At 51.8% G+C, this 230,686-nt stretch carries 189 protein-coding genes, 1 other RNA gene and 4 pseudogenes (1 of these 194 cut by a window edge); 109 read left to right on the forward strand and 85 right to left on the reverse strand.

What is annotated here, in order from left to right; genetic code table 11:
- Nucleotides 1-114: 114 nt before the first annotated feature.
- Together OO017_RS05630 and OO017_RS05635 are read right to left on the reverse strand one after the other, a co-directional pair.
- A complete protein-coding gene (locus OO017_RS05630; RefSeq protein ID WP_266051483.1) occupies nt 115-612 on the reverse strand; it encodes a hypothetical protein in 498 nt (165 codons plus the stop codon).
- 161 nt (nt 613-773) lie between these two features.
- Entirely contained in the window at nt 774-2,225 is a 1,452-nt protein-coding gene (locus tag OO017_RS05635; protein ID WP_266051484.1) for a tyrosine-type recombinase/integrase, read from the reverse strand.
- A gap of 97 nt (nt 2,226-2,322) precedes the next feature.
- Between OO017_RS05635 and OO017_RS05640 the strand changes: the two genes are divergently transcribed.
- A complete protein-coding gene (locus OO017_RS05640) occupies nt 2,323-2,700 on the forward strand; it encodes a DUF2116 family Zn-ribbon domain-containing protein (RefSeq protein ID WP_266051485.1) in 378 nt (125 codons plus the stop codon).
- A 14-nt stretch (nt 2,701-2,714) separates the two neighbouring features.
- On the opposite strand, the gene OO017_RS05645 is transcribed toward OO017_RS05640, so the two are convergent.
- Nucleotides 2,715-3,623: a S66 peptidase family protein gene (locus OO017_RS05645; protein WP_266051486.1), complete on the reverse strand. Its 909-nt coding sequence runs from the start codon at nt 3,621-3,623 to the stop codon at nt 2,715-2,717.
- 150 nt (nt 3,624-3,773) lie between these two features.
- Here OO017_RS05645 and OO017_RS05650 point away from each other — a divergent pair, with 150 nt between their 5' ends.
- Nucleotides 3,774-5,300, forward strand: coding sequence for an AbgT family transporter (locus OO017_RS05650; protein ID WP_266051487.1), 1,527 nt, complete (start codon nt 3,774-3,776; stop codon nt 5,298-5,300).
- A 114-nt stretch (nt 5,301-5,414) separates the two neighbouring features.
- On the opposite strand, the gene OO017_RS05655 is transcribed toward OO017_RS05650, so the two are convergent.
- Nucleotides 5,415-6,023 (reverse strand): porin family protein, encoded by a 609-nt coding sequence (locus tag OO017_RS05655; RefSeq protein WP_266051488.1) that lies wholly within the window; start codon nt 6,021-6,023, stop codon nt 5,415-5,417.
- A 377-nt stretch (nt 6,024-6,400) separates the two neighbouring features.
- Nucleotides 6,401-6,832, reverse strand: a complete 432-nt coding sequence (locus OO017_RS05660; protein ID WP_266051489.1) for a RidA family protein — start codon at nt 6,830-6,832, stop codon at nt 6,401-6,403.
- Nucleotides 6,833-6,989: 157 nt separating this feature from the next.
- On the opposite strand from OO017_RS05660, the gene OO017_RS05665 reads away from it, so the two are divergent.
- The gene (locus OO017_RS05665; RefSeq protein ID WP_266051490.1) at nt 6,990-7,967 is read left to right on the forward strand and encodes a radical SAM protein; all 978 of its coding nucleotides are present in this window, start codon (nt 6,990-6,992) and stop codon (nt 7,965-7,967) included.
- A gap of 84 nt (nt 7,968-8,051) precedes the next feature.
- A complete protein-coding gene (locus tag OO017_RS05670) occupies nt 8,052-8,570 on the forward strand; it encodes a gamma carbonic anhydrase family protein (RefSeq protein ID WP_266051491.1) in 519 nt (172 codons plus the stop codon).
- An 826-nt stretch (nt 8,571-9,396) separates the two neighbouring features.
- Here the strand turns inward: OO017_RS05670 and OO017_RS05675 are convergent.
- Nucleotides 9,397-9,855 (reverse strand): hemerythrin domain-containing protein, encoded by a 459-nt coding sequence (locus OO017_RS05675; RefSeq protein ID WP_266051492.1) that lies wholly within the window; start codon nt 9,853-9,855, stop codon nt 9,397-9,399.
- Between the two features lie 3 nt (nt 9,856-9,858).
- Nucleotides 9,859-11,172 carry a hemolysin family protein gene (locus tag OO017_RS05680; RefSeq protein ID WP_266051494.1) on the reverse strand — a complete coding sequence of 438 codons (1,314 nt, stop codon included), beginning with the start codon at nt 11,170-11,172 and terminating at the stop codon, nt 9,859-9,861.
- A 440-nt stretch (nt 11,173-11,612) separates the two neighbouring features.
- Between OO017_RS05680 and OO017_RS05685 the strand changes: the two genes are divergently transcribed.
- The gene (locus OO017_RS05685) at nt 11,613-13,853 is read left to right on the forward strand and encodes a protein-disulfide reductase DsbD family protein (RefSeq protein ID WP_266051495.1); all 2,241 of its coding nucleotides are present in this window, start codon (nt 11,613-11,615) and stop codon (nt 13,851-13,853) included.
- A 208-nt stretch (nt 13,854-14,061) separates the two neighbouring features.
- On the opposite strand, the gene OO017_RS05690 is transcribed toward OO017_RS05685, so the two are convergent.
- Together OO017_RS05690 and OO017_RS05695 are read right to left on the reverse strand one after the other, a co-directional pair.
- Nucleotides 14,062-14,670: a superoxide dismutase gene (locus tag OO017_RS05690; protein WP_266051496.1), complete on the reverse strand. Its 609-nt coding sequence runs from the start codon at nt 14,668-14,670 to the stop codon at nt 14,062-14,064.
- Nucleotides 14,671-14,746: 76 nt separating this feature from the next.
- Nucleotides 14,747-15,202 (reverse strand): nucleoside deaminase, encoded by a 456-nt coding sequence (locus OO017_RS05695; RefSeq protein ID WP_266051497.1) that lies wholly within the window; start codon nt 15,200-15,202, stop codon nt 14,747-14,749.
- Nucleotides 15,203-15,363: 161 nt separating this feature from the next.
- On the opposite strand from OO017_RS05695, the gene OO017_RS05700 reads away from it, so the two are divergent.
- Complete coding sequence (locus OO017_RS05700; RefSeq protein WP_266051498.1) at nt 15,364-16,014, forward strand: porin family protein; 651 nt, start codon at nt 15,364-15,366, stop codon at nt 16,012-16,014.
- A gap of 80 nt (nt 16,015-16,094) precedes the next feature.
- On the opposite strand, the gene OO017_RS05705 is transcribed toward OO017_RS05700, so the two are convergent.
- Complete coding sequence (locus OO017_RS05705) at nt 16,095-16,649, reverse strand: hypothetical protein (protein ID WP_266051499.1); 555 nt, start codon at nt 16,647-16,649, stop codon at nt 16,095-16,097.
- 272 nt (nt 16,650-16,921) lie between these two features.
- On the opposite strand from OO017_RS05705, the gene OO017_RS05710 reads away from it, so the two are divergent.
- Nucleotides 16,922-17,335: a hypothetical protein gene (locus tag OO017_RS05710; RefSeq protein WP_266051500.1), complete on the forward strand. Its 414-nt coding sequence runs from the start codon at nt 16,922-16,924 to the stop codon at nt 17,333-17,335.
- A 123-nt stretch (nt 17,336-17,458) separates the two neighbouring features.
- Nucleotides 17,459-17,854: a GtrA family protein gene (locus OO017_RS05715; RefSeq protein WP_266051501.1), complete on the forward strand. Its 396-nt coding sequence runs from the start codon at nt 17,459-17,461 to the stop codon at nt 17,852-17,854.
- A gap of 750 nt (nt 17,855-18,604) precedes the next feature.
- On the opposite strand, the gene OO017_RS05720 is transcribed toward OO017_RS05715, so the two are convergent.
- Nucleotides 18,605-20,236: a glycosyltransferase family 39 protein gene (locus OO017_RS05720; protein ID WP_266051502.1), complete on the reverse strand. Its 1,632-nt coding sequence runs from the start codon at nt 20,234-20,236 to the stop codon at nt 18,605-18,607.
- Nucleotides 20,237-20,339: 103 nt separating this feature from the next.
- On the opposite strand from OO017_RS05720, the gene OO017_RS05725 reads away from it, so the two are divergent.
- Together OO017_RS05725 and aspS are read left to right on the forward strand one after the other, a co-directional pair.
- Nucleotides 20,340-21,215: a glycerophosphodiester phosphodiesterase gene (locus OO017_RS05725; RefSeq protein ID WP_266051503.1), complete on the forward strand. Its 876-nt coding sequence runs from the start codon at nt 20,340-20,342 to the stop codon at nt 21,213-21,215.
- Between the two features lie 64 nt (nt 21,216-21,279).
- Nucleotides 21,280-23,040: an aspartate--tRNA ligase gene (gene aspS, locus OO017_RS05730; RefSeq protein ID WP_266051504.1), complete on the forward strand. Its 1,761-nt coding sequence runs from the start codon at nt 21,280-21,282 to the stop codon at nt 23,038-23,040.
- Between the two features lie 271 nt (nt 23,041-23,311).
- On the opposite strand, the gene OO017_RS05735 is transcribed toward aspS, so the two are convergent.
- The 6 genes from OO017_RS05735 to nuoK form a co-directional block, all read right to left on the reverse strand.
- Nucleotides 23,312-25,183: a serine hydrolase domain-containing protein gene (locus OO017_RS05735; RefSeq protein ID WP_266051505.1), complete on the reverse strand. Its 1,872-nt coding sequence runs from the start codon at nt 25,181-25,183 to the stop codon at nt 23,312-23,314.
- An 87-nt stretch (nt 25,184-25,270) separates the two neighbouring features.
- Complete coding sequence (locus OO017_RS05740) at nt 25,271-26,440, reverse strand: helix-turn-helix domain-containing protein (protein WP_266051506.1); 1,170 nt, start codon at nt 26,438-26,440, stop codon at nt 25,271-25,273.
- Between the two features lie 230 nt (nt 26,441-26,670).
- Complete coding sequence (locus tag OO017_RS05745) at nt 26,671-28,059, reverse strand: NADH-quinone oxidoreductase subunit N (protein ID WP_266051507.1); 1,389 nt, start codon at nt 28,057-28,059, stop codon at nt 26,671-26,673.
- A gap of 41 nt (nt 28,060-28,100) precedes the next feature.
- Nucleotides 28,101-29,552: a complex I subunit 4 family protein gene (locus OO017_RS05750; RefSeq protein ID WP_266051508.1), complete on the reverse strand. Its 1,452-nt coding sequence runs from the start codon at nt 29,550-29,552 to the stop codon at nt 28,101-28,103.
- 12 nt (nt 29,553-29,564) lie between these two features.
- Entirely contained in the window at nt 29,565-31,529 is a 1,965-nt protein-coding gene (nuoL, locus tag OO017_RS05755; RefSeq protein ID WP_266051509.1) for an NADH-quinone oxidoreductase subunit L, read from the reverse strand.
- Nucleotides 31,530-31,568: 39 nt separating this feature from the next.
- A complete protein-coding gene (nuoK, locus tag OO017_RS05760; RefSeq protein ID WP_266051510.1) occupies nt 31,569-31,898 on the reverse strand; it encodes an NADH-quinone oxidoreductase subunit NuoK in 330 nt (109 codons plus the stop codon).
- A 255-nt stretch (nt 31,899-32,153) separates the two neighbouring features.
- Between nuoK and OO017_RS05765 the strand changes: the two genes are divergently transcribed.
- Nucleotides 32,154-33,194, forward strand: a complete 1,041-nt coding sequence (locus OO017_RS05765; RefSeq protein WP_266051511.1) for a DUF6929 family protein — start codon at nt 32,154-32,156, stop codon at nt 33,192-33,194.
- 72 nt (nt 33,195-33,266) lie between these two features.
- Here the strand turns inward: OO017_RS05765 and OO017_RS05770 are convergent, their stop codons facing one another.
- The 11 genes from OO017_RS05770 to pruA form a co-directional block, all read right to left on the reverse strand.
- Nucleotides 33,267-33,785 carry an NADH-quinone oxidoreductase subunit J family protein gene (locus tag OO017_RS05770; protein ID WP_266051512.1) on the reverse strand — a complete coding sequence of 173 codons (519 nt, stop codon included), beginning with the start codon at nt 33,783-33,785 and terminating at the stop codon, nt 33,267-33,269.
- A gap of 4 nt (nt 33,786-33,789) precedes the next feature.
- Entirely contained in the window at nt 33,790-34,299 is a 510-nt protein-coding gene (locus tag OO017_RS05775; RefSeq protein ID WP_266051513.1) for a NuoI/complex I 23 kDa subunit family protein, read from the reverse strand.
- A gap of 85 nt (nt 34,300-34,384) precedes the next feature.
- Nucleotides 34,385-35,440, reverse strand: a complete 1,056-nt coding sequence (gene nuoH / locus OO017_RS05780; RefSeq protein WP_266051514.1) for an NADH-quinone oxidoreductase subunit NuoH — start codon at nt 35,438-35,440, stop codon at nt 34,385-34,387.
- 3 nt (nt 35,441-35,443) lie between these two features.
- Complete coding sequence (locus OO017_RS05785; RefSeq protein ID WP_266051515.1) at nt 35,444-36,424, reverse strand: NADH-quinone oxidoreductase subunit G; 981 nt, start codon at nt 36,422-36,424, stop codon at nt 35,444-35,446.
- Between the two features lie 184 nt (nt 36,425-36,608).
- Entirely contained in the window at nt 36,609-37,955 is a 1,347-nt protein-coding gene (gene nuoF / locus OO017_RS05790; RefSeq protein WP_266051516.1) for an NADH-quinone oxidoreductase subunit NuoF, read from the reverse strand.
- Nucleotides 37,956-38,015: 60 nt separating this feature from the next.
- Nucleotides 38,016-38,549: an NADH-quinone oxidoreductase subunit NuoE family protein gene (locus tag OO017_RS05795; protein ID WP_266051517.1), complete on the reverse strand. Its 534-nt coding sequence runs from the start codon at nt 38,547-38,549 to the stop codon at nt 38,016-38,018.
- Between the two features lie 62 nt (nt 38,550-38,611).
- Nucleotides 38,612-39,856: an NADH dehydrogenase (quinone) subunit D gene (gene nuoD, locus OO017_RS05800; RefSeq protein WP_266051518.1), complete on the reverse strand. Its 1,245-nt coding sequence runs from the start codon at nt 39,854-39,856 to the stop codon at nt 38,612-38,614.
- A gap of 49 nt (nt 39,857-39,905) precedes the next feature.
- On the reverse strand, nt 39,906-40,412 hold the full coding sequence (locus tag OO017_RS05805; protein WP_266051519.1) for an NADH-quinone oxidoreductase subunit C: 507 nt from the start codon (nt 40,410-40,412) through the stop codon (nt 39,906-39,908).
- 5 nt (nt 40,413-40,417) lie between these two features.
- Entirely contained in the window at nt 40,418-40,972 is a 555-nt protein-coding gene (locus tag OO017_RS05810; protein WP_304608441.1) for an NADH-quinone oxidoreductase subunit B, read from the reverse strand.
- 77 nt (nt 40,973-41,049) lie between these two features.
- Nucleotides 41,050-41,430: an NADH-quinone oxidoreductase subunit A gene (locus OO017_RS05815; RefSeq protein WP_266051520.1), complete on the reverse strand. Its 381-nt coding sequence runs from the start codon at nt 41,428-41,430 to the stop codon at nt 41,050-41,052.
- A 222-nt stretch (nt 41,431-41,652) separates the two neighbouring features.
- Entirely contained in the window at nt 41,653-43,287 is a 1,635-nt protein-coding gene (pruA, locus tag OO017_RS05820; protein ID WP_266051521.1) for an L-glutamate gamma-semialdehyde dehydrogenase, read from the reverse strand.
- A 316-nt stretch (nt 43,288-43,603) separates the two neighbouring features.
- On the opposite strand from pruA, the gene OO017_RS05825 reads away from it, so the two are divergent.
- Both OO017_RS05825 and OO017_RS05830 read left to right on the forward strand, forming a co-directional pair.
- On the forward strand, nt 43,604-46,177 hold the full coding sequence (locus OO017_RS05825) for a family 20 glycosylhydrolase (RefSeq protein WP_266051522.1): 2,574 nt from the start codon (nt 43,604-43,606) through the stop codon (nt 46,175-46,177).
- 660 nt (nt 46,178-46,837) lie between these two features.
- On the forward strand, nt 46,838-47,254 hold the full coding sequence (locus OO017_RS05830) for a hypothetical protein (RefSeq protein WP_266051523.1): 417 nt from the start codon (nt 46,838-46,840) through the stop codon (nt 47,252-47,254).
- 57 nt (nt 47,255-47,311) lie between these two features.
- On the opposite strand, the gene OO017_RS05835 is transcribed toward OO017_RS05830, so the two are convergent.
- Both OO017_RS05835 and OO017_RS05840 read right to left on the reverse strand, forming a co-directional pair.
- Complete coding sequence (locus OO017_RS05835) at nt 47,312-48,013, reverse strand: YjjG family noncanonical pyrimidine nucleotidase (RefSeq protein ID WP_266051524.1); 702 nt, start codon at nt 48,011-48,013, stop codon at nt 47,312-47,314.
- A 134-nt stretch (nt 48,014-48,147) separates the two neighbouring features.
- Nucleotides 48,148-48,534: an ArsR/SmtB family transcription factor gene (locus OO017_RS05840; protein ID WP_266051525.1), complete on the reverse strand. Its 387-nt coding sequence runs from the start codon at nt 48,532-48,534 to the stop codon at nt 48,148-48,150.
- Nucleotides 48,535-48,581: 47 nt separating this feature from the next.
- Here OO017_RS05840 and OO017_RS05845 point away from each other — a divergent pair, with 47 nt between their 5' ends.
- Both OO017_RS05845 and OO017_RS05850 read left to right on the forward strand, forming a co-directional pair.
- Complete coding sequence (locus OO017_RS05845) at nt 48,582-49,274, forward strand: carboxypeptidase-like regulatory domain-containing protein (protein ID WP_266051526.1); 693 nt, start codon at nt 48,582-48,584, stop codon at nt 49,272-49,274.
- A gap of 202 nt (nt 49,275-49,476) precedes the next feature.
- Complete coding sequence (locus OO017_RS05850; RefSeq protein WP_266051527.1) at nt 49,477-50,823, forward strand: NAD(P)/FAD-dependent oxidoreductase; 1,347 nt, start codon at nt 49,477-49,479, stop codon at nt 50,821-50,823.
- Nucleotides 50,824-51,072: 249 nt separating this feature from the next.
- Here the strand turns inward: OO017_RS05850 and OO017_RS05855 are convergent, their stop codons facing one another.
- Together OO017_RS05855 and OO017_RS05860 are read right to left on the reverse strand one after the other, a co-directional pair.
- Nucleotides 51,073-53,406, reverse strand: coding sequence for a M1 family metallopeptidase (locus OO017_RS05855; RefSeq protein ID WP_266051528.1), 2,334 nt, complete (start codon nt 53,404-53,406; stop codon nt 51,073-51,075).
- Between the two features lie 85 nt (nt 53,407-53,491).
- Nucleotides 53,492-54,085, reverse strand: coding sequence for a HupE/UreJ family protein (locus tag OO017_RS05860; RefSeq protein ID WP_266051529.1), 594 nt, complete (start codon nt 54,083-54,085; stop codon nt 53,492-53,494).
- 779 nt (nt 54,086-54,864) lie between these two features.
- On the opposite strand from OO017_RS05860, the gene OO017_RS05865 reads away from it, so the two are divergent.
- Nucleotides 54,865-56,070, forward strand: coding sequence for a lactonase family protein (locus OO017_RS05865; protein ID WP_266051530.1), 1,206 nt, complete (start codon nt 54,865-54,867; stop codon nt 56,068-56,070).
- A gap of 60 nt (nt 56,071-56,130) precedes the next feature.
- On the opposite strand, the gene OO017_RS05870 is transcribed toward OO017_RS05865, so the two are convergent.
- Nucleotides 56,131-56,538 carry a hypothetical protein gene (locus OO017_RS05870; RefSeq protein WP_266051531.1) on the reverse strand — a complete coding sequence of 136 codons (408 nt, stop codon included), beginning with the start codon at nt 56,536-56,538 and terminating at the stop codon, nt 56,131-56,133.
- Between the two features lie 225 nt (nt 56,539-56,763).
- Between OO017_RS05870 and OO017_RS05875 the strand changes: the two genes are divergently transcribed.
- Nucleotides 56,764-57,135: a SpoIIAA family protein gene (locus OO017_RS05875; protein WP_266051532.1), complete on the forward strand. Its 372-nt coding sequence runs from the start codon at nt 56,764-56,766 to the stop codon at nt 57,133-57,135.
- Between the two features lie 52 nt (nt 57,136-57,187).
- Here OO017_RS05875 and OO017_RS05880 read toward each other — a convergent pair whose 3' ends face one another.
- The 6 genes from OO017_RS05880 to OO017_RS05905 all read right to left on the reverse strand — a co-directional run bounded on the left by OO017_RS05880 (nt 57,188) and on the right by OO017_RS05905 (nt 63,830).
- Nucleotides 57,188-58,036 (reverse strand): alpha/beta hydrolase, encoded by an 849-nt coding sequence (locus tag OO017_RS05880; RefSeq protein ID WP_266051533.1) that lies wholly within the window; start codon nt 58,034-58,036, stop codon nt 57,188-57,190.
- 186 nt (nt 58,037-58,222) lie between these two features.
- Nucleotides 58,223-58,771: an REP-associated tyrosine transposase gene (locus OO017_RS05885; protein WP_266051534.1), complete on the reverse strand. Its 549-nt coding sequence runs from the start codon at nt 58,769-58,771 to the stop codon at nt 58,223-58,225.
- A 253-nt stretch (nt 58,772-59,024) separates the two neighbouring features.
- Nucleotides 59,025-61,643 (reverse strand): ATP-dependent chaperone ClpB, encoded by a 2,619-nt coding sequence (clpB, locus tag OO017_RS05890; RefSeq protein ID WP_266051535.1) that lies wholly within the window; start codon nt 61,641-61,643, stop codon nt 59,025-59,027.
- Between the two features lie 197 nt (nt 61,644-61,840).
- Nucleotides 61,841-62,227 (reverse strand): GxxExxY protein, encoded by a 387-nt coding sequence (locus OO017_RS05895; RefSeq protein WP_266051536.1) that lies wholly within the window; start codon nt 62,225-62,227, stop codon nt 61,841-61,843.
- An 82-nt stretch (nt 62,228-62,309) separates the two neighbouring features.
- Nucleotides 62,310-62,993: a deoxyribonuclease V gene (nfi, locus tag OO017_RS05900; protein ID WP_266051538.1), complete on the reverse strand. Its 684-nt coding sequence runs from the start codon at nt 62,991-62,993 to the stop codon at nt 62,310-62,312.
- Between the two features lie 165 nt (nt 62,994-63,158).
- Nucleotides 63,159-63,830 carry a hypothetical protein gene (locus tag OO017_RS05905; RefSeq protein WP_266051539.1) on the reverse strand — a complete coding sequence of 224 codons (672 nt, stop codon included), beginning with the start codon at nt 63,828-63,830 and terminating at the stop codon, nt 63,159-63,161.
- A 135-nt stretch (nt 63,831-63,965) separates the two neighbouring features.
- On the opposite strand from OO017_RS05905, the gene OO017_RS05910 reads away from it, so the two are divergent.
- Both OO017_RS05910 and OO017_RS05915 read left to right on the forward strand, forming a co-directional pair.
- Nucleotides 63,966-64,649: a dienelactone hydrolase family protein gene (locus OO017_RS05910; RefSeq protein ID WP_266051540.1), complete on the forward strand. Its 684-nt coding sequence runs from the start codon at nt 63,966-63,968 to the stop codon at nt 64,647-64,649.
- Nucleotides 64,650-64,847: 198 nt separating this feature from the next.
- Nucleotides 64,848-65,474 carry a phosphoribosyltransferase gene (locus OO017_RS05915; RefSeq protein ID WP_266051541.1) on the forward strand — a complete coding sequence of 209 codons (627 nt, stop codon included), beginning with the start codon at nt 64,848-64,850 and terminating at the stop codon, nt 65,472-65,474.
- Here the strand turns inward: OO017_RS05915 and OO017_RS05920 are convergent, their stop codons facing one another.
- The gene (locus OO017_RS05920) at nt 65,475-66,713 is read right to left on the reverse strand and encodes a GDSL-type esterase/lipase family protein (RefSeq protein WP_266051542.1); all 1,239 of its coding nucleotides are present in this window, start codon (nt 66,711-66,713) and stop codon (nt 65,475-65,477) included.
- Between the two features lie 512 nt (nt 66,714-67,225).
- Here OO017_RS05920 and OO017_RS05925 point away from each other — a divergent pair.
- Nucleotides 67,226-69,454: an NADP-dependent isocitrate dehydrogenase gene (locus OO017_RS05925; RefSeq protein ID WP_266051841.1), complete on the forward strand. Its 2,229-nt coding sequence runs from the start codon at nt 67,226-67,228 to the stop codon at nt 69,452-69,454.
- A 74-nt stretch (nt 69,455-69,528) separates the two neighbouring features.
- Here OO017_RS05925 and OO017_RS05930 read toward each other — a convergent pair whose 3' ends face one another.
- Nucleotides 69,529-70,023, reverse strand: coding sequence for a hypothetical protein (locus OO017_RS05930; protein WP_266051543.1), 495 nt, complete (start codon nt 70,021-70,023; stop codon nt 69,529-69,531).
- 230 nt (nt 70,024-70,253) lie between these two features.
- On the opposite strand from OO017_RS05930, the gene OO017_RS05935 reads away from it, so the two are divergent.
- Nucleotides 70,254-70,802 carry an REP-associated tyrosine transposase gene (locus OO017_RS05935; protein ID WP_266051544.1) on the forward strand — a complete coding sequence of 183 codons (549 nt, stop codon included), beginning with the start codon at nt 70,254-70,256 and terminating at the stop codon, nt 70,800-70,802.
- Nucleotides 70,803-71,013: 211 nt separating this feature from the next.
- The gene (locus tag OO017_RS05940) at nt 71,014-71,931 is read left to right on the forward strand and encodes an NmrA family NAD(P)-binding protein (protein ID WP_266051545.1); all 918 of its coding nucleotides are present in this window, start codon (nt 71,014-71,016) and stop codon (nt 71,929-71,931) included.
- Between the two features lie 225 nt (nt 71,932-72,156).
- On the opposite strand, the gene OO017_RS05945 is transcribed toward OO017_RS05940, so the two are convergent.
- Both OO017_RS05945 and OO017_RS05950 read right to left on the reverse strand, forming a co-directional pair.
- A complete protein-coding gene (locus tag OO017_RS05945) occupies nt 72,157-75,111 on the reverse strand; it encodes a M16 family metallopeptidase (protein ID WP_266051546.1) in 2,955 nt (984 codons plus the stop codon).
- A 340-nt stretch (nt 75,112-75,451) separates the two neighbouring features.
- Entirely contained in the window at nt 75,452-77,371 is a 1,920-nt protein-coding gene (locus tag OO017_RS05950) for a DNA polymerase III subunit gamma/tau (RefSeq protein ID WP_266051547.1), read from the reverse strand.
- A 286-nt stretch (nt 77,372-77,657) separates the two neighbouring features.
- Here OO017_RS05950 and OO017_RS05955 point away from each other — a divergent pair, with 286 nt between their 5' ends.
- Entirely contained in the window at nt 77,658-78,185 is a 528-nt protein-coding gene (locus tag OO017_RS05955; protein ID WP_266051548.1) for a hypothetical protein, read from the forward strand.
- Nucleotides 78,186-78,195: 10 nt separating this feature from the next.
- Here OO017_RS05955 and OO017_RS05960 read toward each other — a convergent pair whose 3' ends face one another.
- A complete protein-coding gene (locus tag OO017_RS05960) occupies nt 78,196-79,221 on the reverse strand; it encodes a DUF3667 domain-containing protein (protein WP_266051549.1) in 1,026 nt (341 codons plus the stop codon).
- 365 nt (nt 79,222-79,586) lie between these two features.
- Between OO017_RS05960 and OO017_RS05965 the strand changes: the two genes are divergently transcribed.
- The 3 genes and pseudogenes from OO017_RS05965 to OO017_RS19965 form a co-directional block, all read left to right on the forward strand.
- Nucleotides 79,587-79,940 carry a hypothetical protein gene (locus OO017_RS05965; RefSeq protein ID WP_266051550.1) on the forward strand — a complete coding sequence of 118 codons (354 nt, stop codon included), beginning with the start codon at nt 79,587-79,589 and terminating at the stop codon, nt 79,938-79,940.
- Entirely contained in the window at nt 79,894-80,118 is a 225-nt protein-coding gene (locus OO017_RS05970) for a hypothetical protein (protein WP_266051551.1), read from the forward strand. Before OO017_RS05965 ends, OO017_RS05970 begins: the two co-directional genes overlap by 47 nt.
- Before the next feature lie 132 nt (nt 80,119-80,250).
- Nucleotides 80,251-80,454 (forward strand): annotated as a pseudogene (locus tag OO017_RS19965) (T9SS type A sorting domain-containing protein); the annotation flags it as partial.
- 141 nt (nt 80,455-80,595) lie between these two features.
- On the opposite strand, the gene cfa reads toward OO017_RS19965, so the two are convergent.
- From cfa to OO017_RS05990, 4 genes are all read right to left on the reverse strand, one after another.
- Nucleotides 80,596-81,717: a cyclopropane fatty acyl phospholipid synthase gene (gene cfa / locus OO017_RS05975; RefSeq protein ID WP_266051552.1), complete on the reverse strand. Its 1,122-nt coding sequence runs from the start codon at nt 81,715-81,717 to the stop codon at nt 80,596-80,598.
- 147 nt (nt 81,718-81,864) lie between these two features.
- Nucleotides 81,865-81,987 carry a hypothetical protein gene (locus OO017_RS05980; RefSeq protein ID WP_266051553.1) on the reverse strand — a complete coding sequence of 41 codons (123 nt, stop codon included), beginning with the start codon at nt 81,985-81,987 and terminating at the stop codon, nt 81,865-81,867.
- A gap of 19 nt (nt 81,988-82,006) precedes the next feature.
- Nucleotides 82,007-83,365, reverse strand: a complete 1,359-nt coding sequence (locus OO017_RS05985; protein WP_266051554.1) for a sensor histidine kinase — start codon at nt 83,363-83,365, stop codon at nt 82,007-82,009.
- Nucleotides 83,355-84,731 carry a sigma-54-dependent transcriptional regulator gene (locus OO017_RS05990; RefSeq protein ID WP_266051555.1) on the reverse strand — a complete coding sequence of 459 codons (1,377 nt, stop codon included), beginning with the start codon at nt 84,729-84,731 and terminating at the stop codon, nt 83,355-83,357. The genes OO017_RS05985 and OO017_RS05990 overlap by 11 nt, the downstream gene beginning before the upstream one ends.
- 304 nt (nt 84,732-85,035) lie before the next feature.
- On the opposite strand from OO017_RS05990, the gene OO017_RS05995 reads away from it, so the two are divergent.
- From OO017_RS05995 to OO017_RS06035, 9 genes are all read left to right on the forward strand, one after another.
- Nucleotides 85,036-87,390 carry an ABC transporter permease gene (locus OO017_RS05995; RefSeq protein WP_266051556.1) on the forward strand — a complete coding sequence of 785 codons (2,355 nt, stop codon included), beginning with the start codon at nt 85,036-85,038 and terminating at the stop codon, nt 87,388-87,390.
- Between the two features lie 32 nt (nt 87,391-87,422).
- Nucleotides 87,423-88,823, forward strand: a complete 1,401-nt coding sequence (locus OO017_RS06000; protein ID WP_266051557.1) for a S41 family peptidase — start codon at nt 87,423-87,425, stop codon at nt 88,821-88,823.
- 8 nt (nt 88,824-88,831) lie between these two features.
- A complete protein-coding gene (locus OO017_RS06005) occupies nt 88,832-90,241 on the forward strand; it encodes a DUF4932 domain-containing protein (RefSeq protein WP_266051558.1) in 1,410 nt (469 codons plus the stop codon).
- Nucleotides 90,242-90,639: 398 nt separating this feature from the next.
- The gene (locus OO017_RS06010; RefSeq protein ID WP_266051559.1) at nt 90,640-91,776 is read left to right on the forward strand and encodes a transglutaminase-like domain-containing protein; all 1,137 of its coding nucleotides are present in this window, start codon (nt 90,640-90,642) and stop codon (nt 91,774-91,776) included.
- Between the two features lie 143 nt (nt 91,777-91,919).
- Nucleotides 91,920-92,289, forward strand: a transfer-messenger RNA (tmRNA) gene (gene ssrA / locus OO017_RS06015).
- Nucleotides 92,290-92,536: 247 nt separating this feature from the next.
- Nucleotides 92,537-93,751, forward strand: a complete 1,215-nt coding sequence (locus tag OO017_RS06020; RefSeq protein ID WP_266051560.1) for a site-specific integrase — start codon at nt 92,537-92,539, stop codon at nt 93,749-93,751.
- Nucleotides 93,752-93,935: 184 nt separating this feature from the next.
- Nucleotides 93,936-94,151 (forward strand): hypothetical protein, encoded by a 216-nt coding sequence (locus tag OO017_RS06025; RefSeq protein WP_266051561.1) that lies wholly within the window; start codon nt 93,936-93,938, stop codon nt 94,149-94,151.
- Between the two features lie 39 nt (nt 94,152-94,190).
- Nucleotides 94,191-94,484, forward strand: a complete 294-nt coding sequence (locus OO017_RS06030; protein WP_266051562.1) for a type II toxin-antitoxin system HigB family toxin — start codon at nt 94,191-94,193, stop codon at nt 94,482-94,484.
- Nucleotides 94,485-94,518: 34 nt separating this feature from the next.
- A complete protein-coding gene (locus tag OO017_RS06035; RefSeq protein ID WP_266051563.1) occupies nt 94,519-94,902 on the forward strand; it encodes a helix-turn-helix domain-containing protein in 384 nt (127 codons plus the stop codon).
- A gap of 285 nt (nt 94,903-95,187) precedes the next feature.
- Here OO017_RS06035 and OO017_RS06040 read toward each other — a convergent pair whose 3' ends face one another.
- The gene (locus tag OO017_RS06040) at nt 95,188-95,853 is read right to left on the reverse strand and encodes a DUF8464 domain-containing protein (RefSeq protein ID WP_266051564.1); all 666 of its coding nucleotides are present in this window, start codon (nt 95,851-95,853) and stop codon (nt 95,188-95,190) included.
- A 930-nt stretch (nt 95,854-96,783) separates the two neighbouring features.
- On the opposite strand from OO017_RS06040, the gene OO017_RS06045 reads away from it, so the two are divergent.
- The 6 genes from OO017_RS06045 (at nt 96,784) to OO017_RS06070 (ending at nt 111,531) form a co-directional block, all read left to right on the forward strand.
- The gene (locus tag OO017_RS06045) at nt 96,784-98,808 is read left to right on the forward strand and encodes a T9SS type A sorting domain-containing protein (protein ID WP_266051565.1); all 2,025 of its coding nucleotides are present in this window, start codon (nt 96,784-96,786) and stop codon (nt 98,806-98,808) included.
- A gap of 51 nt (nt 98,809-98,859) precedes the next feature.
- Nucleotides 98,860-108,372: a SpvB/TcaC N-terminal domain-containing protein gene (locus tag OO017_RS06050; protein WP_266051566.1), complete on the forward strand. Its 9,513-nt coding sequence runs from the start codon at nt 98,860-98,862 to the stop codon at nt 108,370-108,372.
- Complete coding sequence (locus OO017_RS06055; RefSeq protein WP_266051567.1) at nt 108,341-108,910, forward strand: hypothetical protein; 570 nt, start codon at nt 108,341-108,343, stop codon at nt 108,908-108,910. Before OO017_RS06050 ends, OO017_RS06055 begins: the two co-directional genes overlap by 32 nt.
- Entirely contained in the window at nt 108,907-109,605 is a 699-nt protein-coding gene (locus tag OO017_RS06060; RefSeq protein WP_266051568.1) for a hypothetical protein, read from the forward strand. Before OO017_RS06055 ends, OO017_RS06060 begins: the two co-directional genes overlap by 4 nt.
- Nucleotides 109,606-109,797: 192 nt before the next feature.
- Nucleotides 109,798-110,016 (forward strand): hypothetical protein, encoded by a 219-nt coding sequence (locus tag OO017_RS06065; protein ID WP_266051569.1) that lies wholly within the window; start codon nt 109,798-109,800, stop codon nt 110,014-110,016.
- A gap of 153 nt (nt 110,017-110,169) precedes the next feature.
- Entirely contained in the window at nt 110,170-111,531 is a 1,362-nt protein-coding gene (locus OO017_RS06070) for a hypothetical protein (protein WP_266051570.1), read from the forward strand.
- Nucleotides 111,532-111,913: 382 nt separating this feature from the next.
- Here OO017_RS06070 and OO017_RS20070 read toward each other — a convergent pair whose 3' ends face one another.
- Nucleotides 111,914-112,150 (reverse strand): helix-turn-helix domain-containing protein, encoded by a 237-nt coding sequence (locus OO017_RS20070; RefSeq protein ID WP_439651297.1) that lies wholly within the window; start codon nt 112,148-112,150, stop codon nt 111,914-111,916.
- A 452-nt stretch (nt 112,151-112,602) separates the two neighbouring features.
- Here OO017_RS20070 and OO017_RS06080 point away from each other — a divergent pair, with 452 nt between their 5' ends.
- The 9 genes from OO017_RS06080 to OO017_RS06120 all read left to right on the forward strand — a co-directional run bounded on the left by OO017_RS06080 (nt 112,603) and on the right by OO017_RS06120 (nt 131,521).
- The gene (locus tag OO017_RS06080; RefSeq protein WP_266051572.1) at nt 112,603-116,025 is read left to right on the forward strand and encodes a SusC/RagA family TonB-linked outer membrane protein; all 3,423 of its coding nucleotides are present in this window, start codon (nt 112,603-112,605) and stop codon (nt 116,023-116,025) included.
- A gap of 20 nt (nt 116,026-116,045) precedes the next feature.
- Complete coding sequence (locus OO017_RS06085; protein WP_266051573.1) at nt 116,046-117,695, forward strand: RagB/SusD family nutrient uptake outer membrane protein; 1,650 nt, start codon at nt 116,046-116,048, stop codon at nt 117,693-117,695.
- A gap of 268 nt (nt 117,696-117,963) precedes the next feature.
- Entirely contained in the window at nt 117,964-119,283 is a 1,320-nt protein-coding gene (locus OO017_RS06090; RefSeq protein WP_439651301.1) for an alpha-L-fucosidase, read from the forward strand.
- 182 nt (nt 119,284-119,465) lie between these two features.
- A complete protein-coding gene (locus OO017_RS06095; RefSeq protein WP_369426416.1) occupies nt 119,466-121,025 on the forward strand; it encodes a glycoside hydrolase family 140 protein in 1,560 nt (519 codons plus the stop codon).
- A 100-nt stretch (nt 121,026-121,125) separates the two neighbouring features.
- On the forward strand, nt 121,126-122,154 hold the full coding sequence (locus OO017_RS06100; protein WP_266051574.1) for a cellulase family glycosylhydrolase: 1,029 nt from the start codon (nt 121,126-121,128) through the stop codon (nt 122,152-122,154).
- Nucleotides 122,155-122,395: 241 nt separating this feature from the next.
- Nucleotides 122,396-123,775 (forward strand): alpha-L-fucosidase, encoded by a 1,380-nt coding sequence (locus tag OO017_RS06105; protein WP_266051575.1) that lies wholly within the window; start codon nt 122,396-122,398, stop codon nt 123,773-123,775.
- A 122-nt stretch (nt 123,776-123,897) separates the two neighbouring features.
- Nucleotides 123,898-126,600, forward strand: a complete 2,703-nt coding sequence (locus tag OO017_RS06110) for a PQQ-dependent sugar dehydrogenase (RefSeq protein WP_266051576.1) — start codon at nt 123,898-123,900, stop codon at nt 126,598-126,600.
- A gap of 182 nt (nt 126,601-126,782) precedes the next feature.
- Nucleotides 126,783-128,042 (forward strand): Gfo/Idh/MocA family oxidoreductase, encoded by a 1,260-nt coding sequence (locus OO017_RS06115; RefSeq protein WP_266051577.1) that lies wholly within the window; start codon nt 126,783-126,785, stop codon nt 128,040-128,042.
- A gap of 59 nt (nt 128,043-128,101) precedes the next feature.
- Nucleotides 128,102-131,521: a 3-keto-alpha-glucoside-1,2-lyase-like domain-containing protein gene (locus OO017_RS06120; RefSeq protein WP_266051578.1), complete on the forward strand. Its 3,420-nt coding sequence runs from the start codon at nt 128,102-128,104 to the stop codon at nt 131,519-131,521.
- 75 nt (nt 131,522-131,596) lie between these two features.
- On the opposite strand, the gene OO017_RS06125 is transcribed toward OO017_RS06120, so the two are convergent.
- The gene (locus tag OO017_RS06125; RefSeq protein WP_266051579.1) at nt 131,597-132,487 is read right to left on the reverse strand and encodes an AraC family transcriptional regulator; all 891 of its coding nucleotides are present in this window, start codon (nt 132,485-132,487) and stop codon (nt 131,597-131,599) included.
- A gap of 298 nt (nt 132,488-132,785) precedes the next feature.
- Here OO017_RS06125 and fucP point away from each other — a divergent pair, with 298 nt between their 5' ends.
- The 7 genes from fucP (at nt 132,786) to OO017_RS06160 (ending at nt 139,669) form a co-directional block, all read left to right on the forward strand.
- Entirely contained in the window at nt 132,786-134,120 is a 1,335-nt protein-coding gene (gene fucP / locus OO017_RS06130) for an L-fucose:H+ symporter permease (RefSeq protein ID WP_266051580.1), read from the forward strand.
- 26 nt (nt 134,121-134,146) lie between these two features.
- A complete protein-coding gene (locus tag OO017_RS06135; protein ID WP_266051581.1) occupies nt 134,147-134,488 on the forward strand; it encodes an L-rhamnose mutarotase in 342 nt (113 codons plus the stop codon).
- Between the two features lie 19 nt (nt 134,489-134,507).
- Nucleotides 134,508-135,272, forward strand: a complete 765-nt coding sequence (locus OO017_RS06140) for an SDR family NAD(P)-dependent oxidoreductase (RefSeq protein ID WP_266051582.1) — start codon at nt 134,508-134,510, stop codon at nt 135,270-135,272.
- 91 nt (nt 135,273-135,363) lie between these two features.
- A complete protein-coding gene (locus OO017_RS06145; protein WP_266051583.1) occupies nt 135,364-136,221 on the forward strand; it encodes a fumarylacetoacetate hydrolase family protein in 858 nt (285 codons plus the stop codon).
- On the forward strand, nt 136,208-137,041 hold the full coding sequence (locus tag OO017_RS06150; RefSeq protein ID WP_266051584.1) for an amidohydrolase family protein: 834 nt from the start codon (nt 136,208-136,210) through the stop codon (nt 137,039-137,041). The genes OO017_RS06145 and OO017_RS06150 overlap by 14 nt, the downstream gene beginning before the upstream one ends.
- 11 nt (nt 137,042-137,052) lie before the next feature.
- On the forward strand, nt 137,053-137,841 hold the full coding sequence (locus tag OO017_RS06155; protein ID WP_266051585.1) for an L-fucose dehydrogenase: 789 nt from the start codon (nt 137,053-137,055) through the stop codon (nt 137,839-137,841).
- Between the two features lie 175 nt (nt 137,842-138,016).
- On the forward strand, nt 138,017-139,669 hold the full coding sequence (locus tag OO017_RS06160) for a UxaA family hydrolase (protein ID WP_266051586.1): 1,653 nt from the start codon (nt 138,017-138,019) through the stop codon (nt 139,667-139,669).
- A 216-nt stretch (nt 139,670-139,885) separates the two neighbouring features.
- Here OO017_RS06160 and OO017_RS19970 read toward each other — a convergent pair whose 3' ends face one another.
- From OO017_RS19970 to OO017_RS06180, 6 genes and pseudogenes are all read right to left on the reverse strand, one after another.
- Nucleotides 139,886-140,188 carry a hypothetical protein gene (locus OO017_RS19970; RefSeq protein WP_369426417.1) on the reverse strand — a complete coding sequence of 101 codons (303 nt, stop codon included), beginning with the start codon at nt 140,186-140,188 and terminating at the stop codon, nt 139,886-139,888.
- Nucleotides 140,185-140,397, reverse strand: a pseudogene (locus tag OO017_RS20075) (helix-turn-helix domain-containing protein). The gene OO017_RS19970 and the pseudogene OO017_RS20075 overlap by 4 nt, the downstream one beginning before the upstream one ends.
- Before the next feature lie 277 nt (nt 140,398-140,674).
- Nucleotides 140,675-140,878 carry a site-specific integrase gene (locus tag OO017_RS06165; protein WP_266051587.1) on the reverse strand — a complete coding sequence of 68 codons (204 nt, stop codon included), beginning with the start codon at nt 140,876-140,878 and terminating at the stop codon, nt 140,675-140,677.
- Nucleotides 140,879-141,215: 337 nt separating this feature from the next.
- Nucleotides 141,216-143,561, reverse strand: a complete 2,346-nt coding sequence (locus tag OO017_RS06170; RefSeq protein WP_266051588.1) for a glycoside hydrolase family 20 protein — start codon at nt 143,559-143,561, stop codon at nt 141,216-141,218.
- A 172-nt stretch (nt 143,562-143,733) separates the two neighbouring features.
- Nucleotides 143,734-145,515: a RagB/SusD family nutrient uptake outer membrane protein gene (locus OO017_RS06175; RefSeq protein WP_266051589.1), complete on the reverse strand. Its 1,782-nt coding sequence runs from the start codon at nt 145,513-145,515 to the stop codon at nt 143,734-143,736.
- A 27-nt stretch (nt 145,516-145,542) separates the two neighbouring features.
- Nucleotides 145,543-148,848, reverse strand: a complete 3,306-nt coding sequence (locus tag OO017_RS06180; protein ID WP_266051590.1) for a SusC/RagA family TonB-linked outer membrane protein — start codon at nt 148,846-148,848, stop codon at nt 145,543-145,545.
- Between the two features lie 1,028 nt (nt 148,849-149,876).
- Here OO017_RS06180 and OO017_RS06185 point away from each other — a divergent pair.
- Nucleotides 149,877-150,413, forward strand: coding sequence for a gluconate 2-dehydrogenase subunit 3 family protein (locus OO017_RS06185; protein ID WP_266051591.1), 537 nt, complete (start codon nt 149,877-149,879; stop codon nt 150,411-150,413).
- A gap of 3 nt (nt 150,414-150,416) precedes the next feature.
- Nucleotides 150,417-152,132: a GMC oxidoreductase gene (locus tag OO017_RS06190; protein ID WP_266051592.1), complete on the forward strand. Its 1,716-nt coding sequence runs from the start codon at nt 150,417-150,419 to the stop codon at nt 152,130-152,132.
- 117 nt (nt 152,133-152,249) lie between these two features.
- On the opposite strand, the gene xylA is transcribed toward OO017_RS06190, so the two are convergent.
- The 3 genes from xylA to OO017_RS06205 form a co-directional block, all read right to left on the reverse strand.
- Nucleotides 152,250-153,581: a xylose isomerase gene (xylA, locus tag OO017_RS06195; RefSeq protein WP_266051593.1), complete on the reverse strand. Its 1,332-nt coding sequence runs from the start codon at nt 153,579-153,581 to the stop codon at nt 152,250-152,252.
- A 40-nt stretch (nt 153,582-153,621) separates the two neighbouring features.
- Nucleotides 153,622-155,106, reverse strand: coding sequence for a xylulokinase (locus OO017_RS06200; protein ID WP_266051594.1), 1,485 nt, complete (start codon nt 155,104-155,106; stop codon nt 153,622-153,624).
- 207 nt (nt 155,107-155,313) lie between these two features.
- Entirely contained in the window at nt 155,314-156,132 is an 819-nt protein-coding gene (locus tag OO017_RS06205; protein WP_369426418.1) for a serine hydrolase, read from the reverse strand.
- Between the two features lie 334 nt (nt 156,133-156,466).
- Here OO017_RS06205 and OO017_RS06210 point away from each other — a divergent pair, with 334 nt between their 5' ends.
- From OO017_RS06210 to OO017_RS06225, 4 genes are all read left to right on the forward strand, one after another.
- A complete protein-coding gene (locus tag OO017_RS06210) occupies nt 156,467-158,881 on the forward strand; it encodes a glycoside hydrolase family 2 protein (RefSeq protein WP_266051596.1) in 2,415 nt (804 codons plus the stop codon).
- Between the two features lie 82 nt (nt 158,882-158,963).
- Nucleotides 158,964-160,124 carry a galactokinase gene (locus OO017_RS06215; RefSeq protein ID WP_266051597.1) on the forward strand — a complete coding sequence of 387 codons (1,161 nt, stop codon included), beginning with the start codon at nt 158,964-158,966 and terminating at the stop codon, nt 160,122-160,124.
- Between the two features lie 179 nt (nt 160,125-160,303).
- Nucleotides 160,304-161,332 (forward strand): UDP-glucose--hexose-1-phosphate uridylyltransferase, encoded by a 1,029-nt coding sequence (locus tag OO017_RS06220; RefSeq protein WP_266051598.1) that lies wholly within the window; start codon nt 160,304-160,306, stop codon nt 161,330-161,332.
- A gap of 128 nt (nt 161,333-161,460) precedes the next feature.
- The gene (locus OO017_RS06225) at nt 161,461-163,038 is read left to right on the forward strand and encodes a sodium/sugar symporter (RefSeq protein ID WP_266051599.1); all 1,578 of its coding nucleotides are present in this window, start codon (nt 161,461-161,463) and stop codon (nt 163,036-163,038) included.
- Between the two features lie 91 nt (nt 163,039-163,129).
- Here the strand turns inward: OO017_RS06225 and OO017_RS20080 are convergent.
- Nucleotides 163,130-163,306, reverse strand: a pseudogene (locus tag OO017_RS20080) (hypothetical protein); the annotation flags it as partial.
- A 345-nt stretch (nt 163,307-163,651) separates the two neighbouring features.
- Between OO017_RS20080 and OO017_RS06230 the strand changes: the two are divergent.
- The 8 genes from OO017_RS06230 (at nt 163,652) to OO017_RS06265 (ending at nt 173,202) form a co-directional block, all read left to right on the forward strand.
- Nucleotides 163,652-164,185: a c-type cytochrome gene (locus tag OO017_RS06230; RefSeq protein ID WP_266051600.1), complete on the forward strand. Its 534-nt coding sequence runs from the start codon at nt 163,652-163,654 to the stop codon at nt 164,183-164,185.
- A gap of 32 nt (nt 164,186-164,217) precedes the next feature.
- Complete coding sequence (nosZ, locus tag OO017_RS06235; protein WP_266051601.1) at nt 164,218-166,254, forward strand: Sec-dependent nitrous-oxide reductase; 2,037 nt, start codon at nt 164,218-164,220, stop codon at nt 166,252-166,254.
- Between the two features lie 286 nt (nt 166,255-166,540).
- The gene (locus OO017_RS06240; RefSeq protein ID WP_266051602.1) at nt 166,541-167,152 is read left to right on the forward strand and encodes a hypothetical protein; all 612 of its coding nucleotides are present in this window, start codon (nt 166,541-166,543) and stop codon (nt 167,150-167,152) included.
- Complete coding sequence (locus tag OO017_RS06245) at nt 167,149-167,610, forward strand: nitrous oxide reductase accessory protein NosL (protein ID WP_266051603.1); 462 nt, start codon at nt 167,149-167,151, stop codon at nt 167,608-167,610. Before OO017_RS06240 ends, OO017_RS06245 begins: the two co-directional genes overlap by 4 nt.
- Nucleotides 167,594-168,892, forward strand: a complete 1,299-nt coding sequence (locus OO017_RS06250; RefSeq protein WP_266051604.1) for a nitrous oxide reductase family maturation protein NosD — start codon at nt 167,594-167,596, stop codon at nt 168,890-168,892. Before OO017_RS06245 ends, OO017_RS06250 begins: the two co-directional genes overlap by 17 nt.
- Nucleotides 168,855-169,562 carry an ABC transporter ATP-binding protein gene (locus OO017_RS06255; protein ID WP_266051605.1) on the forward strand — a complete coding sequence of 236 codons (708 nt, stop codon included), beginning with the start codon at nt 168,855-168,857 and terminating at the stop codon, nt 169,560-169,562. Before OO017_RS06250 ends, OO017_RS06255 begins: the two co-directional genes overlap by 38 nt.
- A 3-nt stretch (nt 169,563-169,565) precedes the next feature.
- Nucleotides 169,566-170,333: an ABC transporter permease subunit gene (locus OO017_RS06260; RefSeq protein WP_266051606.1), complete on the forward strand. Its 768-nt coding sequence runs from the start codon at nt 169,566-169,568 to the stop codon at nt 170,331-170,333.
- A 1,048-nt stretch (nt 170,334-171,381) separates the two neighbouring features.
- Complete coding sequence (locus OO017_RS06265; protein WP_266051607.1) at nt 171,382-173,202, forward strand: cytochrome c oxidase subunit I; 1,821 nt, start codon at nt 171,382-171,384, stop codon at nt 173,200-173,202.
- Between the two features lie 81 nt (nt 173,203-173,283).
- Here the strand turns inward: OO017_RS06265 and OO017_RS06270 are convergent, their stop codons facing one another.
- On the reverse strand, nt 173,284-174,483 hold the full coding sequence (locus OO017_RS06270) for a proline dehydrogenase family protein (RefSeq protein ID WP_266051608.1): 1,200 nt from the start codon (nt 174,481-174,483) through the stop codon (nt 173,284-173,286).
- Nucleotides 174,484-174,807: 324 nt separating this feature from the next.
- On the opposite strand from OO017_RS06270, the gene OO017_RS06275 reads away from it, so the two are divergent.
- Nucleotides 174,808-175,431: a thioredoxin family protein gene (locus OO017_RS06275; protein WP_266051609.1), complete on the forward strand. Its 624-nt coding sequence runs from the start codon at nt 174,808-174,810 to the stop codon at nt 175,429-175,431.
- 103 nt (nt 175,432-175,534) lie between these two features.
- Nucleotides 175,535-176,857 carry a hypothetical protein gene (locus OO017_RS06280; protein ID WP_266051610.1) on the forward strand — a complete coding sequence of 441 codons (1,323 nt, stop codon included), beginning with the start codon at nt 175,535-175,537 and terminating at the stop codon, nt 176,855-176,857.
- Nucleotides 176,858-176,895: 38 nt separating this feature from the next.
- Here OO017_RS06280 and OO017_RS06285 read toward each other — a convergent pair whose 3' ends face one another.
- Both OO017_RS06285 and OO017_RS06290 read right to left on the reverse strand, forming a co-directional pair.
- Complete coding sequence (locus OO017_RS06285) at nt 176,896-177,195, reverse strand: group III truncated hemoglobin (protein ID WP_369426419.1); 300 nt, start codon at nt 177,193-177,195, stop codon at nt 176,896-176,898.
- A 215-nt stretch (nt 177,196-177,410) separates the two neighbouring features.
- Nucleotides 177,411-180,692 carry a vitamin B12-dependent ribonucleotide reductase gene (locus tag OO017_RS06290; protein ID WP_266051611.1) on the reverse strand — a complete coding sequence of 1,094 codons (3,282 nt, stop codon included), beginning with the start codon at nt 180,690-180,692 and terminating at the stop codon, nt 177,411-177,413.
- 347 nt (nt 180,693-181,039) lie between these two features.
- Here OO017_RS06290 and ric point away from each other — a divergent pair, with 347 nt between their 5' ends.
- The 10 genes from ric to OO017_RS06340 all read left to right on the forward strand — a co-directional run bounded on the left by ric (nt 181,040) and on the right by OO017_RS06340 (nt 187,495).
- The gene (gene ric / locus OO017_RS06295; RefSeq protein WP_266051612.1) at nt 181,040-181,999 is read left to right on the forward strand and encodes an iron-sulfur cluster repair di-iron protein; all 960 of its coding nucleotides are present in this window, start codon (nt 181,040-181,042) and stop codon (nt 181,997-181,999) included.
- Nucleotides 182,000-182,109: 110 nt separating this feature from the next.
- Complete coding sequence (locus tag OO017_RS06300; protein ID WP_266051613.1) at nt 182,110-182,613, forward strand: hemerythrin domain-containing protein; 504 nt, start codon at nt 182,110-182,112, stop codon at nt 182,611-182,613.
- A gap of 2 nt (nt 182,614-182,615) precedes the next feature.
- A complete protein-coding gene (locus tag OO017_RS06305; protein ID WP_266051614.1) occupies nt 182,616-183,422 on the forward strand; it encodes a DUF2249 domain-containing protein in 807 nt (268 codons plus the stop codon).
- Nucleotides 183,423-183,430: 8 nt separating this feature from the next.
- Nucleotides 183,431-184,741: a hypothetical protein gene (locus OO017_RS06310; RefSeq protein ID WP_266051615.1), complete on the forward strand. Its 1,311-nt coding sequence runs from the start codon at nt 183,431-183,433 to the stop codon at nt 184,739-184,741.
- Nucleotides 184,719-185,045: a metal-sulfur cluster assembly factor gene (locus tag OO017_RS06315; RefSeq protein WP_266051616.1), complete on the forward strand. Its 327-nt coding sequence runs from the start codon at nt 184,719-184,721 to the stop codon at nt 185,043-185,045. Before OO017_RS06310 ends, OO017_RS06315 begins: the two co-directional genes overlap by 23 nt.
- Before the next feature lie 44 nt (nt 185,046-185,089).
- Nucleotides 185,090-185,542 carry an RrF2 family transcriptional regulator gene (locus OO017_RS06320; RefSeq protein ID WP_266051617.1) on the forward strand — a complete coding sequence of 151 codons (453 nt, stop codon included), beginning with the start codon at nt 185,090-185,092 and terminating at the stop codon, nt 185,540-185,542.
- Nucleotides 185,543-185,880: 338 nt separating this feature from the next.
- Nucleotides 185,881-186,237 carry a hypothetical protein gene (locus OO017_RS06325; RefSeq protein ID WP_266051618.1) on the forward strand — a complete coding sequence of 119 codons (357 nt, stop codon included), beginning with the start codon at nt 185,881-185,883 and terminating at the stop codon, nt 186,235-186,237.
- A gap of 155 nt (nt 186,238-186,392) precedes the next feature.
- Nucleotides 186,393-186,620, forward strand: coding sequence for a hypothetical protein (locus OO017_RS06330; RefSeq protein ID WP_266051619.1), 228 nt, complete (start codon nt 186,393-186,395; stop codon nt 186,618-186,620).
- 114 nt (nt 186,621-186,734) lie between these two features.
- Nucleotides 186,735-186,959, forward strand: coding sequence for a hypothetical protein (locus OO017_RS06335; RefSeq protein WP_266051620.1), 225 nt, complete (start codon nt 186,735-186,737; stop codon nt 186,957-186,959).
- 38 nt (nt 186,960-186,997) lie between these two features.
- Nucleotides 186,998-187,495 (forward strand): DUF4112 domain-containing protein, encoded by a 498-nt coding sequence (locus OO017_RS06340; RefSeq protein ID WP_266051621.1) that lies wholly within the window; start codon nt 186,998-187,000, stop codon nt 187,493-187,495.
- Here the strand turns inward: OO017_RS06340 and uvsE are convergent.
- From uvsE to OO017_RS06360, 4 genes are all read right to left on the reverse strand, one after another.
- A complete protein-coding gene (uvsE, locus tag OO017_RS06345) occupies nt 187,484-188,383 on the reverse strand; it encodes a UV DNA damage repair endonuclease UvsE (protein ID WP_266051622.1) in 900 nt (299 codons plus the stop codon). The two genes, OO017_RS06340 and uvsE, sit on opposite strands and share 12 nt — an antisense overlap.
- 57 nt (nt 188,384-188,440) lie before the next feature.
- Nucleotides 188,441-189,076, reverse strand: a complete 636-nt coding sequence (locus tag OO017_RS06350; protein ID WP_266051623.1) for a carboxypeptidase-like regulatory domain-containing protein — start codon at nt 189,074-189,076, stop codon at nt 188,441-188,443.
- Nucleotides 189,077-189,259: 183 nt separating this feature from the next.
- Nucleotides 189,260-189,694, reverse strand: a complete 435-nt coding sequence (locus OO017_RS06355; protein ID WP_266051624.1) for a hypothetical protein — start codon at nt 189,692-189,694, stop codon at nt 189,260-189,262.
- 183 nt (nt 189,695-189,877) lie between these two features.
- On the reverse strand, nt 189,878-191,104 hold the full coding sequence (locus OO017_RS06360) for a metallophosphoesterase (RefSeq protein ID WP_266051625.1): 1,227 nt from the start codon (nt 191,102-191,104) through the stop codon (nt 189,878-189,880).
- 164 nt (nt 191,105-191,268) lie between these two features.
- Here OO017_RS06360 and radC point away from each other — a divergent pair, with 164 nt between their 5' ends.
- The gene (gene radC, locus OO017_RS06365; protein ID WP_266051626.1) at nt 191,269-191,991 is read left to right on the forward strand and encodes a RadC family protein; all 723 of its coding nucleotides are present in this window, start codon (nt 191,269-191,271) and stop codon (nt 191,989-191,991) included.
- A 951-nt stretch (nt 191,992-192,942) separates the two neighbouring features.
- Here the strand turns inward: radC and OO017_RS06370 are convergent.
- The 6 genes from OO017_RS06370 to OO017_RS06395 form a co-directional block, all read right to left on the reverse strand.
- A complete protein-coding gene (locus OO017_RS06370; RefSeq protein ID WP_266051844.1) occupies nt 192,943-193,143 on the reverse strand; it encodes a YwbE family protein in 201 nt (66 codons plus the stop codon).
- 57 nt (nt 193,144-193,200) lie between these two features.
- Entirely contained in the window at nt 193,201-193,443 is a 243-nt protein-coding gene (locus tag OO017_RS06375) for a hypothetical protein (protein ID WP_266051627.1), read from the reverse strand.
- A gap of 36 nt (nt 193,444-193,479) precedes the next feature.
- Entirely contained in the window at nt 193,480-193,698 is a 219-nt protein-coding gene (locus OO017_RS06380) for a hypothetical protein (RefSeq protein ID WP_266051628.1), read from the reverse strand.
- On the reverse strand, nt 193,695-193,940 hold the full coding sequence (locus OO017_RS06385) for a hypothetical protein (RefSeq protein WP_266051629.1): 246 nt from the start codon (nt 193,938-193,940) through the stop codon (nt 193,695-193,697). Before OO017_RS06385 ends, OO017_RS06380 begins: the two co-directional genes overlap by 4 nt.
- Before the next feature lie 346 nt (nt 193,941-194,286).
- Nucleotides 194,287-196,137 (reverse strand): pyruvate kinase, encoded by a 1,851-nt coding sequence (locus OO017_RS06390; protein ID WP_266051630.1) that lies wholly within the window; start codon nt 196,135-196,137, stop codon nt 194,287-194,289.
- 1,006 nt (nt 196,138-197,143) lie between these two features.
- Nucleotides 197,144-197,542 carry a hypothetical protein gene (locus OO017_RS06395; RefSeq protein ID WP_266051631.1) on the reverse strand — a complete coding sequence of 133 codons (399 nt, stop codon included), beginning with the start codon at nt 197,540-197,542 and terminating at the stop codon, nt 197,144-197,146.
- A 178-nt stretch (nt 197,543-197,720) separates the two neighbouring features.
- Between OO017_RS06395 and OO017_RS06400 the strand changes: the two genes are divergently transcribed.
- The 8 genes from OO017_RS06400 (at nt 197,721) to OO017_RS06435 (ending at nt 205,961) form a co-directional block, all read left to right on the forward strand.
- Nucleotides 197,721-198,350, forward strand: a complete 630-nt coding sequence (locus OO017_RS06400; RefSeq protein ID WP_266051632.1) for a DUF1684 domain-containing protein — start codon at nt 197,721-197,723, stop codon at nt 198,348-198,350.
- A gap of 277 nt (nt 198,351-198,627) precedes the next feature.
- Complete coding sequence (gene pheT, locus OO017_RS06405) at nt 198,628-201,045, forward strand: phenylalanine--tRNA ligase subunit beta (RefSeq protein WP_266051633.1); 2,418 nt, start codon at nt 198,628-198,630, stop codon at nt 201,043-201,045.
- A 4-nt stretch (nt 201,046-201,049) separates the two neighbouring features.
- Nucleotides 201,050-201,346: a hypothetical protein gene (locus OO017_RS06410; RefSeq protein ID WP_266051634.1), complete on the forward strand. Its 297-nt coding sequence runs from the start codon at nt 201,050-201,052 to the stop codon at nt 201,344-201,346.
- Nucleotides 201,347-201,405: 59 nt separating this feature from the next.
- Nucleotides 201,406-201,693: a cell division protein ZapA gene (locus OO017_RS06415; RefSeq protein WP_266051635.1), complete on the forward strand. Its 288-nt coding sequence runs from the start codon at nt 201,406-201,408 to the stop codon at nt 201,691-201,693.
- 114 nt (nt 201,694-201,807) lie between these two features.
- Nucleotides 201,808-203,406, forward strand: coding sequence for a ribonuclease Y (gene rny, locus OO017_RS06420; protein WP_266051636.1), 1,599 nt, complete (start codon nt 201,808-201,810; stop codon nt 203,404-203,406).
- A gap of 348 nt (nt 203,407-203,754) precedes the next feature.
- On the forward strand, nt 203,755-204,876 hold the full coding sequence (locus OO017_RS06425) for a Fic family protein (protein WP_266051637.1): 1,122 nt from the start codon (nt 203,755-203,757) through the stop codon (nt 204,874-204,876).
- Between the two features lie 57 nt (nt 204,877-204,933).
- Complete coding sequence (locus tag OO017_RS06430; protein WP_266051638.1) at nt 204,934-205,278, forward strand: hypothetical protein; 345 nt, start codon at nt 204,934-204,936, stop codon at nt 205,276-205,278.
- A 122-nt stretch (nt 205,279-205,400) separates the two neighbouring features.
- A complete protein-coding gene (locus tag OO017_RS06435; RefSeq protein ID WP_266051639.1) occupies nt 205,401-205,961 on the forward strand; it encodes a dihydrofolate reductase family protein in 561 nt (186 codons plus the stop codon).
- 586 nt (nt 205,962-206,547) lie between these two features.
- Here OO017_RS06435 and OO017_RS06440 read toward each other — a convergent pair.
- From OO017_RS06440 to OO017_RS06450, 3 genes are all read right to left on the reverse strand, one after another.
- Entirely contained in the window at nt 206,548-207,135 is a 588-nt protein-coding gene (locus tag OO017_RS06440) for a carboxymuconolactone decarboxylase family protein (protein ID WP_266051640.1), read from the reverse strand.
- 154 nt (nt 207,136-207,289) lie between these two features.
- The gene (locus tag OO017_RS06445) at nt 207,290-207,847 is read right to left on the reverse strand and encodes a peroxiredoxin (protein WP_266051641.1); all 558 of its coding nucleotides are present in this window, start codon (nt 207,845-207,847) and stop codon (nt 207,290-207,292) included.
- Between the two features lie 82 nt (nt 207,848-207,929).
- Nucleotides 207,930-208,403, reverse strand: coding sequence for a Dps family protein (locus OO017_RS06450; protein ID WP_266051642.1), 474 nt, complete (start codon nt 208,401-208,403; stop codon nt 207,930-207,932).
- A gap of 171 nt (nt 208,404-208,574) precedes the next feature.
- On the opposite strand from OO017_RS06450, the gene OO017_RS06455 reads away from it, so the two are divergent.
- From OO017_RS06455 to OO017_RS06465, 3 genes are all read left to right on the forward strand, one after another.
- Nucleotides 208,575-209,513 carry a hydrogen peroxide-inducible genes activator gene (locus OO017_RS06455; RefSeq protein ID WP_266051643.1) on the forward strand — a complete coding sequence of 313 codons (939 nt, stop codon included), beginning with the start codon at nt 208,575-208,577 and terminating at the stop codon, nt 209,511-209,513.
- An 82-nt stretch (nt 209,514-209,595) separates the two neighbouring features.
- On the forward strand, nt 209,596-210,573 hold the full coding sequence (locus tag OO017_RS06460; RefSeq protein ID WP_266051644.1) for a Gfo/Idh/MocA family protein: 978 nt from the start codon (nt 209,596-209,598) through the stop codon (nt 210,571-210,573).
- Between the two features lie 54 nt (nt 210,574-210,627).
- Complete coding sequence (locus tag OO017_RS06465) at nt 210,628-211,116, forward strand: hypothetical protein (protein ID WP_266051645.1); 489 nt, start codon at nt 210,628-210,630, stop codon at nt 211,114-211,116.
- Between the two features lie 629 nt (nt 211,117-211,745).
- On the opposite strand, the gene sucD is transcribed toward OO017_RS06465, so the two are convergent.
- Nucleotides 211,746-212,636 carry a succinate--CoA ligase subunit alpha gene (gene sucD / locus OO017_RS06470; protein ID WP_266051646.1) on the reverse strand — a complete coding sequence of 297 codons (891 nt, stop codon included), beginning with the start codon at nt 212,634-212,636 and terminating at the stop codon, nt 211,746-211,748.
- Between the two features lie 266 nt (nt 212,637-212,902).
- Between sucD and OO017_RS06475 the strand changes: the two are divergent.
- Both OO017_RS06475 and OO017_RS06480 read left to right on the forward strand, forming a co-directional pair.
- Nucleotides 212,903-213,886 (forward strand): annotated as a pseudogene (locus OO017_RS06475) (PLP-dependent cysteine synthase family protein); the annotation flags it as partial.
- 313 nt (nt 213,887-214,199) lie between these two features.
- Nucleotides 214,200-214,637, forward strand: a complete 438-nt coding sequence (locus tag OO017_RS06480) for a response regulator (protein ID WP_266051647.1) — start codon at nt 214,200-214,202, stop codon at nt 214,635-214,637.
- 90 nt (nt 214,638-214,727) lie between these two features.
- Here OO017_RS06480 and ade read toward each other — a convergent pair whose 3' ends face one another.
- Nucleotides 214,728-216,374, reverse strand: a complete 1,647-nt coding sequence (ade, locus tag OO017_RS06485; RefSeq protein ID WP_266051648.1) for an adenine deaminase — start codon at nt 216,372-216,374, stop codon at nt 214,728-214,730.
- Nucleotides 216,375-216,460: 86 nt separating this feature from the next.
- Here ade and OO017_RS06490 point away from each other — a divergent pair, with 86 nt between their 5' ends.
- From OO017_RS06490 to OO017_RS06510, 5 genes are all read left to right on the forward strand, one after another.
- Nucleotides 216,461-216,616, forward strand: a complete 156-nt coding sequence (locus OO017_RS06490; RefSeq protein WP_266051649.1) for a hypothetical protein — start codon at nt 216,461-216,463, stop codon at nt 216,614-216,616.
- A gap of 23 nt (nt 216,617-216,639) precedes the next feature.
- Nucleotides 216,640-217,347, forward strand: a complete 708-nt coding sequence (gene cmk / locus OO017_RS06495) for a (d)CMP kinase (RefSeq protein WP_266051650.1) — start codon at nt 216,640-216,642, stop codon at nt 217,345-217,347.
- 10 nt (nt 217,348-217,357) lie between these two features.
- Complete coding sequence (locus OO017_RS06500) at nt 217,358-218,251, forward strand: 4-hydroxy-3-methylbut-2-enyl diphosphate reductase (protein ID WP_266051651.1); 894 nt, start codon at nt 217,358-217,360, stop codon at nt 218,249-218,251.
- Nucleotides 218,252-218,329: 78 nt separating this feature from the next.
- Entirely contained in the window at nt 218,330-218,872 is a 543-nt protein-coding gene (locus OO017_RS06505) for a DUF502 domain-containing protein (protein ID WP_266051652.1), read from the forward strand.
- Nucleotides 218,873-218,963: 91 nt separating this feature from the next.
- Complete coding sequence (locus OO017_RS06510) at nt 218,964-219,776, forward strand: alpha/beta fold hydrolase (RefSeq protein WP_266051653.1); 813 nt, start codon at nt 218,964-218,966, stop codon at nt 219,774-219,776.
- Between the two features lie 39 nt (nt 219,777-219,815).
- Here the strand turns inward: OO017_RS06510 and OO017_RS06515 are convergent, their stop codons facing one another.
- Nucleotides 219,816-220,208 carry a hypothetical protein gene (locus tag OO017_RS06515; protein WP_266051654.1) on the reverse strand — a complete coding sequence of 131 codons (393 nt, stop codon included), beginning with the start codon at nt 220,206-220,208 and terminating at the stop codon, nt 219,816-219,818.
- Between the two features lie 163 nt (nt 220,209-220,371).
- On the opposite strand from OO017_RS06515, the gene OO017_RS06520 reads away from it, so the two are divergent.
- The 7 genes from OO017_RS06520 to OO017_RS06550 all read left to right on the forward strand — a co-directional run bounded on the left by OO017_RS06520 (nt 220,372) and on the right by OO017_RS06550 (nt 228,030).
- Complete coding sequence (locus OO017_RS06520; RefSeq protein WP_266051655.1) at nt 220,372-221,577, forward strand: PQQ-dependent sugar dehydrogenase; 1,206 nt, start codon at nt 220,372-220,374, stop codon at nt 221,575-221,577.
- Between the two features lie 340 nt (nt 221,578-221,917).
- Entirely contained in the window at nt 221,918-222,082 is a 165-nt protein-coding gene (locus OO017_RS06525) for a hypothetical protein (protein WP_266051656.1), read from the forward strand.
- A 123-nt stretch (nt 222,083-222,205) separates the two neighbouring features.
- Nucleotides 222,206-222,688 (forward strand): ATP-dependent zinc protease family protein, encoded by a 483-nt coding sequence (locus tag OO017_RS06530; protein ID WP_266051657.1) that lies wholly within the window; start codon nt 222,206-222,208, stop codon nt 222,686-222,688.
- Between the two features lie 9 nt (nt 222,689-222,697).
- Nucleotides 222,698-223,600, forward strand: coding sequence for a 30S ribosomal protein S6--L-glutamate ligase (gene rimK / locus OO017_RS06535; protein ID WP_266051658.1), 903 nt, complete (start codon nt 222,698-222,700; stop codon nt 223,598-223,600).
- A 1-nt stretch (nt 223,601) separates the two neighbouring features.
- Nucleotides 223,602-224,543 (forward strand): succinylglutamate desuccinylase/aspartoacylase family protein, encoded by a 942-nt coding sequence (locus OO017_RS06540; protein ID WP_266051659.1) that lies wholly within the window; start codon nt 223,602-223,604, stop codon nt 224,541-224,543.
- 152 nt (nt 224,544-224,695) lie between these two features.
- The gene (locus tag OO017_RS06545; RefSeq protein ID WP_266051660.1) at nt 224,696-227,065 is read left to right on the forward strand and encodes a TonB-dependent receptor; all 2,370 of its coding nucleotides are present in this window, start codon (nt 224,696-224,698) and stop codon (nt 227,063-227,065) included.
- A gap of 2 nt (nt 227,066-227,067) precedes the next feature.
- Nucleotides 227,068-228,030: a DUF4249 family protein gene (locus OO017_RS06550; RefSeq protein WP_266051661.1), complete on the forward strand. Its 963-nt coding sequence runs from the start codon at nt 227,068-227,070 to the stop codon at nt 228,028-228,030.
- 82 nt (nt 228,031-228,112) lie between these two features.
- On the opposite strand, the gene OO017_RS06555 is transcribed toward OO017_RS06550, so the two are convergent.
- The 5 genes from OO017_RS06555 to OO017_RS06575 all read right to left on the reverse strand — a co-directional run.
- On the reverse strand, nt 228,113-228,349 hold the full coding sequence (locus OO017_RS06555; protein WP_266051662.1) for a hypothetical protein: 237 nt from the start codon (nt 228,347-228,349) through the stop codon (nt 228,113-228,115).
- 196 nt (nt 228,350-228,545) lie between these two features.
- Nucleotides 228,546-229,037, reverse strand: a complete 492-nt coding sequence (locus OO017_RS06560; RefSeq protein ID WP_266051663.1) for a hypothetical protein — start codon at nt 229,035-229,037, stop codon at nt 228,546-228,548.
- Nucleotides 229,038-229,147: 110 nt separating this feature from the next.
- Nucleotides 229,148-229,933, reverse strand: a complete 786-nt coding sequence (locus OO017_RS06565) for an SAM-dependent methyltransferase (protein ID WP_266051664.1) — start codon at nt 229,931-229,933, stop codon at nt 229,148-229,150.
- A 53-nt stretch (nt 229,934-229,986) separates the two neighbouring features.
- Complete coding sequence (locus OO017_RS06570; RefSeq protein WP_266051665.1) at nt 229,987-230,652, reverse strand: oxidoreductase; 666 nt, start codon at nt 230,650-230,652, stop codon at nt 229,987-229,989.
- A 12-nt stretch (nt 230,653-230,664) separates the two neighbouring features.
- Nucleotides 230,665-230,686: the 3' portion of a DUF5916 domain-containing protein gene (locus OO017_RS06575; RefSeq protein ID WP_266051666.1), read on the reverse strand. 2,495 nt of this gene lie beyond the right edge of the window; only the last 22 of its 2,517 coding nucleotides appear in the window; its start codon lies beyond the right edge, outside the window — the gene reads right to left on this strand; the stop codon is at nt 230,665-230,667.

A 230,686-nucleotide genomic window follows, 5' to 3' on the forward strand; every position in this document is an offset into this window, starting at 1 on the left:
CTACTACAGGGAAGTAGCTCCACAACTTAACGAACCGCTGTATGCGAGACCCGCTTGTACAGTGGTGTGAGAGGCGCTCCCCGCTACCTAACGGTGGCGGGGCCGTCTACTCGATTAGCTTTTCGGTATTCTATCTTTTTCTGCAAGCACTAATCTATCAAGAAAATCAGTTCTTTGGTTTTTCAGGCTTTTATTTACTCTAATTAAATTACTAACTCCAATCAAGAAGAACACTCCAATTGCTGCCATAGTTATTTCTTCATTCGGAGCGCTGATTAGAGAATTAATTAGCATACAAAAACATAGGATGGTGAAGCCAACTAGAAAGGTCAGCAAGAATTTATTGCTAACGACTCTACCCTTAACAAGCAATTTTCCGTTCTCCGATTTGAACTCTCCTTTTATCTGTCCGCTGGCTTTTTTGAAGAAGGTCTGTGTCGGGATTAATGTGAAGCGGTTGAATTTTATATGACCACGAAATGGCTTGTTAGTACTTGCTAACTGTTCAGACAGTTCATCAAGATCCGAGTCGACTATTGAAAGAAGATATGCAGAAAACTCTTGTTCTGTTATCTGCAAAGTCACTTCAAAATCTTCTTCAAACCTTACCATAGATTTATGATTTACTGCAAGCTAACTACTCTGTAAACGTCACTATGACGTTTATCCGCCTTATATGCGAAGGTGGTTTTGTCTGCATTGGCTCAATTTTTTTGAGCTTTGCGGTTTTAAGTGGACTCCTTTGCATACAGTTAAGCTAATATAGTTCATTTCTAAAGATTATCAAGTGGGCTCGTGATTTTATCCAAGGCATAGCTGGTCACATGCGTATAAATCTCGGTGGTCTTGCTGCTCCTGTGCCCGAGCAGTGTCTGGATGTACCTCAGGTCTGTGCCTTGCTCAAGCAGGTGAGTGGCAAAAGAGTGCCTGAGCGTGTGCGGGGTGGCTTTCGTCCGCACAGCCGCTTTCTCTCTGGCCGCCCTGAAGACGTTGCGCAGGCTCTCCACCGTGTACTGCCCGCCTTGCTGCCCCTCGAAGAGCCATACTTTGGGCCGATAGACTTTATAGTAGGCCCGCAGGCTCTCCAGTAGCCTTTGCGAGAGCAGCGTAGTGCGGTCCTTTTTGCCCTTGCCGCCCCTAATCAGCAGCATGTTTCTGCCCGACTGCACGTCGGTTAGCCTGAGGTTGATAACCTCGCTGATACGCAGCCCGCCAGAGTAGAGCAGCTGCAGCATACAGCGATGCTTGAGATTGTCGGTCGCCAACAGAATCCTTTTCACCTCCTCCTTGCTGAGCACGGTCGGTAGCCTGTGGGGCTTCTCGGGCCGCTCTATCTGGCTCAGGTCGAGCGTGTGCCGGCCCAGCACCCGATGGAAGTAGAATTTAACAGCATTTATGCTCTGGTTGATCAGCGAAAAAGAGTACTTCTGGCTCTGGACCATCTGGCGGTGGTACTCATTTATTTCCTGCGTACCAAAGCCGTTAATCACTTCAAGGCCCTCGCTATGTCCGTTTAAAAACCGCAGCAGCAGGCTGTGGTAAGTGCGGATGGTGTTAAGCGAGTAGTTGAGCAGGTACAGCTTCTCCAGGTAGGGCAGCGGGCAGGTAACATAGCTGGCCGTCTTGCTGTAGGTCTGCTCCCATAGCCTGCGCATAATACCCATGTCCCGGATGTGCATCGTACTAGCGAGCCATACCTGCGCCGTGCCCTGCACATCGTCGAGCAGTTGGTGCAGGCTTGTGGCTTCGGTGCTTACGGCAAAGCACCGCGGCTCCTCTAGCCACTGACAGCAGGAACTGCATTTCAAAGTCTTATATAACAACTCGTTAAAGGCAAAGGAGATTTGGATGAGCGTTTTGCCCTCGTGTTCCAGCGGCTGCAGGCGTATAATAGGCAGTTCAGGCAGCTTAGCCAGCGGCTCCGCCTGCAGGTTCCCTGATGTAATGACTGCGCCCATTGCCGGTCGAAGCCTTTTAGGCCTGTTCAGATAACGCGTGTCCACCAGGGCCACCCCCTGAAAGTTCCGGTGCAGGAGCTCAATCGCCTCCGGCGTTTTATGTGTCACGTAGCACTTATACGTCTTGCTATACTTAACCGCGTCGCTGTCTTTCAGCAGCTTGGTGATGCGGTGGTCCGGCTTGTACCAAAGGCGTATGAACTGCTTCCCCTCATGCTCAAGCGTGTTAAGGTACAGAACGGGAGCCGTGTTATAAGACTGCTGCATAACGACATTATTAAAAGCATGAAGTTAAAACCAAAGCAGCTTGTAGCCGTGTTATTACTCGTGTATAATCGGATATACTCGAGTAATAACACGGCTAATGAATCAGAAGGTAAGACATTGCCCCACATGCGAGGGAGAGATTATAGGCAGAACAGACAAGCGCTTCTGCTCAGACCAGTGCCGGTTCCTGTTTAACAACGCTAAAAAGAGAGAGGATAAAAGCGAACTGCTCATTCAAAGAGTCAACGCTACGCTCAGGAAAAACCGCACCCTTCTTAAGCAAGCCAGCCCCGAGGGAAAGACCACCCTGCGTCGCGAGGTGCTGCAGCTAGCTGGTTTTGACTTCCGGCACTTCACGCACCTCTACCGCACCAAGAGCGGCAACACTTACCACTTTTGCTACGACTACGGCTACCTACTGCTGGAAGACGAGAAGGTGCTTATTGTAAACTGGCAGCCCTATATGGATAAATAAATCGGTGCTATACTTTATACTTCGTTGCTGTTCAAGGTATAGCCCAATCTCACCCCCATCTCACTTACCTCCAGCTTTGCCTCGCGGCCGCACACCAGCGCCAGGTTATCCGGCTCGTGGCCGGTCGGGAAACCGAAAGAAACGGGGTAGTTATACTTCGCTGTGTGTTCGGCTATAATCTCATAGGCGTTTTTGCCAAAGGGGTCGGCATTGTCTTTCATGTCGCTGAAGTGGCCAATGATCAGGCCTGCCAGGTTATCCAGTTTGCCAGCGCGGGAGAGGTGCACCATCATGCGGTCGATGTTGTAGAGGTACTCATCCACGTCCTCCAGGAAAAGGATTTTGCCGCGTGTGCTGAAGTCTGAGCGGGTGCCGGAGACGTTGTGCAGCAGGGCCAGGTTACCACCTATCAGCTGCCCCTGCCCGGTGCCTGTGCGGTTAAAAGGGTGCGGTGATACTTCATACTGTACTTCCTCCCCAAACAAAGTCCTGCGGAGGCTGTCCAGAGCGGCTTCGGTGCCGGAAGGGAAGAGCAGGGGCATAATGCCGTGCACGCTTTCTATGCCTAAGCTATGGATGTGGCAAAGCAGGGAGGTGATATCGCTGAAGCCCACCACCCACTTGGGCTGCTCCTGAAACCGGCTGAAGTCTGCCTGGTCGAGGATGCGGGTGGTGCCGTAGCCGCCGCGCGCGCAGATAATGGCTTTAATGTCTGGCCGGTCCAGGGCCTGCTGCAGGTCCTGCAGGCGCAGCGCATCGTCGCCGGCGAACACACCGTAAGTTGCCCCCACAGTTGGGCCTATCTCGATCTCCAGTCCCCATTGCTGTAAAACCTGGACGGCAGCCTCGATGGATGCACGGTCTATTTTTCGGGCAGTGGCAATAATGGCAACTTTGTCGCCGGGCTGGAGCGGTGTAATCATACTTTATATGTTATTTGGCTTGAGGCTAAGTTATGGCTTTTAGCTAAGATTTGCGAACACGCCTTTTTTTAGCCATCTTCGGACACGCTTTTAAGAACCAACAATCACGCAGCCAACCTGTGTGAAAAGCTAATCAACCTAAGCCTTTTTATGACCCAGGTACAACACAAAAAATCCGGCGTGGACAAGTTCCTGTCGGTAGTAGAGCGCATCGGTAACGCCCTGCCTCACCCCGCCACCCTTTTTGCAGGCTTTGCCCTGCTGGTTGTTATCCTCTCGTGGGTAGCCAGCCTGTTCGATATGGCCGTAACACACCCCGGCACCGGCGAAACGGTAACACCGTTTAACCTCCTCTCCACCGAGGGCCTCCACATGATCCTGACCCGTATGGTAACCAACTTCACGGGTTTTGCCCCCTTGGGTACGGTACTGGTATCGTTGCTGGGCATCGGCATTGCAGAGGGTACCGGCCTGATCGGGGCGGTGCTGCGCCTGGTGGTGCTGTCGTCGCCGAAGCGCCTGCTCACGTTCGTGATCGTGTTTGCGGGTGTGATTTCTAACACAGCCTCGGAGGTAGGTTACGTGTTGCTGGTGCCGCTGGCGGCGGTTATCTTCCTGGCGGCTGGCCGGCATCCGCTGGCGGGCCTGGCTGCTGCTTTTGCCGGGGTATCCGGGGGCTACAGCGCCAACCTGCTGCTCGGCACCGTAGACCCGCTGTTGGCCGGCCTTTCTACGGAAGCTGCCAAAATCATTGATCCGGCCTACGCAGTAAACCCTGCTGCCAATTATTACTTTATGTTTGTGTCGACTTTCCTGATCGCGGGACTGGGAACCTGGGTAACAGAAAAGGTGGTGATCCCACGGCTTGGAGAGTATGAGGGTGATGAGAAGCCGCAGAGCATTGATCGTCTGAACGCACAGGAGAAGCGCGGCCTGCTGTACGCCACTATTGCCATACTGCTGATGGTGGCATTTATACTTGGTGGCTTGATTCCGGACTATGGCTACCTGCGCGATCCGGAAACAAACGAGATCCTGCACTCGCCGTTTATGTCGGGTATTGTGGCCTTTATCTTCCTGCTGGCTGGTATAGCGGGCATCGCCTACGGCATCGGGGCCAGAACCATCAAAAACGACAGCGACGTGATGCGCGGCATGGCCAAGTCCATGGAAACGCTGGGCTCCTACATCGTGCTGGTGTTCTTTGCGGCACAGTTCGTGGCTTACTTTAACTGGACTAACCTGGGCCTTATTCTGGCTATTAACGGGGCGGATGTGCTTAAAACGCTCGGTCTAAGCGATATTCCGCTCATGATCACCTTTATAATAGTGGCTGCGCTGATTAACCTGGTGATGGGCTCTGCCTCGGCGAAATGGGCGATTATGGCACCGGTGTTCATCCCGATGTTTATGTTGCTGGGTTACACGCCGGAGTTTACGCAGGTGGCCTACCGCATCGGCGACAGCGTAACCAACATTATCTCGCCCATGATGTCATACTTTGCCCTGATCGTGGCTTTTATCCAGCGCTACGATAGGAAAGCCGGTATCGGAACGGTTATCTCTACCATGCTGCCTTACACGGTGGTGTTCTTTATTGGGTGGGTGATCTTGCTGGTGATCTGGATCCTGCTTGGCTTGCCGATAGGGCCGGGTGCGGAGATGTATATGCCGTAAGTCTAAGGTTAAAAAGAATCAGATCTAAAATATAAGTCTCGTTCTATAGTATAAAAAAACAGAAGAGCCGCAGGAGCATTAGCTTCTGCGGCTCTTCTGTTCATAGTGGCTGCTCTACTTGATCAGCTTCAATCCAAAACTCACCAGGAACTGCTCGTTCTTCACTTTGCCGTCGGTTTGCTGGGTGGTGTTGGTAAAGTCGCGGTTAATGCGTTCATACCGCACATCCACCGTCAGGGCACCAATGTCTACCCCCACGCCGGCCTGGTAGCCCCAGTCGGAGCTGTCGTAGTAGTCTTTTACGGTGCGGCCCTCTTGCTTGGCTGTGAGCAGGGTGGAGGCCACGGGCCCCGCCTGCACCCGCGCCACCCGCAGGAAGTTAAAGCCTACCAGCAGCGGCACATCCAGGCGGTCAAACTTAAACTTCTCCACACGAACGCTGGTGCTGTTGGGGTCATCCTGTACCTCTACCATACCTCCCGAGGTGGCAAGTATGGCTTCTGGCTGCAGCAGCAGGCCCAGCACCTGCAGGCGGGCAAAGGCACCCGCGTGGTAGCCTGTTATGTTCTCGGCCGTGGCATACTGCTGCGGATCGTTGTGTACTTCTGTTAGCTTTACTTTGGAGGAGCTCACGCCGGCCTTCACGCCAGCCTGAAACATCTGTGCCTGGGCTGTAATGCTAATAGCCAGCACGGTTATCAAGGTTAAAATAATTTTTCTCATAACTAAAAAAGATAATGGTTGGAGTGCTGACGAATGTTCTAACGAACTTACTGTATACGTTAGTGCATAAAAAAAGCCGCTCCCCCTGATGGAGGAGCGGCCAGTGCCAATATCTTCTTTGGTAGTAGATAGGTTGTGGAATCTTTATTTACATCTCACCTTAAACAAACAATCCTTTTTTGGCTTTGTGATGCAAAGATAAATACAAAAGCTATACCAACCTGCAGATTTATACGAATAGTAGCTTTTATTAGGCTATAACCCGTTTTTGTTAGACCAACATCCCATCCCGGCCGACAAACAGCAAATAGCTATTATCCTATGTGGTTGTGTTACTGTTTTGCTCAAACCATTGCTAAACAGCCCTTTGCTGCGGCTTATACTTCGTTGTAAGGCTCCGTGGAATGGGAGATGAAGTCGGCGTCGGGGTTAAGTATGGCGGTTGCCTCTATCTCCACTAAATGCTCCGGATTGATAAGCCCGGCCACCTGCACCATGCTGGCAGCCGGCTTTATGTCTTTAAATACCTCATGGTGTGCGCGGCCGATCTCCTCCCAATGCCCGATGTCGGTTACGTAGAGGCGCGTGCGCACCACGTCTTTCATGGTGGCGCCTGCCTGCTGCAGCGCCCGCTCTATCTGCCGGAGGATATACTTTGTTTGCTCGTAGGGGCTGCCTCTGCCAACCACGGTGTCGCCGTTGGTGGCGGTGGTGCCGGCTACCTCAATGGTGTTGCCTACCCGCACGGCGCGGCTATAGCCTACCACATCCTCCCAAACGGCTCCAAACGAAATGTTCTGTCTTTTCATACTTTCAAGGATAATCAATAGTATACTTTAGGCGCAAAAACCGGTTTACAAGTATAAAACTAACGTACGAATGGCAGCATCCCGGAAGCAGCGAATGAATCTTTCCCTGAAATTCCCGCCCATAATTTCATACTTTTGAGTTCACTATTCCCCAGCTATGCGCCTAAGGTCTAAACCGGTACTTTGTAATTATTACGTTACCTATCGTTGTAACGCAAAGTGCTCGTTCTGCGATATCTGGGAGCGGCCGTCGCCTTACATCATGCTGCCGGACGTGGAGCAGAACCTGCGCGACCTGAAGCGGCTGGGGGTGCAGGTGATAGACTTTACCGGCGGCGAGCCGCTGCTGCACCGCCAGATAGACCAGATGCTGGGCATGGCGCACGACATGGGCTTTATCACCACGCTCACCACCAACGCTATGCTCTACCCCAAACTGGCCGAGAGGTTGAAAGGCAAGGTGGACATGCTGCACTTCTCCCTCGACTCGGCCGATAAGGAGGAACACGACAAAGGCCGCGGCGTGGCCTGCTACGATTTTGTGATGGAGTCGATTAGGGTGGCACGGGAACTGGGCGAACACCCTGATATTCTGTTTACGGTGTTCCGGCACAACCTGCACCAACTGGAGGAGGTGTACCAGAACATCATACTTCCGAACAAACTGGTGCTTATACTTAACCCGGCCTTTGGTTATAATGAAGTGGAAACCGGCGAGCAGCTGACGGAGGAGGAACTGCGCTACCTGAGCGATTTCGGAAAACGCAAACAAGTATACCTGAACCAGGGCTTCGTGCAGCTGCGCCTGGATGGAGGTAACAAAACGGCTAAACCAGTGTGCAAAGCTGCCAGCACCACACTGGTTATATCGCCAGAGAACGAGCTGGTGCTGCCCTGCTACCACCTGGGCACGAAGGGCTTCCCGATCAACAGCGGCCTGTATGAGTTGTACCGGAGCCAGGAGGTGGAGGAGCTGAAGCGGCTGGAGGGAAGGTTGCCGGCCTGCGAGGGCTGCACCATCAACTGCTACATGCAGCCCAGCTTTGCCGTGGAGCTCAATAAATATTTCTGGAAAGCCCTGCCCAGCACCCTCAAGTATAACTACCTGAAAGGCACCTGGAAGCGCCTGATTTAATATTTAACTGTTATTTTTGCTGTATCAGGAGCTCAGTTACAAAACTGTCTGACTCCTAAACTCTCTAACTTTTTAACTTAATCTATGCCAGTTATACTTCCGGTTAAGGGTGTGCGGCCACAGATGGGTGAGGGCTGCTGGATTGCTGAGAACGCCACCATTGTGGGCGATGTGGTGATGGGCAACGAGTGCTCCATCTGGTTTAACGCCGTGATCCGAGGCGATGTGAACAGCATCCGGATCGGCAACAGAACCAACATTCAGGATGGCGCCGTGATCCATTGCACCTACGAGCGTGCCGCCACCACCATCGGCAACAACGTGTCGATCGGGCATAACGCCATTGTGCACGGCTGCACCGTGGAAGACAACGCGCTGGTGGGCATGGGCTCTATTGTGATGGACAACGCCGTGGTGCAGCAGAACTGCATTGTAGCGGCTGGTGCAATTGTGCTGGAGAACACCATCTGCGAGTCAGGGTGGATTTACGCCGGGATACCGGCCCGCAAGGTAAAGCAGCTGAGTCCGGAGCAGGTAGAGGGGCTGGCTAAAACCGCCAACAATTATGTAATGTACAGCGGCTGGTTTAGCGGGAAAGGGTAGTTAGATATTTCTAAAGTATAAATTTCATGGCGGCTGCCGTTGGGCGGGCAGATCGCGACCTGTCCCTATGAAGGTGTAACCCCATCCCCGCCCCTTTCAATAGGGGAGTTTCAGCATCCGATTATCATCCCCCCTGCCTCTCCCGAGTCAAGTCCGGGATCTGCGACTTCAAAGGGGGGACTTGGTTCCAGTTACATTAGCGGTGGCTATTTCATGGCGCGAGCGTCCTCGCTCGTGCCTAAGTATAGTTGGGCCTCCGGCCCTTGTTACAAACTCAACACCATTTTAAGACACGGGAAGAATTCCCGCGCCAGAAATATAATGAAGAAAGGCAAAAGCACCGCCCAACCACCCCCTACAGCCGATTATCATCCCCCTGCCCCCTTCAAAGGGGGACTTTACCTCACCCCAGCCCTCTCCTAAAAACAGGAGAGGGAGTCCGGTTCAAGTGGTATAGCAATGGCTATCGAGTATGATCCCAGTCCTTGGGTTGAGCGCCTTTGGAGTTTTTTGGTCCCGCAGGGATTGCAAAGCGACAGCGAGCAAAGAAAAGCTCCCAGCGCGATGCCCGAGGGCGAGCCCTCCCGGGCCTGAGGGAGCCAAGTATAAAATGAAACTTTAGGTTTGTAAGACTGCGGATCAGTAGAGACTAGCAAGGATAGCTTATGTCAAGTTGTAGAAAGCAGAAACTACTAAGTATAAGCAAGGATCAGCAGCGGCTACCAAGTATAGCCAAAGTATGAGCCTGAGGATAAAAGGCTTATACCAAGTATAGCGAGGAGTAAAATATGCTTAGAAATCCTGCCCAAACCTCTTAGGAGATAACCTACTCCCCCAGATGCCTTAGCACCTGCTGCTGCAGTAGCCTCAGTTTCTCACCCGGCAGCTTTTGCTGCACTATCTCAAAGAAAACGCGCTCTTCCTGGCGGATGTGTTGTTCCAGCAGTTTCCCCACTTTATCCAGCCTGTCCGGCAGGTTTGCCGCGTCTACAGCCGGTAGGGCAAGTATAAGTTGCTCCAGTTTCCGGTGTTCGGCCTGCAGTGCCGCCGCTTGCTGCTGCAACTCCTCCGAAAAATCCGAGGCAAGTATAAAAACGGTTTCCTCCTCCAGCTTAAAATGGGGCAGCAGGTGCTCCTGTAGAAAAGCCAGGACATAGTCGCGCTTGGCGGCGGGGGTAGTGGGCATGCCCTTATAGGCAGGAGCGCCGTGTTGCAGTAGCCTTGCCGTAAGCAGGCCGCCGTGGTGTTGCCTGGAGATCGGTATGAGGCTCTCGTGGCGCTTCATCGGTTAGCTTATCTCTTCCCGGTAATCCTCCAGCACCGTCAGCAGCACCCACTCTACCCGGCGGTCCGACTTCTCCAGCACCCGCACGTGGTATTGGTTAAAGGTGGTGGTCTCGTTCAGGTTTTCCGGTATCTGACCATAGATCACGTTGAGCAGGCCGCCCACGGTTTCATAGTCCTCGCCCTCCGGCAGGGGGTATGGCAGGTAATCGTTGGCATCAGACACAGCGGCAGAGCCGTTCACTTTGTACTCGAAGTCGCTCAGGCGCTCCACAAGAGGGGCCTCCTCATCGTACTCGTCCTGTATCTCGCCCACCAGCTCCTCAATAATATCCTCTATGGTAACAATGCCCGACACCCCGCCGAACTCATCCGTAGCAATGGCCATATGCAGGTGGCGGCGCTGGAACTGCTTCAGCAGGCGGTTTATCTTCTTGGTTTCCGGCACAAAGTAGGCAGGGCGCATCAGCTCCTCAATCACGATCGGTTTGCCGAGGCGCACAATGCTCAGGATGTCCTTCACGTAAAGTATGCCCACAATATTATCTACGTTGCCATTGTATACCGGCAGGCGGGAGTAACCTTCGTTAAAGATGATTTCCATAAGCTCCTCCTCAGGGATGTTCACATCAATGGCGACCATTTTGGTGCGTGGCACCAGGATCTGCTTCACCAGGCGCTCGTTAAACTGGAACACGTTCTCGATCAGTTCGTGGTGAGAGTCCTGTATGGCGCCGCCCTCGGCACTCTGCTCAAACAACAGGCGCAGCTCTTCGGCGGTATGCACCTCGGCCCCGTGCATAGCCTGTATACCCAGGGCGCGCAGCACCATATTGGCCAGGCCGTTCAGAAGCCAGATAAACGGCTTGAACAGGATATAGAAGAAGCGGAGCGGGTAAGCCACGGCCAGGGAAGTAGACTCAGGGCGCTGTATGGCCAGCGATTTAGGGGCCAGCTCGCCGAAAACGATGTGCAGCACTGTGATGATGGCAAAGGAGATGGGCAAGGCAATGGTGTGCGCCAACTCCTCGCTGCCCGTAAAGCCAAACGCCTCCATCACGTTGATCACGATCTGCGCTACCACGCTCTCGCCAATCCAGCCAAGTCCCAGCGAGGCCAGGGTGATGCCCAGCTGCGTGGCCGAAAGGTAGGCATCCAGGTGGGTGAGCATATTCTGCGCCAACTTAGCCATCGCGTTGCCAGACTGCGCCCGCAGCTCTATCTGGGAAGACCGTACCTTTACAATGGCAAACTCGGCTGCCACAAAGAAGCCGTTCAGCAGCACAAGGAATATCGTTAAGAAAATATCGAATATCATAGTGTATGTTTTTGCCGTGTAATTGCAGCAAGCTGTAAAATTACTAAAATACGTACTCGTTTTACATCTGTATATGCTACATGTACTATATTTTACGACCAACGGCATCAATAAGGCTTCTTAACGTATTTTTATTAAAACGTTTTGGCCTCTACAGCAGCCCCAAAGGCAATTTTGTTAAGAGTTTATACTTTTGGATAAAAAAACGACGCTGAAGTGTTATAGTCAGTAGCACTGCAGCGGAGAAAGTACGTGCGGCCTGTTATTCAGAGTGGGGAATAAAGCGTTAAGGGAGTTAAAAGGGTTGTTTAGCAAACATACGGCAACGCCCGTGCTGCCTCACGTTAAAATTGCCTACTTTTGTAGTGTTTCAGTTGAAAGTATACCTAACAGGGAGTGCCGTTTAATGTGTTCTCCAGCAAAGTATAATTACATACTCTATGACTAAAAATATCATCCTTAAGCAGCTGTCGGCCACATGGCTGTTATTTATGATTGCCTTTGTAGCGCAGGCGCAGGTACTCAAGCCTTCTTCGTGGAGCTACGATGTCTCTAAAAAAGAGGTGGCGGTAGGAGAGGAAGTGGAGCTGATCTTTAACGTAAAGATCGACAAGGACTGGTACCTCTACTCTTCGGACTTCGACCCGGAGCTGGGGCCGATGGTAACCACATTTTCGTTCCAGAAGCATCCTTCCTACGAGCTGGTGGGCAAGATAAAGCCCGTTAAGCCAAAGAAGAAGTATGACGAGCTGTGGGAGGGGGAATATACCTACTTTGTGGGCACCGCACAGTTCCGGCAGAAGATACGCGTGCTGCAGCCCGACCTGCAGGTAAAAGGCAACTACGAATTCCAGGTATGCTCCGATGTTACCGGTCAGTGCATTCCGTTTGATGATGAGTTTACCTTTACAAACAAGCAGATCAGCGTGAGCGGTACCGCAGCCCCTGCTGCCAAACCAGCCCAGGAAAGCAAGAAGAAGGCCGCTGCACAGCCGGCAGAAGAGCAGCAAAAAGCGCAGCAGGCAGAGCAGCCCGCTGAGGCTATACCTGACCTGGCCACTGCCGCAGCTGCCGCCAACACAGAAGACACAGACACAGCCGCTGTGCCTGCCACCGCCACACCTGGCGATGACGCTATTGCAGATAACGATGAAACTTCTACGGTTTCGGCCATACCCGATGAGGAGCCTGCCACGGCAGGCGGTGATGGCTTGTGGGCCTTTATGCTGGTGGCTTTCGGCTCCGGCCTGGTGGCATTGCTGACCCCCTGCGTGTTCCCGATGGTGCCCATGACCGTGAGTTTCTTTACCAACAGCGGCGGCAGCAGGGCGCAGGGCATCCTGAAAGCAGTGGTCTACGGCCTGTCCATTATCGCTATTTATACTTTGATCGGTACGATTGTGGCCAAGCTTTTCGGGGCCGATGGTGCTAACTTCATCAGTACGCACTGGCTGCCGAACGTACTTTTCTTCGTGATCTTCCTGCTGTTTGCCATGTCCTTTTTCGGTATGTTCGAGATCACGCTGCCGAGCTCGTGGCTGACCAAAGTAGACTCTAAAGCAGACCAGGGAGGTTGGATCGGCGTGTTTTTTATGGCTTTTACGCTGGCGCTGGTTTCCTTCTCGTGCACCGGCCCGATTGTGGGAAGTATACTGGTGGCCTCTGCCGGCGGTGAGACCCTGCGCCCCATTGTGGGCATGTTCGGTTTCTCGCTGGCCTTTGCGCTGCCGTTTACCCTGTTTGCCGTGTTCCCGTCGTGGTTGAGCGGGCTACCAAAATCCGGTGGCTGGCTTAACTCGGTGAAGGTGGTGCTTGGCTTTATTGAGCTGGCGCTGGCGCTTAAGTTCCTGAGCGTGGCCGACCAGGTATACCACTGGGGCATCCTGGACCGCGAAGTGTACCTGGCACTCTGGATCGTCATCTTCACCCTGATGGGATTCTACCTGCTGGGCAAGCTCAAGTTCTCCCACGACTCCGATCTGAAGTACCTGGGTGTGCCGCGCCTGTTTTTCGCTATCCTTACGTTTGGCTTTGTAGTCTACCTGATCCCGGGCCTGTTCGGGGCGCCGCTGAAAGCCTTGGCTGGCTACCTGCCGCCGCAAAGCACCCAGGATTTTGATCTGAACACCATTGCCCGCCAGGGTGGTGGTGGAAGCACGGCCGTGCTGGCAGCCAACGTAAACCAAAATTGTGAGCCCCCAAAGTATAGCGAGTTCCTGCACCTGCCGCACGGCCTGCAGGGTTACTTTGATTTGGAGCAAGCCAAGAAATGCGCTGCCGAGCAGGGCAAGCCCATCTTTATTGATTTTACCGGCCACGGCTGCGTAAACTGTCGCGAGATGGAGCAGAACGTATGGTCGGACCCGGAGGTGCTGAAGCGCCTTCAGGAGAACTACGTAATTGCTGCCCTCTACGTAGACGACCGCACCGAGCTGCCGGAAAGTGAGTGGTACACCAGTACCTACGACGGCAAAGAGAAGAAAACCATTGGCAAGAAGTACGCGGATTACCAGATCACGAAGTTTAACGTGAACGCCCAGCCATACTATGTGTTGATGGACGAGAACGAGAACATGCTCGTAAAACCCATTGCCTACGACCTGAACGTGGACAACTTCGTGAAGTTCCTGGATGCCGGCGTGGAAGCCTACAACAACAAGCAGCAGGTGGCGCAGAAATAATATTTAGACCTCGCGGCGTCTTTAAGCCCGCGAGCGTCTGGTGTGTCTGCTGTAGGTGTCTCTGCCTGGCTGGCAACTGCTATACTTTGCCATACGCTCGCTTAAGCTGTGCGTACCGCGCGTCCTAAAACAAAAAGCCCGACCAGTACTGGTCGGGCTTTTTGTTTTAGTCTTAATACTTGATACGTGTATCGAGATACGCCTGTAACTATTTTGCTTCGTTGTAGCGCTTGGTTACCTCATCCCAGTTCACCACGTTCCAGAAGGCGTTGATGTAATCCGGGCGGCGGTTCTGGTAGTGCAGGTAGTAAGCATGCTCCCAAACATCCAGACCCATGATCGGCTGGCCACCGCATCCTTCTGCGAATGACATCAGCGTGTTGTCCTGGTTAGGTGTAGAGCAGATCTCCAGCTTGCCGCCTTTCACGCACAGCCATGCCCAGCCAGAGCCGAAACGTGTAGCCGCAGCCGCGTTGAATTTCTCTTTAAACTGATCGAATGAGCCGAAAGCGGAGTTGATGGCGTCAGCCAGCTCGCCGGATGGCTGTCCGCCACCGTTTGGAGAAAGGATTGTCCAGAACAGGTTGTGGTTGTAGTAACCGCCACCGTTGTTGCGAACAGCCTTGTTGTCTTCTTTCACATTGCGCATGATCTCGTCAATGCTCATGTTCTCCATCTCAGTACCGGCGATAGCCTTGTTCAGGTTATCGGTGTAGGCCTGGTGGTGCTTAGTATGGTGGATTTCCATGGTGCGCGCGTCGATGTGCGGCTCCAGTGCGTCGTAGGCATAAGGTAGTTTCGGAAGTTCGAAAGCCATAGTTTTATATAGATTTATGTTAGAAATATTTTACTTGTACATACAATGGAGATGTACGGCATCGCTCCAAAGTTAGTTAATTTCTTTTAGCCGCAAAGAAGGACGACATCAGGTCGGCGCACTCCTGGGCCATAATGCCGCTCACCATCTCGGTTTTGGGGTGCAGCAGGTTGCCCACCCTTCTATAACCGCGCTTGGGCTCAGATGTTCCGAACACCACCCGCTTTAGCTGCGCCCAGTAGCTGGCGCCGGCGCACATCACGCAGGGCTCCACAGTAACATAAAGGGTGCAGTCGTGCAGGTATTTATTGCCCAGGTACTCGGCGGCGGCGGTCAGGGCCAGCATCTCGGCGTGGGCCGTCACGTCGTTCAGCTTCTCGGTCTGGTTATAGGCCTTGGCAATAATGCGGTTGTTGGCCACCACCACTGCCCCAATCGGAATCTCGCCCTCCTCATAGGCATACTGCGCCTGCTTGTATGCCTGCTGCATAAAATGCTCATCGCTGTGGATGGATAAAAAGTCTGTCGCCATAGGGTAAAGATGGATAGGGGAGGGCTAAAAAACAAACCTTCCGCCTCTGTATGCTGGCTTTCCTATCCGTATAAAGTATGAATGTAACTAATATTGTATTAAATTGAATTATTGTTTCCGTTATAGGTTGTATCGGCTGGTGCCATAACTAAGTTTAAAGTATGAAGAAGGTTCTACTTGTTCTTTTGTTGGGAGTGCTTACAGGTTCAGCACAGGCGCAGGATCCCGTTAAGCTACCGCCTGCACTCGGGGTAAAAGGCGGGGTAAACTACTCCAGGTTTGCCTTCACCCCCGACGTTGACCAGCAACTGCTGTTAGGGTATACGGGCGGCTTGGTGTTTAAGCATTTCTCGACCCCCAACATTGGCATACAGGTGGAGCTCAACTATGTACAGGGAGGCTGGAAAGCGATCCAGAATCAAGACTCTTCCTATACCAGGTCGCTGGACTACATTGAGCTGCCTTTTTTAACGCACGTAGCTCTTGGGGACAGAAACACCCGGTTTATCCTCAACCTTGGCCCGTACGTATCCTACCAGCTGCGCGATAACGGAACTGATGCCCCTGCCGGAGAAACCCCCACGGGGTACCAGTATAAAAGTATAGACAATGAGTTTGTGTACGGCCTGGGCTTTGGCATCGGCATGATGCAAAAAACCGCTATGGGCACACTGCAACTGGAAGGCAGGTTCACGCACGGCCTGCGCGACGTGTTCAGCAGGGAGATAGATCTCACATCTTCCAAAAGCCAGAATATAAGCGTCACGCTGAGTTACCTGCTGAGCTTCGGGGCAGGAAAGGGGCAGGAGTAAAGCCTTGTGAACCGGGCACCACAAAAAAAAGCCCCTCCAGCAAGAAGGGGCCTTTAAGTAGTAGGTAGGTAGTAGTGTAGTTATTTGATATTTACAGAGCCCATGATCTCGCGGGCTGTTTCTTGCCAGTCGTTTTTCATAGTGAAAGGCACGTGCATGGTAAAAATGTACAACTGGTCGCCTTTAATGGTATACTGCACAATGCTATACTTTTGCACTGGTGCCAGGTTAGAGGAGCCGCGCTCGTCGGCTAGCTTGCTCACAAACTCAAACACCAGATAATCCTTCCCCTTTACCTGCGTTACCTCCTGGCGGATAAAATCCACTTGCGTAAACGTCTCCAACAGGTTTGCCTTATAAAATTCGCGCAGCATGTTAAGGTCCTCTGCCTTAAACTGCGATCGCTTCTGCGTTACACTAAAGTCTATCTGGCCATTTGGGCTGGTATACACGGCAAGCGGCTTGGTGGTGGCGGGGTATTTACGGGCAATGCCATCATCGGGCATCGGCATAAAATCCTGCGGCAACAGCACGCTAATCTCTTTGCTAACCTGGGTCTTTTTCAGTTTAGATTGTGCAAAGGTGGCTCCGGCTATCAGAATAATGGCTAAAAAGGCAAAGTATCGCATGTTCATGGGTTTGTTTGGGCAAAGCTATTAAATATTAGGGAATAGGAATCTGTTGCTGCTATATATGCAATAATTCTGCCAGAAAAGGTCTTCCTGTACATTAAATTCAGCTTTACCAGAAATATCTTTAAGCAGGCGGCTGCGTTATACTTTTAGAGGAGGAAGGCACTGACCACAGGCCTGCAGGGGAATACTTTACCAAGGTATAATTTGCCGGCCCGTTTTAACGTGCTGCTGAAAGTATAAATCTAAAGACCACTCACTAAATGTATAAAACTATGATTGAAAACTTGATTAATAACCTGAAGGGTGAGCTGACCGGAGAACTGCAAAACAAGTTTAACCTGCAGCCCGACACCGCCAACAAATCTGTGGACCTGGCTAAGGATAACGTATTGCACGAGCTGAAGCAGCGTACAGGGGGCGACATGGGCGGGTTGATGGACGTGCTGAAGGGGAAAAAAGCCCCTGCCGATAGCAGTGCCACCAACAGTATCATCAATAAGTATATGGGCGACCTTACGAGTAAACTAGGGATACCTGAGAGTGTAGCCAAGCAAGTGGCACCCTTTGCCATCAACTTCATTATGCAGAAGATAGGAGCACAGTCAGGAAGCTTGAACGAGAGCGACCTGCTGGGAGACTTAATAGGCGGTGGCCTGAAAGATAAACTGGGCGGCTTCTTTAAGTAATCTTTTTGCAGACGTGGGTGTGCAAGGCGTGCCGTAATATTTGAGGTTGGTAGCCTGCGCTAAGTCTATTACTTTTGTAGCGCCTGTGCTGTAGCCAGTGCAGTGCTGCAAAGTATAAACCGGATGTCAGAAAGTTTACAGAGTCTCTTTTACAAGTTCCTGAAGTTTGGCGTGGTGGGTTTCACAGGCCTGCTGCTGGACTTCGGGGTGACCTTTCTGGCAAAGGAGATTTTGCGCTGGAACAAGTATGTGGCCAACAGCCTGGGTTTCCTGCTGGCCAGCGGCAGCAACTACTACCTCAACCGCATCTGGACCTTCCACAGCGCCGACCCAGAGATCGGCTGGCAGTTCTCGAAGTTCCTGGCCGCCGCCGTGGTGGGGCTGCTGCTCAATAACCTCATCATCTACCTCCTCACCGACCGCGCCAAGCTTAACTTCTACGTTTCTAAATTCATAGCCGTGGTGCTGGTCTTCTTCTGGAATTTCTCCATGAACTACCTGTATACTTTTACGGGGTAGTTCGGCTTCTTTGTCAGAATCAGGATTTTCAGGATAGGTAAGATACGCAGGATTGCAGTACCGGATTTAACCACTCCCTGCCTCCTCTTGGGGGTGCAGGGGCCCCCTTTATAGGCTAAGGAGGGGAGTTTCCGAAGACGATTAACATCCCCCTGCCCCCTTCGAAGGGGGACTTGGTTTAACGCAACTACCTCAGCCCAACCGTCATCTCGACCGCCAGGGAGAGAACTGAATCAGGATTTACATGATATGGAATGACAAAATGGATTTTCTGCAGCTGTGTAATACTCCAGATTTCTCGCGCTGCTCGAAATGACAGGAGAGCGGCGGCTATCGAGAACTGATCCCAGTCTTTCCGGGAGGCGCCTTGTGAGATTCCGGTGCCCACCAAGGGCATTGCGACCGGAGGGTAGCAAAGGAAGGGAACACAGCGCCGAGCGGGAAGACGACCCCTCGCGGGCTTGAGCGCTCCAAAGCCGGAGATGAAACGATAGGCAAGTAAGACTGCGGATGAACCAATGCTAGCAAGGATAGCTTGTTTCAACTTGAAAAAAGCAGTGGCTAGACGAGGCAAGTACAAGTATGCGGATTAGGAAATCCGCAGCAGAGAGGTTCCGGACAGGGATGTCCGGAACAGCGGGAATGGCAAGTATAAAAGTATGGCCAAAGTATAAGGTATGGCTACAGTTGCGTTACAAACTCAACATCATTGTAAGACACAAGTCTGAAGACTTGCGCCAGAGGGAAATTCTACTTCACCTCATAAATCTTCACCCGCTCATCCTTATGCACGCGCGGGTTTAGCAGGTGCAATAGCTGGTCATACAGCGAAGGCGTGATAGTGTGCTCCAACTCCAGGTTCGGGAAAAGTTGGTGCAGGCGGGCCATGCGATCCTCCATGTCCTTTGTGCCCAATACTACAACGTAATCCGGTTTGTAGGGCGAGGCAGTGATCTCCGCTTGCAGTTCTTCCGGGGTTTTATCCTTGTTCAAAGTATAAGCCATCACAAAACCCTCAGGCAGCTGCTTTTGTCCCTGCAGGTATTCCTTCCATACCATGTCCTCATCTGTAATATACTTATCATACACGGCGCCGGGGCGGCCCAGGTAGAAGAGCGGCGGCTTTTTCACGCTGTGGTTACCGAATTCCAGCACCACGCCATCAAAATCCTGCTTCCCTGACAAGTATACCAGCGGCGCCACGCGGCTCTTTTTAGTGTAGGTAGTGGCCATACCTACGGTAGCCAGCAGGTTCAGCACCCAGAAAAATATCCAAGAGGCAGCCAGCAACTTGCGGCGGTTTTGCCAGAAAGCAGAGCCTCGCACAAAATCTTGCCAGCCGATTACGCCCAAAACCATGATAAGGGGCAACAGCGGAAGTATGAATCGCTCCTGCTTGTTCGGGAAAAGGGAGTGCGCCACAAAAAAGATCAGGCCTCCCCAGAAAAGCTTAGGGGCCAACTTTGCTGTGCGGGCATACCCCACCACCAGAAAAGCACTTACCGGCGGCACCAGGAAGCCAAGTACAGTCAGGGTAAAGCGGTAAACAGGACCTGAACTGAAGTTGTTGGCGTGCTCGGAGTTATACTGGTAATACGCCACGATGGAGTGGAAAGGATAGTCGAAGAAGATGATATCGATAAGGCCCTGCACCAGAAAGGCCGCCACCAGAAAGCCCAGCAGCACAGCAACAGCCTCGCGCCATTTACGCTGGTACAGCAGCACCAGTCCGGCACCGGCCCCGAACAGTACCGTGTGGTAACGGAACACAAAGGCCAGCGCAAACAAAGCCCCCGCCCAAAAGTATGGCAGCGCGCGCTTGCGCTCCGTCTGCTCTTCCTTCACCATCAGGTAAAAAGCGGCCAGGTAAGGCGGGATGCACACCATCTCCACCAGGTTTCGAACACTCATAAACGGCATGAACCACACCAGCGCCAGCATCAGGCCCACCATGCGCGCGTTGGCCCGGTTCGAGAGCCGCTCCGTTAGCTTGTAGCCAAAGTATACCACCAGCAGCGAGTACAGCGCATGCACCACCCGGACCACTGTCATTTTCACCTCGGGGCTAAAAATACCAAGGGCCTCCAACGTATAAAATATGGTGTAGTGGATGAGCACGTAAAACATACTGTGGCGCGGCGGCATCGGCTCGTTGAGCCACAGCGGGAAACCGTCCAGCCAACCCTGCGCAATCGTGATCACATCAAAATGATCATCGCTGAAGGCAAAGCCCTTGGAGAAAAAAGCGGCCACCAAACGGATGGCCAGCGCGATAAGCATAATGGTGGAAAGCGGGACGAGGTAACGTTCCTGTGGCTGGCCCAGTGTCTCGGCATCTGCGGTAAAGGCCTTGGCTACAGTTGTTTTCGTGGTGTTTTGCATGTGGCGGGTTTTGTGCGGATGCAAATTTAACGGTATTTATAGGGAATCTGTATTACCTTCGCTTTTTAATAAGATAATTTAAGTATTGGCCCATCTACACCACATGTCTAAGCGCAGCGTGTCGCGCAAAATGCAGCTTTTAGTACTTGCCTTTGTGCTGTTGGCGCTGGCAATCGGAGCATGGCTCCTGTACCGCCATGATGAACTGAAGTATAAGGAGGTGCTGGTGCTGGGCCACGCCGGCTCCGGCTTTTTCTCACCCCTGAACCCGTTTAACCCCTTGCCATCCAACAGCATGGCCTCCATTGTAAAGGCGATGGAGGAAAACGGCGCCGATGGCGTGGAGGTGGACGTGCAGTTGAGCCAGGACGGCGTGCCCATACTTTACCACGACGTTACGTTGGCAAGTATTACTAGCTCCGAAGGCATTATCGATAACCTGTCCGCTGCCGAAGTGGTGGGGCTCAAGTATAAAGGCGGCTTTTTCTACGATCTGTTTCACGACGAGGAGATCATCACCCTGGAGACACTGCTGCAGCGCTTCGCCACTTACCCAGAGCTTCCTTACCTGCACATAGACCTGCGCAACCACAGCCCGAGCCGCCATTTGTACTATGCTCAGACACTGATGGCCCTCTTGCGTAAGTATAACTATCCGCTGCAAAAGCTGGTGTTCATATCGCCTAACCCTAACTTCCTGAAGGCCTTTGGAGAGGTGGAGCCACAGGCGCAGCTGATGATCGACACAGCCGGGGATTTTGAGCAGGCGCTGGTGGAGGCTAACAATTACAACCTGCACGGCATCTGCGCCAATGGCCGCGATGTGACTGAAGAGCAGGTGCAGCGGGCCAGGGAGCAGGGGCTGCAGGTGGCGCTGTTTGGCGGCAAGTCACGCTCACGCATTGCCCGGATGATCAACATGCGGCCTGATGCCATACAAACGGATAACGTGGGCGCCATGCGCGATATGCTGGAGTAACATTTGCGGCAAACGAACGCTAAGATTATTACATTTGCAAAAAACTATACAAGTAGATTATACTATGTTCCGAACTCATACTTGCGGCGAGCTTCGCCTCGACAACGTTGGCGAAGAGGTAATATTAACAGGTTGGGTGCAGCGCCTCCGCGATAAGGGCGGCATGCTGTGGGTAGACCTGCGCGACCGATACGGCATCACACAGCTAACCATGGAAGAAGGCATCACACCTGCCGGCATCATGGAGCAGGCCCGTAACCTGGGTCGTGAGTATGTGGTGAAGGTGGTAGGCAAAGTAGTGGAGCGCTACTCTAAGAACGATAAGATTCCTACCGGCGATGTGGAGCTGCACGTGTCTAAGATCGTGGTGCTGAACCCGGCCAAGCTGCCTCCTTTCCTGATCGAGGACGAGACCGACGGCGGCGATGACCTGCGCATGAAGTACCGCTACCTGGACCTGCGCCGTACCCCGGTGCGCCGCAACCTGGAGCTGCGCCACCGCATGATGCGCGCCACCCGCGATTACCTGGACGGCCGCAACTTCATCGAGGTGGAGACGCCATACCTGATAAAATCTACCCCGGAGGGAGCCCGCGACTTTGTGGTGCCGAGCCGCATGAACGCAGGTGAGTTCTATGCCCTGCCGCAGTCGCCGCAGACCTTTAAGCAGCTGCTGATGGTGTCCGGTTTCGATAAGTACTTCCAGATCGTGAAGTGCTTCCGCGACGAAGACCTGCGCGCTGACCGCCAGCCGGAGTTCACCCAGATCGACTGCGAGATGTCCTTCGTGACCCAGGAGGATATCCTGAACACGTTCGAGGGCTTTATTAAGTACCTGTTCGAGAAGGTAAAAGGCGTGCATATTAACAAGCTGCCGCGCATGACCTATGCCGATGCCATGAAATACTACGGCTCCGACAAGCCGGACACGCGCTTCGACATGCGTTTTGTGGAGCTGAACCCGCTGGTGAAAAACAAGGGCTTTAAGGTGTTTGATGACGCCGAACTCGTGGTGGGCATCTGTGCCCAGGGAGCCGCCAGCTACACCCGCAAGCAGGTTGATGAGCTGACTGACTTTGTGAAGCGCCCGCAGATTGGTGCCACCGGCCTGGTGTATGCCCGCGTGAATGAGGACGGAAGTATAAAATCGTCTGTTGACAAGTTCTATACTGCTGAAGACCTGCAAGCCTGGGCTAAGGCTTTCAACGCAAAACCAGGTGATCTCATACTTATACTTGCTGGTGAGACGGACAAAACCCGTAAAGCCCTGAACGAGCTTCGCCTTGAGATGGGCACTCGCCTTGGTCTGCGCGATAAGAACGTGTTTTCGCCGCTGTGGGTGGTGGATTTCCCGCTGCTGGAGTGGGACGAGGATACTAAACGCTACCACGCCATGCACCACCCGTTCACTTCGCCTAAGCCAGAGGATATCGAGCTGATTGACGACCGTCCGGGCCAGATTCGTGCCAATGCCTACGACATGGTGATAAACGGTGTGGAAGTAGGAGGGGGCTCCATCCGTATCCACGACCGCCGTTTGCAGGAGCAGATGTTCCGCCTGCTGGGTTTCTCCAGAGCCGAGGCTGAGGCGCAGTTCGGCTTCCTGATGAACGCCTTCGAGTATGGCGCACCGCCGCACGGTGGCATCGCTTTCGGCTTCGACCGACTGTGCTCGCTGTTCGGTGGCTCCGACTCCATCCGCGATTACATCGCCTTCCCGAAGAACAACTCCGGCCGCGATGTGATGATCGACGCCCCGGCCCCGATTGCGCAGGAGCAGCTCAACGAGTTACACATAAACATGAAAAACCTGCCGAAAGGGTAACAGTACTTTTTCCAAATAAAAGCGAAGGCCTGCCCCTGGAATATGGGGGCAGGCCTTCGCTTTTTTCCCCAAATCATACTTACACCTGTTAATAATGTGGATAACCGTGTGGATTGAAGTATAAAATCGGCCTTTATCCACCATTCAAAGTATAAATTCCTTTAGTATTGTGGAAATGTGGATAACTACTGTTGATAGGTGGTAGTGTAGCGGTTTAGAGTAAGTTTACAGATTTTATACGCCGATGTGTAGGTAGAGCAGATTGGTATACTCAATACCAGTGACTCATCACTAAAAGACCAAGCAAATAACAGCTGCTCAGGGTAAGCATCACGAAATAACTTTTCTGCCAGTTACTTTGCATATTCTTCCACCGCAGCATCAGCAAAACAACGCTACACAAGGCAAAGAGGGCAAAGCCATACTTACCAGCCATCCACAGAAGCATAAGGTTGCTTGTGGGTATGCCTGCCATAGTATAAAGAGTGAATTGAGGTAGGGTCCATATACTCAAGAGCAAAGCAAGCGTGGCTAAAGCCGGTGAAATCCTCAGTAGTAACAATCTCAAGTTTTTCTGCCGCCTCAGAAGTATAAGTATGGCAGACGCCAGACCGTATGGCAGGGAGCTGAGCAGGAGCAACAGGCTCAGGAGCAGTAAAGACAGTGGTACCCAAGCCTCCAGGATGCTTATCTTTTTGAAGTATAGCGTGTCTTCCACTATCACCGGCTTATTATTGCCATCCCTCAAAAGCAGAATCCTGGGATCTTTTGCCCACTCGTTGATGAATAACAGGCGGCTGCTGTCGGCTGATTTCCACGCCATGGAGCCACCGAGAAGGAAGTTCGCTCTCAAGCCATCCTGCCCCTGTTCCAGCTTAAATGTATGCTGCAGGCCCTTAAAGTATCCTGTGTAAAAGTCGGGGCTGTTGCTGAGGCGGTAATATCCCAAGTATGGGCTTACTGTCGTTTCATCCAAAGGAAACACTTTCTGCTTTTGATATTCGGGGTGATGCTGTGTGATAAATCGTGCTATCAGATCGGTTGCATACCAGTAGAAGCCCTCGTTATAGGTATTGATGCTAAAAGCAAAGCCAAGCCCAATCTCCCGGTTGTACAGGAAGTTGGAAAGATATCCCGCTATGGAGCCAGAATGCCCCCTGAATACCCTTCCGCCAACCTCCCGACTCTCGTTTCCGCAAGCATAGGAGTTCTGTAGACCCGCCTGAGCAGAAAGATATGTTTGGGGTGTCTCCGATCTGTACAGCATCTGCTCTGGCAAAAACTGCCCTTCAGGTGTATTCCCGTTGCGTAGGTATACTTGCAAGGCGTGGGCAAAATCCAAGGCACTAGCGTTAAGTGAGCCGTTGCCTGCCACAAACTGCGGGCGGTGCGGCACAACACGAAACTGATTCTCCTGCCACACATACCCTTTGCTGTAGGCGTCAGTAGCGTCACCTGTTAAATGAACGTTAGCATCGGGCATCCCAATCGGAGAAAAAATCTTGGCGCGCAGGTAGCTCTGGAAAGACTCGCCTGATACTTTCTCGATAAGGTAAGTCAGAATCGCATAGTTAACATTGGAGTAGGAGTGCCTTTCCCCTGGCTCCCATTGGGCTACCATAAACTTCCGGAACACCTCCAGGGCTTCCAGTGAGTTGGTGTTTCTATCAGCATAATTAAACTCCTCCAAAGGTGTTTTGTCATGAAAGCCGGTGGAATGCTCCAGGAGTTGGCCTATGGTGATTGGGCTTGTTTCCTCCCAATAGTTATGGAAAGGTACTTCGGGGGCAATGTCTTTAAGTCGGGAGTCCATACGTAGCTTTCCCTCATCTACAAGCTTAAGAACTGCTAAAGCGGTAAACAGCTTGGTAATAGAACCTTGGCGAAAAAGATGTCTTTCTGTTACCGGCGTTTTCTTTTCTATATCAGCAAGGCCCAGGCCGCCGGCATATAAAACTGAGTCTTTGCTGACAATGGTCAACATCATTCCTGCCACGTGCTGCTGCTCCATTTCGCTTTTTAAGAGCGATGTAAGCTCGGCTATACTTCTGGGGGTAGGAGGGGTTTGTGCCGGCGCAACTGGCGCTATAAACCAGCTTATAAGCATGAGAAGAGTGAAGATTGTTTTGTTCAGGGTCATCATATCCTGCCTTGTATCGTTTAAACATCTGGCACGAAAATGATGAAGAACAGGCTAAAACGCGCTCCGCTGTATCCAGGCGAACACCTTTTAAACTTTCTCTGCCTGCTTTGGCTCCATGGGGGCTTGTAAGAACTGGGTAGGCGATTGGCCAGTCCACTTTTTAAATGCTGTATTGAACGTGGTTTTTGAGTTAAAGCCAGCCTGGTAAGCGATACCGAGCATGTTTAACTGCTCATATTTTTGAGAAAGAAGCAGTTGTTTAGCCTCCTCCACCCGATGCCTGTTCACAAAAGAGTAGAAGTTCTCCCTATAAACGGCGTTAATCAGGTAAGACAACTCATGAGCTGAAATGCCTACTTGCTGCGCCAGAACAGGTAAACTTAGTTCATTGTCCAGAAAAACCTTCTCTTGTCGCATCAGTTGCTCCAGCTTTTCCTGAAAGAAGGCTGACTGGCTGTCTGATAACCTTTTTAGCTTCTCTGTTTCTGATGTGTGTGTTGTGCTGATAACCGGCTCCAGTTCTTTCATCTCAGATGGAGTGAAGCTATACACCTCTTGCTGCCTGAGCGAGAAATGCGCCAAAAAGAATAAACCAGCTAGGTATAAAAAGGGCGTATAGTTAAACAGAGGAGTAAAATTGAAAAACGCCAGGTTCAGCCAGGCCAACAGTACAACTCCCCATACGATCAACAGTTTCTTTAGCCAGGATAAGTCTACTGACTCTGTAGCGGAAGCTACCTGCCGGATAGCGCGCTGGTGCCGTACGAGTTGTCGGTAGGAGAGGGACAGATATGCTACAGTCTGTGTCGGCTTTGCCAGCATTAGAATCGTTAACGTTACCTGCTTTACAACCTCGCCGGCGAATTCCACATTCCTGCCTGTAAGTATGGGCTTCATCAAAAACAGCAGGATAACGGCAGCAGGTGCAAAGTGCCACAAGTCTGATCTTTTATACTTCCTGCCTGGTTCTGATCTTTTATACTTCCTGCCTGGTATGGTAAAGAAAAGTATACTTAGGTAAAGCGCAGGGGCTGTCAGGTACTCTGCTACTTCTATCAAAAGTATGGCCTTGTGGTATTTCTCTTGCAGGTTTAGGTTATTCAGGAAAATATGGAGCACAGAGGCGGCTAAAGTGGCCACAAAAAGACTTAACCACCTATTAGCAGTAATATTGTTGTTTCTGGGGTGGTTGTATAGCAAGAAGGAAAGTAAAAAAGCGCCGCCACTTGCCAGACCGATCAGTAGAGGGTTTTCCATATGCAAGTGGGGTTTATCTTGTTACAGCGGAAGGCTTATACTTTTATAGAAACAAGATACAGATAATTGTGATACATCAGGTAATAATCCGGCGTATGCTTTACTGCTACTAGACTGCATGTAAACAGTAGCAACTACTACAGTTTATACTAGTAAGTATCGTCTATTTCTAAAATAAGAACGGGCTGCCTTTGCTAAGGCAGCCCGTTCTATATAAGTATATACCTGTACTAGATAAGCTCGCTAACCAGCGCAGGCGCTATACCCAGCAGGATTGTCAGGATCGTGATGAAGATGAGTGTGAACGAGGCGAAGCTTCCAACTTTTACAACCTCATAGTTGCCGGCAGGTTGCATGTACATGGCAATTACCACACGGAAGTAGTAGTAGATACCCACGGCAGCAAGTATAACCGCCAGCACCACCAGCCACAGCATATCTGTGTGCTGCAGCACGGCAGAGAACACGAAGAACTTACCGAAGAAACCGGCTGTAAGCGGAATTCCTGCCAGCGATAACATGGCAACCGTCATCGCGAAAGCCAGCAGTGGGTTTGTTTTGCCTAATCCGTTGAAGGCTTCGTAGTCGGCGCTTCTGCGCTGGTCCTGCACCATTTTCAGCACACCAAAGGCTGCGATAGTAGCGGCAGAGTAAGCGGCGGAGTAGAACAGGATAGAAGCATCAGAGGCCTCGTTGAAAGCAACCAGCGCCATCAGCAGGTAACCTGCGTGCGAGATGCTGGAGTAAGCCATCATACGCTTGAAACTGGTCTGGATCACAGCACCAACATTACCAATCACCAGCGTCAGTACTGTTATGGCAACCATCGTCGGGAACCAGGTAGTATAAGATGCGGCAAAGGCAGCTACCATAAGCTTGTAGAAAGCAGCTACACCAGCTGTTTTCACTACGGTAGACATGAAGGCGGTAAAGAACGATGGCGTACCATCATACACATCCGGTGCCCAGAAATGGAACGGGGCAGCCGAGATTTTAAAGGAGATACCAATAATCAGCACCAAGATGCCCAGGATAAACATGGTGTTCATCAGGCCATCAGCGCCAATTCCCGCCTGTGCAGCGCCTATCTCCGTGATGTTGAACGTGCCGGTGGCACCATAGATCATCACGATGCCAAACAGCATGATACCCGTAAAGAAAGCCCCCATCAGGAAGTACTTAAGAGCCGCCTCATTAGAGCGCAGACTGCTTTTGTCGCTTCCGGCCAGCACATACATGGCAATGGAGAGTATCTCGATGCCGATGAATAGCATGATCAGGTTCTCGTAGCTTACCATCATCACGGCACCTACCAGCGAGAACAGGAGCAAGGAGTAATATTCAGCGAGGTTAGAGTCCGCTATGTCGATGTAGCGTTGCGAGAAAGGTAGCAGCAGCAAGGTAGTAAGGGTCATAATGCCCGTGAAAGCCACCGCATAGTTGTCGATGGTGAGCATGTTGCTGAAGTAGCTCTGCGTATCATTCCAGTCCAGCAGGTTGATGCCAAACACGATTGCCAGGAAAAGCAATACCAGGGGCAGCAATACCTTCTTGTTCTTTGCAAATCCTACAAAGAGGTTAATGATACCAAAGACAGATAGAAGTATGATCGAGGTCATGTCGTCGTATTTCTGTAAAATTCTTTATTCTCTATGACCGCTTAGCGGTTAATGATACTCAGCAGGTTGTTCACGGCAGGCTCTGAGATGCTCAGGAACGTATTCGGGAACAAACCGATCCAGAATACCATCACCACCAGCGGAATCAGCACGGCCTTCTCGTTCAACGTCAGGTCTGTGAAGTTCTCGGTCAGCTCTGACTTTGTTCCGAACATCACGCCCTGGAACATGCGCAGCATGTACACCGCGCCAAGTATGATGGTAAGGCCGGCCACGCCGCCAAACCAGGCATTGTACTGGAACACACCGGACAGCAGCAGGAACTCACCCACGAAACCGTTTGTCAGCGGCAGTGCCACAGAACCAAGCAGCAAGATCATGAAGAAGATCGAAAGCCCTTTAGCATTCTGCGTAATGCCCCCCAGACTGGTAATCTCTCTGGTGTTGGTGCGGCTGAAGATGATGTCGATAATGAAGAACAGGCCAACCACGTTAATACCATGGCTCAGCATCTGAATCACGCCACCCTGCAGGCCCTGCTCGTTCAGGGTAAAGATACCCGCCGCGATCAGGCCAACGTGCGCAATGGAAGAGTAAGCGATCAGGCGCTTTAGGTCGCGCTGGCGGATAGCGATGATAGAGGCATAAACGATACCGATGATGGCAAGTACAAGCACCACCTCATCCCACTGGCTTACCCCGAAAGGCACTACCGGCAGCAACCAGCGCAGCACACCGTAAATACCCATCTTCAGCATGATACCTGAAAGAAGCATGGTAGCCTGAGCCGGCGACTCAGTATACGTGTCCGGCTGCCAGGTATGGAACGGGAACACCGGCATCTTGATAGCGAAGGCGATGAACAGGAACCAGAAGATCCAACTCTGCGACTCGCTCGACAGCGACAGTTGATAGAAAGCGTTTACGTCTGATGAGTGCGCGCCCGGCGTTTGCAAGTATAGATACACGAAGGCAGCCAACATGAACAGCGAGCCGAAGATGGTGTACACGAAGAACTTGAACGTCACCCGGATTCTGTCAGCGCCGCCCCAAACAGCGGCAATAAAGTATATCGGGATTAGCGCCACCTCCCACATGAAGTAGAAAAGGAATGCATCCATCGCCACAAACACGCCAATAAGGCCGGTTTGCATGAATAGGATGAGGGCGTAGAATACGTGCGGGTTCTTATACTCGTGCTTGTAAGCAGAAAGTATGATCAGCGGAACCAGGAACGTGGTCAGCAGGACCATCAGCAAACTGATGCCATCCATCCCAATGCTGAAGCTGATACCTGCGCTTTCGATCCAGGGAAGGCTTAGGGTGTGCTGGCTCGCACCGCTTTGGGTGTCGAATGCCGAGAGGGCGAAAAGTGACAGCGCAAATTCTACAAGTGCTGCTACAAAAGCCACTTTCTTGGCACCCTGTCCTTTAATCAGCAGCACCAGAAGTGCAGCCAGGGCAGGCCAGAAAAGTAATAGAGCTGTAATCATCTTCTAAGAACCTTATCCGATAAAGAAGTTTAAAAATAAAATCAGGACGATGCTGAACACCATCACCATCAGGTAAAAACCGATCATACCGCTCTGCGCGTAGCGGAGCGTGCGGCTGCTATAGGTGGTCAGTTTTCCGAAACCGTTCACAATGCCATCGACCACCACTGTATCCAGCACACGGTGGAACACAGCCGACATCCACATGAGCGGACGCACGATGATTGTGTCGTAGATCTCGTCGATGTAGTACTTGTTGTAGATCAGGTTATGGACAGGAGACAGGCGCTCGCCTTCCGGTGCTGGCACTGTCTTCTTGCTCACATACATCACATAAGCGAAGATAGCGGCAACTACTGCCACAGCTACTGAAATACCCATCAGCATCCACTCTGTTGCATGGTCAAGGTGCAGCGGCGCAACGGCGGCTGCGTTAGCCACTTGTGCATAGCTATAGATTGGAGCCAGGTAGTTTTGCAGGATGTGATTTCCCTCGCCAAACACAGCCGGAATTCCAAGGAAACCACCCACGGTAGAAAGTATGGCCAGCACAATCAGTGGCAACGTTATGGAAAAAGGTGACTCGTGCAGGTGGCTTTTCTGAGACTCCGTGCCTCTAAACGTTCCGAAGAAAGTCAGGAACACCAGGCGGAACATGTAGAAAGAAGTCATGAACGAAGCCAGCATACCTAAGCCCCACAGCAGTTTGTTGTGCTCCCACACATGCGCCAGCAGCTCATCTTTAGAGAAGAAACCGGCGAATGGCGGAATACCGGCAATGGCCAGCGTACCGATCAGGAAAGTCACAAACGTGATAGGGAGGTATTTGCGAAGGCCACCCATGTAGCGGATATCCTGCTCGTTGCTCATAGCATGGATAACAGAACCAGCGCCCAGGAACAGAAGCGCCTTAAAGAAGGCGTGCGTCAGTACGTGGAAGATAGAAGAGGAGAAGGCCATCACACCCAGCGCCAGGAACATATAACCCAGCTGCGATACGGTAGAGTATGCGAGCACTTTCTTGATATCATTCTGCGCCAGGCCAATAGTGGCGGCGAGTACGGCTGTAGCCACACCCACAATGGCAATCACCTCCAGAGTAGTAGGGGCCAGTACATACAGCACGTTCGAGCGAAGCACCATATAGATACCTGCCGTCACCATGGTGGCGGCGTGGATCAGGGCGGACACCGGTGTCGGACCCGCCATCGCATCCGGAAGCCAGGTAAACAACGGAATCTGGGCGCTCTTACCCATGGCACCCACAAACAGGAGCAGGGTAATGGCGATCATCACGCCAGAGTCGATACCTCCGGTATAGTTAGCGGCTTCAGCGAAAACCTGCGGGTAGCTAACCGATCCGAACGTGATAAAGATCAGGAAAATGCCCAGCAGGAAGCCCAAGTCACCGATACGGTTCATGATGAAGGCTTTCTTGGCGGCATTGTTATAGCTGGTGTTCTTGTTCCAGAAGCCGATCAGCAGGTAGGAGCAAAGGCCCACGCCTTCCCATCCCACGAACATCATCACGTAGTTGGAGCCCATCACGAGCAGCAGCATCGAGAACATGAACAGGTTAATGAAAGCGAAGAACTTGCCGAAGTTCTCATCGTGGCTCATGTAGCCGGCTGAGTAGAGGTGGATCAGGAAACCGATACCGGTCACCATCAGCATCATCAGCAGCGTCAGCTGGTCTATCAGGAACGAGAAGCCAATCCGCATATCACCTACCGATATCCAGTTGTAGAAATCAACGGTATAGGCACGACTGCCGTTAGACGTGAAATCAAGGAACAGGTAGACAGTGATCAGGAAAGAAGCCAGCACTGTGCCGCTACCAATAAAGCTTACCAAGCCCTTCGCTATGCTACGGTTGCCCAATCCGTTGATGATGAAGCCGGCCAGCGGCAGCAACGGAATAAGCAGACAAAGCAGTGCCATCCCCTGGTTGTTAATCGGCATTACAATCTCTTGCATCTGTATAAAATTTAAGCTATTCAGCGTATGTTAGGGCTGTTACCACTTCAGGTAGTTCAGCAGTTGTACATCGGTAGAGCGGATGTTGCGGTAGGTCATCACGATAATAGCCAGGCCAACGCATACTTCGGCCGCGGCCACCGCCATAATAAAGAACACGAATACCTGTGCATTGGCATCGCCTCTGTAAGAAGCCAGGGCCGTGAGCAGCAGGTTCACGGCGTTCAGCATCAGTTCCACGCACATGAAGATCACGATGGCATTGCGGCGTGTAAGCACACCAATGATACCAATAACAAAAAGAGCCGCGCTGAAAAACAGGTAATAATCTAATGGAATGGTCTGGATGACCTCAGGTATGTTGTTCATTTTCTGTGTGGCTGAACGTATTACTCTTAAATTACGATCCAAAAATCAAGTCGCAAAGTTATCCCCATTTTTGTAAAAACCATAACATATTTCCTATTCTTATTCGGTTGGGAGGGTGGTGTAAGCGTTGTATTTTGCTATGTTTACAGCTTTTTCAGCCTATTTTCTGATTTTCTTTTTCCAGATAGCCGCCGTACGGACAGTTCATACTTTTGACCTGTGTTTACGTAGCTATGGGAGACATACTTTATACTGATGAAGCACCGCTACTTTTTATACTTTCTGATGTCGCTCCCGCTCCTGCAGGCCTGTAAATCGGGGCCACCTGCCGCTAGTGTCACCACCGCTCAAGCCGTCGAGAAAATGAAAGTGATACAGTTATCCGCCAGCACCACCCGCAGTGTTTTTTTTGATGAACTACCTTCAGCCTCTGGCCTGGAGTATGTACAGGGTGCATTCTATGTGCTCGGCGACGATTCCCCGTACCTGTACCAGTTGAATGAAAAGTATGAACTGGTGCAGCAGTATCCCTTGTTCAACTCTACTAAAATGGTTAACGGGCGCATTCCCAAAGCTGAGAAACCGGATTTGGAAAGTATGGCGCACCTCACGTATGGCCGCGATGACATGCTTCTGCTACTGGGCTCAGGAGCCGCCAAGGCCAGGAATAAAGGCTACCTTGTAAACCTAACGGATAACTTGAAAGTGCGGGAGCTGGACCTGAGCCGGTTTTATACTTTTCTGAAACAGGTGCTGCGCCTGGAGAGCGAGGGGCAGCTTAATCTGGAAGGTTTTGCCATGGATGCGGTTTACACGTACCTGCTCCAGCGCCCGCTTGGGGCTGGCACTAACACTTTGCTGCGTATGGAGACAGACGAGTTCAAGGATTTTATACTTCGGGAGGGGGAAATACCGGCTGTGGCCGTGTACCACTTTGAGCTGCCGCACGTGGGGCAGATCCGCTCGGGGTTCTCCGGTGCCTTTGCCATGGAAGGCAGGCTGTTTTTTACCGCCTCCGTGGAGGAAACCCCTAACGCCATTGAAGACGGTGAGATACTCGGCAGCTTTATCGGTTTAATTAACCTGAGAACACTACCTTTTGCTTCTGATGCCGCGAACCCGCTGCAGGTGCCTGTGGTAAAACTGACGAATGAGGATGGCTCTGCCTACCTGGGTAAGGCCGAGTCGTTGGTGGTGCTGAAAGGGGAAGAGGCCGATCAGTATAAAGTCGTCGTGGTGTCGGATGACGATAAAGGCCACTCAGAGTTGCTGGAGGTGCAGTTGGAGATGAGATAAGTATAAGTATAAAAGCCGCGGGCCTGAACATGTTCAGGCCCGCGGCTTTTATACTTTAGTGAGTGATTCAGCTTAAAAGTGACTCTCGCCTTCTTCTTTCTTGCCGAGCATCACGGCGCCTACCATGGCCACCAGGAACAGCACAGAGGCTAGCTCAAACGGCAGCAGGTAATCTGTAAACAGCACCTGGCCCAGCGTCTCCACCATACCCACCTGGGAGTTATAGGTTTCAGGGTTGTAACCTACCACGCTGGCATCCTTCAGGGCAGAAATCAGCACGATAAACAGCAGGCCACCGGCTATGGCACCGGCAAACTTACTGATCGTGGAGGTTTTCATCCTACTATCCCCGGTTTTACTCATGTTCAGGAACATGATCACGAAGAGGAAGAGTACCATGATGGCACCGGCATACACAATGATGTTCACCACAGCCAGGAACTGCGCGTTCAGCAGCACGTAATGGCCCGAAATAGTAAAGAAGGTGATGATGAGGAAAAGCACGCTATGCACCGGGTTCTTGGATATTACCACCATCAGGGCGCACAGCAGCGTTAGCGAGGCAAGGAAGTAAAACAGGCTCTCTGTCATCGGGTTATTTCGTTTCAGTGGTCTTATTAGGCTCTACCAGTCGGTCTTTGCCGTAGATGAATTCGTCGCGCTCAAAGCGGGCAGGGGCAAGCTTGTCGTCCTGCAGGAAGATAGCCGCCTTTGGGCAAGCCTCCTCGCAAAGGCCGCAGAAGATGCAGCGCAGCATGTTCACCTCGTAGGTAACGGCATACTTCTCCTCACGGTACAGATGCTCCTCTCCGGCTTTACGCTCGCCGGCAGTCATCGTGATTGCCTCAGCAGGGCAGGCAACCGCGCACAGGCCGCAGGCGGTGCAACGTTCGGCGCCATTCTCATCACGCTTCAGCACGTGCAGGCCACGCCAAACAGAGCTGCGCTCACGCGTTTGCTCCGGGTAGTGTATGGTGGCTTTCTTTTTAAAGAAGTGCTTTATCGTGATACCAAGACCTTGTGCAATTGCAGGAAGGTAAGCCTTTTCAGCAAAGGTCATCTCCCGCTTCTCCACATTCTTTCTTCTATTGGTTAGTGGTTCCATCTCTTAGTCAGTTTTGATTGTTGTACAGGCAACTTATACTTTAACAGGCTGCCCGCCATCAACATTCAAATTTCGGTACTATAGTTTAAATTAAATAGTCTTTCAGCAGAATTCCGCCCGCTGTCAGGATGATGTTCAGGATCGCCAGCGGAATCAGGATTTTCCATCCCAGCTTCATCAGTTGGTCATATCGGAAGCGCGGAAGTGTCCAGCGCACCCACATGAAGAAGAAGATGAATAGGAAAATCTTCACAAACATCACTCCCACACCAACCAGCGTCACCACGTTATTGGCCAGCACCGGGTCACTAATGGCCTCGCGCAGGTTCTCCATGAACGGGAAGTTGTAAGCGCCAAAGTATAGCGTAGCCATCACCGATGAAGCCACAAAGATGTTGATATACTCCGCAAACAGGTACATACCCAGTTTCATGGAGCCATACTCTGTGTGGTAGCCACCGATCAGCTCGGCCTCAGATTCTGGCAAGTCGAATGGTGTACGGTTGGTCTCGGCAAAGGCGCATACCAGGAAGATGATAAAGCCAAGTGGCTGGTACCAGATATTCCAGTTAAAGCCTGCCTGCTGCTCCGCAATAACACGCAGCGAAAGAGAGCCTGTCATCATCAGCACCGCAATCAGCGAAAGGCCCATAGCCAGTTCGTAGCTGATGTTCTGAGAGGCCGCACGGATAGCGCCCAGCAGGGAGAATTTGTTGTTAGAAGCCCAGCCACCGATCATCAGGCCATAAACACCCAGCGATACCACACCAAAGATGTACAGCACCCCGATGTTCACCTCAATGGCCTGCAGGTATACTTCGCGACCGCCTACTATCAGCATATCGCCATACGGTATAACCGCACTGGACATGGTTGCCACCAGCATGGCCACACCCGGACCAAGTATAAACAGGGCTTTGTTGGCTCTGGCAGGTATAAAATCCTCTTTAAAGAAGAGTTTGCCGGCGTCGGCCAGCGGTTGCAGCAAACCAAAAGGGCCGGCGCGGTTCGGGCCCACACGGTCCTGGATAAAGGCTGCTATCTTACGCTCAAAGTATGTCGAGTACGTGGCTATCAGCAGGGTGATGCCGAAGATAACCAGGATGTAAATCGCTTTGTATAGTAGGTCTACTGACTCCATTTTTTATTCCTGTGGCAGGTTTTTCTTGGTGGATGTTGGCAGGTTCGGCACGATTGGCACGTTTACAACCGGCAGCTCATAGTGGTTGGCCGAGATCACGGAACCTCTGTCGATGTGGCGTGGGCCTTCAATCGTCCAGTCCGCTACCTCTTTCTTGTCGAAGCGGCAGGTGTTACAGATGAACTCCTCTACCTCGTTGTACTGGTCTTTGCGTGCCGTTACGCGCAGTACTTCCTCGCCACGCGTCCAAAGCGTTACTTTACCGGAGCAGGTAGGGCAGTCGCGGTGCGCATCCATCGGCTTCGTAAACCACACACGGTTCTTAAAGCGCCAGGTCTTGTCTGTCAGGGCACCTACCGGGCACACGTCGATTACGTTACCAGAGAAGTCGTTATCCACCACGTTCTCGATGTAGGTTCCGATCTCGGCGGCATCGCCACGACCCAATACGCCATGCACACGCTTCTCGGTGATCTGGTCGGCAGTGTACACGCAACGGTAGCACAGGATGCAGCGCGTCATGTGCAGTTGGATGTAGGGGCCAAGGTCCACTTTATTGAATGTGCGGCGCTCTTCCTCGAAACGTTGTGCGCTCACACCGTGCTCGTAAGACAGGTCCTGCAGGCTACACTCACCGGCCTGGTCGCAGATAGGGCAATCCAGCGGGTGGTTAATCAGCAGCATCTCCACGATGCCTTTGCGGGCGTTCAGTACTTCTTCGTTGGTCGTGTTTTCCACCACCATACCATCCTGCACCTGTGTGATGCACGAGGCAACCAGCTTAGGCATTGGGCGTGGGTCTTTAGTAGAGCCCTGTGATACCTTAACCAGGCACACGCGGCACTTACCGCCACTACCTTTAAGTGGTGTATAAAAGCACATGGCAGGAGGCACTACATTACCCCCTATTTTTCTTGCAGCCTGGAGGATGGTAGTTCCGTCTTCTACCTCTATCTCAATGCCGTCAATTGTTACTTTAGCCATTTTATATGTTCTTGTTCGTTTGTCGTTGTTCGTTTCTTGATAGAAGCAGGACAACGAACGATTTTAGCTATACTTATTTATACTTCATTTTGTCATCCTGTAAGAATCTTTTGGGCGAGCCGCCAAGGCTTAATCTCCCCTCAAATAGGTTTCTTCCAGAATGACAGAAGAAGAATTATTATACTTATGCCGTTACTGCGTCGAGTTGGCCTCTGTACACCGCACCCGGAGCCGTAGCCTCTTTCGGGTTGTTGATGTGCCACTCAAACTCGTGGCGGAAGTGGCGAATAGCGCTGGCTACCGGCCAGGCGGCTGCGTCACCCAGCGGGCAAATGGTGTTACCCTCAATCTGCTTCGACACGCTTACCAGCAGGTCAATGTCTTGCTGGTGGCCATGGCCGTACTCGATGCGGTGCAGCACTTTCTCCATCCAGCCTGTACCCTCGCGGCATGGGCTACACTGGCCACATGACTCGTGGTGGTAGAAGCGGGCATAGTTCCACGTGTTACGCACAATGCACTGGTCTTCGTCAAACACGATAAAGGCACCCGAACCCAACATAGAGCCACTTACAAAACCACCGTCAGACAATGATTCGTAGGTCATCAGGCGATCTTCGCCGGCTGCTGTTTTAAGTATAAGGTTGGCTGGCAGAATCGGAACCGAAGAACCTCCCGGTACAACAGCCTTCAGCTGCTTTCCTTTCCAGATGCCGCCGCAGTACTGGTCTGAATAGATGAACTCCTCCACCGGCACACCTAGCTCAATTTCGTACACGCCAGGGTTGTTGATATTGCCGCTGGCCGAGATCAGCTTGGTACCTGTACTTCTACCGATACCTATCTTTGCATACTCTGCACCGCCGTTGTTCACAATCCACGGCACAGAAGAAATGGTTTCCACGTTGTTCACCACCGTTGGGCTTTGGAACAGACCCTTCACCGCCGGGAACGGAGGCTTGTTACGCGGGTTACCGCGCTTGCCTTCCAGAGACTCCAGCAGGGCTGTTTCCTCACCGCAGATATAGGCGCCACCACCCGGGGCCACGTGCAGGTCCAGGTCGTAGCCTGAGCCAAGTATGTTTTTGCCCAGCAAACCGGCCGCATACGCCTCCGCAATCGCCTTCTCCAGAATGCGCAGCACGAATAACAACTCGCCGCGAATGTAGATGTAGGACGTATTGGCACCCAGCGCGTAGCTGGAGGTAATCATACCCTCGATCAGCGCATGCGGGTTTTTCTCCATGAACCAGCGATCCTTGAAAGTACCCGGCTCTGACTCGTCGGCGTTACAAACGAGGTAGCGCGGAACACCCTCCGGCTTGGCCAGGAAGCTCCATTTCATACCCGTCGGGAAGCCAGCTCCACCACGGCCACGCAGGCCAGATGTCTTCACCTCTTCCACCACCTCTTCCGGAGACATCGTTTTCACAGCTTTCTCCACCGATTTGTAGCCGCCGTGCTTCCGATATACTTTCAGCGTCTCGATGCCGGGAACGTTGATATGCTCAGTTAATATTTTAAGTCCCATTGTAGCAGGATATATAGCTTAGCAGCCGGTTTATACTTTGGCCGCTTCGTTAAAACAGGTTTATTTCTTCCAGACCGGTGTTTCGTGCTCCTTGTTGCGCATCATCTCCAGAAACTGGTCCAGCTTCTCTTCTGAGTCGATGTTCTCGTAGAACAGCTCGCGCACCTGCAGCATCGGGCCTGTGCCGCAAGAGGCAAGGCACTCCACCGGCTTCAGCGTAAACATGCCATCGGCGGTGGTTTCGCCTTCCTCAATGTTCAGCTTCTGCTTGATCATGTCAATCATCTGGTCGGCGCCGCGCAGGCAGCAAGGGCCGGTGCGACATACCTCCAGCACGTGCTTTCCAACCGGCTTCAGGTTGAACATGGTGTAGAACGTGGCCACCTCGTATACTTCGATCGGCTGTATGTTCAGGATCTCGGCTACCTTGTCCATCACCTCCGGGCTAACCCAGCCACCAAACTCCGCCTGCGCAATGTGCAGGATCGGAAGTATAGCAGACTTCTGACGTCCTTCCGGGTAGTGGCTGATGTAGCGCTGGATCTCGGCCATCGCCTCATCAGAAAACTTTACTTCGTTTATTGTCTCTGCCATTTTTTCAATTGTCACTGATCATTTATCATTGATCAGTGTTAAATGGTAATTGATAGTTCTAATTAACCGTCCAGTTCGCCGGCGATAACGTTCAGGCTGCTTAGCGTTAGGATCGCGTCAGCCAGCTGCCCACCCTTGATCATCTCGGTGTAAGCCTGGTAATAGATAAAGCAAGGACGGCGGAAGTGCAGACGGTATGGTGTACGGCCACCATCGCTGATCAGGTAGAAGCCTAGTTCGCCGTTACCACCCTCTACGCTGTGATACACCTCGCCAACCGGAGCGTCTGTCTCACCCATCACAATCTTGAAGTGGTAGATCAGGGCTTCCATGCTGGTGTACACATCCTGCTTTGGAGGGAGGTAATAATGCGGCGCATCAGCGTGGTAAGAGCCTTCCGGCAGGTTTTTGTAGGCCTGCTCGATAATTTTTAAGCTCTGCCACACTTCCTCGTTGCGCACCAGGAAGCGGTCATAGGTATCGCCTTTGGTGCCTACCGGAATCTCGAAATCGAAATCCTCATAGGAAGAGTATGGGTTCATCACGCGCACGTCGTAGTCTACGCCGGCGGCGCGCAGGTTAGGACCTGTAAAGCCGTAGCTCAGGGCACGCTCCGCAGAAATAGCACCCACATCAGTGGTTCTGTCGATGAAGATACGGTTGCGGGTCAGCATTTTCTCAAACTCCGCCCATACTTTTGGGAAGCGCTTCAGGAACTCACCGATCATGTGCAGCGCTTTCGGCGACAGATCGCGCTCCATACCCCCGATGCGGCCCATGTTTGTCGTAAGACGCGCACCGCATACTTCCTCGTAAATATCGTAGATGTGCTCACGCTCCTGCATCACGTACAGGAAGCCGGTGAAGGCGCCGGAGTCCACACCCAGGATCGAGTTACAGATCAGGTGGTCGGAGATACGGGCCAACTCCATCATGATCACACGGATGTACTGCGCGCGCTTCGGCACGGTAATGCCCAGCAGCTTCTCTACCGTCATGTGATACCCCATGTTATTGATAGGGGCAGAGCAGTAGTTCATGCGGTCCGTCAGCGGCGTGATCTGGTAAAATGGCCTGCGCTCGGCAATCTTCTCGAAAGCGCGGTGGATGTAGCCGATGGTAGGCACCGCATCCACGATGATCTCGCCATCCATTTGCAGGATGTTCTGGAAGATACCATGCGTGGCCGGGTGCGTTGGCCCCAGGTTCAGCGTGGTAAGTTGCCGTTCTTCCTTAATGGCAAGTCCGTGGTCTTTGCGGAATTGCTCCAGTTCGGTCAGCTCGGCGGTTTTATTTTCAGTAGCCATTATGGTTTCTTTTCTGTCAGCTATTTTGTCGGAACTATGAAAAGCTGGCTTAACGTCCGAAATACGTGTTAATCTTATCTTCCCTTGTCTGGTCTTCCAGTGGGTACTGCTTCAGCATCGGGTGGTACTCCATCTCCTCGATGTTCAGGATGCGGGTCAGGTTCGGATGGCCCGTAAACTTAAAGCCATAAAAGTCGAATGCCTCGCGCTCCATCCAGTTGGCGGTGGCGTACAGGTCAGTCATGGTTGGCAACACCGGGTCATTGGCTGGCATATACACCTTTATGCGGATGCGGTAGTTGTGGCGCAGGCTGTGCAGCTGGTACATCATGCACATCTCTTGATCGCCCTTGCCCGGGTAATGAATACCTGCCATTGTGGTCAGGAAGCTGATCTGCAGTTCCTTGTCGTCGCGCAGGTATTTTATCAGCCCATGTATAGACTCGCGGTTGGTGGTGATCGTCATGATACCATCCGGGTTCATCGCGTCCCAGATGTTCGCTTCCCCAAACTCGCTGATGATCTTGCCGAGTACGTTTTCGTTCGTAAGCTCCATGCTGCTTATTTAATGTTGTAAGAGGCTAAGAGTGCCTGATATTCCGGAGAGTCGCGGCGTCTGAGCGACTCGCTTTCCGCCAGTTCCTGCACGCGCATCAGGCCGTCCAGGATCTGCTCAGGGCGTGGCGGGCAACCCGGCACGTACACGTCAACCGGCACTACGCGGTCAATGCCCTGCAACACGGAGTAAGTATCAAAAATACCGCCCGAAGAGGCGCAGGCACCCACAGCGATTACCCAGCGCGGCTCGGCCATCTGCTCGTATACCTGCTTTACCACAGGCCCCATCTTCTTGGCGATGGTGCCCATCACCATCAGGATGTCGGCCTGGCGTGGCGAGAAACTCGGGCGTTCCGAACCAAAGCGGGAAATATCATAGTTAGAGCCCATGGTAGCCATGTACTCAATACCGCAGCAGGAGGTGGCGAATGGTAATGGCCATAGCGAGTGCTTACGGGCCAGACCAATCACTTTTTCTAACGAAGTAGCAAAGAACCCTGCGCCGGAAATACCATCAGGGGCCTCAGCCATAATAATATCTTTATTCGTATCGCTCATTTCAAGGATATTTTATTTTACAAACAGGCACTTGGTGCCCGTAGATGCAACACTAAAGTGCTTGTTAAAGTTTAATCCTATTTCCAGTCCAGGATACCTTTTTTGATCACGTAGAAGAAGCCTGCCATGAGCAGTGTAATGAACGTGAGCATCTGCAGGAAACCGACAAATCCGAAGGCTTTGAAGTTTACCGCCCATGGGTACATGAAGATTACCTCCACATCAAACAGTACAAACAGGATGGCCGTCATAAAGTACTTGTAGGAAATCGGTGTGCGGGCATCGCCCACAGACTCAATACCGCTTTCCCAGGAGGCGCCTTTTACTTCACTGGTTCTTTTCGGACCCAGCAGGTGGGTGAGCACCAGTGCAAAAATCACGAACCCGAGTGCTGCTGCAAACTGGATAATGATAGGCAGGTAATCCGACGGTACATACTGATTTACAGTTGGTTCCATAACTATATGTCGCTTTCTTAAGATTTGGGAGCAAAATTAGGTATAAATAGCCATTAATCAAAAGTATACCTTACCAGTAAAATGCCTTAAAAGCGTTATAAGCCAGAAGTCTCGCAAAATAAAGTTAAAACAATATTCCAGGCTGGTGTTGCTGCACATGTAAACAAAAAGCCATGCCCTTTGCGGGGCATGGCCTCTGTTATTATACTTATAAAGTATAGTTTACTTGTTCTCGCCCAGGAATGGGTAACGGTAATCCACCGGCGGTACGAATGTCTCTTTAATAGAGCGGGCAGACACCCAGCGCAACAGGTTCAGCATAGACCCGGCCTTGTCGTTGGTGCCGGAAGCGCGCGCACCGCCAAACGGCTGCTGGCCAACCACGGCGCCAGTCGGCTTGTCGTTGATGTAGAAGTTGCCGGCCGCCTGGTCCAGGCGCTTGGTGGCGTACTCTACAATGTAACGGTCCTGGCTGAAGATAGCGCCAGTTAGGGCGTAAGGAGAGGTGGTGTTAACCAGTTCCACGGTATCCTCGAAATTATTCTCGTCATACACGTAGATCGTGATAACCGGTCCGAAGATCTCCTCGCACATGGTTACGTACTGCGGGTTTTTAGAAAGCAGCACGGTTGGCTCGATGAAGTAGCCCTTCGACTTGTCGTAGTTGCCACCGGCGATCACCTCCACCTCGTTGCTTTCCTTGGCATTGTCGATGTAGCGGGCAATCTTGTCAAAAGACTTCTCGTCGATTACGGCGTTGATGAAGTTGCCGAAATCCTCTGGAGCGCCCATTTTAAACGACTTCAGGTCTTCCTGCACGTAGCCTTTCACTTCTTCCCACAGGTTGCTCGGGATGTAGGCACGGGATGCGGCAGAACACTTCTGACCCTGGAACTCGAATGCGCCGCGGGAGATGGCCGTAGCCAGCGCCTTGGCGTCGGCAGACTTATGGGCAAGTATAAAGTCTTTGCCGCCGGTCTCACCAACGATGCGCGGGTAAGATTTATACTTGTGGATGTTGGTTCCGATGGTTTTCCAAATGTGCTGGAACACGCCTGTGCTGCCTGTAAAGTGAATACCGGCAAAATCAGAGTGATTAAAGATAACGTCACCGGTAGTAGGGCCGTCCACGTACACCAGGTTAATCACGCCGTCAGGCAGGCCGGCCTCTTTCAGCAGTTCCATGATCATGTGCGCAGCGTAGATCTGCGTGTGGGCAGGCTTCCAAACCACCACGTTGCCCATCATGGCCACAGAGGTTGGCAGGTTGCCGGCAATAGCCGTGAAGTTGAACGGCGTAAGCGCAAATATAAAGCCCTCCAGCGGACGGTGCTCCATGCGGTTCCAAACGCCCGGCGCAGATTCCGGCTGCATATGGTAAATTTCGGTGGCGTAGTGCACGTTAAAGCGCAGGAAATCCACCAGCTCGCAGGCAGAGTCGATCTCGGCCTGATAAGCGTTCTTCGACTGGCCCAGCATGGTGGCTGCGTTCAGTCTCGCTCTCCACGGTCCGGCCAATAGCTCAGCGGCTTTCAGGAAAATGCTGGCGCGGTGCTCCCAGCTCATGGCTGCCCAATCCTCGCGTGCGGCCAGCGCAGCGTTGATTGCCTGTTCCACGTGGGACGCATCGCCCTCGCTGAAGTGGCCCAGGATGTGCTGGTGGTCGTGCGGCTGCAGCATCGGCTGCTTGTTGTCCGTGTATACTTTGTCGCCGCCGATGTACATCGGTACATCCAGCTGCTGCGACTTCAGCTCTTTATAGGTGCGTAAAAGTTCCTCTTTTTCAGGAGAGCCAGGAGCGTAAGACTTTACAGGCTCATTTACTGGGGTTGGTACTCTAAAAAATCCGGTTGCCATTCGTTATATAGTTACAGATTTAGAATTAGATTTTCATACTTTAAATACGGCCTCTGCAGGCCTTCTAGACAAAGGTAAGGCTTATTATCCGATTTTCTGGCATGAACAGGCAACAGCTTTGGCACCATGCTTAAGGGGCGTCTACGTATGGCATCCGTACGCGTAGAAGGTGTCTCATGGCTATACTTTTTATCTTGGGCATCCCTGCCGCTGCTAAAATCTGTCTATACCTATTTTATTATATCCCAAAATTATTTATAACTTGATAGCGAGTAAGTAACAAATTGTCCGCTTGGACAATACACATACAAACGACATGAAAAAACTAACAGTAGGGGTATGGCTGCTTGCCCAGGCCATGCTTATGAGTTGCTCTCAAATCTCCACTGACAGCGCTGGCGTGACGGCCACCAACGAAGCGGGTGCAGAAACACAGGGCCTGGGGCTGAAGTTAGAATTGGCAGACAACCATTACCAGAACAGGGCGCAGTCCCGGTCGGTTTTAACGATCACCAACAATGGTCCGGAGGCGCTTCCTGCCAAAGGATGGAAGCTCTATTTTAACGGAGGCGCACTAAAATCTGCTGACTCTACGGTTGCAACCGTGCAGCACTTCAACGGCGACTTGCACTACCTGGCTCCGGGACCTGAGTTCAAGGAAATAGCGCCAGGGGCCTCGGCTACGGTAGAGGTGCTGGGCCGCGCTGTCGGGAATGTCTCCAACTTTCCTGTGGGGTTTTATATCGTGTATGATGCAGAGCCTGGAAAGGGTATACCTGTTTCGCTGGCAATTGAGCCGGGAGACCACTTTAATGAGGCCACCCAACAGTTCGCGGCGAAGGTCTACGAGGCTAATGCCGCTATACAGAACCTGCCGGCGACCGCACTCACCAAAGTTTTCCCAACCCCGGTTTCTTACCAGGAAAAAGGAGAGCCGTTTGTGCTGGACGCAAAGGTGACTGTGGTAGCTGACGCAGACTTCAGAAGAGAAGCAGAGCACCTTTCAGAGGCGCTAGCTACTGCAACAGGGCAGAAGCCCGCCATACTGGGTAGTGCTACCGGCAAGGCGATTTTTCTCAAGAAAAAGCCGGGCATGGGGGCAGAAGAGTACACACTAAGTGTAAACCCGGAGCGAATAGAGATAACCGCTTCCTCACCTGCCGGTGCATTTTACGGCATTCAATCGCTTAAAACGTTGCTGCCGGCTACGGCATATGCGGGTAAGGCAGCTACGGTAGAGGTAGCAGGCGTAGAAGTGAAGGATGCCCCGCGCTTTGGCTACAGGGGCTTTATGATGGACATGGCCCGCAACTTCCAGCCTAAGTCGGAGGTGCTGAAGGTGTTGGATGTGATGGCCCTGTACAAAATGAACAAGCTGCACTTCCACTTTAGTGAGGATGAGGGCTGGCGCCTTGAAATCCGTCCGTTGCCGGAGCTTACCTCTGTCGGCGGCACGCGCGCCCATACTACCGACGGCAGCAGCATCGTGCCTTCCTACGGCTCAGGGCCTGATGCAGGAAGCAAGGCAGGAACAGGCTTTTACAGCAGAGAGGATTTTATCGAGATACTGAAGTATGCGCGCGACCGCCACATAGAGGTGATTCCGGAGATTGAGTCTCCGGGCCATGCCAGGGCTGCTATAAAGGCCATGGATGCTCGCTATACGAGACTGGTGGCCGAGGGCAAAAAGGAGGAAGCAGAGCGCTACCTGCTGCGCGACCTGAACGATAAGTCAGTTTACCGCTCGGTGCAGGGCTGGAACGACAATATTATGGATGTGTCGCTGCCCTCTACCTACAACTTCCTGGAGACAGTGGTGGATGAGATCGTGGCCATGTATAAAGAGGCACAAGCACCGCTGAACACGATACACTTTGGTGGGGATGAGGTACCGGGAGGCGTTTGGGAGAAATCGCCATCCGTACAGCGGCTCATCAGCCAGAATCCGGCGGTTAAAGATACAGACGACATGTGGTATTACTACTTCGGCAAGGTGAACCAGATGCTGCAGGAGCGCGGCCTGTACCTGTCGGGTTGGGAGGAAATAGGCTTGCGAAAGGTAGTGGAGAACGGAAAAGTGAACTGGGTGCCTAACCAGCAGTTCGCTTCTGAGAACTTCCACGTGAATGTATGGAAGAACAGCCCCGGTTCAGGCGCCGAGGATCTGGCTTACCGCATGGCTAACGCCGGGTATAAAGTAATCCTGACGGGAGTAACCCACTTTTACCTGGATCTTGCCTATAACCCTACCTATAGCGAGCCAGGCCTAAACTGGGGCGGCTATGTAGACATCGACAAACCCTTTTACTTTATACCTTACGATTACCTCCGTAACCTGAAGGAAGATGACAGGGGCAACCCGCTGGACCGGTCCATCATCAAGAGCAAGGAGGCGCTGACGGAGAAAGGAAAGGCAAACATTGTGGGTATTGAAGCACCCCTTTGGTCTGAAACGAACAAAACGGCCGAAGACTTTGAGTATAAAATGCTGCCCAAACTGCTAGGCGTGGCCGAGCGGGCTTGGGCAAAAGACCCTGACTGGGCAAAAGAAAAAGACCCGGCAAAAAGCGAAAAGCTCTACAGCCAGGCCTGGTCCGGGTTTATCAACGTGGTAGGTAAGAGAGAACTGCCACGGCTGGATTACTACGCAGGAGGGTATCAGTACAGAATACCGACCGCAGGTGCAAAGGTGGTAGACGGAAAGGTGGCGGCCAATGTGCAGTTCCCTGGCTTTACCATTCGGTACACGACAGACGGTACAGAGCCAACTGCAAGCAGCCCTGCCTACTCTGGCCCTATTACGGCAACCGGAGCAGTGAAGCTACGAGTGTTTAATGCTGCAGGAAGGGGAGGGCACACCATAACCGTACAAAACCAAAGTACAATGTAAACAGCAGGTAGCTGTGGAAAGGCTGAATTGAAAATGGCCTACAGGTTGCAGTGCGCAGTCTGTAGGCCATACTTTTTTATACAGAATTGCTTTACTGCTTATCATCTTCATACCAGCCGACTGGCTACTCATACTTTTCTGCCACGCGGGTATACCTCTTTAGGCTGCCATAGAGTAACTACAGGTATTGTGATCCGGATTTTGGCTTCTGTGTTACATGGTTCATACAGCCAGTAAACAGGGCTTGGGGCCTGTAGGTATAGGGTCGTTAAGTTCTTATTAGATAATTGGAACTTAAAAACTTCTGTCATTCTTTTAAGAAACTTGGTGGAAAAAGAGGGCCCCTCCCCCGGGAGGTTAAGCCTATACTACCCAGCAACCAAGATCCTTTCGGGATGACAAAAAAGTTAGAATTTAACGGCCTAACCTGCAGGCATAAACCGCTTTAGCCTGGGGGCACGGTAAGACCGCTGCATGGCTATATCCCGGGTGTATGCAATTGCACGCTATTATACTTCAGTCTGCTGTGCCGGCTGGGCTTAGGCGAGGGCTTGGCCTGGAAGTATATTCTGAAGTACAGTGTAACAAAAATTGCACTGAATAGCGTATAACGTTCCTGCTGTTGCCAATTTGCGGCGGCTGAACTTAAATTTTAGTACTATGAAAAAATCGAACAGAACCTACGCAAAAGTAATGCTGGCCGCGGCCCTTGGCTTTTCTTTTGCTGCCGAGGCCACAAACTATACTTCTACCAACGCTAAGGCTGCGGTAATTACGACACAAGACGACCAGAACATGCTGCCAATGCAGCAGGAGCTGCTGGGGGAGTATGCCGATATCAAAGCTTTAACAGCGCAGAACATGCGTCAGGCTTACATCACGTTTATGGAGAGTGTGCGGGAGCAGAAAGGCCCCTGGGCCGACGAGGAGTGGCAAAACGCCAAGAACCTACTTGAGAAGTTGAACGCGCACAAAGAAACTGTGGAGAAGGAACTTGGCACCGACGACAAGGCTAAGATCAAGATGCTGCAGGCCGAGTTTAGATCGTTGGAGACAACAGGCGATATCAAAGACTAAGTATACAGCCAAGTATAAACAAAAAAGGCGATGGTTTTCCATCGCCTTTTTTGTTGCTTACAAAATCTGCTTCAGCTCACTCAGGCAGCTGATCTCGTAGGTAGGCTTTGGCTTTTTGCGGGCTTTGTTTCTCTCCGGGTTAAAGTACACCTGGTCAATGCCGGCGTTGCGGGCGCCCTCAATATCGCACTCATAGTTATCACCTATCATGAGGCACTCCTCGGGGCGCACGTTCACCCTGTCGAGCAGGTGCCTGAACATGCGCTGGTCCGGCTTTTTAAACCCGCAGCACTCCGATGTTACCACCTCCTTAAAGTAATTATGCAGCAAGGCGGCGCCCATTTTTACCTGCTGTACCTCCTTAAAGCCGTTGGTGATGATGTGCAGGCCGTACTTTGGCTGCAGGTACTCCAGTACGTCATAGGTATAAGGGAAAACGGCCGTTTTGGTAGGGCAAAGCGAAATGTATGCCTCTGAGATGCCCTCTGGCACCTCATGCTCAGCTAGCCCCAGCCCTGTCAGGGTTTTAACGAAGCGGCTCTTGCGCAACTCCTGCTGGGTTATCTTGCCTTTGTTGTAGAGGTCCCAGAGGCGGGTGTTTACGAATTTATACTTGCGGTAAAACGAGTCGCAGGTAAACTTACCGTGCTTGGCCAGCTCAAACTGCTCATACAAAGTATAAAGGGTCTCTTCGGAGTTCTTCTCAAAATCCCACAGCGTATGGTCCAGGTCGAAGAGGATGTGTGTGTATGTCTTCATAAAAGTTTAAAGGGTCAGGTAAGAGTAAAACGCCTCAAGGGGGTGGATGTTTTAGAAAAGTGAAAGAAAGAGAGGGGCTTCTGCGGAACTGCTACACTAAAACATTGGTTCGGGAGTTATACTTTACGGGCCTGTTAAGACGGTACCCAGCGGCGGTTCTGCAGCTTGGTAACGGCCAGCTCGCGGTTAGAGTATAAAATATTGTATACCTCCAGGTCTTTCTGCAGGGCGCTGTCGCGCTCCATGTAGGTAAAGATCTGGTTCACAAAGTCGGCAGCCTCATCCTTTACAGAGTAATACACCCACTGGTCCAGTTTGCGGGGGGCCACCAGCCCGGCGTTGCGCAGGTAAGCCAGGTGGCGCGAAGTCTTGGTCTGCGTAAAGTCCAGTACTTGCTCCAGGTCGGAGGTGCACATCTCGCGGTTGCGCAAAATCAGGTGAAGGATGCGGAGCCTGGATTCGTCGGCAAGGGCCTTGAGTATCTGCTGCCCGAAGGCCAGGCTGAAGTGTTTTAGTCTCATAGGGCAGTGGTATTGGCTGAGGGCAGTGTGAACAAAATTAGCCAAAAGTGGCTATTATAAAAGAATTAATAAGTATAATTGTGTCTATGATCTTTCCTGCCGTACCCCATGCTTCTCTTTCTCAGTTTCTGAAGTGGTTGTGGCTGCCGCTGTTGTTTTTGCTGCTGTTGCCGGACCAGGCGCAGGCGCAATCCAAGAAGCGCGTGGTGCAGCTATCGGGCTTTGTGGCCACCGGCGACAGCCTGTATGGCGTGGCAGGGGCAGGCGTGTACGTGCCAGGCACCAACCGCGGTTCCTATACCAACGACTACGGCTACTTCTCCATGCCGGTGCTGGCTGGCGATAGTGTGCTGTTCAGCGCGCTGGGCTTTAAGGCACAGTACCTCATCATCCCCGAAAACTACGAGAGCCAGAGCTACTCCATCATCATGCAAATGCAGGAAGACCCCACCGAGCTACCAACAGTGGAGGTGTTCCCGTGGCCAACCGAGCGCGACTTTAAAGAGGCAGTGGCCAATGTAAGGCTACCCGATAAGGGCAATGCCATCATTACCCGCGACCTGGACCCCCGCCGGCTGGAGGAACTGGCCCGTATTACCCCGATGAGCGATGCACAGAATTACCGCTTCTGGCAAAACCAGCAGATACAGCACCAGCAGAACCGCATTATGGCCCCTACGGTGAATATGCTGGCCATACCTGCGCTGCTCCGTGGCTTGCTCAATGGCGGTAACAAGTAAGCTGTGTCTGTTTTAAGTACAATTACTGTGCTGCTTCGGCAAATATAAGTATAGCATGATTTATACCCTGTAGCAACAGGAAACGGCCTTTTGGCAACCAACAAATACACTATCCGTTTGTTGCCAATGAGGTGCCGTGCGTATACAATAGTGTAATGGCACCCGCACGTGCTAATCCCTATTTTGCTAAATAAATCATACTATGCTTGAACCGGAACAACTCTCCCTTAACATCCCTGATACCACTAAGCCCCGCGTAGTGATTATTGGCGGAGGCTTTGGAGGTATAAACCTTGCCAAAAAACTATCGGGTAAGGATTTTCAGGTGGTGATGTTCGATAAGCAGAACTACCATGGCTTCTGGCCGCTACTGTACCAGGTGGCCACCGCCGGCCTGGAGCCTGACTCCATCGCCGAGCCGCTACGCAAGATGTTCGGCGCCGATGATTACGAAGATTTCCACTTCCGCCTGGTAAAAGTTACCGGCATCAACCCGGAAACCAGAACAGTAACCACCCTTATCGGCGATATCGCTTACGATTACCTGGTAATTGCCACGGGCACCAAACCCAACTACTTTGGCAACGACCAGATCAAGAAGTTCTCTTTCCCGCTGAAGCAGGTGCCGGAGGCCCTGAATTTGCGTAGCCAGATTTTGCAGTGTTTTGAGCAGGCCAACATGACCAAGGACCCAGCCATGCGCCAGGAGCTGATGAACTTCGTGATTGTGGGTGGCGGGCCAACCGGCGTGGAACTTGCCGGTGCCCTGGCCGAGATGCGCAGCCACGTACTGCCAACCGACTACCCGGGCCTGGACTTTGGGCAGATGAACATTATACTGGTGGAAGGTATGGACCGCGTATTGCCCCCCATGTCGACGGAGGCCAGTGAGAAAACATTTAAATACCTGAAAGAGCTTGGGGTGGATATGCGCCTGAACACACTGGTAGAGTCCTATGACGGCGTACTGGTGACGCTGAAGAGCGGCGAGCAGATCCGGACCAACACATTGATCTGGGCGGCTGGCGTATCTGGCGCGCTGATACCGGGCCTGCCGGAGACATCGGTGGAGCGGGGCCGCATACTGGTAAACGACTACAACCAGGTGCTGGGCTTCGATAACATCTTCGCTATCGGGGATATCGCCTTCATGAAGACGCCCGAGTTTCCGAAGGGGCATCCGGGGGTGGCGCAGCCTGCCATACAGCAGGGCAAGCTGCTGAGCAAGAACCTGAAACGTATGCTGCGCAGGGAGCCGCTGGAGCCATTCAAGTATAAGGATAAAGGATCGCTGGCCATCATCGGGCGTAACCGCGCTGTGGCCGACTTACCGGGCAACATGCACTTCGGTGGGTTTTTTGCCTGGGTTATCTGGCTGTTTGTGCACGTGATGGCGCTGGTAGGCTTCCGCAATAAGCTGGTGGTGCTCAGCAACTGGATCTACAAATTCTTTACCTATGAGAACGGCACCCGCCTCATCATCCGCCCGTTCGTGCGCCGCGGCGACAGGGCCAAACGCAAGTTTATAGACAAGTATGCGGGAGACTAGGGAGGTACAGAGTTTAGGAGTTTGGGAGTTAAAAAGGCTTTACCCTGGTTCCCCTCATGGGAGGGGCAGGGGTGGGTGTATTTTGCTGCTGATGTAAACAAACATTGCTGTTTTGGCAGTAGCAAGAGCAGCAAGTATAGGTTTTACGCCGGCGCAAGCCTTCGCTTGTGCATCATCAAAGTATAATACAAAAAGCGCCTGCAGATAAGTTCTGCAGGCGCTTTTTGTATCAGGCTAACGTATAAATTACTACTGGCCGCTGCCGCTTTGGCCACCACCGCGGTTGCTGGTGGCGCGCTCACGCTGCATTGGGTTAGAACGCTCACGTTGCTGCTGCTTGTAAATCTCGAAACGGGACGGTGCCACCTGGCGCGGGAAAGCGTTGTCAGAAAGGTCCGTATCTGCGGTTTGCAGGTATGGGTCCAGCTCGAAGCTTACCACCGGTTTCTCTGTGATGAACACTTTTGTGATCTCGTCGTTGTTGTAGCGCCAGATCTCCGCCGGTATGTTTACCACTTCCTCAGAGCCATCCTCATATGCCATGCGTACGATCAGTGGCATAACAAGGCCACCTTGGTTCTCGAAGCTCACTTCGTAGAAGTTCAGGCCTGAGTTAAGCTTCTCCTTCTGCTCCGGCGAAAGCTGGCCCAGGAACTGGCGGTATGCCTGTTCATCCTGTGCTGTGGTAGCCAGTGGGTCATAGGTGTTGTAGAAATCATTCAGCTCAGGGCGCAGTTCAACGCGCGTCTTTTTAATATCTGTCAGGTTGCGCTGCTGCGACAGGGTTTTAGGAGCCTTGTTCTGCTGCTCGCGCACTTGGGCGTTCACAAAGGCTGGGTCCTGTGAGTCGATAGTATACCACTTTACATCCGTCATAGCAATGTCGGTATGGTCGGTGGTGTAGAACCAGCCTCTCCAGAACCAATCCAGGTCCACGCCAGAGGCATCTTCCATGGTACGGAAGAAGTCGGCAGGCATCGGGTGTTTAAAAGCCCAGCGCTTGGCGTACTCTTTAAAGGCATAGTCGAACAGCTCGCGGCCCATTACTGTTTCACGTAAAACATTCAGGGCGGTGGCCGGCTTGCCGTAGGCGTTGTTACCAAACTGCAGCACCGATTCTGAGTTGGTCATGATCGGCACCTGCGTGTTTTTGGCGCTCTTCATGTACTCCACAATATCCTGTGGCTCCCCGCGGCGCGATGGGTAGGTGCGTTCCCACTCCTGCTCGGCCAGGTACTGCATAAAAGTGTTCAGGCCTTCGTCCATCCATGTCCACTGGCGCTCATCCGAGTTAATGATCATCGGGAAGAAGTTATGGCCCACTTCGTGGATGATCACCGAGATCAGGCCATACTTGGTGCGGTCTGAGTAGGTTCCGTCAGGCTCTGGGCGGTAACCGTTGAAAGATAGCATCGGGTACTCCATGCCACCCACCGGGCCATGCACGGAGATAGCCACCGGGTAAGGGTAATCAATAGTGTGTTTGGAGTATACTTCCAGCGTATGCGCCACGGCCTCGGTAGAGTACTGGCCCCAAAGCGGGTTGCCCTCTTTCGGGTAGTATGACATGGCCAGCACGTTCTTGCCGCCCACTTTCACGTTCATGGCATCCCATATAAACTTACGGGAGCTGGCCCAGGCAAAATCGCGCACGTTGTCGGCAGCGTATACCCAGGTTTTCTTGTTCTTGGCTTTGGTTTTTTCAGCTTTCTCGGCTTCCTCCTGCGTCACGATCACCACGGGCTTGTCGCTCTTGGCTGCTTGTGCCCAACGCTTCTGGTGCGTAGAAGAAAGTACCTGGCCTGCATTCTGCAGCTCGCCGGTGGCGGCTACCACGTGGTCGGCAGGTACGGTGATGCTCACCTTGTAGTCGCCGAAAGGCAGGGCAAACTCGCCGCTACCCAAGAACTGCTTGTGCTGCCAGCCGTTTACGTCGTCGTACACGGCCATTCTTGGGAACCACTGGGCCATCTCGTAGAGGTAGTTATCATCTTCCGGGAAGTACTCGTAGCCAGAGCGGCCACCCAGCGTTTTCTGGTTGTTGATGTTATGTTTCCAGTCGATGCTGAAGGTTGTGCTCTGGTTCGGCTTCAGTGGAGAAGGCAGGTCGATACGCATCATGGTGTTGTTGATGGTATACTTCAGGGCTTTTCCGCCACGGTCTGCCACCTTGCTTATCTTAAAGCCTCCGTCAAACTTCTCACGCGTCATGTACTCTACGGCACGCAGCGGCATCTCCTTCTGCAGTTCCGCTGTGCGCGTCAGGTTGCTCATGGAGTTCGGCTCAAAGATATTCTGGTCCAGCTGCACCCACAGGTAAGTAAGCACATCCGGCGAGTTGTTGGTATAGGTGATGGTTTCGGAACCGGTGATAGCTTGGTTCGCATCATCAAGCTCAACTTTTATGGTATAGTCAGCGCGCTGCTGCCAGTACTGGTGACCCGGTGCGCCCGATGCCGAACGGTAGGTGTTAGGGGTAGGTAGCTCCTGCGCCAGCTGGGCGAACTTGGTGTCTTGTGCCAGTGCCGCCAGCGGGCCTGCCACCAAGCCCACCAGGGCCAAACCTGCTACAATGTTTCTCATGTGGATTTAGTTAGAATAGGTTTAGTTAGGATAGATGAAGTATAGATTAGAGGTGATTTGCTCTTTAGGGTTTAATTTCTGAATGTTAAAATATATTGGTTTCCATCATCATGATCAGGGCAATGCCGGCTGCAGCGCTTGACAGTACCATGATCCAGTCGCGTTTACTGGCCCGGAACAGCGTCATGATGAGGAAGCCCGCTACCAGCAGTATGGTTACGATCAGGAGCTGACCCAGCTCAATGCCAATGTTAAAGGCCAGCAGCTGCTGCCAGATATTTCCGCTTCGGCCCAGCATCTGACGCAGGAAGTTTGAGAATCCCATACCATGGATCAGGCCAAAGAACACAGCCATCAGGTTGTGCAGCGACAGGACAGTACCTTGCTTACTGGCGGCCCCCTTCAGCTTAAAAAAATTAACGACACAGGTTAATAGTATGGTAGCCGGTATCAGGAACTCTATTAAGGCAGAATCGAAACGGATGATATTAAAGGTTGCCAGCGCCAGCGTGATGCTGTGGCCAATGGTGAAGCTCGTGACCAGTGCAAGCACTTTCTTCCAGTCCTGCAACGTATAAATGGCGCACAAGGCCAGCAGGAAGAGCATGTGGTCGTAGGCCTTGAAATCGAAAATATGATGAAAGCCGAGCTCTATGTAAGTATAAAAAACAGATGACACCGCGCTGGTTTGATTTAGGTGAAGGTTAAGCTAAGTGGCAAATTACGCATCATCGGTTAAACATGCAATGTTGTGTCTGGCAGGTGTTGTGGCAGTAGTTGGTAAATCGACGAACAGCGGGATTTGTTCTATCAGTTAAGCGGGAGAAATTGATTTTGGTGCTTCTCTTGCTGGTGCTTTTCTGCTTTAGCCGCTGCTACCTTTAACTTGATTGAGCCAAGCTATCCTTACTAGCTGCTGCTGATCCTCAGTCTTATAAGCGACTTTTTCCATTTCTGGCCTTGGCTCCCTCAGGCCCGGGAGGGCTCGTCTTCCCGCATCGCGCTGTGTACATTTCCTTTGCTCCTGCGTTGCAATTTCGCTGAAGCGAAACCGAAAATCTACAAGGCGCTCAACGGAAAGACTGGGAATCATTTCGATAGCCACTGCCTTCGCTATACAATAGGAACTAAATTCCTCTCCTTGGAGGGGCTGGGGGTGGGTTTACACCTGCAGAAGCTCCCTCCCCTGTTTTTAGGGGAGGGCTGGGGAGAGGTGAAACTCCCCTCATCGGAGGGCAGGGGTGGGTTTGGGCAGGTAAGTAGCTACCTGCCCGAGCTATACCAGCAGCAACCCAGTTTATACTTCACCTAGCAGGCACAAGCGGCCGCGTGCGCCAGGAAATGTGCTTAACAAAAGCTTCATTTCCTTTCTTGCAACATATAAGCCTGCCACAGGTTATACATACTTTTAAGCAAGATTTCATACCTTAGCTTAAACATCACCTTCTAAAACATACCATGCACAAGCTCTTTAACCTAGACTCCCGAAAACTGGTAAACAGAACAGCGCTGGCCCTGACGGGTGTAGCACTGGCAATGGCCGGCTGTAACACCGCCACTGAACAGCAGGACGCAGCAACTACAGCAACAGCAGAACCAGAAAGTATGAAAGCAACAACGCTATACGTAGGGTCCTACGCCGATCCTGATGCGGAGAGTATTTACCTGTACAGCCTGAACCCGGAAACCGGCGAACTGACGCGTGAGAGCAGCTTTAAGGCTGGTGCAAATCCTTCGTACCTGACCTTGGACAATGCAGGCAAGTACCTGTATGCCGTAAACGAAACGCAGGATTTTGAAGGGAAAAAGAGTGGTGCCGTGAGTGCCTTTTCGGTAAGCGATGGAGGCAAAAACCTGACCCTGCTGAACCGTGTAGCCTCTGAGGGTGGTGCTCCATGTTATATCTCGCTGCAGGATAGCACCGTGCTGGTGGCCAATTACATGGGCGGCAATGTGGCAGCGCTGCCGGTGCAGCAAAACGGGCAACTGGGGCAGGCAAATATGGTGCAGCACGAAGGCACCGGGCCAAACAAGGAGCGGCAGAACGAGCCGCACGCCCATTACATCGCCCCGTCGCCGGATGGCAAGTATAGCTTTGCCGTGGACCTGGGTGCCGATAAGGTGTTCGGGTATAAAGTAGAGGAGGGGAAGCTGGTGCCACATAACCCTGCGATAGCCTATGCGGCAGCGCCGGGCTCTGGTCCGCGCCACATGGTTTTTCACCCGAATGGCAGGTATGCCTACCTGCTGCACGAGCTAAACTCTACTGTAACGGCCATGGCTTACGATGCTGACAAAGGCACATTCTCTGAGAAACAAACGCTTACCACACTACCCGAAGGGTTTGAAGGGGATAGCTACCCGGCAGCGGTAAAAGTCTCAGCGGATGGTAAATACCTGTACACTTCTAACCGTGGGCACAACAGCATAACCGTATTCGCCATCTCTGAGGACGGCGGTAACCTAACGCCGGTACAGCACATGAGTACCGGCGGCGACTGGCCCCGCGACTTCTCCATTGATCCATCAGGAAATATTCTGCTTGTCGCCAATGAGCGATCCAACAATATCACCTCCTTTAAAATAGATAAAGCCACCGGAAAACTGACGGCCACCGGCCACGAGACGCAGGTGCACAAACCGGTGAACCTGGTGTTCAGGTAACCTGAAGTATAAAGCAGAAGGGCCAGCTACAGTAGCTGGCCCTTCTGCTTTATACTTGTCTTAGTCTGTTACCCGCTCCATGGTGGTCCTGGTTTTGCCATCTTTAGAGGCGTGTATCATTTTATTCTTCCCCTCCCACGAAACCAGCGCGGTGTCTACGTGAGAGCCATACCTGATGCTGAGGATCTGGTTTTCAGGGTCGTAGTAATAGCCGCCGCTCAGGCCGCGCCCGTCCGCATCCAGCTCCATCCTGAACTGCCCTGACTCCTCAAAAACTAACCGCATGGTGCTTTGGCGAAGGGTGTTCTCCATGTTGCTCTCGGCTTTGGCCGCTTTGTCGTTCCCAATCTGCATGTCCACCAGTTTCCAGCTGCCTACAACAGAGTATCCATTCTGCTGCCTGGCAAACGTAAAGCCGAACAGTGCGCAAAGTATAAGCAGGGCGACAAGCGGGTAGAGTGGTTTCATGCAGGTGTGGTGCGGTAAAAGTTTGTTGCTTCGGATTTATACTTTAGAACTGTACGTAAACAGACCAAAGTGCAATATTGTTGTTACATCTATATTTACGTAAGTATAACTGATGTTGCCGCTGAATATTGGCTTTATCTGTGCAAAGGCTTTCCCGGGATTACGGGCGAGCTCCGCCTTTGTATTAGCCGGCAGTGGCAAAGGTTGGAGGATAATAACTACACTATGATAGAGGTACTGCCTGAAACACAGGGTGATATGCTGGCTGTGCGGGTAAGCGGCGAGCTGACTAACGAGGACTTTGACCTGTACCGCGAGCTGATCCGCGACAGGATGAGAAAGTATGGCGCCGCCCGCTTATACTATGAAATGATCCACCTTGACCTAAACCGGGTAAAGCCAGGCGCCGCCCTGGAAAACGCCTTCTTCGACCTGGTGCATGGCCGGGAGTACGGACGAGTAGCTATGGTGGGGGAGAAGGTGTGGCAGGAGTGGGCAGCCAAGCTTATCAGCCCGGTTAAGAAAAAAGGCGTGCGCTACTTCGATCTGCACGAGCGGGAGCAGGCCATGCAGTGGGTGCAGGAAGGGAAGGTGTAAACAGACGCTCGCAGTGTGCGGAACTCCTGCGAGCGTCTGGCAAGTATAGCAGCTATTGCGTCAGCGACGCAGCCCTGACCTTCTGAAAAAACAGCAGGTGGTACTCCAGCGAGTTGCCCCAGTAAGGCCAGGTATGCGCGCCGGGGCGTTCGATATACTCATGCGGGATTTTCTCGTACACCATGCGCCGGTGCAGTTCGCGGTTATCCTCAATCAGAAAATCATCCACACCGCAATCAATCATAAATGACAGTCCGCTTGCCTTTAGCTGAGGCGTCATATACACAATGGAGCTTTGGCGAAACAGCTCCTGGTTCTCAGGCTTGGGCCCGAGCACGGCCTCTATGCTTTGGCGCAGCTTTTCCTGCTCTATATTTGCCACATTCAGGGCGCCGCTCATACTTCCTGCCGCCAGGTATAAAGAAGGGTTGCGCGATGCCAGGTAAAGCGCTCCGTGCCCGCCCATACTTAAACCCGATATAAACCGGCCGTTCTTGTTGGCAATGGTTTTATACTTGCCGTCCACTTCCTGCAGCAACTCCTTCGTGATATAGGTTTCGTATTGGCTGCCCTTGTCCACGGGGCTATCGTAGTACCAGCTGCTGAAGCCGCCTTCCGGGGTAACGATGATAAGCTGGTACTTATCGGCCATTTGCTGCAGCAGGTCTTTTTGAGGTGGTGTTTTAAGCCAGTCGCTGAAGCCGCCGCTGTAGCCGTGCAGTAAGTATAAAACCGGGTAGGGTCCGTTCTTTTTCTTGCCGTAGTTCTCAGGCGTTACAATGCCCGCCTTCAGTGTTTTCTGCATCGAGGAGCTCTGGATGGCAAGCGTGTCCACTTTGGCCTGTGCAGAAAGGATCGTGAGGGTGAGGAAAAGGAGGAGGGTTAAGCATTTCTTTTGCATAGTATCGAGGTATGGTTGCTGCTGCAAAGTATAGAATTTACGGACCTGTTTCAAGCTTGTAGCTTGGAGCGGAAATGGAGCAAGCTTTCAGCTTGCGAAAGTATAAAGTAGCCGTTACACAAACTGAAAGCTTGCCTCAATAAAAGCCACGAGCTGAAAGCTCGCGGCAGGAGCGTCGCAGGGAATTTATTCGATCAAGATGATATCAACTAACCCCTTGTTGCCTGCATAATCTCTGGCGCTACTATACAAAAAATCCCATGGCTCTTCTACAAAGCCAGCTTCCACGGGGTTTTGGTGCAAGTAATCCAGCTTTTGTTGTAAGAGAAAGTTTGTCGAGAGTTCGATGGGGTGATTGTGGTGCTGCCAGAATTGATACACCTCGGTATTTGAGTTACGGCTGCCGGCGCGTTTAAACATCCAGAGAAGCCAGTCCTTCCGGCTTTCCTGATTGTGCTCTTCAATAAGTTTGAGAATAGCTTTGGCCGTATGGCGTTTCATATCGCGCAGGATACCTTCCATGGGTTCTGCGCTACTGCCAATAATCAAATGTACATGGTTACTCATGATGCACCAGGCATAAACCTCCAGGCCTTTGTGTTTGATGCAGTACTGCAAGCTCTCCACCACAATCTCTTTATACTCCCGCCTCACAAACACATCGATCCAGTTCAGAACGGCAAAGGAAACAAAGTATAGTTTTGTCTGGTCCTGAAATTTATAGTTGCGACTCATGCTGCAGCTAACTCATAAAGTTAGCGTCTGGTTACATTTCCTGCCGCGAGCTTTCAGCTCGTGGTGGTGTATGGGGCAAGCTTTCAGCTTGTGTAACGGCTACTTTATACTTTCGCAAGCTGAAAGCTTGCCTCACGCAAAGCCACAAGCAGGATGCTTGCGGCAGTATCAGCAAAAATAAAACCCCGCCACTCCAATGGAATAGCGGGGTCTATGCTAAAATCTAAACTTTAATCTTACTTTATTTCTCAGTCTATTTCTCCGATGGGATCTCCACATCCACGTTATTGAAACGAATCGCACCGTTGTCTAGTACCGCCTCTACCACAGAATCTTTGTTAATTCTGCCGGACAGGATCTCCTTGGACAACTCGTTCAGCACCTGGCGCTGTATCACGCGCTTCAGCGGTCGGGCGCCGAATTGCGGATCGTAGCCCTGCTCGCCCAGGTAATCCAGCACTTCGTCGGTAGCCACCAGTTGGATGCCGGCTTCCTCCAGACGGTCCTGGATGTGGCCGAACTGGATGCTGACGATCTTGCGGATGTCGCCACGGCTCAGCGGACGGAACATCACCAGCTCATCAATGCGGTTCAGGAACTCCGGCCTAACCGACTTCTTCAGCAGCTCAAACACTTCATCCTTGGTCTGCTCGATTATCTCGTCATGGTTGGCTGGTGTCATCCTTTCAAAATTGCTCTGGATGATATGGGAACCGATGTTCGAGGTCATGATGATGATCGTGTTCTTGAAGTTCACCACGCGGCCTTTGCTATCGGTCAGGCGGCCATCGTCGAGCACCTGCAAAAGTATGTTAAACACGTCCGGGTGCGCTTTCTCGATCTCGTCGAGCAGTACCACAGAGTATGGCTTGCGTCGAACAGCCTCGGTCAGTTGGCCTCCTTCTTCGTAGCCCACGTATCCCGGAGGCGCTCCCACCATACGGCTCACCGCGTGGCGCTCCTGGTACTCACTCATGTCGATACGCACCATCGCGTTCTCGTCGTTGAACAGGTAATCGGCCAGCGCCTTGGCAAGCTCTGTTTTACCCACACCGGTTGTACCCAGGAAGATGAACGAACCGATCGGACGTTTCGGGTCTTGCATACCGGCGCGGCTTCGGCGCACAGCATCCGAGATCGCCTCAATCGCCTCCTCCTGTCCGGCCACGCGCTTGCCCAGCTCCTGCTCCAAATGGAGTAGTTTTTCGCGATCGCTTTGCAGCATTTTGCTCACCGGTATTCCGGTCCACTTGGCTACTACCTCGGCGATGTCCTCAGCGTTCACTTCCTCCTTCAGCATCGGGTTCTCGCCCTGCATCTGGCGAACCTGCTCTTGCAGCTCCTTCAGGTGCGCTTCCGCCTCCTGAATCTTGCCGTAACGCAGCTCCGCCACACGGCCATAGTCGCCACTGCGCTCTGCCTGCTCCGCCTCCAGTTTATACTGCTCAATGTTCTCTTTTTCTTTCTGAATACCCTCGATGATCTGCTTCTCGTTCTGCCATTTGGCTTTCAGGTCATCGCGCTTCGTAGAAAGATCCGCAATCTCCTTCGAGAGCACGGTTTCCTTGTCTTTGTCATTTTCCCGACGGATAGCCTCACGCTCGATCTCCAGCTGCATGATGCGGCGCTGCAACTCGTCCAGCTCCACCGGCAACGAGTCGATCTCGATGCGTAACTTGGCAGCAGCCTCGTCCATCAAGTCAATCGCCTTGTCTGGCAGAAAGCGGTCTGTGATGTAGCGGTTTGACAGCTCCACCGCAGCAATGATCGCATCGTCTTTAATACGCACCCCGTGGTGTACCTCATACTTATCCTTGATACCGCGAAGTATGGAAATGGCATCCGGCACGCTTGGCTCATCCACCATCACCGCCTGGAAACGACGCTCCAGCGCTTTATCCTTCTCAATATATTTCTGGTACTCTTTCAGGGTCGTTGCACCGATGGCATGCAGTTCGCCGCGAGCAAGGGCTGGTTTCAGCAGGTTGGCGGCGTCCATGGCGCTTTCGCCACCCGCGCCGGCACCGATCAAAGTATGGATCTCGTCGATGAAGAGGATGATCTCGCCCTCAGCGTCTGTTACCTCTTTAATCACTGCTTTCAAACGCTCCTCAAACTCCCCTTTATACTTGGCGCCCGCCACCAGCAGACCCATGTCCAGGCTCATCAGCGTTTTGTTTTTCAGGTTCTCGGGCACGTCGCCAGACACCATGCGTTGTGCCAGGCCTTCCACGATGGCGGTTTTACCCACGCCAGGCTCACCGAGCAGCACCGGGTTGTTTTTAGTACGACGGCTCAGGATCTGCAACACACGACGGATTTCCTCGTCACGGCCAATCACCGGGTCTATTTTGCCAGCACGGGCCAATTCGTTCAGGTTTTTAGCGTAACGCTTGAGTGAGTTATACTTGGCCTCGGCGTTCTGATCGGTTACCTTGGTCCCGCCACGCAACTCCTTGATCGCTTTTTTAAGGTCTTTTTCGTTAAAGCCAACATCCTTCATCAAGCCAGCCACTTTATCGCGGCCTGCTAAAATGCCTAGAAGCATGTGCTCGATGGCCACATACTCATCGCCGAACTCCTTCAGCAGAGAAGTAGCTTTCTGTAAAGCCGCCGCCGCATCGTTAGCCAAATACGGACTGCCGCCGCTCACTTTCGGGTAAGCCGCCACAATCTCATCCAGCTTGCTGTGCAGGATGTTACCGTTAATGTTTAGTTTCTGGAGCAGGAAGTTTGTTACATTCTCGTCTGTCTCCAGTATTGCTTTTAAAATATGCCCCGTCTCAATAGCCTGCTGCTGGTTGCCGCCTGCTATCTCGGTGGCCTTCTGGATGGCCTCCTGGGCTTTGATGGTATAGTTATTAAAATTCATATTGCCTTTGTCTGTTTTCCTTCATTTTAATTCTACGAGCATTCTAGCAAAGTATACACCAATGGTATTATTGGGTGGTTTTACTGTAATTATGTCATGTTTTGAAAGGTGTAATTTGTAGAATTCGGACTATTTGTCTGAATCAGGATTTGCAGGATGGGGAAGGATGGACAGGATTACTTTGGATGATTTAAGATTTAGGAGGATAACTTATGTTTGTTGTTAAATACTTTCTTGTATTGGAGGCTAAGGGCACCGAAATTAATGAGGAGACCGACAGGAAAGTTATAGGCTACAGTATAGTTTTTAGCTTGTGCTAAGTGAATATCCTCTAGGTTCACTATAGCTTTTAGCTCCACCACAATGCTATTCTCAACTATAAAATCAGCTCTTCTGCTTCCTACCTCTGCCCCATCATAGTAGATAACCTGCTCCTTTTCCCTTTCAAAGCTAAGTGCAGCTTTTGCAAGTTCAATAGCCAAGCACCGTTGGTAAATCACTTCCTGAAATCCGCTTCCAAGCGTATTATGTACTTTCATAGCACATCCAATAATTCTATATGTTATCTCTTCCAGTTGGATCATGTACTTCTAAATTCTAAAATCCTTAAAGTTTACTCATGCTGAGCAAATCCTGTCCATCCTTCTCCATCCTGCAAATCCTGATTTAGATGTCCTTCTTAAACACCGCCGCATAATGGTCTGCCAATCTGGTGGGTTCGGGCAGTTTATACTTGGTGGCGCAGTTCAAGGCGATTTCTGTGGCTGATTCCAGGTCCATGAGGTGGCCGGGGGAGACAAAGACGGGTATTACGTTGTCTTTGGTGCGAAGCACGTTGGCGATGATCTCGCCTTTATACTCCAGCGGTGAGAAGGAGCCTTTGGTAGGAGCCGGCTCTTTATATTTGCCCACGAGCACTTTTTTAGCCACACCGATGGTGGGTTTCTCCAGGTGCAGACCCAGGTGCGTGGCAATACCCAGGCGGCGCGGGTGCGAGATACCGTGGCCGTCCACCATGATCAGGTCGGGCTTTTGCTGTAATTTCTTGTAAGCTTCTATGAGGTTGGGCGCCTCGCGGAAGGCCAGGAAGCCGGGGATATAAGGCAGTTCCACAGGGCCATGGTGCCATACTTTCTCCACCACCTCCAGTTCGGGATAAGTCAGAAGTATAAACGCGGAAAGGATAGTATCCTCACCTATAAAAGAAGAATCGCAGCCAGCGATCAGTTTCAGGTCGAAGTCAGGTTTTTGTATGATGATGCGCTGCTGCATCACCTTTTGTTGCTCCGTAAGTCGGGCAAGTATAGCCGGGTCGGGTGCCGGGTGATCAAAGCGTCGGTAGTAGGCCATAGTGGTGTTAGAGGGTTAGCGAATTTAGGAGTTAGAGAATCATTAGAGGAAAAGAATGGTTGAACCTTCCATTCGTGATTGATGCATACGTTTTATCCCACTAGTACGGCAATAGCTGCAAAAGCTTTCTAAAATATCCACCTAAACTCTCTGACCCTCTAACTACTAAGCGCTGCAGGGCACGCGGAGATCGGCGAAGAGGAGAAGCCAGCGGCCGTTGCGGTAACCGAAATGGAAGCGATAGGCGGTGCCGGTGTGCAGCACCGTTGCCTGTACCTGCCTTTGCAGTTCCTGCACCTGCGCTTCCTGTTGCTTTGTTAGCTCGGCATACTGCCATATATCGGTGTTCTGAAAATCAGAAGTGATGAAAGTATAAAAGCAGCCGTCTTCAGCAAAGCCTGTGGCCCCTCCGTCCATGTCGGCACAGTCGAACGCCGGGAACTCCTCTCGCTGCTGCAGGGCGCATTGTTTTACCTGCTGGTTTATACTTGTAAAAGGCAGCTGCTGGTACTCCCGTTTCACCTCCTGTACACTTGTAAAATGGCTGTAGGCAGGCATAGCCCCCGGCTGTTCAATTAACCAAAACCCCTGCGCAGCATCCACAAAGGTGTTCAGCGCTGCCGTGTCTGCGGCCTGTAGGGCACTGAAGAAACGGTTAAAGGCACCCGGAAACGCCGCTGTGTCGGGAGCAGCAGGTGTAGCTGTGCCCTGTGGTTCCTCCTCCTGCAACTCTTTTACCGAGTCAATCCGCTCGTTGCCCAATGTGCTGTTACGCCCATCGGGGCCACAGGAAGTAAGTATAAGCAGCAGGCTAAGTACAGATAAAGTATAACGCATGGTACAAATGGTTGCTTCATGCACAGATACGATAGTAGGCGGCTTTGGAGTTATACTTCTGAACTTTGAAAATAGGGGATCGTACTGCTAAGTATACAGTTGGTCAGGTTTTTACATAACTATACCCCGCAGGCTATGGCAAACTATACTTTCAATGACAGTGTCCGGATTGAGCTGAAGGACGCTACACTTATCGGCGATCTGATCATACCGGAGAACGCCGCAGGGCTCATCGTATTCTCGCACGGGAGCGGCAGTAGCCGCCTCAGCACCCGGAACCGCTTTGTGGCGGAGCAACTGCAACGGGCCGGCTTTGCCACCCTGCTTTTCGACCTGCTAACAGAGGAGGAGGACCAGGAATACAGTAACCGCTTCGATATTCCAAAAATCACCCGCCGCCTGATTGACACTACCTACTGGATACAAAAAGACCCGCGTACACAGAACTTCAACATCGGTTTATTTGGCGCCAGCACCGGGGCCGCCTCCGCCATCGGGGCCGCTGCCGCCGAGGGTCCGGATATAATAAAGGCGGTGGTAAGCCGCGGTGGCCGACCTGATCTGGCGCATGCCGTAATACCCGACCTGCAGGTGCCTACACTGCTGATTGTAGGTGGCAAGGATACCGAAGTACTGGACCTGAACAAACAGGCGCAGGACCTGATGCAGTGTATTAAAGACCTGGAGATAGTGCCGGATGCCACGCACTTGTTTGAGGAGCCGGGAGCCTTGGAGATGGTGGCCCAACTGGCTGCTGACTGGTTCCGCAAGTATGTGAAGCCAGACAAACAGCAGCCCTTGCACCAAAACAGGCCATAGGATAATTGTGGCTGAGCGAATGGATGAATTCAGGTATGCCTCCAGTAGCTTTTAAAGTATGGAGCCTGGGTTCCTGCTTTAGAAAGTAAGGCATACCCATTCAAGAAAGTATAGGCCGGAGATGCCCTTGAATCCATTTCCGAACGTACTTCATTTATTCGCACATTCACTTAAGCACTCATTCAAAATAGATTTGCCATGGACATGATCCGAAACAGGGCTGAGGCTGCTGAACTGCTGGCTGAGCGACTGCAAAAGTATAAAGGCGAGCAGGGCGTGGTGCTGGCCATACCCCGTGGCGGCGTGCCGGTGGCGGCCCCTATCGCCAAAAAGCTGGGCATGCCTTTGGAGGTAACGGTCTCCAAAAAGATCGGCCACCCCCTGAACCCGGAGTTCGCCATCGGGGCCGTAAGTATGGACAGCGTGAGCTACGACAAGCGCGCCGATGTGCCGGAGAACTACATCGAGGCCGAGGTGCAGCGCATCCGTCAGGGCATGCAGCAGAAGTATAAACGCTTCATGGGCAACCGCCAGCACATCCCTTTCAAAGACCGTGTGGTGATCATTGTAGACGATGGCATTGCTACTGGTAAAACCCTGGAGGCCACCGTAAACCTGGTAAAGAAGGAGCACCCGCGCAAAATTGTGGTAGCTGTACCCGTTGCGCCACCCGAGGCCGCCGATCGTTTTTCAGGCATGGTAGATGATTTCGTGTGCCTGCTCACGCCACCCTTCTTCCAGGCGGTGGGGCAATTTTATGAAGAGTTTACACAGACCTCAGATGAGGAAGTGATACAGTTGCTGCAGGACCAGGACAAAGTATAACTACTGCTCCACCACAAACTCCGTCTGGTATACTTCGTTGCCGGCGGCTACGCGCACCAGGTATAGGCCAGCCCCATGCAATTGCTCCGTAAAGATGCGTGTCCGGAAAGCACCATTGATGCCCTGCACGTTTTCCATGCTATGCACCAGCTTTCCCTCCGAAGTATAAATATGCACATGAGCCTCATCCGTGGACGTGTGGTGCTGCAGGTGCAGTGTAATGTTTTGGCCTCTGCTGCTGGTCGGGAAAACCTGTAGCACTTGCTCCCGCTCCTGTACCTGTACCTGGGCTACCTTTGAGAAACTGCTCGTGCCATCCGTATCCACCTGCTTTAGCCTGTAGTACAGCGTGCCGGACATGGCAGCAGAGTCGGTGAAAGTATAGTTTTGTGCCACCACAGTAGTGCCAGAGCCTTTTACCTGGCCGATTGGTTGGAAATCCTTTCCGCTCTGGGAGCGCTGCACCTCAAAGTAGGCGTTGTTTGTCTCCGAGGCTGTTTGCCACTCCAGCAGTACCTGGCCCTGTGTGTTAGTGCGCGCACCGAAGGCAGTTAGTTCTACGGGGAGCGGCGTGATAACCTCCGACATGATGGCATCGAACCAGCGCTGGGCCATTTTCTCCTCGCCGCTGGTGTTCGGGTGTATGCCGTCCCAGGTGTCAACCCCGGGCGTCGGATCAAAGTCTGAGAACTGGTCTACCACTATAACCGGCGATTGCAGCGTGTTGAGCCGTTCGGCCAGGGGCGGGATCTGGGCGTTGAACTCGTTCAGCCGGTTAATCGTGTTCGGCCCTACATTATTATAGTTCATCGGGATCAGTTGGGCCAGGAGTACTGTAACATCCGGGTTCGTTTTCCTGATTTCCCGTACTATTTCCTCCAGTTCTTCTATCGTTTCTGCTACCGGCTGCTCCTGCATCACATCGTTTGAGCCCAGGTGCAGCAGCACAAGGTCCGGGGAGTAGCCACGCAGCCACTCCTTTAAACGCCCTGCCTGCCGCTGGTCATCTCTGCCGTTCAGTATTTCGTCGGCGCGCCAGCCCCAGTGCCCCTCGTTTCGGTTCGTGAAAGTCTGCCCCTTGTATACTTCTCCTTTCACAGATGGTGGCCCGTCTCTGTTGACATCATGCGAGCCCACCAGTTCCACCTCCACTTCGGCATCAACAAGTTTTTTCCATAGCCTGTACTTATAACCCGGATACTCCTGATTGCCCTGCGTAATAGAGTTACCCAAAGTCATGACTTTTAGCTGAGCAGCGGCCGGTAAAGTAGAAACAACAAAAAGAAAAAGGAGTAGGAAGCGTAGTATCCGTAGGTAAAGCAAAGTATAAATTGTACTCATAATTGTGGGTAAGAGGTAAGTGTTAACTAAGCTATCTCAGACGGAGGCAGGTGTTGGCTGTTGCGCCTACAGTTAAAAAATACAGTGAAAGTGCTGTTTGTGGGGGCGAGTGTCGTAAAATCAGGTGTGAGCGATTATAAACACTGGCCGTGCCTGCACAAAAATTAATTGTAGCCGATATATTCTGGAGGATGAAAGTATAACTTTTCTGTTGCTTGCAGGTAGTAGTTAGGCGATACTAATGATCAACTATGTACTGGGGCGGATGCTGTACCTGCACAAGCATAGTTGGTAAGGCAGGAAAGCTGCTATAGGCTTAGCCTATATCAAAAAGACTCTTATATTTGCTATTAGAACTTATCTATACTTCCCTTTTGCCGGAGGTATGACTATTTAAAACTAAGATGAAAATGACGACAAAAGCATCAAGAATTATCTATACGATTACAGATGAGGCACCTGCTTTGGCAACACGTTCTTTCCTGCCAATTGTACAGGCTTTCACAAAGGCTGCCGATATCGAAGTAGAGACAAGAGACATCTCGCTGGCGGGGCGTATCATTGCCGCTTTCCCGGAGAACCTGACCGAGGATCAGAAGCAGTCTGATGACCTGGCTTACCTGGGTGAGCTTGCTAAAACACCGGAGGCGAACATCATCAAGCTTCCTAACATTAGTGCCTCTATCCCGCAGCTGAACGCGGCTATCAAGGAGTTGCAGTCGCAGGGCTACAATATTCCGAACTATCCTTCTGAGCCTAAAACGGAGGAGGAGAAAGACGTTAAAGCACGTTACGCTAAGATCCTGGGTAGCGCGGTAAACCCTGTGTTGCGCGAGGGTAACTCGGACCGCCGTGTGGCGGAAGCCGTGAAGCAGTATGCGAAGAGCCACCCGCACTCGATGGGTAAATGGTCATCAGACTCTAAAACACGCGTTGCCCACATGACGGAAGGCGACTTCTATGGCAGCGAAAAATCTTTTGTGGCTGATAAGGCTACTGAGGTGCGCATTGAGTTTGTGGATGCCAACGGCAACACGAAAGTGTTAAAGGAGAAGATCGCTTTGAAAGATGGTGAAGTGATGGACTCTTCTGTGATGCACGTGGATGCCCTGAACGCTTTCTTTGAGAAGGCAATCGCGGAGGCGAAGGAAGATAACATCCTGCTGTCGCTGCACCTGAAGGCTACTATGATGAAGGTGTCTGACCCTATCATGTTCGGCCATGCGGTGAAGGTGTTCTTCAAGGATACTTTTGCGAAGCATGCTGCTACGTTTAAAGAGCTTGGCGTTGACCCTAATAACGGTTTAGGCGACGTTTATAACAAGATACAAAACCTGCCAGCTGACAAACGTGCTGAGATAGAGGCTGACCTGAAAGCGGAGATGGAGAAGCGTCCTGAGCTGGCAATGGTAAACTCTGATAAAGGCATTACCAACCTACACGTGCCAAGCGACGTGATCATCGATGCGTCTATGCCGGCTGCTATCCGTACATCTGGCCAGATGTGGGGACCAGATGGCAAACCGAAAGATACGGTAGCTATCATCCCGGATCGTTCTTACGCTGGTATCTACCAGGAGGTGATCAAGTTCAACAAAGAGAACGGCGCTTTCGACCCGACTACCATGGGTACTGTGCCGAATATCGGTTTGATGGCGCAGAAGGCTGAGGAGTATGGCTCGCACGACAAAACGTTTGAAATGGCTGAGGCCGGAACGGTGCGCGTGGAAGATGCCAACGGCAACACGCTGATGGAGCAGAAGGTTGAGAAAGGCGATATCTTCAGAGCTTGCCAGACGAAGGACGTAGCTATCCAGGACTGGGTGAAGCTGGCCGTTACAAGAGCGCGTATCACCAACACGCCTGCTATTTTCTGGCTTGACCCTCAGCGTGCGCATGATGCTAACCTGATCAAGAAAGTAGAGAAGTATTTGCAAGACCACGATACCAACGGTTTAGAGATCAAGATTATGTCGCCTGTAGAGGCGATGCGTTATACTTGCGAGCGTGCCAAAGCTGGTAAAGACACTATCTCGGTAACCGGTAACGTGCTGCGCGACTACCTGACGGACCTGTTCCCGATCCTTGAGCTTGGCACAAGTGCTAAAATGCTTTCTATCGTTCCGTTGCTGGATGGCGGTGGCCTGTTTGAGACAGGTGCCGGTGGTTCTGCACCGAAACACGTGGAGCAGTTTGTAGAAGAGAACTACCTGCGTTGGGATTCATTGGGTGAGTTCCTAGCATTGGCTGTTTCTCTGGAAGACCTGGCTTATAAAACCAAGAACGAGAAGGCTGAGGTGTTGGCAGAGGCCCTGAACAAGGCAAACGCGGAGTTCCTGGAGAAAGACAAGTCTCCGGCGCGTAAAGTTGGCGGCATCGACAACCGTGGCAGCCACTTCTACCTGGCCATGTACTGGGCACAAGCACTTGCCGAGCAGAACAAAAACCAGGAGCTGAAAGAGAAATTCTCTAGCCTAGCCAAAGAACTGACCGACAACGAGCAGAAGATCGTAGACGAACAAATTGCTGCTCAAGGCAAGCCAGTTGAGATCGGCGGTTACTACCATCCAGACGAAGAGAAAACCAGCAAGGCCATGCGCCCAAGTGAAACGCTAAACGCTGCACTGAATAACTTCTAAGCTGAAGTATAAAGTATAAAAATGAAAGGCTGCCTGATCAGGCAGCCTTTCATTTTTATATAGTGGAAAATAACTTATTGCACTTGCAAGCAAGTCTTAATATTCCATTGTCTGCCCTGTTTGTCCTTAATAATGATCTGTGCAGTTTCCATAAAGTCTTCGCCTTTTTCCTCTACAGTATCGATAGGGTAACCAATAAAATGATTTGTGAAATATAATAGTTTATAATGATTCTCTCTTATTTTGCGCACCATTATAATTAGACCTGGTATTTTTTCTTTTCTCTTTGACAAACCTCCTTCTTTGAAGGTAAGCTCATCAATTAGTTTAGATTCCAAAGTACGATTTAGGTTTGTATCAGCGCTTGAAAGAAATAACTCCATACGACCTGTAGACAATTCGTTTGTTTTAGGGTGTAGGATGCTGATGCTATCAATACAAGTTATTTTGTTATCTGATTCTATAGTATCTTTAGCGGTTCCACTAATTTCTCCATTCTCTTTAGTCCTACAACACGATAAAGAGAATAATAAAACAATCAGTTGAGGAAGGGATTGAAAAAGTCTCATGCGGCTAATGCTAGTGAAGTAATATAGTAATTATCTTCTTATGCCTCAAGGTTAGTGTGAGCGCCTCACATGCCGCAAGTTTAGCGCGAGCGCAACTTGTGGCTTTCCATGAGGCCAGTTTGTAACTGGCGTAAACCACAAACTATACTTTCGGCAGTTGCAAACTGCCGCCAAGTAATACCACCAGTTCCCGCTTCGCTCAAACTGGCGGTATGTTCGTATAGTATGCCATGAGCCGGAACTATAAGATCAGCGATCAAAGTAAACTGCACTTCATCTCATTTTCGACCGTAAACTGGATAGATGTTTTTACCAGACCTGCCTACAAAGACATTGTTGTTGAAAGCCTGAATTACTGCGTTAAAAACAAAGGACTTAAAGTATATGCCTGGTGCATTATGTCGAATCATGTGCATTTGATCATCGGCTCTGAGACAGAAAACCAATCTGGCATTATCCGGGACTTGAAAAAGCATACTTCCAAAACTATAATTAAAGCCATCTCTGATAACCTGCAGGAAAGCCGCAAAGAATGGATGCTTTGGATGTTTGAGCGGGCAGGCAAGCTCAATAGCAATAATGAAACTTGCCAGTTCTGGCAGCAGCACAATCAGCCTATCGAACTCAATTCAAACTTCCTGATGGATCAGAAGTTAAATTATATTCACAATAACCCTGTTGAAGCTGGTTTTGTGTACGAGGCGCAGGATTATCCTTACAGTAGTGCCATAGACTATGCAGGAGGAAAGGGAATGGCGGAAATCATGCTTCTCAGCTAACCATACCGCCAGTTTGAGCGAAGCGGTAACTGGTGGTAGAAAGTAGGGCCAGTTTGCAACTGCCGAAAGTATAGTTTGTGGTTTATGCCAGTTACAAACTGGCCTCATGGAAAGCCACAAGTTGCGCTCACGCTAAACTTGCGGCATGAACAGGGCAACCTGCAACCTTTCCCGCAAAAGCCGGTTACAAATCAGAACTAAACATGCAGCTATGGAAATAAACGATACATCCGGTTCGCAACAGGCAACGATAGTGCTGGCGGGTGCCACCGGTGATTTAGGCGGGCGCATTGCGCGGTCTTTGCTGGATAAAGGTGCCACAGTCAGGGTATTGGTGCGTAGCCAAAGCGACAACGAGAAGGTAAACGCCCTGCGAGAGGCTGGGGCTACTGTTGTAGAGGTGGACTTCCATAACGCTGCTGAACTCACGAGAGCCTGCGAAGGAGCTTCCTGCGTGGTCTCGGCTTTGTCGGGCTTGCATTATGTGATGGTTGGCATTCAGTACCTCTTGTTACAAGCTGCTGTGGCGGCTGGTGTGCCCCGTTTTATCCCTTCCGACTTTGCGATTGACTTCACCAAGCTACCTTATGGCATTAACCGCAACCTGGACTTCCGGAAGCACTTTAAGGACCGACTAGACAATGCGCCTATCGCTGCCACTTCCATACTTAACGGCATGTTCTCGGACTTGCTTACCGGGCAGGCGCCCATTGTGCTCTTCCCAATAAAACGGGTTATGTACTACGGCAACCCTAACCAGCTCATGGATTTCACGACTATCCAGAACACAGCCGATTATACTGCCGCCGCAGCTCTTGACCCCTCCACGCCGCGCTACCTGCGCATTGCCGGGGATGTGCTAGATGCCCAAGGGCTATGTGCGGCAGCCAGCAAAGCCACCGGAGAAGGGTTTAAACTGCTGCGGGTTAGTGGATTAGGACTGCTGAATACTATCATCAAGATCACAAAAACCCTTACCCCTGCGAGCAACGAAGTCTTTCCCGCCTGGCAGGGGATGCAGTACATGCGCGACATGTTCAGCGGGTTGTCAAAGCTGGATCCGCTGGATAATAATCGCTATCCCGAGATAAAGTGGACGAGTGTTGCTGAGGTACTGAAGAATCGCTAGAATTTATATTTACACATCCAATCTTACGCTTGCTCCTTCAAGCTCTCCCGCTGGCGCGAGCTTGTAGCTCGTGCCTAACTTCCAAAACTATACTATATCCTATTTAGCTGAAGTATGAGCTACAAGCTCGCACTAGCAAAGGCCGATAAAGCAAAAGGGGCAGCCTAACTTGGCTGCCCCTTTTGCTATCGTAGAGACGCAATATTTTGCGTCTAAAATCTATACTTAGTATCCAAACAAGGTCTTCAGGTCCAGCTGCTTCACTTTGCCATACTTCTCCAGTTCCTTAAAGTTCAGCTTGTCTTTAGAGCCGATCACAAGTATAACCTGCGGCTGGCCTTTCACATACTTCTGCTGGAACTCCTTCATCTGGTCGAAGGTCATAGAGTTGGCGCTTTGGTACACATCCTGACGAATGTCGTAGTTCAGGCCAAGCTTTTTGGCTCGCTCATAGTCGAACAGGATGCCGGCCTTGGCGATGCGCTCCGTAGAGATGCTGTTGCGAAGGGCGGCCTGCGCGTTCTGGAAGTTGGCATCTGCCAAGGGCATATCCGTAAGCAAATTCTGCATGCCAGCCATCGCCTCCGCCAGTTTATCAGACTGCGCCCCAATGTACGAGATTAGGTAGTTGGCGCGGTCCTTTTTAGAAGCAGGGCTATAGAACGAATACGTAGAGTAGGCAAGCGCCTTCGACTCGCGCAGATCCTGGAACACAATGCCGCCCATGTACTCGTTGTACAAGCGCACCACCGGGATAATGTCCTTGCTGTAAGGCACCGACTTGCTCAGGAACAGCATCTCGGCCTGCACCATGTCATAATCTGCCCAGTACACGGTTGGCTGCGTAAAGTCGATCTCCTTGTATACTTTCTCGGCAGGCACCGGCTTCAGCGTGGCCGGCACGTTGTGGCCGGTATTCAGGGCGGCGGTCAGGTTATCCGTTTCACGTGGACCGTAGTAAAGCACGCGGTGCTGGTAGGTTGGTATACTTTTGATGATGCTCACGAGCTCCTGCGGCTTGGTAGCCTTCAGCTCTTTCTCGCTCAGTACGGTGTTGAACGGGTTCTTCGGGCCATACTTGGCGTAGTTCACCATGGCCTGCTGCAGAATAACGCCTTTGTTTTTCTTGGCATCGGCACGGGCTTTCAGGATGCCGTCCACCATGTCTTTCAGTGCCTGTTGGTCCGGCTTAGGGTTTGCCAGTACGCTCTCGAACAACTGCAATCCCTGCTCAAAGTTTTCATCCAAACCTGACAGGCTCACATACACCTGATCACCGCTGGTAAATACATCGAACGAGGTGCCCAGCTTGTAGAACTCCTTCTGCAGCTCCTCGGCCGTATACTTGTCGGTGCCCAGGTACTTCAGGTAGTTCACGGCCATGCCCAGTTTTGGGTCGTTGTTGGTGCCCATGTCCAGGATGTAGTATAGCTGGAAAAGCCCGTTCTCTTTGTTCTTGGTGTACAGCAGCGGGATGTTCTGCTTGAGCGAGGTTTCGGTAATATCCTTTTTATAGTCGATGAACACCGGCTGCAGCGGCTCCACCTCCTTGGCCATAAACGCCTTGTAGTACTCCGACTGCGCATCGCGGTTAACGGCCACCGGCGTAATGGCCGGTTTCTCTACTTTCTGGGCGTTCGGGTCTTTGCCGGTGCGCTTGTACACCAGCACATAGTTGTTGTTGAAGTATTTGTTGGCCACATTCATCACGTCTTGCTTGGTAATGCTGGCAAACTCGGCTGGGCGGCTCACGAACTGCTCCCACGGCATGCCATAGATAAAGGCGGTTACAAAGGCATCGGCGCGGTTACCGTTGTCCTCGTAAGCTTTCATGGTGTTGATCTTGTCGTTGTTCACCACCGCCTCGATCAGTGACTCATCAAAGTTGCCTTTCTTGATCATGTCCAGCTGCTGCAGCAACAGGTCGCGCACCTGGTCCAGCGACTGGCCCTCTCGCGGCATGCCCGTCATCCGGAAAGTGCCGTAATCTTTCATCGGGGTATCGTAGGCGTATGCTTGAAGCACTTTCTGCTGCTGGTTCAGGTTCAGGTCTACTAGGCCGGCCTGCCCGTTGTACAGCAAGTTGCTAATCATCTGGATAACCAGGGCGTCTTTGGTGTTGATGCCCGGCGTGCGGTAAGCAATAGATACGTTCTCGGCATCCGGGCCAAGCACTTCCTTCACGATCGGCTGCTGGATGGGCTGCTCCTGCGCCACGTTAAACGCAGGCTCTGGCTGCTGCGCCATACTTCCCCAGTACTTGTCAATCAAACGGATAGTCTGATCGAAATCAAGGTCGCCGCTCATGGCAATGGACATGTTATTCGGGATATAGTACTTGTTGTAATACTTCTTGATCTCGGTGATGGATGGGTTTTTCAGGTGCTCGATGGTACCGATAGTGGTCTGCGTACCGTACTGGTGCGTCGGGAAAAGGGCGGTGTTGATGACCTCGGCCACTTTGCGTCCGTCGCTGTCCAGGGTGCGGTTCTTCTCTTCGTACACCGCCTCCAGCTCTGTGTGGAAAATACGCGGCACCATGTCGCCGAAGCGGTCAGCCTCCAGTTCTATCCAGCGCTCCAACTGGTTGCTCGGGAGGTCGTTGGTGTACACCGTCTGGTCTACCCAGGTATAGGCGTTGGTTCCTTTAGCCCCAATGGCGCCCAGGATCTTGTCGTACTCGTTGGCAACGGCATAGGTAGCGGCCACACCCGAAACAGAGTCAATCTGGTGGTAGATTTTCTTACGGGCAGCCTCATCGGTAGTGGCTCTATACTTTTCGTAAAGGGCTTCCACTTTGTCCAGCTCTGCTTTTTCTTTCTCCCAGTTCTGAGTACCCAACTCCGTGGTGCCTTTAAACACCATGTGCTCCAGGTAATGGGCAAGGCCGGTGGCATCGGCAGGGTCGTTTTTGGAGCCGGCACGCACCGCAATGTAGGTCTGGATGCGCGGGGCCTCCTCGTAATCCGACAAGTATACTTTCAGGCCATTGTCCAAAGTATAAATGCGGGCGTTAAGCGGGTCGTTGGGCACCGTCTCATACTTGTACTCCTTTACCGCAGGGCTTGCCGTAGCTGCTGTGTCGGTGGTTGACTGCGTTTGATAGGTCTCGTTTTTACATTGCGTGAATGTAAGGCCCAGCGCAAGCAATAACACAGAGTAACCTCTTTTTGTAACCATAGTTTTGATGTTGATCTTTTTATAAAGATAGCATGAAAAGTTTTGAATACCGTGTGTTTCTTTTTTGCTTCTCTATACTTTTATTGCCGCTGCTTTCTTTAGCTGGAACCAAGCTATCCTTGCTAGTTGCTGCTGACGGAGCTTCCGCTAAATTCCCCTCCTCTGAGGGGCGAGGGGTGGGTTAACACTTTTGCTGATGACATCCATTCCCAACTATGATATTAAGGGCTCCCCTCTTTAGACTACCGAGAACGCGAGTTTGAAGGTAGCGCTGAGGGGCAGGGGTGGTTGGGTGCCCAAACAAAACCCCTCCTGTTATTAGGAGGGGCTAGGGGATTTCTTAAAAATCTGCGTCCAGTCCGAAGCGCTGCTTCAGGTCAATAATTACAGGGTATTTCTCAGCGAGGTAGTTAAACTTATCCGCTGAAGTATAAAGCTTGCGACCCTCGTCCTGCGCCTCCACCACCTCAGCTAGCAGTTTTATACTTCTGTTACCTGTTTCTTTCTTCAGCTCGCGTAGTATGTCCGGACGGATAGCCGTGAACTGGTCCATCATCACGTGGTTCTCCAGGTGAAGTATAACTTCATTGTCAGCGCTGATGTGGTACTGGCGGTTCAGGAGCGTAAACTCCATCATGTTCTCGGCCTTCTTCCGGCGAAGTATGGCATGCCACACTGTTTTCAGCCGGGCCTCATCCACAGGCACCACGGCACCATAATTGGTGTCCTCCTCTTCCTCGGCTACGGCCACATCCGCTACGGCAGTCTGTTGGTTCTGCAGGTCTTTCAGGCTTGGCAGCTTACCTAGCTTTTTAGGCGGAGGTAGTTGCAGACCGGCGCGCGGCTTATCCGGGGCTGATGCTGGCGCAGGAGGCGCCGTGGCCTGGGGCGGCGAAATATGTGCGTCTGGTGTTACCTGCTGCGGCTTTGGTGGCTGCTGCAGCCCCTCCGATGGCACCTGGTTTGGCGCATGCGGCTGCTGCATACGCTCCGACGGTACACTTCCTGGTGTGGGCTGCTGCATCTGCTGCGACGGTACCGTGCCTGAAGTATGGGAAGGCTGCATGCCTGCAGAAGGTGCGGCACCTGTTGTACCGGTAGAGGCTGGTGCCGGAGCCGCTACCTTAGCTTTTTTTGATACTTCCCCTTCCTGGGCAAAACTCAGGGCTGCGTTCAGGTGCGCCATCTTCATCAGGCACAGCTCCACGTGCAGGCGCTGGTTCTTGCTGCTCTTGTAGTTGGTATCGCAGGTGCTAACCAGGTTCAGGCCCGATAGCAGAAAACTTACACTAGACTTCTGCGACTGCTCTGCATACTTCGCCTTGATGTTATCCGACACCTCTAGCAACTGGATGGTCTGCGGGTCTTTGCACACCAGCAGGCTGCGGTAATGCTCGCCAATGCCAATCAGGAAGTTATGGGCATCGAACCCGTTCTTCAGGATCTCGTCAAAAAGCAGCAGCGAGCCCGACAGGTTCTGCTCCAGCAAATGGTCCGTCAGGCGGAAGTAGTAATCGTAATCAAGTATGTGCAGGTTCTCTACAGTAGCCTTATAAGTAACGTTGCTGCCCGAGAAAGTAACCATCTGGTCGAAAATGGAAAGCGCATCGCGCAGGGCGCCGTCGGCTTTCTGCGAGATCAGGTGCAGGGCATCGGGCTCGGCCTGTATACTTTCTTTCGTGGCGATGTTACCCAGGTGGAGCACCATGTCCTCGATCCGTATTCTGTTAAAATCGAAAATCTGGCAGCGCGAAAGTATGGTCGGGATGATCTTGTGGCGCTCCGTGGTGGCAAGTATGAATATCGCGTATGAAGGCGGCTCCTCCAGCGTCTTCAGGAATGCATTGAAGGCCTGGGTCGAGAGCATGTGCACCTCGTCAATAATGTAGATTTTATACTTGCCGGTTTGCGGGGCATAGCGCACTTGCTCCACCAGGTTCCGGATATCATCTACCGAGTTGTTGGAGGCGGCATCGAGCTCGTGTATGTTAAAAGAGCTGTTGCTGTTAAAGCTTTTGCACGATTCACACTCATTACAGGCCTCTGTCTCCGGTGTTATGTTCTGGCAGTTAATGGTTTTGGCCAGGATACGGGCACAGGTGGTTTTACCCACACCGCGTGGTCCGCAGAAAAGAAAAGCCTGCGCCAAATGCTTGCTGCTGATGGCGTTTTTAAGGGTATTCGTTATATGGTGCTGCCCCACCACGCTGTCGAACGTGGTCGGACGGTATTTACGCGCTGATACTACAAAGTTTTCCATTACTACAAAGATAATCAATCCGAAGCTGAGATGGGAGAGCTTTTTACCAAGTAGTTATCCAGACAGTTATCCACCGCTTAGCTATACTTCCGCCATCATAACTATAACAGACTCCAGGCAAAATTTAATGCCATACTTTCATAAAGTATATATTTTAAGCTGGAATTACTATATTTCGTGTTGAAATGATGAAATTGATGCTAAGGATGACTGACTGGGCAGCATGACCAACGTCTCTTAAGCACTGCAATTCGTCTTGATAAGCTCTTTATACCTTCTTCCATCCATGAAAACAACAAAATCCTTTGTAGCTGTCTCGGCTTTGCTGCTTGCCGTACTGGCACTCCCGGCACTGGGGCAGAGTTCTTACCAGGGCTTGCCCTTGCTAAAGGCAAACTCCAGCAAAGTAAACGTGCGGGTGGGGGATATTTTTGTGCAGGGCTTCTGGACGATAAAGCCGGAGTACAACCCGAACGCGTTGCACATACAGGTAACAGGCCAGCAGGAGCGCCTCGTGTTTTACACGGATGTTGATTCGGCCGTTTATACCATACAGCCCTCGCAAGCCAGGCAGTTTTACGTGCTGCTGAACAGCCGCCACTATGTGCTGACGGAAGTAAAAGGGTTTACGTTTGATGGCAGCCCCAAGCCACAGCAGCAAGACCGGTTCCTGAACATACACAAGCCCAAAAGTAAAACCTTCGGCACTTTATGGGAGAAGCACCAGGTAGGCGAGGTAGTGAACGACATCAACGAATACGCCGACAAGGTATCCGGAGGCCTTAACTGGTTTAAGCAGAAAGTGTTTAACTAAGGCCAGAAAGTTATATCGTGTAAAGCGTAGCCACAACCACAATAAACCCACTCATCAACATCAGGAAAGTATAAGCAAACGCTAACAGGAAGAACTTATAAACAGTACGCCAGCGCGTGCTCTTGTAGATATTGCGCATAGACCGGTAAATGTACCACAGTATCACTACAACGCCCAGAAACTGTATCCAATCTCCGAAGAATGGCAGCAGCCAGTTTAACACTATAAGTATAGAGCCAAACAGGAAAAGAAACGAGTGCACGTGTATGGAGTAGATCAGGTGCTCGGCATACTGCTTCCTGGACCTGACGTGAACCAGCTTCAGGATAAGGGCGAACAAAGGCAGCAGGATGAACATCATTTTAGGCAGATGGCTGACCAGTTTATTAATGAAAAGCTGCCCGCTCAGGTCATCATCCATCACTTTCTGCATTCTATCTTTCAGCGACAGTGGTAGTGCACTCTCATCAAGAAAAGAAATGGTGGTTCCTTTTTTTTCAGCGGAATCTGCTTTTGCTGCAGTCGGGTTAGTATAAACAACAGCATCGTTGCGGTTGCTGGCGCTATCCTTAATTATCTGCGCATTGTCCAGGATGGTGTAAGTATAAGCACCTGCTTTTTCAGAAACCGTGTTGCCTACAACGGTCTTTACCTTTTCGGCTTCATCTTTGGTTATGGTGCTTCCCTGTGCCGCATTCTCCTCCATAATATCCTTCTTGTTGCTGTTGGAGTTAGCCGTGAAAAGGAAAAAGAAAAGGATGCTGATAAAGATATACATGCTGATCGGGTTGAGGTGCGAGGCGCGCTTGCCTGCAAAGTACTCCTTCGTGAGGTAACCCGGCTTTGTGAAAAGTGGCACAATGCTGTTAAAGAACTTCGACTCGAAATGGAAGTAGTGGCTTACGCTATGGAGTACCAGGTGCAGGAAATTATCATGCAGCTCCAGGTTCTCCTGCCCGCAGCTCGGGCAGAATTTATCGGTAACGGTTGTGCCACAGTTAAGGCAGTTGTTTTCAGAGCGGTAGTGTTTTTTCATATCAATCCTTCTTGTCCCTTACAGCACACAAGCGCATGCCTTGGCCACAGCAAGGGGGAAATTATATATTAAAGCGCTAAAATATATAAAATGTTGTACTATTTACTGGGTTGGTTCGGTTTTTATTGAGAGCAGGCAGTATATCCAAACAAAGAGGTCGACACTTGGTACACTTTCTTCTTGCTACCTCTTTGTTGCCTTTAAAACCCACAGAGTAGGAGAGGGTTCAGCAGCTCGGCCCATCATATCTATCAAAGTATAAAGGGTTGCTGTAACAACAAGCGTACAAGTATAATCCTGGTCCCGGGTTGCTTTCATGTTAGAGAAACAGACCCTATGCCATATTGGCTCATGTTTCACCCTAGTTGCTGTGGCATTACTACTTCAAGCAGCAGTATGAAGGCGTTGAGATCCATGGCGCAATTACCAATATCTCGATTAAAGATTGTGAGGTTGTGAACATAGGCAATCGTTTTCAGGAAGATATTGAGAGCAAGGTTAACAGCAGACAGCCTGTGCTTGCTGCTGCCGCAGCGTTTGCAGCAGCAGCAGCAGCAAGCCATCTTGGTGTATCTGCTAAAGAGCCTTTGAATATTTTAGAGGCAACAAACAACAGAAACAGGGAAGTTCTGCTCTTCAGGGGAGGTGTATCACTAGAGAATACACTAGCCTATGGGAGACGGAAAACTCAGGCTTGCCTGGGAGGTGTCCATCTATGAACTGGATGCACAAAACTGGTGGAACATACTGGTAGATGCCATTACCGGGGAGCTTCTGGAGAAGGATAACATGAAGGTGCATTGCCAGTTTGAAAATAACGGTGCCGGAGGTAAATTCCTGCACGACACACACAGCCATACTACCTCAGCACCGCTGAAGGAGCACCTCTGGATCTGACACCTTATGCGCCAGAGGTTGGTCCGGTTAACAATGGCAAAACCCTTGGCCTTTAGGAGGTGTACCCTATGCCGATTGAGAGCCCGAATCATGGCCATTGAAAGCCTGTAAACCGCAAAAGAAAGCGAACACACTGTACTTAAAGTGTATGATATAACTGGTCGTGTGGTAGAGGCATTATTTGAAGGAAACGCTGAGAAAGGACTTACTTACACCAAAACCTTTAAAGCAGCCGGAAAAGATAGCGGGATATATATTTACAGAATCGTTAACGGCAGTACCACGCATTCCGGTACCATGATGTTAATAAAGAAAACATCCTTTCTTAAAAAGTAAAAGCCCGGCTGCCGTTATGGTTGCAGCCGGGCTTTTACTTTTTAAATAGTTTATACTGTCGAGGGCAGGTTAATCAAAAGTACAATTTGTATGTCCTCCTGAGCTGATTTCCTATAGGTGGATAGGTGGTTCCCCTGCTGATCAGCGTACAGCCTCATATCCACCCACAACACCTTTCTTAGACAGAACCAGCTGCCACAGCTGGTTATTGCGTGCCCGAAACGAGCCGGCGCTGGAGAGCAGATAGTATTTCCACATGCGGTAAAAGCGCTCGCCGTACTCGCCCTGCAGTTGCTCCCAGTTCGAGTCGAAATTACCGAACCAAGCCATTAAGGTATTATCATAGTATGGCCCGAAGTTGTGCCAGTCCTCCACCATAAAGATGTGCTCCATGGCTGCACCCAGTTGTTTAATGGAAGGGATGAGACAGTTCGGGAAGATATACGTGTCGGTAAACGGATCGGCGGAGACCTTGGAGTAATTCACGCCGATGGTGTGCAGCAGAAACAGGCCTTCATCTTTAAGGCAGCGCGCGGCGGTTTGCATAAACGTTCTGTGGTTGCGGTAGCCTACGTGCTCCACCATCCCCACCGACACCACATGGTCGAACGCCTCATTCACGTCGCGGTAGTCCTGCAGTCTGATCTCCACAGGCAGGCCTTTGCACAACTCCTGCGCCAGCGCCGCCTGCTCTTTCGATACAGTTACGCCCACCACTTCAACCCCATACTTTTCAGCGGCAAACCTGGCAAAACTGCCCCAGCCACAGCCTATATCCAGTATGCGCTGGTCCGGTTGCAGCCGCAGTTTCCGGCAAATCAGGTCGAGCTTGTTTTCCTGCGCCCGATCCAGGTTATTAGCATCTTTCCAATATGCGCAGCTGTAGACCATGCGCTTGTCGAGCATCAGCTGGTACAGTTTATTGCCGATGTCGTAGTGGCGCTGGGCGTTGCGGGCGGCTTTTCCTTTCCTTTGCAGGTTCAGCAGTTTTGCCAGCAGCAGTTGCAGTACGGACCGCCAGCCTAGTTTCGCCTGCTTGTATAGGTCTGCCCGCAGCACCTTAAAAACAAACTGGTCTATACTTTCGCAGTCCCACCAACCATCCATGTATGACTCGCCCAGGCCCAGGGTGCCCTCGGTAAGTATGCGCTTGTAAAACCGCTCGTCGTGCACCTGCAGGTCCCACGGGTCAGGGCCATTAATTTTTACATCCGCTGTGGCCAAAATACTGGCCACCTGTTGCTGTAGGTTCGGGGTTGCCATTGCGGTGGAATTGTAAGGATAAGTTGCTGGATTATATATGTTTATACTTGTATAGGTGTGAACGGATGTGCAGAATAATGGTTAAGGGTGCTATGAGCCAAGCTTATCCTGCGGCCACAGTTTTGGGTTCATCTAACGGGTAGAAGCTTAGTTTTGGGTAATCCCGCGCTCGATGGGCTTGTGCAGGTCTGGAAGTTGGAAGGAGGAAGCATATAGTAAAGCGGAGGGCTGCAGGGGTGGATCTTTCTTCAGGCTGTTTACTAACTTCATCTGCCAAAGTGTGGCTTAATCAGAAGTATAATTTAAAGGCAGTGCCCACACCTTCTTTGCTCTCTACCTGTATACTTCCCTTGTGCAGCAGCATGATGTGCTTGGCCAGGCTCAGCCCGATGCCGGAGCCGTCCTTGTGCGAGGTGAAGAAAGGGATGAAAATACTCTCCAGCAGCTCCTCCGGAATGCCGGTGCCGTTGTCCTGCACCTCGATAACTGTTTTGCCGTTTTCCTGGCCAGCTGTAAGTGTAACCTGTGGGTTGGGGCGGCCCAGCACAGCGCGTTTGGCATTCAATATCAGGTTGATGATCACCTGCTCCAGCAGGTTCACGTCACCGTAAAGGGTGAGGTTAGATGGCGTTACGTGGCAGGTCAGTTCCACGCCCTGCTCCTCTAGCTGCGGACGCATCAGGCCGTTTATACTTTTAAACAGTTCCTGCACATACACCGTGGTCAGCATCAGCTCCTGTTGCTTGTTCAGGTTACGGTAGAAGTGGGCGAAGCGCAACAGCCCCTCACTTCGCTTTTTGATGATGGAGATGCCCTCCTCGGTATCCTGCAGCAACTCCGGGTCAATGGCTGTTTCAGGCTCCTGTTCATACTTCTGGCGCTCCAGGTGCAGGTGGCGGCCCAGCGTGTCGGCCAGCGAGGCGATGGGAGCCACTGAGTTCATGATCTCGTGTGTCATCACGCGCAGCAGTTTTTGCCAGGCCTCGGTTTCGGTGGCATCCACGGTGGCGCTCACGTTTTTAAGGGCGATGAGGAGCAGGTGGCGCTGTTGCATGGTAAAAGCCGTGGCCGACAGCAGCAACTGCGAAGTGCCATCCTGCAGTTTTAGCTTCAGGAGGCGGCTCTCGCCGGCTTTTATACTTTGCAGGGCCTCGTGCAGCAGCGGGTAGCGCGGTTCCAGGCTGTCTATACTTTTGAGGTAAGGCAGGTGCAGTATACTTTTAAAAGCCTCGTTCACCCACTCCACCTCGCCGGTTTCCTCATCCACGGCCATAATGCCTGTGTCGATCATCTGTAGGATCGTCTGCATGTACTGAAACTGCGCCTCCTTCTCGATGTGCAGCTGTTTATAGGTATCGTTGATGAGGTTGAAAGCCGTGTGCAGCTGCCTCAGGGAGCTGTTAGTAGTGTGCTCGTTAAACCGCTGGGAGAAATCGCGTTGCTTCACGGCCTCCAGGAAGCGGGCAAGCTCATTGTTGCTGCGGGTAACATACAGGGCCAGTTCCAAAACCTGTGCCAGCATCACCAAAATGCCGGAGCCCACCTGCAGCCAGGTGAAGCGCGTGAGGTAATGCACCGTGAGGTACATCATCCCCAGCAAAAGTATAAACCGGACCAGCAGCCCGAACTCAAGGCGTCTAAATATCATGCTTGTTCAGTCGGCGGTAGAGGGCGGTGCGGGTAAGGCCCAGCTCTTTGGCAGTTCTGGAGATGTTGCCTTTGTTCTTTTCCAACACTCTGATAATCGTTTCGCGCTCAATTTCGCTGAGCGGCACGGGTGTATCAGGTACATAGGAGGCCGCTGGGGCAGCAGAAGCCACCTCCATGGCCGAGAAGCTGAAGTCCTGGGGCTGCAGCACATTGCCCTCGGCAAGTATGATGGCGCGCTCCACGGCATGCTGCAGCTCGCGCACATTGCCCGGCCAGCTGTGCTGCTTCAGCTTCTGCAGCGTTTCCGGTGCAAAGTCAGGAGTGGCTTTATGGTTTTTCTGAGCGTAGATGGAGGCAAAGTGCCTAGCCAGCAACTCCACGTCGCCATGGCGCTGGCGCAGGGGCGGTAGCGTTATCTCCACGGTGTTGATGCGGTAGATGAGGTCTTTGCGGAACTGGCTGCGGGCGGCCAGCTCGTAAATGGGTTCGTTGGTAGCTGAGACCAGGCGGATGTCCACGGGGATGGGCGTGTTGGAGCCCAGCGGCGTTACCTGTCTGTTCTGCAGTACCGTCAGCAGCTTGGCCTGCATGGCCGGCGAGATGTTTCCAATCTCATCCAGGAACAAGGTGCCGCCGCTGGCTGCCTCAAAGCGGCCGGGGCGGTCTTCGCGGGCATCGGTGAAAGCACCCTTCTTATAGCCGAACAGCTCGCTCTCGAACAGAGAGTCCGTCAGGGCGCCCATGTCCACACTCACAAAGGGTTTGCCTGCCCGGAACGATTTCTCGTGGAGCGCCCTTGCCACCAGTTCTTTGCCGGTGCCGTTCTCGCCAAGTATAAGTACGTTCGCCTCGGTGGGCGCAATCTTCTCAATCTTATACAGTACCTCTTTTATCGCCTCGCTCTCGCCAAGTATGGTGGTGTGGGGGTTCTTTTTAGCGGATGTTGTGGCGGTGCTGCCTTTCGTTTTCTGCTGCCTTTTCTCCAGTGTCTGGTGCAGCGTCTCCAGCAGTTTCTCGTTGCGCCAGGGCTTCACAATAAAGTCAGCCGCACCCTCTTTCAGCGATTTCACGGCCAGCTCCACATCGCCGTAGGCCGTGATAAGTATAACCGAGGCATCCTTGTCCTTTTCCAGAATCTGCCGCAGCCAGAAAAGCCCCTCGTTGCCGGTGTTCAGGGCGCTTTTAAAGTTCATGTCCAGAAAAATAACATCGAATTTCTGCCGCTCCAGCAGGCCGGGCAGCAGGTCGGGGTTCTTCTCCGTTACAACTTCTTTTACCTCGGTTTTGAGCAGCATCTTCAGGGCGAACAGCACGTCCGTCTCATCGTCTACTATCAGCACGCGGGCATTCTTTACACTGGACATAGGTGAGCTAATTCTGGTTACAAAGTCGAATATAACTATTCTATATGATAAAAATAAAAATAGAGAAACAGGTATGTTTAGGGCAAGTATAGGCTGTGTTTATACTTGTACCGGAAGCGTGCAGGTGTAACGTGCGCAGGTGTATCGAAAGCGTACACTTATACTTTGCGTTGGCTTGTTATTTTATTGATAAACAGGTTTTTATGATTTTGGCATTTTAATTTCTTGTTGGCTTGGTGTACAGACGAAAAAATATTCGAAAAAAATTACCAGAGCCATACTTCCACCATCATCCACTAAAACTATGACTAAGAACTATCTCAAAATGGCCTACCGCAACCTGATGCGCCACAAGGTCTTCTCGCTCATCAACATCTCCGGGCTGGCCCTGGGCATGACCTGCTCTATACTTATACTTTTATGGGTGCAAGACGAGGTGAGCTTCGATCGCTTTCATGATAAGATAGAGCGGGTTTACCAGGTAATGGAGGTGCAGAGTTACCCGGGTGCCGGTGATTTTGAGACACAGGCCACGCCAGGCCAACTGGCAGAAGCCATGCAGCAGGAGCTACCCGAAGTAGAGCAAGCGATACGTTATACTTGGCCTATGCCGATGCTGCTCTCGCACGGAGAACTGGGGTTTAAGGGGCAGGCTACCTATGCTGAGCAGCAGTTCTTCGAGGTTTTCTCCTTCCCGCTAATACAGGGAGACGCGAAACAGGCGCTGCAACAGCCCAATAGTGTGGTTATCTCGGATAGTATGGCTTACAAGCTTTTCGGGAGTACCGATGTGGTGGGCAAACTGCTGAAACTAAACAATGCGGAGAGCTATAAAGTAACAGGCGTAATGGCTGCGGTACCGCGGAACTCTTCCATGCAGTTTGATTATGTAATGCCGATAGAAGACTATGTGCGGAAACCGGAGAATGAATGGTTGAAGCACTGGGGGAATAATGGCCTCATGACCTACCTGCTGTTAAAGCCTGGCATCGATGTGGCTGCATTTGATAAAAAGATCGGCCCTTTTATAAAGCAGCGCTACGAAGCGTCTAACGTGGAGCTTTTCCTGCACCCATACGGCGACCTCCACCTGTATAGTTTCCAGAAGTCTGGAAGCAACCCGGGCATGATCCTGTATGTGCGGATATTTGCCGTGGTAGCCATTTTCCTATTGGTTATTGCCTGCATTAACTTCATGAACCTGGCTACGGCACGTTCTGCCAAGCGGGCCAAGGAGGTGGGGGTGCGCAAAGCCATCGGGGCACATAAGTCATCCCTCATCTCGCAGTTCATCATTGAGTCCATGCTGGTAGCCTTTATTGCGCTGTTCCTGGCTATGAACCTGACAGGTATGCTGCTGCCATACTTCAACGACTTTACCGGAAAGGAGATTCAGTTCGACTTAACGGATCCTTCGCTGCTGTTACTGCTGCTTGGCGTAACGCTGTTTACCGGTCTGGTGTCAGGTAGCTACCCGGCTTTTTTCCTGTCTTCCTTTAACCCGGCGTTGGTACTTAAAGGCACCGTAAAACTGAACAAGGGCGTAGCCAACTTCCGCAAAGGGCTTGTGGTGTTTCAATTCTCCTTATCAGCACTGCTGATAGTAAGCACCCTGGTGGTGGCGCTGCAGCTGCACTACATACGCAACCGCAACATTGGTATGAACCGCGAGAATGTGCTGAGCGTGGAACTGGAAGGTAATCTGCAAAAGAAGTATGACGTAGTGAAGCGGGAGTTGATGGAAGTGCCTGGAGTGCTCGCTGTTTCGGCAGCCAACAGAAACCCTATCGCCATCAGCCACAACACAGGCGATGTAAAATGGAAAGGCAAGGAAGTGAATGCCGATATTCTGGTGGATGTGATGGACGTGGATTTTGGCTTCCTGGAGATGATGGAGATAGAGCTGAAGGAAGGGCGCGCTTTCTCTGAAGACTTTGGCAAAGACTCGACGGCTTTCATCATAAACGAAGAGGCAGCCCGACAGATGAATATGAAGGAGCCTGTGGGGCAGTGGCTGAGCATCTGGAATGAGGGGCATATTGTCGGGGTGGTGAAAGATTTCCATTCCAGCTCGCTGCACGGCAAAACCAAGCCGCTGGCCATGCGTGTGCGTCCTGAGGAAGTTTCCGCCATGTTTGTGCGTGTGGCAGGCGGGCAGACGGAGCAGGTGCTTGCCGAAATGGAGCGGATAGCTAAGCAGCACAACCCGGCTTTCCCGTTCCAGTACCGCTTCCTGGATGAACAGTACGAGCAGATGTACCGCAGCGAAGCCATGATGGGTAAGCTTACGACTGCTTTTGCCTCTATCGCCATCTTCATCTCCTGCCTCGGCTTGTTTGGCCTGGCCCTGTTCACGGCCGAGCAGCGCACCAAGGAGATCGGTATCCGCAAGGTGTTGGGGGCCTCTGTGTCGGGCATCGTTTTCATGCTGAGCAAGGATTTCCTGAAACTGGTGCTGGTGGCTAACCTGGTCGCGCTGCCGCTGGGCTGGTACTTCATGAGCGGCTGGCTCAACGACTATGCCTACCGAACAGAATTAAGCTGGTGGATCTTTGCCCTGGCCTTTGTGGCTACTATCATCATCGCCCTTGTTACCCTGAGTTTCCATGCGGTAAAAACAGCCGTTGCCAACCCGATAAACTCGCTCAGAGCAGAATAAATATCACTAACCATAAGTACAAAATACAACCTATGAAAAAGTACCTGATTGCCCTGCTGTTGCTGACCGCTTTTGCCGTTAAAGCACAGGTGCCCAATACGCTTTCTGCAGCCGACAAAGTATACGGCCTGTCCAAATTCTGGCAGGAAGTGAACTACAACTTCGTTTACCTGGACAAAGTGGACCGTGAGAAGTGGGATAAAGCTTACCGGGAAGCCATCACGAAAGTACAGGCGACCAAAAATGACTATGCGTATTACCGCGAGCTGCAGAAGTTCTGCGCCCTGCTGAATGACGGACATACCAATATTTACCTGCCAAGGAGTATAGATTCGCTGGTGCAGGTCAACACCTTTGGGAAGTATAAAATCTTCCTGAGCAACATCGACAACAAAGCTGTAGTTACCCGCACCAACCTAAGTATAAAAGACGAAGTGCCGATTGGAAGCGAGATTATAGAAGTAAACGGATTAGCCACCGCCGATTACCTGCAGCAAAATGTGATGCCTTATATCTCCTCCTCTACGGACTATGTGCTGATGGACTGGGCTATAAATAACCTGCTGACAGGTATGCAAGGGGAGAAGTATGACATCAAGTATAAAACACCGAAGGGCAAGGTAAAGAGCCTGACGTTGACGCATGCCAAAACCACGGAGCAGGAGGTATACCCTGCGCTGGAGAAGAAAGAACTGCTGGAGTTAAAATGGTACCCGAACCAAACGGCTTACCTGGCCCTGAACGGGTTCCACGATCCGAAGATCAACGAGCTGTTCCTGGCAAAGCTGCCTGAGCTACGCAAAGCAAAAGCTCTGATTATTGACCTGCGCTACAACGGTGGCGGCTCTACGGATATCGGCCGTCAGATTTTGGATTACCTAAGTCCTGACACGCTGCTGTATGGTTCTAAGAATACGACGCGCCAGCACCTGGCAAGCTATAAGGCGTGGGGTGTGTTTACAGCTCCAAAAGATACAGTGGGCAACGAATGGGCGGCTAGATCTTTGAACGCCTTTCAAGACAGGCTGATGCATGAGTTTGACTATAGCCCGGCACAAAATAAGGTGCAGCAAAGCGAGAAGGTGATTGTGCCCACAGCTATACTTATCGGGCATAAAACCGCCTCCGCCGCCGAAGATTTCCTGATCTATGCCGATAACCAAAAGCACATGACCAAGATTGGCGAGAACTCCTTCGGCAGCACCGGTCAGCCTTTTATGTTCGAGATGCCCGGCGGTGGCCACGCACGCATCTGCACCAAAAAAGACACGTACCCGGATGGCCGCGAGTTTGTGGGCTACGGCGTGAAGCCAGACATTGAAGTAAAGATGACACTGCAGGACTACATCCAGAAAAAAGATCCTGTGCTGGAGAAGGCGCTGATGCAACTGAAAAAGCAAAAACTGCATCTCAGTAGTATAAACAACTTTTAGGCTATACTATGAAGAAAATTTTATCCCAGGCTACGGCAGTTGTGCTTGCACTTGGCTTTACCACCTGCTTTGCGCAAAAACCCCAGGAACTGCCAAGTATAAAATCGAATGCAGAGAACATCACTTATGCTGTAAACGATACTGAAAAACGTTCATCCTGGAAAATATCACCGGAACTAAAGCCCGACAGGCTGCAGGTGGAGTGTAAGCAGAAGAAAACGAAAGTGGCCTTTGTTTCGGATGTGGACTCGATCACGTTCAATGTAAAAGTTGGCGACACGGTTCGGTTCGCCGTGCTTTATGAGGGAAAAGAAGCCCTGACGGAAATTGTGGGCGTGCCGAAGAACGTGAATTTCACGAAGAAGTACATCCGGGAGCACCAGGGCAAGTTTAGTGTGGAAGTGCCGGAAGTGCATGAGCTGGCCAACATCCTGGTGGCTATCTCCAAAATAGGGCAGCAGGACTCCAACATGGTGGACATGACTACGCCATACTATAAAGAAGTGATGGCGCATTTCTCGCCGTATAAAAACCACCCGGTAATGGATGTAGTGAACCAGCACATCACCAAGGTGTTCGACAACGAGAGCTACTGGTACTACTATGCCATGAAAATGAACGCCTGCGCCTACGTGTTCGATAAAAAAGGGAACATCAAAAACGAAGGCATCATCCGGAAAATGGGCTTCAGTAATCAAGGAGATCCGATCTTAGCCAATCTTGCCCTTATCGAGGATTTTGCCAGAAAATCGAACTTCCGAAAGTTTTACAGGCAGCACCTGCCATACTTCAACGAGCTTATCCGGACGTATCGCACCCAAAACCCGATTACCCAACAGCAGGAGTGGCTGGAAAGAATTTTTGGGTTTACCTATGGTAATTATCGCGTTACCTTCTCACCGCTGGTAGGTGGAGCCCACTCAACGCAAAGCTTTGAAGATAATGGCTTTGATCAGACAGTAATGTTTGTGCGCAGGGTGGATCTTAATCCAAAGTATAACGAGAAGGTAAACGAGATGCGCAACACACGGGTGGTGTTTACCGAGATAGACCACAACTTCGTGAACCCGACATCCGACAAGTATGCCAAACAGATAGACGAAGTTTTTGGAGACAGGGCAAAATGGGTAATGGAAAGCAACGGCACCAGCGCCTACAGTTCGCCTTACAACGTGTTCAACGAGTACATGACCTGGAGTATCTACTCGCTTTATTGCCTGGATAAGTTCTCTGCCGAAGACAACGCCACTTTTATACCTATCATGGAGCACCAAATGGAAAAGAAGAGAGGCTTTATCCGATTCGCAGACTTCAATCAAAAGCTGATCTCTCTTTACGAAGAGAATCCGAAGTTAAGTATAGATGAACTGTATACGGCCATGCTGGACTGGAGCAGAAACCTGCAGGCAAAACTGTAGAAGTATAAAATAGGCTAGCCTGAGAAGCCCGTTAAGCTAAAGTAGAACCAGGAAATAAAGGCAAGTGAGAGGCATCGGCCCTGTAAGTGGATAAGCTTACAGGGCCGATGCGTTTTCATGCTTCAGTAGTCCTTGTGGCCTGTAGTAGAAGATTTTTTAAAGGATGTTTTTTGCGGTTTACAATGACAAAAAAGCGTTACAAAACCGCACAGGTGTTACAGGTACAGGTGTATCAAAACCGAACAGAAAGGAAAGTACTTGTTTTGTAAAGTGCTGTTTAGTAGTATTTTAAATTTTGGCATCGATTTTTCATAGAGTCTTTCAGCAAGCCGACAATGAAAAGGGAATCAGGGCGGTAAGCATGAAACCAAGCCATAAGTTACACACAAAATAAAACCATGAAAAAGTCATTAACTTCTATGTTCATTATGCTGGTGCTGGTAGCGCCGGCCTTGGCACAAAAAATCCACAAAGGCCTTCCGGTTGTGAAGGCAACCGCTACAGTAGCCGATTATAAGATTGGTAAGGAACTAGTGAAGGGTAACTGGAACATCATGCCGGAAATCTCGCCGGATGTGCTGCGCGTGCCGGTGCACAAGGCAAAGGAAAACTTTACCTTCTACACCAACACCGACTCCATCAGCTTTGCAGTAAAGGCCGGCAAATCCTACCGCTTCTACGTGAACCTGAACGATACAGCCTATGCCTTAACAGAGCTGCAGGGGTATGGGTTTGAGGCGGTTGAGTTTAATGAGCGCCAACCAGCGGCAGCCTATACGTTGCTGTATGAAGAGAACCGGAGCAATGCCTACCTGCAGGAACTGCGCACAACGTATAACCTGGATGCCATAGTGGCAGGCGCCGCCAACGATACCGAAAAGGCGCTGCGCATGGTGAACTGGGTGCACAAGCAGTGGCAGCACAATGGCATGAACGAGCCAAGCAGCCCGGACGCGCTGACTATACTTGCCGAAGCGAAAGAGGGCAAGCAGTTCCGTTGCGTGGAGTACGGCATCGTAACCACAGCCGCCTTAAATGCCATTGGCCTGCCCGCCCGCACCATGGGTTTGAAGATGCAGGAAGTGGAGACCATTGAGTTTGGGGCCGGACACGTGCTGCTGGAAGTATACCTGCCAGACCTGAAAAAGTGGGTAATGCTGGACGGCCAGTTCGACGTGATGCCAGTGCTGAACAATGTGCCGCTCAATGCCGTGGAGTTTCAGCAGGCCATTGCCAACAACTACAGCAAGCTGGAGATCAGGAGTATATCTGGTACTAGCAAGGCGCAGTATGTAAACTGGGTATACCCATACCTGTACTACTTCGATGTGAAATTTGATAACCGCGAGGGAGTGGCACTTGAGAGAGAAACGGTGGACGGGAAAAGCTCGCTGATGCTGGTGCCGGTAGGGGCGAAGGTGCCGGAGGTGTTCCAGCGCAAGTATCCGATGCAGATGTACAAATATACCAATTCCCTTGCAGACCTGTACCAGGCGCCTGTGCTGCCAGCCGCCGCCACCACGGCATCAAGGTAAGTATAAAGTATAAACCTGAAACTTTTTGGCTGTTGCTTTCCGTTAATAATGCGGTGGTAACAGCCAAAATGCCGTAAATAATTCGTACATTTGTGGCATACTTCTTGAAGTACAAATATCAAGAATTCGTTCTTTAACTTAATGGGGATGACCGGAATTGACAGCTTGTGCAGATTGCGTGTAAGCATGTCGGGTGATGAACGTACCACCTGTTAAAAATCCGTTCGAACAATAACTGGCGAATATAACTACGCCATGGCTGCCTAGTCTAGGTACTAAGCACTAGCCATAGTCTCGTGCAGGTTTCGTAAATCTGCCTGCACATACGAGGCTTCGATCCGATTTACTAGTCTGTGTAAGGGTGCGGTGCACAGGCGAAATAAAGCATCTAAGGAGTGCGCATTAGTTTGGTTTATACTAGCAAGCTCCCGACAATCCTAATAAACCTAAGCATGTAGAAGGCACGACGGTTTCCTTGTCTGGACCAGGGTTCGAATCCCTGCATCTCCACCAGTATCAGTACTAAAACTTTAAAAAAGCCTGTAAATAGTTGATTTACAGGATTTTTTGTTTTTAGGCAGCGTTAAATTTTACCACTTTTTCTCACATTTCAGGTGAGTGATCTGGTGAGTAACGCATGCGACGATAATGACTCACCAGAATTTATGTAACTAATTGATACCCAAGATGTACAGCGGCTGTACATCTTGTGCTCTAGTGACTGTAAAGCTACATTTGTTTAACCTCAAAAGTCACTGTTATGAGAGTCAATTTTAACCTCCTGTTCTACCTTAAGAAACCAAAGCACTACAATACAGGATCTGTACCAATTTATATGCGGATTACTGTTGAAGGAAAACGCGCTGAGCTGACTACCGGGAGGGAGTGCGAGCCCAGTAGGTGGAACGCCGCCGCTGGTCGGGTCATCGGCACAAAAGCTAGTATTAAGTCTATGAACATGTACCTGGACAACCTTCAGGCAAAGGTGTATGAAGCCCACCGGCAGCTGGTGGAGGCAGAGCAAGCTATTACGGCGGAGTCTATCAAAAACAAATTCATAGGCAAAGAGGAGAGCCCGAGAATGCTGATTGAAATTTTTGAAGAGCACAATCTAAAGCTGAAGGCTCTGGTTGGTGCCGAATACTCAGCTGAAACTCTGAAGCGGTACAAGACCTCTCTGAGGCATACCGCCGGTTTCCTGCGCTGGAAATACAAAGTGGATGACATCGACATCAGAAAGGTGGACCCCTTCTTTGTCTCCGAATATGATTTCTACCTGCGCAGTGTTCGCAAGTGCTGCAATAATTCAGCTGTCAAGTACATCAAGAACTTCGGCAAAGTAATCCGCATCTGCCTGGCCAATGGATGGCTGGAATCTGATCCGTTCAGAAACTATAAGGCTAAGACCAAGAAGGTAGACCGTGTTTTCTTGACAGAAGAGGAACTGCAGAAGATGGCCGATAAAGTGTTTGTCAGTGACCGCCTGACACAGGTACGGGACATCTTTCTATTCAGCTGTTTCACCGGACTCGCCTACGTGGACGTGCAGAAACTGAAGCATTCGGATATCCGGAAGGGAGTGGACGGCGAACAGTGGATCTTCAAGAACCGGCAAAAGACAGACACCGCCTCTCGCATTCCTTTGCTTCCAATGGCACTTAGTATACTGGAGCGCTATAGGGAGCATCCGCAGTGCGTGTATGAAGGCCGCTTGCTACCTGTACTTAGCAATCAGAAAATGAACGCTTATCTGAAGGAAATAGCGGACATATGTGGCATCACAAAGTCTATTACCTTTCATATTGCCCGCCATACTTTTGCCACTACTGTCACGCTATTGAACGGCGTGCCTATGGAGAGTGTATCGAAGATGCTGGGGCATACCAGTCTCAGAACTACTCAGTATTACGCTAAAATACTGGATGTAAAGGTGGGAGAGGATATGCAAAAGCTTCGGGAGCGGCTTAAATTATAGTTTATGTATTCTAGGAAACTATTAATTGAAGTTAACACTTCCGTAAGAGTTTATCATGTGAATATACAAGAAGCCTTCGTGTTACATATTATGCACTTATAACCAAGTGGTTGCTGGTTCGTGTGTTGCTTCTGCAGATCCGCTACAGCTGTACTCAAGAGTTATCCCGGAGGTTAGGGATGGGATGAAAAAGGAAACCTCCTGTTTTAGGGATATAGTTGGTGTACCGCCCAAAAACAGGAGGTTTTTTATGTGTCCTGCTCTTAGAAGCGCACCATCCAATGCTGAAGTTGCCTCAGGTCCTGTTATTCTGGAGTATATCAAGGAACTGGTTGAAAAGACGATCAGGCTGATAGATACCAATAGTCAGTACCTAAGGATTTCTGTTGTTGTCATTTAGACAACTGTTTGCTATCTTTACCGTAACTAATAGTAGCTCATGCACGTCATCAGTCAAAAAACCATCAAAGAGTACTACGAAAAGCATGCCGCTGCCAAACCTTACCTGACAGCCTGGTACAAGACTGTCAAGAAGGCCCAGTGGGGGAGCGTTAACGATATCAGGCAGGATTTTCCTAGTGCCGAGATGGTGGTGGATGGTAAGGTGGTGTTTAACATTAAGGCAAATGACTTTAGGCTCGTGGCCTTGGTCGGGTTTAGGGGCAAGAAGGTTTTTGTGCTCTGGATCGGCACACATGCCGAGTATGACAAGATAAAAATAAAAGACCTTTGATTCGGGGTAATGGAAATGGCTTAAGGATTTGTATATGGAAGATGTTAGATTGATTCGCAGCGAGAAGGACTATCAGGCAGCCCTCAAACAGATTAGGGCACTGTGGGACGCGGAGCCGGGCACGCCGGAGGAAGACCAGTTAGAGATCCTCTCTATACTTGTCAGCAAGTATGAGGAGGAGCACTTCCCGATCGAGGAGCCTGACCCGATCGAATATATTAAGGTTCGTATGGAGGAGCTGGGGCTCCGTCAGGAGGATTTGGTGCCTTACATGGGCAACAAAGGAAACGTGTCAAAGGTGCTTAACCGGAAGCGCTCGCTTTCCCTGGAGATGATCCGAAACCTGCACCGTGGCCTGCGCTTTCCGCTGGAGGTGCTCATTGGCGAGTCTTCGCTCGGCCTCAGGTCTAATCATTGAGCCCCTTAAGCTTTTAAACATATAATGAAAGAACAGAGGAGTTTAGGGTGAAGGCACCTTCCAAGAGTGGCTCAGTTTTATGGGAAACCTCTACAGGCGTTGAGTTCTATGAGCGCCTGTTGGCCAACGAGCGGGAGAAGGTTGAAAGCCTCAGGCAGCAAAAGCGGGCGTAACTGCCAGAGGATCCGTGGATGCATCAGGTGGCTTTTTTATAAGCCGCCTTTCTTTTGTTTGCTGCCTTCCGCTTCCTCCAATAGCTCCACGCGCCTTTCGGCCTCTTCCGGGCTAAGGTGATAAGTAGAGTCCGCCCAGAGAGCCGCCTCGGGGTAAGCCTGCGAGGAAGAGCAGCACCTTACTGTGTTGGCCGAGCACCTCCAGGCTCTTGCCCAGCTGAGAGAGGGAGTTGAGGACAAGGAAGCTAGATCGTAGTTTCAGGTGGGGGCGTAGCTCCAGCAGGGAGAGGAAGTCCATGAAGCCCTCGAGCAGGCAGAGGGTGCCGGCACCCTCATCAACGAAGGTGACGTCCTTGGGGGAGGAGGAGCCCTTGAACCAGTCGTTGCGCAGCTCGTACCCGCCCGACCGATTCTCAAACCCTACGGCTTTGTACTGTCTCGTCCCAATGGAGAAGCGCACCTCCTGACAGTAGAGTTTGGCTGCCTTAATAGAGATGCCTCGCAGCCGCAGGTAGTTTGCCAACTGGCTTTCATCCTCCAGGGGCTTTATGTCCAGTACCTTAATGCCGGTGGAACATCCCTGCTCCACCATGGGGCTTTCACGGGGAACAGAGTTTTTGCGAGGGTGGATAACATTGATGTTTGTTGCCGTTGAAGGGAAAAACTGTTCTGAGAGGACCTGGATCACCTCCCGGATGGTAGCGGTCCGGTGCAGGCGCAGGGCCAGGTCGAAGACCTTGCCGCCCTCGCCGGTGCCGTGGTCGTACCAGCGGTTCAAGCGCGTGCTGACCTTGAAGGAGGGCGTGCGCTCGGTGGCGCGGATCGGGGAGATGTACCACCAGTCCGATCCTATTTTCTTGGCGGGCAGAAAGCCCTGCCCTGCTAGAAAGTCCGTGATGGCGAGCTCGCTGTTGATTTGCTGAATGTTCATCTTTGCTCTTCGTTTGCGGGCAAGAAGATCATTTGTCGCATAGCAGCCTCTCTGTAGGGAAAGTAGCTGCCTGGAAAAATGAACCAGCGCCCCTTATTTGACACCTTTCAAAAGTGAGGGAGGATCATGAGGTTTTTTCACAAGGCGTTACATAGGTGGGTAAAATTTAGGCAGCCGCCCGAGCCCAGTTCCTGCTGCTGAATCAATCAAATTTAGGCTACTTTGTGGGTATTCAGGAAAGCCGGTCCCCGCTGCCCAAGTGCTTCTGACGGTGAAGTTGGAGTTCTTCAGAAGTTGGGTTTAGCTTGTGAAATGTGAAGAAAGGTTATTCTCCAACAGCATAGCCTTACAGGGCTACACCCGTAAAGCTACCGTTCAAAGAAGGGCTATCCGTATTATAACGGCTGCTGGTTTGGGGCCTTTCCTGCTCGACCTGAGCATGTACTTTGTTTGATTAGGTTGGCGGTTGTATGCCGGGCTTGATATAGAAGAGGGCTCTATATGACTAATCCCATATTCAAGATTTTTATAGGTATGGCGTTACTATGGATATAGTCCTAAGTAAGGTGTTGTAAAAATTGCACGAATATTTTCTTTTATAAATATATAATATATATTATGTTTGAGCGTTCAGAGCGTTTTGTCGTAGCTGTTTAACCTAACAGCAAGTAGGGGAGTAGGTCATAAGGTGTTGGTTGTGAGTGCTGTGTCGGTCTGAATGACGTGATGGCGCCTGTCAGGGTGCCTGATGCTTAGCTTGATACTATATGACTGCCTATGAAAACAATTGTACTACAACATGTCGGTGCGCTTCGGGTGTTGCCGTCTAAGTGCAAACTCTTGCCGCTTCTGGCTTTCGGCCTTTCCATGGTGTTGGCCTTGTCTCTCTCGGAGCAGGCCACAGCACAATCCAAAACGCAACTTCTCAGCCCTGTTATCTGGCTGCGCGCAGACTCCGGCACGGTTTCCCCTGCCGTGTGGTCCGACTGGCGGGGAGAAAAGCTAAGCGCCACCGCCCTTTCCGGAGCAGGCCCTTCTGTAAAAGGTGAGCTGAACTATAACAGGACGCTGGTCTTCGACGGGGTGAATGACTACATGAGGATCCCCTACAGCTTCGAGTTGCTACCGTCCCTGACTGTTATAGCCGTCTATCAGCCTGCCGACACCGTGGAGCGCGGGCTCTTCGGGACGGAGAAGGCGCTAGCCAGGAATGTAATGCTTTCCACCAAAAAATCGCTTGGCCCGGATGAGGCTGTTGACCGCTTCGGGGAGAACAGCAAGGTACCTGTTCTGAACACGGTCATCCAAAGCTGGTCGGAGAGCGCTGAGGTGGCTGACAGCGCCTACCTCGCCCTGGGCAGTGAGGGCAAGGGCAGCACGAAGAGCCCCTTCAGGGGGACGGTGGCGGAGCTGATGATTTTTGACAGATCCCTGAGCTTTCTCGAGCGCGTGCAGGCCGAGTCCTACCTGGCAATCAAGTACGGTATTCCGTTGCGTGACCGAAACTATGTGAGCTCAGCCGAGGAGGTGCTCTGGCACGCAGAAAAAAACAACGGCTATTCCGCCCGGATCACCGGGTTAGGCCGGGATGATGCCTTCGGCCTTTACCAGAAGCAGGCCAGGAGCACCGTGGATACGACAAACCTGCTGGTGATAAGCGCCGGGCAGCTGACCTCTTCCAACAGGCAGAACAAGACCCGGATAAACGACGGTGACTTCCTTTTGTGGGGCGACAACACCGGCCAGCTCACCCCCAAAACAGGCGAGGGGGCGGATAGTCTGATAACGTTTATGGAGCGGCAGTGGCTGATGGACGTGACCGGCACCACGGCCAGCCAGGTGCCCACCGAGCTACGGCTGGATCTGTCGCTGCTGCCAAAGTCTTCTCTTGGCTACTGGCTCGTGGTAGACCGCAGCGGCCAGGGCGGCTATGCCGCTGATAAGTTTGAATATATCATAGCTGACAGCGTGTCTGCTGACAGCATCGCCTATTTCAGTAATATGCACTGGGACACCGACAACTCCGGCAAGGATGTATTCGGCTTGGCCAGGGCTACCGATATGCTGGCCGTGTTAAGCGGCCTAAACAACCCGACGTGTGCGGCCGTGGACGGTGGGTCAGCAGTGATCAACGTGGTGGGTGGCAAGGCGCCTTTCCGGTACGAGCTCAGCAACGCCTCCACCGGTTCTTCCCTGAAGTGGGAGGGGGCGGCCCAAGCCCTGCAGGAGCAGCTGGCAGCCGGTGAGTACACCCTGAAGGTGACGGATGCCGCACAGCTCCAGGTGACCCGCACCTTCTCGCTGGAACTGCCGGGCACCCTGCTCGTGGACCTCGGCCAGGACCAGCAGCTGGAGAAAGACGGCGAGATCTTCCTGGACGCCACGGCAAGCATCCCGGACTCCATTCCTGTTACTTATAAGTGGGAGAGCAACTACGGCTTCAGCAGCACCGAGGGGCGCGTACGCATCACCGAACCCGGTGCCTACACAGTGACGGTTACCAACCAACACGGCTGTACCTTCAGCGACGAGGTGATCGTGTCCGGGCATGAGGCGGAGAACTTTAAGGTCTTCCCGAACTTCATCTCCAGCGGCAACACCTTCCAGATTGGGGTCTCTTTAAAGGAGAAGGCCAGTGTTAGCGTGAAGGTGTATGACCTGAAGGGCAACCTGCACTACAAGGTCGGTGGGGAGAACCGTACGGAGTACCACTTCAGGATACCGACCAGGAGCCGGGGCATGTACATGGTGGTGCTCGAGACCCCGAATGGCATTAAATCAGAAAAGATAATCGTGTTCTAAAAGGGGTAGCCTTTACCCCGCCTATTGATCGTTCACCCTTTTTCATCTCAGATGGCTATTAAAACAAACCAGCCCTGGAAGAAGCTTCCATGGGCTGCCTACACCCTGTTCTTTACATTTTTCATCTTTGCAAGCGCCTCAGGCAGTGCTGCCAACCCTACCCAGCCCAAACTTTATACTGCGGGAACGCAGGAAGGGCAGATCGGCGCAACGGAGAAGGCACCGGCCGACAACCCGGCTGACAACGTGTTCCATGTGCTCGTGGAGGAGCCGCTGAAGGGCAGTGAGCAGGCGTGGCTAGTGTACGAGGTGGACGGGGTGGAGGACCACACGGCCGTCTCCAGGGGCATCAACGATCAGCTGTCAGTGGGCGGCTACCTGGTGCGCAAGCGCTCGGGGTGGAGCAGGCAACGGGAGCGCATCGACGCAACCTGGCTCAGGACTGGCGACAACGTTATCCGTTTCACGCTGCCGAAGGGCGCCAAACATAATTACCGCGTGCGTAACGTGGGGCTGGAGATACAGGCCGCTGGCGCTACGCCGGGAGCAACGGAAAGGATCGTAATCAACCAGCCGCAGTCAAGCGGCTACTATCATAACCAAGCGTACATCAAGGGCTTTATCCAAGGTGCTACCGGCGCGGACGTCCAGGTGAAGGTGGACGGGAAGCCCGTGCGCGTGTTCCAAGGGGAGTTCGAGGCCCTAGTGCCTACCAAAAAAGGGAAAGACGGAAGAAAGGCCGAGGTGGAGGTGCATTTCGCTGACGGGCAGATCGCTTGCCGGGAGGTGCGCTTTGAGCGGCCGTTGGCAGCAGACTATAGCTACGCCCTCTCCTCGGAGGTAGGCCGCGCGGAGAAGCTTTTCTCCTTCAAGCAAACCGAGTCCATCTCGCTGGCGGGCACAGCCCTGACGGCGCGCTCCGGCGCGAGGCAGGAGTCCTCACCAATCTCTGTCACCACCCTTCGGGAGGTGGACATTCCGGCGCTGGACCCGGGCATGGTGAACGTGACCCGCTACAACGACGGCTTCCGCTACCTGCCTCACCGCACCACCTTCGAGAAGGAGGTAGACCTGCGGGTGGGCTACGATGAGAGCAAGATCCCGGCAGGCTACACCGAGAAGGACATCAAGACCTATTACTTCGACGAGGAGACGCACCATTGGGTGCCCCTGCCGTTAGATTCTGTATACGGGGAGCGGGCAGAGGTTGCCTCGCGCACGACCCACTTCACCGACATGATCAACGCGATCATGATGGTGCCGGAGTCGCCGGAGGCGCAGGCCTACACCCCCACCTCCATGAAGGGGATACAGGCGGCAAACCCCACGGCGGTGGTAAACCTGATCCAGGCGCCGCAGGCCAACAATACCGGCAGCGCCTCCATGGGCTACCCGATCAACTTGCCGGCCGGGCGTGGCGGCATGCAGCCGCAGCTGGCCATCAGCTACAACAGCGGGGGCGGCGACAGCTGGCTGGGTCTGGGCTGGAACCTGAGCACACCGAGCATCACTATCGATACCCGCTGGGGCGTGCCGCGCTACGACGCGACCAAGGAGACAGAGACCTACAGCATGAACGGAGAGCAGCTGAGCCCTACGGCCCACCGCTCCGAGCCGCAGGCCAGGAGCAGCGAAAAGCAGTTCTACCCACGGGTGGAGGGTGCCTTCAGCAGGATCATCCGCCACGGCGGCAGCCCAAAAACCTATTGGTGGGAGGTGACCGACAAGAGCGGCGTAACCTACTCTTACGGCGGTTCCTCCGGAAGCGGCGTCAACAGCAAGGCTATACTTGCCGATGAGGCAGGCAACATCGCCCACTGGGCGCTGGTGGAGGTAAGGGACCTGAGCGGCAACTTCATGCGCTACCACTACGACAAGGTGACGGACACGGGCGTGCAGGATGGTACCGTGCCGGGCTATCAGCTGTACGTGGACAAGATCACCTACACCGGCCACGGCAGCACAGAAGGCAGCTATGCGGTGCTCTTTACCCGCGACCGTGACCTGGGCGAGGCAAAACGAAAGGACATCAATATCAACGCCCGTTACGGCTTCAAGCAGGTAACGGCGGACCTGCTGCGCAAGGTGGAGGTGAGATATGCCGGCAAGCCGGTGCGCAGCTATGAGCTGAAGTATGTGGCAGGCGCCTTCCATAAGACGCTGCTTAGCGGCATCACGGAGTTTGATGCCGGGGGCAAGAAATTCACCGAGCATAGCTTTGACTACTACGATGACGTGAAGGCTAAGCAGGGTTATGTCCCCTTTAAGAATAGTGAAAGCTGGAACCCACAGTTAGATAACGTGCAAGGGGGATTCCTAAACCTTATCAAGGGCTTTGGGGATGAGGCTTCAGCATTGAGCGGCACAAAGTCTACGGACTTCAGTGCAGGCATGGCCGTGACAGTAGGCTTTAACGCCAACGTGGCTTCTAAAAGCCTGTCTGCAGGGGCAAACTTCAGCTACTCTCAGTCCACCAGCGAGGGGCTTCTGTCCATGATAGACATCAACGGTGACGGCCTGCCCGATAAAGTATTCGTGAAGGAGGACGGCATCCGCTACAGGCCAAACCTTTCAGGGCCTGCTGGCCAGCCCGCCTTTGGTGAACTGAAGCCGGTGCTTGGAATCAATGCCTTCCACAAAGAGAGGAGCAAAACGGTAGGAGGCGGCCTGGAAGCCCATGGCCCGGGCGTGGCGCCTGTCTTTGCCGGCGTGAGCAAGAGCACCACCACCTCTACCACGACCGTCTACTTCTCCGAAGTGAACGGCGACCAGTTGCCGGATGTGGTGGTGAACGGAAAGGTGTATTTTAACCATGTGAAGCCTGACGGGAGCGTTGTGTTCACCGCCAGCAGCAGTGACACCGAGAGCCCGATTAACCAGGGCGGGAAAGTGGCTGAGGGAATCCTGAAGGTGGACCCTGCCGAGCGTGAGCAAGCGATTGATCAGAATCCGCTTCATGATGTGGTCCGTATGTGGCAGGCTCCTTATACCGGAAAAGTCACTGTGACAGCCCCGGTCCAACTGATGAAGAGCACAGACCCTGTTAGGGAAGAAACTCCCGCTGATGGGGTTCGTGTCGCCATTCAGCTAAAGAGCCAGGAACTTTGGAATGCTGTTATAGGGCCAGATGATTATGCTGTACATGTTCCTGCCAAGGTAAACAACCTTTCTGTTCAAAAAGGGGATAGACTGTACTTCAGGGTACAGTCTGTTGCCAATGGTTCTTTTGACCAGGTACAGTGGGCCCCAAGCATAGAATATACGAACAAGGATACGGATCTGGAGGATGCAAACGGCAAGAAGCTCTATAGCTTCGCAGTGGAGAAGGATTATCTTCTCAGCGGGAACCAGGTCGTGACGGCGCCGATCAAGGGGCGGGTCAAGGTAGAGGGGACTTTCTCCAAGCCGGTTACCAGTGATGACGTGCAGGCGCTGGTCGTGAGCGTGTCAGAATCAGGGGAAGAAACCACTGTCTGGCAAAAGAAGTATGCTGGCAAAGATGTTATCAGCGAGAACATCTCTTTGGATACGGACGTTCTCGCTGGAGAATCCTTCGCTTTCCGCGTGAAGACGGATACCAACGTGGATTGGCCAGCTTTAAGCTGGACACCGAGGATGTACTACACCGCCTCTGGTGATCCCGCCTATCCGACAGTTTATAATGCGGAGGGGAAACCACTGATTGACTTCTACGCTGCCCCTTCTTACTCCATCTTCCCGCAGGTGGTACAGGCCAGTGAAGCATGGGAAGTGAGCCATGAGGTGTCTTCTATCAGCCTTACCCCAGAGCTTACATTCAATAGCTCTGAACACACTGGCGTGGCAACCTTTACTGTGAAACGTCAGTCAGAGCTTCTCCTGAAAGAGACATTGACAGTTGTGAGAGGGCAATTTACAGCCGCTGCGCCTTTTACCGTTCCTGTAAACAAGGGGGATAAGCTGTATATAGAGTACCATATTCCTAACGATAAGCTTGCCGGCACCCTCTCAAAGGCCGGGGCAACCGTTGTGATGGACAAGAAGTCGGTTACGGCTAATGCCGGTGTGCATACCCTCCTGAGCAACAAGGACAATGGCGATATCATCTTCGGGCCCATGTACAGGGGCTGGGGGCACTTTGCCTATAACGGCAACCGTGAAAGGGCATCGAGACCAATTAACGAGGTAGAGTTGAAGCTTAGTGATGCCGTGACCGATCCTAAAGAGATTGATCCGGACAAACTTAAGGATGGGAGGGATTTGGAAAGTGCAGGCGGGTACGATCCGAGCAAGGACCTTTTCATTGTACTTGCCCCTGTGGCAAAAGATAAACTTTGGACCGGAGCCGACGCATATACTTACCTGAGTGCCTCCACCATCAGCAGTTCCAGGATGGGGGATGACGATGTGTCTGGCCTGCAACCACTGCCAGGGGACGGTGAGGCTAGCAGGGCTATCCATAAAATCACCCGAAGCACGGGCGATTCATTCTCTGCAGGAGGATCCTTCGCAGGATTAGGGGGAAGCTACGGTAAGAGCCTTGGAGAGACCAGGGTGCTGACGGATTTCATGGACATGAACGGTGATAGCTACCCTGACGTGGTCACAGAGGAGCGTATCCAGTACACCGCTTCGCACGGTGCGCTCTCAGACAACTATGTCGAGCATGGGAATGGCCCTGGGCACGTAACGCAGTCAGAGTCTGACGGCGTTACCCTATCTGCAAGCTTCCCTACCTCTGAAGCCAAGTCTTCCCCGACAAACGCTAAAAAGGTTACCGTAAGCGTAGGGTCAGGCCAGAGCAGCGCCGGCCTGAGCGGTAACTATGCAAAAGGAAAGAACAGTGCGGACTTTAGCTATATTGATATCAATGGGGACGGCCTGCCTGATCGGGTGTATAAGGGAGGGGATGTGTCCCTGAACCTGGGCTATCGCTTTGCTGCAGTAGAGAAGTGGGGATTCACCGATATCCAATCCGGGGACAGCGAGAGCTCGGGCGCCGGCCTTGGCATCAGCATTGCCAACGGTAGCATCTCCGCAGGCGTGAGCCTGTCCAGGTCTGATAACGCCACTCGGGTCGCTTTACAGGATGTGAACGGCGATGGGCTTGTAGACGAGGTGCTAGAGGGGGATCCCATGCAGGTGCGACTGAATACAGGCAGCGGCTTTACCCCTCTAATCAAGTGGCAGGGAGCTTTCCAGGTCAATGAGAACTCATCTGCCAGTGAGTCTGCGAACCTAGCCTTCACGGCGGGTATCTATATTCCGGTTGTCAATATTAAAATATGCTTTAACCCGAGTACAAGCGTGGGAAGAGGCATGAGCCGCGAGCTCAGCAAAATGGCAGATGTAAATGGTGATGGTTTCCCTGATTATGTAAGATCAGAAAAGGATGATCAGCTGGTTGTATCTGCCTCCACCATCGGTCGCACCAATATGCTCAAGAGTGTGAAGCGTCCGCTGGGGGCCTCCTTTGTGCTGAACTACGAGCGCCAGGGCAACAGCTACGAAATGCCACAGGCCATGTGGGCACTGAGCCGCGTGGCTATGTTCGACGGCTACAAGGGCGACGGGCCGGACAGCCTGCTGACGACCTTCGCCTACGAGGACGGCTACTATGACCGCCACGAGCGGGAGTTCTACGGCTTTGCCAAAGTCATCACCCGCACCCACGACACCGGTAACGAGAACGCTGTGTACGCCAGCACTGAGCAGGTCTTTAAGAACTCCAGCTACTATGAAAAGGGGCTGCTGGTAAAGGAGTTGCTGAAAGACGCGGACGGCAAGCCGTACGTGGAGAAAGAGAATATTTTCGAACTGCACGACGCAGCTACGGGAGCCAGGCTGAGCACTGATAGCACGCCGGCAACAGGAAGCGTGTACCCTGCGCTAACGGAAACGCAGCAGCGCTTCTACGAGGGCCAGCCGCAGGCAGGTAAGAGCACCCGCACCCGCTTCGACTACGACCGCTACGGCAACGTGACGCGCATTGAGGACTATGGGGACGAGGACTCGAAAGACGACCTGTTCGCTCAGGTAACTTACCACTACAAGCCGGAGAGCTACATCATGAGCCTGCCGAGCTCGGTGGAGGTAAGTGGCACGGATAAAGTATACCGCAAGCGTGAGGCCGAGATTACAGATAAGGGACAGGTAAGCGAGATCCGCCAGTACCTCACGCAGGATAAGGCTGCTGTGTACAGTGTGGCGTACGACGCCTACGGCAACCTTTCCAAAGTGACACGGCCGGAGAATGCCGAAGGCCAGCGCTTCAGTATGAGCTTTACCTATGACGAGCAGGTACATACATATGTAACCAAAGTGAGCAACAGCTACGGCTACAGTTCAGAGGCCACCTACGACTTCCGCTTCGGGCAGGTGCTCTCGAGCAAGGACATGAACGGCAACCTGATCCAGTACACCATCGACAACCTGGGACGCTTGGAGACGGTTAAGGGACCTTACGAGATGAAGTCGGGCGCGCCTTTCACCATCCGCTTTGAGTACCACACGGAGGCACAGGTGCCGTGGGCGCTGACCAGGCACTACGACCCGGCCTTCCCGAACAACTTCATGGAGACGGCTACCTTTGTGGACGGTCTGGGCAGGGTGCTGCAGACGAAGAAAGACGCCGCCCTTTACCAGGGCGACGGAACGCCGGACAAGGAGGTGATGGTGGTGTCAGGCAAGGTGCTCTACGACGGCCTGGGCCGCGCGACGCACGCCTACTACCCGGTAACAGAGGAGCTAGGCAGTGCTAGCAGAATCAACACCACGGTGGACAAGGTGAAACCAACCTTCAGCACTTACGATGTAATGGATAGGACCTTGACGGTGACGCTACCGGACGGCGCAGTGAGCAAGACCGAATACGGCTTTGGCAGTGACTTTGCGGGGGCCATGCAGTTCCGGACGATGGCCACCGACGCCAACGGCATCGTGACGGACCAGTACACCGACACCCGCGGCAGGGTCACCTCGGTGAAGAACGCCGGTGATATCTGGACGAGCTTTACCTATAACGCCATGGGCGAGCAGACAGGGGCCACCGATGCATTGGGTCACACCACCGTGTCAGAATACGACCAGCTCGGGCGCCGCATCAGCCGCCTGCACCCGGATGCCGGCCTGACCACCTACAGCTATGATCTGGTAGGCAATTTAGCTGCGTTGGAAACAGCGAGCATGCGGGAGGCTGGCATAGGGGCTGTTGCCTATAAGTACGACTTTGAGCGTTTAACAAATATTACCTATCCGCAGAACCCGGAGAACAATGTTCACTATACCTACGGCGAGGCCGGGGCAGCGCATAACCGCGCCGGCAGGATTGTGCTGCAGGAGGATGCCTCTGGTGCGCAGGAGTATTTCTACGGAGCGTTGGGTGAGGTGGTGAAGAACATCCGCACCATTGTGATCCCGCAGCACGACGAGCAGACCTTCGTGACCGAGTGGAGCTATGATACCTGGAACCGCCTGACTTCGTTGATGTACCCAGATGGGGAGAAGGTGGACTACACTTACAACACCGGCGGCCTGTTGCGCAGCATGAACGGCAAGAAGAAGGGCGAAGACTACCGCTACGTGCAGCAGCTGGGCTACGATAAGTTCGGTCAGCGTGTGTTCCTGGCCTACGGCAACGGCACCAAGACCACCTATAGCTACGAGGCAGACCGGCGCAGGCTGCAGAACATGGTAGCCAGAACAGCCAAGGGTCGCGCCATGATGGACAACGTGTACGGCTACGACAAGGTGAACAACATCCTGAGCCTGAAGAACAACGCGCCGGTGCCAGGCAGCAGCCTGATGGGTGGCTCCTCTTCCTACAGCTACACCTACGACGAACTCTACCGCCTCACCGAGGCTATTGGCTCCTTCAAGGGAAGCAACGAGGAGCACCGTTATACCTTGCAGATGAGCTACAACGAGGTGGGCAGCATCCTGAGCAAGGTGCAGACGCACGACCGTAAGGGCGGTGGCGGCGACAGCTGGGTAACACAGAAAAGGACCACCTATGCGCAGGAGTACACCTACGGCGATAAACAGCCGCACGCACCGGAGCTGATCGGGCGCCAGCGCTACAGCTATGATGCATCGGGCAACCAGACCGGCTGGAAGGACGAGGTAAGCGGCCAGCGTCGGCAGATCGTGTGGGACGAGGAGAACCGCATCCGCGCGATCATGGATAACGGCGCCGCCTTCCATTATACCTATGACGCATCGGGAATGAGAGTATTGAAGGGCAGAAGCAGCGGCCAGGCTGTGTACGTGAACGGGCAGCACAAGGCGGGCTCGGGCGGTATCGGCAACTTCACCGTGTACGTGAACCCGTACCTGGTGCTCAAGAGCGGCGGCTACACCAAGCACTTCTACATCGAGGGGCAGCGCATCACCAGCAAGCTGGGCAGCGGCAACGGCGCCGACACCAAGAACAACAAGGCTGGCGGCAACGAGGTGAACTACCCGGGTAAGCGCGACCAGGTGCAGGAGGGCATCGTGCGCAACCTCAAGTTTCTGGGCCAGGACGGGGCGATCCTGACAGCAGGCAAGAGCGGCAAGGTGCCGCCGGGGCAGATCATTGGAGAGAAAGGCAACAACGGCGGGGGCAAGAACAAGGACAAAGAGAGCTTCATGTACTTCTTCCACCCTGATCACCTGGGCAGCTCAAGCTTCATCACCGACGCCTCGGGGGAGGTGTACCAGCACCTGGAGTACTTTGCTTTCGGGGAGACCTTTGTGGAGGAGCACAGCAATACCCATCGCACGCCTTACCTGTTCAACGGCAAGGAACTGGACGAGGAGACGGGGCTCTACTACTATGGGGCTAGGTACTATGACCCGAGGACAAGCATCTGGCAGAGCTTGGATCCATTAGCGGAAAAATATCCGGGATGGAGTCCGTACAGCTACACCTTCAATAATCCTATACTTTTCAAAGATCCTGACGGAAGAGATCCGATTTCTGGAATTGTAGAGGCTGTTTCATCTTTTGTATTAAGTGCAGGAATGGACTTTGTGACGGGCTGGCTTATTGAAGGAAACTCTACAAAGGCTGCTTTTGATGGAATAAGCTGGAGTGCTGCTTGCTGGGATGCGGGTAAGACTTATGCGATGGCAAGTGTATTGCCACCAGGAGCTGCAACTGCTCAAAAGGCTTATAAGCTGGCTAATACTTTACCGGGCAAAATCGTTTTGTCAATTTCTGAGAAGATGACAACTAAGGTAATAGATGCATATTTGGAAGATCCCGATAATTTTGCAATTGATAAGGAAGTTTTGACAGGGTTATTCTTGGAAAGTACAATTGAAACTTTAGTTGAAGTAGGCATTGGTGATCGTGCAGATGAGCTACTCAGCGTCTTAAAGAAGGAGAATAAAAAGCTATATCAAAAGTTGAATACATATAAGAACAAGCTAGAGAATGGTGAATCTTCTAAAAGGGTTAATAACTACAGAAAGAGAGTAGAAGAACAAGCTGAAAAAAGTAAAAAGGCAGGCACAGACTATATTCAAACTAAAACATTAGACAAGGCCGCACAGGAGGTTACATCTTCATATGTCAAGGAAAAAACAATATCAGACCAGTGATACAAGGGCAAAAAAGCTTCTCAGCTCTAAAGGATTATATTTTGTTGTTCTACTTTTGTCAATTCTGGCATTGTATTACAAAGGGGCTATAATCAATGAAGCTAAGCTTCTAAAATATATGAAAGTAAGCGCTTCAATTACATTACTATTTTCTTTGTTTATTTGGCGCTTTTTAAAATTTAAGGATTACTATTTAAGAAAGTTTAAAGATAGGCTGTACGTAGTTTATTTTATTGTGGCATTTGGAATGTCCTCTTGGCTCCTTTCAGAAATAATTGGCGTTCCACTGGACTACTACCTCATTCATGAAAGCAGAGTGGAGCCTACTAAAACTATTGATTGTGAAATAGTAAGCTATACCAGAAAAAAGAAAGACAAAGTAACCTATAGGTTTAAGGGTGAGCTTTATAATCATTACATGGTAATTCCTGATGAGAGAGTGACAGATGTGTCCCAAAAGTACATGGTTAGGCTTAGGGTTAAACCTACGCTATTTGAAGCTTATTATGTTGAGTCAATCAAGCTAGTTAAATTATGATAAGTACACTTGTTGCTTTTTTAATTTTATGGATTCAATCACCTCTACAAGGACAAATCTCTGCAATAAAGCTAACATATAAAATAAGTGTAGAGGCACCGGAAAGAGAAAAGTCAGATGGATTAGCTGGGCAAACACTCTTTCCTGATTCTGTCAGTGTAACATATGCCGCTAGTGGAGACTATGTACTCGTTCCACATGACAAAGGATTTCAATCAAGAACAGTCTATAACAGTGATAGTAATTTGATTTACACGTTTCAGGAAGGCTCCTTATTTGTAACAGCAATAGATGCAGGTTTTGATTTGGAAGAATCTAGAGGATTAACTCCCAAAGTCGAATTGACAAATGACACAATACTAATCAATGGGGCTGAACTTCTAGTTGTTGAGGTTACGTGGAGAACTGGGAAATTTAAATATTTCTTTAAACCTGACTTTTTACAAATAGACCCTCAGCTATTTGAGAAGTATAAATACGATCAATGGGGAAAGTATCTTTCATTGTCTGGAGCGCTACCAGTTAGGATAGAAAAGGTGGTATATGGCTCTTATACAATAGTCTATGATCTTATCAGCCACACACATGAGAAGTATGATGAAAAGATATTTGAGCTGCCTGCAATGCAGGAGGTTGAAGGTTTGGGATCGGTTCTTATGAAAAAAAAAGTCTTCAAATTAGTAGGTACTAATTGACATTGTGAATCAATAGTGGCAGGATATTGGTGTTCAACCAATACCTTAAACGATTTGCGGTCTATCCCATTGCTATGAGATAATAGCCAAGTAGCACAAGATAAGGCGTCATTAATAGTAATAGACTACTTTAAGCTTTCACGAACATAGCAATCATATTTTTTCTCATCAGTATATACCAAATGTTTGTCTATGATGGAAAAGCTAAAGGCTGCTCAGGCGAGTACTTTGAGCTCAGGCGAGTACTTTGATAAGTATAGAGACACCATGGAAACAGAGCAGATAGTCAGCATCATCGGTAAGGAGTGTGGTAGCTATAGAACCGGCTTTAAGGTCTGGAAATACTTAACGCTCACTTCTGCTGTAGCCTTTATTGGGAGTGGCATCTATTGTGCGGCAAAACAAAAGTAAAGGCAGTGGTACAGCTTCTTGTTCAAATTATCCCTTTCTGGTTCATCAATCAAGATTATCAGCCCCCAACTCGCCTAAGAGAGGAAGCAGTATAACACTTCTCTTGGTAGGGTTTGGTGCAGGTATCCATCAAACAATTTAATAAATCAAAGCATGAAAAAACTTTTACTCTTACTGTTTCTTCCCTTTACCCTTTGTGCCCAGTCTTATGATGCGCAGCTCGGGGTTGTGCTGAAAGGAAACGAGCTCCGGGAAAAGTTCGCCGAGCCTCCCAGCCGCCTGCAAATGAAGTATGGCTCTACTGCGGGGAAGTTCTCCTTCTTTGACGTGAAGCACAAAGTAGCCTACCAGGGCTTCAGTACCGGGGCCGGCAAGGCCCTGCAGATCGGGGAATTCAAGGACTATGTCAACTTCTCGGAGACCAGGCTCCTGACCTCCGAGATGAAAGTAAGCGAAAACCAGAAAGTCTTCATTCATGGTTTTGTGAGCGCCAGTAGCAAGTTCTATGTGCTCTATTCGGTGAATGACAAGGAGAAGAACAAGGAGTTTGTGTACGTCAATGAGCTTAGTTCCAAAATGAAGGCACTGGGCACCCCGCTGCTGCTGACTACCTTTGATGAGAAGAAGAGCTACAGCTCGCCCATTTACTTCACCTCATCGCCTGATAAAAGGTCCTACGCCATCGTGCGGGAATACACCGACAGGGGCGCGGCGGATCGTATTGAAGTGAAGGCATTTAGTCAGCACTTCGCTGAGCTCTATAAAACTTCTATCGACGTAGCCTCAATGGAGGACCACCTGGTGCTGACAGATGTGGCTATCGCCAACGACAGGAAACTGTACCTCTACGGGCAGGTGGACCCGCGGGCCAAGCGGCTCGTGGTCATGGCCGGGGCAAAGAATAAGGCCATTCCGCTGGTGATGACCTATGATCCGAAAACTCAAAAGACAAAGCAGGTGCAGGTAGGGGAGCCGGGCATCAAGGAGTACTACGACAGCAGGTTCTTCCTCACACCCGACAATGAGCCGGTGGTGGTGTCGGTGTACAACGCCGGCAGAAAAGTGGGCTACCGGGTAAGCCACCTGGAGAAGGAAATGAGCTACAGCGGCCTGCTGACGCCAACGTCGGAGAAAGTAGCCAAAAAGTACGGCGGCAAAGGGCTGTTTCTGAAGGTAAAGGATTTGCAGCGGTTGCACTCGGGGGAGTACATCTTCTCGCTGGAATGCAACTTCATCAAAACCACCAAGTACAGCAGCTACCCTGTTTCGGGGCCTGTCATCTTTGTGGGGCTGGACCAGCAGTGGGAGAGGCTTTGGGAGAACACCCTCTACAAAGGTCAGCTGACGGGGGATGGCAGAGCCAATTCCCACCGCAGCTTTGCCACCAGCTCCGGTCTGCTGGTGATCTACAACGAGCACCGCGAAAACCTGTCGCAGGAGCCATCCGGCGCAAAGGCTAGCAATTTAGCCAAACAGCAGCAGGCGATGCCCGTGGCACTTGAGATTAATGCATAAAGAGAAATGAAGCGCTATCCGCTGTACCAAAAGACAAGCCTGCTGGGTTTACGCTGGACATGAACCACTTCATAGAAATCGAGAAGGGGCAATACCAGTTTAAGGTCTTCAGAAACCCTAGACTTGGCCAGTACGAAACGGCTTATGGGAAGCTGGAGCTGAACTAGGAGTCATGTGCGCATTTTCTGAGCGGGAATGCCCCCTAGACTTGTGACTTAAAGTGTCTATAGAAATGGAGGCAAGGAAAGGGTGTCACTCATCTGATTGTCTTTCGCTGCCACTACTACTGCTATGCTGTTAAGATGTAGGAAACCCGGAGGCGTTTTCCACATCTTAACAGCATTTTTGTTAGGTGCTGCGCTTTGCAGGTGTTTTGTATATGCTACCTGTTCTCGTCCTGCATGAGCCAGCTGGCTGGTCTTTTGTGGAGCTGTATCTCGGCTTTTTCCCTCCAGGAAACAATAATATGAAAAGTTCTAAGTACGGGTCCTGTCTGGTGCCCGAAGAGCTGCAGCACCTGGTTCACCTTATTCAGACGCAGGGTCTCTTTCCCCTGCTCGAGATCTCTTATAAACCAAAGGCACACCCCTGCCTTCATCGTCGATTCTAGTTGTATCAAGTCCGCCCTCTTTCACCTTCCTTTCAGAGTAGATCATGGAAAACCTTGCATGTAGTGCGAAAAGTTTCAGTTAACTCTGTTTTGTACAACGGAACATGTGGGAAAAATGGTAATGAATACCCATCAAACCGAATCTATTCAAGATACAGCAGCAAATCCTTTGCTAAATGATAATATAACTTAATACTAGGATAAAATTGATCTAGTAGAAGAGTTAATTATATAATTCCTTTGAAGTATATAGTAAGTGATAAGTTACTCACTTGGTTTTTTGGCAGCATTATCTAATCTTTTTTGCTTATCACTTGTAGAAACTGCTCTTGAGGAGTGGTAGCCTGTAAATCAATGAGTTTAGTTAAATATCACTTTTTTGTTGAGTACGCTTCACCGTTGGATGCCTTTCGCATCTGTATATCTGCTTTCGGTTACTAATTACTAATAAAAAACATTATATGGAGAGTAAGCTATACCGTAATACGAAGGCTTTCAAAGCCTGTCTTAAGAAGGGAAAAAGTAAAAGTGGGTTCCCGGTTTTACTTTTGGCTGCATGCCTGATACAGAGTCCAGTGCAGGCAAACCTGATAAAGAATACCCTTGTCAACGTCTATGCCTCAGGACCTGCAGGAGAAGCCCCAGTTGAAGCCCCGCTCAAAACATCAGCACTGGGCAGTGAAGCTGCCTCATCACATAATAACAATGGTACTGGTTTATACCAGGCAGTGACTGTGTCAGGTAAGGTAACTGATGAAAAAGGAGAGGGCCTACCGGGAGTAACAATATTACTGAAGGGCACTACCAGAGGCACTGCAACTGGTGCTGATGGAACTTTCAGCTTGTCTGTACCAGAGGCCACCGGTACCTTGGTCATCTCTTTTATTGGGTATCAGACACAGGAGGTGCCGATAAGCAATCGTGCCAGTATAAATGTGTCACTTACGCCTGATATGAAAGCCTTGGAGGAGGTGGTGGTAGTCGGATATGGCCGACAGGAAAAAAGAGATGTTACAGGTTCTATTGCAACGATAAAATCACAGGACATCACGCAGCTGCCGACAGCCTCCTTCGATGCTGCGATTCAGGGCCGTGCCACAGGAGTGCAGGTGGCAGGAGCCAGCGGTGTCCCCGGTGCCCCGGTGCGTGTACTCATCAGAGGAACCAATTCAATCTCTTCCGGCTCAGACCCATTGTACATCGTGGACGGCATGCCGATCTCAAATGACCTGAATGGCTATGGAACAAACAACGGGGCAACTCCCCAAAACCCGATGGCCTCCATCAATCCGAATGATATAGAGTCTGTAGAAGTCTTGAAGGATGCGGCAGCGACTGCAATCTACGGTTCACGGGGATCAAACGGCGTTATTATCATCACAACCAAATCAGGAAAGGGTGGGAAAGGCAGTCTGAATGTTGATTTCTCGCAAGGTATTTCTGATCTGACCCGCACAGCGGAGGATATCGGTTTTGTGAACAGCGCCGAATACTTTGCTCTTATGGACCAGGCTCGTGCTAACTCTGGTTTAAGTCCATTCGATCCTATGCGCAATGTGAACCTATTTCCTAGACCTGATGTGGGGGTGTCGGCAGACCCTATCACACGTGAGCAAGCAGAAAGAACAAATACCGACTGGTTTGACCAGATTCTGCGCACAGGCAGCTTTCGGGATGTCAACGTTTCAGCGACGAGGGGAGGAGACAAGTTTTCGTTCTACACTTCTGCCAACTACCGGGAGGACAAGGGTGTGTTGAAAAACAACAAGTTCGAGCGCTTCTCTGGTCGGGTTAATCTGGATTTTGAGCCTATTAACAACTTACGCACGGGAACAAGGCTCAACTTTGCCTATACCAAAAACAACCGTGCGAAATCCCTTGGTACCGGTATGTCCAATGGTTTCGGGTTCTCGCAGGCTGCAACGCATGCACTTCCATGGTATCCGATCTACCGTTTCGACGATCCCACACAATACTGGAATCCTGTGGCTCCGGTAAACCTCGTGGCTCAAAGCGATCCGGATAATATCCTGGACCAGGTAGACCAGTACCGTGGTATTGGTGGCGTGTGGGCGGAATACACATTGCCATGGGTGAAGGGCTTATCGCTCAGAACAGAAGGTTCTTTCGATATCATACAGGCAAATACCGTGTATTGGGTGTCGCGGGATATCCGCGCGACTACAGCTGACAATGACGGCTCATTTGCCTTGGATAATACAGCAACCATAAAAAATTACAACTATAACCTGTATGGCAACTATGTAAAGGACTTTGGGGAAGATCACAACCTCAGCATCACAGCGGGTACCGAGTCACAGCGTATGTCCAGGTACACCCATAACATGTCGGGCATGAACCTTACCGGTTCCTATCAGCAGCTGGGTAACCCGGGATTACGAACAGGCATGACTGCCGGTTTGGGCGGTGAGCGCTACATCCGGGCATACTTCACGCGTGCCAACTATAAGTTAAAGGATAAGTACCTGTTAGGTGCCAGCCTGCGACGTGATGGGTCCTCTGCCTTCAGCGAAGACCTTCGCTGGGGTAATTTCGCTGCTGTTTCGGCAGGATGGATCATTTCCGAGGAAGAGTTCATGCGATCCCTGTCGCTTATCAACTTCCTCAAACTTAGGGGCAGTTTTGGTCAGACAGGCAATCAAAGCATACCAGGCAATGTGGATGTCATGACCTTCAGAGGGGACAGAAAGTATGGTTACGATGAAGTTGGGGGGAGCTTAGGTACGCAGGTGTCTAACATAGGGGCCGCAGACGTAACCTGGGAAACTACCGACAGCTATGATCTTGGCATTGACTTTGGCCTTGTTCAAAACAGGGTTTCAGGTTCAGTGGTGTATTATCACCGCAATGTCAAGGACCTGCTGCTGCAGGTGCCGTTGCCTCCTTCTGTGCAACCAAGCCAGATATGGGCAAACATCGGGGATATGCAGAACAAAGGTCTTGAGTTTAACCTCACCACCATCAACGTTGATGCCGGAGGATTCCAGTGGACGACAAGTTTTAACATTACGACCAATGCAAACAAGGTGTTGCGCCTGAATCCGCAGGCGGACAAGACCGGTAGCGGCATCCGGGATGGCTATACCCTGACAAAGACAGGTGAGCGCCTTGGTACCTGGTATATGGCAGATTATGCCGGTATTGACCCGGATAAAGGAGTGGAGCTGATTTGGGAACTGGACCAGGAAGAGTTTGCTGCCAGCGGGCAGACTGTTCGGACCGGAAACAAGATTCCTGCAACTATCAATAACTTAAGTAACAACAGGTTCTTCCTTGAAGACAAAACTACCCTGCCAACTTACTTCGGTGGATTTGATAATACCTTTACCTACAAGGGTTTTGATCTCAATGCGCTGTTTACGTTCAGTGGCGGGAACTACCTTTACGATAACTCAGAGAAGGCTACAAGCTATGCCGCCTATGGGCAGATGCTGCTAAGAAAAGATCTAATCGGGAATACATGGACCCATGAAAACCGGAATGCAGCATATCCGGAGCTTCGCTGGGACCACCAGTACCTCTATGACGATGAGGGTAATCCAAGCTCAGGTACCAACTACAACAACGAGCTTCACATCCATAACAAGTATCTGTACAAAGGGGACTACGTTCGCCTGCGCAATCTTCAGCTGGGTTATACTTTCTCAACTGCTGCGACGCAACGATTAAAGATACAGGGGCTTCGGGTGTTTGTGTCCGGCACCAATCTTTTAACATTTACGAAGTTCCAGGGATGGGATCCTGAAGTTGTGACTAACATTGGAAGTGGCCAGTCTGCCAACCTGAACCAGGGCTTTATCAGTTCTAATCTGCCTGTCCCCTCTCTCAGGACTTATACTGCCGGCGTATCCGTTAAATTTTAATGACTTTAATTCAGCTTTATATGAAAAGTATCATAAAGAAAAGGAGCCGTGTGCTGTATGCGGTGGTACTCCTTCTACTATCAGTCAGTTCCTGTAAGGATGATGAGTTTTTCGACCAGACCAACCCACCGGAAACGCCTTGGTTAAATGTCAATGAGTTTGAAAGGGCTGTTATCGGAGGCTATGCCGCTTTGTTGACGGACTACTGGGGAGCCCCTATTAGTAGCCACAATTTTGTCAAGATCATCGGATCAGACGTGACATACTGGATACCCGGCGAGGGGGGCAACATGGATTCTGATGCGATGTATCACCGAAAGACAGACCAGGAAACAGGCTATGCCTCTGGCTTTTTTAGTACCAGTTACAATGTGATCAGCAACGTGAATGCTGCGCTGGACTTTCTGGCCAAAAACAACGGTGATCCTTTCCCGGACGCGTCACAGTCAGATAAAGAAAACAACCTGCCGCGCATAGAAGGGGAACTGCTGTTCCTCAGGGCTGTGACATATCGCTCATTGGCTGCCATTCACTTACCCTGGTACAAACCAGAAGGAGGCAATGACGCGCGTATACTGCCCTTGCGTACTTCCTACCCTACCACGGGGGAAGCTGCGTCCAATTCAAAGATCGGTACGACTGAGGAGATCTGGCAGCTGATTGTCTCGGACCTGAAGAGAGCCAAAGAGCTTTTGCCAGCAAGGTATATTTCCGGAGTTCATCATCCTTCATATCAGTATGGAAGGGCAAACAAGTTTGCTGCCGCAGCTATGCTGGCAAGGGTACACTTCCAGATGGGGAACTGGTCAGAGGCTATGCAGGAGCTTAATTTTGTAATAGATGAAAATGGCGGACAGTATGATCTGAGTGAAGACCCAATCGAGGCCTTTAACAAAGACAATCTGTCACGGGGCAAGGAAGTGATCTGGTACCAGCTTTTTTCTGACCCCAATGATGGAGGGCGTAATTTCCTGCATTATGCCAGTATAAATAAAAGCCATTTTGACGCTACGGGCGGTGGTGGTCCTGCCTCTACCGGAGGCAATAACAGCGTTGCTCCATGGAATGGCTTTACTGTGAGCTATCATGCCCTGGCACGTGTAGGCTGGATGGCAGATCCACTAAACGGAGACTACACCGAGACAGAGGAGGCAAAGAAGGACAAACGGTACCAGCAGCTGTACTACCGGTATGAGGGCTACAAAGGTCCCTTGACGCCGGAGGAAGAGGCGCTCGGTATATGGGAGGCCAGGTTCGAGGATGTGACAACGCCGATGGTCTGGGCCAACAAGTACTATAGAGGAAATGTGGGGATAGAAACCAATGTACCCCTGATACGCCTGGCGGAGATGTACCTTACAAGAGCCATTATCCGCTTCCACCAGGGAGACATAAGCGGTGCAACAGCCGATGTGAACGTCATTCGCGAAAGGGCTGGTCTAGATCCACTCGACTCTGTGACAGAGGAGGATATACACAATGAGCGCATCAAAGAGATGCATCAGGAAGGGGATAGGCTGGATTACCTGCGTGCGCTTCACCTGCCTATACCTCCGGGTGACCGTGATCCCAGCCTGCCCTTTAGTACCATTCAATACCCATACGAAGAGTATACGTGGGCGATTCCGCAGCGGGAAAAAGACCTGAATGCGGGATACAACGGACAGTAAGCTTTCAGAATAGTAGTAGTTTAGGTGAAGGCAGGGATGTACATGAAAGTGTCATCCCTGTACTACTGCCTCCTAAAACCTGTATTTAACACTACGGGTGTTCTGTTTGCTGTTTGTCACCAGCATCAAAGGCAACCATTTTTAGATTCTCGTTTCTTAGCTTAAGTTTAATATGATATCAACATGGCGCATTACGCTTATGGCCTGCATTTTACTATTAGGGGCAGGGGATTTAAGCGCTCAGAAGACCAAGGGAAAACACGTAAAAATAAATAAAGCTGCTTCTGCTTCCGCCTTGGATACAGTTCCCAAGATGGAGTGGTTTAAACAGGCCAAACTAGGCATCTTCATTCATTGGGGTATATATGCCGTCAATGGTATTACGGAGTCATGGTCTTTCTATAACCATGAGATTTCCTACGAGGACTATATGAAACAGCTAACGGGGTTTACCGCTAGTAAATACGATCCGGATGCCTGGGCAACCTTGTTCAGAGAAGCAGGTGCCAAGTATGCTGTATTAACTTCTAAGCATCACGATGGGATGGCACTGTGGGACACGAAGTGGAGTAAGCTGAATGTAGCAGACAGTAGCCCGGCCAAGCGCGATTTGATAGGGCCCTATGTCGATGCTCTCCGGAAGCAGGATCTAAAGGTAGGGCTGTACTTTTCTCATCTGGATTGGTCTCATCCGGACTATCCATCCGTGCGTTCTGTATTGGAAGACGGCAATCACAAGGTGAACCCCTTTGCTTCTCCTCCGGCAGGAAAAGAGGATGCTGACCGTTGGGAAAGCTTCCTTGCCTTTCATCGGGGCCAGTTAAAAGAACTGAGCGAGCGCTACAAGCCTGATATCTTTTGGTTCGATGGGGACTGGGACAGGACTGCGGAGCAGTGGCGATTCAAGGAGCTGCGTCAACAGCTGCACACGTGGGTACCGGGGGTAATCCTGAATGCGCGCATGAAAGGTTACGGCGACTATAAAACCCCTGAGCAGGGGGTGCCGGTAGTGCAGCCTGGGGGACCCTGGGAACTCTGCCTTACCATAAATGATTCCTGGGGCTATCAGGGGGACGATCAGAATTTCAAATCGACGCGTCAGCTCCTGCGCATATTTACCGAGGTGATAGGCATGGGCGGAAATCTCTTGCTGGATGTGGGCCCTAAGGAAGATGGCACTATCCCGGAACCTGAGGCTAAGCGTCTGCGCGAAATGGGCAGGTGGATCAAAAAGCATGAGGAGGCTGTCTATCCAACCATCGCCGGCTTACCCCTAGGGCATTTCTACGGACCCACCACACTTTCACAAGACAAGAAGACGCTGTACTTGTACCAGTATGACATTCCCCGCGACAAAATATACCTGAAAGGGGTGCGTAACAAAATCAAGCAGATAAGGGTGGTTGGCCTACCTGGCCAGGTGGAGTACACACGCAGTGGGGGAGCGGAATGGGTCCATATTCCGGGCATCCTGCTGATAGATGTGCCACAAAACCTGCTGGATGAGTACGTCACTGTCATTGCCGTGGAGCTGGAAGGAGAACTGGACCTGTATCACACTGCCGGTGAAGCTATTGAAGTGAACTGATGAATGACTGTAGGATCTAAAGCTAAAGAGGGATGAGATCAGGTGCTTTTTTAGTTGACTTACTACTGGACATTAGAGCAGAACATATGTTAAAGCAAACTCCTTTAATACTTACAATTTTACTCCTGTGCAGCTGTGTTTTTACCAAGCCCTCCTTTGCGCAGGAGCAGGTAGGACTCTGGATGAAGTTTGATAAAAGCTTCACCAGCCAAAAGGTTTATGATAACCCGCTATATGATGTCGAAAAAATGGAAGTCCACCTCACCTCGCCCTCCGGTAGAAAGAAACAGGTCAATGGCTTCTGGGACGGAGGAGCTTTATGGAGATTTCGTTTTGCACCTGATGAGCTTGGCACCTGGACCTATACCACTGTCTGCTCTGATGAGTCGAACAAAGGACTACATCGGGTAAACGGTTCTTTTACCAGTGTTCCTCATCAGAGCAAACTAGCAATCTATACCAAGGGTAGCATCACCCGCCCCAAAGGTTCTTACCACCTGGCGCATGCCGACGGCACTCCTTTTTTCTATGTGGCGGGCACTGCCTGGAACGGTCCGCTCAAGTCTACGGATGAGGAGTGGTGTACTTACCTGGAGCACCGGGCAAGGAACTACTACAGCGTGATTCAATTCGCTACGACACAATGGCGCGGGGCAGATGCAAACCGTCTGGGGCAGGTGGCCTTCGAAGGCAGCGGAAAGATCAGGATCAACCCTGCGTTCTTCCAACACCTGGACAAGAAGATAGATGAAATCAACAGGTATGGCCTGGTAGCTGCCCCGGTTCTGTTGTGGGCACTACCCTTTGCGGATGGAAGGGAGCTTAACCCAGGTTATTACCTTCCGGATCCGGACGCCATACTGCTGGCCAGGTACCTGGTGGCCCGTTACGGCGGCAATCAGGTGATATGGATCCTGGGCGGTGACGGGCAGTATGAGTACCATTATGAACAACGCTGGAAAAATATCGGGCGCGGGGTGTTTGGGGAACTGCAACATCCTGGAGTCGTGTCACTCCACCCGTATGGCTCTTCCTGGATAGGGGACGAATACGCAAACGAGGAATGGCTCGACATCGTGGGCTACCAGTCCGGGCACAACAACGATGAGAAGACCGTGACGTGGATCACGGAAGGGCCGGTGGTGAAAGGATGGCAACAACTACCGCCCAAAGCCATTATCAACATGGAACCATGCTATGAGGAAATATTCTTCAAGATCGCAGACAGGGATGTAAGGAATGCTTCTTACTGGAGCCTGTTTGCAACACCCGTGGCCGGTATTGCTTATGGAGCGAACGGCATATGGTCTTGGCTGCGGCCAGGGGAGACGATCCTCAACCACGAGGACGCGACCGGTACCCACCCCTGGTATGAAAGCATCAATTTTCAGGGCAGCATGCAGGTGGGGTATCTCTCGGCCTTCTTCCAGCAGTTGGAATGGTGGAGGCTACGGCCAGCCAACGAGTTGCTGGCAATGCAGCCTGGCATAGAGGAGCCGCACCAGTTTGTCTCCCTGCTGAAGGCACCGGATTATAGTACGATCCTGGCCTATATACCGGAGAAGTCCACTGCCAGAATCTTCAACAGGGCCGGTTACACCTATGAGGGGAAGTGGTTCAATCCGGTGAGTAACCGGTATACCAAAGCAAGCTTACTGGTCAAGCAGGGAATAATTGAGGCGAAACCGCCCACAGGAAATGATATGATCCTGGTGTTGAAAAAAAGTAAAAGGCAGGAATAGCAACAACAGGAGATGCAGTACCTCAGAGGTGTTTGCAGCTTGTGCCTCTACCACAAACCAATTAACAAACATTTGAAAAGATACCCAATTGAAGTTAAGCATGAAAAAAACGTTACTCTTACTATCGCTGTTGATCTGCTTTTTTCTTTCATCGGCAGTTTCTGCCCAGAGCCAGCACGAAATCACAATTTCCAATACCTCATTCTTCAGAAACGGTGATCCTTTTCATTATACTGGTATTGGTTTTTTCAATGCCTTGTACAATCCTGCTTTCAACAAAAGCGGAGAGGACCGTGGGCAATGGTTAGACAAATTTAACAAGTATGGCATCAATGTATTACGGGTGTGGGCGCAGTGGGACAACAGCCGTGGGTTTGTGGACGCAGGTCCGGGGGCCACACTCTATATGCCGAATGGGCAGCTGCGTCCACAGCCGTTGGAACGCCTGAAGGCATTGCTGACCGACGCGGACCGCAGAGGGATGGTGGTCCAGTTGGTGCTGTTCTCCCAGGAAACCTCGGAGGCTAATAACAAACTGGCGGCGAAAGGGGCTGATAAAGCCGTAGAGAATATCACACGTGAAATGAAACCTTACCGCAACCTGGTATTTCAGGTATGGAATGAGTCGTCGGAGCGGGTGGAGGATTATTACAAAGCAATCAAGAAGATAGATCCCAAACGCCTTGTGACGAATTCCCCGGGGCCAGGCGGTGACCTGGGAGATCAGAACCAAAACAAGATGCTGGACTTTCTGACGCCCCATACCACCAGGCAGTTTGCCGGCAGGCATTGGGAAATCGCCCCAAAAGAGATTGCCTACTTGCTGGAGCGTTACCAAAAACCAGTAGTTGACGATGAACCGGCCCGGAATGGTACGCCTGACTTTGGTGGTCCCCATGATGGCTCCTCACCCTACGATCATATCCTGCAGATTTACCAGGTATGGCAGCAAGGTGGATACATAACCTACCACCACGATATGTTTCAGAAAAGTTATGGACACCCTTCTATCTCACCTAGCGGTATTCCTGATCCTGAGTTTAACCCATACCACAAACAGGTACTGGAATTTATCTCCATGCAGGATCGCTACCGCCCGGAGTCGGAGAAGTCAGAACCGGTAGAATAATACAACGTCCCTCTACCAGCCTTAGGACTCCTGGAGCTTTGGGGGAGCTATGCCACCATAACTTGGCACGGAGGAAAAAGATTGTTTCAGGGGCTGAAGAGATTACGCTTTTTGATCAGAGGCAAAGTTTTAATGCGGCACCAGGGTTATGCCGGAGGACAGCTGTTGGGGCTTGCTTCTGAAGTTTGTTTCAAGTTACCGGGAGTTGCTGCTAAATAAGTTATGCATGATATCTAAATCGATGAAAAGGATTCTTGGTCTGGGACTGTTGTGCATGTGCGTGGCAGGTGAAGCAGAGTCCCAGCAATATGAGGCAAGTTGGGAGTCGCTGGACAAGCGGGAAACTCCTTCCTGGTGGACAGATGCCAAATTTGGGATTTTCATACATTGGGGTCTCTATGCCGTACCTGCTTATGCCCCAGTGGATGAGGTGGAAGGCGTGTATGAAAAGTACGCGGAACACTATGAGAACAGGCTGATTACAAAAAATGAGCTTTTCACAAAACACCACGCCAAATACTTTGGTGAGGACTTCGCCTACCGGGATTTTGCCCCCATGTTCAAGGCTCAGTATTTTGATCCGGACAACTGGGCTGACCTCTTTCAAAAGTCCGGGGCAAAGTATGTGGTGCTAACGTCCAAGCACCACGATGGTTTTTGCCTGTGGCCCAGTAAAGAGAGCCCCCGGTGGAACAGCGTAGCCACAGGGCCGCACCGGGATCTGGCCGGGGATCTGACAGCAGCCGTGCGTGCGAAAGGGCTCCGCATGGGCTTCTACTACTCCCTGCTTGAATGGAGCCATCCGTTGTATGCCGAGGCTACGATAAACAAGTGGGTAGACAGGCATATGATCCCGCAGATGAAAGACCTGGTGACACGCTACAAACCTGAGATAATTTTTTCGGACGGCGAGTGGGACTATACAAGCGATAAGCTGAAGAGTGAGCAATTCTTGGCTTGGCTTTACAATGAGTCTCCTGTTAGAGAGACGGTTGTCGTAAACGACAGGTGGGGAAGCGAAACCCGCAGCAAGCACGGGGGCTATTATACCACAGAGTATGACCTCGTGCATAACACAGAGGGGATCGGTGAGGCAGGTGCACACGCCTGGGAGGAAAGCAGGGGCATAGGCACTTCGTATGGCTATAACCGATTTGAGACCACAGATCACTACTTCACATCCAAGCAACTGATAGATCTGCTTATTGACAAGGTAAGCAACGGTGGTAACCTGTTGCTCAATGTAGGCCCAAGGGCAGATGGCCTCATCCCGGTGATTATGCAGGAGCGCCTGTTGGATATGGGCCAGTGGCTCCAAGTGAATGGGGAGGCCATCTACGGGACAAGCGCTTGGGACAAGCGCCCCCCAAACATGAAAGAGCAAGGCGTATTCTACACGATCAAAGGCAAAGACCTGTATGTTATCTGTACCAGGTGGCCGGATAAGCCGGTGAGGGTGCGTGGGCTGGAGAAAGCCGGGCAAGTGCGTATGTTGGGCACGCAAGCGCGGGCGAAGTCATCGTTCAGAAACGGTGTGCTCACCATTCACCCGCCAGCTCTTCACCCGGGTAATATCCCTGGTAACCATGCCTGGGTGTTCAGAGTGGAATCAATTCAGTAGTACTTATAAAAAACGGGGCGTAAGCTCTTTTGCATTTAACTATGCTCTTACTATTTACGAAGAAAATCAACACGGGCAGTAGGAAAAGATCTGCTTTCTTTTCTTATACATGGTTGTGGGGTATGCTACCTTTTGTTCTTGCCTCATGTGATCATGCATCGCAAGGGAAAGAACAGCAAAGTCCTCCACATGATGCCTACGCCAACGTAGCTCCAGAGGAAAACCGTTTCACGGTGGAAGAGCTGGAAACAAAGCTATATGAGCCGATGCAGCTGGCGGTAATGCCTGGTGGAGAGGTGTTGTATATCGAACGTAGAGGGGTGCTGCGCCTATATGATCCCGCTAAAAATGCCACCCGTACCATTGGGGAAATCAATGTGTTCAAAGAACATGAAGATGGTTTGCTGGGATTAGCCATAGATCCCCATTTTGAAAAAAATAAATGGATCTATCTGTTTTACTCCCCGGCAGGGGATGAACCTGTTCAGCGTGTTTCCCGGTTTACCCTGGAGCAAAACAGCCTGAACCTTTCTAGTGAGCGGGTTATCCTGCGCATACCTGTTGAGAGGCAATGTTGCCATTCTGCCGGTTCGCTGGAGTTTGGTGCTGACGGTAATCTCTACATCGGGGTGGGGGATAACTCCACATCTTTTGAGTCGGACGGTTACGCACCTATCGATGAGAGGCCTGGCAAGTTGATCAATGATGCCCAGCGAACAGCAGCCAATACAAATGATTTGAGAGGGAAAATTTTGCGCATCCGTCCACTGCCGGACGGCACCTACAGCATACCGGATGGTAATCTTTTTCCGAAAAACGGGTCTGAAGGACGGCCGGAAATATATACGATGGGAAACCGCAACCCTTTCCGGGTATCTGTTGATGCTAAAACCGGTTACGTCTACTGGGGAGAAGTAGGACCCGATGCAGGAAAGGATAACGAGCTGCGGGGACCAAAGGGGTATGATGAAGTTAACCAGGCCAAAAAGCCAGGCAATTTTGGCTGGCCACACTTTGTGGCGGATAACAAGCCTTACCGCATCTTTGATTTCAGGAACAATGCTTCGGGAGGTCCCTTTGTGGCGGAGGCACCGGTTAACAAATCACCTAATAACACCGGAAAGCAGGCATTACCCCCGGCTCAGAAAGCCATGATCTATTATCCTTATGATGAGTCCCCGGAGTTCCCGATGGTAGGAGACGGAGGGCGCAACGCAATGGCGGGGCCAGTCTTTTACCGAGATCATTTTTCTGCCAATACCCAGACGTTCCCTGGCTACTTTGATGGAAAACTATTCATTTACGACTGGATGCGGGAGTGGGTCATGACAGTCAATGTGCAAGATGACACTATCAAGCTGGAGCGTTTTCTTCCTTCCACTCATTTTGCCCATCCTATAGATATGGAGTTCGGTCCTGACGGCGCTTTATACGTGCTGGAGTACGGCACCTACTGGCACGCCAACAACGACGACTCCAAACTGATCCGCATTCAGTTTCACCCCAACAACCGGAAGCCCGTCGCCCGTGCCTCCGCTAACAAAGTTGCAGGTGCGGTGCCCTTGACAGTTAGCTTCTCCTCCGAAGGCACCATGGATTATGATGCAGGCGATGAGGTGCGTTATGCCTGGACCTTTGAGGGCGAACAGGTGCAGTCCCGGGAGAGTGCTCCTTCCTATACGTTTACAAAGCCAGGAATTTATCAGGTAAAGCTAACAGTAAAGGATAAGGAAGGGTACAGCGATGAAGTCAAGCTAGAGGTACAAGCCGGAAATGAGCCGCCGCTCGTCAGTATTCGGACAGATAATAACCGCTCTTTCTATTGGGATAACCATTCTTTTCGCTACGAGGTGACAGTAGAGGACCGGGAAGATGGTACTATTGTGGCAGGCGCTGCCCAGGAAAATGACGTGAAAGTGTCTTTTGACTATCTAGCGGAAGGCTATGATCTCGTTCAAACCGCCCTGGGGCAGGATCTTAGGGGCATTAAGGCTAATCTGAAAGGGAAAACGCTGGTTGAAGGGAGCGACTGTAAATCCTGCCATGCCCTGAACAGTAAATCTGTAGGCCCGAGCTACTTGGAGGTAGCCAGGCGCTACAAAGGGAAGAACAGCCAGGCTGCGCTGGCTGCAAAGATTATGAAGGGTGGATCTGGCAACTGGGGGGAAATACCCATGGCTGCGCATCCGCAGCTGTCTCAGGAGGAGGCAAAGGAAATGGTGGAGTACATACTGGGGCTGGCGGAAACAAAGGGTGACCTGGAGCTTCTGCCTCTGAAAGGAAGGCTTGCCACCGACCGGCATAAGGGTAAAGAGGGGACTTATTTCCTGACTGCCAGTTATACCGACAAAGGCAACAAAGGTATGGCTCCTATTACTGCACGGCAAGTGCTTACATGGCGACATCCGGAAGTAGATCCCTCTACCTGCGATGAGAGCCGCGGAGTGATGATCCGCAGAGACATTGGGCATGTAAGGTTTACGGAAAACCGCTCCCACATTGTATTCCGAGGCGTAGACCTGACAGGTGTTGCCGGATATAGTGTACTGGTGGTGCCAACACAGGTGAACGCTGTTCTAGAGCTTCACACCGGATCGCCTTCTGGTCCCATCATAAGTAAGACCGCCATACCTGCCAGTTTAAAAGTAGGTAGCTATGATACCGGGGTAACACCTACAGAAGGAATACATAACCTTTACTTTGTGCTACGAGCGGATCGAAAAGAAGAAATTGGCATCTGGAACACGCTGGACATTAGTAAAGTGTCGTTCAGGCGCGAAGCAATGCATCAGAAAGTGCAGCCAGTAAATCGTGCCCTAAAATGAAAAAGACGAGCCACAAAGCCACCGCCTATGCTTAAGCAAACCTGATTTTACCCCTTTCGCAGCCTAATAGGCTGTCGATTCCTTGAATATCAAACAGCCGTGCATATGGCTATAACAGGCTTTTTAAAGGCTTCAGCAAGACATTAGTAAAACCTTCAAGTCAACCTTAAATTATATTTGCCATGAACTCAAGACGGGATTTTTTAAAGAAGTCCGCCCTTGCCTTTGCCTCCTTGACCATTGTGCCGCGCTTTGTGCTGGGGGGCAGGGGGTACGTGGCCCCCAGCGACCAGCTCACCAAGGGCGTGATCGGGGTGGGGTCGATGGGCCGCAACCACTTCCCCTACGGCGATACCCGCGTGGTGGCCGTCTGCGATGTGGACCAAAACCACCTAAAGACGGCGGTGGACATGCTGGGCAAAGGCGTGAAGACCTTCACCGACTACCGGGAGCTGATCCAGCTGCCGGAGGTAGACATCGTGCACATTGCCACCCCGCCGCACTGGCACGGCATTATGGCCGCCGATGCGGCCCGGGCAGGGAAGGACATCTGGTGCGAGAAGCCGATGACTCGCACCATCGGGGAGGGCAAGCGCGTGGTGGAGGCCGTGCAGCAGCATGGGCGCATCTTCCGCCTCAACACCTGGTTCCGCTTCGATGATGTCTTTTACGGCATGGGCACCACTGTGAAACCAATTAAGAAGCTGGTGGACAGCGGCCTGCTCGGCTGGCCGCTGAAAGTGACCGTAGGCCGCGGCACCGGCTACGACTGGAAGTTCTACTGGGTGGGCAAGACCAACCTGGACCCGGTGCCGGTGCCGAAGGAGCTGGACTACAACAGGTGGCTGGGCCCGGCCCCTTACAAGCCCTACAACCCGCACCGCGTGCACGGCACCTTCCGCGGCTACTGGGACTACGACGGCGGCGGCCTCGGCGACATGGGCCAGCACTACATGGACCCCATCCAGTACTTCCTGGGCAAGGACAGCACCAGCCCGGTGTCCGTGGAGATCGATGCGCCGCAGCAGCACACCGATGCCGTGGGCACCTGGCGCAGGATCACCTATACCTATGAGGACGGCTGCCAGATCATCCTGGACGGTGAGGGGAAGGAGGAAAATATCCCCTACATCGAAGGGCCCAACGGGAAACTCTACCCCGGCTTCCGCTCCGACATCCCTGACCTCCGGCGGAAACTGGCCGCCTTCCCGGACCCCGAGCCGCAGGTGACAGACTTTGTGCAGGCCGTGAAGAACCGCCAGAAGTTCGCGCTGAACGAGGAGAATGGGCACCGGTCCTGCACGCTGGTGAACATGGGTCTGGCGGCCCTGCGTCTGGGGCGCTCCCTCAGGTTTGATCCCGTGAAGCAAAAATTTATAGATGATGAAGGCGCTAACCGCCTGGTATACCAGCCCATGCGCTCCGACTGGACGCTGGCGTAGCTGTTACATAAAACTCAAAAGCATTCTTGTATAGGTTAGAATTAAACTGCACCGATATCATGAAAAGAACATCACTCTTGCTCCTGGCCTTGCTCATGGTAAGTACTGCTGTTGTGGGGCAACGAAAAAACGACCAGCGAACCCTTTCCACGAAGATCGCTGACCTGTTGGTGGAGCTGCCGGCAAGAGACGAAAAGCACCTTCAGGCAAGCATGGCGGAGATGGCCGCGATGGGCGAGGAGGGGCTCGTGGAAATGGCCGGCCTGCTGTCGGCTCCCGGCGAGGGAGACAACACAGGTATAGAGTATGCGCTGGGCGGCTTCTCCGCTTACGTGATGCAGCCAGAGAGAAAGGAGTGGCGGAAGATGAGCGCTAACGCCTACTGCCGCGCCCTGCAAAATGCCACGCACGGGGAGAACAAAGCCTTCCTGATCCGGCAGCTGCAGACGGTTGGGGATGATGCCGCTGTCTCCTGCCTGCAGGGCTATCTGGGCGACGGCCGCCTGTGCGGGCCCGCTGCCAGGGCCCTTACAAGTATAAACAGCCCTGCCGCCAGCCAGGCGCTGCTGCAGGCCCTGCAAAATTCGCAAGGCGACTGCCAGCTGGCCATGGTGGAGGCCCTTGGTGATACCCGCCACGCTGGAGCCGCTTCGGCCTTGGCACCGCTGGTAGGCAGCCAGGACGAGAAACTGCGGAAGCTGACGCTTTACGCCCTGGCCAATATCGCGGATCCTTCCTCCGAGGCCATATTGGCTAAAGCGGCGGAAGATGATCAGTATAAGTATGACGAGGACAACGCCACGGCCGCTTACCTGTTGTTTGCCAAACGGCTGGCAGAGAACGGGCAGCAGCCACAGGCAGAGAAGATCGCCCAGTCCATCCTAAGCAAGGCCACCGCCGAGGAGCAGGTGCACACCCGCACGGCGGCCCTGAAGCTTTTGGCCGACATGCAAAAAGGGCAAAGTATGAACTTGTTGGTGGAGGCCGCTGGCAACCCGAATCCGGAGTATCGTGCGGCCGCCCTGAAGTTTGCCGCCCCCTACCTGACCGCAGATAACACGGCCCTGTGGGTGAAGAAGCAGAAGAAAGCCGATGCCCAGGTGCAGGCCGAGATCCTCACTATGCTGGGCAAGAGCGGCGCGAAGAGTACCCTGCCGGCAGTGGAAAAGGCGCTGAAGGATAAAGACATGCAGGTGAGGCTCGCGGCCATTGGCGCGGCCGGCAGACTGGGGCAGGAAGAGGCCTTGCCCGCCTTGTTTAAAACCATGCGAAAAGGCGGCGAGGAAGAAGCGGTAGCCGTCAAAAATGCCTTGCTGATCATGAAAGGAGAGGGCATGACGGACAAAGTATCCGGGGCTTTGCCGAAGATGCCCGCAGTGGCCCAGGCAGAGTTGTTGGCAGTTTTGGGAGCCCGCGGCGAGAACCGGAAGTTCCAGGAAGTGCTGCCGTACGCAAAGCATGAAAACCCTCAAGTGCGCCTGGCTGCGCTGGAGGCACTTGCTAACCTGGCCCGTAAGGACAACCTGCCGCAGCTGTTCACGCTCCTGAACGAAACTACCCAACCGGAAGAGCTGGCGGCGGTGCAAAATGCCGTAGTAGCCGCGGTAGGCGACTATGAGAACCAGTCGGAGAAGGCAGAGCTGGTGCTGCAAAAAATGAACGAGGTGCCGGCAGAGAAGAAACCGGCCTATTATAACATACTGGCAAGTATAGGCGGGGACCAGGCGCTGCAGGCTGTCGCGCAGGCGTTCGAAAGCGGAAATGAAGTCGGCAAAGCCGCCGCCCTGGCAGCGCTCTCGCAATGGTCGGATGTGAGCGCGGCAAAGGAACTGTACCTCATCAGCGCCAGCGCCGGCAACGCCGCTTACCTGGATCAGGCACTGAAAGGCTATATCCGCACCGTGAACCTCTCCAAATACCCGGCGCCCCAGAAGGTGCTGATGCTCCGCAAAGCCATGGACATGGCCAAAACCACAGAGCAGAAGCAGCTTATACTTTCAGAAGTCGGCCGGAACAAGACCTTCCCGGCGCTGGTTTTTGCCGGCAAGTACCTAAATCAACCTGATCTGCAGCAAGAAGCTGCGCAGGCGGTCATGAACATTGCGCTGTCCAATAAGGAGTTTCAGGGGGACGTGGTGCGTGGTTACCTGAACAAGACCATTCAAGTGCTGCAGGGGCCCGACAGCGAGTACCAGAAGGAGTCGATGCGCAAGTTTCTGGCCGAGATGCCGGAGGGCGAGGGCTTTGTGCCGCTGTTCAACGGTAAAGACCTGAGCGGGTGGAAAGGACTGGTCGGCAACCCGATAGAGCGGGCCAAGATGGACAGCAAGACGCTGGCTCAGAAGCAAAAAGTGGCCGATGAGGAAATGCGACGAGACTGGAAAGTAGAGAACGGTGAGATTATTTACGTGGGGCAAGGTTTCAACAACCTCGCTACCCAAAAAAAGTATGGCGACTTTGAGTTATATGTAGACTGGAAGATCTTTGACGATGGGAACAAGGAGGGCGATGCCGGCATTTACCTGCGGGGCACGCCGCAGGTGCAGATGTGGGATACCTCCCGTGTGAAAGTGGGGGCGCAGGTTGGCTCCGGCGGGCTGTACAACAACCAGGTGCACCCGAGCAAACCGCTGAAAGTGGCCGATAACGCGCTGGGCGAGTGGAACAACTTTCGCATCCTGATGCAGGGCGACCGCGTGACCGTGTACCTGAACGGGGAGTTGGTAACCGATAACGTGATCCTGGAGAACTACTGGGACAGGGGACTGCCGATCTTCCCGGAGGAGCAGCTGGAGCTGCAGGCGCACGGCTCTCGGGTGGCTTACCGCGATATCTACATCCGCGAGATCCCCCGGCCGGAACCGTTTAAGCTGAGTGCTGTAGAGAAAAAAGAAGGCTTCAAGGTGCTGTTCGATGGCACCAACATGCACAGCTGGCAGGGCAACACCACCGACTATGTGATAGAGGATGGCGTGCTGGTGGTGCGCAAGCCCGAGTTCGGGAGCGGCGGCAACCTCTATACCAAGGAAGAGTACGGCGACTTTATTTTTCGCTTTGAGTTTAAGCTGACGCCGGGGGCGAATAATGGTCTGGGCGTGCGTGCGCCGCTGGAGGGGGATGCCGCCTACGAAGGCATGGAGTTGCAGATCCTGGACAACGACGCCGACATCTACCGCAACTTGGAGGATTACCAGTACCATGGCTCCGTGTACGGGGTGATCACCGCGAAGCGGGGCGCCCTGAAGCACGTGGGCGAGTGGAACTACCAGGAGGTGATCGTGAAAGGGCCGAAGGTGAAAGTCATACTTAACGGCACCACCATCCTGGACGGGAACATCGTCGAAGCCAGCAAGAACGGGACGCTGGACGGGAAAGAGCACCCGGGGCTCAGGCGGCAGAAAGGCTACATCGGCTTCCTGGGCCACGGCTCCACCGTGTGGTTTCGGAACATCCGCGTCAAAGATCTAAGAAAAAAATAAAGAGCCTAAGTAAGAATCAATGCACCAGCCATTAAGCCTTACTTAGTGGCTGGTACATTGATTTAAAGGGTTGGATCATTCTGCTTTCGTGCTTAAGGCTCCACTTTCATATTGTTTCTGATAGTTCTGAGGCGTTTTACCCATGATTTGCTTAAAGCTCTTATGAAAACAGCTGAAATTGTTGAATCCGCTTTCGAAACAGAGTTGCTTGATGCTCATTTTATTGTCTACAATCAATTTACAGGCATAGCCAATCCTGATTTCGGTCATGAATTGAGAAAATGTCTTGCCTGTTTTTTCCTTAAAGTAGCGGCAAAACGAATTTGGTGTCATGTTGGCAATGGCGGCAATTTCTTCTAAGGGAATTTTCCTTTTAAAATGCGTCAGGGTGTGCTCATAAATAGCATTGATGCGCTCATTTTCAACATCCGACAGGTCCGCCTGATAGCCGATGGAGGATAGCTGGGTAACTTCTTCTTCTTCAGCAATGGCCGTTAAACATTTCATCAGGGATATCACGCGGTGTGCTCCCGCCAGCATATGGGCCTTTGTCATGAGTTTGGTTACCTTTTTTGCGGCCTTGCCTGAGATCAGGATACCTCTTTTGGCTCGATGAAGCACCTGCTTTATTTGCTTGTTTTCAGGCAGGTGGAGAAACCGGTCACCCCAGAAGTTTTCCATAAAGTGAATTGTCGTGGTATAGGCCACTGACTCATCCGTATCGTTGAGGAAAATGTCGTCAAAGCGCCAGTAGTGGGGAAGGTTAGACCCCACCAGCACAATGTCATTGGGGCGAAAGCGCATGATACTATCTCCCACGAACTGCATGCCACTTCCTTTGTGGAACAAGATAAGCTCTACTTCCGGATGAAAGTGCCACCTGTTATTCATATAGGGAATCATGTTCTGGCGCACGCTGAACGAATTAGTGGGACTGGTTGCAACTTTAAGCAGCTGAGGTTTCATGGGGACAAGTTTGTTTTCCGAATTTCAGTATATGATGACGCATTGATAATATACCATAATGATAGGTTAATAATTCAATGGCATACCTTCTAAAATATATATTAACTTGAACAGTCACAAATGAGTGAGCAGTTACTACGTATCCTATGGTATATACTATATTACGGATATATCAGTTTCAAAGCCGTTCGTAACAGTTCGTTGGCTAGAGTGCAATTGGTTCCTGTATTTCCGGCAGCAGCCTTAGTTCAGGATAGTACAGGTCGACAGGAAAAGGAAATTATTTAATGTATCCGCTATGACTGCAGGCAAAAAAGCATATTCCCTTATCAGGCCAGGCAACCGGTGGCCGTTTCTGCTGATTACGAGCCTTTTCTTTCTCTGGGGCCTGGCCAACAACATGACCGACACGCTTTTGGCGGCATTCAAAAGGATCATGAGCATGTCAGATTTCCAGACATCCTGGATCCAGATGGCCTTTTATGGAGCTTACTTCTGCCTTGCCTTGCCTGCGGCTATACTCATCAAGCGGTATTCTTATAAGACGGGGATCTTGGTAGGGCTTGGATTGTTTATCCTTGGGTCACTGCTTTTTTACCCAGCCAGCATCATGATGTCCTATGGGGCCTTTTTGGTGGCGCTTTATGTTTTAGCTGGGGGCCTGTCTATCCTGGAGACGGCCGCCAACCCTTACATTGTTGCCATGGGGCCGGAAGAAACAGGAACCCGTCGCTTGAACCTTGCTCAGTCCTTTAATCCGATAGGTTCTGTTACAGGGGTTTTGCTCAGTAAGCTGTTTATCCTTTCTCAACTCAACTTTTCCAGCTCCGAAGAGCGCGGGGCTATGTCCCCGGAAGAGCTGGCAGCAATACAGTCAGACGAACTAACTGCTGTGATGGGCCCCTACGTCGGGGTTGCCTTTTTCCTGGTGCTTGTTTGGTTAGCCGTGAAAATTACCCCCATGCCCAAAGCCTCAGATGCCGGTCCTACGCTGGACCTGGTCCCATCTTTCAAACGGTTGGTGAAACGGCCGCACTACGTGTGGGCCGTTGTGACGCAGTTTTTTTATGTAGGTGCGCAGATTGGAATTTGGTCTTATACTATCCGGTATGTGATGCAGGAAACGCAGCTGAATGAGGAAAGTGCTTCTTCTTATTATATGGCAGCTCTCATCCTGTTTATGGTTTCCCGTTTCATTTTCACGGCCCTGATGAAGTATATAAGTCCTAAACATCTGCTGCTGCTAAGTGCCACCGGAGCAGCAGTCTGCACGCTGCTGGTAATTTATGGCAGTGGCTTCCTAGGCGTGTATGCCCTGATTGCTGTTTCGGGTTTCATGTCCTTGATGTTCCCAACCATCTACGGAATGGGTATCAGGAACTTGGGAGAGGATACAAAAATAGGGGGTTCCGGTTTGATCATGGCCATCCTGGGAGGGGCCATTCTCACATCGGTACAGGGCTTCGTCTCGGACCAGACCCAAAGCATTCACATGGCTTTCTATGTGCCGTTTCTTTGTTTCATTGCGGTAGCCTTGTATGCTGTTGCGTCTGATGGTTTGGAGCGGAGTAGCCTTCGTCCTGAAAGCGAGGTTGCGGCCGCACCGGAGGGTGCCTGTCAAAGGGTAGTTTAAAAATGGATGAAGCTAACAGGGAGAAAATGAAGAGGTACTGTATGGCATTGGACCTGAAAGATGATCCGAAAATGATAGCTGAATATGTGCACTGGCATCAGCAGGTATGGCCTGAAGTTAAGCAGAGCTTACGTGCGTCCGGTGTCGAGAGTATGGAAATTTACCACTTCAGCAACAGGCTCTTTATGATCATAGAGGCTGACAACACCTTTAGCTTTGAAGCCAAGGCAGCCAGGGACAAAGCGAACCCGGTAGTACAGGAGTGGGAGCAGCTTATGTGGAAATATCAGCTTCTCCTTCCCGGTACCCGGGAAGGAGAGAAGTGGGTGCTGCTGGAACGGATTTTCTCGCTTGAGGCAAATACTTGACTTATTGAAATTAAAATTTATGTTCCGACTAAACAACAGGATAGCCTTGGTAACGGGTGGTGGCAGCGGTATCGGGCGGGCGGTGGCCCTAACCTTTGCCTCGAGCGGCGCCACCGTGCATGTATTGGACGTGAACCGGGAGAGTGCCGCAAAAACGGCAGACGAAATTAGCAGAAACGGTGGCAATGCTGTGTCGCATGCCTGCGATGTAACAGATCAGCAGGAAGTAATGGCTGTCTTCAGGGGTATTGGGAAGCTGGACATCCTGGTAAACAGTGCGGGTGTCTCTCATATCGGCAAGGCTGACACCACCTCCGAAGAGGATTTTGACCGCCTGTACCAGGTAAATGTAAAGGGTGTTTACAATTGCCTATTTGCGGCAATACCGCTGATGAAGGAAAACGGCGGGGGAGCCATTCTGAACCTGGGCTCTATTGCCGCTGTCGTTGGCCTGCCGGACCGCTTCGCATATTCTATGAGCAAGGGCGCAGTACAGGCCATGACCATGTCGGTGGCCAAAGATTACCTGCGGGACAATATCCGTTGCAACAGTGTTTCACCGGCACGGGTGCATACTCCTTTCGTCGATGGTTTCCTGGCCAAGAACTACCCTGGTCAGGAGCAGGAAATGTTCCAGAAGCTTTCTCAAACTCAGCCTATTGGCAGGATGGCCAAGCCGGACGAAATAGCCAAACTTATTCTTTACCTCTGTTCAGACGAGGCCTCCTTCATTACTGGAAATGACTACCCTATTGATGGGGGCTTTACAAAACTCAACAACTAGGCCTGCCGATGGCTGAAGTTAAAGGCAGCAGACCTAACCTTATACAATTACATACACCAGGTTTACCATTCGGAGGCCTACCAAACACATTATGAAACTAATACGATACGGAGAACCGAAACAGGAAAAAACAGGCATCGTGCTTGATGGCCAGCTGTATGATACTTCCGCTTTTGGGGAGGATTACAATGAACAATTTCTAGAAACGGATGGCTTGGCCCGACTGGAACAGTTTGTCTTTGAAAATGCAGGGAAACTGAAATCCATACCGGAAAACAGCCGGCTGGGTAGCCCGGTCGGACGTCCCTCCAAAATCGTCTGCATTGGACTTAACTATGCAGACCATGCCCGCGAAACCAACGCCCCTTTGCCTACCGAACCTGTCATTTTCATGAAGTCCACCACATCACTGGTGGGGCCGAATGATGATATCATTCTTCCGAAAAACTCTACAAAAACTGATTGGGAAGTGGAGTTGGCTTTCGTGATTGGCCGGGAGGCAAGCTATGTGGAAGAAGCACAGGCGATGGAATATGTAGCCGGTTACTGCCTGCACAACGATGTATCAGAGCGGGAGTTCCAACTGGAGCGAAATGGCACCTGGGACAAAGGCAAAGGCTGTGATACCTTTGCGCCGCTTGGCCCCTATTTTGTCACCAAAGAGGAGGTAGAGGATGCAGACAACCTGCGCCTGTGGCTGAAGGTGAACGGAGAAATGATGCAGGAAGGCACTACAGCCAATTTTATTTTTCGCATCCCTTACCTGGTGCACTATGTAAGCCAGTTTATGACCCTGCTGCCTGGTGATATTGTCTCGACCGGCACGCCTGCCGGCGTAGGATTAGGGATGAACCCGCAGGTTTACCTGAAGCCTGGGGATCTGGTGGAGTTAGGGATTGACGGTTTGGGTACCGCTTGCCAGCGCGTGAAGGCTTATGCAGCGGATTGACGCACATCAGCACTTCTGGCAGTATGATGCCTTAAGGGAGAGCTGGATTACTGAAGAGATGGCGGCCATTCGGCGTGATTTCATGCCCCGGGACCTGGAGCCGCTGTTACAGCGGCATAGGTTGGACGGTTGTGTGCTGGTGCAATCAGCCGAGCCTGAGGAGGAAAATGACTTCCTGCTGGACCTGGCCTCCGCGCATGACTTCATTAAAGGTGTGGTCGGCTGGGTAGATTTTAAGGCCGCAGACGTAGAGGAGCGGTTGTCGCATTTGAGTCAGTTCAGTAAGCTCAAGGGCTTTCGATACATCCTGCAAGGGGCTCTCGACCGGGCGCTGATGCTGCACCCAAGCTTTAAGCGAGGAATCGGAAAGCTGAGGAACTTTGGGTTTACGTATGATATACTCATCTACCCGGATCAGCTGCGGTATATACCCGAGTTCGTGGCTGCCTTCCCTGATCAGCCCTTTGTGATTGATCACCTGGCCAAGCCCAACATCCGGGACAAGCAGCTTGAGGGGTGGAGCAGAGAGTTGAAAAAAATTGCCCAACATCAAAATGTATTGTGCAAGGTTTCCGGCATGGTAACAGAGGCAGACTGGCAAAACTGGAGGAGAGAAGACTTTGTCCCTTACCTGGATACCGTTACAGACGCCTTTGGAACGGAGAGACTCATGTACGGCTCTGATTGGCCGGTATGTTTAGTGGCGGCCAGCTATGGGGAAGTGCTGGGAGTGGTAGAGGAGTATTACTCCGCTTTCAGCCAGCAGGAGCAGGCGGCAGTATTCGGGGTGAACGCCACCCGTTTTTACAACTTATCTTAAAGAAGAGCACCATGGATTTAGGTTTACAGGACAAGGTAATTATTGTGACTGGCGGCGCCAAAGGCATCGGCAGAGGCATTGCCGAAGTATTAGCGGCGGAAGGAGCCGTGCCCGTGATTGTAGGCAGAAACAGATCTGATAACCAGGAGGCGGTAAGCGCGATAGAACGCGCCGGTGGCAGGGCATTCCAGTTGGTGGCGGAGTTGGCTGATCCCGAAGAGTGCAAACAGGCGGTGCGGGCTGTGCTAAAAGAGTTCGGACGCATAGAAGGTCTTGTGAACAACGCCGGGGTGAATGATGGGATAGGACTAGAGCATGGCAGCTACGAAGGTTTTATGACTTCTCTGCATCGCAACCTGGTGCACTATTACCTCATGGTGCACCATGCGCTGGCCGCCTTAAAGGAAAGCAAGGGCCACATCGTCAATATCAGTTCCAAGACGGCAGAGACCGGGCAGGGAAATACGTCAGCCTATGCCGCTGCCAATGGTGGCCGCAATGCGCTGACGCGTGAATGGGCGGTAGAACTGCTCAAGTATGGTCTGCGGGTGAACTCCATCGTTGTGGCAGAGAGCTGGACGCCCCAGTATGCCAGCTGGATACAGACGCTGCCTAACCCGGAAGAAAAGCTAAAGGAAATCACCTCCTGTATCCCGATGGGGGGTAGAATGACCACTGTGGAAGAAATTGCCAACACGGTAGCTTTTTTACTTTCAGAGCGATCCAGCCATACCACAGGGCAGCTTATTCACGTTGATGGCGGCTATGTTCACCTGGACCGGGCACTGGTTAACAGATAGCCTTGTGCACAGGCTCTGTTAGAGCCATAAAGAGCGGACATGACCTGCTTTGGTGGCACCTGTTACTGTTATAGGTGGTGAAGGTACCCGCCTCTGTGTTTACATCAATCAGGTTATGCTGGTTTGTATGCATAGGTTTGATTATAAGTAGATGAGATTAAGTTTTTACCTAGATATGAAACAAAGGGTTCTTAAAGTGCATCCACAGGACAATGTGATGGTTGCTTTAACAGATTTAGAGGCCGGGGAAACTATACTGGATGAGGGGGCGCAGTATCAGTTGCTGGATGCTATTCCTGCAAAACACAAGTTTGCTTTGGTTGATCTTCCCAAAGGGGCTGAGGTCACGATGTATGGGGTGATGGTCGGCAAAACAGAAGCGAACGTGCCCGCAGGAAGTCTGCTGACAACAGCTAATCTAAAGCACGCCGTGAAAGAGTTCAGGACAGGTGCGCGCAGAACCGACTGGCTGAAGCCTGATGTGTCCAAGTGGCATACACGCACGTTTCGTGGGTATCATCGGCAGGATGGGAGCGTCGGTACTGCTAACTACTGGCTGGTCATCCCTATGGTGTTCTGTGAGAACAGGAATCTGGAGGTGCTCCAGGAGGCATTGGTCAACAGCCTGGGTTATGGGCGTAACAAAAACTACTTGAGCCAGGCGCAACAATTGATTGAACTCTACAGTGCAGGCAGTAGCATTGAGCAGATCCTGCAGGCAGATCTGCAATACGGAATAGGTCAGCAGCCGGCCCTTCGCTTATTTCCCAATGTAGACGGTATTAAGTTTCTGCCGCATGCCGGGGGCTGCGGAGGTACGCGTCAGGATGCACAGGCCCTATGTGGCCTACTGGCAGGTTACATTACACATTCCAACGTGGCTGGAGCGACAGTTCTGAGTCTGGGCTGCCAGCACGCGCAAGTATCGATGCTGGAAGAGGAAATCCATAAAAGGACATCACTGTTCAATAAGCCCTTATACATCTTGGAACAACAGGAGGTCGGTTCAGAAACCCAGATGCTGGCGGAAGCCATTAAGAAAACTTTTGTGGGGCTAATACAGGCAAATGAGACGGAGCGCCGGCCGGCTCCCCTCAGTAAACTGTGTGTTGGGCTGGAGTGCGGTGGCTCGGATGGCTTCTCGGGAATATCTGCTAACCCGGCAATTGGATATACCTCCGATCTCTTGGTAGCTTTAGGCGGTACTGTTATTCTGTCTGAGTTTCCGGAGCTTTGCGGCGTTGAGCAGAACCTGATTGACCGCTGTTTAGAGCAGGAAGACGCTGAACGGTTCTCTTATCTGATGAAAACATATCAGGAAAGAGCCGTAGCCGTTGGCTCAGGATTTGATATGAATCCTTCCCCTGGCAACATCAAAGATGGGCTTATAACAGATGCTATAAAGTCAGCCGGTGCGGCAAAGAAGGGGGGAAGTTCCCCTGTGGTGGCGGTGCTGGATTACCCGGAGAAGGTGACTAAGCCTGGTTTAAATTTACTTTGTACCCCTGGAAATGATGTGGAGTCTACTACGGCGGAGGTGGCATCCGGCGCCAACATCGTCTTATTTACGACAGGGCTTGGCACCCCCACCGGGAATCCTGTCGCCCCGGTCGTTAAAATTGCCACTAACACAAAGTTGTATGATAAAATGCGCGATATCATAGACATCAATGCTGGGACTATCACAGAGGGGGAGGAGACCATACAGCATGCTGGGGAGCGTATACTTGATTACATTATTGCTGTAGCCAGTGGGGAAGAAGTTGTCGCCGCTGTAAGACTCGGACAAGATGACTTTATACCGTGGAAAAGAGGAGTGTCTCTATAGGGTAGGTGCTGGGGAAAATTTTTCAACAACAGTGTTAGGAGCTCCTTCTGTTAAAAGCTGGTTCATAAATCAAATGACAGGTGGAGTGTGTTTAGAATTGCAGGGGAGGCTAAAGAGATCGGTAAAGGAGAAAACAGCTTAATATTCAAGGGGTACACTCTTGGTTTCCTATCTTCAAGGCTCGGCAGAGCAGGTGACCTGCAGGACTCTGAAAGCCTACACCTTCCAAGTCTGTGGTTTCCTTCCTTTCGTTCTGGATCTTATATGCTTGTTGCTATAGAGGCGAATAGAGAATTTCCTCTGTTGAGGTGTTTGATGTGATGATAAGAACAATCCGTCAAAGAGGGGGAGCAGGATTCTACTGGTGAAGGGCGCTTTATACAACAGCAGCGTGAGACTGGCCGATTTTGGTGCAGGAGATTGCAGGTAGACAAGGTCATATACCAAGTGATAGCCGTTCTCGTCCTGCGTTAGCCAGTTGGCTGTTTTGTCGTGGAGCTTTATCTCGGCTTTTCTCATAAGACAATTATGTTATATGTTGTTGGTACAGGGCCTATCTGGTGCCTAAAGAGCTGAAGCACCTGGTTCACCTTATCCAGCCGGAGGGTTTCCTTCCCCTGCTCGAGATCTCTGATAAACCGAAGGCCGACCTGTGCCTTCACCGCCAATTTTGGTTGGGTTAGGTTCTCTTGCTAGCGCCTTTCCTTTACAAACTCATTCAATAGCATGTTTTATACCTTACCGGGTATAAATATTTGATTTCATAATACTTCTATACCCGATAAGGTATAACAAAGTGTTAAGTAGTGGCGAAGATTACAGCCATGGTTCCGAAGATCATGATGCTTTATCAAGCATAGTACTGAGTTCTAAATTCAGTAAAATTCAAAGGTGCAGGTTCGTGCTTCATCCCAATATGTTGATAGGGTGTACTTAAGCAAACTAATGATTTACTCTTAATCAGGTATAGCAGTATCATCGCTTGTGCAGCGTACAATGTGGTCATTATCCTTTGAAATCGGTGAGCTTCGCCATAATGTCTCGCTTGGCCTCTGACTTAAAGCTGTCGAGGTAGTTCTGCGTGGTCTTCTCGCTGGCATGGCACAGGGACTCGGAGATGAAGACACCTGCTCGCTTCAGCACAGTGGAGGAGTGCCGGGCCGTGTAGGTGGTCATGCACTCCTCAATGCCCAAGGCGATCTGCACCATAAACCTATTGATAGTCCGAGTAGTGTCAAGTGTGGTGCGCAATAAACTTGACAAACAGAAAAACATGCCTTACCTTTATTGTGTAATATTTGCAGTCAGAATATAGTTTTTAATTGGTGATCGATTCGGTGAGTTAGAGAATGTTTTCCGTTTAAAGTATTGATATATAATTGTTTGTAGGAAGTAAAAAATCCCTGCATACTCCACATTTAAAACAAAAAAGCCCGTAAACGGTAAGTTTACGGGCTTTTTTGTTTTCTATAGATTCATACTTTTATAGCAGGCAGAAGCAAAGATTTACAGAGTTTATACTTCCTCCTGTCAAATTAACCTGAATCTACTCTACCACAATCTCATCGGCAAAGAGCCAGGCTGCCTCTTTGTCCTGGTCTGGTTTCGCATTTTTGGCGGTGATCTTAACGTACCTTGCCTTCTTGTTCGGTACCTGCGCCGTTACCACCTCCTTGTACACACCCGGCTTGTCTGCCATCTCCGTTATCACCTTCACGGTTTTATACTTCTTGCCGTCTTTTGAGATAGCGAACTCTACTTGACTTGGCAGGTGAATGTTGCTGTTCCTGGTCTGCAGGAAAGAGCTGGTGATGTTGCTGATGCGCTGCTTCTCCTTCAGGTCGATCACAGCTTCCATGTCGGTGCCCAGAAAACCGAGCCACTGCCCGTTGGTAAAGCTGTTGTTTGCCAGCTGTCCGTCCACCAGCGTGAGCGGGCCTTCGGCGGTGTACCTTTGGTGCGGCGCATTCTTAAGCTCCACGGTGTGCGCAAAACCCTTGTGCAGGTTTATCTCCTTGGATGTTACCTTACCCAACTGCTCGCCCTTCTCGTCGAAAGAGGCTGCCTTAACCACCGCAGAGTTTGTTAACTGGAACGGTGCTGTGTAAGCCTGGGATGACGCTGTAGGCTCAGATCCGTCCAGCGTGTAGCGGATGTCCGGACCTTTGGCGCTGGTCTTAAGGGTTACGGTTGCGGCTTTCTGACCCGGCATTGCCGCTATCTCCTGCTTCACGTTAAAGGTGCTGCGGGCGTAGTTCACGCCCATGGCGTTGTAGCGCTTGTACTGCTGCTGCATACGTGTCTGGAAGTCGCCCCAATCCTTTTTGGCGGCCGGTGTCCAGAGCACCTCCGATAGGGCTGACATGCGCGGGAAGATCATGTATTCCACATGCTCGGTAGTGGGGATGTATTCTGTCCAGACGTTGGCCTGCGCGCCCAGGATATACTTCTTCTCCTCATCAGTCAGCTCCGCCGGGGTAGGCTCGAAAGAGTACACTCTCTCCAGCGTGGTGAGGCCTCCGATGGCAAGCGGTTCCAGTTCACGCTCGCCCTGGTAATGGTCGAAGTATACGTGTGAGCCCGGAGACATTACCACGTAGTGGTGCTGCTTGGCGGCGGCAATGCCACCCTCGGTGCCTCTCCATGACATCACGTAGGCATTCGGGGCCAGGCCTCCCTCCAGTATCTCGTCCCAGCCGATGATGGTGCGGCCTTTGGTATTGAGGAACTTCTCCATGCGTTGCACAAAGTAGCTTTGCAGTTCGTGCTCGTCTTTCAAGCCTTCATCTGCGATGCGCTTCTGGCACTTCTCGCACTCCTCCCAGCGGGCCTTCGGGCTCTCGTCGCCGCCGATGTGGATGATCTTGCTCGGGAATAGGGCCAGTACCTCGGTCATCACGTCCTCCAGGAAGGTGAAGGTCTGCTCGTTTCCGGCGCAGTACACATCATCGAAGATTCCCCACCTCTTCTCCACCTCAAAAGGGCCGCCGGTGCAGGAGAGTTCCGGGTAGGCAGTGAGCGCAGCTACAGAGTGGCCCGGCATCTCGATTTCCGGAACAACGGTGATGTAGCGGTCCTGGGCATACTTTACCACCTCCTTTATCTGCTCCTGGGTGTAGTAGCCGCCGTAGCGTTCGTCGGTGAACTGTTGCGGCCTGTCGCTGTTGTGGCCGATGAGCGTGCCGTTACGGTAGGCGCCTACCTCCGTCAGTTTCGGGTATTTCTTGATCTCGATGCGCCAGCCCTGGTCCTCGGTCAGGTGCCAGTGGAAGGTATTCATCTTGTGCATAGCCAGGTAGTCGATGTACTCTTTCACGAACTCCACCGGGAAGAAGTGACGGGCAACGTCCAGGTGCATGCCACGCCACTCGTAGCGCGGTTTGTCCACGATGCTCAGGGCTGGTATGCTAACCGGGTCTGTGGTTGGCTGCGGCGGCAAAAGCTGCCGTATCGTCTGCGTACCCAGGAAAAGGCCCTGCGGCTCTTTAGCGGCAAGTATGATTTTGTCTGGCGCTACCTCTAAGGTATAGCCTTCGCTTCCCAGCGTGTCTATCGGGGTGCTGAGCGTGAGGTGCAGGTAATTGCTGCTGCCCTTGGCTGGCACTTTCTGCTCCACAGCCGGCTGCATGCCTGTCATCTCTTTGATGTTCTGGGCCAGCTGCTCACCAATCTTGCGTAGCTCGTTGTTCTTCGGGTCCACAAATATCTTCGTGTCCTTCCCCAGCGCGAAGCTGCCGCTTTGCTGCGTCAGCTTTACTGGCTTTGGGATAATAGAGACGGCCTGCGGTTTTGTGGCCTCTGTTTGGGCGGATGCTGGGGAGGGGGTGAGCAGCAGCCCGGTCGCGACACAGGCAGACGCGGCGAGTGCGGCTATCGTACTTTTGAAATGCATACGTATAGGTTTATCGAATTATACTTTACTCTTCTGATTTAAAGCTTCTGAGTTGCTTGCCTTCCAGATTTTATCTGGAGTTAAGAGAGCAACTGTTACATGTTTGGTAAGCTGACAAAAAGAAAGCAAGCTTTAGGGCTTGCTTTCTTTTTATTTCAGCTACTGGCTAGTGTTAGTAACCAGGGTTCTGAGTTAATACTGATACACCACCCACTGTCTGCAAATCTATTTGTCTTTGTGGGATTGGGTAATACTCATGCGTTCCGCTAATGAAAGTAGCACCTCTTACGTCAGGCACGATGCCTCCTTCATAATTAAAGAATGCATTCAGTTCCTCAGCAGCCTTACCCCAGCGCACCAGGTCAAAGAAACGGTGGCCTTCCAGGGCAAGCTCCAGCTTGCGCTCAAAGTAAATCGCTTCCAACGCCTGATCTTTTCCGAGGCCTGCAAAGTAACCATCCGGATATGGCGCTACATTGTAGTTGGCTGCCGGATCATCGGTAAATCCTGCCAGAGGGTTGTTTGGATCCACATACTCGTATACCTGGTTCTCAGGTCTGGCTGCTCTGGCTCTTACCATATTCACGTATTCCTGTGCCTGGGCTAAATTGCCTAGTTGCGCTTCGGCCTCAGCAGCCATCAGCAACACATCCGCAAATCGGATCAGCACCACGTTAATGGCTGAACCCGGTGCCCATGAACTCTGGTCAGAGTATGTGTCTGCGGTTTCCTGCCAGTAAATATGCTTCTTGGAAGAGTATGGGCCGGCTGTCGCCTGCTCACGAATCCAAGCCTGGCCAGGGTGAGCGCCCCAATCCAGGAACGGAATATCACGACGACCAACTGTCCAGTCCAGGCGCGGGTCCACAGGCTGTGTATCCGGTGTGAACGGGTCGCTGGAAGAAAGTCCCTGGTCATGCTTTAGTGGCGTATTATTGTAATTATCCACGAATGGAAGGCCCTGCGCGTTTGTACGGTAAGAGTTAGCCAGGTCTAGAGTTGGCTGGAAGAAACCGCAGCAGCGGAATGGGCTGTTGTACGGGTAGTTCAGCATCTCGCCCTGGTTACCGTTCGAGATGGTACCGGTACCGTCATACGCTACCATCTGTATGGCAAACACAGACTCTTTGTTGTTCTCTGTGGCGGCATCAAAGTTGTCTTTAAACTTATTTACCAGACCATACTTCAATCCGTTAGAGGTTACGCCCTCGTTGATAACCTGATCGAAGATACTTTTGGCCTCAGAATACTTCTTTTGGTACAGATACGCTTTGCCTAAGTATGATGCAGCAGCCCATTTGTTTGCCCTGCCTACCTGTGCCTGTGTGTGAGGCAGGTTATCCATTGCAAACTGGAAGTCCGCCTCAATCTTTGGCCAGATGTCCTGATCGTTCGGCTGGTTAAAGTCAGTCGTTGTTTCGTCGATATAGGGCACCATGTTGAACATCTTCTTCAGCTCGAAGTAGTAGTGGCCACGCAGGAATCGTGCCTCGCCTTCAATCCGTTGTCTGTTCGCTTCTGAGATGTCCTCTGCCTGCGCAAGTAACCTTAAGGTAGCGTTTGTGCGGGATATACCCTCGTACAAGGCTTTCCATTTGGTGTTGAAAAAGCCGTTGCTTGGGTCAGAGATGAAGCTTGCGATGGAGTTAATGGCAGGCTGGTCAGAGCCGGAGCTACCTTTGTGCGCCTCGCCACCGGCTACGCTACCGTAGATCCAGTTGGTGGGGGCGGCCTCCCATTGGCCACCGCCCGCAATCGCGGAGCCGTTTCCTTGCCCGTCCAGGGCAGCGTAGGCACCGATCAAAAGCTTCTCTACACCTGCTTGGTTGGCAATAATGTCCTCACTTAGGGCACCAATGGCAGGTTTCTCCAGAAAGTCTTCTCCGCATGAGGAAAGCAGCTGCATGGAACTTGCAAGTGCTGCCGCCATCAATATTAATTTAGATCTTTTCATATTATGAGAAAATTTAATTCAGAATGATTAAAAGGATAGGTTAAGGCCTACCAGGTACTGACGCATGTTAGGGTAGTTACCTTCATCTATACCGAAAGCAGTGGTTGTAACATTGCCGTTCGCATCATAACCGGTAATCTCTGGGTCTATACCAGAATAGTCGGTAATGGTGAAAAGGTTAGTTGCCTGTACGTATACCCTTAAGCTGCCCACCCCATAGTTGCTCAACAAGTTGGTTGGAAGGGTGTAACCTAACTGCACGTTCTTAGCTCTCAGGTATGATCCGTCCTCAACATAGTAGGAGTTAGGAACTGTACTTGTGCTGAAAGAGCCTGTTCTCTCCTGAATTGGAGCTGTGGCGTTACGGTTTTCAGGGGTCCAGGAGTCATACAAAGCGGTTTTGCTCTTCGCACCCAGGAAGTTAGGGTAGAAGTCCGTCCACCACTTTACCTGGTTCCAAATCTCGTTTCCTTGTGAGCCATACAGGAACATCGTGAAGTCGAAGTTCTTGAAGGTCGCTGAAATGTTCAGGCCATAGGTAAAGTCAGGGTTAGGGCTTCCCAGAATGGTTCTGTCGTCAGGCGTGATCACTCCGTCTCCGTTTATATCGGCATAACGGAAACGACCTACGGCTACATCAGGCTGGTACACAGCATCAGGATCACCCGAGGCCGCCTGCGCCTGTTCGTTAGCTGCAGTGATCTCTGCCTCATCATCCCAGAAACCCTCTATCTGGTAACCGAAGAAAGAGCTCATGGCAGAACCTACCTCGTTGCGGATAATGTTGCTGCCGTTAAAGCGGCGAGACTCCAGGTCAAAATTCTGAGCACCATTGGATACTTTCAGAATCTCGTTGTTGTAAGTAGTCAATGTGCCTGTGATGTCAAACCGTAGATCGGAGGTAACATCGATGTGGCCGGTAACAGCGGCGTCAAAACCGTTGTTCTTCATTTGTGCGATGTTCACGAATGGGCGTGTAGCGCCACCGGCAGTGCCAGGCAATTCCGGGTTGTACAGCAGGTCGTCGATCTCCTTTCTGTAGTAATCCAGGGTAACATCAATTTTGCCGTTCAACAAGGTTGCGTCGAAACCAATGTTACTGTTTGTAACAGTCTCCCACTTGGCATCCGGATTACCGATACGAGACTGTCTGAAACCTTCTGCAGTCGAGTTGTTGGTGCCTCCGATATCGTAGTACGAGAGGTTTCTATCAGCACCGAAAGTGGTGAAGGCGTTAGGCGGATCTACGTTCAGTTGGTTACCCATCACTCCATAACCACCTCGAATCTTCATGTCTGTGATCCAGGACTGGTTCTGCATAAATGCTTCCTCAGAAATACGCCAGCCGGCACTTACGGCCGGGAAGGTACCATAACGGTTATTCTGGCCGAAGCGGGAAGAACCATCGCGGCGAATCACAAAGCCTAACAGGTACTTGTCCATCAGGTTATAGTCTATTCTTCCGATCAGGGAGAACAGGGCATCTTCGCTTCTGTTGCTGAAGTTCGTGCGTGTGCCTGAGCCAGTGCCAAGTGTGGTGAAATTAGGGTCAAAAGAGAAGTACCCCTGTGTGGATCCGCCTACCTCATTCCAGAAGTTGTTGTAAGCTTCGGAACCAGCCACCACAGTCACATCATGTATGTCATTGAAGCTCTTCTTATAGGTTAATGTGTTGGTCCAGGTCCAGTTGTAGCCATTGCTGGCAGATTGGTTAAACTGGTTGATGGTGTTGTTCTCCGCATTCTCATACTCAGGGAATGTGAAGGACCTGAAGTTGTTGTTATACATTTCGCCACCAAAGCTGGTGCGGGCTGTAAAGTCATTTAACAGGTCTACTTCGGCAAATACGTTACCAAAAAGGCGGTTATTCAGCACATCATTATTCTTGATCCTGTCAAGCTGCGCAACCGGGTTTCTGGCATTACCGAGGCCGCTACCAAACGAACCAGCAAAATTGCCCATGATATCATATACCGGGATGATGGTCTGCTGACGGTACGCCATGTTGATAGGCGATTCGTTACCATTGATTCTAGGGTTGTCGATAACAGAGTATGCCAGGTTTTCGCCTACACGAACGTTCTTGCCTACGTTATAGGTACTGTTGGCACGAACGGTAAACCTCTTGAAGTAAGTGTTCTCCAACACGCCTTGCTGGTCGAAATAGTTAGCGGAGAAGTAGTAGTTACCCATATCGCCGCCGCCGCTTACGGCCAGGTTGTGGCTGGTAATAGAAGCAGGGTTGAAGATCTCATCATACCAGTCTGTGCCTTGCTTGTTTGCCCGAACAATGCGATAGAAGTTGCCCAGTTCTCCACTTCCGCCTGTATAAAACGGATTAACATTATAGAGTGACGGGTCTACTCTTGGGTCGCCTTCCATCAAACCGGTCGCGGTGCCGGCAACCAGGTAGTCTGGCAGAACGGGGCTTGGGCCTGAGCCATAGAGCGGGTCGTTGATCTCGGCATTCGGGTCAGTGTTCCGTGCCACCAGCCAGTTCAGCTCTGCCATTTCCTGTGGGTTAGCCAGGTTCCATGGGTTGTCCTGTTGAGGTGGGCGCTGGGTGCCGTAGTAGCCATCATACTTCACGGTTACTTTCTCTTTGCCACGCTTGGTCGTAATGATAACTACGCCGTTGGCAGCGCGCGAACCATAAATGGAGGCAGAGCCGGCGTCTTTCAGCACCTGCATCGATGCCACGTCGTTAGGGTTAAGGTCGTTGATGTTTTGAGTTGGTACCCCATCCACTACAAAAAGCGGGCTGTTATTCCCGAACGTGTTGAATCCGCGGATTCTCACTTGTTGTGCCTGGCCCGGCTGTCCGGAACCCATCACTGTAACACCGGCTGCTCTACCCTGCAGCATGCTCGATACCTGTGCTTCCGGCTGCTTGGTCATTTCCGTTACGTCTACCACGGCAACGGCACCGGTCAGGTCTTTTTTCTCCTGGGTAGCATAACCAGTTACCACAATCTCCTGCAGCGCCTGTGCATCGGTGCTCAGCGATACATTAACTGTGCTTCGGTTGTTTATAGGCACTTCCTGTGTTTTGTAACCTATAAACGAAACAATGAGCGTGCTGCCGCCGGCAGGTACGTTAAGTGTAAAGTTACCGTTGGCATCAGTGGCTGTACCAACTGTAGTTCCTTTTACTACCACTGTAGCACCCGGAACTCCTTCGCCCTGATCTCCCGTCACTCTTCCTTTTACTTCAGTTGTCTGCCTTGCAGCATCAAGCATCATAACGTTGCCTGTTTCCGGGAGGAACAGGTTTGAAGCTTCGGCTTCGGCCGGGACAGCGCCATGTAGCACGCACACAGAGGCGAGTACCATAGCAAGCTCCTTTTTCCAGGGTAAAATCTTTACACGTCTACTCTGTGGGAGTATCCATGTAGAAGCGTAATTCTGTTTCATATAAGATGGTTTAAGATGAGAATAATTTTACTCTACTTAAAAGTGAGGCATACTCTGTTCTTGTCTAAAGCATTCAGTGCATCAGCATAGAAAATGAAAAGTGCTTCAAGAAAGAGTTGTAGGTTTTTTTAGCTATCGATGTTACATAAGCATGCTATATTAATTGAGTAATCAATCATATAAATATGTATAGCATTATATTAAAAAGCAATCCTTGTTGATGTTATACTTTCTTTTTGTGAAAAAGTATACATTTTTATATTAATAATGCAAATAATTTTTTTTCACCTATACTTGTTTCTGTTGTTATACGCCTGTCGGATTGGTTTAATGTGTTAACATTGAGGTGACAACATTAAAAAGTGAGTAATTGCTATTTTTAGATGTGAGGGGCTTCGCAATCCGGTTAACGAGGTCGTCTGGCGTGAAGTGCCTAGGCGAGCTCTGGTGCCTGTGGAAGCAGATACATATAGGGCTACCAGTATGAGCTGTTCTGTGCTGTTGATCGATTGGCATGGAAATGAACTTCATGCTTTAAATAATTGTAGATAAGCATGTTACTGGCTGTGTAACGGTGCAGTGTGTTTCATGAGGCTTCCTGGGGCTAACTTGTGAGGGTTGACCGGACAAGTATAAAAGCGAGACAGGGCTTTCAGTGAGTGTCATCCGGTTACTCGGCTTTCAGTTGCTTTACAGATTTAGAAGTGAGCGGTCACAAATTTTACTTATTGGAGCGCTATAGAGTTTTGTAAATCTATTTGAATTACTATATTAGTGTTTTAACAGGTGTTCTGAACGATGCTTGCATGACCATCTCTTTAGTACGGGAGGGTACATATAGCTTTGTACTTGTTCATAGGCCGTTTAAGCACTGCCTGCTGCTCATCGGGCTGTACTTCAAAAACATATCGGACGAAAGATTTAAAAATAACTAACTACTAGAAAGTATGAATAGGCGTTCTGTTGTAAAAGGCCTCCTTATTTTCGCGGGCGGCGTGGCGGTGCTCCCGTCCTGCGTGCTGGAGGAGGGCAAAGCATCCATTCCGCTGGACCACCTGGATGTGTCAGAGGGGCAGGAGAAGTTGCTGGCGGAGATGGTAGAAACTATTCTTCCGACTACCGACACACCCGGAGCCCGGGAGATGGGTCTACACCTGTTCGCTCTGAAGATGGTGGACGACTGCTATAGTGAGCAGGATCGGCAGGCCTTTATGCAGGGCATGGCCGCCTTCGAGGGAATGGCCAAAAAGCAGACAGGCGACACGTTTCTGGATGCTAGCCCGAAGCAGCGGCAGGAAATCATTGTCGCCGTTAATGGCAAAAATGCTCCCGAAGAGGTGCAGGCATTCTACTCCATCCTCAAGAACGAGACGATAAAAGGGTATCTGAACTCGGAACTGGTGATGACCCAACTACGTGTCTACGAGCTGGTGCCGGGCCGCTACGACGCCTATTATCCAATCACTAAAGCGCAAATCAGCTAAGCCATGGCAAACTTAAATACAAAAAGTGTGAAGCAGCGAACCTACGATGCCATCGTGATCGGCTCGGGGATAAGCGGCGGTTGGGCGGCCAAGGAGCTGACCGAGAAGGGCCTGAAGACCCTGGTGCTGGAGCGGGGACGTGACGTGAAGCACGGAAAGGATTACCCCACCACCAACAAAATGCCCTACGAGTTCGAACACCGCGGTGAGGTGCCGCTGGAGATCAGGGAAAAGGAGCCGGTGATCAGCCGCTGCTATGCCTTCCGCGAGGATGCCATGCACTTCTTTGTGCGGGACTCCGAGCAACCTTATGTGCAGGAGAAGCCTTTCGACTGGATACGGGGCTACCAGGTGGGTGGCAAGTCGCTGATGTGGGCGCGGCAGACACAGCGCTGGAGCGACCTGGACTTTGAGGGCCCGGCCCGCGATGGGTTCGCCGTGGACTGGCCTATCCGCTACAAAGACCTGGCTCCCTGGTATAGCTACGTGGAGAAGTTCGCCGGCATATCGGGGAACAACGACGGCCTGGCAGAGCTACCTGACGGTGACTACCTGCCGGGCTACCCGCTCAACAGCGTGGAGGATTACTTTAAGCAACAACTAAAGAATAGTTACGGCAACCGGCACGTGATCAGCGCCCGCTGCGCGCATCTATCCAAGCCAAACCCGATCCACCTGGAGCAGGGCAGGGGCCAGTGCCAGAACCGCACCCTTTGCCAGCGCGGCTGCCCTTTCGGCGGCTACTTTTCCTCCAATTCCTCGACCCTGCCTTGGGCTGAGCGCACAGGCAACCTGACGCTGCTGCCGCACTCGGTGGTAGAGTCGGTGATTTATGATGAGAAGGCGGGTAAGGCGACAGGTGTGCGGGTGATCGACGCCAACACCAAAGACGTGACGGAGTACTATGCCAACATCATCTTCGTAAACGCGGCCGCCCTGAATACCAACAGCATACTCCTGAACTCCACCTCTTCCAGGTTCCCCAACGGGCTGGGCAACGATAGCGGGCTACTAGGCAAGTATGTGGCTTTCCATAACTACAGGGCCAGGGTATCAGCCGAGTACGACGGATTGCTGGAGTACGCCACAGACGGACGCAACCCGGCGGGTGGGGGCTACATCCCTCGCTTCAGGAACCTGTACAAGCAGGAGACAGACTTTCTGCGTGGTTACGCCGCCGGCTTCAGTGCCCGCAGGTTCCAGTCTGAGGATCGCTCCGGCTTTGGTGCCGACCTGAAACAGCAACTCTTGAACCCTACGTGGAGCAACTGGAAAGTGGGCTCGCACATGATGGGAGAGACCATTCCGAAAGAGGAGAACTACGTGAGCCTGAACCGGGACCAGAAGGACGCCTGGGGCATGCCGCTGCTCAACATCTCCATCGGCTACGACGATAACGATGAGAAGATGGTGAAGGACTACCAGGAGCAGATGACGGAAATGTTTACCAAGGCCGGATTCACGAATATTAAGGTTACGGATTCGAACCAGGCCCCGGGACTCGACATACACGAGATGGGTGGCGTACGCATGGGCCAAGACCCGAAAACCTCACTTTTGAACAAGTATAACCAGTTGCACGCCTGCAAAAACGTATTCGTAACCGACGGCGCCTGCATGACTTCCACCTCAACCCAAAACCCTTCTTTAACTTATATGGCTTTAACAGCCCGCGCCGCGGACTATGCCGTGAGCGAGATGAAGAAAGGGAACCTGTAAGCATGTAGCCAGCATCACGATAAAAAAACAGGGCCTGTCAGCATTAAGTTGGCAGGCCCTGTTTTTGTGTAAATTAAGTATAAACTCTACCCAGGTAGAGCAAAGTATAAGTGCGCTTTAGATGTAGCGGTTGATCAGGTTCTCCAGGTACTCCTGTCTGCCGCTACTTGCCTCTGGCTCGCCGTTTTCTGCGGCATAGTTGCGCAAATCCTCCAGCGTCAGCTTGCCTTCCTCAAACGCCTTGCCCTGGCCGCTGTCGAAGGAGGCGTAGCGCTCCCGGCGGATATTTTGGTACTCGGAGTTTTGCAGGATGCTGTCGGCTGTGATGAGGGCGCGGGCGAAGGTGTCGGCGCCGCCGATGTGGGCATAGAACAGGTCGGCCGGGTCCGTGGAGTTCCTGCGGATCTTCGCGTCGAAGTTGATGCCACCGCCCTGTAGGCCACCTGCCTCCAGGAACACCAGCATGGCCTCTGTAATCTCATTGATATTGTTCGGGAACTGGTCTGTATCCCAGCCGTTCTGATAGTCACCGCGGTTGGCATCAATGGAGCCCAGCAGTCCGGCATCGGCGGCCACCTGCAGCTCGTGCTGGAAAGTATGGCCGGCCAGCGTGGCGTGGTTCACCTCGATGTTCAGCTTAAAGTCGTCGAGAAGGTCGTACTGGCGCAGGAAGCCGATTACCGTAGCTGAGTCGTAGTCGTACTGGTGTTTGGTCGGCTCCATCGGCTTTGGCTCGATAAAGAAGGTGCCTTTAAAGCCCTGCTGGCGGGCATAGTCTTTGGCTGAATGCAGGAACTTGGCGAAGTGCTCCTGCTCGCGCTTCATGTTTGTGTTGAGCAGCGTCATGTAGCCTTCGCGACCGCCCCAGAACACGTAGTTTTCGCCGTTTAGCGCGATGGTGGCGTCCAGTGCAGCCTTTACCTGTGCGGCGGCATGCGTAAGCACATGAAAATCGGGGTTGGTAGAGGCGCCGTTCATGTAGCGGCTGTGCGAGAACACGTTAGCTGTGCCCCACAGCAGCTTCAAGCCCGTTTCACGTTGTTTTTCCTGGGCGTACTCCACCATGATCTGCAGCCTTCTTTCGTTTTCGGCCACATTGTTGGTATAGTCCACCACGTCCACGTCGTGGAAGCAGTAGTAGGGCATGCCGATCTTGGTGATAAACTCAAAGGCCGCGTCCATCTTGTCTTTCGCCCGCTCAATCGGGTTTGCCTTCTCGTTCCACTTGAATTTCAGGGTCGGGCCGCCGAAGGGGTCAGAGCCGTCTGCGTTGAAAGAGTGCCAGTAGGCCACCGCGAAGCGCAGGTGCTCCTTCAGCGTCTTGCCCGCTACCACGCGGTTCTCGTCGTACCAGCGGTATGCCAGCGGGTTATCCGACTCCATGCCTTCAAACTTAATCTTATCAATATCTTTAAAATACGCTGTCTGGGTTAAAGTATGGTTTGCCATATGGTTGATGGTTTAGCTGTGTTATAGTTTCAGGTTGAGGTTATTCATCGTTTAGCTGCTTATCCAGCAGGGCTTTCCACTCCTGGTACACCGGCTCGTACCGGTCAATGGCCTTCGGCTCTATGACCTGTAGCTTTTTAAAGTTGGAGAAGGCTTCCTCCTCGGAAGAGAAGGCCTTGGCGCCAATGCCTGCCCCCAGCGCGGCGCCTATGCTGCCATCGTTCTGATATAGTTCTACCGGCACATGCGTGGCGTTCACGAAGGCCTCGGTAAAAGTATGGCTCAGGAAGAGGTTGGCCTTGCCTGCACGGATGATGCTCGGGTTCATGCCGCTCTCGCGCATAATATCCAGACCGTAGCGGAAAGCGAAGGCAATGCCTTCCTGCACGGCCCTGAACATGTGGGCCTTGCCGTGCTGGTTCAGGTCGATGTGGTGGAAGTGCGTTCCTACGATCTTGTTATTGAGCATGCGCTCGGCACCGTTGCCGAAGGGGATCACGCGCAAACCGTTGCTGCCAATACCTACACCGGCGGCAAGCTCATTCATATCGGCATAGCTCAGCCCGGCGCCGGCCGTGTTTTTAACCCAGCGGTTTATACTTCCGGTGCCATTAATGCAAAGCAGCACACCCAATCGTTTTTCCTCTTCTTTGTAGTTGACGTGGGCAAAGGTGTTCACGCGCGACTGCGGATCGTAGATCAGCTTGTCGCTCACCCCATAGATGACGCCCGAGGTGCCGGCTGTAGCGGCTACCTCGCCCGGCTTCAGCACGTTCAGGGAAAGGGCGTTGTTCGGCTGGTCGCCGGACTTGTAGGTAACCGGTAAGCCCGCTCTAAGGCCGAGTTCCTCGGCTACAGCGCTGGTTACCCGGCCATGTTCTGAGAAAACCGGGTTTATCCCCGGTATCAGTGATTTATCAAACCTAAAATGGTTTAGCACATCCCCCGATAATGCGTCATCCTGAAAATCCCAGAACACGCCCTCCGACAGGGCCGACACGCTGGTGGTAATGTTGCCTGTCAGCTTCATGGCCACGTAGTCGCCGGGAAGCATGATCTTGTCGATGTTATAGTATAGCTCCGGCTCGTTGGCCTTTACCCAGGCCAGCTTGGAGGCCGTGAAGTTGCCCGGGGAGTTGAGCAGGCGCGAGAGGCTTTTTTCTTCGCCAATCACTTTGAATGCTTTGTTGCCGATCTCCACGGCGCGGCTGTCGCACCAGATAATGGCGTTGCGCAAGGCCTGCTGCGCCTCGTTCACGACCACCAGCCCGTGCATCTGGTAAGCGATGCCAATGGCGCCGATATCCTTTGGGTTATACCTGTCGGTGGCCTGTGACTTGCGTATGGCAGCTTTGGCATGCTCCCACCACATCTCCGGCGACTGCTCGGCCCAGCCGGGCCTGGGAGAGATGATATCGGACTCTTCATCGGGATACTGCGCCGAAGCAACACATGCTTGTGTCTGGGCGTCAACCACCGATACCTTGATAGATGATGTTCCTACGTCTATACCTAGTAAAAGCATAAAGAATTATAGGTTAAGTGAGTCCAATACAATAAAGTTAAGCAGAACTACCGGCCCTATATTTATGGATGAAGAACAGCGGTAGCTGGTCAGCCCTTATCTAAGAAAAGAGCTGCGTTAATAAATTTCAAAGTGCTGTATCAAACCGTAATATCTATAAACTACCTTAAACGGTTAGAGCCAATGAACTTAAAAATATAGTCTGACTTATTCAATAAAAAATCTGTACACCATTTCCGATACCTGGGACATGGCCGCTATGCCTGCTTCCTCATCCTGCAGGTTCTTAGACAGCAGCACCAGCACATAGCGCCGTCCATCGTGAAGCATAACGATGCCGGAGTCGTGGCGCACACCGGTTATCCAGCCGGTTTTGTGGGCGACCTTTACCTCGCTCGGAAGCTTTGCCGGGATGATCTCCCTGTGCTGTTGGTCTAGCAGGATGTTTATCATTTCCCTGGAGGCCTTTGGGTTGACGGCTTTACCCACTGCTAACCGCTCAAAAATCACCATCAGGTCGTAAGCGGTGGTGGTGTTGCTGAGCCCCTGCTCGTAGGCCTTTGCATCCTCCACACCCCGAAGCACCTGAATGTCCTTGGCTCCCATCTCGCGCATGGTTTGCGTAACCCGATTGGCGTCCAGTTTCTCAATGACCAAATTAGTGGCCAGGTTGCTGCTTTGGATGATCATCTTATAGAGCAACTCTGAAATAGGGCGTTTCTGGCCGAGCATAGTATAAAGCTCCTGCTCACTGTCATCCTCCGCCGAAATGCTGAACGGGCTGCCGTCCACGATGCTTTTAAACTCATTCTTAACAAGTATGGAGTCTGACAAGGAAAAGCTTCCTGCCGCGGCCTGTTTGTAAGCCTCAATCAGTACGGGCGTTTTCATGGTGCTGGCCGCATGGAACGTCTCGCGCTCGTTTATCAGAAGTTCCTCTCCGGTGGCCAGGTCCTTGAAGGCGATGGCGAAAACACCCTCCTGCTTTTCAAAAACTTCTGCTATTTGCCGTCGTAGCTGACTCATACTTTTATTCTGTTTGGAGACATTGCACCCCACCAGCAGTAGTAACAGGGCAGGCAAGTATAAAATTACCCTTAAATGCATTGTACCCATGTTGCTGTTTTTTGTGAAGTTAACGGTTTGCAATCCAAAAAGGTAGTAGTCACGGTCTTCTTTTCAGGTGGGGATGCTTATGCGGTGTAGAAGCGGTTTAGCCAGCACCAAGGCCTGCCTGCAGAGAGGGGTTCTTGGGAAATATTTAGTACTTTTACTGTTGGTACATCAACGGCAGCGGACTCTAGAGTTTCTGCCAGGAAATTGGTGTAAAGCAGATATAACTATATATACATAAATCGCTGTGATAGCCCAAAAGAATAAGTTTACACTTCCTTTTACCTTCCTGTTTCTCTGCTGCGCTTTGTTGCTGGCCGGGTGCAAAAGTATAACCGAGCCTGCTGGAAGTACGCATGAGCGTACCGCCGCAGTGCAAAGCTTTAACGAGGACTGGGAGTTTGCGAAAGACGTGGATTCCGCTGCAGTTTTTGGGAACCAGGCCGCTAGCCTGAGTTGGGAGCAAGTGGCGCTGCCGCATACCGCTAACATAGAGCCGATCCGGAAAACAGCCCAGCAGTGGCAGGGTACAGCCTTCTACCGCAAGTCGTTTCGTGTGCCTGCTGCCGATAAAGGAAAGCATATCGCCCTTAAGTTTGAGGCGGCCATGCAGGTGGCGGATGTATACCTGAACGGGCAACACATTTTCCGGCACCTGGGCGGCTACCTGCCTTTTTATGTAGATATCTCGGACCAGGCAAAGTATGGTGCGGAGAACGTGGTGCTGGTAAAGCTCAACAACGAGGACAACCCCAACGTGGCACCCGGCAAACCGCTCGCCGACCTGGACTTTAACTATTACAGCGGCATCTACCGCAACGCCTTCCTCATCACAAAGGATAAACTGCACATTTCGGATGCCGTAGCCGCTAACCGCGTGGCTGGCGGAGGCGTTTTACTGAACTACCAAAACGTGAGCAAGCAAGCCGCCACGCTGCAGGTGCAAACGGAGCTGAAGAATGACCACGCCGAGCAGCGGGAGGCGCAAGTCAGAATTATACTTGCGGAAAGCAGCGGCAACAAAATAGGGGAGGCGCTCTCCGAAAGTATGGCCGTGCAGCCAGGCGACTTCGGAACCTTCCGGCAAAGTATAAACATCACCAACCCGAAGCTGTGGTCGCCGGACGCGCCATACTTGTACACGCTTACCGTAGAACTGCTGCAGGACGGCAAGGTGCTGGACAGCCAACCTGTAAAAACAGGCGTGAAAACTTTCCGGTTTGCCAAAGATGGCTTTTACCTGAACGGCGAGAAACTGTTTCTGCGCGGCACCAACCGCCACCAGGAGTATCCCTACATCGGCTACGCCCTTTCTGATAACGCCAACTTCCGCGATGCCTGGAAGATAAAGGAGGCCGGTTTCAACTTCGTGCGTTTGTCGCACTACCCGCAGTCGCCGGCTTTTATGGAGGCCTGCGATGAACTGGGGCTGCTGGTGATGGATGCCATTCCGGGTTGGCAGTTTTTCGGGGATGCCGGGTTTCAGAAGAACGCCCTGCAGGATGTGCGCGACATGGTGCGCCGCGACCGGAATCATACTTCGGTTATACTTTGGGAGGCCTCTCTGAACGAATCGGGCATGACGAAGGAGTTTATGCTGCAGGCCCACCAGGCTGTGCACGAGGAGCTGCCAATCGATAACGTTTATACTTGCGGCTGGCTCGACGAAGTGTACGATGTGTTCATCCCGGCCAGGCAGCACGGCAAGGCCCCCGACTACTGGAACAAGTATGGCAAAGACAAACCGCTATTCATTGCCGAGTACGGCGACTGGGAGTACTATGCCCAGAATGCCGGTTTCAACCAGAAAGAATTTGCCAACCTGAAGGAGGAGGAGAGAACCTCGCGGCAGCTGCGCGGGGCTGGCCAGAAGCGGCTGTTGCAGCAGGCCCTCAACTACCAGGAGGCCCACAGCAGCAACCTGCAGGGGCCAGCCGTAGGCGATGCCAACTGGCTCATGTACGACTATAAGCGCGGCTACGCCGATGATATTGAATCCTCCGGCATCATGGACATCGTGCGCCTGCCGAAGTTCGCCTACTATTTTTACCAGAGCCAGGCCGGGCCAGATCTTGATGCAACAGCCACATTCCATAAGCCAATGGTGTTTATCGCTAATTACTGGAACGACCATGCCCTAAAGACGGTAAAAGTATACAGCAACTGCGACGAGGTGGAGCTGCAGCTGAACGGTAAAACCATCGCGCGCCAGAAACCTGACCAGGACCGAAACTCCACGCACCTGCAGCACCCGCCGTTTACCTTTGAGGTACCCAGGTATGAGGCAGGCACCCTCACGGCTATCGGCTACATCAATAACAGCAAAGCAGCCACGCATGAGCAGAAAACCGCGGGCAAACCCGCCAGGCTTATACTTCGCGCCGACTTCAGCGGCAAAAAGCTAGCGGCCGGGAAGAACGATGTGGTGTTTGTGTATGCCAGCATTACAGACGCCAGCGGAACCGTGGTGCCGGATGCGATCGATTCCGTCACGTTTTCAGTAGAAGGCGATGGCGAGGTAATGGGCGCGCAGACGGTGCAGGCCGAGGCAGGCATCGCTGCTATACTTGTAAAAGCCGGAAAGCAGGCCAGCTCCATCAGAGTACAGGCACAGGCGGAAGGCCTGGAGGCAGCAAGCTATACGTTGGAAGCCGTTAGATAAATAAAATTACATACACGTTGTACATTCCCCTCCTGAGGGACAGGGAATGAGACGCCGAAGGCAAAAGCTATACTTACAAAAGATGCTACAAGAGATCAAAGATAAATTTAAGGAACTGTATGGGCAGGACCCGGCCATCGTGCGCTCACCGGGCCGCGTGAACCTGATCGGGGAGCACACCGACTACAACAACGGCTTTGTGCTGCCGGCCGCCATCAACAAGGAAATATACTTTGCCGTGGCGCCCAACCACACCAGCACCTTTCGTGCCTACGCCTACGATCTGCAGCAGGGTGCTGAGTTTGACCTGGGGCAGGTGCAGCCTTCCGATATAAGCTGGGCCAATTACCTGTTGGGCGTGATCGCGCAGCTGCAGCAGGCCAATTACGAGGTGAAGGGCTTTGACCTGGTCTACGGCGGCAACATTCCGATCGGGGCAGGGCTTTCGTCGTCGGCTGCCGTGGAGTGCGGGCTGGCCTATGCTTTAAACCACATCTTCGGGTATGATATCCCGAAGTTTGACCTGGTGAAGATGGCGCAGATGGCCGAGCACGAGTATGCGGGCGTGAAATGCGGCATCATGGATCAGTTCGCCAGTATGTATGGCCGGCAGAACCACGCTGTAAAGCTCGACTGCCGCTCCCTCGACTTCGATTATTACCACCTCGAGATGGCCGATTACCGCATCGTGCTCTGCGATACGCAGGTGAAGCACAACCTGGCCTCCTCGGAGTATAACACGCGCCGCCAGGAGTGCGAGGCGGGCGTGGCGCACCTGCAGCGCCACTACCCGGAGGTAAAAAGCCTGCGCGACGTGACCGTTCCGATGCTGGAGCAGCACCAGGAGGAGTTTGACCCCACTGTATACAAGCGCTGTACCTACATCGTGCACGAGAATATACGCGTGGAGGAGGCCTGCCGGGCACTGGAGCAGGGCGATATGAAAACCTTTGGGGAGAAGATGTATGCCTCGCACCGCGGCCTGCAGCACAATTACGAAGTAAGCTGTGAGGAGCTGGATTTCCTAGTGGACCAGGCAAGGGAGATGGAGAGTGTGCTGGGCGCGCGTATGATGGGCGGGGGGTTCGGCGGCTGTACCATCAACATCGTGCAGCTGGAGGCGCTGGAGGAGTTTATCCAACGTATGGAGGAGGCCTACAAACTGCAGTTCGGCATCCACCTCAAAACCTACGTGGCCGAGATCGTGGACGGCAGCAGTCTGGTGGAGCCAGGCCAAGTATAAAGTATAAGTTTCGATTAACCCACCCCTAACCCCTCCGGGGAGGGGAGTAAATTACTCGTGTAGAAATTCCCCTCTCGGGAGGGGTTAGGGGTGGGTTAAAGCCACACTAGCAGTAATCAATTGCAATTTGAATTATCAAGTTGAAGCCCTTTTGGGGCGATAACATAAGAAGCATACTAATGTCTGATTTTGATTTAGCGGAACATCCGCACAGAAGATACAACCCCCTGACAGGAGAGTGGGTGCTGGTGTCGCCGCACCGGGCCAAGCGCCCGTGGCAGGGGCAGCAGGAGGAGCAGAGCTGCGAGGAGCGTCCCGCGTATGACCCCGTCTGTTACCTTTGCCCCACCAATACACGGGCTAACGGCGAGCAGAACCCGGACTACGAGTCTACCTATGTGTTCGACAATGATTTCGGGGCACTGCAGGCCGACGCGCCAGAGGGAGCTTATGTAGTGAGCAACCTGATCCGGGCCGAGAGTGAGCGCGGCATCTGCCGCGTGATCTGCTTTTCGCCCCGCCACGACCTGACGCTGGCCGACATGGAGGTACAGGATATCCGGAAGGTGGTGGATCTGTGGCAGCAGGAGTATGCCGGACTGGGCAGCCGCGACTTTATTAACTATGTGCAGATCTTCGAGAACAAAGGCTCGATCATGGGCTGCAGCAACCCGCACCCGCACGGCCAGATCTGGGCGCAAAGCACCGTGCCGGTAGAGCCGGCCAAGGAAACAAAGCAACAGAGCTTATACTTTGAGCAGCACCAGCGCAGCCTGCTGGCCGATTACCTGGCCCTGGAGCTGGAGTCGCGCGAGCGGGTGGTGGCGGAGAACGGGCACTTTGTGGCCCTGGTGCCTTTCTGGGCCGTTTGGCCTTTCGAAACTATTGTGATCAGCAAGCGCCATTTCCAGCACATTGGGCAGATGACAGAGGAGGAGAAAGGCGATTTTAGCCAGATCATCAAGTCTGTAACCGCCGCTTATGACCGTGTGTTTGGCATATCGTTCCCGTACTCCTCCGGTATCCACCAAAGCCCGACCGACGGGCAGGAGTACCCAGGCTGGCACTTCCACATGCACTTTTATCCGCCGCTGCTGCGCTCGGCCACCGTCAAGAAATTTATGGTGGGCTACGAGATGATGGGCAACCCGCAGCGCGACATAACCCCCGAGGCGGCCGCTGACATGCTCCGCAGCCTGGTGCGCTAAGTATAAGCCGGTTTACATAAGCCATCTGCCCTGAACAAAGGGCAGATGGCTTATTTTATAAATTAAAGCTGAGATATGTATAAATCAGAACTAATATTATATATTAGCTACCCAAAAACTGTTAATAGATGAATTTTTCTACGCTCGACTTTATTGTATTCATAGGCTACTGCCTGCTCATCATTGTTTTCGGCATCTGGATATCCCGTGAGAAAAAGGGGCATACCAAGAACTCTACCGACTACTTTCTGGCCAGCAAGTCGCTGCCTTGGTGGGCTATCGGTGCCTCACTCATCGCCTCTAACATTTCGGCAGAGCAGTTTATCGGTATGTCCGGTTCCGGCTTCGCGATTGGCTTGGGTATTGCCAGCTACGAGTTTATGGCGGCTGCCACGCTTATCATCGTAGCCAAGTTCTTTCTCCCGATCTACATCAAAGAAGGCATTTTTACGATGCCGCAGTTCCTGAAGCTGCGCTACGATGACCGTATCCGTACCAGTTTGGCCGTTTTCTGGATCATGCTCTACATTTTCGTAAACCTGACCACGGTGCTGTACCTGTCTGCGCTGGCACTGAGCGTAGTGCTGGATGTGAGCACAACCTATGCCATCATCGGTCTGGCTGTGGTGGCAGTGTCTTACTCTATCTACGGTGGTCTGAAAGCCGTAGCCTGGACAGACGTGATACAGGTGATTTTCCTGATTTTTGGTGGCTTGGTAACCACTTACCTGGCGCTGGATGCCGTGAGTGGCGGAACCGGCCCTTTTAATGGTATGAGCATGTTGCTGGAGAAGGCTCCGGAGAAGTTCGATATGATTCTTTCTGAAGAGAACCCGTTCTACAAAGACCTGCCAGGCATGACCGTGCTTTTCGGAGGTATGTGGATTGCCAACATCAGCTACTGGGGCTTTAACCAGTACATTGTACAGCGTGCCCTGGCCGCTAAAAGCGTGAAAGAAGTACAGTGGGGCCTGGTTTTCGCCGCCTTCCTGAAGCTTTTGATTCCGTTGGTAGTAGTAATTCCGGGTATCGCGGCCTTTGCCCTGAACGCTGAGATCAGCCGCTACGACGAGGCATACCCATGGCTGCTTGGTAACCTGGTGCCTACCGGCCTGAAAGGTCTTGCGTTTGCCGCACTTATCGCTGCTGCCCTGTCGTCGCTGAGCTCTATGATGAACTCTACGGCTACGATCTTTACCATGGATATTTATAAATCTCATCTGAAGAAAGACGCTACCGAGAACCAGATGGTGATGGTGGGCCGACTGGTGAGTTTAACCGCCATTATTATTGCGGTGCTGGTGGCTGAGCCGCTGTTAGGTGGCGAGGAACAGATCTTCCAGTTCATCCAGAAATACACGGGTTACGTGAGCCCGGGTATCGTGGTGCTGTTCCTGTTCGGCCTGTTCTGGAAAAGAGCGACCTCTAACGCTGCACTGGCTACGGCCATCGCCTCTGTACCATTCAGTATCATCATCGATATTACCTTCCCAACTATGCCGTTCCTGGACCAGATGGGGCTTGTGTTCCTGCTGCTGTCAGCGCTGATGGTGGGCTACTCGCTGTTTGAGAACAACGTGCGTGGCAAGTATCCGGAAAACACGGTTTACATTGAAAAAGGGCTTTTCAAAACGGACAGCATTTTTAACGTTACCGCAATGGCTATCATTCTTGTGCTGGCCGCTATCTACATCATTTTCTGGTAACGGAATTTTATACTTTGGGCGTCGCGGCAGCGGCAGGCCCAGCAACAGGAAGAGCCGGTATTAGTACCGGCTCTTCCTGTTTTATGACCCTTTATCTGCAAGTATAAAGGAAGAACATGGCTTCTTTGCGCAGCCATTCAGTGTTCCAATCCAAAGCTATACAGTCCCCTGCCACCCTGGTAGATCCAACTCCTGCCTCCATTTGCTGCCAAACATTCTGACCCTCTTTCATGCCCGGCGCGGTAAGCAGAGTTTCGCCTGAGGCAGTTACAACCTTCCGGGTATAGGTGGCGCTTGTCTGTACATCTCAGAGCCACAGTACCGAGTACGGCACAGGAACCGATAAAACCCAGCCAGAGCTTCTCTTATTTATTGAGATATTAAGGCTGCTTTCCTGCCTTGTGCTAACTAAGGTCATCACCTTACCTGTTTATTATACTTTTTCAGCTTTATCACCTGGCGATAGCCCAAGGCTTACCGGTAGCACCCAAGAAAATGACATATGTCATTATTAAAAGAGATTAAGGTCTTTTATTTGCAGCATGCCCTCCCATACTTTTGTAGTGTAATCGATCACCAAATTTTCTAGACACTGCTAAAATCTTACACTAACATGAAAAAGTACCTTAATATTCCGAAAGAGTTAAAGACTGTCAGAATGTTTAAACCGCTGCAGTTGAGCCTGATAGCTATGCTGTTTAGCACCATGCTGTTCAGTTGCTCATCAGGAGACAGCGAGAACACCGCTGCCACTGAAGAAGGAGAGCCAGGGCTGGCACAACAGGCCGAAGCGCCAGCTGAAGACGACGGAAAAGGAGTAGGACCCGTGACCACAGTTGATCTGGGCGAGGGTATAAACGAGGAGCTAGCCGCCCAGGGCAAAACCATTTTTGAGGGCAAGTGCTCTGCCTGCCACCAACTGTCCGATCAGAAGGTGGTAGGCCCTGGCCTGGCCGGTGTAACCGAGAACCGCAAGCCTGAGTGGATCATGAACATGATTATCAACCCGGAGGAAATGACCAAGAAGGACCCTGCTGCCAAGAAACTGCTGGCAGAGCACTTAACCCAGATGACCAACCAGAACGTGACGGAGCAGGATGCCAGAGCTATTCTGGAGTTCCTGAGACAAAACGATCAGAATAGCTAATAAGGAAACACATCCACACAAACCATACTTTTATGGAAACTTTAATCAATAAACTAAAAAAAGCAGCCCCTAAAGCCGCCCTGCTGATGGCAGTGGCAGCCGGCGCTGCACTACAGGGGTGCAGCAAGATGGGTGGCGAAGGCAGTGCCACCGCTCAAGGCTTGTCTGAGGATGCTGCCTCAGCAGTATATGTAGCTCCAGGCAAGCACGATGAGCTGTACTCCTTCCTGTCCGGTGGCTTTAACGGGCAGGTATCAGTGTACGGCCTTCCTTCCGGACGCTTGCTGAAGATCATCCCGGTGTTCACGCAGCATGGTGAGAACGGCTGGGGGTATAACGAGGAAACAAAGGCAATGCTGCAGACATCGCATGGTTTCGTGCCCTGGGATGACCTGCACCACCCTAAGCTCTCGCGCACTGATGGCCAGACAGACGGCCGCTGGCTGTTCGTGAACGGTAACAACACCCCACGCGTGGCCCGTATCGACCTGAAAACGTTTGAGACGGTGGAGATCATGGAGATCCCGAACTCGGCAGGTAATCACTGCTCGCCGTACCCAACTAACAACAACGAGTACGTCATCGCAGGTACGCGCTTCTCCGTTCCGCTGGATATGAAAGGCGGTACCAAAGACGTGGCACTGGATAAGTATGGTGAGGAGTTCCGTGGCTCTATCTCTTTCATTAAGATAGACAAAGAGCACGGCGACATGGACCTGGATTTCCAGATCCTGGTGCCTGGCTTCGACTACGACTTAGCTAATGGTGGCAAAGGCCCGTCAGAAGACTGGGTGTTCTTTACAACCTATAACTCTGAGCAGGCCGGTACTTTAAAAGAAGTAGGTGCCTCGCAGAACGATAAGGACTACCTGGCTGCTGTTAACTGGAAGCTGGCCGCCAAGTATGCCGCAGAAGGCAAGGCCCGTGAAATGCCGGCCAACTACTACCACAACAAATTGGACGAGGGCACGCACGTAGCCAAATCTACGGTGAAGAAGAAAGTGCGCTACCTGCTGCCGGAAGAGTGCCCAGGCATGATGTACCTGCTGCCTGCGCCTAAATCACCGCACGGCATCGACGTGGACCCAACAGGTGAGCACATGGTGGTGAGCGGCAAACTGGCCTCTGCTATTCCGGTGTTCTCTTTCTCTAAGATGCAGGATGCCATTAAGAATAAGCAGTTCGACGGCGAGAAGAACGGTATTCCGGTGCTGAAGTATGAGTCTGTGCTGAAAGGCGAAGTGAAAGAGCCGGGCTTAGGGCCATTGCACACGGAGTTCGACGGTAAAGGCAACGCCTATACTTCTATGTTCGTGTCATCTGAAGTGGTGAAGTGGAAGGTGAACGATCTGCAGGTTGTGGACAGAATCCCGGTTTACTACTCAGTAGGTCACTTGATGATACCTGGTGGCGATACAAAGGAGCCGCATGGTAAGTACCTGGTGGCCATGAACAAGATCACCAAAGACCGTTACCTGCCAACTGGCCCGGAACTGGCGCACTCCGCACAGCTGATCGACATCTCCGGCGAGAAAATGAAGTTGCTGCTCGACTTCCCGACCGTGGCTGAACCGCACTACGCACAGGCTATCACTGCCGATAAGGTAGCGCCAAACAGCACCAAGTTCTACAAGCTGGATGAGAACACCCACCCACACGCCGCGAAGAAAGAGGCTGATGCCAGCGTGGTGCGTGAAGGTAAGAACAAGGTGCGCGTGAAGATGACCGCCATCCGCAGCCACATGACCCCGGACAATATCGAGGGGATACAGGTAGGTGACACTGTGCTCTTCCACGTAACCAACCTGGAGCAGGACTGGGACGTACCGCACGGTTTCGCGATGATGGGAGCCAACACAGCCGAGACCCTGATCATGCCAGGCGCTACGCAAACCCTGAAATGGGTGGCTAAGAAAGAAGGCGTGTATCCGTTCTACTGTACAGATTTCTGCTCTGCGCTGCACCAGGAAATGCAAGGCTACATTCGAGTATCTCCAAAAGGGTCTAACGTGCCGATTAAATTCTCTACCGGTAAGAAGAAAGAGGCACCAGTAGCCTCTGCCAACTAAGGTCTAACTGGAAAACCAGCGGAGGGAGCCACGGTAACCTCTGCTGGTTATTTAACCTGAGTTGCGGGTTATACTTATACTTGAGATTCAACTTTCCCAAAGTCCCCCTTGGGGGTAGGGGCCCTCGATAAAGAAGGGGGTAGGGGGATGTTTAACGGTAACAAAAGACTTTGCCTTTAGCTTTACACCCCTGTAGTCCCCTCAAGGGAACAATCGCATAGAATAGGGTTCGCAAGTATACTTCTACCCATCAACTCAAATACTTTTCACCTTAACTGATAAAAGGATGAAAGCCTATACCAAAGTGCTGATGATTGTGGCGGCATTATCTCTGGGCCTGCTGTTTATGTTCCCGATGTGGAAGATATACCTCAAAGCCCCACAATACCCTGAGGGATTGGAACTGCACATCTGGGTGAATAAACTTGGCGGCAGCTCCGACCATGTGCTGCAGAACTTTAACATTCTTAACCACTACATCGGTATGGAGCCAATCCACGCCGAATCGTTCGCAGAGCTGGAATACATGCCTTACATCGTGATCTTTTTTATGATAACCGGTGTGCTGGTGGCCCTGATAGGCAGAAACAAACTGGTGCTGGGCTGGAGTGGTTTGCTGATGGTTGGCGGAGCCGTGGGTATACTTGACTTCTACCTGTGGCTTGTAAAATTCGGCACGAACCTGAGCCCCGAGGCCCCGATCAAGGTGCCGGGCATGACCTACATTCCGCCTTTGCTGGGCAACAAAACGCTGCTAAACTTCGATGCGCTCTCTTTACCTGCGCTGGGCAGCCTGGGTATCTTGTTGGGCATCACGCTGTCGCTGCTGGTATACTTCCTGAACCGGAGCACAAATCCGAAAAAGCAGACTTCAAAAGCAAAACACGCATTCGTATGAAAACATTACTGCATCTACTTAGCCTTGCACTGCTGCTAGCGATAATAGCTGGTTGCCAGCCGGAGCCAAAACCCATCGCTTACGGGCAGGCCAACTGCGCCCACTGTAACATGACGGTGGCCGATAGCCGCTACGGGGCCGAACTGGTGAACGACAAAGGCAAAGCCATCTTTTTCGACTCGGCGGAGTGCCTGATGACCTACGTTAAAGAACAGCCGGAGCAGGCAGAGAAGGCTGCCTTTTTACTGGTGACGGACTTTACCCGGCCAAACGAACTGATTGACGCACGCAACGCGCACTTTCTGCAGACAAAAGAACTGCCAAGCCCGATGGGTATGTACATGACGGCGGTAACCGATAAAGCTGCTGCTACCAAAATGCAACAGGAGCTTGGCGGCCGCCTGCTAACCTGGAACGAAGCGGTTACAGCCGTACAGAACAATGAGAGACCTGAGTAAACATACCACTTTTATACTTGCCACTTTGGTGTTGCTGCTGTTGGCCCCGCTGGCCTACGGTAGTACGCTCAGGGTGTGCGAGTCGTGCGAGTATACATCGATAAGACAGGCCGTGGCCAAAGCTAAACCCGGTGACACGGTGCTGATTGACGGGGGCGTTTACCAGGAGCATGGCATCGAGATAAACAAACCCATTACCATTGTTGGCCGCAACAACCCGGTGATTGACGGTAACTTTAAAGGCCAGATCGTGACGGTTACGGCAGACAACGTGACCATAGAAGGCCTCACCATAAAGAACATAGCCACCAGCTACACCCGCGACGATGCCGCCATACGTGTGATCGAGCGCAGCAACATCCGCATACTCAACAACACCATCCAGAAAACATACTTTGGCATTTACCTGCAGAACTCTGAGAACTGCGTGATAAAGGGCAATACAGTTATAGGCCAGGATGTAACCGGCCTGAACGAGTCGGCGCTAGGCAACGCCATACATTTGTGGTACTGCGACAATACCGTAATCAGCAATAACAGGGTAGAGGGCCACCGCGACGGTATTTACCTGGAGTTTGTAAAAGACAGTGAGATAAAGGATAACCTGAGCCAGGCGAACCAGCGCTACGGGCTACACTTTATGTTCTCCGATCGCAATGTGTACACCCACAACATTTTCCGTAAAAACGGGGCTGGCGTGGCCGTGATGTATACGAAGGGCATCCGGATGGAACATAACACCTTTGAGGGCAACTGGGGCGCGGCGGCCTATGGTTTGCTGCTGAAAGAGATCAGCAACAGCGTGATACGCAATAACACGTTCCGTCGCAATACCACGGGCATTTACATGGAAAGCTCTAGCCGCCTGGATATCAAGCAGAACGAATTCGACAGAAACGGCTGGGCCATCAGGCTGCTGAGCAGCTGCATTCAGGACACGTTCCGGCTCAACAACTTTACCGGCAACTCCTTTGATGTGAGCACCAACGGCAACCCCACCATGAACCTGTTCGAGCACAACTACTGGGATAAGTACAGCGGCTACGATCTGGATAAAGATAGAATTGGCGATGTGCCTTACCGCCCGGTTAGCCTGTACTCGATGCTGGTGGAGCAGGTGCCGCCTTCGGTTATGTTTATGCGCAGCTTTATGGTGGATTTGATGGACAACATAGAGAAGGTGCTGCCCAGCTTTATACCTGAGAATTTGGTGGATGAACAACCCATGATGAGGAAGATTGATTATGATAACGATAGAAAACTTACGCAAGTCGTACGGTAAGCTGCAGGTGCTCAAGGATGTGAGTGTCAGCTTCGGCGAAGGCAGGGTAGTGTCGGTCATCGGGCCAAACGGCTCCGGCAAAACCACTATGGGCAAGTGCATCCTTGGCATGGTGCTACCAGATGCCGGCGACATAAAAATTGGCGGGCAAAGTATACTTCGGCAGCACGCCTACCGCAGCCAGATCGGCTATATGCCGCAGATCGGCCGCTACCCCGAAAACATGAAGATCCGGCAGGTGATCCAGATGATCCGCGACATCAGAAAAGATGCCCCTGTGGTGGACGAGGAACTGATCGGGCTGTATGGCCTGAAGGAGATGTATGAGAAGCGTATGGGCGCTTTGTCGGGCGGCACCAAGCAGAAGGTAAGCGCCGCGCTGGCCTTTATGTTTAACCCGCAGATACTGATACTCGACGAACCCACCGCCGGCCTTGACCCCATTTCGGCTGAGATCCTGAAGTGCAAAATCCTGAAGGAGAAGAAAAAAGGGAAGCTTATACTTATAACCTCGCACATTATGAGCGAGGTGGAAGAGGTGGCCGATGAGGTGATTTGCCTGGTGGACGGGCAACTGAAGTTCCACGAGACCATCGCTAGTATAAAGGCCCACACCAACGAGGAGCGCCTGAGCAAGGCCATCGCCAAAATCATGAACGAGGAGGACTAAGCTATGAACAAGATACTGAAATACGTTTTCTACGACATCATCCGGAACAAAATAGTGCTGGCCTATACCTTGTTCCTGCTGCTGCTTTCCATCGGTCTGTTTAACCTGGGCGGCAACCCTGACAAAGCCATACTCAGCCTCCTGAACCTGGTGCTGCTAACGGTGCCGCTCATAAGTATTGTATTCGCTACCACGCACTTTTACAACTCCTATGAGTTTATGGAGCTACTGGTGGCGCAGCCGATCAACCGCAAAAAGATCTTTTTGAGCGAGTACCTGGGCGTGGCTGGTTCGCTTTCGGGTGCATTTGTACTTGGCGTGGGCATGCCGGTGCTGCTTTTTGGGGCCAGCCTTACGGGGTTATACTTGTTGCTGACAGGCATTTTCATCACGTTCATTTTCGTGGCGATGGCGTTCCTGGCCTCTGTCATCACCCGCGATAAAGCCAAGGGCATTGGCATTGCGCTGCTGCTGTGGTTCTACTTTGCCCTAATCTACGACGGCATCGTGCTGTTCATACTTTATACTTTCAGCGATTACCCGCTGGAGAATGCTACTCTTGCTCTTACAGCTTTAAACCCGGTTGACCTGGGCAGAATTATCGTGTTGCTGAACCTGGATGTATCGGCACTGATGGGGTATACCGGTGCGCTGTATAAAAGTATACTGGGTAGCCTGTGGAGCGTAGTCCTGGCGTTTGGCCTGCTGCTGCTGTGGGTGCTGGTGCCGTTTGTTAGCTCCAGAAGGATTTTTTCCAGGAGGGATCTATAGTATAAAATGCCTGCTGTGGTAGGATTATGAATTGGTGTTTCGATTTTTGGAAGCGCGGGGCTTAAGCCCCGCGCTTTTTTGTTTTGGCGTGAATGCTGGTTTTGTGTAATAAGGCACCGAGGCCAACCACCCCTACCCCTCAGAGCGACGCTCGCTACCTTCGAACTCGCGTTCGCGGTAATCTAAGGAGGGGAGCCTGTAATGACTGATGTTGAAGTATAAGTTTCATGGCTGCTGGTATTTTCAGCAGAAGTATAAACCCACCCCTACCCCTCCCGAGAGGGGAGTTTTCCAGCAGACGATTACATCCCCCTGCCCCCTTCGAAGGGGGACTTGGCTGAAGCTCCGTTAGCGGGGGCTATCGCAATGATTCCCAGTCTTTCCGTGGGGGTAGGGGCCTCCTATAAAGAGCGCCTTCGGAGCTTTTCGGTCCCGAAGGGATTGCAAAGCGACAGCGAGCAAAGAAAAGCTCCCAGCGCGATGCGGGAAGACGAGCCCTCCCGGGCTGGAGGGAGCCAAAGCCAGAGATGAAACGATAGGCAAGTAAGACTTAGGATCAGCAGTGGCTAGTAAGGATAGCTTGGCTCAGGTTGCAGAAAGCAGGGTCAATGGAAGTATAAGTATGCGGATTTGGAAATCCGCGGCAGAGAGGTTCCGGACAGGGATGTCTGGAACAGCAGCTAAAGAATAGCCAAAGCACATGTGTGGCTCTCCGAGCCAGTTGAGTTACAAACTCAACATCATAAAAGGGCACAAGTATAAATACTTGCGCCATAAGGGGAAGCCTTGCGCCAGAAGGGGAGGGGCAGCAGTTACTACCAAGTGTTAACTAAAGATGATAGGCAGTTATAAAGTATAATTGGAAAATCTACCTCATAGCAAAACAGCAAACAGGCATCCTTTATAATGGCAATATTTAATTAAACCACCTTAAAATACATCTTTTCCGAAGCGAATACAGTATGTATGGGTTAGTAGCAACCGCACTGTAAGCTGCTGCTCTTTAATTAGTTAAAGAGCCTGTTGCGTTACCTAACCCTGTCAGCCTATGGCCACTACTGATATTACCCCTAGCGGCGTGCATCCGGTACACGAGGAGCACGAGCACCACGAACAGAGTTTTATCGAGAAGTACATTTTCAGCCAGGACCACAAAACCATCGCCAAACAGTACCTGCTCACGGGCATTTTCTGGGCCTTTATTGGTAGCTTCCTGTCGGTGCTGTTCCGGTTGCAACTGGGCTGGCCCGAGGCTACGTTTACCTTCCTGGAACCCATACTGGGCGGCTGGATCGAGAACGGGAAGTTGAACCCGGAGTTCTACCTGGCGCTGGTTACCATGCACGGCACCATTATGGTGTTCTTTGTGCTAACGGCAGGACTGAGCGGCACTTTCAGTAACTTCCTGATACCGCTGCAGATCGGTGCCCGCGACATGGCATCCGGCTTTATGAATATGCTGTCGTACTGGATATTCTTTCTCTCCAGCGTCATCATGTTCTGGTCCCTTTTTATTGATACCGGCCCTGCTGCCGGCGGCTGGACGGTTTACCCGCCGCTAAGTGTGTTGCCTGAGGCCATTCAGGGCTCCGCCGCAGGGATGAGTTTGTGGCTGATTTCGATGGCGCTGTTTATTGTGTCCACGTTGCTGGGCGGTATAAATTACATTACCACGGTGTTTAACCTCAGAACCAAAGGCATGTCTATGTCGAAGTTGCCGCTTACGATCTGGGCGTTTTTTCTGACAGCGATTGTGGGGCTGCTTTCGTTTCCTGTGCTCTTTTCAGCTGCTATACTGCTGATCTTTGACCGTAGTTTTGGTACCAGTTTCTTCCTGTCGGATATCTACATTGCCGGGCAGGCGCTGACCAACACTGGCGGCAGCCCCATACTTTTCCAGCACCTGTTCTGGTTCCTGGGCCACCCCGAGGTATACATCGTGATCATGCCTGCCTTCGGTATCACGTCTGAGGTTATTGCTACCAACGCCCGCAAGCCTATCTTCGGTTACCGGGCCATGATCGGCTCACTGATGGGCATCTCCGTACTTTCGATTGTAGTGTGGGCGCACCATATGTTCGTGTCTGGTATGAACCCTTTTCTGGGCTCTGTATTTATGTTTCTGACGTTGATCATTGCGGTGCCATCGGCGGTGAAAGTGTTTAACTGGCTGGCTACACTGTGGCGCGGCAACATACGTTTTACAGCGGCCATGCTCTTCGCCATTGGTTTTGTATCTATTTTTATCTCCGGAGGGCTAACGGGTATTGTGCTGGGCAACTCCTCGCTGGACATACAGGTGCACGATACATACTTTGTGGTGGCGCACTTCCATATGGTGATGGGAGCGGCGGCTTTCTTCGGGATGTTCTGCGGCGTGTACCACTGGTTCCCGAAAATGTTTGGCCGCATGATGGATGAGAAACTGGGCTTCCTGCACTTCTGGCTCACCTTTTTGTCGGTATACCTGGTGTTCCTGCCGATGCATTACATTGGCATTGCGGGCTTCCCGAGAAGGTATTACAACTGGACGGGTTTTGAGGCCTTCAACACCTTTACAGACCTGAACACTTTTATCAGCATTGCGGCTATACTTGGTTTCTTTGCGCAGTTCGTCTTCCTGTTTAACTTCCTGTACAGCATCTGGCGGGGCCGCAGGGCTACGCCTAACCCATGGCACTCCAACACGCTGGAGTGGACTACGCCCGTGAAGCCGGGGCATGGAAACTGGCCAGGCGAGCTGCCTGTAGTGTACCGCTGGCCTTACGATTACAGCAAACCGGGAGCCGCGGAAGATTATATCCCGCAGACAGTTCCTTTCTCCGAAACAATGTCATCCAACCTGCCCCACGATCGGGATCCTGATTAACCAACAGCGGTAAGAAAAAACAGAGAGCCGGGGCTAAAACAACCCCCGGCTCTCTGTTTTTATACTTATAAGTGGCATAAATTAAAGTTTGCGTCTGCGCATCTCCTTCTGCAGCAGCACCAGTTCCCGGCCCATCTGCCCTGCGATGGATGTATTTTCCTCAGCCCTCCGGATCAGGTAAGGTACGGCAGTTGCCACATCCCCGTAGGGCAGGTACTTGGAGGCATTGTACCCGGCAGCAGCCAGGTTGTAGGTCAGGTTATCGCTCATGCCGTAGAGCTGCGAAAAATGGATACGATCCCGGTGGTTGCTGATGTTATCCTGTCGTATGCGCTTGGTCAGGTACGTGATGCTTTGCTCGTTGTGGGTGGCAGCGCAGAGTTCCACGCGGTGCAGGTTGTCCAGGCAAATGTCAATGGCCTCGTTAAAACTTTTGTCTGAGTCTGCTTTTCGGGTGAAGACGGGGCACGGGTAACCTTGTGCTTCTGCCCGGTTCTGCTCTTTCTCCAGGTATGCTCCGCGCACGATCTTGATGCCAAGTATAACCGGCTCGTTTTCGAAGCGGCGCAGGCAGGCCTTCAGGTAAGCAACCCGGTCGGTGCGGTACATTTGCAGGGTATTGAATACCACAGCCCGCTCTTTGTTGTAGCGGCGCATCATTTCCTCTGCCAGTTCATCCACAGGGTTTTGCAGCCAGCTTTCCTCGGCATCAATGTATACTGTAATGTCAGCCTCAGCCGCTGCACGGCAAATCTCGTCCAGGCGGGCTTCTGTTCTGGCAAACGCTTTTTGCTCCTCAGGGCTTAGGTTCTGCTTTAGGTGCAGTTTTTCATAAATGCTGTTGTGGCCGATGCCGGTCAGCTTTACACTGATGCAGGAAAAACCCCTGGTATCGCCGGCCAACGCAATGTTGCGCAGCACCTCATCCCGAACAGCATCAAATCCTGGTTCTGTGTCCTGTGCCTCTGCGGCATAGTCTAAAACGGTTTGCACCCGGGCGGCGGCCAGCTTCTGCACCACCTGTTGCGCCTCTTGCACGGTTTCGCCCCCGCAGAAGTGCCTGTAGAGGGTATTCCGGATCAAGGGTTTTATGGGCAGACCTAACCGCAGGGCCAATATGGTGGCCATTCCGCCCGCTTTTACCAAGGCTGGCATGCCCATCATATTAAAGAGCCAGTAAGCCAGCTTCATCTCACTGTCAGTCTTGTTGCAGAAGGTTACCTGCAGGTTGTCCGGATCAAACTGTCCGGGTGTATGTAGGGAGGCAGTAGTTTGTGCCATATTTTTAAGTATTAAGTTGTTCTCATTCCCAGACTTTGGCTACCCCTGTGTTCGTAAACTCCCTGAATAAGTTGTTCCTGACATAAAGAGTAAATTGTATTATTTCAATTTTATGGAAGCTGAAGCCTTAAATCCTGTTTAAAAGTATAAATAGAAAGTATACAGATGAATGTGTTTGATCAGCAGCATAAATGACTTGTATCATTGCACATCCGGGGCGCGGAAGTAACTGATCCGAATAGTAAAAAGAAAAGACAGAAGTGATCAATATCATTTTATGAGTGATAGGGTTGGGCTACGTTTGTATAAACAAATGATAAACGTATGAACACTCTGACTATAACAACTACGCAACTGGTAAACCCGATGACCTACCAGGATTTTAAAGCGCTCTCAGAAGAACTGGTGGCCCAAAACAAGACCTCTGGCGAGGAGCAGAGCGAGCAAAGAATTGGCTTTACGAAACTGAACCAGCAGCGCATGAAGCGCGTGGAGAAACAATTTGTTTTGCAGCCTGAGCTAAAAGAGTTGCTGGAGCAGAACCAGCAGACCTGGAAATGGATGATAATGGTAGAATCGTGGTGCGGCGACGGAGCCCAACTGCTGCCTGCTATTGCCGCCATCGCCGAAGAGGCTCCGAATGTAGAGTTGACCGTGCTGCTGCGCGACGAGAACCCGGCCCTGATGGAAACCTGCCTCACCAACGGCAGCCGCGCCATTCCAAAGCTGCTCTGCATAGACGCAGAAACAGAGGAGCGTGTTTTTACCTGGGGGCCGCGCCCGGCTGCTATTCAGGAGCAGGTAAAGCAGCTGAAGGCCGAGAAACCGGACGTAAGCCATGATGAGCTGGTGCAGCAGATACAGCTTTGGTACGCCAAAGACCGCAGCCAGTCGCTGCAACAGGACCTGGTGCAGGTGCTTCAGGAAGTGCTGTCGCTGGAAGTGTAAATCCCGTATCTTTAAACTGCCTCTCTAAGAAGGTCTAAAACTTAAGTAAGGGTTTTGGACAACAGGGAGGCAGTTTTTTATTGTATAAGTATAAGTATAAGCCATGCCCTTAACCACAGAAATCCACTTTAACAATAGCCGCTGGCGGCTACCGCTGCTGTCTGCGTTGCTTAGCCTGGTGGTTATCGCGCTGCTGGGTTTGCTGCTGCGCTGGATGTTTGTGGCACCTGTGGCGGGACTAAACTATAAGTACCTGCTGCACGCCCACTCGCATGTGGCGTTGCTGGGTTGGCTGTACCCGGTGCTTTTCATTACGCTGTTGCAGGCCTATTTGCCTCTGGTAATTAGGAATAAGAAAGTATACTTTTGGCAGTTCTGGCTGGCGCAGGCGACGGTATTAGGTATGCTGCTCAGTTTCCCGGTGCAGGGGTATGGGGCGGTCTCCATTACCTTCTCCACAGCCCATATCTTGCTCAGCTACTGGTTTATAGTTCGTTTCCTGAAAGATGCGAAGGCGAGTAAGGTTGGCAATGAAAGCCATAGTTTGTCCTTCCGGTTGGTGAAGGCGGCCTTATTTTTCCTGGCCCTGTCCTCGCTGGGGCCGTTGGCAATGGGGCCGATTATGGCTACCGGGCACAGCGGTTCGGAACTATACTACAACGCCATCTACTTTTACCTACACTTCCTGTACAACGGCTGGTTTACGTTCGCGGTGCTGGGCTTGCTGTTCTGGCTACTGGAGAAGTATAAAGTCAACCTTAACCAAAAGCATAGTTTGCTGTTTTGCAGGCTGATGTTCTGGGCCTGCCTGCCGGCTTACCTGCTTTCGGTGCTCTGGATAAAGCCCGTGGCCATAGTTTACATTGCTGGCGGGGCGGCAGCTTTGATGCAGGTGTTTGCGCTTGGTTTGCTTGCCTGGTTGCTGTGGCCATTACGAAAGCAGGTTTATACTTTGTTCAGTGTTTGGGGGCAGGCCTTGTTTATACTTGCTGCGCTGGCATTTATACTTAAAACACTGATGCAGTTCGCCACCGCCTTCCCCTACATGGCCGACCTGGCGTACAGGCTTCGCTTCTTTATCATCGGTTATCTGCACCTGGTGCTGATCGGGTTTGTGAGCTTTTTTATACTTGCCTTTTTAGCGCAGCAGCGTTGGGTGAGCTTTAAACAAACTATAAGCCGATGGGGAATGGGGCTGTTTATACTTGCGTTTATGGCCAGCGAGGCGCTGCTTTTCGGACAAGGCTTATTTTACTGGCTTGGCTTCGGCGCTATCTCCAACTATAACGAGCTGCTGTTTGGGGTAAGTATACTTTTGCCGATAGGCATTTTGCTGTTCTTTCTGGCGCAATTAAAACACCGACCTCACAGTGTCTCCCAGACCTGTGAGCGACTTGATAGCTACGCAGCAACTACAAAAAATTAGGTGCTCATAGGTTGTAAAAATGCTGAGAGGTCTTTGGTTTACAGGATCGTTCTGCCGCTGTTCTTCTTGTAGTACGCGATCTTGGAGGCAAACATATCGGCCATTTTCTCGGCCCGCCACTTTGCTTCGGCGGCTTTTTTACCGGTAAAGAGTTCGTCAATAGTCGTGAAGAACAGCACAAGCCACCGCTCGAAGTGTTCGGCGCCTACCGGCAAGGCGATATGTTTGGCGCCTGGTCTGCCCTGGTAAGTTGGCTCATATAACAGTACGGTTTGCCAGAAGCTGTACATCGTTTCCAGGTGCTTCGGCCAGCGGTCCTGTATCCTCTCCTCAAACACCGGCCCCAGCAGTTATCGGCCCGAACGCGGGTGTAAAAGGTGTCTACCAGCAGCTTGATATCGTCTAAGGTAAGTATGTCTTTTTGCTGTGTCATAGTGTAAAGTTAAGTCAGAATCAGGATTACCTCCCCCTAACCCCCTCCTAAAAACAGGAGGGGGAATTTTGCTTAACTCTCTCCCCTGTTTTTAGGAGAGGGCTGGGGAGGGGTTATACCTCAACTACACCCCAAACTGTTGCCGCAGTTCAGGCATTTGTAGCAGGTGCCGGAGCGGATGGTGATGTGGCCGCAGACATTGCAGTGCGGCGCATCGCCCATCATGCTGGCCAGTACCTGCTGGGTTTGCTGCAGCAGCACAGTGCGACTTTGGCTAACTACCTTATAGTTTTGCCCGTTGCCTGCCGGTGTTTCTGGCGTAACTTTAGTTTGTGGCAAAGCTTCGCTGTTCATGATCTCCGGCTCCTCGGGCTGCACGTGCACCAGGTCTGAGCGGTGCAGGTATTCGTAGCCCAGCAACCTGAACACGTAGTCGAAAACCGAGGTGGCTGATTTGATGTTGGGATGCTCCACACGGCCGGCAGGCTCGAAACGGGTAAAGGTAAAGCGGTTCACAAACTCCTCCAGCGGCACGCCATATTGCAGCCCCAGCGACACCGAAATCGCAAAGCAGTTGAGCATAGACCGGAACGAAGCGCCCTCCTTATACATATCAATAAACAGCTCACCCAACGACCCGTCCGGGTACTCGCCGGTGCGGATGTACACCGTGTGGCCGTCTATCTTAGCCTTCTGCGTAAAACCGTTGCGCTTGTCTGGCAACTTACGTCGCTCTACCATGCGCACCAGCTCCTGCCTGAAACCTTCGTTCGCCGAATCAGCCAGTATGGATTGGGCTGCTTTCAGGATCTGCTCGGCATTATACTTCTCATCGGCGGTGGCGGCAGCGGTGGTTTCCTCCGGCTCGTCTTTCTCCTCGGATTGGCTGCTTTTGGAGGTAAGCGGCTGCGAGAGTTTGCTGCCGTCGCGGTAAATAGAGCAGGCCTTCAGCCCCAGTTCCCACGACAGTTCGTAGCAGCGGGCCACATCCTCCACGCTCACCTCGTTGGGCAGGTTTATCGTTTTAGAGATAGCCCCCGAAATAAACGGCTGCACGGCCGCCATCATGTAAATATGGCCCTCGGCTTTAATAAAACGGGTGCCCTTGCTGCCGCAGCGGTTGGCGCAATCAAACACGGGGTAATGCTCCGGCTTCAGGTAGGGCGCGCCCTCTATGGTCATGGTGCCGCACACGTAGCTGTTGGCCTCGTCTATCTGCCGCGCCGTAAAGCCCAGCGTCTGCAGCAGGTTAAAGTCCGGGCTGTTATACTTTGCAGCCGTAAAGCCGAGGCGTTCCAGGCAAGCCGTCCCCAAGGAATAAACATTAAACAGCGAGCTGATATCATAGGCTTTAGGAAGGGCCGCTTCCAGTTGCGCGATCTCCTCCGGCAGAAATCCTTTTTGCAGTAATGTTTCAGGGTTGATGTGCGTCGCTCCTGCAAAAGTGCCGTGGCCTTTGGCATAGTTCACAATCGCCTCGCGCTCTTCCAAAGTATAGCCCAGTTTCTGCAGCGCCACCGGTATGGATTGGTTGATGATCTTGAAATACCCGCCGCCGGACAGCTTTTTATACTTTACCAGCGCATAATCCGGCTCCACGCCGGTGGTGTCGCAGTCCATCAGTAAACCTATAGTTCCGGTGGGGGCGATGACGGTAGCCTGTGCGTTACGGTAGCCATACTTCTCTCCTTGCGCAAGGGCAGCATCCCAGGCTTGTTGCGCGGCTTTTAACAGCGGTTCTGGACAAAGCTCCTGATCCAGCCCCACAGGTTTTATACTCAGCCCTTCATAGGTATCAGCTTGGTTATAGGTGGCGTGGCGATGGTTGCGGATCACGCGCAGCATACTTTCGCGGTTGTCTTCATACTTGGCAAAAGCACCCAGGGCAGCGGCCATCTCTGCAGAGGTTTTATAGGCGATACCTGTCATCAAAGAAGTGATGCCGGCGGCCATGGTACGGGCAGCGTCGCTGTCGTAAGGCAGGCCCTGTACCATCAGCAGCGCACCAAGGTTTGCATAACCCAGGCCAATGGTGCGGTAGTCGTATGAGCGCTGCGCCACGATCTCGGAGGGGAACTGCGCCATCAGCACTGAAATTTCCAGCACCACTGTCCAGAGGCGGCAGGCGTGCTCAAAGGCGGCCACATCAAACTCCTGCTTCTCCGCATCAAAAAAGCGCATCAAATTCAGCGAGGCCAGGTTGCAGGCGGTGTTGCCGAGGAACATATATTCGGAGCAGGGGTTGGAGGCGCGGATCGGGCCTTCGGCAGGGGAGGTGTGCCACTCGTTTATAGTGGTGTCGAACTGCACGCCGGGGTCGGCGCAGGCCCAGGCGGCCTCGGCAATTTGCTGCCACAGGTTGCGGGCAGGTATGGTTTTGAGTACGCTGCCGTCGGTGCGGGCGGTCAGGTGCCAGTCGGCATCAGCATGTAGCGCGTCAAAAAAGCTGTTCGGCACGCGCACCGAGTTGTTTGAGTTCTGCCCCGAAACAGTCTGGTACGCCTCGCCCTCAAAATCGCCGGCATAACCCGCGGCAATCAGCGCCGCTACCTTTTTCTCCTCGTCTTTTTTCCAGTTGATGAACTCCTCAATCTCGGGGTGGTCCAGATCCAGGCTTACCATTTTAGCCGCCCGGCGCGTAGTGCCGCCCGATTTTATGGCGCCGGCCGCCCGGTCGCTCACCTTCAGGAACGACATCAAACCCGATGAGCTGCCGCCACCGGAAAGGGGCTCGTTTTTACCCCGGATGTTGGAGAAGTTGGTGCCCACGCCCGAGCCATACTTAAAGATGCGCGCCTCCTGCACCAGCAGGTCCATAATGCCACCTTTCTTTGCCAGGTCATCCTCCACCGAAAGTATAAAACAGGCATGCGGTTGCGGGTGCTCAAAGGCCGTATCCGACTGCTTCAGTTTTCCGGTACCAGGGTCTACAAAAAAATGCCCCTGCGATTTTCCTTTTATCCCATAAGAGGCATGCAGCCCCGTGTTAAACCACTGCGGTGAGTTGGGAGCGGCATACTGGCCCAGTAGCATGTACACCAGCTCCTCATAAAAAACCTGCGCATCGGCCTCCTTTTTAAAATAGCCATACTTCAGGCCCCATTGCTGCCAGCAGTTCACGAGGCGGTGCACCACCTGCTTCACCGATCTCTCGGAGCCTTTGCTGCCGTCAGGCTGCGGTACCCCGGCGCGGCGCAGGTACTTCTGGGCCAGAATATCGGTGGCGATCTGCGACCATTGCGACGGCACTTCTACGTCCTGCAGCTCAGCCACCACGTCGCCCATGGGGTTTCGGATGGTGGAGGAACGGAGCTCGTACTGGAACTGGTCGTAGGCGCTTTGCCCGGCTTTGGTGAAATGGCGCGAGAAGGAGAGGCCGGTGCGTGTATCAGGTTTTTTCATTTGGGTTAGCGGTTAATAGATGAGGAGATATAGCTATATAGCAATAAGAGCACAAGCTATACTTTCTGCTTCAGCCACAGAATGAGCAAGGTCACCGGGTGAAATGACATCGGTCATTTTCGGTGCCTGTACTTTAAGTTATACTTGTAAATCCTGATTAAGTATCTGAAAATCATGTTTGTGTAACTGGTTGTGTAGTGGCTGTCAGGTTTATGCCTGCACAACTATAACCTGGAATAAAGGTAATACGTTAATTAAATAATAAAATACCTTTTTATCTTTTATTTTAAAACAGCGCCCCCTACCTTTACGCCGGTGATTGATTACAGACCAAAAAATTATCAACAATGGAAACTACACAAACAATAGAAACCTTAGACGTGACCGTGCTGGAGCCACGCATGAAGCACCCCACCATTTTCGAGTGGTTTGATAACCTGAAAGGTGGTGAGGCTTTCATTATTCATAACGACCACGACCCGAAACCGCTGTACTACCAGCTGCTGGGCGAGCGCGGCAACGTGTTTAAGTGGGAGTACCTGGAGCAGGGCCCGGAAGTATGGGAGGTGAGGATCTCAAAACTGACCCCGGAAGAAGGGGAAACTGTGGGCGAACTGGTGGCCAAAGACTACCGCAAGGCGCAGGTGTTCAAGAAGTATGGCATTGATTTCTGCTGCGGCGGTAAAAAATCAGTGAAGCAGGTGTGCGCCGAAAAAGGCATCAGTCAGGACGAGCTGGAGCGCGAGCTGCTGGCCACTGACGAGGCCGAGCAGAACCGCCAGGCCGAGTACGATAAGTGGGAGCCTTCCTTCCTGGCCGATTACATCGTGAACATGCACCATACCTATGTGCGCGAGGCAATACCGGCGCTGTACGAGTACACCACCAAAATTGCCCGTGTGCACGGCAGCCGCCACCCAGAGCTGTTAGAGGTAGTGAAGCACTTTACCAACGTTGCCAACGAGCTGGAGTCGCATATGCCGAAAGAGGAGCGTGTGCTGTTTCCCTACATCAAGCAACTGGAGGAGGCGAAGAAGAGCGGCGTGAAACTGGACAAACCTGCCTTCGGCTCTATCCAGAACCCGATCAACATGATGGAGATGGAGCACGAGCATGCCGGCAACGAGCTGGAGCAGATCCGGGAGCTGACAAATAACTATACCCTGCCAGCCGATGCCTGCGCTACCTATACCGTTGCCTTCAAGAAACTGAAGGAGTTTGAAGATGACCTTTTCCGCCACATCCATCTGGAGAACAACATCCTGTTCCCGAAAGCGCTGGAGCTGGAGAAGGAAGTGCTGAAATAGAAAACCTCTCCCCAGCCCTCCCCTAAAAACAGGGGAGGGAGCCAAGAAAAATTCCCCCTCCTGTTTTTAGGAGGGGGTTAGGGGGAGGTAAACCATTAACACCCACGATCATGAAAAAGACGATCGCACCGCAGAAAAGAGATAAAAGCTTGGTACCACTGTCAAGAGAGCACCATTTTGGACTGCTGTTTTGCTGGAAGCTGCGCCAGGGGCTGAAGAACGGAACCGACCTGGAAGTGATGCGCGACTATGTACACTACTTCTGGAACGATATCCTGAAGGAGCACTGCCAGGAGGAGGAGTGGCTGCTGGAAAGGCTGCTGCCAAACGACGATACGCAGCGGGTAAGGCTGCGGGAAGAGCATAGGCTGATCGAAGCACTGGTAGAGTTGATAGAAGATGGTAGCCCAATGAACAAGGACCTGTTTAAGGTGCTGGACCAGGACCTGATAGACCACATTCGCTGGGAAGAGCGCGAGCTGTTTCCGTATGTGCAGGCGGTGGCACACTCCGATGACCTGGAACTGGCCGGGCAACTGCTTGAACACAAGCACGACCCCCGCATAGATACATTTACGCCGGAGTTCTGGGTAAGCAAAGCCAAAGCCGAATAACCATGCAGATAGCGGCCAATACTAAGATCTCAGCCCTGATAAAGGAGAACCCGGCAGCCATAGAGGCCATTGCCAGCATAAATCGGCATTTTGAAAAACTTCGAAATCCGCTGCTGCGCAAAATATTGGCTTCCAGGGTAACGATAGCCGACGCCGCGCGCATTGGTGGCTGCGAGGTAGAGCGGTTTTATGAGAAACTGGAGCCGCTGGGCTTTACTATAAGCAACAAAAAAGAAAAGACCATGCCTGAACCAACTATAGCCGCTGCCGAAATGCCTGCCTCACTGGCAAAGCTAAAGGTAAACACGCTGGACGTGTGCGAGGATATCGCCACCGGCAACGACCCGTTCCTGAAGATCATGGAGGCCGTGGATAGGATAGATGTGACCAGTGCTTTGCTCATCATCAACACTTTTGAGCCCACGCCGCTCATCGCCATTCTTAAAAAGAAAGGCTACAGTTACTATACTGAGGTGAAGTCGCCGGAGCTGGTGCATACATATTTTTGGCTGGAGCAAACTATAGAGGCTGCATCAGAGGAAACTATAAAGCCTGCCGGAAATGATTTTGAGGATACACTGGCGCGTTTTGCCGGGAAGGTAAAACGCATTGATGTGCGCCACCTGGAAATGCCGCAGCCCATGGTAACTATACTTGGCGAGCTGGAAGACCTGCCTACAGACGAGGCGCTGTATGTGGTACACAAACGGGTGCCGCAGTTCCTGTTGCCGCAGCTGCAGGAGCGTGGTTTTGCGGTAGCTGTAAATGAGGTTGGCCCGAACGAAGTGTACTTACTTATCTATAAATAATATTAGTCATGAGCGCTGCCACTACATCTAACTCGCCGGGCAAATGGGTGGTGCTGCCGCACTACGCGTTTGCCGCCCTGGCATTTGTGGCCCTGAGTGTGCTGTTGCTTTTCTCCACCGATGCCTTCAGTGGCCACTACTTCCACCCCAAACTGCTGACCCTAACGCACGTTGCCGCGCTTGGCTGGGCCACCATGCTCATCTTCGGGGCACTGTACCAGTTGCTGCCGGTGGTGCTGGAGTGCAAACTATACTCTGAGAAACTGGCTATTATAGCCTTCGGATTTTTGGGAGCCGGAACTATACTTCTGGCCTGGTGTTTCTGGCATTTTGAGCTGGGCTGGTCGATGCACGTGGCGGCCTGCAGCCTGGTTATCGCCTTTATACTTTTTACTATAAACGTGGCGCAAACGGCTCGCAAGGCGCCAAAGTGGACCATAGAGGCTGATTTTATAGTTACCTCGGCCATCTGGCTGCTGGTAACCGGGCTGGTGGGGCTGCTGATGGCCGTGAACTTCACCACGCCTTTTCTGCCCGTAGAGCACACGCATTACCTCAAACTGCACGCGCACATCGGCATGGCCGGCTGGTTTCTGCTGCTTATCATCGGGGTGGGGACCAAGCTGATCCCGATGTTTCTGCTGGCGCACCACAAGGATACCAAAAAGCTTAACTGGTCTTATAACCTGATCAATGCTGGGCTGATCCTGTTTATACTGGATCATCTGCTCTTCCATACTTCATTTTTGCCTGTGTATGCGGCGCTGGTTATAGTTGGTGTGGCGCTCTTTCTGTTATACTTGCGCGATGCCGCCAGAACCCGCCAGCGCCAGGACCTGGACCTAGGCATGAAGCAGACTATAGTTGCGCTTGCCCTGCTGCTGTTGCCGCTTGTACTGGTATTGGTGGTGAGTAGTAAACTGGCGCTTCCGCAATCGCTGCTGTCGTCTATTTACCTGGTGTATGGGATCTCGGTCTTCCTTGGGTTTATCTCGGCGCTTATACTGGGGCAAACCTTTAAAACATTGCCCTTTATAGTTTGGATGCACGCGTACGAGGATTATGTGGGCCGATACAAAACGCCGCTTCCCAAAGACCTCTACAGCCATACCTTGCTGCGCTGGCAAAACATCAGTTACCTGCTCGGGTTTATACTTTTAGTGGCGGGTGTGCTGCTCCGCAGCGAGCAGGTTATACTTGCCGGGGCCATCGGGTTTACCATCACTTCGCTGCTGTACACGGCCAACGTGTTTCGTCTGCTGCTGCATAAAGCCCACGACTTAAAACCTTTTACCTATGGAAACGCAAAAGCTGCCTGAGGATTTCGGACGGGAGGTGTACGAAACCCTGAAGTACATCATTGACCCTGAAGTGGGCATTAACATCGTGGACTTGGGGCTGGTGTACCAGGTGAGCCTGACAGAAGTAGGGGAGTTAACCGTAGACCTGACCCTGACCACGCCGGGCTGCCCCATGAGCGGCACTATAAAAATGGCTGCCGAGCAGATCCTGCTAAAGCGTTTCCCAAGTCTCGATGTAAAAATAAACCTGGTTTGGTCGCCGCCGTGGAGTACTGAGATGATTACCGAAGAAGGTATGCGGCAACTGGAAGGGAAGATGTAACTTGCGGCCGCGTTAGTGTTAGAACGACGAACAGAAAACAACAAATGCTACTATCTAAAACAACAGAATATGCCCTGCGCGCCATTGTGTATATCGCCCTGAACGATGCACAGGGGCTTAAGGTGGGGATAAAAGATATTGCGAAGGAACTGGAACTGCCTGCGCACTTTATGGGCAAGATCCTGCAGGACCTGGTGCGCAAAGGCGTGATCTCCTCGGCAAAAGGCCCTGGCGGCGGGTTTTTCCTGCACAGGCCGGCCAGCGAGATCAGTATACTGGAGGTGGTACGCACCATTGATGGCCTTGAGGCTTTCAGGAAGTGCGGCATGGGCATGAAACAATGCTCCGACACGCACCCTTGCCCGCTGCACGACGACATCAAAGCCTACCGCGACCAGATGCTCAAAATGTTCAGCTCTAAAACCATACAAACGCTGGTAGATGGTATCAACTCCGGAAATTACTTTATCACGAACGTTCACGAAGTGGAATCTTAAGCGATTATCCTGCTTTCTTGGCTGCACTTTCTGGCTTTCCTGTGCTCGCAAGTATAAACTTTATGCAGCTATTTTTAATAGCAAAGGCAATGGTAGCAGCTGCAGACAATTTTTCCCGCAAGATTAGGCTTAGAATCGGGCAATGGTATAGGTTTTAAAGTATTTAAGCCTACATATAATTGATAAAGTTATATAAGCTTAATTGTACTGTTTTTCCAGGCGGTTTTCTGACTTTATACTTTGTAACCATCCTGGATTAGGAATTTATTAAAACATTACTGTATATTAGCAGCGCCTATACAGGCTGTGGTCTTAAATAATTCCTAAAATCAAGTTCGATGAAGTATACTTTGGTAAAAGTACTGTGTATGTTGCTGGCTGTGGTAACTATGTCTTCGTGCCACATATCCCGCAAAAGGACTGACAAGAGTGGTAAAGTAATTGTTGTCAGCAAGAGCAAAACAGCCACCCGCAAAGATAATGGCCTGCACAAAGGCTGGTACAAGAATCCAAACAACCCGCACCACCCACGCACCACAAACCCTGGCCATACCAAGCACAGTGGCAACAGCAAAGGCAACACTACCGTGGTGGTGGTAAAAGGCCACAACGCTACCAGCGCAAAAGGCAAGCAGCCGGCCAAAGGTGGCAAGGGAGGAGGCCATCACGAAAAAGGTAAAAAAGGAAAGCACTAAGCAGCACTTGCTGTAAAAGTTTAAGCTGCAGTTACCGCGTATATGAGCGGTGGCTGCAGCTTTTTTTATACTTTTCCATTTTAATTAGGATTTAATTTATAAATCGTATAACTAGAAGGTAAGTTAATTCATGAGTAAACTCTAAACGGTTGATAATGAAATTACCTATACAATTCTTTGTCCTGATGCTTGTATCATCTCTGGCTTTGTCCTGCACCTCCTCCAGAGACCGGAAAACACTTGTATTTGATGCTGATGGCAGAAGCATGCGCTTTGAAAACGGCAGGCCCGAGAGCCGCAACAAAAGGTGGGACAGCGACAAGAGTCTGGCAAAACAGCGCAAGAAGCGCAACAAAGCGTTTAGGAAACGCAGGAGGTTCTAAACATCGTGGATAGTGCGAGGCAGCTAAAAGTATAAACGATGCCTGTTACACCTTTCGGTTAAAGTTTAACGTTATAAGGTTAGTAGATGGTTTTATACTTTATCCTGATGCCTTATGGTAAGAGTATTTGCAATGGCGCTGCTTCTGTTGGCAGGCAGCGTATTCTACAGCGCCCCGGCGGAGGCGGCTACAGCAGAGTGGCCAAAGCTGAAGGCCCTTTTCCAGAAGAAGGGGAAGAGCGGAAAAGCATTTAAGAAGAGTAAAAAGGCCAAGTATTACCACGCCGCAGCCAAAAAACAGCGCAAGGCAAAATGGCAGCGCAATACTATGGTTCAGTAGCGGCGTACCTTTGCCTGACCTGCACCGTATAAGCGCGTATGGCAACACAAGACACGCACTACACCCGCACCCCGCGCTCCGAGAAGCTGAAGTGGGTAGACCACATCTCCTACCTGATGGACAACCAGTTCCGGTTTCCGGGCACAAACTTTCGTTTCGGTTTAGATCCTATCCTGGGTCTGCTGCCCTTCGCAGGCGACCTGGCCTCTTTTGGGGTTTCGGCCGTGCTTATACTTACCATGGTGCGCCACGGGGCTAGCGGCAAACTGGTGGCCCTGATGATGCTGAACATCGGACTGGACGTGCTGATCGGCAGCATTCCTATACTTGGCAACATCTTCGACTTTGCTTTTAAAGCCAACGAGCGCAACGTGCGCCTGCTGCGCCGCCACTACGAAGAGGGCAAGTACGAGGGCAGCGGCAAAGGCATTATCGTAGGTGTGCTGATCGGGCTGGTGCTACTGCTGGTGTTCCTGGTGTGGGTGCTGTGGCAGGTTGCCGAGTGGCTATGGAGTGTGGTTAGCTCATACTTGTAAGCGGCCCAGGCTCTTTGCTACATCACGGGCTTTTAGGGCGCTTTCCTGCTTGTCCTTTATCTCCAGCATGATGTCCATGTCCAAACCCTCGGTTTCAGCCAGGAAATCGTGGAAGAGCTGTTCTTCTATACTTTGCACATGCTTGCCGCGGCGCTCGTTGGGTGCCTGCGAGCTGTAGTCCATCATCAGGATGCCATCCCTGCCCGGTTGCCAGGTGGCGGCGGCCATCTCCACGGCCTCGCGCATGGGCTCGCGGTTGTTCACGCACTCGTGGTGCAGGTTATCAAAGATAACGGGCATGCCGGTTAGCTCGTGCAGCTGCAGGCAATCTTGTAACGTGTAAGTACGGTCGTCGTTCTCCACACAGAGGCGGGCCTTTACGGCATCGGGCAGCATAGTGTGGTATACTTCGGCAAAGCGTTGTATGGCTGAGGGCTTATCGCCGTAGGCACCGCCACCGTGAATCTGCAGTTTGGCAGTCGTGTCCAGCCCCATCAAATCCAGTACACTTCCCTGGTACACCAGCTCGGCAATGCTGTTGCGCACGGTCTTCTCGTTTGGCGAGTTGAGCACCACAAACTGATCGGGGTGCATGGAGATGCGCATGTTGTTGTTTTTGATGTAGCTGCCCAGTCTCCTGAACGTCATCTTGAAGTGTTCCTGCCAGTTATACGTGTTTACCTCATGCGAGGCAAAAGGCACAATATCGGAGGTGAGGCGGAAAAAAAGCAGGCCGTGCTGCACATTGTACTCCAGAATGCGGCGCAGGCAAGCCAGATTCTGCTCTACCGTCCCGATCAGGCGCTCTTCGGAGTAGGAGGCGAGTCTAAAGGTGCGGGAAGAGCGGCAGTCGAGTGCCTCATTAATGCAGGGGTATCCGATTTTCATGGTTTCAGAGGGATGTTGTTCTCTGAACCTACGAAACGGCTTATTGTTTGGCTGCTTTTACTGATACCCCTCGTTATTCTTAAAGTACTTGTTATACTCGTCCTGCTCCTTCAGCTTTTGCTCCGCTTCCTGCTTTTGCAGGTACTCCTGCAGCGCGCGCTTTTGCTTGCCTTCGCTGGAGAAGAGGTCATACATCAGGCTCATGGGGCTAAGTATGGTTGGCGCAGGGGCAGGCGCGGGCGGAGGTGGGTCCAGGTTCGGGATAAAGTTGGGATTTTTGGCCTGGCTGGTCTGCTCGCGTTTCATGTTGCGCAGGGCGCGGTCTATCATCTCCTTTGAAGGGCGGCTGGTAACCTCTACCTCTCCCAGCATCACGCTATCCTCCTGCAGCACAATATTCACGCGCAACTCCGACACGGGCAGGGCTTTGGGCAAGTATAAAAGCGGCTTAAAACCGAGCGCCCGTATCATCAGGGTATCCGTCTGCTCCACATCGATCAAAAACTTGCCCTGCTCATCCGATACCACCCCCAGGTTAGAGTTCACCTTCACAACGGTGGCACCTGGTATAGGGGTCGTGCGGTCGGGTTGCAGCACAGTTCCACTTATCCGGATGCTTCTCTGAGCCAGGGTGGGTATACTGCACAGCAGCAAGATCAGCGTCAGGGTGTATAGCAGTGGATGTCTGTGCATGAAGTTTGTAGTATAGCTGTGGCGAGGTTTCATCTAATACGCCAAAACTTGCCAAATAGTATGCCAGCCATAAATATTAGGAGACCGGACTATGTAAAACTACGAAATAATTACCAGACGCACTAAAAAGCAAGAGCCTGCAACGCGCGTTGCAGGCTCTTGCAAGTATATTTTTGCGGCAGGCTAGTTCTGCTCGTTCCCGGTGTCGGTGCTGGTGTCAGCATCGCCGCTGGTGGTGCCTGAAGGGGCCGGGCTGGCGGTGGTGTCTTTCTGAGAGCCTGCTGCTGATGGGTTGTACTGCTCCGCCAGGTCACTTAGCTGTCGGTTGGGTGCGTAGTAGGCCGTTACCATCTCCACGGCTACTTTCCCTTCCAGTTGCTGGCGCGTGGCGGTGGGCAATGTGGTGATGTTAAACGCATAGTATTGGTTTGGTTTCGGGCCTCCGGGGGCTGTAGTGCCAGGCTCTCTATTGCCGTAGCCACGGATATGCGCCGGGTTCACGCTTTCGTCTTCGTTGGCATCAACCACCTCAAAAGAGGTACCTGTTTTATCATAACTGCAGGATGAGACAGAAAGCAGCACGGCTACAGCGGCTATCGGGAAGAATCTCTTATTCATAGTGTTCTTGATGTTTGGTTCTGTACCGGTTTCAGATAATTTTTAAGGTCTGAGTGGGCTCAGGAGTTAGTACGCTGGCACAGGTTGTAATGTTCAGGAGGAGAGCAGCAGGAGGGCGTCTAAACAAAAAGCGCCAGCCTTTGCAGCCAGCGCTTTTCATTGGTTTATACTTTAATAAGGGTCTTAAGCCTTCTTCAGCTCGAATACCGTGATCTCAGGCAGAAAGCCCACGCGGCCCGGGTAACCTATAAAACCAAGGCCTGTGTTTACGTACAGGTGCTGCGCCCCTTTTCTGTAAAGCCCTGCCCACTGTTCGTACACATACTGCACGGGGCTCCACTTCAGCCCTGGCACATTCACCCCGAACTGCATGCCGTGGGTATGGCCCGAAAACGTCAGGTCTATGTCGCTATACTTTTGATTGATCTCACCGTCCCAGTGCGAGGGGTCGTGGGAGAGCAGCATCTTGAACGGTATCTTTTCGGTGCCCTGGTAAGCCTCTTCCAGGCGTCCATACTTCGGGAAGCCGGCCCTGTTGCCCCAGTTCTCCACACCAAGCACGGCAATCTGCTCGCCGTCTTTCTCAATTACGCGGTTCTCGTTCATAAGGAGTTGCCAACCCATCTTGCCATGGCTCTCAATAAGTGCCTGCAGGTTCTCCGCTTTGGCGCCCGGGTGCGGCCACTCCCGCACATAGTCGGCATAGTCGTGGTTGCCTAGTACCGAGAACACGCCGCCTTTGGCACGTATCTCCTTCAGGGTGGGGATGTGGGGCTGCACTTCCGTTGCAAGGTTATTAACGAGGTCACCGGTGAAAAACACAAGGTCGGCCTCCTGCTTGTTTATGATTTTAACGGCTTCTTTCAGGGGCTCCGTAGAGGTGAAACTGCCGGTGTGCAGATCTGAGATTTGGAGTACTTTGTACCCGTCAAACGCAGCCGGAAGGTTCGTGAAACGCAGTGTTACGCGCTTCACGCGGTAGTCGTAAGCGCCCTTCACCATACCGTAAATAAAGGCGGAGAACGGAACAGCGGCTACCAGCAGGCCCATCTGGTTCAGAAACTTGTGGCGCGAAGGGTCAAAAGACTCGTTCCCGTTGGCGGAGTTCAGTACAATCTTGCCCAGGCGTAGCGCGTCGTCCATCATCAGGAAAACAACTACCACCAGTTTAGAGGCGAAAATGATGAAGAGGGTGCTGGCCAGGTACGTTTTAAAGGTGTCTGGTGGTGTTCCACGTGTGGCAGAGGCAAGCATAAAGGTGCCGGCTGTAATGGCAAAAATAGCCCAATGCACAAAGTAGATGATCTTTTGGGTAGATGGGGCTACGTTCTGCGCCACTGTCTTGATAGCCTGGAACACATACAGGTCTACCAGGAAAAGGAGCAGAATAACTATGGCAAATGTTAGCATACGTTGCATATCGGGGTAAAACCGCGCGGTGCCGGAAATGTTTGGCGGAGGCGGCTATTCTTCAAAAGTATAAAAGTATAAAAAAGTATATGCAGGCTGAACTATATCATAAAGAAAGAGCTTCTACATGCATCTCCCAATTCATATCAAAATCTGTACCGTAAGTGAAAGAAAACGAAGCCACTGCCACACTGCCATACCTGCAGCCGCTCAACATTAAAACCTGGGCCGAGGAAGACCGCCCGCGCGAGAAACTTTTGCTGAAAGGAAAGGCCGCATTGAGCGATGCCGAGCTCATTGCCATACTTATCGGCTCCGGCACCACCAAGTTAACAGCCGTGGATGTTGGGAAGATCATTTTGTCGGCCGTGGGCAACGATCTGAACGAGCTGGCGAGGCTGTCGGTGAAGGACCTGACGAAACACCCGGGTATCGGGGAGGCCAAGGCGATTTCGATCGTGAGTGCGCTGGAATTAGGGCGCCGCCGCAAAGAAGCCACCGTGGCTGCCAAAACCCGCATCACCTGCTCCACCGATATCTACAACTATATAAAGCCGCAGCTGCTGGATTTGCCGCACGAGGAGTTCTGGATTATACTTCTGAACCGTGCCAATGTGGTGATGAAGAAGGAGAGCATCAGCTCGGGTGGTGTGGCCGGCACCGTGGCCGACCCGAAGATCATCTTTAAAAAGGCGCTGGAGCAGCTGGCCAGCTCCATTATACTGGTGCACAACCACCCTAGCGGTAACACCAAACCCAGCGCCGCCGACATCGCCCTCACCAAGAAAATGAAGGAAGCCGGCCAGTTCCTCGACCTCCCTATCCTCGACCACATCATCTTCACCGACAACGACTACTACAGCTTTGCGGATGAAGGAATCTTGTGAGTTAGAGGGTGCTATATCCAACCACCCCTGCCCCTCCTTGTCTATGGAGGGGAGCCTGTATTTGCTACTGCTGAAGTGTAAGTTTCATAGTTGCTGGTGTAGCACTACAGGTCGCGACCAGTCCCTACCGGTATAAACCCACCCCTGCCCCTCCGGGGAGGGGAATAATTACCCCACCCCAACCCTCCCCTAAAAACAGGGGCGGGAGCTTGGTTGCAGTTGCATCAGCCGTGGCTATCGAAAAATGATCCCAGTCTTTCCGTGGGGGTAGGGGCCCTCGTATAAAGAGCGCCTTTGGAGTTTTTCCGGTGATGAGCGATAGCGAGGCAGCCCGAGTTACGAGGGCAGGAAAAGGTCCCAGCGCGATGCGGGAAGACGAGCCCTCCCGGGCTGAGGGAGCCAAAGTATGAAATGAAACGAGGAGTATGCAGGACTGAGGATCAGCAACAGCCAGAAAGGATAGCTTGTGTCCAACTAAGGAGAGCAGGGGCTATGAAACTATAAATGGCACGGGCTACAAGCCTTATCTTGTCCCATAACTTATCTGGAATAGGCACTAATTTGTAGTAATTGTCCCCTTGAGGGGACCGTAGGGGTGTTTACACCTGCTGAGTAGTGCTGCTAATGCGTCTGGGGCCTTTTTTACACCCCTATAATCCCCTCAAGGGGATAGTCCTACTACTTTTCGACCTAAAAGGGCCGAAACTGAAAAACATATGGGACAAGATAAGGCTACAAGCCCGCGCCAGCGGTGGGGCAAGTAGCAGAAAGCAGCTACTATGGAAGTATAAACTGGCAGGTATGAAATATGGCTTTTCAAGCCAGTCGAGTTACATACTCAACACCATAAAAGGACACAAGTATAAATACTTGCACCATAAAGGAAAAGTATAAGCCTTAGGATCAGCAGCAGCTAAAAGTATAACAACATTAGATACTTCTTTCCAGATACTAATCTTCCGGCAATATTTCTTGCACTCTTCCAACCTCTCCTGTCTCCAACCTTACCTTAATGCCGTGCGGATGGGTGGGGGAGTTGGTGAGAACATCCTGCACGTAGCCCTCAGTGAGCTCGCCGGAGCGCTGGTCCTGCTTCTGCACAATGTTTACGTGGGTGCCGGGTTTTATATTAGCGCGTTTTCTGCCGTCCATGGTGTGTGGGTTAAAGTATGGTTTTGGCTGCAAGTTACGCAGTAAAAGCAGGCGGAGTTAATTTTGTGGCTTGGTAATGATGTTGAGGTAGTGCGCATCAAAGCTCCAGCGCGACACTGCTGTTTCAAAAGCCGCGGTTTCTACTTTCTGTACCTGGCGCAGGTCGGCCAGCAGCAGGGCAGGGTCTTTTACATGGGCACCGTTGATGGCCAGCGTAAGCTTTTGCTGTTTCTCGGGCACGTTGAACGCCTTGTAAAGTTCCGTTAACCGCGCCAGTTGCAGCTGTTGCTTCAGCTCCATTAGCACCACACCGTCTTTGCCTTTCTCGCTGAAGCGCTACAGCGCGTTGGCGCCTTTTACCACTTCCACACTCTCAATATCGTTCGGGTTGAGGATGATGGCGTTAGTGGTAGTCTCCTGTTGGTTTACAAGCACCAGGGGCTGAGGCTGGTCATAAGTTGAGAGAACCTCTTGCCTTTGGAAGTCCAACTGCTGCGCCTGCACACTGGTAACAAGGCACAAGCCAATTAAGGCCGAAAGAAAGTATGATTTCATCGTGCGGAGTTACTTTTTCGGTAGCTGTTTTGGGGTTCCTGCATGGCCCTTTGCTCATGCTCCATTTCGTTTGTGTGCTTCATGTACATAAATATACCCGCTACACCCAGTATATGGCCTGCCAGTATAAGGTAAAGACCCAGGTAGTTTTCAGATGGTAGCAGCATGCGAAGTACAATGCCGATGACCGCAAGCAGCGCGGCAATTTTGTAAAGCATTTTCTCGATAGTTCTGTCTTTCATCTGGCTATTGTTTAAGTAAAACAAGATCGCCATACTTTCTGCGTAGTACAGGGCGGCAAAAAGTAAAGCGTAAGCAGTATTTACTACAGGCATCACACCGCCTAAGCTATAGCAGACGGTTTGCCTACATCTTTTCCAGTCTTAACCTCCCCTGTAACTATCGGAGGACTGCCATGGCACATGCTCTAAAGTATAAACCCTAATAACATGGCACAGCAGGCAGGGTCGAAAATAAGTTAGTTTGGTACTTTATTTGGATAAAGGTATGACAAAAATTTTATAATGTATAGCTTATATAGCAAATTTATATAAAATATAGTTCTGTAAGATATTGATGTTGATGTGTTTACCTTCTGATAAGGTTATTTAGCTCGGAGATGTGCAGGCTGCGCAGCATGGAAGTTTTTTTATGTTGATGCTCCTGCATACGCACTAATATATCGTGTAGCATCTCGATGGCCTGGACTACATGTGGGCCCTTGTTCAGCATTACGCAGTCGGCGCGCTGAGCCATGGCGGCATCGGTAATCTCGGCCCGCGACGGGCGTCCTTTCTTGGCGAGTGTCTCCAGCACCTGTGTAGCCCACACCACCGGTATATGGGCGGCTTCGCACAGCCACAGAATCTCTTCCTGTACTTCTGCCAGCCGTTGCCAGCCGCATTCCACGGCCAAGTCGCCGCGCGCGATCATGATGCTGGCAGGGTAGCTTTTCATGGCTGTCAGGAGCAGGTGCGGCAGGTTTCGGAACCCTTCCTTGGTTTCAATTTTCAGCATCACACCCAGGTTTTTTGCCTTAAGGTTTCGTAACTCCTTGTGCAAGGCATCTACCGTATCGGCGTGGTTCACAAAAGACAGGTTGACAACATCAGCATGTTTGGCCACAAATTTCAGGTCCTGCCGGTCCTTCTTGGTCAGCCCATTTATGTGGATCTTGCTTTCAGGTAGATTGATGCCCTGGTCAGCGCGTAGCCTGCTGCCTTTGTCGCTTGCATACGTTATTTTGACCAGCAGCCGCTCCGGTGTTACCTCCTGCAATATGCCCTCTATCTTGCCATCGTTAAAAAGGATGGGCTGGCCCACTTCGGTTTGGGTAAATGCTTCAGGCAGTGTGCACGAGATGTGCGCCGGCTGTGCCACATGGCCGTGCGCGTCGTAGGTGGCTGGCTCGCCGGGTGTTGGCTCCCGCGTGAGCACCAGGAAACTGTCTTTTTTGAGTGTGATGGGCAGTTCCAGCGCTTTCAGGTCACCTACTCTAGTGGCTTTGTCCATGGCGTTTTTGCCTTTCAGGCGTAATTCCGTGCCGGTTTTAATATAGGAGGTCTTTAGCAGGTGCGCCAGCAGGCCTTTCTCTTCCCTTCTGATAATGGTAAGAGAGCGTTTGCGGCCTCGGGTGTCGGTAAAGTATAACTTATCGCCCTCCTGCAGCTGTGCAAGCCAGGTGGCCTCCACTGGTAGCCACGCATCGGCATCTTTCGGCGGTTGTACCTCCTGGGGCGCCAGCCATACTTTGGCGGCCTCCGTTATCTGCCCTAGGTTATCCTGCACCGGATGGATCACCAGCAGTTTAGGGCCTTCCTTCAGCGGGCCAGTACGCAGTTTAGGGCCCATCAGGTCCATCAGTATCTTGCAGGGTATGCCGGTTTCCTTCTCGGCCCTGTGTATGTTCTCCACCATCTTCAGCCATTCGCGCTCCGTGTCGTGGGCACAATTGATGCGGGCGCAGTCCATACCCGCCTTCAGCAGTCGCGGCAGCAGCTCATACTGGTCGGCGGCCTCGGAGGGCAGGGTTACCATAATGCGGGTGGTACGCTTCCTGGGTTTAGGGCCAAGCAGCGCTTCGGTATGTGTGGCTAATAATTCATGGTTCTCGAAAAAAGACACAGCCAGCTTGCGGGGTACGGTGGTGCACTCGGCCATATGGCAAAGGTGCTGGCGCACGGCCTGCAGACTGGCCAGCACATGGCCCTCAGCCCGCCCCAGCGACGACAGCCCCAGGTGCGCGAGTTGCTCCTGCAACTCTCGGATATCATGCTGGCGCAGGGCCAGGTAGTGCAGCAGGTTTTTGGCGCTTTTCCGAAACCGGGGGTGCACAGCTTCAACGGCAGGTGAAAATTTCTCCTCCAGCGCAACAGCATCCTGATGTAGCTGGTCCAGCTGTTTTATTAATTCCTGGTAATGCTCCTGAGGTTGTGGCATAGCTGCGTCCTGTTTGTATAAAACATACGGCTAAGGCGTAGAGGAGGATAGTACGAACAGCTAATGATGGGGCATTTTGCATTTTCTGGTTCCTGATTCGCGTTATGAGCTACCGGGGAAACCAACTCTTCCTCACAAAGCTACGCTCGCTAGTCTAAAGAGGGAAAATTGCCATTTTTAATAGATGAGGTTCATAGCGGATGGTATAGTGCGGTCAGGTCGCGATCTGTCTGTGCGAAGGTGTAAACCCACTGACCAAGGAGGGGAATTTTAGCAGACGATAAACCCACCCCTGCCCCTCCCGAGAGAGGAATTGCGGCAGATGTAAACCCACCCCTAGCCCCTCCCCTAAAAACAGGAGAGGGAGTCCGGTTCAAGTGGTAAAGCGATGGCTATTGGATAATGATCCCAGTCTTTCCGTTGAGCGCCTTTGGAGTTTTTCCGGTGACGAGCGGCAGCGAGGCATTGCGACGCAGGAGCAAAGGAAAAGGTCCCAGCGCGATGCGGGAAGACGAGCCCTCCCGGGCTGGAGGGAGCCAAAGCCAGAAATGTAACTGTAGGTTCGTAAGACTGAGGATCAGCGGCTGCTAGAAAGGATAGCTTGTTTCAGCTAGCAGGAAGCAGCGGCTAAAGTATAAATCGACAGGTATAAATCATCGTCAAAGTATAAGGTTTGGCTTTTCAAGCCAGTTGAGTTACAAACTCAACACCATAAAAAGACACAAGTCTGAAGACTTGCGCCAGAAGGGGCTATAAAAGTATAGACTGGTAAGTATAATAAATAGATTAGGAAATCGGCGGCAGGGAATGTCCGGAATAGCGGGAGGGAGGCAAGTGCAATGTATAGCCAAAGTATAAAGTATGGCTTTCAAGTTTGTCAATCCGCAGATTTAAAATCATAGAAGACATGATGCTCTGCCAGCCTACACCAGAGAGAATAAAACCGCGGCAGAAATATAAACTATACTACTGCCGCGGCCTGCTTCTGTATCTTCAAAAGTATATTTTACTTCTTGCCGAGCGGGGCTCCTACCGCAATAGAGCAATCGTGGCCGGGCTGGCCGTGCGGCGGGTTAGTGCCGGGCGCTACAGGCATCTGAGCCGGCACAGGCGATAAAGACGGTTTCACGAGCCTTGGAAGCGGCGTGCCGTCTAAGGGGGCTCCCACAGGCAGCGCACAGTTATGGTTTGGCTCACCGTGTGGCGGATTCACGGCAACTGCTTGTGCCGGAGTGGCGGCTGGCTGTACCTGGTTTACACCGGCTGCAGGCGCAGTTGCGGTAGCCGTTGTTGTCTCTTTGTCGCTTTCTGAGCAGCCTGCAAATAAAAGCGCTGAGGCGAAGAGCAAAGTATAAGGTGCGGTTTTCATGGAGGATGATTTATTGAGATGTAAATGTCTGAACATGGATTAATGCAGCATAAGTTTCTGCGATAGGCGGAAAAAGCGTTTGATTGTACTATTTATTCATTCCGGCGCTAAAGTGCAAATTTATACTTTGCTTTTGCCGAACTACTTACGCCGTGTCGCTACTTTCCTCCCCAAAAATTTACGACCTTTGCACAAACTATAGCCACAGAGTTTTATGCAGAGACCGCTGAGACTTGTTATAATGGCCGGCCTGGCGCTGGTGATTTTCTACTTCCTCCAGGATGCCCTCTTTAACGACGACAACTATATAAAACCGCTGCTGCAGGAGCGCGAGGAGAAAGACCTCTCGTTCAGGAGCCGTAGCAACAGCCCTTTTGACGATGCCGGGCGTCGCGCTTTCACGAACCTGGTATACTATGAGCCGAACTTGGATTACCGGGTAAAGGCCGAAGTGGAGAAGCTGACCAAACAGGATACCCTGCTCATGCCCCTGACAAACGGTAGCTACGAACCCTATTTGCGCTACGGCACCGCCTCGTTCGAGCTGGAGGGGGAGCAGCAGCAGCTTATGCTCTACCGGAAACTGAGCGGCGAGAAAGACCAGCTTTTTGTGCCCTTCACCGACAAAACTAACGGGTTTGAGACCTATGGCGGCGGCCGCTACCTGGATGTACCTTTTGAGGAGGGCGATGAGCGTGTAGTACTCGACTTTAACCGCGCCTATAGCCCTTTCTGTGCCTATAACCCGGATTACGTGTGCCCGCTGCCGCCTAAGGAGAACCGCCTGCGCATCTCTGTTCCGGCAGGGGAGAAAACGTATGAGGTAGCAGAGAAAGAGAAGTAGACAAGGGATTGAGGAGCAACAGACAAAGCAGGGCTGCCAAGTATACTGTCACGACACAGGTTGCCCGCCCATCCTGGAGCTAAGGGTGCTGGAGAGAGTAATAAACCTTAGTTCGAGTCCTGTTAAGTGCTCTAGTTGTGTTGAGTATAGTTGGTGTGAACCACACGAATTCGTGATACTTGATACAAGCTACGTGATACGAAACGAAATTATCCTTAATTTTGGAAAAGATTGGTTTCCGGATTGGAAACCGAGAAGAACACGAACATAAAAAAACATGCTGATTTCATTCGACTGGCTGAAACAACTTATACATACTGACAAGACTGCTGAAGAAACAGGTGTGCTGCTGACCGGCGCCGGACTAGAGGTGGAGGGAATCCATACGTTTGATATGGTGCAGGGAGGCCTGGAGGGCATTGTGATAGGAGAGGTGCTCACCTGCGAATCGCACCCTGACGCCGACCGCCTGCGCATTACCACCGTGGACATTGGCATCGACGAGCCGAGCCAGATCGTGTGCGGAGCGCCAAACGTGGCAGCCGGGCAGAAAGTGGTGGTAGCCACGGTAAACAGTACGCTTTATCCAACCGGCGGCGAGCCTTTCAAAATTAAGAAATCCAAGATACGCGGTGCCGTGTCGGAAGGTATGATTTGCGCCGAGGATGAGATTGGTATCGGGGCTTCGCATGCCGGTATTATGGTGCTGGACACAGACCTGCCGAACGGAACGCCTGCCGCCGAGTTCTTTGGTCTGGGCTCTGACAAGGTATTTGAGATCGGCCTGACGCCAAACCGTGCCGATGCTGCCTCGCATTACGGCGTGGCCCGCGACCTGCAGGCCTTGCTGGACGCGAAGGCTGAACTGCCAAGTATAGAGAATTTTGAAGTGAACAACACCTCCCGCCCAATTGCGGTGGAAGTGGAAAACACCGATGCCTGCCCGCGCTATGCCGGGGTAACGGTTTCAGGTATCAAAGTAGGCCCGTCGCCGGAGTGGATGCAGAAGCGCCTGCGCGCCATCGGCCTGTCGCCGATCAACAACGTGGTGGACGTGACCAACTACGTGCTGCACGAACTGGGGCAGCCGCTGCACGCCTTCGATGCCGATAAGATCGCCGGTGGTAAGATTGTGGTTAGAAACGCGGACGCGGGGACTACCTTTAAAACCCTGGATGGTGTGGAGCGCAAGCTGAACGCCTCTGACCTGATGATCTGCAACGCCGAGGAGCCGATGGCCATTGGTGGTATTTTCGGTGGCGAGGAGTCCGGCGTGACAGACGAGACCACCAGCATCTTCATAGAGAGCGCCTACTTCTCTCCGGATTCTATCCGCCGCACAGGTATGGCGCATGGACTCAAAACCGATGCCTCTTTCCGCTTTGAGCGTGGCACCGACCCGAACATGGTGATCACGGCCCTGAAGCGCGCCGCCCTGCTGGTGCAGGAGGTGGCCGGAGGCGAGGTTAGCTCCGATATTGTGGATGTGTACCCGCAGCCGATAGCACACCGCGAGGTAAAGCTGAACATCGAGCGCGCCCATACTTTGATCGGGCAGCATGTTGGCGCTGAGCGCATCAAAAACATACTTACCGACCTGGGTATCGAGGTTACAAATGAAACGGAAACGGACCTGACGCTGTCGGTGCCGCCGTTTAAGGTGGATGTGACCCGTGAGGCCGATGTGGTGGAGGAGATCCTGCGCATCTACGGCTTCAACAACATTGAGATGAGCGAGAACCTGGCCACTTCATACTTAGCCAAGTTTCCGAACCCATACGCCGAGGACGTGACGGAGACGATCATGGGCTACATCGCGGCCAACGGCTTCCATGAGATCATCACCAACTCCATCACCAACTCCAACTACTACAAGCCTGCCGGAGAGGCAGCGGTAGCCACCCTGGTGAACGTGGTAAACTATAACTCCGAAGACCTGGACGTGTTGCGCAAGAGCATGGTGTTCTCGGGCCTGGAGGTACTGCGCCGCAACATTAACCGTCGCCAGCGCGACCTGAAGCTGTTTGAACTGGGCAAAGTATACGAGAAGCTGGAGAGCGACTACAAGGAGAGCCGCAAGCTGTCTATGTACATGGTGGGCAACGTAACGGCCGAGAGCTGGAAGCAGCCAAGTATGAAAGCCGCCTTCCACGACCTGGCGGGTGTGGTGCAGAACGTGCTGCGCAAGCTGAACGCCGGCGACTTTGAGGTACAGAACCTGGAGGGCAATGCCTACATGAGCAAAGGCATCGCCTACGTGAAGAACGGCACCGTGATCGCGGAACTGGGCGTGCTGGACGCCGGCGTGACCCGCTTTATGGAAGTGAAGGGGCAGGTATGGTACGCCGAGCTGAACTGGGACTACCTTCTGAAGAAGTATAAAGACAAACTGGTGGCCGAGGAGCTGCCGAAATTCCCGGAAGTGCGCCGCGACTTGTCGCTGGTGCTGGACAAGCATGTGACCTTCGACGAGGTGAAGAAGGTAGCCTTTAGAGTGGAGCGCAAGCTGCTGCAGGACGTGAACGTGTTTGATGTGTACGAGGGCGATAAGATCGAGGCGGGCAAGAAAGCCTACGCACTGAGCTTTACCCTGCAGGATAAGCAGCAGACACTGACCGACAAGGTGATCGACAGCACCATGAGCCGCCTGATGCAGCAATTTGAGAAACAATTGGGAGCCTTTATCCGCAAATAACGTTATGCCTAAGGAAAAGCAAGCACAACAACTCCGGCATATTGAAGATAAGCTGCGAAAACTAATTCAGCGCCACACCGAGGTGCAGCAACGGCTCATGCGCGCGCAGGAGCAGGTAAAGCAACTGGAGGGGCTGCTGGATGAACGAGATGAGCAGATAAAAAATTTTCAAAATCAGGAGAATATTGTTAAAATTGTAGACGCGATAGCAGGAAACACTGCAAATTCGACAGAGTTGAAGCTCAAGCTAAACGAATATATCAGAGAAATTGATAAGTGTATTGCTTACCTACAAGACTAAGTATGAGCCGCTAACAAGCTCAGAAAAGCCGGTAAGCCTAACCATAAACCACGCAACGGATGAGTGAATTATCGATTAAGATTCGCATCGCGGAACGCGAGTATCCGATGCGGGTGAAGGAAGAGGAAGAAGAAAGAATAAGAGCCGTAGGAAAGATCCTGAACGAGCGCCTGCGCTTTTATAAGGATCAGTTTGGCATACAGGACAAGCAGGATCTGCTGGCAATGGTGGCGTTTGAGACCATGGCCGAGAAGATGAAGCTGGAGGATGAGCACTCCTCGCATGTATCCCAGGTAGACCAGCAGCTCGACCTTTTGGATGATCTCTTATCAACAGTGAATAAATAAACGCGAGGAGGCCTTTGCAGCCTCCGTTTATACTTCGTTTTGGCCTGAAAGCCACACCATGTCCCCCTTTGCAGGTACTTGCTATGCGTGCTAAACACCATAAACGCTATAGTTATGCCCGATATCCTTTATATTTTGTTAACCGCCCTCGTGGCGCTCGTTGTGGGCGTACTAATAGGGCGCATGCTGCTGCAGAAAGTATTTAAGCAGCAGGAGGAAGAGGCTCGCCAGAGAGCCAAAAGCATCATCCGTGAAGCGGAGATCAATGCCGAAGCCATTAAGAAAGACCGCATCCTGGAGGCCAAGGAGAAATACCTGAAGATGAAGGCTGAGTTCGAAGAGGAGACGAACAAGAAGAAGAACATCATCATCCAGAACGAGAACAAGGTAAAGCAGCGCGAGCAGCAGGTGCAGAAGCAGATGGAGCAGGCTAAGCGCCTGGAGGCTGACCTGCACAAAGAGAAGGAGCAACTGCACGCCGACTTGGAGAAGGAGAGAAACCACCTGCACGTACAGCAGGAACAGCTGAAGAAGCGCAAAGAAGAAGTAGAGCAACAGCACGAGGAGGTCGTGGGCCAGCTGGAGAAGATAGCCGGACTGACAGCCGCTGAGGCCCGCGAGCAACTGGTGGAGGCCCTGAAGAACGAGGCCCAGTCCCACGCTTCGTCGCACATCAAAGATATTGTGGCGCAGGCCAAGCTTACCGCTACCAAGGAAGCCAAGAAAATCGTTATCGAAACCATCCAGCGTACTGCTGCCGAGCACGCCATCGAGAACTGCGTATCGGTGTTCAACATCGAGAGCGACGATATTAAGGGCAAGATCATCGGTCGTGAAGGCCGTAACATACGTGCCCTGGAGGCTGCCACTGGTGTGGAGATCATCGTGGATGATACGCCTGAGGCGATCATTATCTCCGGCTTCGACCCGGTTCGCCGCGAGATTGCGCGCCTGTCGCTGCACCGCCTGGTGGCCGACGGACGTATCCACCCGGCCCGCATTGAGGAGGTGGTGACCAAAACACGCAAGAACATTGAGGAGGAGATCGTGGAGATCGGTGAGCGTACTGCCATCGACCTGGGCATCCACGGTTTGCACCCGGAGTTGATCAAGATGGTGGGCCGCATGCGTTTCCGTTCGTCTTACGGACAGAACCTGCTGCAGCACTCACGCGAGGTAGCCAACCTTTGCGCCACCATGGCTGCCGAGCTTGGCCTGAACGTGAAGCACGCCAAACGCGCCGGTCTGCTGCACGATATTGGCAAGGTAACGCCGGACGAGCCGGAATTGCCGCACGCCATTATTGGTATGGAGCTGGCCAAAAAGTATAAGGAACACCCGGATGTATGCAACGCCATCGGTGCCCACCACGACGAGGTGGAGATGACTGCCATGGTATCGCCACTGGTACAGGCCTGCGACGCTATCTCCGGATCACGCCCAGGTGCCCGTCGTGAGATCATGGAGTCATACATCAAGCGTTTGAAGGAGCTGGAGGAGGCAGCCGTGTCTTTTGAGGGTGTAAACCAGTGCTACGCCATACAGGCTGGCCGAGAGCTGCGCGTGATGGTGGATGCTGATAACGTGTCGGATGAGAAAGCCTCGCAGCTGTCTTATGACATCTCGCAGAAGATCGAGAAGGAGATGCAGTACCCTGGCCAGATCAAGATCACGGTTATCCGGGAGATGCGCGCCATCAGCTACGCTAAGTAAGCATTACATTTGATATTAAATAAGGTCGAACCGCCTGCTACGTTTGTGGCAGGCGGTTTTGTTTTGGGTTATACTTGTAGTAGTGCAGGATTCCGTGCGACAAGCTTATTTGTCTCAAGTATAGGGTGTATTTTGTTAACTATATATAGTATATTCGGTAGTCCGATTCCGTATAACCGCCGGATTTGATAGTATAAACGGAATAACTCCTTATACACTATAGTTGTACTTCATGCAATGTATGAAATGAACCTACTGGAGTAATAACTACCTCTGAACAGACAACAAGTGTAATAAATCACTATTTTTACCTTTGTTTTTAAAACAAGCGTAAAGTTTACCCTCGTTATGGCTCCATTTCACAGAGAAAAACCTTATAATGATTTGCCCCTGCTTCCTCCGGAGGTAGACCTGGAAACAAAGGAGGTCATGCGAAAGACTGTTAAGGCAAGCAGGGCCTTAGCGCAGTTGAACGGCGCTATCATCAACCTACCCAACCCAAGCCTTTTCCTAGACACTATCCATTTGCAGGAGGCCAAGGCAAGTTCTGAAATAGAGAACATTATTACCACCAATGATGATCTCTATAAATCGGTAGTTGCCGAAAAGAAGTATGAATCTACGGCAGCAAAAGAGGTGATAAGCTACAAAGAGGCTTTGTGGTACGGCCTGGAAAAGCTCAAAGAGCGGCCCTTCATCACAACAAACCTCTGTTTAGAGATCATGCAATGCATAAAGCAGAACACCTCGGGTATCAGAGCCACACCGGGCACGACCTTATCCAACACGCAGGGTGAAGTAATCTACACGCCGCCGGCAGGGAAAGCAGTAATACGCGAGAAACTGGCAAACCTGGAGCGCTTCATTAACGAGGAAAGCACCCTAGACCCGCTCATCAAAATGGGCATAATGCACTACCAGTTCGAGGCTATACACCCGTTCATAGATGGCAACGGGCGAACAGGGAGAATCCTGCTTCTGCTCTACCTGAAAATGGAGAAGCTGTTGGAAGTGCCCGCGCTATACTTAAGTGAGTATATCATCCATCATAAGGCGGCTTACTATCAGAAGCTAAGAGCTGTTACGGAAGCAGGAGACTGGGAGGGCTGGATACTCTACATGCTGGACATGATCGAAAAAACAGCTACCAGCGGACTTGAAAAACTAGAGGAGATCATGGCCGTTATGGAGGCCACCTCGGAAGAAATCAAGGAGAAACTGCCCAAAGTATACTCAAAAGAGCTGATGGAAATCTTGTTCAGACTGCCCTATACTAAACGCCAGTTTCTGATCGACGCGAACATGGGAACACCAAAGACTGTGGGGAATTACCTGATAGCGCTTGAGCATGAAGGTTTTTTAAGGGCAACTAAGGTAGGAAAAGAAAAACTCTACCTAAACCAGCGGTTAATGGAAGTACTGGAGAACAAGGAAAAAGCACGAAAGCACAACACCAGCTATTGTGCATAAACGCACCATAGCCCAACCGTTGTGTAATATTAGATAAATGAACTTTAATATAAAGCTATGAAGAACGTTTTGCCGAATTTTGTTTTAGCCATCTTTTTATTCATGAATTTTGGCTGTGATAAGGGAGAAGAGGTTTCCTGTGTTGATGATTGCTCAGATACTTATCTTAAACAAAATGGTATGGTTAGATATAAGGGAGAAGAATTGGATTGTAAGGACTTTCCGAGCTTATATGAATACCAAAATAAACAATACTATGTATTAGGAAATAACTGCGCTGACATAGCAATCAATCCAACCGATTGTGATGGCAACTCACTTTGTAAGAGTGGAGATTCGAAATCATGCAGTACATTTTTTGAGAATGCCAAATACATCGGTATAGTGGGTATAGAAAATTGAATCACACCTTTCAACAATACCATTACGTTAGCTTCGCAACAGTTTAGGCTAGTACGTTGCAAAAGCTAACAGCTCAACCAAGGCCATTTCATTCCTAAACCCAAATAATCAAATCAAGCCAAATGAAAAAGATAGTTTTAGACCTGGCAGTAACCCTCGACGGCTTTATTGAAGGGCCTAATGGAGAAATTGACTGGTGCATCATGGATGATGACATGGACTTGGAAGGCTTTCTTTCAGGTATCGACACGATCTTCTACGGTAGAGTTAGCTACGATATGTGGGGAAATTACCAACCTGGCTCAGACGCAAGCGAAGCAGAGAAGTCTCTTTGGGCAGCTGTTCATTCTAAAAAGAAAATTGTCTTCTCCAGCCAGCAGCGGCAGGACGCTAATGCTACCTTTATCTCTTCTAACATACCCGCAAAGGTTGCCGAAATCAAAAAGCAAGGCGGTAAGGACATCTGGTTGTATGGTGGAGCAAGTCTAATCACAACTTTCATCCAGCACGGAATGATTGACGTTTACAGGATCTCCGTTCATCCAACTGTACTAGGTGCAGGCAAACCCCTCTTCGCTAACCTTAAAGACAGGATAGACCTTCAGTTAACAGAAGTCAATAGATTTAAATCCGGGGTAGTTCAGCTCATATACGAGACTAAAAGTATAGAATCGAGCAACTAACCAAGTACTTACACTCTGTAGCATCCTCTCTTATCGGTGCAAAACAAAACACCCGCAGTCTGTATTAGCGTTACATGTTAAAACCAATGCTCAGAAGTATAGCAAACAAGCCTCATTGGTTCCTGCTTTTGTTGATCCCGGTTATCCTGTTGCTCGTGCTAACCAAGACTGGAAGCACTGTGGATGTTCAGTTACATGATACATATCTTGTCATAGCCCCTTTACATCTTGGCTTGTTTCTTTCATCCTTCATATGCGGCTTAAGCGGATGCTACTGGCTGGTAAGGAAAAAGAAGCTAATAAATTGGATAACCGTAACGCATGTAATAGCTACAGGTATAGGCTTTTTTATTATAACTGTACTTGCACTCACACCAGAAGTACAGAGCAGCTTATCAGGTGTCAACTATTTTAGTTCTGACTACTACCAAACAATACTCGTGGCTTTATCTTTAGTCATACTAATAGGGTTATTTAGCCAAGTTATGTTTGTAGCGAACTTTACTATAGGAGTGATAAGAAGCAAGAGCAAACAATAAGCCCCCACAGAAGCTGCAGAGGCTTAAACTTAACTTAGCTATAGGTATTACTTAATAATCTTGCTCAGGCCCACCACCACGGCGGCCACTCGGATAGCGTCGAAGATGCGTGGCTCGGAGGTACCAAGGTGCATCACGGAGGCCTCGTGCGAGGCAACGCAGCGCTCGCAGCCGTTGATGGCCGAGATGGCCAGGCTCATCAGCTCGAAGAACTCCTTGCCCAGCACCGGCTTCATCATGATATTCATCTTCACGCGGGCAGGCAGCTGCTCATACACCTCCTTGTGCGCGAAGTGACGGAAGCGGTACAGGATGTTGTTGGTGGCCAGCAAAGAGGCGCAGGCAATGGCCTCAGCCACCTCGCCCAATTCAGCGCCGTTCTCCAGTGCCTTATCTTCAAAAGCCTTCACCAGCACGTCGTTTTCCTCGTTAGCCGCCGCTGCCAGGGCCAGCAAATAAGCCTCTTTTATACTTAGGGCTTCACCGCCCAGGGCGCTTTTCAAGTTCATGCGCAGGTCGCGCAGGTAACGCGACTCTGTGTCGGCTAGTTTTTCCAAGGTCGAGAAGTTGCATTCTTCCGGTAAGCCGAGGTCTTTTAGTAAATCTATCTTAGTTTCTTGTGTTGCAGTCAGCATAATAAGGGTGATTAAGGGTGCTTTAGTTTGGTTGGATTCAAAACTAAAAGGAAGTATGGCGGCGAGCGGCCAGACAACAGGAGATCATTCCGGCCGCCGCGCCATACTTCTGTCTAAATGAACATATATGTAAAGTGCGCAGAGCGCGTGAAGATTAGGCTTCGATGGTTTCCTCGCCTTTCTGCCAGTTACAAGGGCAAAGCTCGTCGGTCTGCAGGGCGTCCAGCACGCGCAGCACCTCAGCCACGTTGCGGCCTACGTTCAGGTCGTTCAGGCTTACCCAGCGGATGATGCCCTGCAGGTCCACGATGTAGGTAACGCGGTATGCCACTTTCTCCTCGGCCTGCAGAATGCCCAGTTCCTCTGCCAGCGACTTGGAGGTATCGGCCAGCATCGGGAAGCGCAGGTTGCGCAGGTCCTCGTGGTCGCGGCGCCAGGCGGCGTGCACAAACTCCGAGTCGGTAGAGGCGCCGATCAGCATAGCGTCGCGGTCGCGGAACTCGTCGTAGTTCTTGTTGAACTCGGCAATCTCGGTAGGGCACACAAACGTGAAATCCTTCGGCCACCAGAACATCACCATCCATTTGTCGCTGGCTTTGTGGTCCTCACTGGTGATCTCGTAAAACTCCTTGCCTTTCTCGATGGATACAACGGCCTGCTTCTTAAACTCCGGGAAAACGGATCCAACGGATAAAATTCTATTCTGAGTCATTTTTAAAGTATAAGGGTGAATTGTGTTTTAAAAGTATGGCTGCCCATGCAGCTTATACTTTGGTAAGTCTTATGTCTGATTTTTAGCTCAGGAAGGCGCGCAGCATCCAGAGGGTCTTCTCGTTTTCGTGGATGTCCTCACTGATGAGGCTCACGGTGCCCTCGTCGCCGGTCTCGGCGGCCAGCTTCAGGATCTCGCGCTCCAGGTCGAGCAGGGTGCTCAGGTTCTGGTGCGTGGCCGTCACGGTTTCTTTGCCATCGCTCAGGTTGGCGGCCTCTTTTATACTTGACAGGCGCAGGTAATCCGTGAATGTATGGAGCGGTTGCTGTCCGATAGTGAGGATGCGCTCGGCAATGGCATCAATCCTGGCAAGGGCGGTATTGTAGAGCTCCTCAAACTTCTCGTGTAGCTGAAAAAAGTGTACGCCCTTAATGTTCCAGTGGAAGCCGCGCAGGTTCTGGTAGTATAAATGGTAGTTGGCCAGCAACTCGTTCAGCTTCTCCGCCACCTGCTTGCTGTCTTCTTTCTGTAATCCTATATTCGATAGCTTTTCCATATTCCTATTTTGTCTGTTATTGTGCTTTCTTGTTGCTACAAAGGTCATGGGTTTTGCTATATCTATCAAATCGATTGTTTTTATACTTTGATAGATGTAGTTTATAAAGTATATTTGTCTATACCTGAAGTATAAGTTGCAGAGAGCTTTAGGCTGATAAAGGAATATGGGATGACACTAGTACAGTTAGAATATCTGGTGGCTGTAGACACCTACCGCCACTTTGCCACCGCTGCAGAGCATTGCTTCGTGACACAGCCTACTTTAAGTATGCAGTTGCAGAAGCTGGAGGAGGAGCTGGGCGTGCAGCTGTTCGACCGCAGCCGTGTGCCGGTGCGGCCAACCGAGCTGGGCAAGGAGATCATCGCGCAGGCGCGCGTGGTGCTGGCCGAGAGCAAGAAGATACAGGAGCTGGTGCAGAACCAGAAGCTGGAGCTGAGCGGAGAGCTTCGCATCGGCGTTATCCCGACGCTGGCGCCTTACCTGATTCCGCTCTTCATCACGGGTTTTCTGGAGAAGCACCCGCAGGTGCGGGTAGTGGTGCAGGAGCTGCTGACCGATGAGATTGTGGAGAAGCTGAACCACGAGCTGCTGGACGTGGGCCTGCTGGTGACGCCCTTGGGCAATAAAAGTATAAAAGAACTGCCACTGTTTTATGAAGCCTTTGTAGCCTACATCAATCCCAAGCACCCGTTGGCAAAGCAGCCCCGCATTGCCGCCGACGAGCTGGACCTGAGCGAGCTGTGGGTGCTGAACGAAGGCCACTGCTTCCGGAGCCAGGTGCTCAACATCTGCAACCGCGGGGGCAGCGCTGATGCGGGCAGCCACCTCGACTATAAAAGCGGTTCGCTGGAGACGCTCAAACGCATTGTGGAGACGCAGCATGGCCTGACGCTGCTGCCGGAGCTGTCGGTGCTGGAGATGCCGGAGGAGAAGCGCAAGCTGGTGCATGCCTTTGAGGAGCCGCAGCCGCTGCGCGAGGTGAGCCTGGTGGTGCACCGCAGCTTCCTGAAGAAAAAGCTGATTGAGGCGCTACGGCAGGAGATTGTCAGCTGCATTCCGGAAAGTATAAGAAGTCGCGAGAAGACGAAAGTGGTGGCGATAAAGTAAGGTAGAAAGTAGAAAGGTAAAAAATACCTCGCAGTGTGCGCGGCTCCTGCGAGCGTCTGGCAGATGTAAACAGCTTTAAACTATGAAAAAAGTACGGTGGGGGATAATTGGCTGCGGCAACGTGACGGAGGTAAAAAGCGGTCCAGCCTTCAATAAGATTGACAACTCTGAACTGGTGGCCGTTATGCGCCGCAATGGAGCCAAAGCAAAGGACTATGCCGAGCGCCACGGTGTGCCCAAGTGGTATGATAATGCCGAAGCCCTGATCCACGACCCGGAGGTAGACGTCGTCTACATCGCCACTCCGCCAGACTCGCATGCTGCTTATACGTTGCAGGTAGCCGCCGCCGGTAAGCCGGTGTACGTGGAGAAGCCGATGGCCCTGAACTATGTGGAGTGCCAGGAGATGATAACTGCCTGTGAACAGGCCGGTGTGCCGCTATTTGTGGCCTTTTACCGCAGGAGCCAGCCTGCTTTTAATAAAGTAAAGGAGCTGCTGGAAAGTAAGGCTATCGGAGATGTTCGTTTCGTGAATATCAAACTGTACCAGCCTTTGCAGCCGGAACAGTACCAAGGTAGCATGCCTTGGCGCGTGCAGCCCGAGATTTCCGGTGGCGGCCTTTTTCACGACCTGGCTCCCCATCAGCTCGACATACTTGATTATATACTTGGTCCAATCGCTTCGGCGTCCGGGCAAGTAACTAACCAAGCTGGATTGTATGAGGCGGAAGATCTGGTAATGGCACAGTTCAGGTTCGGGAGCGGTGTGCTGGGCAGTGGCGTCTGGTGCTACAGTGTGGCAGAGCAGCAGCAGCAGGATTGTATCGAAATAGTGGGCAGCGCAGGTCGTATCACCTTCCCGACTTTCGCCAAAGAGCCTATTCGCCTGGAAACTGCAGCAGGCACGGAGGAGTTTCTGCTTCCGCCACCGCAGCACGTGCAGCAGCCTTTTATCCAGTCTATTGTGGAGGAGCTAACCGGAAAAGGCAAATGCCCTGGCTCAGCCGTGTCAGCCGCTCGTACCTCCCGAGTGATGGACCAGATAGTGGGGAGGGAGTAGGTTGGTGGTTTGATCTCGCAGTGTTCGGGCGATAAAGAAAGTATAATGCCAGCGATGAAAGAAAGTTTGAGCAATACTGACAGGTGGAGAATCTGGCTTGAAATAAAGCAGGATCTGGTTGGCTATGCGGCCACAGGTTTGGTAAGGGTTATTCTAACGGTTGCTCTCATCATCTTCTTTCTGCAGAAAGGCGTAGGAACAGATCGCATCGCCCTGCTTGTTCTTTTGCTCTGCCTTGCGTCTGTTGGGGGACTTTTCCTCTTGATAAGGCGCTATCTCCTGGATCTGTTTAATGGCACTAAGTATGTGTACCTGGGCAAGATCACCGATAAGGCAACCAGAACTCATTGGGGCTGGCATGGCAACCCTGCCGCCGATGCTACCTCCCAACCAAACGTAACGGAGTTTGTGCTGGCAGTTGATGAAAAAGAAGTGAAAACAGAGCAAAGCCTGTATGAATTGTTGGGGATAGGAGACAACGTATGGGTGCACATCGCGCCAGTAAGCAGACTTATACTTGCTTTAAGAAGGGAGAACGCCTGAATCAGGATATACAGGATGAGAGGAAAGACAGGATTTTCTGCAACACCGGGGCCAACCACCCCCTGCCCCCTCCTTGGCTAAGGAGGGGAGTCTTGCAGAAGCTTCATTATCCGAGGCTATCGAAAATTGATCCCAGTCTTCATGTTGAGCGCCTTGTGAGATTCCGGTGCCCGTGAGGGCATTGCGACGCAGGAGCAAAGGAAGGGAACACAGCGCGATGCGGGAAGACGAGGCCTCCCGGCCTTGAGGGAGCCAAAGCCAGAGGTGAAGCGATAGGTTGGTAGGGCTGCGGATAAACGGAAGCTAGAAAGAATAGCTTGCGTCTAGTTGTTGGAAGCAGTTAATATATAATCAAAGTATAAATATGGCTCTGCGAGCCAGTTGAGTTGCAAACTCAACATTATAATAGGACACGAGTTGCAAACTCGCGCCAGCAATAACACAAGTATAAAGTATAAATACGCGGACAAAGATGTCCGAAACAGCAGTAGGGAAGGGAAAGGAGTAGCCACAAGTATAAAATATGGTTTACCCCAAACCACTCTCATACCTTTAATCGCTGCAAGCTTTCAAAACAAAAGAGGCTGCTCTTTGCGGAGCAGCCTCTTTTTATACTTTGCGAAGTATGGTTACGCTTTGATGCCAGCCTCCTGAAGGGCTTTTACCATCGCGTCGCCGATTTCTGCAGGAGACTCCACTACGTGGATGCCGTTCTCGCGCATGATCTTCATTTTAGCGGCAGCTGTATCCTCAGCACCACCCACAATAGCACCTGCGTGGCCCATACGGCGACCGGCAGGAGCTGTCTGGCCAGCGATGAAACCAACTACTGGCTTTTTGTTGCCAGTCTCGCTGATGTACTTGGAAGCCATGGCCTCGTAGTTACCACCGATCTCACCGATCATCACGATTGCGTCTGTCTCAGGGTCGTTCATCAGCAATTCAACAGCATCTTTGGTAGGTGTTCCGATGATCGGGTCACCGCCGATACCGATAGCCGTAGAGATACCCAGGCCAGCCTTCACGATCTGGTCAGCAGCCTCATACGTTAAGGTACCAGACTTGGAAACGATACCGATACGACCTGGCTTGAACACGAAACCTGGCATGATACCAACTTTCGCCTCGCCTGGCGTGATAACACCTGGGCAGTTAGGGCCGATCAGGGTCACGTCTTTGCCTTTCAGGTAGTTTTTAGCGGCTACCATGTCTTTCACAGGAATACCCTCCGTGATGCACACGATAACTTTAATGCCGGCGGCTGCTGCTTCCATAATGGCATCAGCGGCAAAAGCCGGTGGAACGAAGATGATAGAAACATCGGCTCCTGTTCTCTTTACAGCGTCTTCCACTGTGTTGAAAACCGGCAGGTCCAGGTGGTTGTGGCCACCTTTGCCCGGAGTAACACCACCAACTACGTTTGTGCCGTACTCAATCATCTGTGACGCGTGGAAAGAACCTTCCGAGCCTGTGAAGCCCTGCACGATCACTTTTGAATCTTTATTTACTAAAACACTCATGTGTATCTTATTTAGGTTGTGTATAGACGGTACTAGTATAAGGTTGTGCAAAAATAGGCTTTTTTGTGGCCTGTGCAAAAAATAATTGCCGCTAATATAGCCATTCTGCCGGAACCTCAGGCCCTTCGGCAGGGTTATGAGTGGGGCCGCAAGACCAGGCTTTTTTACTGGCTGTGGCGCCGGTTATACCTGCCAATGTACGTGCAGGGGCAACGATGTGGCTTATTTTCTTTACATTTGTACTCAAATTCAAAAAAACACAACAGATGGCGTATCTGAACCATATTACCGAGGCAATCGGTAACACCCCGCTTGTAAAACTAAACAAGGTAACCGAAGGAATCAAAGCCACCGTGCTGGCCAAGGTGGAGTATATGAACCCGGGCAACTCGGTTAAAGACCGCATGGCCATTAAAATGATAGAGGACGCAGAGAAAGCCGGTATCCTGAAGCCGGGCGGAACCATCATTGAGGGCACGTCGGGCAATACGGGCATGGGCCTGGCCCTAGCTGCCATTGCAAAAGGCTATAAGTGTATTTTTACCCTGGCCGATAAGCAGAGCAAGGAGAAGATGGATATACTGCGTGCAGTGGGAGCAGAGGTAATTGTTTGCCCTACAAATGTAGCTCCTGAGCACCCAGACTCTTACTACTCAGTGGCTAAGCGCCTAAACAAGGAAATCCCAAACTCATTTTACCCGAACCAGTACGATAACCTTTCTAATTGGAAAGCGCACTATGAGAGCACCGGACCTGAGATCTGGCAGCAGACTGAGGGGAAAATCACGCACTTTATCACGGGTGTGGGCACAGGCGGCACAGTTACGGGTATCTCTACTTACCTGAAAGAGCAAAACCCTGCTATCAAAACGATTGGTATCGATACCTATGGCTCGGTATTCAAGAAATACAAAGAGACAGGTGAGTTCGACGAGAACGAGATTTACTCCTACGCCACAGAGGGCATAGGCGAAGATATTCTGCCAAAGAACGTGAACTTCGACGTGATAGACCAGTTTGTAAAGGTAACCGACAAGGATGGTGCCGTGATGACACGCAGGCTGGCCAGAGAAGAGGGGCTGTTTGTTGGTTGGTCCAGCGGAACGGCTGTATACGGCGCATTGGAATATGCGCGCGAAAACAACCTGACCGAAAATGATATGATCGTGATATTGCTGCCGGACCACGGAACCCGCTACCTGGGCAAAATCTATAACGACGAGTGGATGCGCCAGCAAGGCTACATCGACTAAAATAACACTGCCTGAAAAATACACAGAAGCCCGGAAAAAATGCCGGGCTTTTGCTTTAAGGTAGTAACATCAAGCGCCTTTTTAAGTATAATTTAACTGCTTTAGCGGTGTATACCGGTGTTTCTGCAATAATCTGACGCAGGACTGCTGTTTTGCTGTTTGGTTATGGCGCTAAGTAGCAGAAGATGAAGCTTAAAGGTTTCTGGTAAATAGAGCGATCTTTTTCAGAGATTATTTTAAGTTTGTGTACATTTGTAATAAGGCCACAGCATAAAATAAAGCCCCTGCGCTTTCGAGTGACTTTAATTCTATGAGAAAACTGTCAGGAATTCTACTTATTGATGACGATGACACCACTAACTTCCTGAACCAGCGCTTGCTCGACAGGATGGAAGTTACTGACCATATCCGTACTTTTGTTAATGGCAAACAGGCGTTTGATTACCTGTACAACGTTAGCAACAACAACTATGAGAATGAAAGTAACGAGTATTTTCAGCCGGAGCTGATCTTCCTGGACATTAACATGCCGGTGATGGATGGTTTTGAGATGCTGGACCTGTACGAGCGCCTGAGCCCTCAGTTCAGAAAACACATTGTGATGGTTGTGCTCACCACCTCCACGCACCCCCAGGATACAGCCAATTCCAAGAAGTATAACGCAGAGTATATCATCAAGCCCCTGACCACTGAAAAGGTGAAAACCATTTTGAATAAGCACTTTCAGGAGAACAAAAAAGAAGCCTGACAAAGTGTAAAGGATAAAAAGAGCGGGGCGCTACTGTAATGGTGGCGCCCCGCTCTTTTTTATATTGACAGAAGTATACTTTTGATCTCTCTAACTCTTCACTTTCTCCGCCACCGGCACGAACTTAAACGTGTCGCCGTTAAACAGGCCCTGGTCGCTGAGCTTGAGCGAGGGGATAACAAGCAGCGCCATAAAGGATAGCGTCATGAACGGAGACTCCAGCGAGCTGCCCATCTCCTTGCTCATACTATCGATGGCCGCGTAGGCCTCCGCCACTTTGTAGCCATCCTGGGCCGACATGATGCCGGCCACCGGCAGCGGCAGCAGTTCCTCCCGGCCCATGCCCACGGCAGCCACACCGCCCTTTGCCCCGATGATCAGGTTCACGGCCCTGGCTATACTTTCGTCGTCCACGCCGACGGCAATAATGTTGTGTGAGTCGTGGCCTACCGATGAGGCGATGGCGCCTTGCTTCAGCCCCACGTTTTTGATAAAGGCCACAGCCGGGATCGTGTTCTGGTAGCGGTTCACCACCGTGATCTTGAGCACATCCTGCGCCACATCCGAAAGTATAAAGCCGTTCTCCACACGCGGGGTTGCCCATACTTGCTTCGTTATCAACTGCCCGTCGAAGGCCTCGATCACCCGGATCTTGTCCGCATCGCCCACGGGTACCTCAAACTGCTGCGCCACCTTTACGTCTGTTTCAAAGTTGTTGATCTCCTCGCTGGGTGTAAACTGTATGTTAGACGTTCCGTTCTCCGCCACCAGCTCGCCATTGATGTAAGTGGCCAGCACGTTAAAGCTCTCCAGGTTGTCTACAAGTATAAAATCGGCTGCGTCGCCTTCGCGCAGCAAACCTACCTCCAGCTTATAATGCTCCACGGGGTTAACACAGGCCGCCTGCAGCACATGGAACAGGTCGTTTCCCTTGGCCAGCGCGCGCTTCACCAGCAGGTTGATGTGGCCTTCCACTAGGTTGTCGGGGTGCTTATCGTCGGAGCAGAACATGATGTTGCGGTAATGCTTTGGCAGCAGCGGGATCAGCGCCTCAAAATTCTTGGCGGCGCTGCCCTCGCGTATCAGAATCTTCATACCCACGGCCAGTTTGTCCAGTGCCTCCTCGGCGGTAAAGCACTCGTGGTCGGTGGTGATGCCGGCGGCGGCGTATTTGGCAGCCTGCTCTCCCATCAGTCCGGGCGCGTGTCCGTCCACGGCCTTGGCATACTTTTTGGCCAACGCGATCTTCTCCATCACGTCCGGGTCGCGGTTCAGTACGCCGGGCCAGTTCATCATCTCGGCCAGATACTTTATCTCCTGCCGCTGAAATAATTTCTCGATGTCGGCAGCCGTTATCTCTGCGCCGGCGGTCTCGAAAGGCGTGGCCGGAACACAGGATGGCGCGCCGAAATAAAACTTAAATGGTACTTTTTTCCCGTTCTCCACCATGTACTCCACGCCTTTTATCCCCAGTACATTCCCAATCTCATGTGGGTCCGAAACAGTGGCTACCGTACCGTGCGGCACCGCCAGCCGGGCGAACTCGCAGGGCACCAGCATAGAGCTTTCCACGTGCACGTGGGCATCCACAAAACCCGGCAGAATGTAGTGGCTGCTGTCGGTGGCCTCACGAACTATTTTGGAAATGCGGCCGTTTGACACATGAACCGTGCCTTGGTAAACCTCTTTGTTAGGAATATCTATGATGTGTCCGGAGACAGTATGATCGGTTTGCATGGTTGTAAATGTTATAACTAAAATTGCCCTTTTTGGGTGGGCTTTAAACGGCAAATTACCTTATATTTGCATTAAATTCAGTCGCTTTGAAGAAGTTAATTTCATATATCGTTTTAGCGGGCTTTCTGGCCACCGGTACGCTGGCAGGCTGCTCCGGCAAAACACCCCAACAGAAAAAGACGGCTAAATACCTGAAAAAAAGCAAGAGCGGCAACTTGCCCTGCCCCTGCGACTCTAATTAAACCTCCTTTTTGATTCCCCTGTTATGAAGAAAATCGTAATCGCGCTCGACGGGTACTCCTCATGCGGTAAAAGCACCACGGCCAAACTTGTAGCCGCCGAACTTGGCTATGCCTATATTGATACCGGTGCTATGTACCGTGCGGTTACATTATACTTTCTGGACCACCACGTCTCTTTCACCAATCCAAAGGAGATAAAGGAAGCGCTTCATAACATCGAAATAGAGTTTCATTATAATCCCAAGACCAAACGCAACGAAATATACCTGAATGGCCTGAATGTTGAAGATGAGATACGTAAGATGTATATCTCCAACATGGTAAGCGAGGTGAGCGTTATACCAGAGGTACGCCACGCCATGGTGGCCCAGCAGCAGAAGATGGGCCGCAAGCGGGGTGTGGTGATGGACGGGCGCGACATTGGCACGGCTGTTTTTCCGGATGCGGAGGTGAAGATCTTTATGACCGCCGATGTGGAGACGCGCACCAAGCGCCGCCAGGATGAGCTGCTGGCGAAGAAGCAACTGGTGAACTATGACGAGATTAGGGAGAACCTGCTGAAGCGCGACCTGATAGACTCTACCCGCGCTGAAAGCCCGCTGCGCCAGGCCGAGGATGCACACCTGCTGGATACATCGCACATGACCATAGATGAGCAGGTAGAGTTTGTGATAGAACGTGTAACGGCTCAGCTGCTGAAAAACGAATATGCTGCAGCCCAACAGAACTGAAGCTAAAAAGATGAACGTAACCATAGACAAGAATTCCGGCTACTGCTTTGGCGTAGAGTTCGCCATACAGATGGCCGAGGATGAGATGGAAACTTGCGAGGAGTTGTACTGCCTCGGCGACATCGTGCATAACAGTATGGAGGTGAAGCGCCTTTACCAAAAAGGCCTTCGGATTATAGACCGCGACCAGCTGCAGGAGCTGCGCGACTGCAAAGTGCTGATACGGGCCCATGGCGAGCCGCCGGAAACCTATAAGCTGGCGCTGGAGAATAACATAGAACTGATTGATGCCTCCTGCCCGGTGGTGCTCAAGCTGCAGAACCGTGTAAAGCACGCCTTCGATGCCGGCAAGCCCGGCAATGCGCAGGTGGTGATTTACGGGCAGGTGGGCCACGCAGAGGTGATCGGCCTGGCCGGCCAGACCCGCGATGAGGCCATTATCGTGACCACGGAGGAAGACCTGGAGAAGATTGACTTTACCCGCCCTGTTACCCTTTTCAGCCAGACAACCAAGAGCACCAAGGGCTTTTATCACATTAAAGCCCTGATAGAGGAGCGCCTGCAGCAGGCCAACCAGGACAGTACCGCTGTGCCGGAGTTTGATGCCAACGACAGCATTTGCCGCCAGGTATCGAACCGTGAGCCGCAGCTGGCCAGGTTCTCTACCGAGCACGATGTGATTGTGTTTGTGAGCGGCAAGAAAAGCTCCAACGGAAAAGCACTCTATAGCGTATGTAAGCAGCATAACCCGAATAGCTACTTTGTAGAAAGCGAAGAGGAACTGCAGAAAGAGTGGTTTGCCAGCGCTGAAAGTGTGGGAATTTGCGGCGCTACCTCCACGCCAATGTGGCTGATGGAGCAAGTGGCAGCAAGTATAACCGCCTTCGAAACAGAGCAGGTATAAATATTAGCAATATACTATAAAAGCTTTTTGCTAATTTGGGCTTTGCTTCGGCAAAGCCTTTTTTATGCACACAACAACATGAAGACCCTTTTCCGCTACTTTTTAAACGGCCTCCTTATTATCGCCCCTATCGCCATCACTGTGTTTATTGTGGTCGGCATTATAGACTGGCTGGATAGTCTTTTCGATTTAGGTATACCCGGCCTGGGTATACTGCTGATGGTGGTGCTACTGACGGTGGTAGGGTTTATCGGGTCCTCGTTTTTTGTAAAGCCTTTTTTTGTAGTGATGGAGCGGCTGGTGCACAAGGTACCGCTGGTCAGCATCATCTACTCTAGTATAAAAGACCTGTTTGATGCCTTTGTAGGCGATAACCAGAAGTTTAACAAGCCGGTGATGGTGAAAATGGCAGAGGATGGCGAAAACTACAAGCTGGGTTTCGTGACGCAGGAAATGCTGCTGCAGCTCAATGTAGAGGACAAGGTGGCAGTATACTTTCCGCACTCCTATAACTTCTCCGGTGAATTGTTCCTGGTGCCCAGGCGCAACGTTACCTATCTCGACCTTCCAAGCTCTGAAGTGATGAAGTTCATTGTATCCGGCGGGGTGTCGAAACTGTAATAAGTTAAAGGATTAGGGAATTTCAGAGTGAAGTCTATACTTGTAACCCCCTAACCCTGAAATACTAAACACCTAAACTTTATATCGCAAGGTGCCATTTCTAATACAAGATAAATCGAAGCTGCATTACCGCGTGATCGGGCATGGGCGGCGTGTGATGCTGGCCTTCCATGGGTATGGGCAGAGCAGCAGTTACTACCAACCAATGGAGAAAGCGCTGGGCGGGGATTACACCATTTACGCCTTCGACCTGTTCTTTCATGGGCACAGCAATCTGCACAAGCACAACATGCCGCTCACCAAAGAGTTTCTAAGCGATTTTATAGAGCGCTTTCTGGAGAAGCAGGGGATAAAAGAGTTCTCGCTGATGGGCTTTAGCATGGGGGGCAAGTTTGCGCTCACGCTGGTGGAGTGTATGCCGCAGAGCATCCTGGAGCTCTTCCTTATCGCTCCGGATGGTATCAAAACCAGCTTTTGGTACAATATAGCCACTTATCCCGGCTGGCTGCAGCAGTTGTTTAAGCGTACTGTTTTAAAGCCTGAGTTTTTCTTCAAGTTTCTCCGGATGCTGCACAGGTATAACCTGGTGCACAAAAGCCTGCTCCGCTTTGCGCATTACCAGATGGATAGCACTCCCAAGCGCCTGCGTGTGTACCGCAGCTGGATCGGCTTCCGCGACCTTAATTTTGACATCCGTAAGATCGTGCAGCTGCTGAACAAGTATGAGGTGCCGGTTACCATGTTTCTGGGCGAGTTTGATGAGATCATTTCGCCAAGGCGGGTGGCGGTGTTTGTAGATGCCCTGGACAACGGAGAACTGGTGATACTTAAAGCCGGGCACTCTCATTTATTGCAGGAGGTGGCAGAGCTGCTGCACACCATGCGCACCACAGATCCAGACTGATTTATACTTGCTGATGGCTGTTGCCCTGAGTGCCTACAGTTAATATTCTTCTGCAAGGCGCAGTGGCGGCAGGAAATAGTAGCGGCCATCAAGGCGCGCGGCGTTAAAATGCACCTGAAATGGCAAGCCAGTATCAGAACTCAGGTGCAGCTGTACTGGAATGATGATCGCGTTCTGGGTAGCGGAAGCGTCGCCGAAAATAGCTTTTCTAACCGATGAAACGTTGCCGAGCTGCATCATTTTATCATAAACCTGCTTGTCGGCCAGGTGCTGGCGCAAAAGTTCTAAATTGTTGGTTTGCAGTGCCTGGTGCAGCAGTAGTGCCAGGGCCTCCATGCTCTCAGCCCCTGCTGTTTGGTTGTACGCTTGCCGTTGCAGCGCCAGCGAGTCGGGGTCTTGCGCTAAGGCGGCAGTGGCCGTGGCTAACGCCATGATCAACACCGGTAAAATTATTTTATACTTCGCCATCGTGCCTGCTGCGCCTCCTTCCCAAACATTGTGCCTCTACAATAGTATACGTATCTTATTAGCTGTCGGCTTGTGGGGGTTAACTACTTACAACTCTCCAAGTCCTCCTTTAAAACCAAAACGCCATATGAAAAAAACACTACGCCTGCTTTGCCTGGGCTTTATCCTCAGTTCCGTAAGCTGGGGCTGCACCTCTGACAACACAAACTCCGAGATCGCCAAAACAGGACCCACCGAAACACAGCAAGCCACCAATGAGGAAAATGGCCTGAACCTACCCTCTGGCCCGATTGATGAAGATCTGAAGCGCATTAAGCTGCCCCAGGGCTTCCGGATAGACTACTACGCCAGGGATGTGGAGAACGCCCGCTCGATGGCGATGAGCGAGTCAGGAATTTTATTTGTAGGCACGCGCAGCAACGATAAGGTTTTTGCCATAGTGGATGAGAACAAGGATGGCAAAGCCGATGAAGTGGTGGAAGTAGCCTCAGGTTTGAACTCTCCGAACGGGGTGGCCATCCGGAACGGTGACCTGTACGTAGCCGAGATCAGCCGTGTGCTGAAGTACCCGAACATCGAGCAGAATTTCCGCAACAAACCCAAGTTTGAGGTGGTGAACGATAAGTTTCCGAGTGACACGCATCATGGCTGGAAGTATATTGCCTTTGGCCCGGATGATAAGCTCTACGTGCCGGTGGGCGCACCCTGCAATATCTGTAAGTCCGAAAAACCGATCTACGCCAGCATTACCCGCATGAACCCGGATGGTACAGGGCTGGAGATCTACGCAGAGGGCGTACGTAACACAGTGGGCTTCGACTGGCACCCTGAAACCAAGAACCTATACTTTACCGACAACGGCCGCGACATGATGGGCGACAACATACCACCGGATGAGTTGAACCGTGCTGCCGAGAAAGGCCAGCATTTTGGTTACCCTTACTGCCACGCGGGCACCATCTCCGATCCAGAGTTTGGCAACCAGGGCAACTGCGATGATTTTGTGGCGCCGGTGCAGAATCTGAACCCACACGGGGGCACGCTTGGCATGAAGTTTTATACGGGCAGCATGTTTCCGGATAAGTATAAAAACCAGATTTTCATTGCCGAGCATGGCTCCTGGAACCGCTCTCAGAAAATAGGTTACCGCGTGATGCAGGCCACGACTGATGGCAGCGGCAACATTACCGGCTATAAGCCCTTTGCGGAAGGTTGGCTGGAAGGCGAGAAAGACTGGGGCCGCCCAGTGGATGTGCTGGTAATGGAAGATGGCTCACTGCTGGTGTCTGACGACAAGAACAACGCCATTTACCGCATCACATACGCTGGGTAGGTAATATGGACAGAGTCCTGCTGAAGGTGTGCACCCACCCCAGCCCCTCCGAGGAGGGGGATTATACTTGTTCCATAGCAAAGGCAGTGGCTATCAAATCTGTTCCCAGTCTTTCCGTTGAGCGCCTTGTGAGATCCGGTGCCGCGAGAGCGGCAGCGCCCTGGCGCAGGAGGGAACACAGCGCGATGCAGGAAGACGAGCCCTCCCGGGCTGGAGGGAGCCAAAGCTAGAAATGAAACGATAGGGCTGTAAGGCTGAGGATGGACCGAAGCTATAAAGGATAGCTTGTGTAAGTTATAGAAAGCAGCGGCTATGAAAGTGTAAACTTGCAAGTATAAGTATGCGGATTAGGAAATCCGCGGCAGACAGGTTCCGGACAGGGATGTCCGGAACAGCGGGAATGGCAAGTATAAAAGTAAAGCAAAAGTATAAGTATGGCTCTCCGAGCCAGTTGATTTACAAGCTCAACATCATTGTAAGACACAAGTATAAATACTTGCGCTAGAAGGGATAAAGTATAATGTATAAATCAGGCACAGTCGTGAACCAAAAGCTGCAGATTATACTTTGTTTAATTTCATGAAGGGTAGTGCGTAATTCCTGATTATCGCCCTATCTTTAGCCGCTGATGAAAGAGGAAAAAAACAATAAACCCAAGCCGGAAAAAAAGCTGATCGGGCGGCGTGAGCTCGTCTCTTTCCCGGAGCTTGATATTGAGGAGATTGAGGCCAAGGTAGACACCGGCGCCTACACCTCTGCCATCCACTGCTCCGATATACATGAGGAGGTGCGCCCGGACGGCACTAAAGTCATCGCTTTGGACCTGCTGGACCCGTCGCACCCGCAATACAACCACAAAAAACTGGAGTTTACGGAGTACGACCTGCGCGAGATCAAGAGCTCGATAGGGGAGAAGCAGGAGCGTTTCGTGATCCGTACGAAGATCAAGCTTTTTGAGGAAGAGATAGAGGCCGAGTTCTCGCTCTCCGACCGCAGCGATATGAAATACCCGGTACTGATCGGCAGAAAGCTGCTACAGGGCCGTTTTGTAGTGGATGTAGCCAAAAAGAACCTGGCACACAAGTATAAGATCAAACATAAACAGAAATAAAGAGCATTTATGAAAATTGCTATTCTCTCCCGCAACCCAAAGCTATACTCTACCAGGCGTTTGGTAGAGGCAGCTGAACAGCGGGGGCACGAGGCCGTCGTTCTCGATCACCTGCGCTGTGACCTCGTGATTGAGCAGGGCGACCCGCACATCCTGTACAAAGGCGAGCGGCTGACGGACATTGACGCCATCATTCCGCGTATCGGGGCCTCGGTTACTTTTTACGGCACGGCCGTGGTGCGCCAATTCGAGATGATGAAAGTGAAAAGCGCTGTAGATTCGCAAGCCATTGTGCGCTCCCGCGATAAGCTGCGCTCGCTGCAGATCCTGAGCCGTGCCGGGCTGGGTATGCCCAAAACGGCCTTCACCAACTACTCCAAAGAGACGTCGGAGCTGGTGAAAGAGGTAGGTGGCGCACCGCTGGTGATCAAGCTGCTGGAGGGTACGCAGGGCCTTGGCGTGGTGCTGGCCGAGACGCGCAAAGCCGCAGAGTCGGTGATCGAGGCTTTCCATAACCTGAAGGCGCGCATCATTGTGCAGGAGTTTATTGCCGAGGCGGGCGGTGCCGACATCCGTGCCTTTGTGGTGAACGGCGAGGTAGTGGGTGCCATGAAGCGCCAGGGCAAGGAGGGCGAGTTCCGCTCCAACCTGCACCGTGGGGGAAAAGCAGCACTTATCAAGCTGAGCCGGCAGGAGAAAGCCGCCGCCCTGTTGGCCGCTAAATCCCTTGGCCTTGGGGTGGCCGGGGTGGATATGTTGCAGTCGAAGCGCGGGCCGCTGATACTGGAGGTGAACTCCTCGCCCGGTCTGGAAGGGATTGAGAAGGCTACCCAGAAAGATATTGCCGGTAAAGTAATAGAGTACGTGGAAGGGCTAACCAAAAAGCGCCCGAAGAAGCAGGTGAAGGAATAGCATGCCCGAAACAATTGTTATCAACGGTAGAAGTATAGACCGTGGTGAGAAGGTGCTTACAAAGCTGGTAATCAGTAAACTGCCCAGCGGCACCGTGATAGAAATTCCTGTTTATGTTTTCCGCTCGGTGCACGATGGGCCGGTAGTACTGCTGATGGCCGGCATGCACGGCGACGAGGTGAACGGCACCGAGATTATCCGGCGCATGCTCACGCGCAAAATGCTGTATCCGCTTAAAGGAACCATCATCGCCGTGCCGGTGCTGAACATCTATGGCTTCCTGAACTTCTCCAGGCAGGTGCCTGATGGCAAAGACGTAAACCGCAGTTTTCCGGGGAACCGCGACGGGTCGCTGGCCAGCCGCGTGGCGCACCGCTTTATGAAAGAGGTAATGCCTTACGTAGATTACGGACTGGATTTCCACACCGGGGGAGGCAGCCGCTCTAACTACCCGCAGATCCGGTGTGTGCTGAGCGAGCACAAGAACGAGGAGTTAGCCAGGGCTTTTGCGCCTCCGTTTGTGATGAACGCACCTTACCGGCAGGGCTCCCTACGCAAAGAAGCTGGTAAATTGGGCAAGCCTATACTTGTTTACGAAACCGGGGAGAGCCTGCGGTTTGATGAAAAAGGTATAAAGCTGGGCATTGACGGCACCTGTCGTGTACTGCACCACCTGGGGATGATGGCCAACTATACAGAAGCTACGGAGCCAACCGTGGTTTGCATGAAGGATATGTGGCTTCGGGCCAAAAATGCGGGGCTCTGGCGCACATTTATCAATATTGGGGAGTATGTTAAAAAGAACCAGCACATCGGAAGTATTACCGACCCTTACGGTGAGATGGAGGTACGCCTTAACTCCCCGGCAACAGGCTACGTGGTAGGGCTTAACAACATGCCCGTGGTAAACCAGGGTGATGCGCTGCTGCATATCGCCTTTTAGGGGTTGCAAAATTATATGAGGAAGGGCTGCCAAGTATGGTAGCCCTTTTTTTACCTAGGTTTATTAAAATATATTTATACTTTATTGCAACTATACCTGGGTAAACCTTATCTTCATAAGTAGAAGCACATTACTCACCAAAATTCTACTATATGAAACAAGCTTACCCTGGCAGGCACAGGCTCCGGCTGGTGCTGCTCTGCCTCTTTATCCTGGGCTTTGCTACTGCGGCCTTTGCGCAACAGCGCCATACCATCAGCGGCTACGTGCGCGATGCCGCTACCGGCGAAAACCTGATCGGCGCGGCCGTGTATGACCTCCGCACCGGCAAAGGTACCTCCACCAACAGCTACGGCTTTTATAGCCTGTCCCTTCTCGCCAACGATTCGGTGGCACTGGTTACCTCCTACGTTGGCTATGAGCGGAAAACTCTTCTACTGCAGCTGGCGCAGGATGTAGTTCATACTTTTGCCCTTGGGCCTAACAACAGCCTGGAGACGGTAGAGGTGGTAGCCTCGCAGCAGGAGAAGATAGAGGAAACCACACGCATGAGCACCATCTCGGTGCCGATAGAGCAGCTGAAGGCAGTGCCGGCCCTGCTCGGTGAGGTGGATGTGATCAAAACGCTGCAGCTGCTGCCAGGGGTGCAGTCGGGTACGGAGGGAGCCAGCGGCCTGTATGTGCGCGGCGGCGGACCGGACCAGAACCTGATCCTGCTGGATGGGGCGCCGGTGTACAATGCCACGCACCTGTTTGGCTTTTTCTCCGTTTTCAATGCCGATGCGCTTAACCATATTGAGTTGGTGAAGGGCGGCTTCCCGGCACGCTACGGCGGCAGGCTATCCTCGGTGCTCGACATCAGCATGAAAGAGGGCAACATGAATAAATTCAGGGGAGAGGGATCTGTTGGTCTGATTGCTTCTAAGCTGACACTGGAGGGACCCATCAAGAAGGATACAGCCTCGTTTATCGTTTCTGCCCGCCGCACCTATGTGGATGTGCTGGCGCGCCCTTTCATGAAAAAAGACGAAGGCGTGGTGGGCTATTTTTTCCACGATCTTAACGCAAAGCTCAACTATAACCTCACCTCAAAAGACCGACTGTACCTGAGCTTCTATACCGGCCTCGACAGGTTCCATTCACGCTATGTGTCAGACCTTAGCAACAGCAACGACAGCTACTACAGCAAAGATAAGTCCAGCCTGGACTGGGGCAATAACACGCTCAGCCTGCGCTGGAACCGCATCCTGAGTAATCGCCTGTTCCTGAATACCACGGCTACCTATAGCCGTTACCAGTTCGACATCGGGATGCAGAATGAGTCGGAGAGGAGCTGGCCCGGCGGCTCAAGCAAGAGCAAGTATAACCTGCTTTACCTGTCCAATATCCGCGACTATAGTGTAAAGGGAGACCTTGACTACCTCCCCAACCCAAACCATTATGTGCGCTTCGGGGCGCAAGCTGTTACGCACCAATTCCGACCAGGGGCTCTGCACATGAAGGATGTGGACGACGGACAGGTTAGAAATGAGTTGGAGCAGGGTTCCAGAACGGTAGGCAATGAGGCTGCAATTTATGTGGAAGACGATGTGCGGCTCTCAGATAAGCTGAAGGTGAACGTAGGTGCCCGCCTTACCGGTTTTTTGGTAGATGGCGAGGCTTATACTTCGCTGGAGCCTCGGGTGGCGGCGCGCTACCTGCTAAACGACAGACTGGCGCTAAAGGCCTCCTACGCCAAAACGAGCCAGTTCATTCACCTGCTCACCAACAGTGGCATTGGCCTGCCAACCGACCTGTGGGTGCCGGCCACCAAAGTAGTGGAGCCGCAGCGGGCCAGCCAGATAGCAATCGGCGCAGCGCAAACAATTCTGGATGGGCAGTACGAGGTAAGCGTGGAAGGTTACTACAAGACCATGAAGGGTATTATCGAGTATAAAGAAGGTTCTAACTTCACTACTACCATCAGCAACAACTGGGAGAACAAAGTGACCGCTGGCAAAGGCTGGGCGTATGGAGCAGAGATCTTTTTGCAGAAGAAAGTCGGCAACACGAGTGGCTGGGTAGGCTACACGTTATCATGGTCTAACCGGCTGTTTGCCGAGCTCAACTACGGTGCAAGGTTCCCATACCGCTACGATCGCCGACACGATATTTCTGCGGTGCTCTTCCATAAACTGAACAGAGGGTGGAACTTCTCCTCTACCTGGGTATACGGTACGGGCAATTCGGTAACGTTATCGGAGTCACGGTACCTGGCGGGCGAGTATAACGTGATTGAAAACTACGGCTCCCGAAACAGCTACCGCATGCGGGCTTATCACCGCCTGGATCTGGCCTTCAGCAAAACAAAGGAAAAGAGTTGGGGGCAGGTAGTGAACACTGTTAGCCTTTACAATGCCTACAGCCGCCAAAACCCTTTCTACATGTACTATGGCCGCGGCCGCGACAGCGACGAGAGCACTTACCGGCAGGTGGCACTGTTCCCGATCATTCCTTCCTTCACCAAAAGTTTTAAGTTTTAATTATGGCAAAGTATAAACTCAATTATACCGCCTTGTGTGGCCTGCTGTGCCTGTTGTTGCTGGGCTGCGAGATGGTGCAGGAAGTAGATATTCCGCCGCACACGCCTAAACTCACCATGCGCTTTACCCTTGACGACTCGGGGGAGGCTGCCGCTGGTTTTTATGATGAGGACAGGGTTTTTATAGGAAGAAGCCAGGGAGTACTGGACAACAATGAACTCGATGCAGTAGCCAATGCCACGGTCAGGCTTTTTGATGCTGGCGGACAACAGGTGGAGCTTTATGAGCATGCAGGCGTTGATACCGGAATGTATCGCACGAACTGGGGTATCTACAACCCAACACAAGGCTTCGTGCCTGTTAGCGGCCATGCTTATACCATGCGTGTAGATGCCCCGGGTTTTGAGGGTATTGAGGCGACCACTACCTTACCTGCCGCTGCCTCTGTTTCCAATGCGCTCTTTACCAGAAGAGCCCCTTCAAACGAGTACTACATGGACATGATCGAAGGTAACCTGCAGCTAACTATTCTGGACGAGGTAGGAAAGGAGAATTACTACAAAGTAGTGGTGTATGGCCTTGATAGTGCCTACCATCAGACAGGCTACACAGCTTATACTGTTGATGATGGCAATGGGATTGATATGTCAAGCTCGGAGAAAGCAGCCCTCAACAGAATTTTTACAGACGAACTGTATCCCTCCGGTAAGATCAACTTCGCAGCAGATGTTGTGCTATACGGGGTAGGGTATAGCCAAACGGGAGAACAGGTGCCGGTCAAGCACCTGGAAGTGCAGGTGCAGCAGCTCAACAGAGATGAGTACCTGTTCCAGAAGACCAGGGAGGCGCAGAGCCGGAATGATGATAATCCTTTTGCAGAATACAGTAATGTGTACAACAACGTGAAACATGGCTATGGCGCGCTGGGAGGAGTGGCCATCACCCGTGTTGTGCTTGACCTATAGGCATGTTCCGGAATACAAGTATAAAAGCAAAGGCCAAGCTATAAGTTAGCTTGGCCTTTGCTTTTATACTTGTATTCCTGGCTTATACCCATCGCTTTTTCTCGCTGAAGTGGTTGCAGCCGAACTGGGCGCCGGTTATCATCTCGAATTTCTTAGGCTTCAGGTCGTTGGATGCCTCGTGCACCAGCGGCAGCACGTAAGACGGCTCCATGGCATGCTGGCCTGTCAGTTCATCGCAAACGCCAAAATCTTTACTTTGTACCTGTACTTTATTCGGGTCCTGCTCCCAGTGGGTGCAGTGGTTACATGTTGCTTCCATAGGTTTGTCAGTTTTAGTTTATACTATAGCTATACTTGCCTTTAAAAGCGATGGTTGATGGGAAAGCGGGATTTCGCAGAAATTTAGAATCATACTAAACAAGTATACTTTCGGTAAACGTGCTGCAGTAGCAAGAAAAAAGGCCCCGCTATACTTTAGCAAGGCCTCTTCTTATAATCAGTAGGTGATTCAGCTCTTAGAACACGTAGCGAACGTGCAGGGCTGTGTCCCAGAAGCCGCCACCGCGCGGGATGTTGATGTATGGCTTAATATCGGCACCGATGGTGAAAGGAATGTCACGGATATAGTACTCCAGGCCAAGTACACCGTCGATACCTACGCCAAGTACATCGTCATAGTAATGGTCGTGGCCGCGGTCATAGTAGTGGCGGCCTTCCCAGAAACCGATGTGGCCACCGATACCGTAGTACCACTGCAGGCCGCTGGCGTTAAATGCTTGTGCGTGCTTCTCGTAAAGTACTGTAAGCACGGTGCCTCTGTACCTAAAGCTGGTGCTCAGGATGCCCTCGATAGCCGCATCACCCTTTATAAAGTGCTTTACGGTGAGGCCTGATGCAGCACCGCCCCTCAGGCCTATACCTGTAGAGTAACCGCTCTGGGCCTGTGCACCAATAGCGGCGAAAAGTACAAATGCCAGCGCAAGTGTAAGTTTTGTAATTGATCTCATTGCTTTGGTTAAGTTGAATATTTGCAGTAACTGTGGCCGTTCAGACGTGGCACAGCAACCGCAAAATTACAAGTTCTTGCGAGTGTTGCACTATATTTTCAGGCGAGGATTTATTTTTTGCCCTCAGTTTTGTAATCCTGCAGGTAGGCAGTTTTGGTGGTGCGGCAACCTATCAACTTGAAGAAGGATATAAAGTGCTGTTGGTCAAGCTGGAGTGCTTTGGCAAAAGGGTCATCCTCTCCGGACTGCTCGAAATCCTTAATGTAATGTTCCCGTACCAGTTCCGCCTCGTTCAGCTCTTTGGCGGCCTTTATGTGCACCAGCCCGGTTTTCTCCCAGAGCCGGCGCCACCATTTTGTGGTATGTATAAAGTACCAGTAGTGCTGGTAATCCTGGCGCAGGAAGTCTGGCACCTGCTCCAGCGACTCTATCTCTTGGGTAAAACACACATCCACGATGGCAATGTGGCCGCCGGGTTTAATGAACCGCGCAATGTAGGGCAGGTACTTCTCGTCGGTGCCGAAGTAAGTATAGGAGTCCACCACAATCACGGCGTCAAAATACTCCTGGGCAAAAGGCAGGGCGCGGGCGTCAGCCTCGAGCGGAATCACCTTTTCCTCGCACCCTTCCCGATAGATGCGCTGGTAGTTATCGCTGGCTGATACGGCCTCATCTACGGCATACACGGTTACGCCAAACTCTTTTGCCAGGAAGATGGAACTGATGGCCTTGCCGCAGCCCAGGTCCAGCACGCGCATGCCCGGCTTCAGGTGCAGCGATTTGGTGAGGCTTTCGAGGTTAAAAAGAACGTTCTCGCCCATAGAGTGCCGGCGCACCCACTCGGGGTCGTAGCGCATTGCCTTCGGAAATATGTGTTGCAGTTGTTTGCTGGCCATACCTGTACTTTATACTTGCTGAGAAGCAGCTTACGCAGGCAGTGCGGCTAAAGTTAGGAGCCCATGTGGGCAATGTCGTCGGAGGGGTGGATGTGCTTGCCAGGCTTCTCTGCTTTGGCGGCAGCCAGCATGGCGCGGGCCACGGTTATGGCCTCAATGGGTTTATACTTCTCCAGCGGGCCAATCATTAACCCGCACAGCGGTTTCATTACTTTGCTGGCCAGATCCTCGCCAGTGCGCTTCTCGTCGCGCTCTCCCAAAAGCAATGAGGGCCGGAAGATATGGATGGCATTAAACGGCTGCTGTTGCACATCGCGCTCCATCTCACCCTTCACCTTGTTGTAAAAGATCATAGAGCCGGCATCGGCACCCATGGCTGATACTACCAGAAACTGTATGGCCCCTTTGCGGGCCGTGATCTCAGCCAGTTGGGCAACATAGGTATAGTCTACTTTATAGAAATTCTCCTTGGAGCCAGCCTTCTTAATGGTAGTGCCGAGGCAACAGAATACATCGTCCGCAACCATGTCTGCCGCATAGTCTTTCATCTTGTCGAAATTTATCACCTGCTGGTCCAGTTTGGGATGGATCACCGGGAGTTCGTGGCGGCCTACGGAGATAACCTGGCTATAGCGATCGCTCTTGAGCAGCAGGGAGAGCAGATGCCCGCCCACCAGCCCGCTGGCTCCGGCAATCAAGGCTGTTCTTACTTTTTGCATAAGGTTTTTGGCTTATGCAGAAAGTACGTTCCTT

Origin of the sequence: Pontibacter anaerobius (genome assembly GCF_026241195.1) — a bacterium.
GTDB lineage: Bacteria > Bacteroidota > Bacteroidia > Cytophagales > Hymenobacteraceae > Pontibacter > Pontibacter anaerobius.

Excerpts from the sequence above, each read along its gene's own strand:
- OO017_RS05765 (WP_266051511.1), top strand. The coding sequence starts at position 32,154 with ATGAAGCACCGCTACTTTTTATACTTTCTGATGTCGCTCCCGCTCCTG.
- OO017_RS06045 (WP_266051565.1), top strand. The coding sequence starts at position 96,784 with ATGAAAACAATTGTACTACAACATGTCGGTGCGCTTCGGGTGTTGCCG.
- OO017_RS06515 (WP_266051654.1), bottom strand. The coding sequence starts at position 220,208 with ATGGCGTTAGCCACGGCCACTGCCGCCTTAGCGCAAGACCCCGACTCG.
- ade (WP_266051648.1), bottom strand. The coding sequence starts at position 216,374 with ATGCAAACCGATCATACTGTCTCCGGACACATCATAGATATTCCTAAC.
- OO017_RS06205 (WP_369426418.1), bottom strand. The coding sequence starts at position 156,132 with ATGAGTCAGCTACGACGGCAAATAGCAGAAGTTTTTGAAAAGCAGGAG.
- OO017_RS05635 (WP_266051484.1), bottom strand. The coding sequence starts at position 2,225 with ATGCAGCAGTCTTATAACACGGCTCCCGTTCTGTACCTTAACACGCTT.
- OO017_RS06085 (WP_266051573.1), top strand. The coding sequence starts at position 116,046 with ATGAAAAGTATCATAAAGAAAAGGAGCCGTGTGCTGTATGCGGTGGTA.
- OO017_RS06450 (WP_266051642.1), bottom strand. The coding sequence starts at position 208,403 with ATGGAAAAGCTATCGAATATAGGATTACAGAAAGAAGACAGCAAGCAG.
- OO017_RS05645 (WP_266051486.1), bottom strand. The coding sequence starts at position 3,623 with ATGATTACACCGCTCCAGCCCGGCGACAAAGTTGCCATTATTGCCACT.
- OO017_RS05990 (WP_266051555.1), bottom strand. The coding sequence starts at position 84,731 with ATGTCCAGTGTAAAGAATGCCCGCGTGCTGATAGTAGACGATGAGACG.
- OO017_RS05960 (WP_266051549.1), bottom strand. The coding sequence starts at position 79,221 with ATGAAAAAACACTACCGCTCTGAAAACAACTGCCTTAACTGTGGCACA.
- nuoD (WP_266051518.1), bottom strand. The coding sequence starts at position 39,856 with ATGGCTACTGAAAATAAAACCGCCGAGCTGACCGAACTGGAGCAATTC.
- OO017_RS05680 (WP_266051494.1), bottom strand. The coding sequence starts at position 11,172 with ATGATATTCGATATTTTCTTAACGATATTCCTTGTGCTGCTGAACGGC.
- nuoF (WP_266051516.1), bottom strand. The coding sequence starts at position 37,955 with ATGGGACTTAAAATATTAACTGAGCATATCAACGTTCCCGGCATCGAG.
- OO017_RS05905 (WP_266051539.1), bottom strand. The coding sequence starts at position 63,830 with ATGCGTTATACTTTATCTGTACTTAGCCTGCTGCTTATACTTACTTCC.
- OO017_RS06280 (WP_266051610.1), top strand. The coding sequence starts at position 175,535 with ATGCCCTTAACCACAGAAATCCACTTTAACAATAGCCGCTGGCGGCTA.
- nuoK (WP_266051510.1), bottom strand. The coding sequence starts at position 31,898 with ATGAACAACATACCTGAGGTCATCCAGACCATTCCATTAGATTATTAC.
- OO017_RS06445 (WP_266051641.1), bottom strand. The coding sequence starts at position 207,847 with ATGACTCAGAATAGAATTTTATCCGTTGGATCCGTTTTCCCGGAGTTT.
- uvsE (WP_266051622.1), bottom strand. The coding sequence starts at position 188,383 with ATGAAAATCGGATACCCCTGCATTAATGAGGCACTCGACTGCCGCTCT.
- OO017_RS06565 (WP_266051664.1), bottom strand. The coding sequence starts at position 229,933 with ATGGCCAGCAAACAACTGCAACACATATTTCCGAAGGCAATGCGCTAC.
- OO017_RS05695 (WP_266051497.1), bottom strand. The coding sequence starts at position 15,202 with ATGGCGACAGACTTTTTATCCATCCACAGCGATGAGCATTTTATGCAG.
- OO017_RS05855 (WP_266051528.1), bottom strand. The coding sequence starts at position 53,406 with ATGAGAAACATTGTAGCAGGTTTGGCCCTGGTGGGCTTGGTGGCAGGC.
- OO017_RS05675 (WP_266051492.1), bottom strand. The coding sequence starts at position 9,855 with ATGAAGCGCCACGAGAGCCTCATACCGATCTCCAGGCAACACCACGGC.
- OO017_RS05885 (WP_266051534.1), bottom strand. The coding sequence starts at position 58,771 with ATGAGTCGCAACTATAAATTTCAGGACCAGACAAAACTATACTTTGTT.
- OO017_RS05805 (WP_266051519.1), bottom strand. The coding sequence starts at position 40,412 with ATGGAGCTTACGAACGAAAACGTACTCGGCAAGATCATCAGCGAGTTT.
- OO017_RS06430 (WP_266051638.1), top strand. The coding sequence starts at position 204,934 with ATGAAGAACGTTTTGCCGAATTTTGTTTTAGCCATCTTTTTATTCATG.
- OO017_RS06500 (WP_266051651.1), top strand. The coding sequence starts at position 217,358 with ATGAACGTAACCATAGACAAGAATTCCGGCTACTGCTTTGGCGTAGAG.
- OO017_RS05640 (WP_266051485.1), top strand. The coding sequence starts at position 2,323 with ATGAATCAGAAGGTAAGACATTGCCCCACATGCGAGGGAGAGATTATA.
- OO017_RS06340 (WP_266051621.1), top strand. The coding sequence starts at position 186,998 with ATGGCAACACAAGACACGCACTACACCCGCACCCCGCGCTCCGAGAAG.
- OO017_RS05785 (WP_266051515.1), bottom strand. The coding sequence starts at position 36,424 with ATGGCTAAAGTAACAATTGACGGCATTGAGATAGAGGTAGAAGACGGA.
- OO017_RS05835 (WP_266051524.1), bottom strand. The coding sequence starts at position 48,013 with ATGAAGACATACACACACATCCTCTTCGACCTGGACCATACGCTGTGG.
- OO017_RS06530 (WP_266051657.1), top strand. The coding sequence starts at position 222,206 with ATGAAAGAGGAAAAAAACAATAAACCCAAGCCGGAAAAAAAGCTGATC.
- OO017_RS05630 (WP_266051483.1), bottom strand. The coding sequence starts at position 612 with ATGGTAAGGTTTGAAGAAGATTTTGAAGTGACTTTGCAGATAACAGAA.
- OO017_RS05725 (WP_266051503.1), top strand. The coding sequence starts at position 20,340 with ATGTCTAAGCGCAGCGTGTCGCGCAAAATGCAGCTTTTAGTACTTGCC.
- OO017_RS06350 (WP_266051623.1), bottom strand. The coding sequence starts at position 189,076 with ATGCACAGACATCCACTGCTATACACCCTGACGCTGATCTTGCTGCTG.
- OO017_RS05940 (WP_266051545.1), top strand. The coding sequence starts at position 71,014 with ATGGAAATAAACGATACATCCGGTTCGCAACAGGCAACGATAGTGCTG.
- OO017_RS05650 (WP_266051487.1), top strand. The coding sequence starts at position 3,774 with ATGACCCAGGTACAACACAAAAAATCCGGCGTGGACAAGTTCCTGTCG.
- OO017_RS05945 (WP_266051546.1), bottom strand. The coding sequence starts at position 75,111 with ATGGTTACAAAAAGAGGTTACTCTGTGTTATTGCTTGCGCTGGGCCTT.
- OO017_RS05720 (WP_266051502.1), bottom strand. The coding sequence starts at position 20,236 with ATGCAAAACACCACGAAAACAACTGTAGCCAAGGCCTTTACCGCAGAT.
- OO017_RS06105 (WP_266051575.1), top strand. The coding sequence starts at position 122,396 with ATGAAAAGGATTCTTGGTCTGGGACTGTTGTGCATGTGCGTGGCAGGT.
- OO017_RS05685 (WP_266051495.1), top strand. The coding sequence starts at position 11,613 with ATGACTAAAAATATCATCCTTAAGCAGCTGTCGGCCACATGGCTGTTA.
- OO017_RS06480 (WP_266051647.1), top strand. The coding sequence starts at position 214,200 with ATGAGAAAACTGTCAGGAATTCTACTTATTGATGACGATGACACCACT.
- OO017_RS06080 (WP_266051572.1), top strand. The coding sequence starts at position 112,603 with ATGGAGAGTAAGCTATACCGTAATACGAAGGCTTTCAAAGCCTGTCTT.
- OO017_RS06155 (WP_266051585.1), top strand. The coding sequence starts at position 137,053 with ATGGATTTAGGTTTACAGGACAAGGTAATTATTGTGACTGGCGGCGCC.
- OO017_RS06335 (WP_266051620.1), top strand. The coding sequence starts at position 186,735 with ATGGTAAGAGTATTTGCAATGGCGCTGCTTCTGTTGGCAGGCAGCGTA.
- OO017_RS05830 (WP_266051523.1), top strand. The coding sequence starts at position 46,838 with ATGAAAAAATCGAACAGAACCTACGCAAAAGTAATGCTGGCCGCGGCC.
- rimK (WP_266051658.1), top strand. The coding sequence starts at position 222,698 with ATGAAAATTGCTATTCTCTCCCGCAACCCAAAGCTATACTCTACCAGG.
- OO017_RS06570 (WP_266051665.1), bottom strand. The coding sequence starts at position 230,652 with ATGCAAAAAGTAAGAACAGCCTTGATTGCCGGAGCCAGCGGGCTGGTG.
- OO017_RS06395 (WP_266051631.1), bottom strand. The coding sequence starts at position 197,542 with ATGTTCAGACATTTACATCTCAATAAATCATCCTCCATGAAAACCGCA.
- OO017_RS05865 (WP_266051530.1), top strand. The coding sequence starts at position 54,865 with ATGCACAAGCTCTTTAACCTAGACTCCCGAAAACTGGTAAACAGAACA.
- OO017_RS06030 (WP_266051562.1), top strand. The coding sequence starts at position 94,191 with ATGCACGTCATCAGTCAAAAAACCATCAAAGAGTACTACGAAAAGCAT.
- nosZ (WP_266051601.1), top strand. The coding sequence starts at position 164,218 with ATGGAAACTTTAATCAATAAACTAAAAAAAGCAGCCCCTAAAGCCGCC.
- OO017_RS06460 (WP_266051644.1), top strand. The coding sequence starts at position 209,596 with ATGAAAAAAGTACGGTGGGGGATAATTGGCTGCGGCAACGTGACGGAG.
- OO017_RS06320 (WP_266051617.1), top strand. The coding sequence starts at position 185,090 with ATGCTACTATCTAAAACAACAGAATATGCCCTGCGCGCCATTGTGTAT.
- xylA (WP_266051593.1), bottom strand. The coding sequence starts at position 153,581 with ATGGCAAACCATACTTTAACCCAGACAGCGTATTTTAAAGATATTGAT.
- OO017_RS06265 (WP_266051607.1), top strand. The coding sequence starts at position 171,382 with ATGGCCACTACTGATATTACCCCTAGCGGCGTGCATCCGGTACACGAG.
- pruA (WP_266051521.1), bottom strand. The coding sequence starts at position 43,287 with ATGGCAACCGGATTTTTTAGAGTACCAACCCCAGTAAATGAGCCTGTA.
- OO017_RS06555 (WP_266051662.1), bottom strand. The coding sequence starts at position 228,349 with ATGGAAGCAACATGTAACCACTGCACCCACTGGGAGCAGGACCCGAAT.
- OO017_RS06005 (WP_266051558.1), top strand. The coding sequence starts at position 88,832 with ATGAAGAAAATTTTATCCCAGGCTACGGCAGTTGTGCTTGCACTTGGC.
- OO017_RS06315 (WP_266051616.1), top strand. The coding sequence starts at position 184,719 with ATGGAAACGCAAAAGCTGCCTGAGGATTTCGGACGGGAGGTGTACGAA.
- OO017_RS05745 (WP_266051507.1), bottom strand. The coding sequence starts at position 28,059 with ATGACCTCGATCATACTTCTATCTGTCTTTGGTATCATTAACCTCTTT.
- OO017_RS06050 (WP_266051566.1), top strand. The coding sequence starts at position 98,860 with ATGGCTATTAAAACAAACCAGCCCTGGAAGAAGCTTCCATGGGCTGCC.
- OO017_RS06225 (WP_266051599.1), top strand. The coding sequence starts at position 161,461 with ATGAATTTTTCTACGCTCGACTTTATTGTATTCATAGGCTACTGCCTG.
- OO017_RS05880 (WP_266051533.1), bottom strand. The coding sequence starts at position 58,036 with ATGCAAAAGAAATGCTTAACCCTCCTCCTTTTCCTCACCCTCACGATC.
- OO017_RS06290 (WP_266051611.1), bottom strand. The coding sequence starts at position 180,692 with ATGAAAAAACCTGATACACGCACCGGCCTCTCCTTCTCGCGCCATTTC.
- OO017_RS05655 (WP_266051488.1), bottom strand. The coding sequence starts at position 6,023 with ATGAGAAAAATTATTTTAACCTTGATAACCGTGCTGGCTATTAGCATT.
- OO017_RS06305 (WP_266051614.1), top strand. The coding sequence starts at position 182,616 with ATGCAGATAGCGGCCAATACTAAGATCTCAGCCCTGATAAAGGAGAAC.
- nuoL (WP_266051509.1), bottom strand. The coding sequence starts at position 31,529 with ATGCAAGAGATTGTAATGCCGATTAACAACCAGGGGATGGCACTGCTT.
- sucD (WP_266051646.1), bottom strand. The coding sequence starts at position 212,636 with ATGAGTGTTTTAGTAAATAAAGATTCAAAAGTGATCGTGCAGGGCTTC.
- OO017_RS05710 (WP_266051500.1), top strand. The coding sequence starts at position 16,922 with ATGATTGAAAACTTGATTAATAACCTGAAGGGTGAGCTGACCGGAGAA.
- OO017_RS06385 (WP_266051629.1), bottom strand. The coding sequence starts at position 193,940 with ATGAAAGACAGAACTATCGAGAAAATGCTTTACAAAATTGCCGCGCTG.
- OO017_RS06190 (WP_266051592.1), top strand. The coding sequence starts at position 150,417 with ATGGCAAACTTAAATACAAAAAGTGTGAAGCAGCGAACCTACGATGCC.
- OO017_RS06065 (WP_266051569.1), top strand. The coding sequence starts at position 109,798 with ATGATGGAAAAGCTAAAGGCTGCTCAGGCGAGTACTTTGAGCTCAGGC.
- OO017_RS06035 (WP_266051563.1), top strand. The coding sequence starts at position 94,519 with ATGGAAGATGTTAGATTGATTCGCAGCGAGAAGGACTATCAGGCAGCC.
- OO017_RS06025 (WP_266051561.1), top strand. The coding sequence starts at position 93,936 with ATGAAAAAGGAAACCTCCTGTTTTAGGGATATAGTTGGTGTACCGCCC.
- OO017_RS06145 (WP_266051583.1), top strand. The coding sequence starts at position 135,364 with ATGAAACTAATACGATACGGAGAACCGAAACAGGAAAAAACAGGCATC.
- OO017_RS06540 (WP_266051659.1), top strand. The coding sequence starts at position 223,602 with ATGCCCGAAACAATTGTTATCAACGGTAGAAGTATAGACCGTGGTGAG.
- OO017_RS05910 (WP_266051540.1), top strand. The coding sequence starts at position 63,966 with ATGGCAAACTATACTTTCAATGACAGTGTCCGGATTGAGCTGAAGGAC.
- OO017_RS05665 (WP_266051490.1), top strand. The coding sequence starts at position 6,990 with ATGCGCCTAAGGTCTAAACCGGTACTTTGTAATTATTACGTTACCTAT.
- OO017_RS06300 (WP_266051613.1), top strand. The coding sequence starts at position 182,110 with ATGAAAAAGACGATCGCACCGCAGAAAAGAGATAAAAGCTTGGTACCA.
- OO017_RS06260 (WP_266051606.1), top strand. The coding sequence starts at position 169,566 with ATGAACAAGATACTGAAATACGTTTTCTACGACATCATCCGGAACAAA.
- OO017_RS06150 (WP_266051584.1), top strand. The coding sequence starts at position 136,208 with ATGCAGCGGATTGACGCACATCAGCACTTCTGGCAGTATGATGCCTTA.
- OO017_RS06310 (WP_266051615.1), top strand. The coding sequence starts at position 183,431 with ATGAGCGCTGCCACTACATCTAACTCGCCGGGCAAATGGGTGGTGCTG.
- OO017_RS06230 (WP_266051600.1), top strand. The coding sequence starts at position 163,652 with ATGAAAAAGTACCTTAATATTCCGAAAGAGTTAAAGACTGTCAGAATG.
- OO017_RS06060 (WP_266051568.1), top strand. The coding sequence starts at position 108,907 with ATGATAAGTACACTTGTTGCTTTTTTAATTTTATGGATTCAATCACCT.
- OO017_RS05915 (WP_266051541.1), top strand. The coding sequence starts at position 64,848 with ATGGACATGATCCGAAACAGGGCTGAGGCTGCTGAACTGCTGGCTGAG.
- OO017_RS05810 (WP_304608441.1), bottom strand. The coding sequence starts at position 40,972 with ATGAGCGATACGAATAAAGATATTATTATGGCTGAGGCCCCTGATGGT.
- OO017_RS19970 (WP_369426417.1), bottom strand. The coding sequence starts at position 140,188 with ATGAGAAAAGCCGAGATAAAGCTCCACGACAAAACAGCCAACTGGCTA.
- cfa (WP_266051552.1), bottom strand. The coding sequence starts at position 81,717 with ATGGCAACCCCGAACCTACAGCAACAGGTGGCCAGTATTTTGGCCACA.
- OO017_RS06170 (WP_266051588.1), bottom strand. The coding sequence starts at position 143,561 with ATGCATTTCAAAAGTACGATAGCCGCACTCGCCGCGTCTGCCTGTGTC.
- OO017_RS06160 (WP_266051586.1), top strand. The coding sequence starts at position 138,017 with ATGAAACAAAGGGTTCTTAAAGTGCATCCACAGGACAATGTGATGGTT.
- OO017_RS06070 (WP_266051570.1), top strand. The coding sequence starts at position 110,170 with ATGAAAAAACTTTTACTCTTACTGTTTCTTCCCTTTACCCTTTGTGCC.
- OO017_RS05850 (WP_266051527.1), top strand. The coding sequence starts at position 49,477 with ATGCTTGAACCGGAACAACTCTCCCTTAACATCCCTGATACCACTAAG.
- OO017_RS06400 (WP_266051632.1), top strand. The coding sequence starts at position 197,721 with ATGCAGAGACCGCTGAGACTTGTTATAATGGCCGGCCTGGCGCTGGTG.
- rny (WP_266051636.1), top strand. The coding sequence starts at position 201,808 with ATGCCCGATATCCTTTATATTTTGTTAACCGCCCTCGTGGCGCTCGTT.
- OO017_RS05920 (WP_266051542.1), bottom strand. The coding sequence starts at position 66,713 with ATGACTTTGGGTAACTCTATTACGCAGGGCAATCAGGAGTATCCGGGT.
- OO017_RS06370 (WP_266051844.1), bottom strand. The coding sequence starts at position 193,143 with ATGGACGGCAGAAAACGCGCTAATATAAAACCCGGCACCCACGTAAAC.
- OO017_RS06010 (WP_266051559.1), top strand. The coding sequence starts at position 90,640 with ATGAAAAAGTCATTAACTTCTATGTTCATTATGCTGGTGCTGGTAGCG.
- OO017_RS06055 (WP_266051567.1), top strand. The coding sequence starts at position 108,341 with ATGTCAAGGAAAAAACAATATCAGACCAGTGATACAAGGGCAAAAAAG.
- OO017_RS05715 (WP_266051501.1), top strand. The coding sequence starts at position 17,459 with ATGTCAGAAAGTTTACAGAGTCTCTTTTACAAGTTCCTGAAGTTTGGC.
- OO017_RS05825 (WP_266051522.1), top strand. The coding sequence starts at position 43,604 with ATGAAAAAACTAACAGTAGGGGTATGGCTGCTTGCCCAGGCCATGCTT.
- pheT (WP_266051633.1), top strand. The coding sequence starts at position 198,628 with ATGCTGATTTCATTCGACTGGCTGAAACAACTTATACATACTGACAAG.
- OO017_RS06185 (WP_266051591.1), top strand. The coding sequence starts at position 149,877 with ATGAATAGGCGTTCTGTTGTAAAAGGCCTCCTTATTTTCGCGGGCGGC.
- OO017_RS05660 (WP_266051489.1), bottom strand. The coding sequence starts at position 6,832 with ATGAAAAGACAGAACATTTCGTTTGGAGCCGTTTGGGAGGATGTGGTA.
- OO017_RS06410 (WP_266051634.1), top strand. The coding sequence starts at position 201,050 with ATGCCTAAGGAAAAGCAAGCACAACAACTCCGGCATATTGAAGATAAG.
- OO017_RS06100 (WP_266051574.1), top strand. The coding sequence starts at position 121,126 with ATGAAAAAAACGTTACTCTTACTATCGCTGTTGATCTGCTTTTTTCTT.
- cmk (WP_266051650.1), top strand. The coding sequence starts at position 216,640 with ATGAAGAAAATCGTAATCGCGCTCGACGGGTACTCCTCATGCGGTAAA.
- OO017_RS05950 (WP_266051547.1), bottom strand. The coding sequence starts at position 77,371 with ATGGAAAACTTTGTAGTATCAGCGCGTAAATACCGTCCGACCACGTTC.
- OO017_RS06120 (WP_266051578.1), top strand. The coding sequence starts at position 128,102 with ATGAAAAGAACATCACTCTTGCTCCTGGCCTTGCTCATGGTAAGTACT.
- OO017_RS06375 (WP_266051627.1), bottom strand. The coding sequence starts at position 193,443 with ATGGAGCTGAAGCAACAGCTGCAACTGGCGCGGTTAACGGAACTTTAC.
- OO017_RS06425 (WP_266051637.1), top strand. The coding sequence starts at position 203,755 with ATGGCTCCATTTCACAGAGAAAAACCTTATAATGATTTGCCCCTGCTT.
- OO017_RS06215 (WP_266051597.1), top strand. The coding sequence starts at position 158,964 with ATGCTACAAGAGATCAAAGATAAATTTAAGGAACTGTATGGGCAGGAC.
- OO017_RS06275 (WP_266051609.1), top strand. The coding sequence starts at position 174,808 with ATGAACACTCTGACTATAACAACTACGCAACTGGTAAACCCGATGACC.
- OO017_RS06330 (WP_266051619.1), top strand. The coding sequence starts at position 186,393 with ATGAAATTACCTATACAATTCTTTGTCCTGATGCTTGTATCATCTCTG.
- OO017_RS05935 (WP_266051544.1), top strand. The coding sequence starts at position 70,254 with ATGAGCCGGAACTATAAGATCAGCGATCAAAGTAAACTGCACTTCATC.
- OO017_RS06165 (WP_266051587.1), bottom strand. The coding sequence starts at position 140,878 with ATGGTGCAGATCGCCTTGGGCATTGAGGAGTGCATGACCACCTACACG.
- OO017_RS06390 (WP_266051630.1), bottom strand. The coding sequence starts at position 196,137 with ATGCCACAACCTCAGGAGCATTACCAGGAATTAATAAAACAGCTGGAC.
- OO017_RS06240 (WP_266051602.1), top strand. The coding sequence starts at position 166,541 with ATGAAAGCCTATACCAAAGTGCTGATGATTGTGGCGGCATTATCTCTG.
- OO017_RS06175 (WP_266051589.1), bottom strand. The coding sequence starts at position 145,515 with ATGAAAAGATCTAAATTAATATTGATGGCGGCAGCACTTGCAAGTTCC.
- OO017_RS05840 (WP_266051525.1), bottom strand. The coding sequence starts at position 48,534 with ATGAGACTAAAACACTTCAGCCTGGCCTTCGGGCAGCAGATACTCAAG.
- nuoH (WP_266051514.1), bottom strand. The coding sequence starts at position 35,440 with ATGGAGTCAGTAGACCTACTATACAAAGCGATTTACATCCTGGTTATC.
- OO017_RS06020 (WP_266051560.1), top strand. The coding sequence starts at position 92,537 with ATGAGAGTCAATTTTAACCTCCTGTTCTACCTTAAGAAACCAAAGCAC.
- OO017_RS06110 (WP_266051576.1), top strand. The coding sequence starts at position 123,898 with ATGCTACCTTTTGTTCTTGCCTCATGTGATCATGCATCGCAAGGGAAA.
- OO017_RS05955 (WP_266051548.1), top strand. The coding sequence starts at position 77,658 with ATGAAAACAACAAAATCCTTTGTAGCTGTCTCGGCTTTGCTGCTTGCC.
- OO017_RS06520 (WP_266051655.1), top strand. The coding sequence starts at position 220,372 with ATGAAAAAAACACTACGCCTGCTTTGCCTGGGCTTTATCCTCAGTTCC.
- OO017_RS05775 (WP_266051513.1), bottom strand. The coding sequence starts at position 34,299 with ATGGAACCACTAACCAATAGAAGAAAGAATGTGGAGAAGCGGGAGATG.
- OO017_RS05815 (WP_266051520.1), bottom strand. The coding sequence starts at position 41,430 with ATGGAACCAACTGTAAATCAGTATGTACCGTCGGATTACCTGCCTATC.
- OO017_RS05690 (WP_266051496.1), bottom strand. The coding sequence starts at position 14,670 with ATGGCTTTCGAACTTCCGAAACTACCTTATGCCTACGACGCACTGGAG.
- fucP (WP_266051580.1), top strand. The coding sequence starts at position 132,786 with ATGACTGCAGGCAAAAAAGCATATTCCCTTATCAGGCCAGGCAACCGG.
- OO017_RS06245 (WP_266051603.1), top strand. The coding sequence starts at position 167,149 with ATGAAAACATTACTGCATCTACTTAGCCTTGCACTGCTGCTAGCGATA.
- OO017_RS06560 (WP_266051663.1), bottom strand. The coding sequence starts at position 229,037 with ATGAGATCAATTACAAAACTTACACTTGCGCTGGCATTTGTACTTTTC.
- OO017_RS06115 (WP_266051577.1), top strand. The coding sequence starts at position 126,783 with ATGAACTCAAGACGGGATTTTTTAAAGAAGTCCGCCCTTGCCTTTGCC.
- OO017_RS05980 (WP_266051553.1), bottom strand. The coding sequence starts at position 81,987 with ATGAAGTTAGTAAACAGCCTGAAGAAAGATCCACCCCTGCAGCCCTCC.
- OO017_RS06380 (WP_266051628.1), bottom strand. The coding sequence starts at position 193,698 with ATGAAATCATACTTTCTTTCGGCCTTAATTGGCTTGTGCCTTGTTACC.
- OO017_RS06250 (WP_266051604.1), top strand. The coding sequence starts at position 167,594 with ATGAGAGACCTGAGTAAACATACCACTTTTATACTTGCCACTTTGGTG.
- OO017_RS06435 (WP_266051639.1), top strand. The coding sequence starts at position 205,401 with ATGAAAAAGATAGTTTTAGACCTGGCAGTAACCCTCGACGGCTTTATT.
- OO017_RS06000 (WP_266051557.1), top strand. The coding sequence starts at position 87,423 with ATGAAAAAGTACCTGATTGCCCTGCTGTTGCTGACCGCTTTTGCCGTT.
- OO017_RS05705 (WP_266051499.1), bottom strand. The coding sequence starts at position 16,649 with ATGAACATGCGATACTTTGCCTTTTTAGCCATTATTCTGATAGCCGGA.
- OO017_RS06360 (WP_266051625.1), bottom strand. The coding sequence starts at position 191,104 with ATGCTAACATTTGCCATAGTTATTCTGCTCCTTTTCCTGGTAGACCTG.
- clpB (WP_266051535.1), bottom strand. The coding sequence starts at position 61,643 with ATGAATTTTAATAACTATACCATCAAAGCCCAGGAGGCCATCCAGAAG.
- OO017_RS05700 (WP_266051498.1), top strand. The coding sequence starts at position 15,364 with ATGAAGAAGGTTCTACTTGTTCTTTTGTTGGGAGTGCTTACAGGTTCA.
- OO017_RS06095 (WP_369426416.1), top strand. The coding sequence starts at position 119,466 with ATGAAGTTTGATAAAAGCTTCACCAGCCAAAAGGTTTATGATAACCCG.
- OO017_RS05970 (WP_266051551.1), top strand. The coding sequence starts at position 79,894 with ATGGGAGACGGAAAACTCAGGCTTGCCTGGGAGGTGTCCATCTATGAA.
- OO017_RS05895 (WP_266051536.1), bottom strand. The coding sequence starts at position 62,227 with ATGATCCAACTGGAAGAGATAACATATAGAATTATTGGATGTGCTATG.
- OO017_RS06325 (WP_266051618.1), top strand. The coding sequence starts at position 185,881 with ATGAAGTATACTTTGGTAAAAGTACTGTGTATGTTGCTGGCTGTGGTA.
- OO017_RS05870 (WP_266051531.1), bottom strand. The coding sequence starts at position 56,538 with ATGAAACCACTCTACCCGCTTGTCGCCCTGCTTATACTTTGCGCACTG.
- OO017_RS05875 (WP_266051532.1), top strand. The coding sequence starts at position 56,764 with ATGATAGAGGTACTGCCTGAAACACAGGGTGATATGCTGGCTGTGCGG.
- OO017_RS06180 (WP_266051590.1), bottom strand. The coding sequence starts at position 148,848 with ATGGTACTCGCCTCTGTGTGCGTGCTACATGGCGCTGTCCCGGCCGAA.
- aspS (WP_266051504.1), top strand. The coding sequence starts at position 21,280 with ATGTTCCGAACTCATACTTGCGGCGAGCTTCGCCTCGACAACGTTGGC.
- OO017_RS05925 (WP_266051841.1), top strand. The coding sequence starts at position 67,226 with ATGACGACAAAAGCATCAAGAATTATCTATACGATTACAGATGAGGCA.
- OO017_RS06200 (WP_266051594.1), bottom strand. The coding sequence starts at position 155,106 with ATGCTTTTACTAGGTATAGACGTAGGAACATCATCTATCAAGGTATCG.
- OO017_RS05750 (WP_266051508.1), bottom strand. The coding sequence starts at position 29,552 with ATGATTACAGCTCTATTACTTTTCTGGCCTGCCCTGGCTGCACTTCTG.
- OO017_RS06270 (WP_266051608.1), bottom strand. The coding sequence starts at position 174,483 with ATGGCACAAACTACTGCCTCCCTACATACACCCGGACAGTTTGATCCG.
- OO017_RS05930 (WP_266051543.1), bottom strand. The coding sequence starts at position 70,023 with ATGAGACTTTTTCAATCCCTTCCTCAACTGATTGTTTTATTATTCTCT.
- OO017_RS05735 (WP_266051505.1), bottom strand. The coding sequence starts at position 25,183 with ATGATGACCCTGAACAAAACAATCTTCACTCTTCTCATGCTTATAAGC.
- OO017_RS05670 (WP_266051491.1), top strand. The coding sequence starts at position 8,052 with ATGCCAGTTATACTTCCGGTTAAGGGTGTGCGGCCACAGATGGGTGAG.
- nfi (WP_266051538.1), bottom strand. The coding sequence starts at position 62,993 with ATGGCCTACTACCGACGCTTTGATCACCCGGCACCCGACCCGGCTATA.
- OO017_RS06525 (WP_266051656.1), top strand. The coding sequence starts at position 221,918 with ATGCGGATTAGGAAATCCGCGGCAGACAGGTTCCGGACAGGGATGTCC.
- OO017_RS06135 (WP_266051581.1), top strand. The coding sequence starts at position 134,147 with ATGAAGAGGTACTGTATGGCATTGGACCTGAAAGATGATCCGAAAATG.
- OO017_RS06125 (WP_266051579.1), bottom strand. The coding sequence starts at position 132,487 with ATGAAACCTCAGCTGCTTAAAGTTGCAACCAGTCCCACTAATTCGTTC.
- OO017_RS06545 (WP_266051660.1), top strand. The coding sequence starts at position 224,696 with ATGAAACAAGCTTACCCTGGCAGGCACAGGCTCCGGCTGGTGCTGCTC.
- OO017_RS06505 (WP_266051652.1), top strand. The coding sequence starts at position 218,330 with ATGAAGACCCTTTTCCGCTACTTTTTAAACGGCCTCCTTATTATCGCC.
- OO017_RS05740 (WP_266051506.1), bottom strand. The coding sequence starts at position 26,440 with ATGGAAAACCCTCTACTGATCGGTCTGGCAAGTGGCGGCGCTTTTTTA.
- OO017_RS05795 (WP_266051517.1), bottom strand. The coding sequence starts at position 38,549 with ATGGCAGAGACAATAAACGAAGTAAAGTTTTCTGATGAGGCGATGGCC.
- OO017_RS05770 (WP_266051512.1), bottom strand. The coding sequence starts at position 33,785 with ATGACAGAGAGCCTGTTTTACTTCCTTGCCTCGCTAACGCTGCTGTGC.
- ric (WP_266051612.1), top strand. The coding sequence starts at position 181,040 with ATGGAAACTACACAAACAATAGAAACCTTAGACGTGACCGTGCTGGAG.
- OO017_RS06355 (WP_266051624.1), bottom strand. The coding sequence starts at position 189,694 with ATGAATAAGAGATTCTTCCCGATAGCCGCTGTAGCCGTGCTGCTTTCT.
- OO017_RS05995 (WP_266051556.1), top strand. The coding sequence starts at position 85,036 with ATGACTAAGAACTATCTCAAAATGGCCTACCGCAACCTGATGCGCCAC.
- OO017_RS06550 (WP_266051661.1), top strand. The coding sequence starts at position 227,068 with ATGGCAAAGTATAAACTCAATTATACCGCCTTGTGTGGCCTGCTGTGC.
- OO017_RS05985 (WP_266051554.1), bottom strand. The coding sequence starts at position 83,365 with ATGATATTTAGACGCCTTGAGTTCGGGCTGCTGGTCCGGTTTATACTT.
- OO017_RS06440 (WP_266051640.1), bottom strand. The coding sequence starts at position 207,135 with ATGCTGACTGCAACACAAGAAACTAAGATAGATTTACTAAAAGACCTC.
- OO017_RS06220 (WP_266051598.1), top strand. The coding sequence starts at position 160,304 with ATGTCTGATTTTGATTTAGCGGAACATCCGCACAGAAGATACAACCCC.
- OO017_RS06255 (WP_266051605.1), top strand. The coding sequence starts at position 168,855 with ATGATAACGATAGAAAACTTACGCAAGTCGTACGGTAAGCTGCAGGTG.
- OO017_RS06465 (WP_266051645.1), top strand. The coding sequence starts at position 210,628 with ATGAAAGAAAGTTTGAGCAATACTGACAGGTGGAGAATCTGGCTTGAA.
- OO017_RS06415 (WP_266051635.1), top strand. The coding sequence starts at position 201,406 with ATGAGTGAATTATCGATTAAGATTCGCATCGCGGAACGCGAGTATCCG.
- OO017_RS06140 (WP_266051582.1), top strand. The coding sequence starts at position 134,508 with ATGTTCCGACTAAACAACAGGATAGCCTTGGTAACGGGTGGTGGCAGC.
- OO017_RS06455 (WP_266051643.1), top strand. The coding sequence starts at position 208,575 with ATGACACTAGTACAGTTAGAATATCTGGTGGCTGTAGACACCTACCGC.